The 230,686-nt window shown below is 41.8% G+C and carries 194 protein-coding genes, 1 tRNA gene and 2 pseudogenes (1 of these 197 only partly in view); 49 read left to right on the plus strand and 148 right to left on the minus strand.

Annotated features, from left to right (window positions below; all coding sequences use genetic code 11):
* Positions 1-5 precede the first annotated feature (5 nt).
* Both HXT25_RS00455 and HXT25_RS00460 read right to left on the minus strand, forming a co-directional pair.
* The gene (locus HXT25_RS00455; protein WP_285067803.1) at positions 6-1,607 is read right to left on the minus strand and encodes a DUF5719 family protein; all 1,602 of its coding nucleotides are present in this window, start codon (positions 1,605-1,607) and stop codon (positions 6-8) included.
* A 49-nt stretch (positions 1,608-1,656) separates the two neighbouring features.
* Positions 1,657-4,956 (minus strand): glycosyltransferase family 2 protein, encoded by a 3,300-nt coding sequence (locus tag HXT25_RS00460; RefSeq protein ID WP_422118556.1) that lies wholly within the window; start codon positions 4,954-4,956, stop codon positions 1,657-1,659.
* Positions 4,957-5,060: 104 nt separating this feature from the next.
* On the opposite strand from HXT25_RS00460, the gene HXT25_RS00465 reads away from it, so the two are divergent.
* From HXT25_RS00465 to HXT25_RS00480, 4 genes are all read left to right on the plus strand, one after another.
* Positions 5,061-6,515: an LCP family protein gene (locus HXT25_RS00465; protein WP_004113175.1), complete on the plus strand. Its 1,455-nt coding sequence runs from the start codon at positions 5,061-5,063 to the stop codon at positions 6,513-6,515.
* A 141-nt stretch (positions 6,516-6,656) separates the two neighbouring features.
* Positions 6,657-8,042 (plus strand): LCP family protein, encoded by a 1,386-nt coding sequence (locus tag HXT25_RS00470; RefSeq protein WP_004113177.1) that lies wholly within the window; start codon positions 6,657-6,659, stop codon positions 8,040-8,042.
* 95 nt (positions 8,043-8,137) lie between these two features.
* Positions 8,138-10,027: an FtsK/SpoIIIE domain-containing protein gene (locus tag HXT25_RS00475; RefSeq protein ID WP_165844581.1), complete on the plus strand. Its 1,890-nt coding sequence runs from the start codon at positions 8,138-8,140 to the stop codon at positions 10,025-10,027.
* 179 nt (positions 10,028-10,206) lie between these two features.
* Positions 10,207-10,479, plus strand: a complete 273-nt coding sequence (locus tag HXT25_RS00480) for a WhiB family transcriptional regulator (RefSeq protein ID WP_004113182.1) — start codon at positions 10,207-10,209, stop codon at positions 10,477-10,479.
* Positions 10,480-10,486: 7 nt separating this feature from the next.
* On the opposite strand, the gene HXT25_RS00485 is transcribed toward HXT25_RS00480, so the two are convergent.
* Positions 10,487-11,971 (minus strand): sensor histidine kinase, encoded by a 1,485-nt coding sequence (locus HXT25_RS00485; RefSeq protein ID WP_032837358.1) that lies wholly within the window; start codon positions 11,969-11,971, stop codon positions 10,487-10,489.
* Between the two features lie 321 nt (positions 11,972-12,292).
* On the opposite strand from HXT25_RS00485, the gene HXT25_RS00490 reads away from it, so the two are divergent.
* Both HXT25_RS00490 and HXT25_RS00495 read left to right on the plus strand, forming a co-directional pair.
* Positions 12,293-12,559: a type II toxin-antitoxin system HicA family toxin gene (locus HXT25_RS00490; protein WP_174142877.1), complete on the plus strand. Its 267-nt coding sequence runs from the start codon at positions 12,293-12,295 to the stop codon at positions 12,557-12,559.
* A complete protein-coding gene (locus HXT25_RS00495; protein ID WP_248912031.1) occupies positions 12,553-12,951 on the plus strand; it encodes a toxin-antitoxin system HicB family antitoxin in 399 nt (132 codons plus the stop codon). Before HXT25_RS00490 ends, HXT25_RS00495 begins: the two co-directional genes overlap by 7 nt.
* A 22-nt stretch (positions 12,952-12,973) precedes the next feature.
* Here HXT25_RS00495 and HXT25_RS00500 read toward each other — a convergent pair whose 3' ends face one another.
* Entirely contained in the window at positions 12,974-13,579 is a 606-nt protein-coding gene (locus HXT25_RS00500; RefSeq protein ID WP_013399667.1) for a pyroglutamyl-peptidase I, read from the minus strand.
* A 325-nt stretch (positions 13,580-13,904) separates the two neighbouring features.
* On the opposite strand from HXT25_RS00500, the gene nox reads away from it, so the two are divergent.
* Both nox and HXT25_RS00510 read left to right on the plus strand, forming a co-directional pair.
* Entirely contained in the window at positions 13,905-15,245 is a 1,341-nt protein-coding gene (gene nox, locus HXT25_RS00505) for a H2O-forming NADH oxidase (protein WP_020759471.1), read from the plus strand.
* A 181-nt stretch (positions 15,246-15,426) separates the two neighbouring features.
* The gene (locus HXT25_RS00510; protein ID WP_116437733.1) at positions 15,427-16,557 is read left to right on the plus strand and encodes a 4-hydroxybutyrate dehydrogenase; all 1,131 of its coding nucleotides are present in this window, start codon (positions 15,427-15,429) and stop codon (positions 16,555-16,557) included.
* A gap of 162 nt (positions 16,558-16,719) precedes the next feature.
* On the opposite strand, the gene HXT25_RS00515 is transcribed toward HXT25_RS00510, so the two are convergent.
* From HXT25_RS00515 to HXT25_RS00525, 3 genes are all read right to left on the minus strand, one after another.
* Positions 16,720-17,373, minus strand: a complete 654-nt coding sequence (locus tag HXT25_RS00515; RefSeq protein ID WP_004117575.1) for a TenA family protein — start codon at positions 17,371-17,373, stop codon at positions 16,720-16,722.
* Positions 17,374-17,673: 300 nt separating this feature from the next.
* On the minus strand, positions 17,674-19,752 hold the full coding sequence (locus HXT25_RS00520) for a YhgE/Pip domain-containing protein (RefSeq protein ID WP_162861890.1): 2,079 nt from the start codon (positions 19,750-19,752) through the stop codon (positions 17,674-17,676).
* Positions 19,742-20,509, minus strand: a complete 768-nt coding sequence (locus HXT25_RS00525) for an ATP-binding cassette domain-containing protein (protein WP_065189362.1) — start codon at positions 20,507-20,509, stop codon at positions 19,742-19,744. Before HXT25_RS00525 ends, HXT25_RS00520 begins: the two co-directional genes overlap by 11 nt.
* Positions 20,510-21,090: 581 nt before the next feature.
* Between HXT25_RS00525 and HXT25_RS00530 the strand changes: the two genes are divergently transcribed.
* Positions 21,091-22,422: a Na+/H+ antiporter family protein gene (locus tag HXT25_RS00530; protein ID WP_004113204.1), complete on the plus strand. Its 1,332-nt coding sequence runs from the start codon at positions 21,091-21,093 to the stop codon at positions 22,420-22,422.
* 233 nt (positions 22,423-22,655) lie between these two features.
* Entirely contained in the window at positions 22,656-25,211 is a 2,556-nt protein-coding gene (locus HXT25_RS00535) for a hypothetical protein (protein WP_422118557.1), read from the plus strand.
* Between the two features lie 188 nt (positions 25,212-25,399).
* Here HXT25_RS00535 and HXT25_RS00540 read toward each other — a convergent pair whose 3' ends face one another.
* Both HXT25_RS00540 and HXT25_RS00545 read right to left on the minus strand, forming a co-directional pair.
* Complete coding sequence (locus HXT25_RS00540) at positions 25,400-25,978, minus strand: LemA family protein (RefSeq protein ID WP_422114260.1); 579 nt, start codon at positions 25,976-25,978, stop codon at positions 25,400-25,402.
* Between the two features lie 97 nt (positions 25,979-26,075).
* Positions 26,076-27,062 carry a DUF3137 domain-containing protein gene (locus HXT25_RS00545; RefSeq protein WP_422114464.1) on the minus strand — a complete coding sequence of 329 codons (987 nt, stop codon included), beginning with the start codon at positions 27,060-27,062 and terminating at the stop codon, positions 26,076-26,078.
* A gap of 400 nt (positions 27,063-27,462) precedes the next feature.
* Here HXT25_RS00545 and HXT25_RS00550 point away from each other — a divergent pair, with 400 nt between their 5' ends.
* The 4 genes from HXT25_RS00550 (at position 27,463) to HXT25_RS00565 (ending at position 30,589) form a co-directional block, all read left to right on the plus strand.
* On the plus strand, positions 27,463-28,062 hold the full coding sequence (locus tag HXT25_RS00550; protein ID WP_004114802.1) for a sensor histidine kinase: 600 nt from the start codon (positions 27,463-27,465) through the stop codon (positions 28,060-28,062).
* Positions 28,063-28,140: 78 nt separating this feature from the next.
* Complete coding sequence (locus HXT25_RS00555; protein ID WP_004138180.1) at positions 28,141-28,941, plus strand: energy-coupling factor transporter transmembrane component T family protein; 801 nt, start codon at positions 28,141-28,143, stop codon at positions 28,939-28,941.
* Complete coding sequence (locus HXT25_RS00560) at positions 28,923-29,777, plus strand: energy-coupling factor ABC transporter ATP-binding protein (protein ID WP_422114261.1); 855 nt, start codon at positions 28,923-28,925, stop codon at positions 29,775-29,777. Before HXT25_RS00555 ends, HXT25_RS00560 begins: the two co-directional genes overlap by 19 nt.
* The gene (locus HXT25_RS00565; RefSeq protein ID WP_422114262.1) at positions 29,774-30,589 is read left to right on the plus strand and encodes an energy-coupling factor ABC transporter ATP-binding protein; all 816 of its coding nucleotides are present in this window, start codon (positions 29,774-29,776) and stop codon (positions 30,587-30,589) included. Before HXT25_RS00560 ends, HXT25_RS00565 begins: the two co-directional genes overlap by 4 nt.
* A gap of 186 nt (positions 30,590-30,775) precedes the next feature.
* On the opposite strand, the gene HXT25_RS00570 is transcribed toward HXT25_RS00565, so the two are convergent.
* Positions 30,776-32,560 carry an ABC transporter ATP-binding protein gene (locus HXT25_RS00570; RefSeq protein ID WP_410313057.1) on the minus strand — a complete coding sequence of 595 codons (1,785 nt, stop codon included), beginning with the start codon at positions 32,558-32,560 and terminating at the stop codon, positions 30,776-30,778.
* Positions 32,561-32,832: 272 nt separating this feature from the next.
* Positions 32,833-33,642, minus strand: coding sequence for a nucleoside phosphorylase (locus HXT25_RS00575; RefSeq protein WP_004114793.1), 810 nt, complete (start codon positions 33,640-33,642; stop codon positions 32,833-32,835).
* A gap of 615 nt (positions 33,643-34,257) precedes the next feature.
* On the opposite strand from HXT25_RS00575, the gene cysK reads away from it, so the two are divergent.
* Both cysK and epsC read left to right on the plus strand, forming a co-directional pair.
* Positions 34,258-35,190: a cysteine synthase A gene (gene cysK, locus HXT25_RS00580; RefSeq protein ID WP_422118558.1), complete on the plus strand. Its 933-nt coding sequence runs from the start codon at positions 34,258-34,260 to the stop codon at positions 35,188-35,190.
* A 140-nt stretch (positions 35,191-35,330) separates the two neighbouring features.
* Positions 35,331-36,188, plus strand: a complete 858-nt coding sequence (gene epsC, locus HXT25_RS00585) for a serine O-acetyltransferase EpsC (RefSeq protein WP_004117532.1) — start codon at positions 35,331-35,333, stop codon at positions 36,186-36,188.
* Positions 36,189-36,195: 7 nt separating this feature from the next.
* On the opposite strand, the gene HXT25_RS00590 is transcribed toward epsC, so the two are convergent.
* The 13 genes from HXT25_RS00590 to HXT25_RS00650 form a co-directional block, all read right to left on the minus strand.
* Complete coding sequence (locus HXT25_RS00590) at positions 36,196-36,618, minus strand: GNAT family N-acetyltransferase (protein WP_004113245.1); 423 nt, start codon at positions 36,616-36,618, stop codon at positions 36,196-36,198.
* A 109-nt stretch (positions 36,619-36,727) separates the two neighbouring features.
* Positions 36,728-37,984: a serine/threonine transporter SstT gene (sstT, locus tag HXT25_RS00595; protein WP_004117528.1), complete on the minus strand. Its 1,257-nt coding sequence runs from the start codon at positions 37,982-37,984 to the stop codon at positions 36,728-36,730.
* Positions 37,985-38,193: 209 nt separating this feature from the next.
* The gene (locus HXT25_RS00600; protein ID WP_004113248.1) at positions 38,194-39,501 is read right to left on the minus strand and encodes an MFS transporter; all 1,308 of its coding nucleotides are present in this window, start codon (positions 39,499-39,501) and stop codon (positions 38,194-38,196) included.
* A 420-nt stretch (positions 39,502-39,921) separates the two neighbouring features.
* A complete protein-coding gene (locus HXT25_RS00605) occupies positions 39,922-40,860 on the minus strand; it encodes an ABC transporter permease (protein WP_004114777.1) in 939 nt (312 codons plus the stop codon).
* Positions 40,857-41,636 carry a hypothetical protein gene (locus HXT25_RS00610; RefSeq protein ID WP_004114776.1) on the minus strand — a complete coding sequence of 260 codons (780 nt, stop codon included), beginning with the start codon at positions 41,634-41,636 and terminating at the stop codon, positions 40,857-40,859. The genes HXT25_RS00605 and HXT25_RS00610 overlap by 4 nt, the downstream gene beginning before the upstream one ends.
* A gap of 10 nt (positions 41,637-41,646) precedes the next feature.
* A complete protein-coding gene (locus tag HXT25_RS00615) occupies positions 41,647-42,753 on the minus strand; it encodes an ABC transporter ATP-binding protein (RefSeq protein ID WP_004114774.1) in 1,107 nt (368 codons plus the stop codon).
* A 666-nt stretch (positions 42,754-43,419) separates the two neighbouring features.
* Positions 43,420-44,352 carry a nucleoside hydrolase gene (locus HXT25_RS00620; protein ID WP_075038905.1) on the minus strand — a complete coding sequence of 311 codons (933 nt, stop codon included), beginning with the start codon at positions 44,350-44,352 and terminating at the stop codon, positions 43,420-43,422.
* The gene (locus HXT25_RS00625) at positions 44,352-45,146 is read right to left on the minus strand and encodes an energy-coupling factor ABC transporter ATP-binding protein (RefSeq protein WP_014554494.1); all 795 of its coding nucleotides are present in this window, start codon (positions 45,144-45,146) and stop codon (positions 44,352-44,354) included. The genes HXT25_RS00620 and HXT25_RS00625 overlap by 1 nt, the downstream gene beginning before the upstream one ends.
* Before the next feature lie 2 nt (positions 45,147-45,148).
* Positions 45,149-45,988: an energy-coupling factor ABC transporter ATP-binding protein gene (locus HXT25_RS00630; RefSeq protein ID WP_004117513.1), complete on the minus strand. Its 840-nt coding sequence runs from the start codon at positions 45,986-45,988 to the stop codon at positions 45,149-45,151.
* Positions 45,988-46,725 (minus strand): energy-coupling factor transporter transmembrane component T, encoded by a 738-nt coding sequence (locus HXT25_RS00635; protein ID WP_422118559.1) that lies wholly within the window; start codon positions 46,723-46,725, stop codon positions 45,988-45,990. The genes HXT25_RS00630 and HXT25_RS00635 overlap by 1 nt, the downstream gene beginning before the upstream one ends.
* Entirely contained in the window at positions 46,718-47,329 is a 612-nt protein-coding gene (locus HXT25_RS00640) for an ECF transporter S component (RefSeq protein ID WP_032842046.1), read from the minus strand. Before HXT25_RS00640 ends, HXT25_RS00635 begins: the two co-directional genes overlap by 8 nt.
* A 591-nt stretch (positions 47,330-47,920) precedes the next feature.
* Positions 47,921-48,619 (minus strand): Crp/Fnr family transcriptional regulator, encoded by a 699-nt coding sequence (locus HXT25_RS00645; protein WP_064623640.1) that lies wholly within the window; start codon positions 48,617-48,619, stop codon positions 47,921-47,923.
* A gap of 1,042 nt (positions 48,620-49,661) precedes the next feature.
* A complete protein-coding gene (locus HXT25_RS00650; RefSeq protein WP_075038907.1) occupies positions 49,662-50,216 on the minus strand; it encodes a hypothetical protein in 555 nt (184 codons plus the stop codon).
* A gap of 542 nt (positions 50,217-50,758) precedes the next feature.
* On the opposite strand from HXT25_RS00650, the gene HXT25_RS00655 reads away from it, so the two are divergent.
* The gene (locus HXT25_RS00655; protein ID WP_422118560.1) at positions 50,759-51,370 is read left to right on the plus strand and encodes a DUF4143 domain-containing protein; all 612 of its coding nucleotides are present in this window, start codon (positions 50,759-50,761) and stop codon (positions 51,368-51,370) included.
* Between the two features lie 91 nt (positions 51,371-51,461).
* On the opposite strand, the gene HXT25_RS00660 is transcribed toward HXT25_RS00655, so the two are convergent.
* Positions 51,462-51,689, minus strand: a complete 228-nt coding sequence (locus tag HXT25_RS00660) for a type II toxin-antitoxin system RelB/DinJ family antitoxin (protein WP_075038908.1) — start codon at positions 51,687-51,689, stop codon at positions 51,462-51,464.
* Between the two features lie 393 nt (positions 51,690-52,082).
* On the opposite strand from HXT25_RS00660, the gene HXT25_RS00665 reads away from it, so the two are divergent.
* The gene (locus tag HXT25_RS00665) at positions 52,083-60,662 is read left to right on the plus strand and encodes a hypothetical protein (protein ID WP_422118561.1); all 8,580 of its coding nucleotides are present in this window, start codon (positions 52,083-52,085) and stop codon (positions 60,660-60,662) included.
* Positions 60,663-61,119: 457 nt separating this feature from the next.
* On the opposite strand, the gene HXT25_RS00670 is transcribed toward HXT25_RS00665, so the two are convergent.
* From HXT25_RS00670 to HXT25_RS00690, 5 genes are all read right to left on the minus strand, one after another.
* Complete coding sequence (locus tag HXT25_RS00670; RefSeq protein WP_075038931.1) at positions 61,120-62,328, minus strand: ATP-binding protein; 1,209 nt, start codon at positions 62,326-62,328, stop codon at positions 61,120-61,122.
* A 261-nt stretch (positions 62,329-62,589) separates the two neighbouring features.
* The gene (locus HXT25_RS00675; protein ID WP_422118562.1) at positions 62,590-63,549 is read right to left on the minus strand and encodes a hypothetical protein; all 960 of its coding nucleotides are present in this window, start codon (positions 63,547-63,549) and stop codon (positions 62,590-62,592) included.
* Between the two features lie 115 nt (positions 63,550-63,664).
* Positions 63,665-64,171 (minus strand): GNAT family N-acetyltransferase, encoded by a 507-nt coding sequence (locus HXT25_RS00680; RefSeq protein ID WP_101888711.1) that lies wholly within the window; start codon positions 64,169-64,171, stop codon positions 63,665-63,667.
* A 333-nt stretch (positions 64,172-64,504) separates the two neighbouring features.
* The gene (locus tag HXT25_RS00685; protein ID WP_004137784.1) at positions 64,505-65,536 is read right to left on the minus strand and encodes a PDDEXK nuclease domain-containing protein; all 1,032 of its coding nucleotides are present in this window, start codon (positions 65,534-65,536) and stop codon (positions 64,505-64,507) included.
* A gap of 385 nt (positions 65,537-65,921) precedes the next feature.
* The gene (locus HXT25_RS00690) at positions 65,922-66,161 is read right to left on the minus strand and encodes a restriction endonuclease (protein WP_004137791.1); all 240 of its coding nucleotides are present in this window, start codon (positions 66,159-66,161) and stop codon (positions 65,922-65,924) included.
* Positions 66,162-66,412: 251 nt separating this feature from the next.
* Here HXT25_RS00690 and HXT25_RS00695 point away from each other — a divergent pair, with 251 nt between their 5' ends.
* Positions 66,413-66,841, plus strand: a complete 429-nt coding sequence (locus HXT25_RS00695) for a hypothetical protein (protein ID WP_032836340.1) — start codon at positions 66,413-66,415, stop codon at positions 66,839-66,841.
* A gap of 248 nt (positions 66,842-67,089) precedes the next feature.
* Here the strand turns inward: HXT25_RS00695 and HXT25_RS00700 are convergent, their stop codons facing one another.
* Positions 67,090-67,386, minus strand: coding sequence for a type II toxin-antitoxin system RelB/DinJ family antitoxin (locus tag HXT25_RS00700; RefSeq protein ID WP_004110949.1), 297 nt, complete (start codon positions 67,384-67,386; stop codon positions 67,090-67,092).
* Between the two features lie 209 nt (positions 67,387-67,595).
* On the opposite strand from HXT25_RS00700, the gene HXT25_RS00705 reads away from it, so the two are divergent.
* Positions 67,596-67,799 (plus strand): helix-turn-helix transcriptional regulator, encoded by a 204-nt coding sequence (locus tag HXT25_RS00705; RefSeq protein WP_004113289.1) that lies wholly within the window; start codon positions 67,596-67,598, stop codon positions 67,797-67,799.
* On the plus strand, positions 67,796-68,197 hold the full coding sequence (locus tag HXT25_RS00710) for a hypothetical protein (protein WP_004574913.1): 402 nt from the start codon (positions 67,796-67,798) through the stop codon (positions 68,195-68,197). The genes HXT25_RS00705 and HXT25_RS00710 overlap by 4 nt, the downstream gene beginning before the upstream one ends.
* Positions 68,198-68,220: 23 nt before the next feature.
* On the opposite strand, the gene HXT25_RS00715 is transcribed toward HXT25_RS00710, so the two are convergent.
* From HXT25_RS00715 to HXT25_RS00965, 51 genes and pseudogenes are all read right to left on the minus strand, one after another.
* Entirely contained in the window at positions 68,221-68,865 is a 645-nt protein-coding gene (locus HXT25_RS00715; RefSeq protein ID WP_004574848.1) for a helix-turn-helix domain-containing protein, read from the minus strand.
* A gap of 870 nt (positions 68,866-69,735) precedes the next feature.
* Positions 69,736-70,722 (minus strand): helix-turn-helix domain-containing protein, encoded by a 987-nt coding sequence (locus tag HXT25_RS00720; protein WP_004574896.1) that lies wholly within the window; start codon positions 70,720-70,722, stop codon positions 69,736-69,738.
* A 468-nt stretch (positions 70,723-71,190) separates the two neighbouring features.
* Positions 71,191-72,474, minus strand: a complete 1,284-nt coding sequence (locus tag HXT25_RS00725; RefSeq protein WP_004113312.1) for a hypothetical protein — start codon at positions 72,472-72,474, stop codon at positions 71,191-71,193.
* A gap of 13 nt (positions 72,475-72,487) precedes the next feature.
* On the minus strand, positions 72,488-72,784 hold the full coding sequence (locus HXT25_RS00730; protein ID WP_004113314.1) for a type II toxin-antitoxin system RelB/DinJ family antitoxin: 297 nt from the start codon (positions 72,782-72,784) through the stop codon (positions 72,488-72,490).
* 211 nt (positions 72,785-72,995) lie between these two features.
* Complete coding sequence (locus HXT25_RS00735) at positions 72,996-73,607, minus strand: CadD family cadmium resistance transporter (protein ID WP_422118563.1); 612 nt, start codon at positions 73,605-73,607, stop codon at positions 72,996-72,998.
* 173 nt (positions 73,608-73,780) lie between these two features.
* Positions 73,781-74,044, minus strand: coding sequence for a hypothetical protein (locus HXT25_RS00740; RefSeq protein WP_422118564.1), 264 nt, complete (start codon positions 74,042-74,044; stop codon positions 73,781-73,783).
* Positions 74,045-74,616: 572 nt separating this feature from the next.
* Positions 74,617-76,194 carry a recombinase family protein gene (locus tag HXT25_RS00745; protein ID WP_422118565.1) on the minus strand — a complete coding sequence of 526 codons (1,578 nt, stop codon included), beginning with the start codon at positions 76,192-76,194 and terminating at the stop codon, positions 74,617-74,619.
* Positions 76,191-76,601 (minus strand): recombinase family protein, encoded by a 411-nt coding sequence (locus HXT25_RS00750; RefSeq protein WP_422118566.1) that lies wholly within the window; start codon positions 76,599-76,601, stop codon positions 76,191-76,193. Before HXT25_RS00750 ends, HXT25_RS00745 begins: the two co-directional genes overlap by 4 nt.
* A complete protein-coding gene (locus HXT25_RS00755) occupies positions 76,571-78,163 on the minus strand; it encodes a recombinase family protein (protein ID WP_422118567.1) in 1,593 nt (530 codons plus the stop codon). The genes HXT25_RS00750 and HXT25_RS00755 overlap by 31 nt, the downstream gene beginning before the upstream one ends.
* A 61-nt stretch (positions 78,164-78,224) precedes the next feature.
* Complete coding sequence (locus HXT25_RS00760; protein ID WP_422118568.1) at positions 78,225-78,437, minus strand: SHOCT domain-containing protein; 213 nt, start codon at positions 78,435-78,437, stop codon at positions 78,225-78,227.
* On the minus strand, positions 78,424-78,834 hold the full coding sequence (locus tag HXT25_RS00765; protein ID WP_422118569.1) for a helix-turn-helix domain-containing protein: 411 nt from the start codon (positions 78,832-78,834) through the stop codon (positions 78,424-78,426). The genes HXT25_RS00760 and HXT25_RS00765 overlap by 14 nt, the downstream gene beginning before the upstream one ends.
* Positions 78,835-78,981: 147 nt before the next feature.
* Positions 78,982-79,902 (minus strand): GH25 family lysozyme, encoded by a 921-nt coding sequence (locus HXT25_RS00770; RefSeq protein ID WP_422118570.1) that lies wholly within the window; start codon positions 79,900-79,902, stop codon positions 78,982-78,984.
* Entirely contained in the window at positions 79,895-80,314 is a 420-nt protein-coding gene (locus HXT25_RS00775) for a phage holin family protein (protein ID WP_422118830.1), read from the minus strand. The genes HXT25_RS00770 and HXT25_RS00775 overlap by 8 nt, the downstream gene beginning before the upstream one ends.
* Positions 80,315-80,474: 160 nt before the next feature.
* Positions 80,475-80,837: a toxin gene (locus HXT25_RS00780; RefSeq protein ID WP_422118571.1), complete on the minus strand. Its 363-nt coding sequence runs from the start codon at positions 80,835-80,837 to the stop codon at positions 80,475-80,477.
* Positions 80,818-81,000, minus strand: a complete 183-nt coding sequence (locus HXT25_RS00785) for a hypothetical protein (RefSeq protein ID WP_422118572.1) — start codon at positions 80,998-81,000, stop codon at positions 80,818-80,820. Before HXT25_RS00785 ends, HXT25_RS00780 begins: the two co-directional genes overlap by 20 nt.
* Positions 81,001-81,079: 79 nt before the next feature.
* A complete protein-coding gene (locus tag HXT25_RS00790; RefSeq protein ID WP_422118831.1) occupies positions 81,080-83,887 on the minus strand; it encodes a phage tail spike protein in 2,808 nt (935 codons plus the stop codon).
* 12 nt (positions 83,888-83,899) lie between these two features.
* Complete coding sequence (locus tag HXT25_RS00795; RefSeq protein WP_422118573.1) at positions 83,900-84,553, minus strand: hypothetical protein; 654 nt, start codon at positions 84,551-84,553, stop codon at positions 83,900-83,902.
* 11 nt (positions 84,554-84,564) lie between these two features.
* Entirely contained in the window at positions 84,565-87,132 is a 2,568-nt protein-coding gene (locus HXT25_RS00800) for a hypothetical protein (RefSeq protein WP_422118574.1), read from the minus strand.
* Between the two features lie 491 nt (positions 87,133-87,623).
* Positions 87,624-88,280, minus strand: coding sequence for a hypothetical protein (locus HXT25_RS00805; RefSeq protein ID WP_032812428.1), 657 nt, complete (start codon positions 88,278-88,280; stop codon positions 87,624-87,626).
* Positions 88,281-88,568: 288 nt separating this feature from the next.
* Complete coding sequence (locus HXT25_RS00810) at positions 88,569-88,934, minus strand: hypothetical protein (protein ID WP_014554474.1); 366 nt, start codon at positions 88,932-88,934, stop codon at positions 88,569-88,571.
* Positions 88,935-88,951: 17 nt separating this feature from the next.
* Positions 88,952-89,524 (minus strand): major tail protein, encoded by a 573-nt coding sequence (locus HXT25_RS00815; protein ID WP_422118575.1) that lies wholly within the window; start codon positions 89,522-89,524, stop codon positions 88,952-88,954.
* Complete coding sequence (locus tag HXT25_RS00820) at positions 89,508-89,846, minus strand: hypothetical protein (RefSeq protein WP_422118576.1); 339 nt, start codon at positions 89,844-89,846, stop codon at positions 89,508-89,510. The genes HXT25_RS00815 and HXT25_RS00820 overlap by 17 nt, the downstream gene beginning before the upstream one ends.
* Entirely contained in the window at positions 89,839-90,219 is a 381-nt protein-coding gene (locus HXT25_RS00825) for an HK97 gp10 family phage protein (protein WP_285068273.1), read from the minus strand. Before HXT25_RS00825 ends, HXT25_RS00820 begins: the two co-directional genes overlap by 8 nt.
* Positions 90,216-90,548, minus strand: coding sequence for a phage head closure protein (locus HXT25_RS00830; RefSeq protein ID WP_116691917.1), 333 nt, complete (start codon positions 90,546-90,548; stop codon positions 90,216-90,218). The genes HXT25_RS00825 and HXT25_RS00830 overlap by 4 nt, the downstream gene beginning before the upstream one ends.
* The gene (locus tag HXT25_RS00835; protein WP_422118577.1) at positions 90,549-90,827 is read right to left on the minus strand and encodes a head-tail connector protein; all 279 of its coding nucleotides are present in this window, start codon (positions 90,825-90,827) and stop codon (positions 90,549-90,551) included.
* A gap of 30 nt (positions 90,828-90,857) precedes the next feature.
* Positions 90,858-92,042 carry a phage major capsid protein gene (locus tag HXT25_RS00840; protein WP_422118578.1) on the minus strand — a complete coding sequence of 395 codons (1,185 nt, stop codon included), beginning with the start codon at positions 92,040-92,042 and terminating at the stop codon, positions 90,858-90,860.
* Positions 92,043-92,044: 2 nt separating this feature from the next.
* Entirely contained in the window at positions 92,045-92,779 is a 735-nt protein-coding gene (locus tag HXT25_RS00845) for a head maturation protease, ClpP-related (protein ID WP_081264724.1), read from the minus strand.
* Positions 92,727-94,025, minus strand: coding sequence for a phage portal protein (locus HXT25_RS00850; protein WP_422118579.1), 1,299 nt, complete (start codon positions 94,023-94,025; stop codon positions 92,727-92,729). The genes HXT25_RS00845 and HXT25_RS00850 overlap by 53 nt, the downstream gene beginning before the upstream one ends.
* Before the next feature lie 11 nt (positions 94,026-94,036).
* Positions 94,037-95,629, minus strand: coding sequence for a terminase large subunit (locus tag HXT25_RS00855; protein ID WP_422118580.1), 1,593 nt, complete (start codon positions 95,627-95,629; stop codon positions 94,037-94,039).
* Positions 95,630-95,754: 125 nt separating this feature from the next.
* On the minus strand, positions 95,755-96,024 hold the full coding sequence (locus HXT25_RS00860) for a hypothetical protein (protein ID WP_410310737.1): 270 nt from the start codon (positions 96,022-96,024) through the stop codon (positions 95,755-95,757).
* Entirely contained in the window at positions 96,017-96,304 is a 288-nt protein-coding gene (locus HXT25_RS00865; RefSeq protein ID WP_116691913.1) for a DUF2089 family protein, read from the minus strand. The genes HXT25_RS00860 and HXT25_RS00865 overlap by 8 nt, the downstream gene beginning before the upstream one ends.
* A 220-nt stretch (positions 96,305-96,524) precedes the next feature.
* Positions 96,525-96,749: a DUF7678 domain-containing protein gene (locus tag HXT25_RS00870; protein WP_410310738.1), complete on the minus strand. Its 225-nt coding sequence runs from the start codon at positions 96,747-96,749 to the stop codon at positions 96,525-96,527.
* Between the two features lie 131 nt (positions 96,750-96,880).
* Complete coding sequence (locus tag HXT25_RS00875) at positions 96,881-97,165, minus strand: transcriptional regulator (protein ID WP_422118581.1); 285 nt, start codon at positions 97,163-97,165, stop codon at positions 96,881-96,883.
* A gap of 106 nt (positions 97,166-97,271) precedes the next feature.
* On the minus strand, positions 97,272-97,499 hold the full coding sequence (locus HXT25_RS00880; RefSeq protein ID WP_422118832.1) for a DUF4314 domain-containing protein: 228 nt from the start codon (positions 97,497-97,499) through the stop codon (positions 97,272-97,274).
* Complete coding sequence (locus tag HXT25_RS00885; protein WP_422118582.1) at positions 97,499-98,134, minus strand: virulence protein; 636 nt, start codon at positions 98,132-98,134, stop codon at positions 97,499-97,501. The genes HXT25_RS00880 and HXT25_RS00885 overlap by 1 nt, the downstream gene beginning before the upstream one ends.
* Positions 98,135-98,200: 66 nt before the next feature.
* The gene (gene dcm / locus HXT25_RS00890; protein WP_422118583.1) at positions 98,201-99,688 is read right to left on the minus strand and encodes a DNA (cytosine-5-)-methyltransferase; all 1,488 of its coding nucleotides are present in this window, start codon (positions 99,686-99,688) and stop codon (positions 98,201-98,203) included.
* Positions 99,681-100,949 (minus strand): site-specific DNA-methyltransferase, encoded by a 1,269-nt coding sequence (locus HXT25_RS00895; RefSeq protein ID WP_422118584.1) that lies wholly within the window; start codon positions 100,947-100,949, stop codon positions 99,681-99,683. Before HXT25_RS00895 ends, dcm begins: the two co-directional genes overlap by 8 nt.
* Positions 100,950-100,963: 14 nt before the next feature.
* Positions 100,964-101,749 (minus strand): S-adenosylmethionine synthetase N-terminal domain-containing protein, encoded by a 786-nt coding sequence (locus tag HXT25_RS00900; protein WP_422118585.1) that lies wholly within the window; start codon positions 101,747-101,749, stop codon positions 100,964-100,966.
* Entirely contained in the window at positions 101,742-102,245 is a 504-nt protein-coding gene (locus HXT25_RS00905; RefSeq protein ID WP_004125754.1) for an NUMOD4 domain-containing protein, read from the minus strand. The genes HXT25_RS00900 and HXT25_RS00905 overlap by 8 nt, the downstream gene beginning before the upstream one ends.
* Positions 102,246-102,256: 11 nt before the next feature.
* Positions 102,257-102,808: a P27 family phage terminase small subunit gene (locus HXT25_RS00910; protein ID WP_422118586.1), complete on the minus strand. Its 552-nt coding sequence runs from the start codon at positions 102,806-102,808 to the stop codon at positions 102,257-102,259.
* A gap of 160 nt (positions 102,809-102,968) precedes the next feature.
* Positions 102,969-103,328 carry an HNH endonuclease gene (locus HXT25_RS00915; RefSeq protein ID WP_422118587.1) on the minus strand — a complete coding sequence of 120 codons (360 nt, stop codon included), beginning with the start codon at positions 103,326-103,328 and terminating at the stop codon, positions 102,969-102,971.
* 151 nt (positions 103,329-103,479) lie between these two features.
* On the minus strand, positions 103,480-103,908 hold the full coding sequence (locus HXT25_RS00920; RefSeq protein ID WP_410310515.1) for an RNA polymerase subunit sigma-70: 429 nt from the start codon (positions 103,906-103,908) through the stop codon (positions 103,480-103,482).
* A pseudogene (locus tag HXT25_RS00925) lies at positions 103,868-105,313 on the minus strand (SNF2-related protein). The gene HXT25_RS00920 and the pseudogene HXT25_RS00925 overlap by 41 nt, the downstream one beginning before the upstream one ends.
* On the minus strand, positions 105,310-105,795 hold the full coding sequence (locus HXT25_RS00930; protein WP_420028010.1) for an HNH endonuclease: 486 nt from the start codon (positions 105,793-105,795) through the stop codon (positions 105,310-105,312). Before HXT25_RS00930 ends, HXT25_RS00925 begins: the two are co-directional and overlap by 4 nt.
* A complete protein-coding gene (locus HXT25_RS00935; RefSeq protein WP_422118588.1) occupies positions 105,773-106,009 on the minus strand; it encodes a VRR-NUC domain-containing protein in 237 nt (78 codons plus the stop codon). Before HXT25_RS00935 ends, HXT25_RS00930 begins: the two co-directional genes overlap by 23 nt.
* A gap of 303 nt (positions 106,010-106,312) precedes the next feature.
* A complete protein-coding gene (locus HXT25_RS00940) occupies positions 106,313-108,640 on the minus strand; it encodes a VapE domain-containing protein (RefSeq protein WP_422118589.1) in 2,328 nt (775 codons plus the stop codon).
* Positions 108,640-109,008: a hypothetical protein gene (locus HXT25_RS00945; RefSeq protein WP_422118590.1), complete on the minus strand. Its 369-nt coding sequence runs from the start codon at positions 109,006-109,008 to the stop codon at positions 108,640-108,642. Before HXT25_RS00945 ends, HXT25_RS00940 begins: the two co-directional genes overlap by 1 nt.
* Positions 109,001-109,675 carry a Rha family transcriptional regulator gene (locus tag HXT25_RS00950; protein WP_057002103.1) on the minus strand — a complete coding sequence of 225 codons (675 nt, stop codon included), beginning with the start codon at positions 109,673-109,675 and terminating at the stop codon, positions 109,001-109,003. The genes HXT25_RS00945 and HXT25_RS00950 overlap by 8 nt, the downstream gene beginning before the upstream one ends.
* On the minus strand, positions 109,650-109,796 hold the full coding sequence (locus HXT25_RS00955; protein WP_180946766.1) for a hypothetical protein: 147 nt from the start codon (positions 109,794-109,796) through the stop codon (positions 109,650-109,652). The genes HXT25_RS00950 and HXT25_RS00955 overlap by 26 nt, the downstream gene beginning before the upstream one ends.
* Entirely contained in the window at positions 109,797-110,426 is a 630-nt protein-coding gene (locus HXT25_RS00960) for a hypothetical protein (RefSeq protein ID WP_422118591.1), read from the minus strand.
* A 275-nt stretch (positions 110,427-110,701) separates the two neighbouring features.
* A complete protein-coding gene (locus HXT25_RS00965) occupies positions 110,702-110,839 on the minus strand; it encodes a hypothetical protein (protein ID WP_180947116.1) in 138 nt (45 codons plus the stop codon).
* Positions 110,840-111,052: 213 nt separating this feature from the next.
* Here HXT25_RS00965 and HXT25_RS00970 point away from each other — a divergent pair, with 213 nt between their 5' ends.
* Genes HXT25_RS00970 through HXT25_RS01005 form a run of 8 tightly spaced genes read left to right on the plus strand, consistent with a single transcriptional unit; the run spans position 111,053 to position 121,800 of the window.
* Positions 111,053-112,309, plus strand: a complete 1,257-nt coding sequence (locus tag HXT25_RS00970) for an ABC-three component system protein (protein WP_285085150.1) — start codon at positions 111,053-111,055, stop codon at positions 112,307-112,309.
* Positions 112,293-112,523 (plus strand): ABC-three component system middle component 7, encoded by a 231-nt coding sequence (locus HXT25_RS00975; RefSeq protein WP_285085148.1) that lies wholly within the window; start codon positions 112,293-112,295, stop codon positions 112,521-112,523. Before HXT25_RS00970 ends, HXT25_RS00975 begins: the two co-directional genes overlap by 17 nt.
* On the plus strand, positions 112,513-114,159 hold the full coding sequence (locus HXT25_RS00980) for a DUF2326 domain-containing protein (protein WP_285085147.1): 1,647 nt from the start codon (positions 112,513-112,515) through the stop codon (positions 114,157-114,159). Before HXT25_RS00975 ends, HXT25_RS00980 begins: the two co-directional genes overlap by 11 nt.
* Positions 114,152-114,400 carry a helix-turn-helix domain-containing protein gene (locus tag HXT25_RS00985; protein ID WP_285085146.1) on the plus strand — a complete coding sequence of 83 codons (249 nt, stop codon included), beginning with the start codon at positions 114,152-114,154 and terminating at the stop codon, positions 114,398-114,400. The genes HXT25_RS00980 and HXT25_RS00985 overlap by 8 nt, the downstream gene beginning before the upstream one ends.
* Positions 114,400-116,406 (plus strand): type I restriction-modification system subunit M, encoded by a 2,007-nt coding sequence (locus HXT25_RS00990; protein WP_422111922.1) that lies wholly within the window; start codon positions 114,400-114,402, stop codon positions 116,404-116,406. Before HXT25_RS00985 ends, HXT25_RS00990 begins: the two co-directional genes overlap by 1 nt.
* Positions 116,403-117,788 (plus strand): restriction endonuclease subunit S, encoded by a 1,386-nt coding sequence (locus HXT25_RS00995; protein WP_422118592.1) that lies wholly within the window; start codon positions 116,403-116,405, stop codon positions 117,786-117,788. The genes HXT25_RS00990 and HXT25_RS00995 overlap by 4 nt, the downstream gene beginning before the upstream one ends.
* Positions 117,789-117,790: 2 nt before the next feature.
* Positions 117,791-118,822: a virulence RhuM family protein gene (locus HXT25_RS01000; RefSeq protein WP_285085143.1), complete on the plus strand. Its 1,032-nt coding sequence runs from the start codon at positions 117,791-117,793 to the stop codon at positions 118,820-118,822.
* A gap of 5 nt (positions 118,823-118,827) precedes the next feature.
* Positions 118,828-121,800 (plus strand): type I restriction endonuclease subunit R, encoded by a 2,973-nt coding sequence (locus HXT25_RS01005; RefSeq protein ID WP_422118593.1) that lies wholly within the window; start codon positions 118,828-118,830, stop codon positions 121,798-121,800.
* Between the two features lie 511 nt (positions 121,801-122,311).
* Here HXT25_RS01005 and HXT25_RS01010 read toward each other — a convergent pair.
* The 13 genes from HXT25_RS01010 to aroC form a co-directional block, all read right to left on the minus strand.
* Complete coding sequence (locus tag HXT25_RS01010) at positions 122,312-122,905, minus strand: DUF4097 family beta strand repeat-containing protein (protein WP_004111245.1); 594 nt, start codon at positions 122,903-122,905, stop codon at positions 122,312-122,314.
* 270 nt (positions 122,906-123,175) lie between these two features.
* A complete protein-coding gene (locus HXT25_RS01015) occupies positions 123,176-124,603 on the minus strand; it encodes a class I SAM-dependent RNA methyltransferase (RefSeq protein WP_101887656.1) in 1,428 nt (475 codons plus the stop codon).
* A 55-nt stretch (positions 124,604-124,658) separates the two neighbouring features.
* Positions 124,659-125,432, minus strand: coding sequence for a DUF3159 domain-containing protein (locus HXT25_RS01020; RefSeq protein WP_101887657.1), 774 nt, complete (start codon positions 125,430-125,432; stop codon positions 124,659-124,661).
* 56 nt (positions 125,433-125,488) lie between these two features.
* Positions 125,489-126,295: a DUF3710 domain-containing protein gene (locus HXT25_RS01025; RefSeq protein ID WP_004114681.1), complete on the minus strand. Its 807-nt coding sequence runs from the start codon at positions 126,293-126,295 to the stop codon at positions 125,489-125,491.
* A gap of 123 nt (positions 126,296-126,418) precedes the next feature.
* A complete protein-coding gene (locus HXT25_RS01030; RefSeq protein ID WP_004113341.1) occupies positions 126,419-127,282 on the minus strand; it encodes an exodeoxyribonuclease III in 864 nt (287 codons plus the stop codon).
* Between the two features lie 149 nt (positions 127,283-127,431).
* On the minus strand, positions 127,432-129,459 hold the full coding sequence (locus HXT25_RS01035) for a dipeptide ABC transporter ATP-binding protein (protein ID WP_004113343.1): 2,028 nt from the start codon (positions 129,457-129,459) through the stop codon (positions 127,432-127,434).
* A 23-nt stretch (positions 129,460-129,482) separates the two neighbouring features.
* On the minus strand, positions 129,483-130,472 hold the full coding sequence (locus HXT25_RS01040) for an ABC transporter permease (protein WP_180372322.1): 990 nt from the start codon (positions 130,470-130,472) through the stop codon (positions 129,483-129,485).
* 12 nt (positions 130,473-130,484) lie between these two features.
* Positions 130,485-131,411: an ABC transporter permease gene (locus HXT25_RS01045; RefSeq protein ID WP_004113346.1), complete on the minus strand. Its 927-nt coding sequence runs from the start codon at positions 131,409-131,411 to the stop codon at positions 130,485-130,487.
* A gap of 232 nt (positions 131,412-131,643) precedes the next feature.
* Complete coding sequence (locus HXT25_RS01050) at positions 131,644-133,275, minus strand: peptide ABC transporter substrate-binding protein (RefSeq protein ID WP_422118594.1); 1,632 nt, start codon at positions 133,273-133,275, stop codon at positions 131,644-131,646.
* Between the two features lie 543 nt (positions 133,276-133,818).
* Positions 133,819-135,486: a CTP synthase gene (locus HXT25_RS01055; RefSeq protein WP_004113351.1), complete on the minus strand. Its 1,668-nt coding sequence runs from the start codon at positions 135,484-135,486 to the stop codon at positions 133,819-133,821.
* A 60-nt stretch (positions 135,487-135,546) separates the two neighbouring features.
* Entirely contained in the window at positions 135,547-136,014 is a 468-nt protein-coding gene (gene aroQ, locus HXT25_RS01060; RefSeq protein WP_004117433.1) for a type II 3-dehydroquinate dehydratase, read from the minus strand.
* A gap of 3 nt (positions 136,015-136,017) precedes the next feature.
* Positions 136,018-137,760, minus strand: coding sequence for a bifunctional shikimate kinase/3-dehydroquinate synthase (locus HXT25_RS01065; RefSeq protein ID WP_422118595.1), 1,743 nt, complete (start codon positions 137,758-137,760; stop codon positions 136,018-136,020).
* Positions 137,757-138,944 (minus strand): chorismate synthase, encoded by a 1,188-nt coding sequence (gene aroC, locus HXT25_RS01070; protein WP_422118596.1) that lies wholly within the window; start codon positions 138,942-138,944, stop codon positions 137,757-137,759. The genes HXT25_RS01065 and aroC overlap by 4 nt, the downstream gene beginning before the upstream one ends.
* Positions 138,945-139,155: 211 nt before the next feature.
* Here aroC and HXT25_RS01075 point away from each other — a divergent pair, with 211 nt between their 5' ends.
* Positions 139,156-139,671, plus strand: a complete 516-nt coding sequence (locus tag HXT25_RS01075) for a peptidase A24 (RefSeq protein ID WP_415690831.1) — start codon at positions 139,156-139,158, stop codon at positions 139,669-139,671.
* Between the two features lie 403 nt (positions 139,672-140,074).
* On the opposite strand, the gene mltG is transcribed toward HXT25_RS01075, so the two are convergent.
* From mltG to HXT25_RS01135, 12 genes and pseudogenes are all read right to left on the minus strand, one after another.
* Positions 140,075-141,232, minus strand: a complete 1,158-nt coding sequence (gene mltG / locus HXT25_RS01080) for an endolytic transglycosylase MltG (protein ID WP_422118597.1) — start codon at positions 141,230-141,232, stop codon at positions 140,075-140,077.
* 100 nt (positions 141,233-141,332) lie between these two features.
* Positions 141,333-141,797, minus strand: a pseudogene (gene ruvX / locus HXT25_RS01085) (Holliday junction resolvase RuvX); the annotation flags it as partial.
* Positions 141,798-141,857: 60 nt separating this feature from the next.
* Positions 141,858-144,542, minus strand: coding sequence for an alanine--tRNA ligase (gene alaS / locus HXT25_RS01090; protein ID WP_048730125.1), 2,685 nt, complete (start codon positions 144,540-144,542; stop codon positions 141,858-141,860).
* A gap of 187 nt (positions 144,543-144,729) precedes the next feature.
* Complete coding sequence (locus tag HXT25_RS01095; protein ID WP_004113365.1) at positions 144,730-144,969, minus strand: hypothetical protein; 240 nt, start codon at positions 144,967-144,969, stop codon at positions 144,730-144,732.
* Positions 144,969-145,403 (minus strand): DUF948 domain-containing protein, encoded by a 435-nt coding sequence (locus HXT25_RS01100; RefSeq protein WP_004113368.1) that lies wholly within the window; start codon positions 145,401-145,403, stop codon positions 144,969-144,971. Before HXT25_RS01100 ends, HXT25_RS01095 begins: the two co-directional genes overlap by 1 nt.
* 160 nt (positions 145,404-145,563) lie before the next feature.
* On the minus strand, positions 145,564-146,238 hold the full coding sequence (locus tag HXT25_RS01105; protein WP_285067856.1) for a histidine phosphatase family protein: 675 nt from the start codon (positions 146,236-146,238) through the stop codon (positions 145,564-145,566).
* Positions 146,239-146,355: 117 nt separating this feature from the next.
* Entirely contained in the window at positions 146,356-147,831 is a 1,476-nt protein-coding gene (galT, locus tag HXT25_RS01110; protein WP_407066230.1) for a galactose-1-phosphate uridylyltransferase, read from the minus strand.
* Between the two features lie 1,028 nt (positions 147,832-148,859).
* Positions 148,860-149,486 (minus strand): 30S ribosomal protein S4, encoded by a 627-nt coding sequence (gene rpsD / locus HXT25_RS01115; protein ID WP_004113375.1) that lies wholly within the window; start codon positions 149,484-149,486, stop codon positions 148,860-148,862.
* A gap of 750 nt (positions 149,487-150,236) precedes the next feature.
* Complete coding sequence (locus tag HXT25_RS01120; protein ID WP_422118598.1) at positions 150,237-151,001, minus strand: ABC transporter ATP-binding protein; 765 nt, start codon at positions 150,999-151,001, stop codon at positions 150,237-150,239.
* The gene (locus tag HXT25_RS01125) at positions 150,991-152,202 is read right to left on the minus strand and encodes an FtsX-like permease family protein (RefSeq protein ID WP_415703001.1); all 1,212 of its coding nucleotides are present in this window, start codon (positions 152,200-152,202) and stop codon (positions 150,991-150,993) included. Before HXT25_RS01125 ends, HXT25_RS01120 begins: the two co-directional genes overlap by 11 nt.
* Positions 152,203-152,223: 21 nt before the next feature.
* On the minus strand, positions 152,224-152,649 hold the full coding sequence (locus tag HXT25_RS01130) for a DUF4418 family protein (protein ID WP_020761348.1): 426 nt from the start codon (positions 152,647-152,649) through the stop codon (positions 152,224-152,226).
* Between the two features lie 374 nt (positions 152,650-153,023).
* Complete coding sequence (locus HXT25_RS01135; protein WP_422118599.1) at positions 153,024-155,870, minus strand: ATP-dependent helicase; 2,847 nt, start codon at positions 155,868-155,870, stop codon at positions 153,024-153,026.
* Positions 155,871-156,319: 449 nt separating this feature from the next.
* Here HXT25_RS01135 and HXT25_RS01140 point away from each other — a divergent pair, with 449 nt between their 5' ends.
* The 4 genes from HXT25_RS01140 to HXT25_RS01155 all read left to right on the plus strand — a co-directional run bounded on the left by HXT25_RS01140 (position 156,320) and on the right by HXT25_RS01155 (position 161,342).
* A complete protein-coding gene (locus tag HXT25_RS01140; protein ID WP_004113391.1) occupies positions 156,320-156,901 on the plus strand; it encodes a xanthine phosphoribosyltransferase in 582 nt (193 codons plus the stop codon).
* Positions 156,902-157,123: 222 nt separating this feature from the next.
* Positions 157,124-158,374: a thiolase family protein gene (locus HXT25_RS01145; protein ID WP_004114646.1), complete on the plus strand. Its 1,251-nt coding sequence runs from the start codon at positions 157,124-157,126 to the stop codon at positions 158,372-158,374.
* A 191-nt stretch (positions 158,375-158,565) separates the two neighbouring features.
* Positions 158,566-159,891 (plus strand): hydroxymethylglutaryl-CoA reductase, degradative, encoded by a 1,326-nt coding sequence (locus HXT25_RS01150; protein ID WP_422118600.1) that lies wholly within the window; start codon positions 158,566-158,568, stop codon positions 159,889-159,891.
* Between the two features lie 143 nt (positions 159,892-160,034).
* Positions 160,035-161,342, plus strand: coding sequence for a hydroxymethylglutaryl-CoA synthase (locus tag HXT25_RS01155; protein WP_101890361.1), 1,308 nt, complete (start codon positions 160,035-160,037; stop codon positions 161,340-161,342).
* A 209-nt stretch (positions 161,343-161,551) separates the two neighbouring features.
* On the opposite strand, the gene HXT25_RS01160 is transcribed toward HXT25_RS01155, so the two are convergent.
* The 6 genes from HXT25_RS01160 to HXT25_RS01185 all read right to left on the minus strand — a co-directional run bounded on the left by HXT25_RS01160 (position 161,552) and on the right by HXT25_RS01185 (position 172,187).
* Positions 161,552-161,636 (minus strand) — tRNA-Ser (locus HXT25_RS01160).
* Positions 161,637-161,720: 84 nt separating this feature from the next.
* The gene (locus HXT25_RS01165) at positions 161,721-162,482 is read right to left on the minus strand and encodes a Bax inhibitor-1/YccA family protein (RefSeq protein ID WP_004117411.1); all 762 of its coding nucleotides are present in this window, start codon (positions 162,480-162,482) and stop codon (positions 161,721-161,723) included.
* An 85-nt stretch (positions 162,483-162,567) separates the two neighbouring features.
* Entirely contained in the window at positions 162,568-163,374 is an 807-nt protein-coding gene (locus HXT25_RS01170; RefSeq protein ID WP_019261378.1) for a GTP pyrophosphokinase, read from the minus strand.
* Between the two features lie 237 nt (positions 163,375-163,611).
* Positions 163,612-164,742 (minus strand): class C sortase, encoded by a 1,131-nt coding sequence (locus HXT25_RS01175; protein WP_248911765.1) that lies wholly within the window; start codon positions 164,740-164,742, stop codon positions 163,612-163,614.
* A 302-nt stretch (positions 164,743-165,044) separates the two neighbouring features.
* Positions 165,045-166,766, minus strand: coding sequence for a SpaH/EbpB family LPXTG-anchored major pilin (locus HXT25_RS01180; RefSeq protein ID WP_285085125.1), 1,722 nt, complete (start codon positions 166,764-166,766; stop codon positions 165,045-165,047).
* A 294-nt stretch (positions 166,767-167,060) separates the two neighbouring features.
* Positions 167,061-172,187 (minus strand): Rib/alpha-like domain-containing protein, encoded by a 5,127-nt coding sequence (locus HXT25_RS01185; RefSeq protein WP_422118833.1) that lies wholly within the window; start codon positions 172,185-172,187, stop codon positions 167,061-167,063.
* Between the two features lie 794 nt (positions 172,188-172,981).
* Between HXT25_RS01185 and HXT25_RS01190 the strand changes: the two genes are divergently transcribed.
* Positions 172,982-173,263: a DUF6725 family protein gene (locus HXT25_RS01190; RefSeq protein ID WP_009994887.1), complete on the plus strand. Its 282-nt coding sequence runs from the start codon at positions 172,982-172,984 to the stop codon at positions 173,261-173,263.
* 239 nt (positions 173,264-173,502) lie between these two features.
* Here the strand turns inward: HXT25_RS01190 and HXT25_RS01195 are convergent, their stop codons facing one another.
* From HXT25_RS01195 to sufB, 9 genes are all read right to left on the minus strand, one after another.
* Positions 173,503-174,342 (minus strand): ParA family protein, encoded by an 840-nt coding sequence (locus HXT25_RS01195; protein WP_004113420.1) that lies wholly within the window; start codon positions 174,340-174,342, stop codon positions 173,503-173,505.
* 53 nt (positions 174,343-174,395) lie between these two features.
* Complete coding sequence (locus tag HXT25_RS01200) at positions 174,396-175,403, minus strand: site-specific tyrosine recombinase (RefSeq protein WP_102720776.1); 1,008 nt, start codon at positions 175,401-175,403, stop codon at positions 174,396-174,398.
* Between the two features lie 24 nt (positions 175,404-175,427).
* Positions 175,428-176,495 carry a prephenate dehydrogenase gene (locus HXT25_RS01205; RefSeq protein ID WP_422118601.1) on the minus strand — a complete coding sequence of 356 codons (1,068 nt, stop codon included), beginning with the start codon at positions 176,493-176,495 and terminating at the stop codon, positions 175,428-175,430.
* Entirely contained in the window at positions 176,489-177,517 is a 1,029-nt protein-coding gene (locus HXT25_RS01210; RefSeq protein WP_004113425.1) for a prephenate dehydratase, read from the minus strand. Before HXT25_RS01210 ends, HXT25_RS01205 begins: the two co-directional genes overlap by 7 nt.
* 128 nt (positions 177,518-177,645) lie before the next feature.
* A complete protein-coding gene (locus tag HXT25_RS01215) occupies positions 177,646-178,080 on the minus strand; it encodes a hypothetical protein (protein ID WP_004574855.1) in 435 nt (144 codons plus the stop codon).
* Between the two features lie 9 nt (positions 178,081-178,089).
* Positions 178,090-180,012, minus strand: coding sequence for a translational GTPase TypA (gene typA / locus HXT25_RS01220; protein WP_004114597.1), 1,923 nt, complete (start codon positions 180,010-180,012; stop codon positions 178,090-178,092).
* A 161-nt stretch (positions 180,013-180,173) separates the two neighbouring features.
* Positions 180,174-180,950 (minus strand): Fe-S cluster assembly ATPase SufC, encoded by a 777-nt coding sequence (gene sufC, locus HXT25_RS01225; RefSeq protein WP_004114595.1) that lies wholly within the window; start codon positions 180,948-180,950, stop codon positions 180,174-180,176.
* A 9-nt stretch (positions 180,951-180,959) separates the two neighbouring features.
* On the minus strand, positions 180,960-182,249 hold the full coding sequence (gene sufD / locus HXT25_RS01230) for a Fe-S cluster assembly protein SufD (RefSeq protein WP_422118602.1): 1,290 nt from the start codon (positions 182,247-182,249) through the stop codon (positions 180,960-180,962).
* Positions 182,249-183,808, minus strand: a complete 1,560-nt coding sequence (gene sufB / locus HXT25_RS01235; protein ID WP_004117361.1) for a Fe-S cluster assembly protein SufB — start codon at positions 183,806-183,808, stop codon at positions 182,249-182,251. The genes sufD and sufB overlap by 1 nt, the downstream gene beginning before the upstream one ends.
* Positions 183,809-184,040: 232 nt before the next feature.
* On the opposite strand from sufB, the gene HXT25_RS01240 reads away from it, so the two are divergent.
* Both HXT25_RS01240 and HXT25_RS01245 read left to right on the plus strand, forming a co-directional pair.
* A complete protein-coding gene (locus HXT25_RS01240; RefSeq protein WP_004113434.1) occupies positions 184,041-184,304 on the plus strand; it encodes a type II toxin-antitoxin system RelB/DinJ family antitoxin in 264 nt (87 codons plus the stop codon).
* Positions 184,297-184,557: a Txe/YoeB family addiction module toxin gene (locus HXT25_RS01245; protein WP_004113436.1), complete on the plus strand. Its 261-nt coding sequence runs from the start codon at positions 184,297-184,299 to the stop codon at positions 184,555-184,557. The genes HXT25_RS01240 and HXT25_RS01245 overlap by 8 nt, the downstream gene beginning before the upstream one ends.
* A gap of 9 nt (positions 184,558-184,566) precedes the next feature.
* Here HXT25_RS01245 and HXT25_RS01250 read toward each other — a convergent pair whose 3' ends face one another.
* From HXT25_RS01250 to coaD, 6 genes are all read right to left on the minus strand, one after another.
* On the minus strand, positions 184,567-185,640 hold the full coding sequence (locus HXT25_RS01250; RefSeq protein WP_422118603.1) for a tyrosine recombinase XerC: 1,074 nt from the start codon (positions 185,638-185,640) through the stop codon (positions 184,567-184,569).
* A gap of 42 nt (positions 185,641-185,682) precedes the next feature.
* Complete coding sequence (gene rnc / locus HXT25_RS01255) at positions 185,683-186,579, minus strand: ribonuclease III (RefSeq protein WP_004117354.1); 897 nt, start codon at positions 186,577-186,579, stop codon at positions 185,683-185,685.
* 110 nt (positions 186,580-186,689) lie between these two features.
* Complete coding sequence (gene rpmF / locus HXT25_RS01260; protein WP_004113441.1) at positions 186,690-186,884, minus strand: 50S ribosomal protein L32; 195 nt, start codon at positions 186,882-186,884, stop codon at positions 186,690-186,692.
* Between the two features lie 590 nt (positions 186,885-187,474).
* Positions 187,475-188,116, minus strand: coding sequence for a YceD family protein (locus HXT25_RS01265; protein ID WP_020760115.1), 642 nt, complete (start codon positions 188,114-188,116; stop codon positions 187,475-187,477).
* Positions 188,117-188,118: 2 nt separating this feature from the next.
* The gene (locus HXT25_RS01270) at positions 188,119-189,048 is read right to left on the minus strand and encodes a hypothetical protein (RefSeq protein ID WP_064622838.1); all 930 of its coding nucleotides are present in this window, start codon (positions 189,046-189,048) and stop codon (positions 188,119-188,121) included.
* 73 nt (positions 189,049-189,121) lie between these two features.
* A complete protein-coding gene (coaD, locus tag HXT25_RS01275; RefSeq protein WP_014554409.1) occupies positions 189,122-189,691 on the minus strand; it encodes a pantetheine-phosphate adenylyltransferase in 570 nt (189 codons plus the stop codon).
* 341 nt (positions 189,692-190,032) lie between these two features.
* Here coaD and HXT25_RS01280 point away from each other — a divergent pair, with 341 nt between their 5' ends.
* Positions 190,033-191,442 carry a nicotinate phosphoribosyltransferase gene (locus HXT25_RS01280; protein ID WP_004114578.1) on the plus strand — a complete coding sequence of 470 codons (1,410 nt, stop codon included), beginning with the start codon at positions 190,033-190,035 and terminating at the stop codon, positions 191,440-191,442.
* Here the strand turns inward: HXT25_RS01280 and HXT25_RS01285 are convergent.
* Positions 191,439-191,786 (minus strand): DUF3039 domain-containing protein, encoded by a 348-nt coding sequence (locus tag HXT25_RS01285; protein ID WP_014554407.1) that lies wholly within the window; start codon positions 191,784-191,786, stop codon positions 191,439-191,441. The genes HXT25_RS01280 and HXT25_RS01285 overlap by 4 nt on opposite strands.
* A gap of 139 nt (positions 191,787-191,925) precedes the next feature.
* On the opposite strand from HXT25_RS01285, the gene cysS reads away from it, so the two are divergent.
* The 7 genes from cysS (at position 191,926) to trmD (ending at position 199,116) form a co-directional block, all read left to right on the plus strand.
* The gene (cysS, locus tag HXT25_RS01290; protein WP_420028042.1) at positions 191,926-193,506 is read left to right on the plus strand and encodes a cysteine--tRNA ligase; all 1,581 of its coding nucleotides are present in this window, start codon (positions 191,926-191,928) and stop codon (positions 193,504-193,506) included.
* Positions 193,507-193,578: 72 nt separating this feature from the next.
* Positions 193,579-195,279, plus strand: coding sequence for a signal recognition particle protein (gene ffh / locus HXT25_RS01295; RefSeq protein ID WP_004117337.1), 1,701 nt, complete (start codon positions 193,579-193,581; stop codon positions 195,277-195,279).
* Positions 195,280-195,304: 25 nt separating this feature from the next.
* On the plus strand, positions 195,305-196,366 hold the full coding sequence (locus HXT25_RS01300; protein WP_422118604.1) for an endonuclease/exonuclease/phosphatase family protein: 1,062 nt from the start codon (positions 195,305-195,307) through the stop codon (positions 196,364-196,366).
* Positions 196,367-196,962: 596 nt separating this feature from the next.
* Positions 196,963-197,424, plus strand: coding sequence for a 30S ribosomal protein S16 (gene rpsP, locus HXT25_RS01305; RefSeq protein WP_004113466.1), 462 nt, complete (start codon positions 196,963-196,965; stop codon positions 197,422-197,424).
* A 2-nt stretch (positions 197,425-197,426) separates the two neighbouring features.
* Positions 197,427-197,660: an RNA-binding protein gene (locus HXT25_RS01310; RefSeq protein ID WP_004113470.1), complete on the plus strand. Its 234-nt coding sequence runs from the start codon at positions 197,427-197,429 to the stop codon at positions 197,658-197,660.
* An 8-nt stretch (positions 197,661-197,668) separates the two neighbouring features.
* Positions 197,669-198,253 (plus strand): ribosome maturation factor RimM, encoded by a 585-nt coding sequence (gene rimM / locus HXT25_RS01315; RefSeq protein WP_004114567.1) that lies wholly within the window; start codon positions 197,669-197,671, stop codon positions 198,251-198,253.
* A 32-nt stretch (positions 198,254-198,285) separates the two neighbouring features.
* Complete coding sequence (gene trmD, locus HXT25_RS01320) at positions 198,286-199,116, plus strand: tRNA (guanosine(37)-N1)-methyltransferase TrmD (protein ID WP_285060435.1); 831 nt, start codon at positions 198,286-198,288, stop codon at positions 199,114-199,116.
* A 382-nt stretch (positions 199,117-199,498) separates the two neighbouring features.
* Here trmD and HXT25_RS01325 read toward each other — a convergent pair whose 3' ends face one another.
* A complete protein-coding gene (locus HXT25_RS01325) occupies positions 199,499-200,080 on the minus strand; it encodes an RsmD family RNA methyltransferase (protein ID WP_285067889.1) in 582 nt (193 codons plus the stop codon).
* A 225-nt stretch (positions 200,081-200,305) separates the two neighbouring features.
* Between HXT25_RS01325 and HXT25_RS01330 the strand changes: the two genes are divergently transcribed.
* A complete protein-coding gene (locus HXT25_RS01330) occupies positions 200,306-201,244 on the plus strand; it encodes a nucleoside hydrolase (protein WP_004113476.1) in 939 nt (312 codons plus the stop codon).
* Between the two features lie 28 nt (positions 201,245-201,272).
* Positions 201,273-202,694: an MFS transporter gene (locus HXT25_RS01335; RefSeq protein WP_004113477.1), complete on the plus strand. Its 1,422-nt coding sequence runs from the start codon at positions 201,273-201,275 to the stop codon at positions 202,692-202,694.
* A gap of 125 nt (positions 202,695-202,819) precedes the next feature.
* Here HXT25_RS01335 and HXT25_RS01340 read toward each other — a convergent pair whose 3' ends face one another.
* From HXT25_RS01340 to infC, 18 genes are all read right to left on the minus strand, one after another.
* A complete protein-coding gene (locus tag HXT25_RS01340) occupies positions 202,820-203,968 on the minus strand; it encodes a PfkB family carbohydrate kinase (RefSeq protein ID WP_004113479.1) in 1,149 nt (382 codons plus the stop codon).
* A gap of 253 nt (positions 203,969-204,221) precedes the next feature.
* Positions 204,222-206,600 carry an ATP-dependent DNA helicase RecG gene (locus HXT25_RS01345; protein ID WP_246979664.1) on the minus strand — a complete coding sequence of 793 codons (2,379 nt, stop codon included), beginning with the start codon at positions 206,598-206,600 and terminating at the stop codon, positions 204,222-204,224.
* A gap of 95 nt (positions 206,601-206,695) precedes the next feature.
* Entirely contained in the window at positions 206,696-206,890 is a 195-nt protein-coding gene (rpmB, locus tag HXT25_RS01350) for a 50S ribosomal protein L28 (RefSeq protein ID WP_004105392.1), read from the minus strand.
* A gap of 144 nt (positions 206,891-207,034) precedes the next feature.
* Positions 207,035-209,524, minus strand: a complete 2,490-nt coding sequence (fni, locus tag HXT25_RS01355; RefSeq protein ID WP_285068711.1) for a type 2 isopentenyl-diphosphate Delta-isomerase — start codon at positions 209,522-209,524, stop codon at positions 207,035-207,037.
* The gene (mvaD, locus tag HXT25_RS01360) at positions 209,521-210,660 is read right to left on the minus strand and encodes a diphosphomevalonate decarboxylase (protein ID WP_004117317.1); all 1,140 of its coding nucleotides are present in this window, start codon (positions 210,658-210,660) and stop codon (positions 209,521-209,523) included. The genes fni and mvaD overlap by 4 nt, the downstream gene beginning before the upstream one ends.
* 66 nt (positions 210,661-210,726) lie before the next feature.
* On the minus strand, positions 210,727-211,884 hold the full coding sequence (gene mvk, locus HXT25_RS01365) for a mevalonate kinase (protein ID WP_174142905.1): 1,158 nt from the start codon (positions 211,882-211,884) through the stop codon (positions 210,727-210,729).
* A 668-nt stretch (positions 211,885-212,552) separates the two neighbouring features.
* Positions 212,553-220,226: a peptidase gene (locus HXT25_RS01370; RefSeq protein WP_422118605.1), complete on the minus strand. Its 7,674-nt coding sequence runs from the start codon at positions 220,224-220,226 to the stop codon at positions 212,553-212,555.
* Between the two features lie 797 nt (positions 220,227-221,023).
* The gene (gene rplI / locus HXT25_RS01375) at positions 221,024-221,470 is read right to left on the minus strand and encodes a 50S ribosomal protein L9 (RefSeq protein WP_004112972.1); all 447 of its coding nucleotides are present in this window, start codon (positions 221,468-221,470) and stop codon (positions 221,024-221,026) included.
* A 16-nt stretch (positions 221,471-221,486) separates the two neighbouring features.
* Positions 221,487-221,735: a 30S ribosomal protein S18 gene (gene rpsR, locus HXT25_RS01380; RefSeq protein ID WP_004105399.1), complete on the minus strand. Its 249-nt coding sequence runs from the start codon at positions 221,733-221,735 to the stop codon at positions 221,487-221,489.
* A 205-nt stretch (positions 221,736-221,940) separates the two neighbouring features.
* The gene (gene ssb, locus HXT25_RS01385; protein WP_004112976.1) at positions 221,941-222,582 is read right to left on the minus strand and encodes a single-stranded DNA-binding protein; all 642 of its coding nucleotides are present in this window, start codon (positions 222,580-222,582) and stop codon (positions 221,941-221,943) included.
* A gap of 94 nt (positions 222,583-222,676) precedes the next feature.
* Positions 222,677-222,973 carry a 30S ribosomal protein S6 gene (gene rpsF, locus HXT25_RS01390; RefSeq protein ID WP_004112977.1) on the minus strand — a complete coding sequence of 99 codons (297 nt, stop codon included), beginning with the start codon at positions 222,971-222,973 and terminating at the stop codon, positions 222,677-222,679.
* Between the two features lie 172 nt (positions 222,974-223,145).
* Entirely contained in the window at positions 223,146-224,162 is a 1,017-nt protein-coding gene (locus HXT25_RS01395) for a ribose-phosphate diphosphokinase (protein ID WP_004112979.1), read from the minus strand.
* Between the two features lie 67 nt (positions 224,163-224,229).
* Complete coding sequence (locus tag HXT25_RS01400; protein ID WP_004112981.1) at positions 224,230-225,252, minus strand: ribokinase; 1,023 nt, start codon at positions 225,250-225,252, stop codon at positions 224,230-224,232.
* An 81-nt stretch (positions 225,253-225,333) separates the two neighbouring features.
* Entirely contained in the window at positions 225,334-226,698 is a 1,365-nt protein-coding gene (locus tag HXT25_RS01405; protein WP_004574905.1) for a PFL family protein, read from the minus strand.
* Between the two features lie 19 nt (positions 226,699-226,717).
* Positions 226,718-227,011 (minus strand): ACT domain-containing protein, encoded by a 294-nt coding sequence (locus HXT25_RS01410; RefSeq protein ID WP_004112985.1) that lies wholly within the window; start codon positions 227,009-227,011, stop codon positions 226,718-226,720.
* Positions 227,012-227,375: 364 nt separating this feature from the next.
* Positions 227,376-227,759, minus strand: a complete 384-nt coding sequence (gene rplT, locus HXT25_RS01415) for a 50S ribosomal protein L20 (protein ID WP_004114536.1) — start codon at positions 227,757-227,759, stop codon at positions 227,376-227,378.
* A 56-nt stretch (positions 227,760-227,815) separates the two neighbouring features.
* Positions 227,816-228,010 carry a 50S ribosomal protein L35 gene (rpmI, locus tag HXT25_RS01420; protein ID WP_004112988.1) on the minus strand — a complete coding sequence of 65 codons (195 nt, stop codon included), beginning with the start codon at positions 228,008-228,010 and terminating at the stop codon, positions 227,816-227,818.
* Positions 227,991-228,725 (minus strand): translation initiation factor IF-3, encoded by a 735-nt coding sequence (gene infC / locus HXT25_RS01425; RefSeq protein WP_013399724.1) that lies wholly within the window; start codon positions 228,723-228,725, stop codon positions 227,991-227,993. The genes rpmI and infC overlap by 20 nt, the downstream gene beginning before the upstream one ends.
* Before the next feature lie 302 nt (positions 228,726-229,027).
* Between infC and HXT25_RS01430 the strand changes: the two genes are divergently transcribed.
* Both HXT25_RS01430 and gap read left to right on the plus strand, forming a co-directional pair.
* Positions 229,028-229,765, plus strand: coding sequence for a thiamine diphosphokinase (locus HXT25_RS01430; protein WP_004112993.1), 738 nt, complete (start codon positions 229,028-229,030; stop codon positions 229,763-229,765).
* A 175-nt stretch (positions 229,766-229,940) separates the two neighbouring features.
* Positions 229,941-230,686, plus strand: the 5' portion of a protein-coding gene (gene gap, locus HXT25_RS01435; protein ID WP_004112995.1) for a type I glyceraldehyde-3-phosphate dehydrogenase. Its footprint extends 310 nt past the window's final position; the window shows 746 of its 1,056 coding nt (coding positions 1-746); its start codon is at positions 229,941-229,943; its stop codon lies beyond the right edge, outside the window.

Genomic DNA, 230,686 nt, shown 5'->3' on the forward strand with positions numbered 1-230,686 from the left:
ATAAACTACTTCACAATAGCAGGATTTGCTCTAACCTTAACACTTATTCTGTTAGGATCAAGTGATTTAGAAGGAATCCAAGCAACTCCTGCAAGTCCCGCGCTATTTACCGTATTATTTTGAATCCTAGAAGCAAAAGATACGCCAGACTTTGATTTAAGCGTAAACATAATTGCTTTAGGATTAATATCTTTTGCATATATTGTTGAAACAGTATAAGGTTTAATATCAACCGCTTTAGAAGATACCTTTATTCCATAAGAATCATAAGCATTTATGGTTACGTGAGAATTATCCACTAAACCATTTGCAATATATAACGAAGTTTCATCTGCAGAAAGCGGAGATACAAAAGCACTATTAGTCATAGGATTAACAGCATTAACAAAAGCAATATCACTCTGACCATCTTTACCGTTTCTTTCAACAGAAGCCATAATAAAAGTCGAGACAGTGCTTTGAGCAAAAATAGCGCCAACTCCCTTAGGAGCATTTCCTAAATCAACAACCTGAACTTGCCTTGCATTAAGATCTACTTCCTTAATGCTTTTCTTTCCTAAATCATCCAGCCAATATAAATCGAGTTTCCCACTTTTATCAGACCAAATATAAGCTTTGACCTGATCTCCATCTGTAATGCCGGGTAAAACAGGTTCCTTAGACGCTGAGCTTGTTGGCTGAATAATATCCACTCCCTTAGAAACAAGTCCTTGAGAGCGAACGACTTTAACAAAAGATGAAACTGGTGCTTGGTCACTTGAAACTTGAATATACAGCCCATTAGTTTTCTCGGCTGCGGCAGAAATGTTAAAAGAAGAGTCACTATGCGCTGGAACAGTAAAAGTACTTCCAGTAGATAGATTCATTTGAGCACCTGATCTACTTGTTGACCACGCTTTAACACTCACAACAGTTGGTTTTGATGAAAGATTAATAGAATTTAATCTTATTGACACACCTTCCGATATTTGCGGAATAATAAAGTTTTGTCGCATTGATGGAGATACGCAAGAAGTAGCAGACAAACCTTTTAAATCCCCATTTGTTGCCCAAGATACACTAGAAGCAACTGATCCAGTACCAGACTGTGCATTAAGAAAATTGCTTTCTAAAATTTGAGCATCTTTGTCTACATTATTTTCAGCAAAATAAGCTTTACTATCATCATCTGAATTAGAAACATTAGTAAAAGATTTATTGACTAAATCTTTAGAATTCCCAGAATCTTTTAAACCATGTACAGAGGACTTATAAACATTGCCAAAGGACGCATATCGCGCAACCGACTTTAAATCACCTTCGGATTCTTGAAACTCACTATCGCCATAATTTGCTAAATCTGGCAAAGATACTCTAGTCGGACAAACCGTTTGAAAATTAGTAGAACTTACTTGTTTTTCCACACTTCCATTCGGATAAATAGGATCATCCATAATATGTTTAAACGGAGATGTGTAGGATATTACAACAGCAGTAGAAACTAGTATTGCAGCGCTTAAAAGCGACAATAACAATAATTTGAATCTTCTAAAACGAGTAGAAAGATTAACAGAAGCATACTCTTCTGCATGGCGATGACTATTTTTAGAATTCTTATTCGACTTCATTTAAATCTTCCCTGACATATTATTCGTTTAATAAATCATAATCATCTAACTAATCATCTAAACGCTCTATTAAATTGCTATTATTAAAACGCGGCAACGCTACTAAGCAATACAATAATAGGACTAAAGCAAAAACAATAAACCAAGGCATTCTCCATGAAAGTGGACGAGAATGGCTATAAATCGATGTTTTTGAAACAGATTTTTTACTGTTATCAACATCAAAACGGCAGTATGTTCCGTGATCAGATGAAACAACAAGTTGAGTACCATCGGAAGCATTAACGTTAGCAATCAGGTTTTCTGTAGCCTCCTTATTAGAAGTACTATCAGAAGACAAGATGGAATTGTTAGCAGATAAGTTAGTTTTAGTTATGGAATCGTTAACAATATAAATTCCACCTATTCCAAGCTGTTTCAGAGTTTCTATAGACTCATCGTCTGCATGAGAAAGAAGCTTAGAAGCTGCATAATATAGTGTGTTTCTGCTAGGAGAATACCCGTAAAGTACATCTCGAACTTGTAATGCTGGAGATAGATCAATAAGATCACCGCGAACAGTTCGCATAAGTGAAATATCTAGCTCACGACTATTTATTGCTTTAATAGCAAGGACTCGATTAGAGTCATTCTTCCTTAAATAGTCAGAAACAACCATTGGTAAACCGTTATCACTTGCATAAACAGAAGTTAAAGGACCACTTGTTATAGCAAATAATCCGAGCAGAATAGCAACAGCAAAAATACCAAAAGCTAAAATTCCTCTAGCAAGATGAATAATCTTACGGAGCATCGCTTTAGCAGAGCGCCTAATAGCAGCACGCTTAGAAACGCGCGTCGTATAATCGTCTGGATTATTATCAATATTTATATTAGATCTTCGCAAAGGCTCAAAACGATGAACAGCTTTACCAGCAACCATGCACATGCAAGCAAGCACACCAAGCGCGCTTAAACATACGCCTGGAAGAACGCTAGAAGATATAGGTCCATCAAAATCCGCTGCGATAACGACTCGAGATGCAACTAATGAAAGAGCCATACCACTTACTATCACAACCCACATCATTCTAGAAGTTCTTAAAGCAAATGGAAGAGCAAGAGAAGCTAAAGCCATTAACAAAGCGAGAACAGCAAACACAATCATTATGATTCCGCGAAGCTGCATAATAGGCAAAGATTGAGAAGAAAAATGATTCAAATCAATATTGAAAGCTCTAAGTAAAACATCTAAATAGTTGACAACTCTAGGAGCACCATTGATTTTTTGCGATGGAACAGCCATAGTCGCAAAAAGCTGACGCCACATTCCAGATTCAAAATAGCGAACTACACTACCTAGAGTTGGAAGAAGAACCAACACAGAAGGTATAGGCATAAGCGCTAGCATAAAACGATGTGAACGAACCATTATCAATGATGCTATGAAAATAACAATCATAGGTAGGATAAGCTGAGGGCAAGCTGCAAGAGGAATCATAAAGCATAACGATGCGCATGCAGCACATTGTATAGATGGAACAGGAAGCACTGGGTCTTCTGTAACATACATTCCTACAGCGTGGAAAGCAAACGCAAATGCTGCTGGCAAAAACACCATTGTTAGAAGCATTGGTAAGTCGCCTCTAGCGAATATGCCAAATGCCATTGCAATCATTGTCCAACAAATACCAGAACAAACTCTTACAATATCGGAACGAGTAAATACTCCTGCAAGCGCCCAAAAACTTAACAACATTGCTGGAGCTGCAAGGAAGAAAATAACACTTACTGCAGCGATTGTATTGCCACCAAACACAATAGAGGCGAGCATCCAAATAATAAGAAGAGGAGATGGAGGCATTGCAGAAGCAAAACCATCATCTGGAATATAAGATCCAATTGCAGAATTAAAAAGTTGATTAAAACTAGAGCCAGTTGGAAGTAATTGGCTTGAATAAAGCGAGGATCCAGAAAAAATCTTACTAATAGGAGCACCATAAAGAAGCATAACAGCCGCAAACACAAGCAAAGAAGCAAAAATAGCAGCACTCCAACGAAGTAAAATTCGCTTATGCAAATGTCGTCTTGCAAGCGGACTTAAAATAACTCCCTTTTTTTGAGTTTTAAAAGCAACAGTCTTGTCTTTCCAACGTGTAATTTGGCTACGACTTGCTATAAGGGACGAAAGCCTCTTCAAAGACACTTTCGCCACTCTAGATACTCTTCTTCTAGCAAAAATAGCTCTAGGAAATTGCGCTAATGCTATCCACGGGAGCATAAGGTGCATGAATGCCACATATGGTTGCTTAGCAAACAAAGACTGCAAGGCGCGAATTAATGACATAGGCAGGCTACACAACCAAACAATTGGCCACATAATCACACGAATATCCGTGTACAAATATCTTTGTTTTGCCATAATCGAATATGCAGAACCGTAGCAAATACTAGATTTTTCAACAGGTCTTTCTTCTCCACTTCGAGTGCGGATTCCATCAAAACGCGCTCTTCTATGCGCTATGCGAGCTTTTGGCACAACAACTACTCGCCCACCGCTTAAAATAACTCGCCTACAAAAATCGTTAGACTCTTCAAACGTTGTTAACCAAGGTTGAGTCCCTCGCATTGTTTGCCATGCGCTAAGAGAAACAAGAGCACCAGCCAAAGAAACAGAATAAACATCTCCGCGAAAATCATACTGCTCCTGATCTGGTTCACCTTCTACAGTAAGAGAATGCACTCTATGTTTCCATGCATACATGCCAACATTGTGCAAAATCTTACCCTGCCAATCCACTTGTTTTGCACCTAGAATACAAGCTGTTGGTGTATTTCTCCATGTTTCTCTTAAAGCCTCAAGACACTTGTTATCGCAAGGTTTTGAATCGTCGTGAAGAAGCCACAAGGATTTAACGCCTTGCAATGGTAAAAGTTTTCTCAAAGATTTTTCTACCGCATCGCCAAAAGATTTTGCAGATTTAATAGGTAGAACAATAATCTTTATCTTTGCGTAAGATTCCTGTATATAACCCTGATTGTTGTTAGAAAAATCACCACCATAATTACTAACAAAATCTGCGCTAGAAATTAGACCAGATAATGTTGTTGGTTCTATTTGAACATTAAAAGATGTTACAGATTCTTTTTCTACTCTATTAGCACAATCAGCTACAACAATAGTTCCTGGAAGAACAGTTTGATTTATTAAAGCTTGCAAAGTGTCTTCATAAAACCGCGTATCTCTCTCAACACTCATTATTGAAATAATCGACGAATCAACTTCGCGCGGTTGCTTGCGATTTAAAGCTGAAAAAACGTGTAAAACATTATTTTCAAACGTATCAGTCTCAGCGGTTAATGAATCCATACATAATAGTGTACGCAAGGGGTATGTATTATGCATGTTTAGATAATTCTCAATAGAATGCACTATAATAGTAGCTTATATGTGTGTTTACGAAAGAAGGAAGCATGGCAGCCTCTCGCTATGAACAAGACCGCCGGTACCAAACTAACTATTGGGACTCCTCAGCTCCACATCATAGCTTAAGCAATCATATTTTATATAATTCTCGTAAATTAATTTCTATTGTTATTGTTGCCATTCTAGCCTTCTTTTCTACAATCATAGCAGCTGTTTGGCTTGATTTTTCGTCTACAATACAATCTCGTGTTGTTAACATGATTACAAAAGATGGCAAAAAAGTTCAAGCAGTAGACCCTAACGCTGGTAAAACAATCAACATTCTTGTTCTTGGTCAAGATACTCGAGAAGGCAGAAACCGTGCTTTTCAGGGCGGTGGAGAAGATGAAAATCATCAATCAGATACGGCAATGATTGTTCAAATCAGCGCAGACAGATCCTATATAAATATTGTTTCTATTCCAAGAGACTCAATGGTTAAAGCAGCATCATGCAATACGACTAATGGAAAAATTCCTTCCAGACGCAAAGTGATGTTTAATTCTATTTTTGCTCTTGGGTACGCTAAAGGCGGCGACTTAGCATCGGCAGCATCGTGCACTCTTGCAACAGTAAATGAAATTACTGGATTAGATATAACTAATTTCATTGTTGCAGACTTTAGTGGTCTAAGCGACATGATTAACGCAATAGGCGGCGTAAATTTGTGTATTCCAGTAGATACTAAAGACTACTACACTGGAGTTAATTTAAAGCACGGATTACAGCATTTAGATGGTGTTCAAGCAACACAGTATGCAAGAATGAGGCATGATACTGCAAGCGATGGCTCAGATATTATGAGAACTACTCGTCAACAATATCTACTAAAACAGCTTATTCATCAAGCATTGTCTAAAAACTTGTTCACACAATCTGGTCAGCTATATCAGCTTGCAAAATCTGCTCTAAAATCGCTTAATATAAGCGAAGGATTAGCAAATCCTGCGACACTGGTTGGATTAGCAACAAGCCTTCACAAGTTAAATACTTCTAATATTTATGCACAAACAATACCGATTACAGCTGATCCAGCTGACGAGAATCGTGTTATTCTTGACGACAGTGCAGAAGACGTTTGGGAATTGATGAGAGAAAATAAACCACTTACTAAGCATCTTGCCTCTAAGCAAAGTAAGTCTGAAAAATCTACAAAGAAAAATTCTAAAGAAGATAAAAAATCAACTTCTAAAGATTCCAATGTCTCAAATGACGATTCGGATAATACGAACGGTACAGGTTCCTACGATTCTACAAATAGCGGACCAGCAGGAAAACTTAGCGCTATTAATCCAAAAACTGGATTAGCTAAAGACGAATTAGGCAGACTAATAGACCCAAATAGTGGAGGCATAGTGGATCCAAATGATGGAACAATAAGAGATCCAAATACTGGGCATTACATGGGTATTGCAGATAAATACTTAAATAACACTATTTGCGCAGTTCCAAAAGGGAAATAATAAGAAAGATAGAAAATATATTTTCGACACTACTTTATAACCACAATGCTTTATAATGCCATTGTTAGTTATTGCATTGAGTTAATACGATTAGAAATTATTAATTAGCAAACACATACGAGTTATGCTACAGGAGGATAAATGAGCCAGCAACGTCCAGAAGACGCTTCAGGGAATCAGAATAATCCTCCTAGTTTTGCACCATCTAATCGTAGAAAAAATAAGAATGGCTCTTACTCACACAATACAAGCGCAAATAATGGAAATGCAATACCGAGTTTTCCTCCTAAACAGAATCACAAATTTAAAGAAATAGAAAATCAAAACTCACAAATCAATCAAAAAGCACCATCTTTTGCACCAACATCGCGCAAAAACGGCAACACAAGTCATCCAAAAATATCGAATATAACACCATCAATTAATGTGCAACCGATTAGCACAGCATATTCAAATTCCGAATCGTATATGATTTCACCTGAGTCTTATATAGGAACGTCTAATAAAATCTTTGAAAAACCAGACGATGTAGAATCAATTGATAATCCTGCTAATAACCCTATAGGTTATAGAAAAAAACATCATTTCTTAAAATACTTAACTCTATTGTTAGTAACGCTCTTAATTATTGTAGGAGTGTGTGGAGCGTTATCTTGGAACTGGGTTGATTCACAAATAAAACGCGAACCATGGTTGACTAATACAGAAGACACTCAAGAAACAACATGGCTTATTCTAGGATCAGACCAGAGAGAAGGCGAAGAAGCTAAAGAGATAACAGGCTTTAGAACAGACACTATTCTTGTACTAACAAAACCTGTAAGCGGACACAGCTCTTTAATATCAATTCCAAGAGACTCGCTTGTTTCAATAAATGGTCAGCAAATGAAAATAAACACTGTTGCGCAAGATATTGGAAAACAAGCCTTAACAAAAACAGTCGAAAAAATAACTGGTCACAAAATAGACCATGTAGCAGAAATAAAATTCGAAGGACTTACAAAAGTTGTAAATTCTCTGGGCGGAATAGATTTATGCTATAACCGTACTGTAAATGATGCATACAGTGGTCTTAATTGGACAGCTGGATGCCATAGCGTAGACGGAACAGTTGCGCTAGCTTTTTCCAGAATGAGATACGCGGATCCACAATCCGACTTTGGTAGAGCAGCAAGACAACGCATGGTGATAAGCGCAATAATGAAAAAAGCATTATCTAGCAGCACACTTACAAATTTTGGGACCGTAAAAGGATTTGCAAAAGCATCTCTCGATTCAGCAATGTTAGACGAAAACACAAATCCTGGAACACTACTAAACATGGGGCTTGCGTTTAAAGAAGCTACAGGAAAAGACGGTGTAACGGGAACAGTTTATTGGACAAACCCTGATTATGAGGTTTACGGAGTCGGATCATCAGTATTGTTAGACGACGCCAAGAACATTGAATTATTCAACCAGTTATCTGCAGGAACACATGCTCCTGGAAGCGTAGGAACACTTGCAGAATTAATGAATCAACAATAATACGAATACGATTAACACGATTAACACAAAAGTTTTATCGTATTTAAACCTTTAACCACACTGCTGTATTTTCCTTGCACAAACTGTAAAAACTCATGCATGATTGCGCTATGGAATATAAGGAATGTAAAAACTACGGAAACTATGAAAACAACGCAATCTATAATAAAAACGCATCCTCAAAATCAATGTTTTGGATGCAGATTATCGCTAATATTGTGCCGATTTTTGCCAATATTGCTCTAGCAATAATGGCGTGCTTGCAAAAAAGTTGGATGATGTTAGCTATGGTCGTCCCAAGCATAATGATGTATATTGCTTGCTTAATACCACAAATTATTCAATACAATGTGAATAAGAAAAGTGATAACAAAAACGAAAATAATATTAAAAAACATGTTGAAACACAATTTTCTAAAAGGATAAGTCGCCAGCATGTTCAAGGTGTTCCGAATACGCTTGTTCCAATAAATTTAGAAGCAATACTGATAAATAATGCGAATCAAATAAGCAGCATAAGTAATTCTAAAAATATAGTAAATCATGCTACTCCTCCATGGAAAAATGTTGTTTACTCTTGGCTAAAATCTTCCAATGAGTCAAATAAAAAACTCGTAGCACCAATCGGTATAAGCGAAAACGGATATTTTTGTTTAGACCTTATTAGAAACGGACCACACGCTCTTGTAGCAGGTACAACAGGCTCAGGCAAATCTGTGTTACTAACATCATGGTGTTTGGCTTTAGCATTCAACTACTCCCCCAAATCTTTGCAATTTGTTTTTATGGATTTTAAGGGTGGAGCCACATTTGACGCTCTTTCCACACTCCCACACAGCATTGGGAATGTAGGAGATCTAAACCTTCAACATGCAGTAAGAGCACTTAAAGGATTAGAAAAAGAATTAGATAGAAGAGAAAGATTAGTAGCATGCCAAGGATGCCATGATATTAATCAAGTAAAACCATACCAGCCTTCACTGGCTATTGTTATAGACGAATTTCACGCATTAAAAAATCAATTGCCAGACTACATGAATCGTCTTATACGAATAGCATCAGTTGGAAGATCCTTAGGAATGCACCTTATAGCATGCACACAGAATCCAATGGCACAAGTAAATGCAGACATGAAAGCAAATATGTCTATAAACATATGTTTAAGAGTTAGAGATGCAATGCAATCTCATGAATTATTAGGATCATCTTGTGCAGCGAGCATAAATCCAAACAATCCTGGAGCAGCATACTGCAACACTGGAGATGGAATAATAGCATTACAATGCTCACAAAGCAGAAACAAAGATTCTCTTATACAAGCAATAAAATTAGCTGGAAAATTCTACTACTATAATCAACCTAAACAACTATTCAGTGCTCCATTACCAAGATATTTAGGTTATTCAACAATCAAAAATTATTGCAATAATACTTTTTGCAACAATAAATCTTCTAGGTTTAATTCTGACTTTAGCTATGACTTAAGTAAAGAAGATGGATTGTTAATAGGCTTAAAAGACGATGGCATTAATTTAAGCGAGGCAATTCTACCTACAAATCTGGGAAATATCGCAATTATTGGAGGAAATAAGAGAGGAAAAACTAATCTTATAAACGTAATTTCTAAAGCTATAAAATCAAGAAACACATACAACAATTCGCAAAATATTTATATTTTAGACAATGCAGACTCACTGCTAGAACCTTTTAGTAGCGACACAAAGTCTCAAGAATTTCAAAGTAAACTAGTCAATCCAAAAATAACTGTAATTTTCTGCGCACAAAACGCAAGGCATATTCGCATACCAGAACAAGCACCAGTAAGAATAATATTCCCAACAGGAGATGCTGGAACAGATACAATGCTAGGAATACCATCAGACTTGCTAAAAACTCTTAATGTAGATGATTATCAAACTCCAGGAAGATGCGTAATGGTAATTCCTGGAAGTGCTAATCTATTACAGATTTTAAGTTTTACATAAGGCTTTACATAAAAAATATTTTAAATTATTCAAAAAATTAAAAAAATAAAAAATTCTTAAAAAAGTCTTGAAAAAAAGTTATATTCATGGTTTCCTTGAGTGCGGATAGTTTTTAAAAACAAAGTTTAATAATAGTTTTAACCAGCGTAAGCTACGTTTTTTAAAGGGGATATTTATTTATGAGCAGCGCATTTGATTGGCGTTCAAAAGCAGCATGCAGAGACAAAGATCCTGAGCTTTTCTTCCCAGTAGGAAGTAACAGTGCATCTAATCAGCAGGTTGAGGAAGCCAAAGCAGTGTGCAGAACTTGTAACGTTGCAGACAATTGCCTAAGATGCGCGCTTGAAACAAGCCAAGATTACGGCGTATGGGGTGGTCTTAGTGAAGATGAACGACGATCACTAAAACGCAGGGCTATACGTGCAAGAAGAAACCAAAATGCAGAACTGTAATCTACATCTACTCCACTCCTGGAACTCGTAGCTTAATGTCGAGAAGAACACGAGTTCCACCTTCTCTACGTTGCTCCCATTTAACTGTTCCGCCAAAGTCGTTAGTAACAAAAGTATTGATTAACTGAGTGCCTAACCCAGATCCAGAAGACTTAGCCATACCGTGCAAAGACTCACTTTCAATACCCTCTCCATCATCTTCGACGACGATACTCAGATTATCCCCACCTCTACCAACAGAAATCTTAATATGTCCTTCACTAACTCCCTCAAAACCATGCTCTACTGCGTTAGTCACAAGTTCTGTTAAAACAAGAGAAAGAGGAGTTGCATCTTGTGCTGCCAACATGCCAAACTTGCCACAAAAATCTATCGTAATATTCTGATTTTGCGAAGCAAGCTCAATAGACATTTTAAGCAAACTAGAAATAACCTTATCAAAATCAACAACCTCATCAGCTGTTTGACTTAAACCTTCGTGAACAAGAGCAATCGTCTGAACGCGTCTTTGTGCTTCTTCTAATTCTTTACGTACTTCTGCAGACTTAGTTTTTCTAGCTTGAAGACGAAGCAAAGCAGAAACAGCTTGAAGATTATTCTTAACACGATGATGAATTTCAGAAATAGTAGCATTCTTAGTTTGAAGCTCTTTTTCCCTACGGAGAACCTCTGTAACATCACGACAAAGAACAACTGCACCCGTTCGATCATTTGGACCATACAATGGAAGCGAGCGCATAGAAACAACAGAATTATTAACTTCTAGTTCGCAATCAACATCCGCTTTACCGCTTAGTACAAGAGGCAAACTTTCAGGAACAACATCGTTTGTGTGCAACAATCTTGCTCCAAACTCGCATAGAAACTCGCCTTGCATAGTGTCTAATCCGCCTAATCTACGGAAACAGCTAATTGCGTTAGGAGAAGCATAGCGCACAACTCCGCTTTCTTCTAAAATAATAAAACCATCTGCAACTCTAGCATTGTGGCGCTGATTTAGCATTGAATCGTGGTATGGAAATTGCTCTCGCGAAATCATGTCGAACAGAGTTTTGCCAGCATTAATGCTTTCGGTCTCATACCTACCGTTTGATTCTCTTGTAGCAAGATTTGTTTCTCTAAGAACAAGACCTAACGTCTTGCCATTATGACGCACTGGGGCGTAAACATTACAAACTGTTGCTCTTCCAACAGTTCTTAATACAGAAGAGTGGAAACTTGTTTCCTTACTCATTGCTGCACTTAGTTCTTGATGCATTGATTCATCTAGCTTTACGCCCAACAAATCTTCAGTTCGAAGTGTAATTGCTGTAGACGGACGACATTGTTCTGCTACAACGTAATCACCATTGCCGTTTTGAATAATCAAAAGCAAGTCTGCAAAACTTAAGTCTGCTATTACCTGCCAGTCTGCTACAAGGTGATGCAGCCATTCGCGATCAGACTCATCAAAATCTGGACGCGTTGCAAGAATATGAGAAAAATCAGCCATAATCACAATAATATAGCCACATGGATAAATCTAAAACTATGGAGGATTTACTCCTACCAATTACGTGGCAACAAATTACAATAACTCTTTTAATAAAATAGTCTTATAAATTTCTGTTCATAGATTTCTGTTAATAAAATAAATTTACGACTTTCCATATTTGTACGAACAAAAGTTAGTTTAAATTTGCATCGTTTCTTATATTTCACTCCAAATCATGATTTGCATAATTTCTATGCAGCAAACCGAATACATTGACACCATATGTAACACCACTTATAATTTTATAAACACAAAAACACGCTATTAACTGGTGGTGAAATGTCGCAATGGGACAAATTACTTAAGCGAATACTTAGCTTATCTAAAGATATGAGATTTGAAGAATTGAAAAAAGTGCTAGAAGCCTACGGATATGAAATGTACAATCCAAGAAGCGGAAGCAGTCATTATACTTTTCGAAAAAATCACGCCAACCCAATTACAATTCCTAAGCATGAACCAATTAAAAAGATATACGTAGAAATGGTGAAATCTGTAGTAGAAGCAGAAGACGAAGAAACAAAAGAGGAAAATAAAATATGGTAAAAACACTCACAAATAAAACGCTCAGCTACTACATGTCGCTTCCATACAAGCTGGAGATTGTAAAAGATCCAGATGAAGGCGGATTTGTGTCCTACTACCCTGATTTACCAGGATGCATGAGTTCTGGGGAATCCGAGCAGGCAGCAGCAGCAAATGCGCAAGATGCTAAAAAGGCTTGGCTGGAAGCAGCACTTGAAAGTAAAGTAAACATAAAAGAGCCGTCTTACCATGAGCTAAATGATTATTCTGGGCAATTCAAATTGCGCCTTCCAAAGGAATTACATAGACAGTTGGCTGAACAATCTCAAGCTGAAGGAATAAGCATGAACCAGTATTGCGTTTATCTTCTTTCGCAAAACAACGCTATTGAGCGCGTGCTTGAGCGAGCATAGAAAATAAATACCTAGCTATTTGCTAGCAATCACTCGCAATCACTTGCAACGCAATTTCAATACCTCGAAGCATATCAGCTAAACTCATAGAACTCGTACTCGGCTTATTGAGAATCTGCTCAGGCAAATACGGAACGTGAATGAAACCGCTCTTGATCGGCAATTTCTTAGTCTGGCAATAATGACAAACACTGTAAAGCACGTCATTACACACGTATGCGCCCGCAGAAAAAGACACGGACGCCGGCAATTTTGCTTTATTTAAAGCATCAACTATGTTTACAACTGGCAAAGTCGCTTTATAAGCCACATCACCATCTTGCACAACAGGCTCATACCAAGGCTTATATCCACTATTATCCGGTATGCGCGCAGCTCTACAGTTAATACCAACATACTCGACATTAAAACAAGCAGAACCGCCAAATTGCCCTAACGAAAGCACAGCATTAGGATGAACTTCCTCTATTTTCTCAATAACTTTTTGCGCACCCTTGTTAAATTCCGTAGGAATCTGCAAACGAACAAGTTCCACACCCTCAGGCGCATGCACTGATTGCGCAATCTCCCACGACGGATTTATAGACTCATTATCAAACGGCGTAAAACCAGTAATCAAAATACGCATTAAAATACCCCCTCATACAACTCTCACTTATCAAACTTTATCAAAGTTTATCAAACTTTATCAAAAGACATTGCGAAACTATATATACACGAATGCACTTATATAAAACACTCACGATTCTATTACTTACTTCACGCTCATAGCAAAGATTAAATCGTAATTACAACTTATACAATAATCAGAAACAACACACCTAGAATCAAAATTAGCAAGACTCGTATCAATGTAATAAGATTTAGTACCAGCGTGTAACTAACAAACAATGTGGTTAACAGCACGCATATGAAAATTAAACAATAACATCAACGACGAAAAGAGATTACCGATGACCAAGATTATTCAGATTGGCGCAAATCATGCTGGCACTGCCTGCGCTAACACCATTTTGAGCTACCCAGGAAACGATCTTACAATTTACGATCAGAATAGCAACATTTCCTTCCTTGGCTGCGGTATGGCTTTGTGGATTGGAAAGCAGATTCAAAGCAGCGATGGACTGTTCTACCAGAAGCCAGAAGATTTCGTTAAAAAGGGCGCAAAAGTAAATCTTGAAAGCAAAGTTCTAGACATTGATTACGCAAAGAAAGAAGTTACTGTAGAGCTTAAAGACGGATCTGTTATTCACGATTCTTACGATAAACTCGTTCTAGCTACTGGCAGCCTTCCAAACAAGCCACGCATTAAGGGCATTGATTTGGAAAACGTGCAAATGGTAAAGCTTTTCCAAAATGCGCAAACTGTTATTGCTAAGCTTCAAGAGCGCGATTTTAATAACGTTGTGGTTCTTGGCGGCGGCTACATTGGCGTGGAACTTGCGGAAGCTTTTAAGCGCCTTGGCAAGAACGTGACTCTCATCGACATGGAAGACCATATTCTTAACGGCTACTTTGACCCAGAGTTTTCCGATAATTTGAAGAGAATTATGGAAGATAAGGGCATTAAGTTTGAGCTTGGTCAAGCTGTTGAAGAGATTGTTGGAGATACTGAAGTTAAGGCTGTTAAAACAAGCAAGGGCACTTACGACGCCGACATGGTGATTTGTGCTATTGGATTCCACCCAAATGTTGCTCTTGGAAAAGATCATTTGAAGCAATACGAAAACGGCGCTTTCCTAGTTGATAAAAAGCAGCAAACTTCCGACCCAGACGTGTACGCTATTGGCGATTGCGCTACAATCTACGACAACGCTCGAAGCCGCGTAAACTACATTGCGCTCGCTACTAATGCCGTTAGAAGCGGCTTGATTGCAGGCCACAACGTTTGCGGAACTCCTGTAGAAACCGAGGGCGTGCAAGGCTCTAGCGCAATGATGATTTACGACTACAAGCTTGTTTGCACTGGTTTGAGCTTAACGGCTGCTCAAAAAGAGGGCATGGACGTTGATTACGTTGATTTTGAGGATACTCAAAAGCCTGCGTTTATGGAAGTTGAGAATCCAAAAGTTAAGATTCGCATTGTTTACAAGAAGGATTCTAAGGTGATTGTTGGATGCCAATTGGCTTCTAACTACGATATGTCTGCAGCAATCCACCTGTTCTCTCTTGCTATTCAAAAGAAAGTCACGATTAAAGAGCTTGCATTGTGTGATATCTTCTTTATGCCTCACTTCAACCAGCCATACAATTACATTACGATGGCAGCTTACACGGCTTTGTTGAAGGGATGATTATCTTCTGATTAATCTCTGCTGATTAAGTTCTGCGATTAGCTTAAATCGCGTTTATTAAACCAAGCAATTTGTTCTATAATGGAGCGGTTGCTTGGTTTTTTAATCATCCGCGCACAAATCGCGAACTAAAACGCGCATATTAGCGTAAGACGTACAAATTAAAACAAAGGAGTCTAGGATGAAGCAGCTATCTATTAAGCCAACTATTCACAAATTTGAAAATACGCGCGATTTTGCGCAAGAATTTAAGCTCGGCAAAGACGATTTGGTTATTACAAACCAATACATTTGGGAGCCTTATTTTGGCGATTTAAATCTTGATTGTAATGTGATTTTCCAAGAAAACTACGGCAAGGGCGAGCCAAGCGACGAAATGGTTGACGCGATTGTTCGAGATATTCACACTACTCCAAGGCGCGTGATTGGCATTGGCGGCGGCACTGTTTTGGATATTTCTAAAGTTTGCGCGTTAAAGCAAACAAGCCCGCTTGAAGACTTGATTGATGGCAAGATTCCTGCGCAAAAAGGCGCAGATCTTATTCTTGTTCCAACTACTTGCGGCACTGGTTCCGAAGTTACAAACGTTGCCGTGTTCTCGCTCACAAAGCGCAACACTAAAAAGGGTTTGGCAAACGATGCTTGCTACGCTACAGACGCGGTTCTTATTCCAGAATTGTTAAAGAGCCTGCCTGATTACGTTTTTGCAACCAGCTCTATTGACGCTCTTACTCATTCTATTGAGTCTGCGCTCTCCCCTATTGCAACAGAGCTTACAAAAATGTTTAGTTACAAGGCTTGCGGACTTATTTTGCAAAGTTATATGCGAGTTGTTAAAGAAGGTAGCAGCGCTAAAACCCAAGTTGTAAGCGACTTGGTTTCGGCAAGTCTTTACGCTGGCATTGCGTTTGGTAATTCCGGATGCGGTTGCGTGCACGCTATGGCTTATCCGCTTGGCGGCACTTTCCACGTGGCTCACGGCGAGACGAACGCTGCTCTTCTTACAAGTGTTTTGCGCTACTACGCTAAGCACGAAGAGAATAGCGATAGCGCAGAAAACACTGAGATTTCTAAGCTTTTTGACTTTATGGCAAATATTCTTGAATGCCAAAAAGCAGACGTATTAAACAATCTTGACGAAGTTCTTAACACGATTCTCCCTAAGCACAAGCTTCACGAGTATGGAATGACCAAAGACATGATTCGCGATTGGGCTTCAAGCGTTGTTAAAGAGCAGCAGCGACTTCTAAAGAATTCATACATGCATATGAGCGAAGATGCTATTGCCGAAGTCTACGCATCTACTTTCTAATATATAGTTAACAGTGAGATTTTCAATTATTAACGAAAATTTCTCATCTTCTCAAAGGTAGACCCTACAAATCTTGTAGGGTCTATTTTTATTCTCACAGCTTGCTTACTTCGTTAGATTTCCATCCGTTAGATTTCCGTCCATTCGTTAGAATGCTGTTCGTTAGATTGCCACAGGAGTCTCATACGAATTATCGAAGAACATGCGCTCCAGCTTTACTGCACGCGCAAAATATTCTCGAGCAATATCAGCATCCTTAGGACCAATACGATCCAACTCATCACGCAAGAACCCTACAAACTTGTGGAATCCTTCATAATCATGCAGGTCGATCCACTGGTAATGAACCTTGCGTTCAGGACGCTTACCTTCAGCGTTTGATGCCCACGTAAGATATATCCATTCTGTAACGTTTAACACGGCTAGCACGGCAGCATAATGTCCACTGTGAGCCGCGTCTAAAAACATCTTTTTAAATTCGCGAGTTGCTTCAGTGTCTGGAATTTTATTGCGGAAAGATTCAGGAGTATTAAATTCGTTAAACGCATCCACAAAATACGTATTCTCATCTCCCGCTACCTCACCAATATATTTCGAAAACACGAGACGAGAATCAAGTGTGTCTGCTGTCGTAACTGCAGCACCAAGCAGAGCCAAGAAACTATCTAAAAATCGGTAGTCTTGAATTAAATATCCAGCTAATACAGCATCAGGAATAGTGCCCTCAACTAACTCGTTAACAAAACGATGATGAATAGCAGCATCCCATGTTTCGATATTCTCATTTTTTAATTCGTCGGTAAATCGTGCAGTCATTGACACGTCCTTTCTCTCTGTAACTCATATAAGCCCTTAGGTAGATTAATATAATTGCGCATAGTTGCGTTAGCCATACCAGTTACGTCATATACGGTTCACATATAGTCGTATAGTTATGCACAACCGAGCACTGCTCGTACACCTATCTGAACAACTACGCTAGTATGAACAATATCATAAGTAGTCATACTTAACTTGGGTACAAATTTGAGCAGCACTCGGTTGCAATTTTTATATTATGGCAACTTCAGTAACTCCAGCAATCACAGTAATTACTACCTACTCATTGTCGTATTCTCATGCCTCCAATGTAATTACAGGATGCAAATCAAACATTGTTACAGTACGCTTCATACGCGCAACAATGCTTGTTATTGCAATTGCAATCACACCGAAAAGCACAAGAATTCCAATGCTGGATGTTATTGCGCCACTGTTCTTTCCAGCCATTGCTTGACGAAGCCCAAGAATCGAGTACGTCATAGGCAAATATGGGTGAACCACCCTAAAGAACGATGGCGTCATTTGCACTGGGAAAGTTCCTGCAGAGCTAGTTATTTGCAGCATAAGTAGCACAATCGCAACTATTCTTCCCGGAATCTTAAACACTGCCATAATCATTTGCATTATGGCCATAAAGACTATTGACGCTATAATCCCCAGCGCGTAGAATGCAGCAACGTTGTCAATCTGCAACTTCAACGCTCCGTGAACAACGCCCATAAGAATAATCGCTTGCACAACGCCCATAAGCACAAACGGCGTAAAACTAATAAGCGCACTTTTAAGCGGATTCATACCATTAAGAATTGCTCGCCTATCCATAACTCTCAAAACAAAAGTTGCCATAAGCGCACCAACCCAAAGACCTATCGAAATAAAGTAAGGCGCAAAGCCAGTTCCGTAGTTTTCAACATGCGAATAATCATGCTCTTTAAGCGCAACTGGCGCACTCATCATCTTGCTTTTTTGCTTAATATTGTTGATTTTGCTAGAATTTTGAGCATTTTTAAGACCTTCATGCAACTTTTTAGCTCCATCAACAAGCTTTGGAGTGTTTTCAGAAAGCTTTTGAACTCCAGAATTCAATTGACTTGATCCATCAACTATTTTTGCAGACCCAAGCGCAGCAGAATTAATACCATTATTAAGCTTTTCACTGCCATTGCTTACTTTATTAAGACCTTCCGCCAGCTTATTTGCTCCAGCGGAAAGCTGCGACGAGCCATTGTGAACGCTTGATATTCCTTTAGAAACGGCGTCAACTCCAGCTTTTATCTTCAAACTACCAGAAGAAAGTGCTCCAGCACCTTGACTCAATGCCGAAAGATTCGTCTCTAAGAGCTTAGAATTTTCGCTTAATCCTCCTGCAAGACCTTGCAATTTTTCTAACACAAGCTCTTTTGTTACAAGCGGATTTTGCGCTTCAACAAGCAATTGAGCAAGCTGATTTTTTGTAGCCTCGTTTCCTGCTTTAACATGTTCTTCAAGCTGCGCACTAGAATCTGAAAGCTTTTGCGCACCATTATATAATTCGTCTGTTGCGTTATGTAGCGTTTGCGCTCCACTATTTAGCTGATTTGCGCCATTTGCCAAATCGTTAGTTTTTTGAGCTAAGAATTGCGCTCCATCTTTGCTCTGTGCATTTGCATTGCTAAGCGATTGCGCTCCCTTTTGAAGTTCACTTAATCCGTTTTGTAGTTTTTGCAAAGATTGAGTAAGCTTGATCGATCCATCAGCAAGCTTATCTACTCCGCCATTAAGCGATTGCATTCCAGCGCTTAAATCGCCAGAACCGCTCACTGCTGAATTAAGAGAATCAGAAGCAGAATTTACTTTTTCAAACATATGCTCCCAATATTCCTGAGCAATCGCCTCGCTAATCTCAGTACGCATAGTGCGGAAAGCAGTTTTACCAATTTGTGAAGCCAGCATATTGCTTGCTTGATCGTACTTTACGTGAAGTTTTGCTTTAGTTGGAGTATCGTATTGCGCGGAAGCAATGCACTTACTGAAGGAAGCTGGAATAGTTGCTACCATAAAGTAATCGCCATTTTTAAGTCCTTTGTTTGCTTTAGCGCTATTTACAAAGTTCCACTGGAATCCTTCACTTCCATCTTTTTGATTCTTTAAACGATTCTTGATTTCATCACCAACATTGCGCATTTTGCCGTTTATCATCGCACCGTTATCTTCCACAACAACTGCGACTGGAACAGTATCCAAAGTCTTATAAGGATTTGTAAACGCCCACAAGTAAAGCGATCCGTATAAAAGTGGAATCAAAGCTACGGTTCCAATAACAAGCTTTCGAGCTTTTCCTTTCATCGTATTGTTAAGCTCACGAAATGCAAGAGCAATAGTATTAACGTGCATTGTTTTCACCACCATTTGCTTCACTTGTAGCAAGTTGAGAATCAGTATGAGAATTTTCTGCTTTCTCATTATTTGGCATAAGTCTTAAGACTTGATCCGCTTGCTTTTCTAACTCACTTTGCAAAACTCCAACAAGGCAGGAGCAGTAGTTTTTGCTAACATATTCGCGAATATCGGAAAGTAAGCATTCGCTTTGCTCACTAGTAAGCTCAGTTTCTACGCCGTCTACAAAAAGAATCCACGGCTTTTTTAGCAAAGCAAGTGCGATTCCCAATCTCATGCGCTCGCATGGTGTTAGATCACCAATAGCAGTTTCTCTAGGAGATAACACTTTCCAATACGCTAGAACGTTATACGCGTATTGATGTAGAGCTTCGCGATTTTTAACATTATTCTTGTATTGTTCGCGAAATAGAGGCGATGCACTCGCGAGTTTTAGCTCGCTCATAAGCACTTCTTCTATTGTTTGAGTGTTGTAGAATTCATTGATTCCATTGAACAGTCCCAGACCAACGTATTGACGTGATTCTTTTGTATCTGCTGGAAGATTCAAGTTTGCGATTTTTAACGTTCCATTCGTAAACTTCATGTAGCCCGACAATGCTAGTAATAGAGCAGATTTTCCCGAACCGTGTTCTCCAGATATTGCTACAATTTCGTGCGGCTTAACTTTTAGTGACACATTCCAAAATGGAGATTTTCTAAATTTTTTTAATCCTAATTCTTTCGCTTCTATAAGCGTTTGTTCTTCTTGCATAATTTACATGCGACGAAATAAGCATTTGAAGCGAAACTGTACGGCACGCTTCTATTGCAATCGTCGAGCATTCCTCCTTTTACTCTTTAATCGTGGATTTTTAATTTTCAATTTTCAATTTTTTGGTTTTATTTTGATTTTTTTGATTTTTTTGATTCTTCTAACTTCAGACTCAATATTTAATTCTGATATCGCCTATAATGATTTTGGCGACTACCTCATATTGCTATGTTGCAACAAAAGGTTATAAATTAAGAGACCAATTATTGACGTTAATCTCCTGAAAGTACTTTCATCGTACTATTCAAGGCGAACAAATATTAACTTATTTTTAGACATTTTGTTCATTTGTTTATGTTTTAACCATAAAAACACGATATATAGTGACAAAATGTCACATTTATGATTCAAACATGTAAATTTCAAGCATACTTAATATCTTTATTTTGCCAATAAAAATTTTACGTATGTTTTTATGTTATATTGTCTTTAATTATTAAAATTTAAAAATTATCAAAATTGAAAAACATATTATTTGCAAACATCAAAATGAAGATAACTTTAAAAAGAGGTGAAACAGTATGCAGATTTTAAACATTCTATGCAATCCGGTAATCGTATCGGTTGTAGTGTTATGCGCGTTAAGTCTCGCTAAACTCAATGTTTTACTCGCAATGATTGTTGCATGCGTTGCAGGAGGCATAGCTGGACATCTCCCTCTTTTTGGAGATGGAAGCCATACTATTATGGCTTTGCTATGTGATGGTTTTTCCACAAATGCGCAAACTGCGCTCGCCTACATTCTTCTTGGTACTTTTGCAGAAGCAATTACAGCAACTGGCCTAGCTCAAATCATTTCTAAAAAAATCAGTAAACTTATCGGCACAAACAAATTTATTCTTCTTGCAGTTCTAACAATTATTGCATGCATGTCTCAAAATATTGTGCCTGTTCATATTGCTTACATTCCTATTCTTATTCCGCCAATTCTTTCCATTATGAACAAGCTTAAGCTAGATCGCCGCGCCGCCGCATGCTGCACTGCGTTCGGACTAGAAGTGCCATACATTGCTATTCCATTTGGCTTTGGCTTAATTTTCCAAACAGTTATTGCAACTAATCTTTCTAAAAATGGTATGAAAGTTAGCGTTTCAGACGTTAGCGCTGTGAACTGGTATTTAGGTGCTGCAATGCTTGCAGCCCTCCTATTCGCCGTGTTTGTGCTATACAGAAAGCCTCGCGAATATAAAACAACCGAAGCAGATACTCGCGCAGCGGACGCTGTTGTTGGCCCGCTTACTAAAGCACACTATGTAACCATGCTTGCGATTATTGTTGTTGTAGTAGTTCAAGTTATTAGTAAGGATCTTTCACTTTCTTCTCTTGCAGGTCTTGCAACCATGATTATTTTTAGAGCCGTTGCATGGAAAGATATCGATAAGCAGCTTATGGGCGGCGTTAAGCTTATGGGTCTTATTGCATTTATTATGCTCATTGCTGGCGGCTACGCTAACGTGATTCAAGCTACGGGCGGAGTTAATGAGCTTGTACACTTTGGCGTTGCTTCTATGGGTCAAAACAAGCTAATCGCTGCATTCGTTATTACGATTATTGGTTTGCTTGTAACTATGGGCATAGGCACTTCGTTTGGCACGGTTCCTATTCTTGCAGTTTTGTTCGTGCCTCTTTGCCAAAGCATTGGTTTTAGCACTCCTGCAACAATTATTCTTATGTCTTCTGCTGCAGCTCTTGGAGACGCAGGCTCCCCTGCTTCCGATACAACGCTTGGCCCTACTTCTGGCCTAAATGCAGATGGTCAGCATAGCCACATTTGGGATACTTGCATTCCAACATTCCTTATCTTCAACATTCCACTTATGGCTGCAGGTATTGTAATATCTCAGTTTATTTAGCAGATTATTTCTTAAGATTAGATACTAAATATCTTATATTATTTAGCTAAATATTTAGTTAAATATTCAATAGAGATTAAGTATTTCAAAACGCATATAAGTGTTTATTGATAAAATTATCAATAAACACTTATATTTTTTATCAAAATCGTTATAATGTAATATGCAATTATGTATTTGTTATATTTTATGAAATAAAGTAACAAAGGTTTAGTTAATTAATTGGGTATTTTATGAATAAGACAACGAAAATCATTCTGACCTCAACCATGATGGGTATTGCGACCGCAGCTTGCGCAGTATGCATGAGCCAAACCGCTTATGCTTCTAATGCTATTGCAAGTAGTGTCAATGGAAATAATGTTGAGAGTGCAAATAGTAGCACAAAAACAAATACCCCCCCCCCACCACATACCGATTCCACTAATCAGCATAATTTAAAAAATGATAAATCTACTAACCACAACAACACTACCAGTGAAGATCGCGACTACGATACAAATACGGTTCAAACAACTGTTGATTCCAAAGGCGTAACAACAGATAATGATGTTCAGCAAAACACATCACACGCTGATTCAACAAGCAATGAATTAGCATCGGGGACAGCGACCGATAAGAACGGCACACAAGTCAAATGGCAAGTAACGGATAATTCCAGTAATATCAAAGCCACTGACGCGGCAAAGATGAGCGAATATGGCAAACAGCTCAATTATGATTCTAATAATAATAAGCTAATCGCAACTATGAGCAATTTGCCATTCAAGAATGAAGCAGCAAATGTTGTTGCAAGAAAATATAACGAAATTACCTTAAAAGTTACAAACAACAATGAAACGACGCCTACAATCATTAGCAATATTAAAGAAACACCATGGTTCTACAAAAGTCAATATTTAAAGAATATTTTGGATGAAATTGATAAAACAACAATCGGTTCGTACAACTTTACGAGATACAATCAAGAACAAAAAGTTGGCGGCAAACACCTTAGCGGTTTGAAATACAACTTTAGTGCGCGCAAAGTTGAGGGCACGCCAATAATAACAGACTGGCAGGAAGGTGAAACAAGCCGCATAATTCCTGTATACATGGCAACAACCCATACGGGCAAAGATTCAGACTATATAACGTTGGGCATATTGCAAAACATTACTGTAAATAAGCCACAGACACCCGTTGTTCCACCAACACCACAGCCAAAGCCACCTGTTACACCACCAGTCCCAAAGCCACCTGAGTCTGCTACTAATGTATTGGCATCTGGAACTGCAACGGACAGTAACGACAAACAGGTTCAGTGGCAAGTAATAAATAACGATAAAAATACTAATACTGAACAAATAAGGGCGTACGCTCAGTATCTCAGTTACAATCCCAATACAAACGCGTTGACAATGACAGATGTTGCAGCGTTTACAGAAGACGGTAAAGCTATTTCCGCAAGAAAACTCAGCAACGTTACGCTAAAAATCACGAAGGACGGAAAAACAACAGAAGAAAACATCAAAGAAACGCCATGGTTCTTCAAAGATCAAAATTCACAGAAGATGTGGGACTCAATTAACCAGACAACAATAGGCACGTATAGCTTTGCAAAACACAATCTTGAACAAAAAGTCGGTGGCGTAGGGCTGGAAGGTTTGACCTACGACTTTCTGAATAAGAATTTTGATGGCGCTCCTACGATTGCCTGGAAGAATGGCGAAATAAGCCGCGAAATTCCTGTGTATATAGCAACGATCCATAAAGGTAAAGATGGCTCAGACTATATGACGGTAGGTGAATTTAAGAAATTCAAGGCGTATAAAAATAGGAATGATATTTTTGAAGGCGAACCTGGAACTAATCCTCTAACAAAGCAGCAGTATAAATTTAGTGATCTTGGCGACAATAATGTTAGTAGAACAGTAACTGCCATGTATGCTAATGGCCCTATTTATCTTAAGCCGGGAGAAACAAAAACGGTGCCACTCAAGTTTTATCTGGTAGATGAAAATCGTAAGCCAATTAAGGATATTACTGATGAATTTATGAAGGTATTGAATCCAGAACCAAAGGAAGTGGAAATAAAAAAGGTTCTGTTTACTCGAAATCGGCAGACGTCTTTGATGGATATGAATGTGTCGTATGTGCTGCATACGGATTATTCAATTACATTTACCGCGAATAAAGATGCTCAGGTTGGGGATTCTTACAACACAGATGGCTCTAAGTTGGATAATCTTCCAATGGTTCTTAATCCAGCAGAAACGCCAAAATATACCTATGAGCCGGGTATAACGTTACATGAGAAGAACAACCCAGGACATGTTGCTTTTATCAATGCATTCTTTGACGTGATAAAAGCAACACCTAATCCAACACCTAATCCAAATCCTAATCCAAATCCTAATCCAAATCCTAATCCAAATCCTAATCCAAATCCTAATCCAAATCCTAATCCAAAATCTCCTAAGCCGGAACCACCTAAACCGGAACCACCTAAACCGGAACCACCAAAGCCGGAACCAACTCCTGTTCCAACTACGAAATCGGAGCCTATTCCAGTTCCTATAATTCCTGCGCTAGAACAAATGCCAATGCCAGTGACAGAACTGGAACCAGAACCGGAACCAACGCAAGAAGAGACTGTGGAAGAAGCACCGACTCTACAAACGCACGAACCGCTTGCACGCGCAGGTTCTACAACCTCAACCATTGCAGGCACTGGATTAGCGTTCCTGCTGTCAGCTTTCGGCGCATTTTCGCTTAAACGCACGCGCATTGGCAAGCACAGCAAGTAACGAGCACAGATAACCAATAACGCAAATAACTAATAAACGCCAGTCAAGTTGAACTAAACTAACTGGCGTTTATTTTTAAAAACACCAATCAACCAATACAAATGTAGCCAATCGATGCAAATTCGCGGGCGATTGCCTACATTAGATATACCGTCTAGCTAAACATTTTCACTAACTAAACATATTCGCTAGCTCAGTATGCTATCAATATTCTTCTTATTGCTTAAATCATCTTCATCAAGAAAATCCATCTGCTTTATTCCGCTTAATCTTGCAATAAGCGAAACTGGGAAAGTAACAATATTTTGATTAAGAGCGCTGATATTACTATTTACAATTCTTTTTGCTGCAGCCAATTGCTCGTTTTCGTCGTTCACTTCTTCTTGCAAATTCAGAAATTGTTCAGAAGACTTTAATTCTGGGTAGGCTTCTGCCAAAGCATAAATCTTCCCTATCGCATGATTCTGATTTTTTATTACCGCACTAGAATCATCAGAGTTTAAGCCTTCTCTTAGACTCACTAAATCCACTAATGTTGTTTTTTCATATTTTGCAAATGACTGTGCAACTTTGAACATTTGGCAAATCGTGTCATATCTTTTAGCGAGCGCAATATCAACGTTTTTCTGCGACTCTTTTATAATCACTCTATATTTTCTTAATCTATTTAAAGTGCCAATAAACCAACCAATAATCATTACAAGCACTATTGCAATAACTATTAAAATGGTGTCCCTATCTATAATGCTATCCATAATGTCACTCATAATGTCTCCTTTAGTTCTAGTCTTTCTCTAGTCTTAGTTTTCTCTAGTCTTAGTTTTTCTGCTTTTGCAATTCGCCAGTATCGCAATTTTCTAGCTTCTAATTTTGCAATTTTTCTCTAATTACGCTGATTATTTCGTAATATTCAGCCAAAACATCTCTAAATCTTGCATATTCTCTTGTTAAAGATAGGTTTTCTATTCCAGATTTTCCAGGATTTCCTAATATATACCGACCAGAATCAAAAGCTGCAATAATATGCTCGCTATCTAGATATATGCAAACTCTCATTCTTTTTTGCAAATTATTCAATAATTCTATAAAACTTGGATCTAATACAAGCTTTGTATAAAAATCGTCTGTAGAAAAGATTGAATACGAGTTGTTAAACTCAATGGATTCTGTTTGAACTTCACTCTCCTCTTTTGTTTTTTTGCCATAGTATCCACTTAGTTTTTGCCCCATAAAGTTCTTTCCAGTAACGGGAACGATTCTAATGTGACCATTTATATTGGTTTTTGCGTTTATTAATAAGACCTGCCCAATAAAATCCGTTTTTTTAACAGTTTTTCCACTTTCACTTCTAGAAGTGTGCATTGCTTGCATGTTTGAAAATTCAGTTTTGAATTCATCGCCAAAAATTATGTGTTTATTTGAATAATAAATACTAGATATTGGCAGAAGATTATTAAAAATACTGTCGTCAATTCCTTCAGAATTTTCTAATACCGTTCCAGGCAGAATCGCATTTAGAATCGGCGTTAAGACATTATTCGCATATAGAGTATTTACATCAACCTTATTTGTTACAAAAAACTTGCCAGCAAAGCAAACAACAAAAGCAATTATTATGAGTAAAGGATATTTATAAGTAGAGTAATCAAGAGAAGGCAGATAATTGCCAACAGCACCAATAATCAGTACAACTGGTATTAATGGGATTAAACGCATTGGGTCAAAAGCGTTATTTTTTACGCCTTCTTTTAACTCATTTAATTTCCCTTGCATTTGAGGAGATTTTTCTAATTTATTAAGTCTTTCTAAAACTTCGGGATTTGTAAACACACCACTATGTTTTACATTCATCGTCATCTCCCTCTTATAATCACCAATATTTTTATAACAATATTTTCGTAACAACATTTTTATAAAAGGCATAAAAATCTCTTATATTTTTTTATCATAAATAATCATTATTTGGAATACTAGAATTTTTGAATAGTTAAATTTGTGATAGCAAAATTTGGAATAGTGAAATAGTCAAATAACAAAATAATAACAACTTTGATTTTGCTAGAGAAGTGGTATAGCTGTGATTATTTTCCGCAAAAATTTAATACAAAATAAATAATAAAGAATCAGTTAAAATAACAAAAAATAAACAAGATTACAATTTATAACACATTAATTTTCAACTACTTTAATAACATTTCTCAAAGCGTATAATGAACTTGAATTTATTCCTTAACTGATAGGAAGTTCAAAAATGGTAAAGAAACTAAAAAATATTTGGAGCGTTAAATTAACTACTGCTTCACTCGTACTAATACCAGCCGCAATCGGCATAAATTATGTTGCGAAACTATTTGCAAGCATGCTAAAACTACCACTTTGGCTTGGCACACTAGGCACTTGCATTTCAGCATGCTTGGCTGGGCCTGTTGTAGGCGGAATTGCTGGATTTTTAACCAATATTGTTTACGGCTTAACAATTGATCCAATTTCTACAGTCTATAGCATTACAGCTGCAGCAATTGGAGTAAGCGTTGGAATCGCTGCACGATTAAAATATATGGACAAAGGCCTACACATTTTTATAACAAGCCTTATTGTTGCAGCAATCGCAATAATCATTTCTACACCTCTAAACATGATTTATTGGGGCGGAACCACTGGAAACGTTTGGGGTGACGCTGTTTTTGCAGCAATGGGTTCCAAAGGCTTCTTTGCATCATTCGTAGATGAGCTTGTTGTAGATATACCAGACAAGATTGTTGTTTTGTTCCTTGCAGCTGGAATTTATAAAGTTCTTCCTAAGAGTTTAATAGCCATATATCAATCAGATGACGAAGATCTTGATAAATAAACGTTTATCACCAGAAAATAAATCGCATAAACGCTAAGTTCTACAAGTTTTAATATAAGCACAATAAGACGAGATAGCATGAAAAGCATCAGCCTATTTGAAGATAAGCATTCGTTTCTAAACGGACTATCTGCAAAAACCAAGCTTGCATACGTAATATGCGCTACAAGTACACCGAGTTTGCTTGGAGGCTATAGTTCTTTCGCTATCTTTATTATTTTGAGCCTAATCTTACTTGCAACATCAAAGGTTCTAGCAAAAATAAAAATCGTAATACAAGTTACTGGTTTTATTATTGTAACTATTTTTATAGTTCAGACTTTCTTTAGATCAGGAAATTACACGATTTTATTCAAACTAGGACCTTTGATTGCTCGCAAAGAAGGTTTTGAAGTAGCTATGAAGATTGTGCTAAATATATTAAATATTTCGTTTGCATTTTGTGTTTTAACGCTTACAACTAAACCTTCTAATATGATGCAAGAGATGATACAAGCTGGATTACCACCTAAGATGGGTTATGTTTTTGTATCTCTATTCCAAATCATTCCTCAAATAACACAGCAAACTTCGACTATTGTTGACGCTCAAAGAAGCAGAGGATTGAAAACAAAAGGTTCTCTTATAACGCGTTTCAAAGCTTTTTTGCCTTTAATATCCCCGATTATAATGTCTTCATTTATGAGTTCTAAAGAAAGAACTATAGCTTTAGAAGTTCGCGGATTTTCGTGCAATAATCAAAAAACATTCATAAAACCATTTAAGCCAAGCAAATACAATACGCTATTTTTATGCGCTTGTTTAATTGTAATAATAGCGTCTATTATTTATGCGTTGCTTCATAATTCAGGATATATAGCATGGCAGCTATTCATATAGAGCACTTAAAATATCGCTATCCTTATAGTAATACTCTTGCACTTAATGACATTTCTTGCGATATTCATAAAGGCGAATTTATTGGAATAATAGGTGCTAATGGAGCTGGAAAATCAACATTATCTCAAGCCATTTTAGGTCTTGTTCCTAATCTTTACCACGGAGCATACGGCGGCAAAGTTGAGGTAGACGGTCTTAATGCAAAAACTACGCCAATAGACAGTCTTTGCAAAAAAGTTGGTTTAGTTTTTCAAAATCCTTTTAATCAAATTACTGGATCTAAACTTACTGTTTACGAAGAAATTGCGTTTGGGCTTGAAAATCTTGGAATTGAGCAAAACGAAATGCAAAGTCGCGTAGAGAAAATCATGGACATGCTCAACATTGCCCATCTTAAAGATTGTTCTCCATACGATTTATCTGGCGGTCAAATGCAGCGAATGTCTATTGCCGCTATTTTAGTTATGCAACCAGAAGTAATAATTTTAGACGAGCCAACTTCGCAACTTGATCCTAAAGGTTCTGAAGAGGTTTTTAAGTCGGTAGAATCCTTAAAAAATCAGGGTCAAACTATTATTATGGTTGAGCACAAAATGGAAAAAATCGCGCAATATAGCGACCGCGTAATGCTTTTAAGCGAAGGAAAACTCATTGATTTTGATACTCCGCAAAAAATCTTTTCTCGCGAAGACTTGGAAGAATATGGCGTAAATCCTCCTGTTTATACTCAAATTTGTAAAAAACTTTCGTTAAAAAACAATAATGGCTTGTATCCAATAACTCTTGAACAAACGTCACACATTTTAAAATCAAATGAAGGGAATCGCTTATCATGACTCCTACTATTCAAATACGAAATGTGTCTTTTTCTCATACTCCAACATCACAAATATTCAATAATCTAAATTTGTCTTTTGCACCTGGAGCATGTGCTATTGTTGGTCAAAATGGCACTGGAAAAACAACTTTACTTAAAATCCTTAGAGGACTTCTTACGCCGAAATCTGGAAGCGTTTTATTAAATGGTAAAGATATTGCAGAATGTACTGTTCCCTCTCTTGCTAAAGATATTGGATTCGTATTCCAGAATCCAGATGACCAGATTTTTGAATCAACGGTTATACGCGAAGTAATGTTTGGACTTTTAAAAATTGGAATTGATAAGAGTCAAGCATTGATCCAAGCAAAAGAAAGTCTAAAACTCGTAGGACTTTTAGATAAAAGCTACTTAAATCCTTACGATTTAAGTCTTTGTGAAAGGAAAATGGTTTCTATTGCGTCAATTTTAGCAATGGATACGAAAGTTGTTATTTTAGATGAGCCTACGATTGCTCAGGACGATCGCGGAAAACGTTGTATTGAATCAATTATTAAGCACCTTGTTTCTCAGGGAAAAACTATTATAGCTGTTCTTCACGATATGGATTTTGTGGCTCGAGTATTTAATCGCGTTGTTGTGCTTTCAAATGGTCGAATTCTTTTTGACGGTGCTGCGCGCGACGCTTTTAGGCGAGACGACATACTTTCTATTGCACAGCTCGACAAGCCAGATGTTGTGAAGCTGTGTGAGAAACTGGGTTATGAAGATACGTTCCTATCTGTTGAAGAATTTGTGAACACTTATCGTGAACGAAATAATTGCAGATAGCAGAAACGGAATAATCAGAGTGCTAATCGCAAAGTATCCAATACCAAAGTAGCCAATCGATGCAAATTCGCGGGCGATTGGCTACTATCGCAGAAAGCATGCTGCGTTAATATTTTTACCGAGATTGAAATTGCACAGCGCATTACAACAAACCAGCGCAAGCCAGCCCAAGCCAGCGCCATATACTCACATAGACACAGTATAAAGCGAGTAGAAGTAAGCCTTCTGATTCATAAGCTCCTCAAAGCTTCCGCGCTCAATAAGCTCGCCGCTTTTCATCACAAGGATCTCATCATATTGCTTAAGCGAATTAGCATCCAAGCGGTGAGTTACAACAAGTCGAAGAATTCCTTGCAAATCCAAAATAGACTGCGTTACGTTCGCGCTCGTCTCGTTATCTAACGCGCTCGTTGCCTCATCAACCAGCAGAATCTCGGACTTTTTAAGCAAGCTTCGCGCAATAGCAATACGCTGCTTTTCACCGCCAGAAAGATGACTACCGTTCTCGCCACACTGATAGTCCTTGCCTTTAGCAGCAATCAAATTATCCAAACCAGCCAAGTGAATCACGCGATCCACCTCCGCGTCCTGAAATGGCTTAAAAAGCGTAATATTATCTAAAATCGAAGCATCAAACATAAACACAGACTGCTGCATAAGAGTCGTCTTATCATAAAGCGAACTCTTGCTCACATTGCTAAGTTCGTGATTATTCAGCTGCACACTACCCTTATAATCCTTGTAGTATCCCATAAGCAAATTAATCAAACTACTCTTACCAGCACCAGAAGGCCCTACTATCGCGTAAGATTTTCCAGCTTGCAAAGTTAGATTTACGTTTTTCAAGACTTTACGATCAGCATCGTAAGAATACGAAACATCTCGCAAAACAATGCTTTTAATAGAATCGTCAATAATATCGCCAGAATCTTCCTTAACGTTACTCATATAATCAGCCATCTTGCTAATAAGCTTCTTAGCACCCTTCATCTCGCCAAACATTTGCGGAAGACTTGCAATAGGCTGAAGCACTCCATTCATCAAATTAGTGAAAGCTAACACCATTCCAGCAGTAATAACACCAACATGAGCGTTAACCATCCAAGCGCCAACAAGCATCACGCCAAGCTGAGTTGCAAGGCTTGAAATCGTTCCAAGAGCAGAAACAGTAATCATCGTTTTTTCGCGAAGATTCTTAGTATGCTCAAGCTCCATCGACTGATTCTGATAACGGTTAATAACCTCCTGCTCCGCCTTAAAACTCTTAATAACCGAAACTCCGTTCAAAACATCCTTAGTCAGAGCCGTATAAGACTCATTCGACTTAGAAACCTGCTCCTCTCGAGTGGCAATTCCATTAGCTGTAAGAATCGAGCACGCCATTGGAAGCACAGAAATAATAAGAGCAATAACAGTGAGCAATGGACTATAGTAAATCATAAGAGCTAGCGAGCTTACAAGCATAAGAACGTCTTGAACAAAGTCAAAAATCTTCTTCAAATACTTTTCTTGAATACGCTCGCAATCATTAGTAAGTACAGAAAGATACGTGCCAGAATTCGCAAGCGAAAAATCACTATAACTCTTTTTTAAAAGCTTCTTAATAACAGACTCTTTATACTGATTCATTGCTTTTTCAAGAAAGCGGGGGTACGCACTGCGCTTCAACGCAAAAATCAGGGAGATTACCAGCATAAAGGAAGCGACAAGCAGAAAAATAGTAGTTAAAGAGAAGGCTCCTTTGCCAGACATATAGTCGAAAATAATTTGCAAAATCCAAGAAATAGCAGTGTAAATCATAGACAGGGCAATAAAAACTATCATCGAAAGAAAAGCTACAAGTTTGTTTTCCTTGAAAAATAGTTTTACGTAATTTTTCACGTCGGGATACAGTTTGGACGATTGCTGATTCGCCACAGTATTTTGATTCGCGGGCGATTGCTGATTTGCCGCGTTGTCAGTTTTACTCATTCTCGCTACCTCTCACTTCCTTTATATCTATACTATTTCTATTATCTCTTCTCTAATAGCATTTTCGCAGCTAGCATCTTCATAAGCTATTTGCTTATTCACTCGCTACAAAGCATTGAAAGCTACACTATCATACTTATCATGATTATTAACCCTTAACGTAATACTTAAACGCATTTATACGTAATTCTTGACAGAAATAATAAGCATAGAGTTAAAAAAAAAAATCAAATTAAAACACTGATTCCATATGTATTATCAGTGTAAACGTGTCAAATGCGCAACGTTGCTTCAATACAAAGCTCAAGAGCATACGCTTTAGAGTCTCCACCCCAATTGCGCTCATCGTAATTTTCAACATCGTGCAAAGTATCTGCAGTGTAAAGAATCTCACCCCAAACAATCCCACGCATTTGCGCACAAGCCGCTAAAGCAGAACACTCCATCTCAACAACCGCGCATCCCTCCTGCTTACGATTAGCAACTTTCGTCTTAGTTTCACGGAAAAACCCATCCGTAGTCCACGTTTTAACTTCATGATAAGGCAAATTGTGCGCCTGTAAAGTTTGTAAAATAGCACGTCTCGAGCGCTCTGAAACGTCAACATAACGACTTGGAGGCAAATAATGATAAGAAGTCCCCTCATCCCTTAAAGCTTTATACGGAACCAGGAAAACATTTTCCGCATAATCAACTAGCGATCCGCAAGAACCAGCACTAACAACTTCGCTAACACCGTAAGAAATCAGCCAGTCTAAGATCTGAACAGCGGCAGGAGCACCAACTGGAGCCTGCACTAAGCAGATTTTTTGCGTTTCTTCTTCTACTTCGCTGCCTGTATTTTCTCTTACTTTTTTCTCTACTTTTTCTTCCAAAACATATATTGGATATACTTTAGTTGCAGATTCAAAATTTGCTACAATCGTAGCTTTCCTACTTAAAGCATACTGATCAATTTCATCGCCTAAGAAAGCAAAAACCGCTTTAGATGGAAGCTGAACAGAAATATTATCGTGTTTTGGCATTAAAACTGCACTTTTATCGTAATCATACTCTAAAATCGGCAAATCATATTCTGTCATATAATCAACTCTTTCATACAATCGACTAATTCTACAAGCCATTCAATCCTATATACCAGCACGCACATTATCGCACGAAAATCACAAATCAGCCAAACACAACAAATTCTCGGGCGATTGGCTACTATCGCCAAACAGAGACACTCACGCATGAGAAGGAGTACATATCAAAGTTTGACAAACACAGATCCATTCGCTATAGTCTTCACTTATCACCATTTCTACTAGTAAAGGAGTGCGCATGTATCATACAAATATGATGACAAATTGTTGTTGTAACGTATGCTGTTGCGCATTTCTTAATCGAAATGATGTTTGCAAGCACTAAGTATGCATCATCTAGCCTGTGTTAAAAAGCATTTACGTTAAAACACAGCAAATTACGATTCAAGAAACAGCGCGCTGTTTCTTTTTTTATGCCAAAAATCGAATATAAGACGTTGAAAAGATAACAATTTAATACGGATTAGATATTAAACAGATAAATGGCATCTTTAGAAACAACTAATAAAGCAATAGTCGCTTTATTAATAAAATCATTTTTTAAAAATTAAAAACAAATCAAACAAAACAAAAACAAACAAGTAAAACAACAAACAAGTAAGGGGAAATATTATGTCTAATATTTACAAGTCCATGCAAGAACTCGTAGGCCACACTCCACTTATGGAGCTTACGCACATTGAAAAAGAGTATAATCTAGCAGCAAAAATCCTTGTAAAACTCGAATACTTCAACCCAGCAGGCTCTGTAAAAGACCGAATTGCAAAGCAGATGATTGAAGAAGCAGAAGCCGAAGGCACGCTTAAACCAGGCTCAGTAATTGTTGAGCCAACCTCTGGAAATACTGGCATTGGTCTTTCAATGATTGCTCAAACAAAAGGATACAAAAGCATTATTGTTATGCCAGAAAGCATGTCTATTGAACGCAGAAAACTTATGAAAGCATACGGCGCCGAACTCGTGCTCACCCCAGCTGCAGAAGGAATGAAAGGCGCAATTGCCAAAGCGAAGGAAATCGTTGAAAACACGCCAAACGCGTGGACTCCAGGACAGTTTACAAATCAAGCAAATGTGCACGCGCACTACAACACAACAGGTCCAGAAATTTGGCAAGACACTGACGGAAACGTGGATATGCTCATTGCTGGCGTTGGAACAGGCGGCACAATCACAGGTACTGGCACATATTTAAAGGAACAAAATCCACATCTGGAAGTAATCGCAGTAGAACCAGCCGAATCCCCTGTGCTCGCAGGCGGCAAGCCAGGAGCGCACAAGATTCAAGGAATCGGCGCAGGATTCGTGCCAGATGTGCTCAACAAAAACATCTACGATCGCATTATTCATGTGACAAATGAAGACGCAATTGAAAACGGCAAGCTTATAAGCAAAAAAGAAGGCGTTCTCGTGGGTATTTCTTCTGGAGCTGCAATCTGGGCAGCAATCCAAGAAGCAAAAAGAGAAAAAAACAGTGGTAAAACCATTGTTGCAATACTTCCCGATTCAGGAGATCGATACTTGTCTACAGCATTATTTGAAGACTAACTACATTTAGGAGCGCTACTGTAAATACGCAAGTTTTGATTAAATAATATATGGATAATATATGGATAATAAATAACATTATTAGATAATGATCAAAACTATAAAATAAAGAAAAATAATAAAAATAACGGGAGAAATGTATGAATGATCGCCTTGATCTTATAAATCAACTAAACTCAATTTACGATTCAGACATAAGACAAGCTACATTCATACCTAATTACCGAAATATTATTGCGCTCATACATGCGACTCAGGCTCTACTTTTGCCTGAGTTGCATGTGCGCAATGAAAGCAACGAGGCTACACAACTCAACGCTAGTTTGAATACTAACGCTAGTTTAAATACCGTTACTTCAAACGCATTAGACACTATAGAACGCATTATATTCCACGAACTTCAATGCTACACAAGCAACACAATTAAAATTCGAGAAACTTGCAATCAATTTATAAATACTCTTCCTACAATTAAAAAGTTACTTTTAACAGATATTCAAGCCATGTATGAAGGCGATCCTGCTTGCACAAGCAAAGTAGAAGTCACACTCGCATACCCTGGTTTTTATGCGATGCTTATTCACCGCACAGCTCACGCACTATACGAACTTAACGTACCGCTAATTCCTAGACTTATGAGCGAATATGCACACAGAAGAACTGGAATCGACATTCATCCAGGAGCAAAAATTGGCGCATATTTTTGCATTGATCACGGAACTGGCATTGTAATTGGCGAAACAACTGTAATCGGCGAGCATGTTAAGCTTTACCAAGGCGTAACGCTGGGTGCACAAAGTTTTGCGCTAGACGAGGATGGAAATCCTATAAAAGGCGGAAAGCGGCATCCAAATATTGGCGATAACGTAGTAATCTACGCAAACGCAACAATCTTAGGCGGAGAAACCACAATAGGAAGCGGAAGTATAATCGCAGCAAACGCGTGGATTAACCGCAGTATTCCTGCAAACACAACCTACCACTTTCCTAAAGCCTAATACGCAATCATGCTCTGTCTTTTATAAAACCGCAGCACTCGATTTCTGATAACTCAATAAAACCAGCAGATTTATAAAAAGCAATAGTTTTTTCAGTACAATCCGTGGTTAATTGAATTTGACGAACATTAGGGTAAAAATCCACAATCGCATTTAACAAAGCAGAGCCTATTCCCTGCCTTTGATACTCTGGCAAAACAAGAATATCCTGAATAAGAACAACCGTATATCCGTCACCAACAGCTCTAGCAATTCCAACTAGCTCATCATTTTTATACGCAGCTAAAACCTTGAGTGAATTGTTAAAGCCATTTTCTAAAGCAACTAAATCATCTGTATACGAAGACCAACCAACAGAATCATATAGTCTTAAAATATCTTTGCTATTATATTTTTCGTACTCTTTTAGTTGAACATCTGCTAGATTCATTTACAACAACACCTCGCAAAACATAACAAAAGTGCGCGATCTAAAACGTAAAAACGGAAGAACGCGCACTAATAATAATACTTAACAACAGCTAAAACAGCTAAAACAGCTACTTTTTAAGTTGTACTGGCTCGTGATCCTTGCCCATCTTAAACTTAAGACCTGCACGCTGCCACATGCGATATTCGCCAACTGCCGTAAAGAGAACATCTGTGGAAGAGTTAAGCGCAGTTTCGCACGAATCTTGAATCACGCCAATAATAAGACCAATAGCAACTACTTGCATAGCAATATCGTTTGAAATACCAAACGATGAGCACGCAAGAGGTATAAGCAAAAGCGAACCACCAGCAACACCAGACGCGCCTGCAGCGCTAACTGCAGAAAGCACAGACAAAATCACAGCTGTTGGAATATCAACGTAAATCCCAAGAGTGTGAGCAGCACACAAAGCCATAATCGAAATCGTTATAGCAGCACCACTCATATTAATGGTTGATCCAAGCGATATAGAAACTGAGTAATTGTCTTTGTTAAAACCGAGTTTTTCGCACAAATTCATGTTTACAGGGATATTTGCAGCAGAAGAACGCATAAAGAACGCTGTAACTCCCGAATCGCGCAACGTTCGCAATACAAGAGGATACGGATTCTTGCCAGTGAGAGCAAAAACCAAAATTGGATTAACAATCAAAGCAACAACAGCCATAGTGCATACTAATAAGGCAATAACGGAACCGTATTCACTAAAAATACGAAGACCATTGCTTGCCACTGTTGTATAAACAAGACCCATAATGCCGAAAGGCGCTGCGTTAATAATCCAGTGAACAATTTTTCCAATAGCAGACGAAACGTTATCAAAGAATGCTTTAGTGGAAGGCTCAGCCAAACGAAGCGCTACACCAAAGGCAATTGCCCAGAATAAAATACCAATAAAGTTTCCCTTAGCAAGAGCGTCTACAGGGTTTACAACAATATTTAACACAAGAGAATTAAGAACTTCACCGATTCCTTGAGGAGATGGTGAAGATGCTGCTTCAACATGCGCAAAAGTGAAGTCAACAGGGAAAATCATAGCTGCACATACAGCTATAAGGCTTGCAGTGAAAGTAGAAATCGCATACAACACGATTACAAGCTTCATGTTTCCAACACTTTTTGCTTTTGCAAGCGCTCCAATCACAAGGCAAAATACCAAGATAGGCGCAACGGATTTAAGTGCGCTCACAAACAGCTTTCCAATAAGATCTAACACGTAAACGTGAGCTGGCACAAAAAGACCAAGTGCAGCGCCAAGAAAAAGACCAATGACAATACGCAGAATAAGGTCAATGTTATTCCACTTTTGAATAATCTTGTGCATGAGAGTCTCCTGTAATTTAGTTTGTGCAGAATATTTTATACTCTTTTATTTGTATTCATACTCGCAAGATCTTCTATTTTTACATATTATACACACGCATGCATATATATGCAAATCGTTAAGTTCTAGCAATTTAACAATGCCTTTTGCTTAGAAGATAACACTTATTAATCACATATAAACTTCATATATTCTGCAGCGCAAATCATCTAATCTGCATAACTCGTATTGGGTAATTGAGGCAAAACAACAAGCAATCCTGCTGTGAAAATCAGCGCGAGTATAGGCAAAAGCTGCCATTGGAACGCCGATGAGAATGCAAATCCAATCCAAGAACCAGTAGTAGCACCAATCGCAAACGCGAGGCGCGCCCAACCAGAAAACTTAGCGAGAGCACTCCCCTTAAACAGAATCTGACGCGCAACAATAATCGGCTCTACTAGTAGCATTCCGCCAATCGCTTCAAGTAAGAATGCAAAGCACATCATTGGCAAAAGATTAATAAACATAAGACAATAAGCAAGCAAGCTCACAGCAATACCTAAAATCGCCACTTTTCTTAAACCGAGCTTTTGAGACGAATGCGCATACAAAACGGATGCGAGCACGCTTCCTACACCAGTGAAAATATACAGTATTGTTAAAGATTTAGAGCCATATTGCTTACCTAGACCAAGAAGAATATAGGAAACAGAGCATGCAGGAATAAAAGCAACCAAAAGAGATCCAGCAAGAAGCATGATTTTACTCTTTAGTAATGGATTCGCAGATTTATTAGATGCAGATTTGGAATCAACATCATTTTCTTGATTTTCTTTCGATTCTTTCGACGCTTCCTCTACATCTTGCGGTGTTTCTTCTACTTCATTAGACGCTTGCGCTTTTTCCTCTATTTCGCAAGACGCTTGCGCAATGTCTTGTTTCATAATAAATCGCGTAGCACAAGCCGCAAAAGAAGTGACGGACGAGAAAATCAAAACCGCAGGAATCGACCAGCTTGCAATCCAAGATCCAAGCGGAGAGCCGAGCAAGGTTCCTGTAATACTTGCCAAAATACTAACAATGCCGCTGTAGTTGACAATCATACCGTCATCGCCACCTGCAGCATCAACCTCGAAAACTTCGCTAGCAATGTCAATCACTTGACCTGTAATCAACAATGCGCAAGAAAGAGCTACAAGCGACCACTTCCACGCAGGAGATCCAAGCATAAGAAGCGGTAGTAAACTGAGCACGCCTTCTACGCCTTCAGTCATAGCAAGAGCGCGAAAACCGCCAAGCTTATCAACTATCCAACCAGAGCATGGCGAAAGAAAATCGGCAACCGTCATAAAAGTCTTACGAAAACCAATCACCCAAGCCGGCAAGCCCACAATAATAATAGAAGGCAAAACCGAGCCTTCATACGCTTGGTTACCGAGCATAGAAAAACAGAAGCCAACCAGCGCCCATCGCAATGCTGGGCTAATAGATCTCATACGAATAAAAATATTATTCTTGCTAAATATTGACTTCACAGCAACCAACTCTCCTCTAAAACTCTTTCAAAATCGCAAATCATAATGCAAGTTTACGCAAACTTACAGGCAAACTTACACAACTACTCACAAATCGCTATCAAACTTAAATAATTCACTACAAATTACACAAATCCAATAGCTTATTTAGTAAATTTGATATCACTATACTCTTGTTTAAAAAAAAGCAAAAATTGCGTTATTATCGCACATGAGTATTTCTACACTTTTTTGAGTGCACACTATGGATAGTGGGTGCACTTTTTAACGATAGAAAAAGGTAATCGTTAAAAAGTTTAAGATTAGCTTGGTAGCTTGCTGAACAATCTTACGCAATAATCAACATGCCACTAGCATTACACCCACTCCACACCAGCGAATCTAATCCTTATATAATTAACTAAATCCCATATTTATCAGCTAAAACCCTATATTGGTTAAAGTACCTTTACGCTGTTGAACCGCCACACCAACATTCCATATGATCACACCAACAATTGCCCATAACATGCCAACAACAAGAATCACAAGTAGCGATACGCCAACATTTACAGAACCATCAACTATACTACGCGATACTTGAGTAACATGAGTTACTGGAATCACATATAACACGTATTGCATCATCTTAGGAAATACGCTAATCGGAGCAATCACACCACAAACAATAGGAAGTATTGCACTAAGCGCGTTAGAAATAGTATAAACATCATTCATCATCATGCTTATAGCAGCTATAGCAATACCAAATCCCGTAGAAGCAACAGGAACAATAAGGAACAACAGCATCAACGCACTCATATTAATCATCAAGAAAGCACTTGGGCTTACTACAAGCATTGTTATAAACAAAGTCACAGCATCACTCACTAAAGAAATAGTCAAGAGCGCAATAATACGACCTAACCATAATGGTAATGCAACTTTTGCGCTTGTAAGCACGAATGGTGTTGTGCCTTCAAAACGATCCCATGCTAGTGCTTCTGACACAGTCATACTTGTGGAAATAGAACACGCTCCCATCACAGCAGCAAGAGTTGAAGCAATCAAACTATGATTAAAACCCGCGCTAATTGCAGCACTAGCTGTTCCATTGAATCCTCCACTTACAGCTCCAGCTAGAAAAACGTATAAGAACGTGGATAAAAGAGGCTCAATAATCATACGAATAACAGCAGTATTCCAACTATTTAAGCTAGGTATACTCTGTATACTCACTCTTGCACCAGTTCGTATACTAGATAACACGCTCACGTGACCATACTGAGAATATTGATTATATTGATGCAATCTAGCGCACTTACTATTTTGAATAATTTTATTTCGCATAGTTTCAACCTGATTATTATTTCGTATCATATTATGTTTAAACTCCCATTAAGCGTTGCAAGTCGAATAGCATGACGTAACATAAAACCTGCAATAACAAGCAAAACGCTGGATAATACAACACATAACACAATTGCTAACACAGTAGTAGCATTAAACGATTGCGCATGAGCCACCCACACTGCCGACGTAAGCGGATGAATAAATGCAATAATGCGAGCAGGCAATGGCATTGATTCTACAGGGATTACTATTCCACAAAGCATCCATACAGGAATTAAAATCAAACCTTCATAAACTGTAGCTTTACGGCATAATACAAAAATTCCAGATAATAATGCAGCAGAAGCTACGCAAGCGAGCATAGAAAGTAAGTATCCAACTAGCTGCGTGAATGTTATCATAAAGAACCCATGGCATAAAACAGCAACGGTAATAATCGCAAGCGGCATACCAATGCACCCAAGTAAAGCTGCGGATCCTACAATAGGAAGAAACACTGCAGAAGGTGATATAACACTTAAAGTTAAATATTGTAATGTTCCTAAATAACGCTGGTATCCAATAATTCCAACAGCAGTAGTTGTAGCAGACCATAATCCAGCGATAGAAGAATCAACCCAAATATTATTAAGACAATTAGCGCAATCATGAGAAAAACCATAGTATGCAACAATTTTCATCAACGCAAAACATACTGGAGCAAGTATCGCATTTTGCAAGAAAAACGTTGTTTTCGCTAAACTTTTAAGCTGAAACCACATGCCACGAATCACAGAAGCGTATGAATGAGTAGAAGTATTCATATTAAACCTCCTACTTACTTAATGGGAGCAAGGACGGCGAAGAAGACGGCGTAGCAGCAGAAGAAGTAGAAATATTTGGTGCAGAAATATTGTCATTTTGCACAATAGCAAGATACGTTTCTTCCAAACTTGCAGCGCGATCACCTAAACGCGTAATCCCATCAACAGGAATTTTAATATTTCGTTCTTGAGATAATGTTTTACTCCACGCGATAGTAATATTTAACACTCCGTGTGATTCAAAAACATCACACCACAACACTCCATCAAGTTTTTGCAATTCTTCCTTAACACTAGGAGTTCCGCTTGATAGTTCACCGTCATACGCGTACATTGTTACGTGATCGATATGCTGCAAAGAAGCCAACTGCTGAACACTTCCCTGAGCGATAATATTACCGTGATTTATTACAGCAACAGTATCAGCTAATTTTTCAGCCTCACTCATCTCATGCGTAGTTAGCAAAATCGCTATTCCTTGATCTCGTAAAGCATGAATAATTTCACGTACTTTCCTAGCATTTTCAGGATCCAAACCAGTGGTAGGCTCATCTAAAAGCATAAGATCCGTTCTAGCGACCAGCGATCGAGCAATATGTAACCGCTGCCACATTCCCCTTGAAAAAGTTTGAACAGCATCATGAGCTTTATCAAGTAAATCAACTTGCTCAAGAGCATCGTGAATACGCTTTCCTTGCTCCCTATATGGAACAGCAGAAAGATCAGCAAAATAACGAAGATTATCTAATGCACTTAACCTTTGATAAAATCCTCGCTCACCTCCAAGAAGTAACGACACGTGCTTACGCGCTTCTCGAGGATTACTCACAGCATCAATATTGGCAATACGAACACTACCACTATCAGGAGCTAACAACGTACCAACAATTTTTACGGTAGTTGTTTTACCTGCACCATTAGGGCCAAGCAAGCAAAATATTTCACCAGAATGAATATCAAAAGATACGTTATGTAAAACTTGGCGAGTTGTTTTCTTACGACCGAATCCACGAGAATAAGATCTTGTTATATTATCAATACGCAATATTAAGTTGCTAGTTGACTGCTTATTATTGTTATCGCGACTATTAGTTGCGTCTTCTATATTATTATTCATTATTATTGCTTCGTTCTTACGTGTTATTAAAGCTTAATTCTTACTATTATTGAATAAATTTCAACAATGAAAATTAATTAGATAAAAAAGATAACGCTTGCTTACAAGAACGATAAGAACACGCAACAACATGCAAAAAACGTGCAAAAAACCAACGCGCATGTGCAAACATAATGACAAACATCATATGCAATGCGTGTTTAATACTGCTAAAGAATATGTATCTTAAGCTGTTTTATGTGCTTTTATATGCCTTTCAAACCGTTCTTAAGATTAGCGATCATTTGGGCAGTCATAGCGCAACACCTCATAAACTTAAATGTGCTTTACGTGGAAAATTATACGAGCATTACGTCAAAAACTCAAATATAAGCACGCTTAAAACTCTAAAAGAGCTATTGCTGAGTAACAATTATCACATTAACACATAGAAAATAACATTTATGCTCTATTGAAGCATCTTACTTTGCAATTTTTAATATTCATCAAAATCAATCACCTTATCAAATACATCACAATTAGTTTGCGAGCGCAACGCAACATCCAATTCAAGTAGTTATGAAGCAGAATGCAAAGGTAAAGCCGATAGGAAACGCTAAGTCTATATCTTTATTTGGTCCATTGCTATATAACTTCTATATTTCAGCAATATGCATTACATCATCTTTACACTTCTTTATCTAACTTTTCCAATCCTTCAACTAGAGTCTCTACAAATTTTTTCCTGTCTACTTGTTTGAGCACAAACACATTATCTTTGTGCTTCGGAACTTTCCTCAGATCAGCCAATGTCTGTCCTCTTGAAATCCCATTATCAGTAACAATATCTACATAATAATTTTTCCCTGAAAAAATATCTGGTTTAATTAGATATTCCACAGCACAAAGATCATGAATAGGACTATCTATAAATCCAAACTGCTTACCACTTTCGTTATAAAAACTCAAAAGTTCATAAGCTAGATGACTGACTTTCCCTTTATCTTTTAACGTTTTAATCTCATTCAGAGTAATCGCAGCATTCTCTGTGACGTCAAGACCCGCCATGATAACCGATATTCCTGAATGAAATACTATATGAGCAGCTTCTGGATCCACGTATATATTAAATTCTGCCAACTCCGTGCAGTTTCCATGGCTAATGCCACCGCCCATCATGCTGATGCACTCTATTTTTTCTTTCACCTCAGGATATACTTTTAAAAGAAGCGCAAGATTTGTCAACGGCGCAAGCGCAACTAGCGTGGTTTTCTCTTTGGACTCCATAATTTTATGGTACATATATTCTACTGCATTTTCTGATACAACAGGATAATCAGTTCCATTAAAATACGATCCATCCATCCCACTGTCACCATGTGCCTCTGGCGCTGTATTTAATGGCTTCACCAGGGGCTTATCCTGTCCTTTCGCGAGAGGAATATCCGAATGCACAAATTCCAAAATATTTTTTGCATTTGTTGTAACTTTTTCTATTGTCTGATTTCCTCCAACTGTAGAAATTCCCAAAATCTTTAATTTTTCAGGATTTGCGATAGCCGTAAGAATTGCCATGGCATCATCGTGCCCAGGATCACAATCAATCCATATTTGTCTCATTATTTTGCCACCCCAATCATATCGTCTATTGTTAATACACCCTTGTATCCAAGAAGATTAGCGAACTGGCAGATATATGGCTGTTTTAGATTACTAGATTTTAACAATTCCTCATCCCAGAAAATCTCTTTTGGACTTACATCCCTTCTTTTCTGTTTGTTTGCCATTACAATAACTCTATTGAATTCTTTCACTACGAATTCCATATCATGCGTGATGGTTATAACAATTTTATTCTTTGAGATAAGCCAATTTATTATTTCGCCAAGTCTTTCTGTAGAACCCCTATCCTGCCCCGCTGTTGGCTCATCCAAAATCACCACATCAGTATCCATAGCTACAATTGCAGCAATCGTAATAAATTTTCGCTTTGAATACGATAGATTGTACGGATGTTCTTCCAATACATTCTCTACTCCACAAAGCTTTGCAGCCTCTTCTACTCTTTTATTAACATCTTCCTTTGCTATTCCTCTTTTTGATAATCCAAAAGCAATTTCTTTGTAGATACTATCCTGGAAAATCTGATCATCTGGATTTTGAAACACATAACCCACATTTTTAGCAATTTGCGCTGCTGTAAGATTCGCTGTGCTTGTACCATTTACCAGAACTTCGCCTTTTGTTGGACGCAATAGTCCATTCATTAATTTTACTGTTGTTGTCTTGCCAGCGCCATTCTGTCCAATAATTGCGACTTTTTCTCCCTTTTCAAATTTCATACTGACGTTTTCAACTGCAGTATACCCATTTGAATATTGGAATGATACATTTTTAAGTTCTAAATATGCCATTGTCACTGTACCTCCTTCATAATCTTTTCAACTGCTTTTTTGACCGTAAGCGGAATTTCATTCCCTTTTACACTTCCCTTTTTCAGAAAATAAAGCACAATCTGAGGGAGCTGACCGCCATACTCTAATACTTTTGGATCTGTCAAAACATCTTTCGACTCTCCATGCATCACAAGCTCTCCATTATGCATCAAAAGGATAGAATCACAGTACTCTGCTATAAGATCAATCTTATGCTCAATCAAAATGATAGTTTTGCCCTGTTTCTTTAAAATATTTACGATTTCAAATATATCTTCCGTACTCTTCGGATCGAGCTGTGAAGTTGGTTCATCCATGATAACAACTTCTGGATCTAATGCAATCATGGACGCCAGAGCAACTCTTTGCTTCTGTCCACCTGATAATTCATATGGATTTTTATCCACCAATTCTTCCAGATGGAAAATTTTTACCAGTTCATCTACTCTCTCTATCATCCGCTCCCTTGGGATTCCGATATTTTCCATACCATATGCAATTTCTTCATATACGTTGTCTTTTACACCTGAAATCTGCACAAATGGATTCTGAAAAGAATAACCTACTATAGAAGCGAGTTCACCCGAACCATAAGTATCAATTTTACGACCATTGATTAAAATTTCTCCTTCTAATTTTCCTCTATATAATTCAGGAATAAAACCGCGGATAATGTTACATAACGTTGTTTTTCCGGATTCATTTTCCCCTATAAGCCCGTACACTTTACCCTGCTCGAAACAGTACGTAAAATTACGAACCACTTGCTTTTCTTCCAAAGGATATCGGTAACTTACATTTTTTAAAACAATCTCTGCCATTACATCAACCTCCATACGACATATCCGATAAACAAAATCACGCTTAATACTTCCAGCACAATGTCTAATGCTGTTTTATTAAGAACGTAAACGGAAGTTTTCTTGCCTTTTGCTGAAAATGCTCGCGATTCTAGAGCAAGTACACGTTCTTCTGTCTGCTGAATTGACGAAAGTACCAGAGGACCAAGCATTGGGATAAATACTTTCATCCTTGTTATCAATCCACCTTCTGTTTCAATTCCTCTTGATTTCTGCGCATCTGTGATTGTTTTTGAAATAATTGACATCTGCGGAATCAATTGGATTGTTGAAGAGATAAGAAATGTTACTTTTCTTGGAGTACCTGCATGTTCCAGAGAATAAGTGATATCTTTTACTTTCGTTGTTTCAAAAAATATCATTATCGCAGAAGCTATTGCTGCAATTTTCGATGTCATAGACAAACTTGTTGCAAGTCCTATCTGAGAAAAGTGAATAAATCCCCAGATTGGTGTCTGATCATCATTAGCAACAACAAATACTTGCATAACAAATATGAACAAAATAATAATAAAAATAGATTTAAAAAATGCACTTAAGAACTGTTTCGTTGTTCCCGCCATAAGACTAATAATCAAAAATACAGGGAGCAATGCGTACTGTAATGCATATCCTGGTGTAAAAATACTAATAATCACGACCAAAAGTGTAATCATAAATTTTGTGGTTGGGTATAATTTACCAATTCTGCTATCCATTGATTTTTGCCCCTTTCTTTTTAATATATTGAAGTCCATAGTTTAATTTGACTAAAAAGCGGTCTGGAATTCTTCGCACAACAATCCATGCAACCGCAAAGTTTACAATTGTATTAATTGTTCCTGAGATTACATTTGTTGTTAATACAGAATTCCAAAGAGCCTGTCCTGATGCAACGAATGCAGCTGTAAGAAGATCTGTTCCAGCTCCAGTAACTCCACCAAACATGAACACCGTGACTACAGCAGCAGATACAGATGACACTACATTTAGAAGAACACAACCGAATACAATCCCAAGAATGTTACTGTATAATTTCCATCTGGAAAGGAATCCAGATACAAGTCCGATCAGCATTGATACTATTGCATAGCCAAAAGCTGTAGGATAGATCATTCCGTTTACTGCATTTCCAAGCAATCCTGTTACCATTCCAACCCATGGCCCCATGAGCATGGATACCAGAATGGTTCCAATTTGGTCAATAAAAATCGGAAGTTTCAATATTTGAGACATCTGATAGCCTACTACGTTAATGGATACACCCACGGGTATCAATACAAGTGCTATCAATGAAAAATCATATTTTAATCCTCTTTTCACTTCTTTTCCTTTCTGCCCGTTTATATAGTTCGTTATATTCCTAAATGGACTCTTATGTTTCCCGCCTGAATACATTTATGGAAAATTCCCATGATTAAAATTTTCAACGCTTACACAATCTATTCTTCATTCTTCATGATTTCCGAGAAAAATACCCTGTAAGCCTACATCCCACTGATGTGGTGAAAATGCTTAGCACATAAAACTACATTGTCAGTGCTTCTTTACAGCTTTTACACACATTGATGCAACTACACTAAAACCCAGCACAATTGCAAGATTCGCACCTTCTCTATCGCAATGATACAACAAGAATCCCAGTGAGTATATCTACAGGCCTTGCATAATGATCCATCTGATACACATAATCAATATTTATAGAACCAAAAACAAGTCCTTTTATCTTGCATTGCTCACATTTTAACCTCCTTGTTCATGTCGCTTATTTTTCATTTATTGTATATACTTTCTATTTCCTTCTAAAGGTCATATGTCCTTTCATAAAATTAACAACAATTTATACAAAAACAGCAGGAATTTCATTACAAAATCCCTGCTGTCATACCAATTATGAATAAATTGTTTTAGTGATTATGAATAAATATTTGTTTGTAGTTCTTTATATTGATGTTTGCTAATAATGATTTTTTTCTGTACATTTTTTAGTTCACCAGTCTCTTTCAATTTCTGCAAATTGCGCCCAACTGTCCTGATACTCATTCCGATTCCATTTGCAATATCCTTATATTCAGCTTCTATCAGTAACTCACCACTTGCATTCTTCATATTCTGATGACTTTCGTAATATGTAATCAAAAAGAATCTCACTCGATCCAATCCAGACATGTAGTACATAATCCCATCATTTCCCGAACGTTTATATAAATCGTCTGACAGAAGATTAATGCATTTCTTAAGTAATTCTTTGTCTTCCATGATTGTCTTATATACCAACGCTGCATCTATCCGTAACGCCTTCACTTTAGTTACTGTACTAAGCGTTGCAATATAACTATCTCTCCCCGCAAGAATCTCCAATAGACCAATACTCCCGTTAGTACTGTTTAACTGAAAATAACTGTATGTACTTCCATTCATATACTCGCGTATTCCAGCAACTATGCCATACTGTATGAAATATATGTAATATGGTCTCTCGCCCCTAGATACAAGAATACTGTTCTTTTCATATTCTACTAACACGCCTTTTTTTATTATAGACTCTGGCAATGCATGAAAATTAAAATCTCCGTCTGATCTATATTTATCCCATAACTTTTCCAGAATCATACTTATCACCTGCGGCTAATTCCTCTATTATTTTGTTATCTTACTCACCATAGTTTCCACCAACAATTAAGAACAGATTATCTTTATTGCAAATGTTTTAACAATCAAGATTCCAAGTATGAAATGATCTATGTGCACATCATTCTATCAAATCCGCATACTAAATCTTACTTTATTTATTATCCTTTTGCCTTTGTTAATTAACTTGCAGACATTACGCGATACATTGTTTTTGCAGGCGCTTATTGTTGAAGAAAACTTGACTAACGCTCAAAATTTTGCGTTCGTGATTGCACGATTATTCTGCCATATTTTACGTTATCTTTTATCGCGTATCACATTATTATATATGTTTTGATGCATTTAATCACATAATTATAAGCTATGTTAATCCTAGTATGCCAATCGTTACCATACATGCAACCAGAATCCCAACCGTATTAACACAATCCCAACCGTATTAATATCAGAAAGCCTCACTCCGCGAAAAATACCACGAAGTGAGGCAATCAGTCACAAGCAAAACCAGACTAAAAGTCCAGTCTTAACATGCTACTACTTGTTGCAATGACGCGAAACACCACGACGCTTACCAGCGAAAAGTGTTACACAAGCAGCAGCCAAAACAGCAGCAAACAATGGATTCTTCGTTACGTTGGCATAAGCATCGCAGGCAGAACAGTAACACTCAAGGTCATAGCTACAACACACAAAACAGCACTAGACACTGCCAACACACGATGCTTCATATTTTTCTTCATATCCCTCACCTCGTGATACGCAATAGTCGTTAATTCACGTAAAATGGCACATATCCCTTATTTTGCGCACTGACGAAGTTCTACCGTGAACCACACTATTTGCGTTCGCTATACATTTCATAGTGTACTCCTATAACACTAATCAGTAAATATACATAAACTATGCGCGAATTTGTTTGACATTACCAATTGATATGTGGGTTATAGATCCAAAAGTGCGTAAAGCTAGGATGATTAATATTTTTGGTTTATACTCCAAGACAATTAGAAACAGAGAGTTGTTAATTTTTTTGTTCAATAATCTTATCGGTAAATGCCTTTAAAAATTCTTTAGAATTGCTCCAGGAGAAATCAAACCCAGATATTTCATCTAAAACTTTACTACAAACCCATTCATACATTCCAGCCTCTTTGCTTTTATATATTATTAGGAACAATGGTTTCATTGCTTTTTTACCTAATAATATGACACTAATATATTGTTTAGAATACATTACATCGTTATACCATTGTCCTGTCAGCCAATAGAATTTATCTTTGCGCCCCTTTTCACCAATCTCATCGCATAGATTTTGTAATTGTTTAGCCACATACGTAAGAACCTTTTTATCTATGTTTTTTATAAGCAAAGTTTCATCAACACCATTTTTACTTATCTCTTTCCAGTCAACATCTTCATTATTTTCTGAATTTCCTTCATTTCTTGCAGACTTTTGATTTTCTGTTTTTACTTCTCTATTATTATTGCTAAAACTATTCTGATTCTTACAACCTGAAATAAGTGGTATAAGACAAACTACCATAGTCAAAAAAGCATAATGCTTGATATACTTCATTATTTATACCTCCTCTACAACTTAATCTCTACCTAATTGCAACTACGATTCTCATGTTCAATCTTCACTCTGTTATTCGCTATCATCTGCCCAATATTCATTCATCTCGTAGTACAAGTCATCTTTGAGTTTAATAAAACTGACGGGATGTAAATTATGGACAAAGAATACATATATTCAGTTTACAAAATAATTGTAGCTAAAAATCATCCGATAATCTACAGGATTTTATTTCCATACATAAACAAATGTGTGGCAAAATGAGTACACGCTTTAACGATAGAAGCGAGCAACGTTAAAAGGTTTAAGATTAGCCTAATAGCTTGATTTTAGGCACGATATCCATTCTCTTAATACCATACCCATGCAATATTAGATTGTTGGCTGGAAGCCGTAATGGGCGTAAATTTCAATTTCAACTTTAAAATTACGCCCGAAATGGTCAACTTGCCTTTTACACGTAAAAGACACACAGAAAAAGAATTGCTGCACTCACTAAATATCTTGCCCTTTATGACTTGACGACATGTATTTTACACACCGTGCTTTCCAATCATCCTCACGAACGCCGCCAAACATCGGAGCAAAAATTCGCCAATCGTCGGAACGAAACTACGCCAATTAGTGAGGAAACTGTTGCGTCCTATGTTGATGCGCTTCGCAAAATATTTGTTGTAGAAGATATGCCTGCTTGGAATCCAAATCTAAGATCAAAAACTGCCATTCGTTCATCCGATACGCGTTATTATATCGACCCATCTATCGCTGCAGCGGCTTTGGGAATTGGAACAAACGACTTGATAAACGACTTAAATACTTTCGGTTTTCTATTCAAAACACTTTGCATCAGAGATCTGCGAATCTTTGCAGATTCTCTAGGCGGCGAAGTTTACCACTACAGAGATAAAGACGGACAGGAATGCGATGCGGTTATTCATTTAAGAAACGGTAAATACGGTCTTATTGAAATTAAACTCGGAGGTGACAAGCTCATTGAAGAAGGAGTAAAAAGCCTTAAAGCGATGAAAGAAAAAATCGACACCAGTAAAATAAACGAGCCATCTTTCCTTATGGTTTTAACTGGAACAGGCGATTTTGCGTATTGCCGCAAAGACGGTGTTTGCGTAGTTCCTATCGTCTGCTTAAAAAACTAACACGAAGCCTTTCATGACTACAAACACTAAATCTTTTAACGATAACTCTAGCTAAACCCCTGCTACACAAGTGCAAATTTGCACCCACCTATTAAGCCCTAGCCATCAACGCGTTAAACGTTTTCTCATCCATATCATCTTGTGCTGGAAGAGACTTTGGAATAGTAAGCGAAAACGGAATACCCTTATTAAGAATGATTTGACGATAAAACATGTCAATAGCCGTAGCCCTAGGAACTCCAATCGTTTCCAAAATCTGCTCAGCCTGCTGCTTAATATTTTCTTGTATTCTCACATTCACATTCGGTGTATTCGACAAAGTACTAAACGATTTAGTATCAAAATTATAGTGAGGTAATGAACTACAACATTTGTTCAGCTATTACTCAATCACAAATTTGCGACACACCATAAGCCGTATAACAAGTTACGAAAATAATAAAAAATTTTCGAAAAATATATGTTGTTATAACATTTCGCAAAAAATTTTCATTTAGCTCACCCCCCCCCCCCGTAGGAAATTTTACAGTATAAACTAATTTCAAACTGAAAAATATTATGACAAATAACAAAAAATGATAGAATTTTAAATGTACTCGTTTAAATAGAGAGCTTTATTACTGGCATTGGAGAAATTTGTCATAGAATTCGTTCTATTTATTTTATTTGTTTGAAAATTCATTAAAGGTTAGGGAAAATTAAGGAGATTGTTATGACAACCACTAATCCTTCAAAACATACATCATCATCAAAATCTTCTAGAAAGCGTTCTGCACACAAAGTACACACGCTTCCGTTAGCAACAATGGCTGCTTTGTTGACAGCAGCAACCTGCTTAGGCAGCCAGCCTGCCATGGCTGTTACGGCGCGCACACCAATTTCTACACCAACGTACACTGCAACAGCTAAAAGGCTTACGAATGGCACTGGTGCTGTGTATCAAGATCGTGAATATGTTCCACTAGGCGACAAGAAACCTTGGTTGCAGTATCCAAATATTCTTGAATTTAGAAGATTACGCGGTAGAAACAGCGATGCAACAGAAATAAAATCAGACGAAGAAGGGTCTGATAATAATTGGAAATTCGTTAATGATAGAACAGCTATGTATGCACATGTGGAAACACGTGACAACTCTGATTATCTTATTTTCGATGTTTTCTTCAACAACAATGCTGAGTCAATGGTATCTAAATCTAACAAGCAATGGTATATATGGCAAGTACCATATGCAATTGCAGACTTGGATCAAAATGGACTATATAAATCTGATACAGTCACTAATCTTAGATACGATGCGTACAGACCAAAAACCCAAGGTCACATTCTTTCGCAAGATCCAGAAGCTTTTGAGAAAGATAATTCCCTATCATTCTCTGTGCCTAACATGAGACAAACTGATAAGCATTTTGGCAAAGATAATTATGCTCTTTATCAGGTAGGTATAGGACTTAATCCTGGTGATAAACTTTATGACGATTTAGATCAAATCTTCCATCGAAACGGAAATGAACCACTCATTAGTCGAATGGCTGCAGATCAAGCAATGTATGCTTTTAATAATGGTTCGCAGTATAACAAAAATTACGGTTTGGGTATAACAGTTGCTAAACCGTATGATGATGTTGCGTATCACATGCATGCAGAATTAAAGCTTCGTCCAGGAGCCATTAATAAAAAAGCAGACAATTATAACGACAAGTATGCAAACATTCAAAACGCGTGGACATGGGCAAATAGCGGTTCTTGGGGAGCAACTACAAGTTCTGCATACACAGTTATTTCTGGTAGAGATCCAAGCAATGATGAAGACAAAGACGGTAAGTTAAAACGCAATAAAACCGATAGTACAGCTCCAAAAATTTATCACAATGGCACTGAAATAACCGACGACAATCAGACCATTCAACTCAAGGAAGGCGATACATTAAGCTTCACTACCACCGATAACAAGGGTTATATTGAGAAGTTTAGCATTTCTGGTTTAACGGACACTCCTACAACCAAGCAAGGCGTTGGAAGTGAAAGTAAACCGCTTTCATCAGACGGAATCACTGTTACTAAAAAAATGAAGGACAAGGAAGTAACCATTACTTCCGAGGATGGCTCTGGCAACGTTACCACACGCAAAGTTAAAGTCACAGTTACTAAAAAGCAAAAACTTTCTAAAGAACATCCTCTTACCGGTAAAACCATTGATACTACCGTTGGTGGAACATTACCAAAATTGACAGAAATTGACAATTTTGTAACTGTCAAAGACGGCAACAAGCTTGATAAGCAGCCAACCTTAAGCTGGAAAGGCACTGCTCCAAACACTAATACAGTTGGCAAGTTTACTCATGAGATTACTGGAACATACTCCGATAATTCCACAAGTCCAGCAAATGTAAACATCAATGTTAAACCAAAGAAGCCAGTTATCGAAACTGATCTGACTAATCTTGCTGGAAGGACAGGGCAGAAAGTAACAGTATCTGTTGGAAGCGGCATTCCTGAAGGCACTACTACAACAGTTAAACTGTTTGATAAAGATAACAATGTAATCGGCTCTACTACAACGATTAACAATGGTAAATCAGAGATTACTGTTAATGGTGAAATTCCTGCAGGCGACGTGTATGCAACAACGACTGTAAGTAAGCCTGATAAGAAAGATGGTCCTAAAAAAACAATTCCAGGATTTAACCTAACTTCAGACAACAGTGATAAAAAACAAGCTACTGCGCCTAAGGATACTCAAAAACCAACAATTACTGCTACTGCTGATTCATTGTCTGTAGAAGTTGGGCAAGATCTGAAGATTCACATTGTTGCTAAAGATGATGTGAAGGTTGAAGAAGTACCTAATGCAAAAGCTTTGCAGCAAGGTTTAGGTCTTGAACTTAACGAACTCTCATCTCGAATAAAATCAAGTCAAACAACTAATACTGATAAAGAAAAGGATTTTGATCTTACAGTTAAGAATATTCAGCCGAAGGAAGTTGGCACACATACTATAACCTTCACGGTAAAAGACTCGGCAGGAAACACCGGCACCACAACTCTAACCATAACCGTGAAGCCAAAGGCTCCAACCGTCACTGTCCCAGCAAGCGGAGACGGTCAAGGCTCAGCCAAGATCACTCCAGCAACGGATACTGATAGTCTGGTAATCACTTATACGCCAGAAAATGAAACCACCCCGAAGACCATCACTGTCAAGAAAGGCACTGACGGCAAGTGGAAGATTGATGGAAACACTCCAGAAGGCGTAAAAGTTAACGAAACTACTGGTGAAGTCACTATTCCAGCAAACAAAATCCAAGACGGTAGTAAAGTAACCGCTGTAGATAAGAAGGGTAAGACCTCTTCCGACGAAGCCACTGGTAACGCCGGAAACAACCCAACCACTACAGAAACTAAGCCAAAGGCTCCAACCGTCACTGTCCCAGCAAGCGGAGACGGTCAAGGCTCAGCCAAGATCACTCCAGCAACGGATACTGATAGTCTGGTAATCACTTATACGCCAGAAAATGAAACCACCCCGAAGACCATCACTGTCAAGAAAGGCACTGACGGCAAGTGGAAGATTGATGGAAACACTCCAGAAGGCGTAAAAGTTAACGAAACTACTGGTGAAGTCACTATTCCAGCAAACAAAATCCAAGACGGTAGTAAAGTAACCGCTGTAGATAAGAAGGGTAAGACCTCTTCCGACGAAGCCACTGGTAACGCCGGAAACAACCCAACCACTACAGAAACTAAGCCAAAGGCTCCAACCGTCACTGTCCCAGCAAGCGGAGACGGTCAAGGCTCAGCCAAGATCACTCCAGCAACGGATACTGATAGTCTGGTAATCACTTATACGCCAGAAAATGAAACCACCCCGAAGACCATCACTGTCAAGAAAGGCACTGACGGCAAGTGGAAGATTGATGGAAACACTCCAGAAGGCGTAAAAGTTAACGAAACTACTGGTGAAGTCACTATTCCAGCAAACAAAATCCAAGACGGTAGTAAAGTAACCGCTGTAGATAAGAAGGGTAAGACCTCTTCCGACGAAGCCACTGGTAACGCCGGAAACAACCCAACCACTACAGAAACTAAGCCAAAGGCTCCAACCGTCACTGTCCCAGCAAGCGGAGACGGTCAAGGCTCAGCCAAGATCACTCCAGCAACGGATACTGATAGTCTGGTAATCACTTATACGCCAGAAAATGAAACCACCCCGAAGACCATCACTGTCAAGAAAGGCACTGACGGCAAGTGGAAGATTGATGGAAACACTCCAGAAGGCGTAAAAGTTAACGAAACTACTGGTGAAGTCACTATTCCAGCAAACAAAATCCAAGACGGTAGTAAAGTAACCGCTGTAGATAAGAAGGGTAAGACCTCTTCCGACGAAGCCACTGGTAACGCCGGAAACAACCCAACCACTACAGAAACTAAGCCAAAGGCTCCAACCGTCACTGTCCCAGCAAGCGGAGACGGTCAAGGCTCAGCCAAGATCACTCCAGCAACGGATACTGATAGTCTGGTAATCACTTATACGCCAGAAAATGAAACCACCCCGAAGACCATCACTGTCAAGAAAGGCACTGACGGCAAGTGGAAGATTGATGGAAACACTCCAGAAGGCGTAAAAGTTAACGAAACTACTGGTGAAGTCACTATTCCAGCAAACAAAATCCAAGACGGTAGTAAAGTAACCGCTGTAGATAAGAAGGGTAAGACCTCTTCCGACGAAGCCACTGGTAACGCCGGAAACAACCCAACCACTACAGAAACTAAGCCAAAGGCTCCAACCGTCACTGTCCCAGCAAGCGGAGACGGTCAAGGCTCAGCCAAGATCACTCCAGCAACGGATACTGATAGTCTGGTAATCACTTATACGCCAGAAAATGAAACCACCCCGAAGACCATCACTGTCAAGAAAGGCACTGACGGCAAGTGGAAGATTGATGGAAACACTCCAGAAGGCGTAAAAGTTAACGAAACTACTGGTGAAGTCACTATTCCAGCAAACAAAATCCAAGACGGTAGTAAAGTAACCGCTGTAGATAAGAAGGGTAAGACCTCTTCCGACGAAGCCACTGGTAACGCCGGAAACAACCCAACCACTACAGAAACTAAGCCAAAGGCTCCAACCGTCACTGTCCCAGCAAGCGGAGACGGTCAAGGCTCAGCCAAGATCACTCCAGCAACGGATACTGATAGTCTGGTAATCACTTATACGCCAGAAAATGAAACCACCCCGAAGACCATCACTGTCAAGAAAGGCACTGACGGCAAGTGGAAGATTGATGGAAACACTCCAGAAGGCGTAAAAGTTAACGAAACTACTGGTGAAGTCACTATTCCAGCAAACAAAATCCAAGACGGTAGTAAAGTAACCGCTGTAGATAAGAAGGGTAAGACCTCTTCCGACGAAGCCACTGGTAACGCCGGAAACAACCCAACCACTACAGAAACTAAGCCAAAGGCTCCAACCGTCACTGTCCCAGCAAGCGGAGACGGTCAAGGCTCAGCCAAGATCACTCCAGCAACGGATACTGATAGTCTGGTAATCACTTATACGCCAGAAAATGAAACCACCCCGAAGACCATCACTGTCAAGAAAGGCACTGACGGCAAGTGGAAGATTGATGGAAACACTCCAGAAGGCGTAAAAGTTAACGAAACTACTGGTGAAGTCACTATTCCAGCAAACAAAATCCAAGACGGTAGTAAAGTAACCGCTGTAGATAAGAAGGGTAAGACCTCTTCCGACGAAGCCACTGGTAACGCCGGAAACAACCCAACCACTACAGAAACTAAGCCAAAGGCTCCAACCGTCACTGTCCCAGCAAGCGGAGACGGTCAAGGCTCAGCCAAGATCACTCCAGCAACGGATACTGATAGTCTGGTAATCACTTATACGCCAGAAAATGAAACCACCCCGAAGACCATCACTGTCAAGAAAGGCACTGACGGCAAGTGGAAGATTGATGGAAACACTCCAGAAGGCGTAAAAGTTAACGAAACTACTGGTGAAGTCACTATTCCAGCAAACAAAATCCAAGACGGTAGTAAAGTAACCGCTGTAGATAAGAAGGGTAAGACCTCTTCCGACGAAGCCACTGGTAACGCCGGAAACAACCCAACCACTACAGAAACTAAGCCAAAGGCTCCAACCGTCACTGTCCCAGCAAGCGGAGACGGTCAAGGCTCAGCCAAGATCACTCCAGCAACGGATACTGATAGTCTGGTAATCACTTATACGCCAGAAAATGAAACCACCCCGAAGACCATCACTGTCAAGAAAGGCACTGACGGCAAGTGGAAGATTGATGGAAACACTCCAGAAGGCGTAAAAGTTAACGAAACTACTGGTGAAGTCACTATTCCAGCAAACAAAATCCAAGACGGTAGTAAAGTAACCGCTGTAGATAAGAAGGGTAAGACCTCTTCCGACGAAGCCACTGGTAACGCCGGAAACAACCCAACCACTACAGAAACTAAGCCAAAGGCTCCAACCGTCACTGTCCCAGCAAGCGGAGACGGTCAAGGCTCAGCCAAGATCACTCCAGCAACGGATACTGATAGTCTGGTAATCACTTATACGCCAGAAAATGAAACCACCCCGAAGACCATCACTGTCAAGAAAGGCACTGACGGCAAGTGGAAGATTGATGGAAACACTCCAGAAGGCGTAAAAGTTAACGAAACTACTGGTGAAGTCACTATTCCAGCAAACAAAATCCAAGACGGTAGTAAAGTAACCGCTGTAGATAAGAAGGGTAAGACCTCTTCCGACGAAGCCACTGGTAACGCCGGAAACAACCCAACCACTACAGAAACTAAGCCAAAGGCTCCAACCGTCACTGTCCCAGCAAGCGGAGACGGTCAAGGCTCAGCCAAGATCACTCCAGCAACGGATACTGATAGTCTGGTAATCACTTATACGCCAGAAAATGAAACCACCCCGAAGACCATCACTGTCAAGAAAGGCACTGACGGCAAGTGGAAGATTGATGGAAACACTCCAGAAGGCGTAAAAGTTAACGAAACTACTGGTGAAGTCACTATTCCAGCAAACAAAATCCAAGACGGTAGTAAAGTAACCGCTGTAGATAAGAAGGGTAAGACCTCTTCCGACGAAGCCACTGGTAACGCCGGAAACAACCCAACCACTACAGAAACTAAGCCAAAGGCTCCAACCGTCACTGTCCCAGCAAGCGGAGACGGTCAAGGCTCAGCCAAGATCACTCCAGCAACGGATACTGATAGTCTGGTAATCACTTATACGCCAGAAAATGAAACCACCCCGAAGACCATCACTGTCAAGAAAGGCACTGACGGCAAGTGGAAGATTGATGGAAACACTCCAGAAGGCGTAAAAGTTAACGAAACTACTGGTGAAGTCACTATTCCAGCAAACAAAATCCAAGACGGTAGTAAAGTAACCGCTGTAGATAAGAAGGGTAAGACCTCTTCCGACGAAGCCACTGGTAACGCCGGAAACAACCCAACCACTACAGAAACTAAGCCAAAGGCTCCAACCGTCACTGTCCCAGCAAGCGGAGACGGTCAAGGCTCAGCCAAGATCACTCCAGCAACGGATACTGATAGTCTGGTAATCACTTATACGCCAGAAAATGAAACCACCCCGAAGACCATCACTGTCAAGAAAGGCACTGACGGCAAGTGGAAGATTGATGGAAACACTCCAGAAGGCGTAAAAGTTAACGAAACTACTGGTGAAGTCACTATTCCAGCAAACAAAATCCAAGACGGTAGTAAAGTAACCGCTGTAGATAAGAAGGGTAAGACCTCTTCCGACGAAGCCACTGGTAACGCCGGAAACAACCCAACCACTACAGAAACTAAGCCAAAGGCTCCAACCGTCACTGTCCCAGCAAGCGGAGACGGTCAAGGCTCAGCCAAGATCACTCCAGCAACGGATACTGATAGTCTGGTAATCACTTATACGCCAGAAAATGAAACCACCCCGAAGACCATCACTGTCAAGAAAGGCACTGACGGCAAGTGGAAGATTGATGGAAACACTCCAGAAGGCGTAAAAGTTAACGAAACTACTGGTGAAGTCACTATTCCAGCAAACAAAATCCAAGACGGTAGTAAAGTAACCGCTGTAGATAAGAAGGGTAAGACCTCTTCCGACGAAGCCACTGGTAACGCCGGAAACAACCCAACCACTACAGAAACTAAGCCAAAGGCTCCAACCGTCACTGTCCCAGCAAGCGGAGACGGTCAAGGCTCAGCCAAGATCACTCCAGCAACGGATACTGATAGTCTGGTAATCACTTATACGCCAGAAAATGAAACCACCCCGAAGACCATCACTGTCAAGAAAGGCACTGACGGCAAGTGGAAGATTGATGGAAACACTCCAGAAGGCGTAAAAGTTAACGAAACTACTGGTGAAGTCACTATTCCAGCAAACAAAATCCAAGACGGTAGTAAAGTAACCGCTGTAGATAAGAAGGGTAAGACCTCTTCCGACGAAGCCACTGGTAACGCCGGAAACAACCCAACCACTACAGAAACTAAGCCAAAGGCTCCAACCGTCACTGTCCCAGCAAGCGGAGACGGTCAAGGCTCAGCCAAGATCACTCCAGCAACGGATACTGATAGTCTGGTAATCACTTATACGCCAGAAAATGAAACCACCCCGAAGACCATCACTGTCAAGAAAGGCACTGACGGCAAGTGGAAGATTGATGGAAACACTCCAGAAGGCGTAAAAGTTAACGAAACTACTGGTGAAGTCACTATTCCAGCAAACAAAATCCAAGACGGTAGTAAAGTAACCGCTGTAGATAAGAAGGGTAAGACCTCTTCCGACGAAGCCACTGGTAACGCCGGAAACAACGCCGGAAATTCCGGTTCTGGTTCTGAGACTGGTTCTGGTTCTGAGACTGGAAACAGCAATAGTTCTGAATCTGATTCGGGTAACGATTCCACGTCTAACAATGACGGTTCAGATAGCGGATCTACTACTGGTGGTAGCAGCTCTACAGATTCCGGCGCTCAAAATAGCACCAATGAATCAAGTAGCACTGATAATGCTAACAACGCTGGTAACACTGAAACTGGTAACGCTGGCAACGGCAAAGCTGGTAATGCATCCACTGGTGCTTCAGGTTCCAACGCATCTGCTAAGTCCGGCAACAAGGTTCCTGCAAAGCATTCGTCCCAATTAGTAAACACTGGTGCTGAAGTGGAACGAGTAGGATTGATCAGCGCAATGATTGCTGCACTGGGAGCTGCAGCAGCATTCTTCTCTCGCAAGAAGAATCGCGAGTAAAAAGTTCACCTACAAAATTAAACAAAAGTAAACTAATAATTGAAAATAATTAAGAAAAAGGAGCTGAGCCACAAACCCAGCTCCTTTTTCTATATCGCTGCTCACTTACACAACAAACTCTTGTATTGTGATTCAAAACATATCTTATTTAAGAAGAACCATCTTTGAATATATTCAAATAAACGATAATAAAATCAATAAAAACAATTTTTGACAAAACTGCAATATAAAATTGTTCTTAAACCACATTTCCGAACATAAACAGGTGGGTGCAAAGTGTGTGCACATTTTAACGTTAACATCCTGTGCACTCAACCCTAGAGCGTAGACATCTTCCCACAAACAGGCAAACTGCGCTCAAAAACCACGCCAAGCCAGTCTAAAAACTGCCGCACGCTAAACCTTTTAATAATAGCCATCGCGAAACATAATCTACATGAGAGCAAAATCAAGCAGATTACGCATTATCTTCCAGTAGGAAATCTGGTAAATATTTGTGTATAATACCTTCTTGCGAAAAATTCATTGTATCCATCGATAAAACATATTTAGGATAATTATCCTTAACCAATCTATAAACACCAAATTCCCTACTACGAGTCTCTTCGCTAGCCATCAAATAAGAGACTTGATAATACTCAGTTTCACCTTGTCTCGTAGCAATGAAATCGATTTCTTGATTATTAATACGACCAACTTGAACCTGAAAACCACGAGACAAAAGCTCAATATAGACAATATTTTCTAGAATACGTTCAATTGATGCAACATTTGAGAAACCTACTGCTTGCCTAAAACCATGATCTGTTACATAATATTTTTCCTCAACCGTCAGTAACTTTTTTCCAACGCTGTCATAGCGTGGAACTTTTTTTAGAAGATACGCCGCTTGGCAAAAATTCAAGTAATTCAAAATGGTATCAACTGAAACTTTACGATTTTCGCTAACAAAATATTTACGTAAACTATTAGCCGAAAAACTTTGTCCAACATTATCTAAACAAAAAAGTAAAATGCGATTAAATACGCCAACATCTCGAATCGAATTGTATTCAAGTATATCCTTAACAACAACGGTATTATAAATGTCGTTTAAATATCTAAAACTCGGCTCCTCTTCCCCATTAAAATAATGAAGAGGAGGCATACCACCAATCTTGATATATAGCTGAAATAATTCCTGTATGCTTAAATTCAAACTTTGATACAAATTCACGAATTCGCTAAAAGTAAAAGGAAGCACCTCAAAACTTACGTAACGCCCTGCGAGCAAGGTGACAAGCTCACCAGACAATAATTTTGAGTTAGAACCAGTCAAATAAATATCGCAATCATAATCAACTCTAAGCGCATTTATAACACGTTCCCAGTGAGAAACTAATTGAATTTCATCAAAGAAAAAATATATTTTACCTTCGATTTGTTGACTACGTTCTGTAATTAATTTCTGCAGATCAAAATCATTTTTCACAGATAAGTATTGAGCTGATTCTAAATTGATATAAATAATACGACTTTGAGGAACATCTACAAGCAATTCAGATTGAATCATTTTTAACAAAGTGGACTTTCCCACTCGTCTCATACCTGTAATCACCTTCACAATAGGCTTGTCAATAAAATGTTTGATTTTATTAAGGTATTTTTTACGTAATATATATGACATATCCTCACACCTTTCGATTACAGCCTTGCTTACAATTTCGATTATAGTCGATAAATTTATCGTTTCTTACATTTGTTTCTATTATAAACGAAACAAATTAAAATTCACCTTTGAGGTTTATGATTAAAAAAAAATAAAACATCTTTATTCAAACGTCTGCGATCCGTATGCTTTTAATACACAACCTTTGACATCAAGCAAACGTTCTCGACGTACGTAGAGTCTTTTGCTCAAAAGAGAAGAAAACAGTCTTATAAAATCTTATGCGGCTACTGCGGTTCTTCTCCGTGGATGCCACTTGATAACGAGAACAATATTGGTAAGCACAATGCCAACAACTACGCTCACCCATACCAAACTCGGTGTAAGAAGCCAAGCGAGAACACCAAAAATCAGCAGTCGAAGCAGTACAACAATAACTAAGAAAGGCCAACTTTTTGTTAGGCATTTCGGTTGATCATCCTTCAATGCGCCCATCAGAACCATAATCGCAGCCGCCGCGCAAGAAAATAGCATATTGCCCAAGAATATGACGAGTAGCGTTCGCCAGCCAGCGATACTACCCAGCATCCACCATTGCAGCATCAATGCAAGCAAAAATGTGACAACAGCATATACTGCTTCCATCAGCATATTCGCAACGATTAACGAGGAAAATGTTAAAGACACATCTCTAGGAGTGCCTGTTTTACCTGCGCTCGCATGCTGTAATGCAATCATATTTCTCGCCTCGGCGCGCTTTACGCGCTCTTCTTCAAGCATTTGAACGCCAAGCTCAACCGATTTCTTTGAAGCTTCCTGTAATTGCGCATCCGTCATACATGGCTGCCAAGGCTTTTCAAAAACAAACAGCAACACACTAGTAACCGCTGCACCAATAATAATGCTTAGCAACGTGATATCGGAAACAATCAATGAAGCAATACCAGAGGTCACCAGCAGCCTGAGCACAAAATCGATGATTCCAATAAGCAAATCACCAGACCCGTCATCTGGTCTACGATGCCTATCCCACTGCAAATACGCTGTACTTAGCAGCGAAAACACCACAACACTCAACGCGAGTATGACCACAGTTTCCCAACCTAGTACGCGGTGCCCTACGAACTGCTGTACAAGCAGCGAAATAATAAGCGTGCAAACGCTAGCAACAGTTTCTGTAATCACATGACCCCAAAAAGCATGCTCGAAAAGCACTGGCCTTACATTCGTCTCACTCATCATCTTCTCCTAGAAAAAGCAATCACGGAATATCGTGCTTTGATTATACAAAATGTCTAAAAATTGTCCTAAGCCACGATTGAGTGGTCAGTACAGATAAAATTTAATATTTTTCCTATATATTAATCCAATACCTTCTTGTTGTAACGTTTCCTCTTGATAAGCTATTTTTCACTTTGTTTTCTAAAATTCCACCATTATTTTCTATAACTCGTATGGATCCAATATTGTCATCATCACACGTAATCAGAATTTTATGTAGATTCAAAGTCTCTTTACAATATGTAAGTGCCATAGAAAGCATTTTTGTTCCATAGCCCTTCATACATTCAGACTGTCTAATCTCGTACCCTATGTGACCACCATAGTTAATTAAAAAAGAATTTAATTCATGCCTAATATTAATTTCACCAATAAATTTTTCATTATCTATCAGCCAAAACGTAGTAGCTTTAACATAATTTTCAGGCAAATTTATACCATGTTCAATATTATAAGAACTCTCTATAATTGTCTCATAATTTCTAAAACGTCTCTCTGCATTCGGCCTAAAAATTTCATCTTCTTCATTTGCTTCTATATAACCTTGGATATATTTACTATCTGGTCTAATTAATTTCATAAGTTCTCCTTATTCTTAATATGCAACTCTAATAAGAATGCAATTCTATTAAAATTAGAATCCATAATAGTCTGTTTAGTTTTAATAGTATTACTATTAAAAAAAAACCATACATACAAGCTTTATTAAAGAAAAATTTTTTTATTTTTCAAGTGCACACTATGTATAGTGGGTGCACTTTTTACGATAGAAAAAGGTAATCGTTAAAAGGCTTGCCATTATTAACAAATCCCAAATGCTTCAAATCCACTAGCAGAAAACAAACAGCTTCAAAATACAAAAAGGCGGTTAGATTTTACTCTAATCACCTTTTACGCATTATATTATTAAATTTTATTCGTTTGTTTCTTCCGCAATATCTATATATTCTTTTAATTTTCGTTGCAACAAATTCTTATCTATCAGTTTTAATGTATACTCAGATACCATTGTAGGCGAAAGACTTCTACTTAATGCAAACTCTACTACCTCATCATCTTTTGAAGCACAAAGGATTACTCCTACGCTTGGATTTTCAGTTTGTTTCTTTACTTCTCTATCCAGTGCTTCTAAATAGAGGCTCATTTTCCCGATATATTCCGGTTTAAACTCTCCAATTTTTAATTCAAATGCAACTAAACAAGATAATCCCCTATGATAGAAAAGCAAATCTATATAGTAATCATGATTGCCAACCTGTACCCTATACTCATTACCTATAAAGGAAAAATCTTTCCCAATCTCTAAAATAAAGTTCTTCAAATTCTCTAGGATTGACTTCTGAAATTCTCTTTCATTACCAAGCTCGGGAGCATCGATAAATTCTAAAACATAACTGTCCATAAACAAATTATGCGTCTCTTGTTTTACCCTTTGTATAGCAGGCAAATTATTACTATTTGAAAGCATATAACGCTCATAATAGCCACTGTCCATCTGCCTTACCAACTCTCGGTGAGTTAGATTCTCGTTAATAGCTAAGTTAATGTAGAATTCTCTTTCTTCTTTACTCTTAGATCCAGATATTATTTTCAAATGATTAGACCAGCTCAATTGTGTCAACAACGTTGACACTTTTTCATCATCCTTATATATCTCATAGAATTGCTTCATTCTATAAAGTCCCCTACGGGTAAATCCTTTTAAATCAGGATAATTTTCAGAGAAAAAATCAGCAACATTTTCCACAAAATTTGATCCGTAAGCTGCTTCTTTACTTTTCTCGCTTATATACTTTCCCACTTCCTGATACATCAAGATTAATTCTTCATTAACTTTTCTATAAGCGCGATCCTTTGCACTTTCGACAATCTTAACAATATCATCAAACTGATGATTATCTTTTCTAATATCTGTATTCTGCAATACCATCTTAGCCTTATTCATTTTTTCACCTCCCTCATATTTACTTTCTTTCACCCTACTTACACTATAAAAAGTATAACATTTTGGTGGAGGATTTCCCCACTCCGAAATTAGTGGGTATTACTTACAATATGTTAAAACCACTTATTTTATATCGTTTTCAATCTCATATAAAAATTTTTTCTAAGACGATTTTCACTTAACCAATACCCACAACCACAACCAGAACCAGAACCAGAACCAAGACTTTTCATCGCACTCATCGCTTATAAGTGAAATTTAATGGCAAAATCGATAATTTATAAGTTATAACTGATAAAACAGCAAAATCGCATCTAAAATCTCAAAAAACTCAGCAACAAACTAAAAACCAACAAAATCAAAGCACAAAACTTACACAAAAACACTATTCATCTTGATATTCAAGCAAAGCATCAGTATCAATCGTTTTAATCTCAAACGTTTTTCTTGTTGAAACACAAAAATTATGCTTAATCATAAGATTTGCAAGCTTCACACCATCAACCAAAATAATATGCTGATTGTCAGCGTAATCTTTAGCTTTCTGCGAAAACCTAAACGTTGTAACCAAAAGACCATGTCCTTGCTTACCAGCTAGCCGAAAACCACGCTTGATTAACACCATTCTTCTTTTTCGGTGCCTTATAATTCGGCACATATCCAACCCTCACCCCATTGGGATTGTTTTCACGATATGATAATCAATGCCGTATTTATCCAGTTCTTTAAGTCCTGTCTGCACATGACCGCTAGATTTTAATCGGATATGATTATTCCAACTTTCTAAGTAAGATAAATTAACGTAAAATAAGTGAAAAATAGTCTGTCTATGACAGTAGGCATCCACTTGACTATATAAATTTAAGGAGGTTAGTTATGAAGAAATCTGTATATCAAGCTATACGATTATTCCTTTTTTCATTATTACTCCCTCTTTTAGGACTTATTATCAATTCTCTTAAATCACTCGATTGGGAAATTGTTTATGACTCACCCTTTTTACTCATTGTTATAGCTCATGCACTTGGTTTAACAAAAATTCTTCTTTACTCGATTGTTGTCAATCAAAAAACACTCGAAAACTTAGGAGTTTGTAAAACCATCGCTATCGCGCTTATCGCCCCTGCTATTGATTTATTGATATTACAAGAGTCTCCTCGGCAATTGGGTAGTAGCTGGACTTGCACGTACATTACATTTTTTATTACTCTTGAATGTATCCCAACTATAATTCCAATCATTGTTAAAGAGTTTTTACGAAGAAGAAACCAAAAGCACAAAGCCTTCAATGCACCCACCTATTAAGCCCGTGACATCAATACTACGCCACGTGGATTGAGAAAACTCCTAGTATAGCTACACTTTTTTGAGTGCACACTATGGATACTGGGTGCACTTTTTAACGATAACCACTTTCTATCGTTAAAGGGTTTAATTGCCATTTATAACTTTCTCAATATCTCTTTTCCCATAAAGCACACGAGAAACCACAACCTCATGCCTTTCTTCAAAAACAAAATAAAAAATAAGAGAATTATCACACGACACGAACCCTATGCCTTATGCAAGGACTCAAAAACCTTATCCGCAGGCTTCACATCACCAGATAAAACAGACTTATAACCCTTTTCCAACTCATCATTCAACTCACCTTGAGTCATAGAACTCACATCACGCGGCTCTCTATAACCCAATTTCACATCAAAAGGAAGCCCCTGCTGTAAAACAACCTGCTTATAAAACATGGTAATAGCACTCGAAGGAGGAAGACCCAAAGAATTCAATATATACTCTGCCTGCTCTTTTAACTCTGGATCAATACGAGTATACAAGTTAGCTGTTTTCGCCATACAATCACCCCTTATTTCTTACGGCAATTATACAACATTGCATTGGCATTGCAATGGCACTGCATTAGCATCAGCACAAGCAAAGAAAAACTCACGACAAGTGCTCACCACATCTTTATTCAATACAATGGAAAGTCACCTTGACATTTACTCTCGAAATGATTATCTTATATGTAAAGCTAGCTTTCCATTAGAAAGGAGAATGTAATGTGAAAAATAGACTTGAACAAATTAGAAAAGAAAAAGGCATAACCCAGGAAGAACTTGCTGACGCACTCGAAGTATCAAGACAAACAGTCGGTTCTTTGGAAAATGGGAGATATAACCCGTCAATCATATTGGCATACAAAATTGCTAAGTACTTTAATTTAACAATCGAAGAAATATTTATCTACGAGGAGGATAAAAAATGAAAAAACAAAAAACCCAGAATTTTTGGTACATAGGTTATGTAATAGGTATTTGCGGATTAATTCTTGCACTGACTCTTAAACTGAACGAATCCGTCGAAATTGTATTGTCAGTTGTTTTTGTTGCGATTATCTCACTTTCACACGTAAAAATCATGCACTATAAGATGATGGAAAAAGACCACACATACAAAATAAATGTGAACGATGAAAGAAACGAGAAAATCAAAGATAAAGTAAATGCAACAATAGCATTCATACTAATGCACCTAATGGGAATAATTGCCATAATTGCATTTATCACAAAAGCATATTTACCAGCTGCTCTTTTAGCCATTTCAGTCGCCTTTTCTCCATTAATCATGTTTTTTATCAACAAATATTATGAGAAAAAATATTAAAACCAGACCCACCCTCCCATTTACTACTTATTACGAAGAAAACCAACTTTCATAAATTCTTTATCTCCAATACGGAACTTTTTACTATTAAACGCCACTCCCATAATTCTGCTAATAATATACTCATCAGTTATAAGCACGAAATACTGCTTATCTTTTTTATCCACCAAATAATACTGATCAGCCCCAAGAGTGGAAACAGCTTTACTGAAATCATATATGCCAAACAATGGCAATCCTCCAAAGAAAGTAGAAAACCATCCAACAAAATTATCCACCATTTTCTCAGATGAACTGTTATAAGTCTTAACAACAGTTAGCATATTGATTTCTGAGTCAGGATATTCATCTATGACAATCTGCTCTTTAACTTTCGACTTCTTAAAACTGCTCAACCTACCGTCGAAACCATATTTATTGAGATTAATAGGCTTCTTAGTAATAGAAAAATCAACACTATTGTTCTCATCCAAAAGATAATCAACACTCACGCTTAGAGCATACGCAATAAATTTCAGATTCTCGATATCCGGCAAACCCCGATTCGTTTCCCATTTTGCTACAGCAGCACGAGATACCATCAATAATTCCGAAAGCTCCTCCTGCGTCAACCCAGCTTCCAGACGAGCCTTTCTAATTTTTTCTCCCAAAGGTATAACACTACTCACAATGCAACTCCTTTCAAATCACTTATTACGCATCATGAAATTACTTGACGGAAACCAAAATAGTATTGAAACATTTGATTTAGATACCGACTAATTACAAACTAACAAATAATTTACAACGGAAAAAGAAACAAGGTGAAACACTATAGTTACCAACTGTAACAGCATAAGAAATCAAATAATGCAGGGAACTTTTTTACAATTTTTACACCGATTTGTTCCCTAAAACATAAGCAACTAGAGCACGCAAACACTCGACAGCAGAATAGCAAAATCACATCTAGAATCTCGAGAAGTAAGCTTAAATCCACCGCACGCTAAACCTTTTAACATTTAGTCCTACAACCACATTTCTAAACAAAGCCAATCGTCGGAATGAAAGTTCGCCAATCGTCGGAAAATGATGAAACATCGCGCTTGCTCTTGCTTATTAAACCCTTTAATAATAGCCATCGCAAAACATAATCTACATAAGAGCAAAATCAAGTACCTTACGCATTCTCTTCCAATAGAAAATCCGGTAAATATTTGTATATAATCCCTTCTTGCGAAAAATTCATTGTGTCCATCGATAAAACGAATTTGGGATAATTATCCTTAACCAATCAATAAACGCCAAATTCCCTACTACGAGCATCTTCACTAGCCATCAAATAAGCAACTTGATAACTTGGAGGAATAAGTCTTATCGAGAACAGAAGTAGGCTGGGTGTGGCTGTCTAAAAAAATGTCCGCACCACGACGGTAAAGCCTATATGTGCGACATTTTTAATCATACTTTCACCCTTGGGGGTAATATTAAGCGCAAGCATACCATATTTCGTCTGGATAGCACCTGTTATTCGCCACAAAATCGACGCTGAAAGTCACTTATTTCTTTCCGAGCCTCCACACTTTGAGCACTACTTCTATTACTCCGTAAGTCAATGCGGCCAACGGCCAAACAATCCAACTTTTTCCCCAATCGGACGTGATGAAACTGTAGGCTAAATAAATGAAGATAATTATAAGCCAGTAAGCTTGGAGCAATAACCTAATCTTTGCAGGATAGACAATCTTTTTCTTCGGTTGCAGCAAACGGTAATAGGACGAGCGGATAATATTCGCCTGTACAAATAAATAAACAGCTGCTGCCACCAGGGCAATAGCGATAACTACAAAAAAGTCGGATGAAAGTTGATAAAATTCCGGCACTATATCCGAAATTATAAGAAAAATAAAGGCAACCATACATAAAACGACACCGCTGACCGTCCGCAGCACATACGACGGCATGAACCGTTCCAAGCGTTCTTTGAGCACACTGTCAACGCCGTAAGCCGTTTCAAAGTCCTCTTTTTCCAAATATTGATAACGCTTTTCGTGGAAACTCTGAATAATAAAAATAACTACAGCTACGGTAATAATCGCAACGCTGAATGCTAAGCCAATAGTTTTACCGACTTGCGCATTTACTGTGGGAGAAAGCAAAAGATTACTGCCGATTAACGGGATTGCCGCCAGAATACAAAGAAGAACGCCTAGAGCAACATAGGCGGCAAATGATATTCTGTGAGCAATATAAGCGGAGGCTTCTTCCAGCTCAATTACCCGCATGCGAACGCCAGCTTCTTCCTGGCAGGCATTTTCATCTGCGTTGACGTTCTTCCCCATAACATCAATTTCATCTTTTACCAGAAGATCTGTACTAACACCAAACAAACGGCTCAATGCAATTATCCGTTCCATATCCGGGATACTTTGTGCGCCTTCCCATTTGGAAACAGCTTGGCGACTGACGCCCAATTTGTCCGCCAATTCTTCCTGCGACCAACCGTTTTGTTTACGCAGTTCCAATATTTTATCTGCTAAAATCATAAAAACATCTCCATTTCAAACTCGAATTCATCATGATCGTGGTGAAATTATAGCTGAAACAGCAGTTGCGTAGTAGCAAGTGCGATTGGCAATTTCCGTTGAAAGCGCAATTTCTGCCGACAAATGAGCGCAACCGACCGCCAATTTGTTTTCTCTCATGTTCGCACCGCATTTTCCAATCATCTTCACTAACGCAAGCAAGCGCATCCGTTACAGACTGCAAATCTTAATCCTCATAATATTCAACAAGCAACTTCTTAAACTCAGGAACCTTATTTTCTTGAATAACCAACAAGCCATTACCATGAGAAATCAAATAATGCAGGGAACTTTTTTACAATTTTTACACCGATTTGTTCCCTAAAACATAAGCAACTAGAGCACACAAATATGGATTCTACTATCTGACAATCACTATCTGGCAATCTTCAGATACTCTTCGATTCTGGCATCCAACGATTCTGCCTACTACCAATCTGCCCTACTGCTCTCTGCAATCAGTCCAGTGCTATATTCATAAGTATAAGTGTTCTGCATATGAGCATCACTCGACGACCAGCTTCCATTTGAAGATTTTGAAGCCTTAAACAGAATATAAAGACCACATTTTCCATCCTGAGAGTCCCTGTTATACTGCAGATAAGTAATGTCCGAACGGCTTTCACTCAGAACAAAGTACATATCCCCCTTGGCGGTATAGTTCTCCTTGAACGCAAAGCCTTTCGCCGCAAAATACTTATCAAATATCTTAAGCGCTGCATTTCTTTCCTTCTTTGATTCTAAATCACGCTCAGCGGCATCATGCAAATCGTAATTTTTATCTGGCTCTTCAACCTTTAATCTTGTATCTTTTAATCTTGTATCTTTCCTGTTATTGCGATCGATTCTGCGATACCACTCAGATTCACTTATTTTTGGATCAGTATCACTTGAATCTGTCATTGGTCGAAGATACTTAAGGAAAAACGGACCTTCAGACCGATAAAGATAATACTCAAAAGGAGCATACATATCATCCACGTGCTCTGTGTATGTACCATTATCATTTTGTTTCACAGAATATCTTCCAACAATAAATAAAACGTCAAAAAATCCAAGACCTAAGATAATCAATACGCAAAGTAGAACAGATAGATAACGAAGTACAATTCTTATACCTATTTTCCGTATACGCGAAATAAGATAGAGATTATAGAAAACACATTCAAGAGCAATCGTAATCATCCAAACAACTGGCATTGCCGCGCATATAACATATACCCAAGTCTGCAAAAGCCACCGATTTGGAAGATGCAACGCAGTTATTTCAAAAAATGCAGTTAGAATACCACTTAACACAAAAAAGCAACAAAGAACCAGTGAGAGTCTACCCTTCCCCTGTTGATTATCATAGCTAAGAAAAGATTTGTTACGCTCTACATTTGCACTCCTAAAACGACTATGTATATTGCGCTGCCCAATAACACAAATAACCCAAATAAGAGACACTACAACAAGAAGAAGAATTGCAAAACAATAGGTGATCCATCCAAAAAGCTGTAGCTTATTGGACGCCATAAAAACAGTTCCAATAATCATTAAGATGGAAAAGATTTCCGCACTCAGTTGTAAAACCTTATACTTGGACAATTCCTTATTTGCACTGTTAAGGTTCTCACATATTTGCTCATGTGATTCACAATATAGTGGATTTTTCTCATCTGTGGGAGTATGTTCCTGCTTTTCCTTCTCTTTCATCGATGAATCTGACATTTTTCTATCCCTATCATCGTTCAAGCTCTTCAAAAACATCATCTATCGGATAACTATCACCGCGAGCCGCCTGATCATAGCCTTTAGTCATCAAAGCATTAAACGTTTTCTCATCCATATCATCTTGTGCTGGAAGCGACTTCGGAATAGTAAGAGAAAACAGAATACCCTTATTAAGAATGATTTGACGATAAAACATGTCAATAGCAGTAGCCATAGGAACTCCAATCGTTTCCAAAATCTGCTCAGCCTGCTGCTTAATATTTTCCTGTATTCTCACATTCACATTCGCACTTTTAGTAACTGCCATATCAACCAATCTCCATACACACACCATAAATACTGTATCGCATATTGCAACACATTTGCACGAATGGGATTTTTTGACTGTCATACACGATTTTTATGTTCGCATTACTGCATCAGATAGTACGATCAAGCGCCGTGATGGTGGGAAGCCCCGCTTATTTTCTCGTTTGAGTTTGAACATAAAAATAGCAGATAAAGGGAAGGAAATGAATTTACACAACTTTTAGGACTTGACCTATGAAATAATTAATAGTTCCATTTTCAATCAATATATAAAGACCGAGTCCAATAAACACGACAGGTACAATTACTTTTTCGCACTTTTCCACAGTCTCTCCGATAGCAGAAATTGAGGCGAGATTTTGAGATAATTTGCATAGAATCAAAATCCCTAAGGCAAATATTACTAAACTTATACTAATCTCAATCAAACTCTTTCCTGTAAAATAGGGGATATAAATTCCTAAATTATCTCCACCCATTGCCACTGTTAAACTTGTAAATGCTAAGATTTTTGATCCATCTCCGGTAATTTTCCCCTCGATATCTTCTTCATCAATATCTTCATCCACAAAAATTGCTCTTATACCAAGACCTAGCGGAATTAGACCAAGGAGTCCGATAATCCAATCTTGTGGAATAAAATTTAAAAAGTAAGCGGCAATAAGACTAGCCAGTACAAGCAGTCCTGTACCTAAATACTGCCCTACATAAATTGATTTCAAACCTTTCTTTCCTTGACTAGCGAATAAAATAGTCAAAACAACTAAGTAGTCAATGGATGTAGAAACAAAAACTAATAAAGCGGATACTATTGTTTCCATTATTTCTCCTTTCAAAATGTTAAATTTTTTAGACAAGGGGGTGCGGACATTTTTTCGACAGACGCACCCTCTTCTCTCCATTGATACTCAACCCGTAACTCTTTTAACAGCAAAAAAGCACGTCAGAGACTTGCTGATATACTTTTATTTTACCTTACACTTTTCCTGTAAGCTTAACACTTTAGTTCCGTTTTGCTCCCATCAATGAAAGTAAGATCAACCTTTCCATCGTGATGCACAGTTAGATGGTCAACAATGCTAAGCCAGACGTTTTCATCGAACACTGTTAACAAGTCCTGTTTTTTCAAGTCCTCGATAAAATATTCAACTTCATCATGCCTCATTTGCTTTTCAACAATACGAGCTTTTACTCCCTTAAGCCTTGATTCTAAAGTATTGAACCTGTTCACTAGACTCGTATATTTTTTCTCCCACATATGCTACAGTACATTTCCTTCTGCATAAATTTTTTCCACTTGCAAGGTGGGTGCAAAGTGGCGAATCGACTTGCATAAGCGATTAAAACATAATTCGCGAATGCACTTCGATTCGCTGAGCTTGCTCAAAGTTGAAAGCACAGTGTGCTTTCAACGCAAGCGAAGTACGTTAACATCCTGTGCACTCGACCCCAGAGCGTTGATATCTTCCCCCATACAGCCAAATCACACTCAAAAACAACGCCAAGCCAGCTTACAGCCGCCGCACGCTAAACCTTTTAACGATAGCCCTCGCTAAGACTTTCTACACAAGGGCAAACTTGCACCCACCTAATCAGCCTTTGACATCAATACGACACTCTCGACGTGGATTGAGAGAACTCCAAGTATAGTTACACTTTTTGAGTGCACACTATGGATAGTGGGTGCACTTTTTAACGATAGGAAAAGCTATCGTTAAAAGGTTTAAGATTGGCTTAATAGCTTGATTCTTGAGCATAAAAAATAGCCTAGAGATGATTCCCCCTAGGCTGAGTTTTGTAACATTTCAAATGCTAAAAGTACTTTGGCTTTTATGATGCTCTTTCAATATTCACGCTAATCTCTGATTTAAAAGTTACGCTGAACTTGTCCTCGTAAACTTTTATTTTCTTGATGTACTTTCTTACCAGCTTCTCGTCATACTCACTAATATCGTGACGCTCATTTTTCAGAAAATCTTCCATTTCTCTGATTCGTCTTTTAGCATCTTCTTGACCTGCTTTTTCTATAAGAAGCTGCTGTTTCTTAACCTTAAGCTCATCAATCTCGTTGGCAGTTTTCGTGTAGTCTTTTTTAGCTTTAAGCAAGGTTAGTAGTATCGCTTGTTTGTCCGCGATTCTTTTATCAACCGTTTCAATCTCGTTTAAGTTATTGCCCGCGATAATTTCTCTAATATTATTCTTCAACATGTCTAATACTTCATCCGATATACTAAACACCTTGTTTATGGCTTTCACTGTAGCAGACTGCAGTTCTTCCTCTTTTACTGTCGGAGCATCGCAAGCACTAGGACCATTTTCCCATCTGGTACAACAACGCCAAACAATAGATCGTACTCCTCGGTTATTCCAAGCAATTCTTCTGTAAACATCCCCGCATTTAGAACAAACACATAGGCTGGATAAAGCGTACTTACTGGAATAAACTCTCCTTTTTTTGTTCTCCTCACCGCTAAACATGTTGGCTCGTCTTACCATTTCTTCTTGAACTTTAAAGAAAATATCTCTTGGAATAATAGACGCGTGGCTATCTTTTACATAATACTGTGGTTCTGTTCCATCGTTTTTTATACGAACATGGTTAATAAAATCTGTCGTGATGGTTTTTTGTAAAAGAGCATCACCAATATATTTTTCGTTTTGCAAAATGGTTTTAATATTAGACAAGTGCCATTTTAAATGCCCGGCGCCGTTTTTAATGCCGTCTTTTTCAAGGCCCTCCGCTATATCTCTAAGACTTGCTCCTTCTAAATATTCTCTATAAATCCTTCTTACGACTTTTGCTTCCTGTTCAAGAATTACAAGATTCCCCTCATCGTCTTTTGTGTATCCTAAAAACCAGTTATGGTTGATTTGCACTTTCCCTTCCTGGTAGCGAAACTTAAGTCCAAGCTTCACATTCTGAGAAAGCGACGCGGATTCCTGTTGAGCTAAAGAAGCCATGATAGTAAGCAATAGTTCTCCGCTTGCTTCCATGGTGTTGATGTTTTCTTTTTCAAAAATGATCGGAATGTTTTTGTCTTTTAACTGTCTAACAAACTTTAAACAGTCGATAGTGTTTCTCGCAAAACGGCTAATAGACTTAGTGATAACCATGTCTACTTTGCCACTCATGCAATCGTGGATCATGTCGTTGAAACCGACGCGTTTTTTCGTGCTGGTTCCTGAAATACCGTCATCAGCGTAAATGCCGGCAAATTCCCAGAGAGGATTTCTTGAAATATAATCCGTATAATGCTGAACTTGCGTGTCATAACTTGTTGCCTGTTCTTCACTGTCAGTACTGACACGACAATACGCTACTACTCTTAACTTCGGCTTATCTTTATGCTTATCTACCGTATTCCCCGCTATTTTTCTTGGTGGAATAATTGTAACGTTGGCATTCATTTTACACCTCCCTTGATTTGACTGTACGCGTATGCTGCTTGCCGATAAGGATCATCGTATTTCTTTTCTATAACGCCTATTTCATACGTGAAATTTGTTGTAATTAAAGGTTTTAGCTCTGTTGTACGAGGTCTTTTTCTAAAATTGTTGGCTCTTAACTGCTGAACTTTATAAAAAGTTTCTTCATCTAAAAGACTCGGGTAAATCGATGTTCCTAAGTACGTTTTATTTTTCAAAATATTGCTAATTACAGAATGTGTTTTATTAATGTTCACCGCTCGAGCCGTTTCAGAAATCGTTCCAAATTCTAAGAATTTACGGAAAAGTTCTCTCACTTTCAGAGCTTCTTTTTCGTCTATAACCGCTTTACCGTCTACTATTCGGTAACCATATGGGATGTGTGCCATGTTTCTTTCACCTCTTCTTCTAATTCCAATCCGCATTTCAAATGAAAAATAAATTCTGTTCTGCTTTTAACTACGACATCGTCTACGAAATCTAGAAAATTCTCGTCCTTAAACTCGCTAAATACTTCTGTGACGCTTACGAACCGTTGAAGTTTTTGTGCCTCGTTTAAGTGCGTTAAGTTACCGTTTAAGCTGTTGGAAAGCTGAAGTTTTTCCTTAAGACAAGTATCTATTTCCGTTTGAAGCTGATTGCTTTCCAGATAGTAGGAATCCATCTCAATGTAGCCACCGGCTAAAAGCTTACTGAGTACTTGCTCTTGTTCTTGCAGCTTAAGCTTTTTTTCTTCGAGTTCGATAACCTTGTTCAAACCGTCTTTACTATTCACGTTTCTTAAGCTTTTTATGAAAGGCGTTAATATCTGAGCGTATGTTGCTTTGAGCTTGTTAAGCATTTGAAGAAAAGCTAATTTAACATACTCCTCTTTTACAGCTTTCATAGGGCAGCATTTAATTGCACGTATATGCTTGGTACAACACCAAACAACATAGGCTCCATCTTTTTTATACCGGTCGTGTTTCTTTAACCTACTATGGCAATTACCACAGTAAAGTTTCCCTGAAAACACATATCTAGCAAGGTATTTATTACTACCGCCGGTAATATTTAGTTTTAATTTTCTCTTCTGTCTCAGCTCATGCACAAGATTAAAAGTTTCATGGCTGATGATAGCCTCGTGATGGTTTTCAATAACATACTGTTTTTTCTCGCCACAGTTTTTATGGCGGTTAAAATTATCATCCGTGTATGTTTTCTGAAAAATCACATCCCCTGTGTATGTTTTATTGTTCAAAATAGCGTTCACGGTAGTCGAAGACCATTTAGCTCCTCTTTTCGCAGGAATCTTTTTAGCAGTCAGCTCATTAGCTATCACATGCCCGCCTTTACCTAAAAGTGCCATACTGAAGATGTCTTTTATAACCTCAGCTTCCTTTGGAACGATAATCATTTTCCCGTTCTCGTTTTTATAGCCATACGATGGGGAAGAAATGATATAGCTTCCGTTTTCGAACCTTTTTTGAATTGCCCACGTGTTGTTATCTGAGATAGATCTTGATTCGCTTTGCGCAATGGAACTTAAGATAGAAAGCATAAGCTCCGAACTCATATGCTCGGTATCAATGTTTTCTTTCTCAAAATACAAATAAATACCAAGACCGGTAAGTTTTCTAACTATTTCAAGACAGTCAACCGTGTTTCTTGCAAGCCTACTAATAGACTTTGTAATAACCCTGTCTATCTGACCGCTCTCACAGTCTTTAAGCAGTTGTTTAAGACTTTCACGCTTATCGATTTTCGTGCCGCTAATACCCTCGTCAAAGTAAAGTCCCGCATACTCCCAGCAGGGATTAGACTTAATATAGTTTTCGTAATGCTCCTTTTGTACCTCTAGACTGAGAAGCTGCTCATCACTATCACTAGAAACTCTCGCATATGCTGCAACCCGTATTTTTCTAAGAGAATTATCCGGCTGTTTGGCTTCCAGTTTTGTTATCATTTTCATCATCTCACCTCACTTTCTTACAGTCATATACATCACTCTAAAAGCAGTGTTTATCAAGCTTTTAGCCCAATAATTCCTTGTAAAACGGGTGAAATTTTTCCCTGTTAAGACGGCTTATTTTTTCTTTTTCTTGCTCGCTGATAAGCCCTTTTTTAAAGAGTGAAATGGTAAGTTTTTCGGCTATTTCAAAACGAAAATCCGCCTGCATACTCTCTTTCGTCCAAGCCCTCGCTTTAACATCCGTTAGCCCGTGAACATCATTACTTATTAGCATGATGCTCACCTCCAAAACGATGTTCTATATAGCAGGCGTGGCAGCAGTATTTTCTGGTTTTATTACCGTAAGAGATAAAAGAATTTTTGCAGTTAAGACAAGCACACTCATAGTTTGCCTGTCTTTTTACCAACTGTGTATGCTTACTCCACCACGTGTTTCTACACGCGTCAGAGCAGAAACGTTTAACTTTTCTTCCTGTGTTTTGCTTGATTGGTTTTGAACAAGATTCACATAATGCCGTCTGTGTTTTCATAGACTGGATTACGCCTAGACTGTTACGTTTGCAGTAGCTTTTAATCGTGTTAACGGAAACATCCATACGGTTTGCAATCTGCGTATAGCTAAGACCTTCATCTCTTAGTAATTTGATTTGCTGTTTTTCTTCCATATTCATTTGCCTGTGCCTCCTTACATCACAGGCAAAGAAAAAACAGTGTTTTTTAACCTCTTGACTTGACAATTTAACCTTAAAAAATAAAAAAAGCCCGAGGATTGCTCCAATGTAGGAACAAGCCTCGGGCTTTACATGTTTCAAACTGTTTTATAAGAGTTCGTTTACTCGTTTTTGTACCGTAGCATAATCGTATCCGGCTTGAGTTAGACGCTGTTTACGCTCATTTCCGTTACCCCACGTGCCTCGGATTACTTCACGTGCAAGCTCATCAACTGACTTTCTACAGGCTTTAACACCGAGAAGCTCATTAACTTTATTTTGCACGCTCGTATAATCGTATCCGGCTTGAGTTAAACGCTGTTTACGCTCATTTCCGTTACCCCAAGCGCCGTTAATAACTTCTCGCGCCACCTCATCAATACTTGACGTGCGCGTAGCTTGATTGGAGCCGCCGTTTTTACACCCGTTTAATCCAGCGTTTTTTATCACGCTCGGATAATCCACGTAAGCATAATCCATGTCAACTCTGCCGGCTACTCCAGGCACACTGCCACTTGACGAGTATTGCCAAAGACCATACGAACCCTGATAATTGCAGTGCGTGTTCCACTGTGCGATCCACAAAGCGTAACGGTTTCTAACATGAGCGGACACAAGATTATTAGCAGTTGAAAGCGAGGTGTAAAAACCTGCATAATACCCGCAAGCTTCCAGCTTATTGCAAAAACTGGTAATCAGCGAATCGCAGAAAGCTCGCCCACGGTTAAGCTGGCTTTTTTCTTCTAAATCAAAGTAAACTGGGTACTCAAAACTCTTACCTGAAAGCATGTTCGCACAGCTTTGAGCTTCCTCAGCTGCCTCAGAACTGGAGTTTGCGTACGAATACCAGTAGGCTCCAACGTCAAGACCGCATGTTTTTGCTTTACGATAGTTCTGTTCAAACCACTTGTCTTTGCATCCGATACCGTATCCTGCTCGAATGATCACAAACTCAACGCCGGATGCTTTTACCGCGTTGAAATCAATGTCACCCTGCCATTCTGATACGTCTATTCCTTTTTTACTCATGAGTATTGTCCTTCCTGTTCTTGTCGTGTAATTGTTCTAAAACGTTTTTTAATTTCTCAGGCACGGGAAGCCCCAGGTGAGCCGCGTTTTCGGTTAAAGATAATCCTTCGTTAGATAGGTAGAAGAAAATTACTGCGGTTCTAATCACGCTTCCTTGTTTCAAAACATGAAAATCTATAATGTTTGCTATGCCAACAAGCATAAAAATGAGCACCTTTCTAAAAATGCCCTTAAAACCAATGCTGCTAGACAGTTTCTTATCCGTGACCGCACACATCACGCCTGTAATATAATCCGCAACTACAAATAAAACGAGTGCGAGGATAAGCCCGTCGCACCCGCCTAAAAAGTATCCCAGCCAGCCGCCTACTAGTGTGAAAGCCAGTTGGGTACTATTCCAAAATCCTCTCATAATTCTCCTTACAAGTTTTCCTAACATTTGCCAGTACTCTTATAAAAACAAAAAACAAAAAGTAGAAAGTAATAAAAAAGGGCAGGCATGGTTTAAACCACACCTGCCCTAACATTTCAACATTTCAGCATTTCAACTGATATTATTTTTCAACACATGACTACTCCTTACCACCTTTTACACTTTTCTCAACCATTTCATCTTTTACACTTTTCCCAGCCGCTTCATCTTTTTCATCTTTTTCATCTTTTTCAGTTTTTTCGGCTTTTATTTTCAAAATCTCGTCGTTAAGCTCGCGTTCTCTAGAATTAAAATAGTCTTCTAACTGTTTCACATACGCTTCATATTCCATCGAGTTTTCCGCGATCACCGCAGAACGCATATCAGATAATACGCTTGCAACAATGCCTTCTATCATGTAAGTAGGTATTGGTATTTGCTTATTCAACTCGACTATTTTTTCGTTTAACTCAGCCTTATATTTTTGCACAGCTACCGCGTAGCTAATCGTCGGTTTCACCACTACTCTCCTCCAATCTTTTTAGAATAATATCCAGCTTGTGGCTGATTTCGCATAAAATTTTCGTATTATCAACTACAGGTGTCGTAATACTTTCTGTCACGTCTTTTAAGCGCGTGCCTTTATTAGCCACTATTTTGTTTGTGGGAATAATTAGTTTCTCCATAACAAATTCTCCTCCATTTCCATCCAGCTTCCGCTCACGTTCACTTCCGCGCTTCCACCCGCGTTCACTTCCGCGCTTTTTAATAGTATTTAACTTTCATGAGTATCCCGTTTTTAAACACCATGTGAGCGTTAGAACCCCATTTTGAAGCTTTACCATCCTGGTTCATTTCAATAATCTGCACATAGTTAATATCCGCGTCTACTCCTGCACCGTCTTGCCAAACAGGATCTATAATCTTGTTACCATGCATGTAAAAGTTGCATCCAGCGTGAATACCATACTCTTTATAAATGCTTTGCGAACGTGAAAAACACAGCATAGTAGCGTATGTTTCTTCATCAGCTGATTTACGCTGCGCGAAAGCCATATACTTTCCGTCGCTAGTAAGATGAAAAACTAGACCCTTGTGAGAATTATCTTCTTCCCACTCGCCGGTTCCAACATAGCCAATATACACGCCGTTACGGTAGAAGTTGTTCCCATTTTTATCAAAAACAGCTCTTTTATGATCCTCATCAACTTCACCATCGTAAAGCTCTATCTGCCCGGGTGTTATTTGCACGTATTTACTCGAATGGTTAAACCCGAGAAGGAAACTGTTATAGTTTTGCTGCATGAAACTACCAAAATCACCTTTTTTAACCATTGAAGATATGGAATCTTCTACTATGGTTAGTTTAGAAATAGCCTTATCAGCCGTGGATTTAGCAGCCTCAATGTCTTTATCTTTAACTCTTGCCCAAGCGAACGTTCTAAAACTACTTATACTGTCAGCGGAAACGTAATGCCACAGTTTGCTTGTTCCACCTTTATACGGGTGTTCAGACTCAGGATAATTTTCACCTTTAACCTCAATAATGTTAATATCTTCAGGCAGTTTAGACACGTATCCTGAAATTTCTCCTGAATACTCTTTTGTAATGCTATCAATCTTAAAACCATAATTGTCAAACGGAGACCAGTTAGTTCTAAAATGTAGCCAAAACTCGTTTGATGGAACAAACACTGTTGCGCCAGAAATTTTTTCACCAGTTAAACCAGGTATAGCGTAAATTTTATCCTCATACTTGTAAAAAATGTCTACAAAATCGTCAAAAGCTGATTCCGTATGCGACTTCTCATTAAATTTTACGGCTAAACTTTCCTGCTTAACAATAAGCCTGTAAGCGTAGCCGGTTGACGTGTCGTAGAAAAAATCACCAACATGCTGCATTTTTTCACTATCAGTCAGCCACAAGCTCATAGGAGCGTTAAAATGGCTTGGAGTATACGAACCGTAATAGTTACCGTTTTTCTGTTTAAGACTATGGTTAACGCTTTCAACACCAGCCTCAATCTTACCGTCTGTAACATTGAGTTTCGTGTTGATTTCACTTATCGTGTAATAGTTTTCAAGCCTCCTACCAGTGTCTTTTATAGCCTCGTTTTTTGCTTTACTAATCTGCTTTTCTACCTGTGAAGTGTAAGAAACTGAAAGTTTTTCCGCGTCAATCGAATGCCCGATAATCCTGTCACCATACACCATGCCGTCAAGAGTCATCGCAGTATTGTAAGGCCCTGAAAAACCGTTATGGCTTCCAGCAATACCATTCATGTTAACCTGTAAAACTTTCGTAGCAGTGTTCTTATCAGGCGTATCCATGTAAAGGTCACGAACCCACATGCCTTTACTATCGTATTCGCTTATCTTATAGCCGCTTTGAGAATTACCCATTTGCGCTTTAATATTATCGATCGCAGCTTTAACACGCTCGTTATCAATTTTTCTAGCTTCAACCGCTTCTTCTTTTAACGTTTGAACAGCATGCGACACGTTTTGCACATACCCTTTAGAAATCCTGCTCGCAAGCACGATTCTAACTTCGCCTGGTTTTTGAATCGGTATAGTCTGTTTTACTACAGGAAACACGCGATCCATGCCAAATTGTGGAGCGAGACAACGAACCCTATCCCCACACTCAATCGTCGCATAATATAAACCTAACTCGGATAAGTCAACCGCGCTAAGGCTTATTTCTACATGCTCAAACTGGTTATCCTGTAACCATTTAGTAGCTTTACGCATAAGATTAGTTGGAACTGTCACATTATTAAAATTAACAACTTTACAAACCCAGCCGAATGTTTTTTGCGCTTCACGAGATACTATATAGTTTTTCCCATTGTTTATTGAAGTAATATCAACATGCTTTTTAAGAACCTCGTTTTCACCATTCTCGTTTTCCAACTCTTTGCCGAGAGGAATAACCGCTGTAGTAACATCCTCTGCTGAAAGGTTTTCCGCGTATTCAAGCAGGTTCAAGCCGAAACTAATATGCTGGCTTGTAGCTTTACCTATTTCTTCTAAACGTAGGTAGTCTAAGTAAAGTTTCCCGTCTTCTTTTCTAAGCCGCAAATATCCGCCAAGCTTTTCAACCATTTTTCCCATAATCGCTTCAAGCGTGGTTTCAAAATTAGTAAACCTGTAGAGCGAATCATTCGAGTCAGATACTGTTACGAAACCAATTCTTATTTTCTTATAATCATCTACCTGACTGTTATGAGCTTGTAAAAGTTTTTCTAAAAGCTGGTAGGAACTCTGATCATGATATTCTTTCTGAGGTTGAATACTATCCGCTAAATAAGTTAACAACCCTACGCAAGTTACTTTCTTACTACCATACAAGTTTTTTACTTGTTCTCTAACCTCGCCGAAGAAAATCTCCTCATCGTCACGCCACACGCTTACTATTGATTTCCGGTTTTTAATAAGCTCATAGCAAGGGTTTTGACTAGGGCAAGTAAACGTTAACGTTCCCGCAGTGTTAAGCTCCAAGTTTAACGTAATATCATCAAGTACTGCTTTATCATCATTCGGATAGTAAATCGTATTACCGTCAAGCATAATCCTGTACACTCACAACCACCCCCTTTTATAGGAAATATTTACCATCCCGTTTCCAACGAATGTTAAACTCATGTTTATTTTTGAACGAAGCTGTGGGAAACGGTTAACACCTGTTTTAATCTCATAGTTTTTACCATTAGAATCCAGTAGCATACTGTTAGATGACAGGTTGTTAAATTCTGGAATCAGCGTCATGTCAAAATCGTGAACGAGTGTTATTTCCCGCTTATCATCTACTTGCACACCCCATATTGTGTGAACACCATCCGAATCATCTACACTATACTTATATGGCTGCAGCTTATAGTTGAGTGTGAGAGTTGAATAGTTTTTATCCGATTTAAAACCACTAACCCACACTCGACCCTGATAGTAGAACAATGGTTCATCATCAAGAGACAGTTTCACACTCTTACCGTGGATTAACGTTTTAACACTATGGCATGTTTCACTCCACTTGTTTTTGTCTGCAACAATGAATTCAAAACAGCCTTCACGCATCTCGTATAACACTTCACCAGCAAGACTTTCACTAATATCAATACTTTCCTGCCTGCCTGGTATTTGCAAATACTCTAATTTAGGTTCTGGAAGTTGAACGAGCGGACGGCTTGTAGCAACAAGCCCTAGATCGTTAAAACTATGCAACCCGTTTATTAGCATCCCATACACTTCTACCACCCCCTTGCTTTTCTTGTTTGAAGCTTAAAAAGCTCACTGTCCATCCTGTGCGCGATACCACCCACTAGTTCACCAGTGTCGAGCACAATACTCTGGTTAGAAAACTGTGGGAAATACGCGTCCATAATCGCTAGAATCTGGTTCATAACACTAAGCATTTGCGTGTTCGCTCCAGTGGTCATGTTTTCTAAACTATTCAACCCCATAATCACTTCCGGACCTTTCTCTCCGCCGCCAAGCATACGCCCGTTTTTCTCACCGAAAATAGTCGCCCCGTTTAACAGCATTGGCTTGTTCATTGCTTTCTTATACCAGTCGATAGCAAGATACGGTACAGACGGTGGCGTAAGAGAGAATTGTCCTTTAATACTAAAATGCGGCAGTTTAATATGAGGAAGACTAAGTTTTATGCCAGAGAAAAACCCTGTTATAGCGTCGATTACTGCTTTAACCTTGTTTTTCGCCGCCTCAATCGGAGTGATGATAGCGTTTTTAATACCATTCCAAACTGACACAACCGTGTTTTTAATACCGTTAAACACAGACTTAACCATGTTTGCTACTGAATTAAACACTGTTGAAATGCTTGTTTTAATACCGTTTACCACGCTCATGATCGCAGTTTTAATACCATTCCAAACACTTGTTGCAGTGTTTTTAATACCGTTTAAAACGTTAGTGAAAAACGATACGATACTATTCCAAACATTCATGAAAAAGTTTTTCACACTCGACCACAGTTTGTTCCAACTAGTGCCAAAGAAAGACAAAAACACGTTAAAAACGTTTTTTAACGTGTTAAATACCGTTATGAACGTGTTTTTAACCGCGTTCCAAACAGCAGTAAAAATTTCTTTTACACCATTCCAAAGCTGAGACCAGTTACCAGTAAACAAGCCTATAAAAACGTCTAAAACGCCTGTGATTAAATCAAGAACGGTTTTGAAACTAGTAAAACTTAAATTTAAAGCGCCTTCAAACAGTGGAGCTAGAATAGCACACAAACCATTCCACACTGTTTTAAGCCCTTCAACAATACTCGTAAAATCAATACCAAGGCTTGACAGTTTTTCTTTAACACCATTAACAAAACCGGTGAAAGTTTCCTTAATTTTCTCCCAAACAGCAATAACACTGTTTCTAAACTCTTCGTTAGTGTTCCATAAGGTTACAAAAGCTGCTACCAGAACACCAATAACCGCAACAACAGCGAGTATTGGCGCGGATACTCCACCTAAAACAGCGCCTAACCCTTCAAGAATACTAGAGCCGGAAGTAAAACTTGCGAACATTTTACCTATAAACAAAGCTAGTTTAGAAAACCCTTGTATAGCAACACCTATTTTAGAAATACACGTTCCAAGAACCACTAAAAAAGGGCCAACTGCCGCAGCAATCAGCCCAAGTGTCACTATAAGTTTTTGACTTTCTGGAGAAAGCTGTTTAAATTTAGAAAGCCATGCTGAAATTTTCTGCATTAATGGTGTTATGACGGGAAGTAAAACATTACCAATAGTCGCAGCAATATTCTGCAACTCTGTTTTTAGAATCTTCATAGAACCCGAAGCGCCCGCAGCTTCACGCCCAGCCTGCCCTTGAGCGTCAGCAGTCTGCTCCATAATAAGAGCCAAAGTAGCAGCCTGTTTCGCTTGCAAGCTCATCGCGCCTCTACCATCATGCAAACCCATAGCAAGAGCTTTAGCTTTAATAGTCGCCTCGTTAACACCCATACCATAATTGTCAAGCATCGCATTATTACCTTTAAGCGCGCCCGTTAAAGCAAGAACAGCAGACTCGGTCGTGCCACCAAACATAGCAGACAAGTCGCCTGCAAGAGCAACCAGCTTCTGACTCATCTCAGCTGCTTCAGCATCACTTTTCCCACCAATATTTTTCAACATCGCGCCCATAGTATTCGCATACTCTAAAGCTTGACCTTGAGCAATACCATAATAGGATTTCAAACTTCCTGACCATTTAAGCATTCTGTTAGCAGACTTACCGTAAATCTGCTCTGTCGCACCCATAGCATCCTGTAAGTCTGCTGCAGCAGTAAAACCAGCAGTACCAATAGCAGCAATCGGCAGCGTAACTTTCGTGCTTAAACTTTGACCAAGAGATGACATACCATCTCCTAGTTTCTTTATCTTTTTACTCGTACTATCAAACTGGCTACTAAGCTTGGTTAAACTAACACTACCTACCTGTTTTAATTTTTCTTTTAAACTATCAAGATTATTTTCTGTCTCAACAATCTCACGCTGCAACGCATCATACTTGTCTCTACCAAGCTCCCCGTTTTCCAACTGTACTTTAGCCTGCTTATCCGCCTGTTTCAAAACGTTAAGCTTATTAGACGTTTCTTGGATTTCTTTCTGCAAAAAAGCCTGCTTTTGGCTTAAAAGCTGCGTGCTAGTCGGATCAAGTTTCAAAAGCCTATTAACATCACGAAGCGACTGCTCGGTTGAGCGAATAGTCGAATTCACCTGTTGTAAAGACTTATCTAAGCCTGTAGTATCCCCACCAATTTCAACAGTAATACCTTTAATCCTGTTTGCCATAACTTCACCTCCTTCCTAAAAATAGGCATGAAAAAAGCACCTACTATTTAGTAAGTGCTAGAAATAATCTTCCATGATTAATTTATCAGTAAATCAATCTATTCAAGTTCTTTAGTTCTATTTCATTTATATTTATGTTCGTATAGCCGTCTTTCAATAATTCTACTCGTACAGATCTAAATAAATCCTCACATACATCTGGACGATTTAATGTTTTTAATCGATCATCATAATGTACTGTAGTTGTCAGAAATAACTTATCACAATCTATTCTAGTTGGTCGCGTAAATGGATTCCTAGATATATCTGGCTGCTCATCATGATAATGAACCATTGGGTTTCTAATAAGCATATAAGGTTTTAGTGTTTGACATTTAATATACTCATACACTGTACCCGAATGTTTATTACAAATATACATATGTGAAGCCACAGCCATCCCATCCGATATAGACGGATAAGGCACTTTCATCCTCACAACATCTTTTTCGTTAATCAATCAGAAGCCTCCCTTCTTCGTCAATATCGACGAATACTGGATTATGGAGTTCTTCATTTTCCGCAAGAGTAAGCATCATATCGAAATGTTTCTCCGTAAGTAATTCCGAATCAGATTTTGAAAATACAAAGTATTTTTTATCTAAATTTATAATTTTTGAGTTTTCTACCATATTTGTTGAATACATTGCATCTAATGCATCGATCAGTTTTTTATCATTATAATTGAAGTCCGATTCATCTAAATCTACTTGATACTCACCAGACACAATGCGATTTTCTTTTGATTTCCAAAGATTCATCTGATGTGTAAGATCAGATAATTCCTTTTCCGTCATAGTACCAACTATAAAAGCGCATTTTTCAGCCCTTTTAACATTAATAGCTTCAACATTTTTATCATACGCATTCTGAGCCGCCACATTAAAGCTTGCTCTTTCCTTAGTATAATCTCCCCAAACATTACTAAATACCGGACCTTTTTTATACCCTCTTAAATGACTAAAATCAGGTGTTTCTCCAGATACTTTCGTAAAGGCTTCATAAAACAGCAAAAATTTTTGCAACTTTAAAGGGGTCTCATATGATGTATTGTCATTATTCTTTAGCCAACCACTTAAATATAGTTTTCTTTCATTTGAATAAATCATATTCATACTCCTTTCGTAAATCTTTTCAATTTACATCAATCTGATATTAATGTAAATATATTTTCCCATTTTTTGTGCTTATTACTATATTTATCATTATCATACCAAAAATACTCAAGTCTTTAAATTAGAACTTATCAAACTCTGTTTGGCTTGCGAGCTTATCGTATTTCACACTATCGTTTGCTTTCTCTGTCCACATGTCTAAAACCATGCCGATGGTTAAAAGATCCAGTTCGCAAATACTAATCCCGATTTCGGTGCATCTAAGAAGAAACAACGCGGTTGTCATTTGCCGTGTTGTTGCTTTAAATTTTTTTTAGATTTTACTTCAGTTTCCAAGTTTGCTCCCCAAAGTTCTAGAATTTCAGGAAGAATCTCGTAGATAGAAAACATTTCAAACTCGTCAAGCCACTCATCAATACTCGCTGGAATACTATTATCCGCGTGATAAGCCATGATATAAGCCACGTTTTCAAAAATTTCAAGATCTGCTATTTCAAAAACACCCTCGTTGATTTTGAAAGACTGCTCTAATTTTGACAGGTCTTTGAAAATATCACGCTTGAATTTAATACGATACAGTCTTGGAATAGTGGCGGAAGAACGAAACTTCACGTCTTTACCATTTACTTTTACTGTTTTTTCTAACACTTTTACCCCTTTAAAACTTATTTGTTTTCCGCGCTAACTTGCGGAACGTACACGCTCTTATACCATTTCTCATAGGTTTCTTTTGAAGTAGTGTCACCGCTACGGGATTTCACCAAACCATCTTCTCTAGGATCAGCTGTAAGCGACAAAGTTTCCGTACCCGGTTCTATAGTGTCTTCCTTAGTTTCTGACTCGATAGACGGTCGTGTTGCTGAACAGTTATATAAAACGTGTCTGATAGCGTTCACGTCACCATCAAACTCAAACAGGAGCGCGAATTTTTCTGTTTCACTAATCTTCGCGTTTTCAACCAGAACACCGTTTTTATCTAGTTCTTCTCGTAGTATTTCCGTCCTAAACCATTCAGGTATAAGAGCAATTTCCAAGTCGCCACTGTAACCGTTGTTAGCAGTCGACCTGAAGTAAACAATCCCGTCAGCGTAAAACGGTGAGGATTCACCCTCAGCCTCAAGGCTTATACTCACCGCCCCCGGAATCGGCTTAGGCTCATCGTAGGAGAAACCACTCGAATCTTTTTTAAGTTTTGCCGCGTACACGTTTTTCAGATTGTATTTAACCTTGTTTCCCATTTATTGTTACCTCCATTTCAAAAATGTAGAGTGTTTCATAAAGCTGTTCTGACTCTATGAACGCTTCTGTTTTGTTATAAAAAATGCCGTGCTTATCAAGCACGGCTTCAACTTGTTCTTCCAGTACGGGGTTCTTATAGTCTGCGTATAGTTCAATATGAACTTCGTTTGCTTTAAAATACGTTTTCCCGTCTGCAGAAAAATTACTGCTCGCAGGCGTAAGAAACACAAGAAACGGTGGGGAAGGTGATTCTCCTTCAGCAAAATGATGGTAAGCAAAAGGAAAACCTATCTCTTGCATAATGTTTAAAAGTTTAGTCATGTTCTATCGCCTCCCTTATTTTTTCTTCGAAACTTTTAACTGCTTTTTCTTCTGCAAGCTTAATGTGTGCTCTTGCCTCAACGCGTCCGCCGCCTCGTTTAGCATGACCGTACTCTAACAAGTGTGTAAGCTGATACTTGTTTCTAGAATGCACTACGAGAACTAGTCTGCTGCCTGTTTCGTTTAATGTTTTAACCGCCCAACTTTTCGCATACGCTCCAGTTCGTTTAGGAGCTGTCATGTTAATTTCTTCTTTTGCTGTTTTACCAGCGTTTTTTACTGCTTCTTTTACTTTTCCGGTTGTAACTTTCGCGTAAGTTTTAAGCTCTCTAATAACTTCTTTAGAGAGGCTGCCAATACTTACTTTGCTCACTTTTTACACCTCTTACAGTGAAGTTTCAGGCTTTTCTTCTTATAATTCATGTGGTCAACACCTAAAATCTCGTAAACCGTATCACGGAAAATAATCCTGTAACCAAGAGATGAGACTACGGCTGTTTCTTTCGAATAGCGGATAGTAAAATCTATTTTTGACTCATCCCACACGTTTCCTGCCGAAGTCTGCTCAGATGGGCTTTCAGCACTCACCGTAGCGTAACACTCGTAATATTTACTCCACTTAATCTTATGGTTACCAACCTCATCAACCTCTACACTGTTTTTAAGCAGCATAATACGCTCGTTTAATAAACTTATTCTCATTTAAAACCCCGTTTTTCTAACAGTAAAAAGCATCGAACGTAAAGTGAGAGTTAGCGTGTGATGGTCTGCTTCTTCCCGATGCTCATACAAGTATCCTGTAGCGTATAAGACTGCGAGCCGATACTCGTCAAAGTTTTCACTAATCAAACTAGTATCGTTTTTACGAGCTACTCCCTGGCAGAGTTTTTCAGCAGAACGAATAAGGGTGTTGATAAGCTCATCATCTTCTCTACTATCCACCCTAAGATAGTTTTTTGCTTCCTCGACTGTAACTATCATCAACACCCCTCCTTAACTTTTAGCCGTCTTTTAAGCTGCTACGCTTGTTTTAACAGGCAGAATCTGTACTGCTTCTTTAAGCACGAGTTTGCCGTCTACACGCTCTTTAGCAACGAAACCTATCATGCCGTTTCCAGCGAAAAGCTCGGTAAGCTCTTTAAACGAGCGTGAACCACGGTCACCAATGTTGTAGTACGAGTAGTCACCAAAAGCCACCATGTTTTCAGGCGCGTAAGCAGACGTGTATACCGGGTATCCGAGAATCCTGTTCGGCTCATCATCCTGGTATGAAGGCTGCCAAACGTACGCACCGTTATTGTCTTTAAGTTTTCGTATGCTCGCGACTGTTTTATCGTTCATAATAAAACTCGCGTTTTTACGGTATGGTCGCCTCAAAGCGTGAACAAGATCAATCAGATCATCAGTTTTAATACCGGCAGTTTCTTTAAGGAACGTGCCGCCGTCTTTCTTGTTGAAAATACCAGTCGGTTTTCCCACACCATCACCGTTAAGAAAAGCGTCTTCCTCAGCGTTAGCCAGCGCCATGCCGAAGGATGTGAGAAGATGATTCTCAAGATTAAATGCATTATCATGCAAGAGTTCTTCAGTAACTTTTACCGCAACGTGAAGCTTATGAGCGTCAAGCAGGATTTGTGCGAACTTGGAATCCCCAAAGTTAAGGCTTGCGCCTTCTTCAATCCAAGCTGCTGCAGGATCACTCATCGCAATATTAATCTTATGCTCTCCACTAGTAGTAATCGTGGTAGCAAGAGAGCGAATAATGTTTTCTTCTTTCAACGTTTCAATCAGACGATTATCGTATTCTTCCGGCACAAGATACCCGCCGTCAGCGTCAATTCCTTCTTGAAGAATATTGTCCAACTTTTTGAAGTTAGAGCGTAGAGCTGTAAGCATTGCCTGCTTATACTCGTCACGCGCACGACCTTGTTTTTCAAGGTTAGCACCTGTTTTCATAGGTTTTGCAACAATCGCCTCAGATGTTGGTTTTGAAAGCTCCTTATCCATTACTTCCATCTGCTCCAAGCGATCAATTTCCGTACTGTAAGCTTTCACTTTCGCTTCCATCTCATCATAGGTTTTCGCGTCTTCTTCTGAAATAAGCCCGTCCTTGTCACGTTTAGACTCAAGGAAAGCTTTCGCACCCTGCCAGGCCTTGTTACGTTTCTCAACCATGTTTGAAATAGTGTTCATCATGTTTACCTCCAATTTTTGATTAAAAAAAGACGATCCATAAGATCGTCTGCACTAATATTGTTTGTTTCCTTACCGCTTATCCGGCAGGCTTTAGATATTTTTTCCAATAACGTGTTTTGCACGCTTGCTTTCGAATACAATGTTGAAACCTGTGGTATGCCAATATCAGTGGTTTCACCTCTAGTTAAAACACCGTCAGCGAACCCGAGTTCTACCGCCTTGTTAGCATCCATCCACGTTTCCGAATCCATTAAATGCGAGAGTTTCACACGGTTAAGCCCTGTTTTAATCTCGTAAGCGTTAATAATGGACTCTTTGACCTCATCAAGCATTGATATTGCTTTTTCCATTTCGTTTCTGTTTCCAAAAGCAACAGTCATAGGATTATGAATCATAAGCATTGACACCGGGCTCATATAAACCTTTGTGCCAGCCATCGCAATAACCGATGCCGCCGACGCAGCAATCCCATCAATCTTGACCGTCACACAACCCTTGTAATCCATGAGCATGTTATAAATTTGTGCCGCAGCCACACAATCGCCGCCAGGCGAGTTAATCCACACGGTAATATTCCCACTACCAGCGTTTAACTCGTCTTTAAAAAGTTGTGGTGTAATATCATCATCAAACCATGATTCTTCAGCAATCGTACCGTTAAGAAACAGTGTCCTCTCCAATATTTCATTTGACTCCTGATTTTCCTTCTGGTTTTTCCACTGCCAAAACTTCCTCATTACCTTGTTCCTCCTTTCCGCTACTGTTTGCGAACGCTCCCGCACGGTTAAGTGGGAGCATGTTACCGTTAATCAAATACAAGTCACCACCCTCACAGGCAGGAATCTTATCCAAGTTTTCTAACTGTCTAATATCGTTCGCGCTCATCCAACCGTTTTGACGAGCGGTAGCATAACCATTCATACGACTCTGATAGTCTCCTCGAAGAAGACCATCCACGTTAAACTTCACATAATAAGTTTCTTTCTCCTTATCAGTAAAAAGCCGCCTCGTAATAGACTGTTCAAAACGCGCCACCCAAGGATCCAGCGTGTATTTCACAAACTCCAGCGACTGCTGTTCAATATTAGAAAAACTCGATTTTTCCAAATCACCAACCATGTGTGGTGGGACTCTAAAAATACGAGCGATCTCGTTAATCTGAAACTTACGAGTTTCAAGAAACTGTGCTTCGTTAGGCGAAATAGAAATAGGCGTATACTTCATGCCTTCCTCTAAAATCGCTATCTTATGCGAGTTAGAACCCGAGAACCCCTTATTCCAACTATCCCTCATACTTTGAGGATCTTTTACTGTACCGGGGTATTCCAAGATTCCGCTTGGTGTAGCACCGTTAGCAAAAAACGATGCACCATACTCTTCCGTAGCTATCGCCATGCCAATAGCGTTTTTTGCCATCGCAATAGGCGAATAGCCAACAAGCCCGTCAAAACCAAGACCGGGAATATGAAGCACGTCAAAGGGTTTAAGTTTCACACTCGTTTCTTTACCCGCTAAAACATCACTATCATTTAACGTATACTCGTAAAAAATTTGACCACTCTCATCCCGGTCAACTCTCATACGATCAGGCATTAAAGGGTATAAGCCTAAAACCTCGCCTTTACCGTTTCGAATAATCTGCGCGTAAGCATTACCCCATAACAGTAGATGCGTCATCAAGGTTTCTCTAAACACGAAGCTTGTCATTTCAAGATTCGGCTCATCATGAAGCACCTTATACAAAGGATGTTTAACCGCTTTAGCCGTACCCGTACTCGTGCGCTCATACACGTGAAGCGGCAGGCTCGCCACCGCCTCAGACAGGATACGCACACACGAGTAGACAGCCGTCATCTGCATCGCCGAACGCTCATTCACCCTCTTACCGGACGAAGAAGCACCCATTAAGAAACGATAACCGCCGCCTAACATCCTGTTTTCAGGCTTATCTCTACTCTTAAAAATCTTACTGAAAATATTCACGACCCACCTCCTTACATGAATAGGATTCCTCGACTGTCATACACGCTTTGAGTGTTCGCGTTACCGCATCTGATAGCACGGTCAAGTGCCATAATGGTTGCGATAGCACCGTCGATTTTCTCGGTTGATTTTTCCTTATCTGCCTTAATGTTTCCTGCCGGATCTGTCCTAATAAATATGTTGTCCATGTTCCAGCGAAGCACCGGATGCCCAGAGTGTGCGATTTTCTGCTCGAGCGTAAGCTTCATAAGCTCCTTGGTAGGCGGACTCATATCCTTAAATCCCTGTCCGAACGGAACCACAGTAAACCCCATGTTTTCAAGATTTTGCACCATTTGTACCGCGCCCCAACGGTCGAAAGCAATCTCACGAATGTTGAAACGTTCACCTAAAGCTTCGATGAATTTTTCAATAAACCCGTAGTGAACAACGTTTCCTTCCGTAGTCTTAATAAAACCTTGTTTTTCCCACACGTCATACGGCACGTGATCTCGTTTCACACGTAAACTCAAGGTTTCTTCAGGCACCCAAAAATATGGTAGGATACGAAACTTATCCGACTCATCTAAAGGCGGAAACACAAGCGAAAAAGCCGTAAGATCGGTAGTGCTTGAAAGGTCAAGACCCCCATAGCAGACCCTGCCCTCGAGTTCTCCTTCGTTCACCTGAAAAGCGCAAGCATCCCATTTTTCCATCGGCATCCAACGAATAGACTGTTTCACCCACTGGTTAAGACGAAGCTGACGGAAAGCATTCTCTTCACCAGGATTTTGCCGAGCTGACTCGAAAGCAGCCTTAACTTTCTCCATTTGAACCGTCACCCCAAGAGAAGGATTAGCTTTCTTCCACACCTTAGGATCCGTCCAATCATCCGAATCTTTTGCACCATAAATCACGGGGTAAAAAGTTGGATCAATTTTCCTACCCTCGAGAATATCCACTGCTTTCTGATGCGTCTCATAGCAGATCGAATGCGTATCCGTACCAGCCGTGGTAATCAGAAAATACAGTGGCTGCATGCGAGCATCCCCGGAGCCTTTAGTCATCACGTCAAAAAGTTTACGGTTTGGCTGCGTGTGAAGCTCATCAAACACAACACCGTGAATGTTAAACCCGTGTTTAGAGTAGGCTTCAGCCGACAAGACTTGGTAGAAACTGTTAGTTGGTAGGAAAATAATACGTTTTTGCGAAGCTAAAATTTTAACCCTACGATTAAGAGCCGGACACATTCTAACCATGTCCGCCGCCACATCAAACACGATCGTTGCCTGCTGACGGTCCGCCGCACAACCATAAACCTCGGCTCGCTCCTCATTATCCCCACAGCATAAAAGCAGTGCCACTGCAGCAGCAAGCTCACTTTTACCCATCTTCTTAGGTATCTCAATATACGCGGTATTAAACTGACGGTAACCATTCGGTTTCACCACGCCAAACAAGTCTCTAATAATCTGCTCCTGCCAGTCAAGGAGCTTAAAAGGCTTACCAGCCCACGTTCCTTTCGTGTGTGTTAAACATTCGATAAAACTTACAGCATAATCCGCTAAATCCTTACTATACGTTGAATCTTCTTTTTTAAACTTAGTAACCTCGTATTTTTCCAACTTAAGCTCCTCCTTTCTTTAGGCATAAAAAAAGACGCCTGCTTGCGCCCTTTCAAAGAAAAAGCAGCAAACCCTTCGATTTGCCGCTTTAACCTATCGAGATAAATTTTCGAATGATGCATTCATCATAAGTTTTTTATCTTGAATTTTTCGTCATCACTATTCCTTCTATGAAGCCAATCTTCCATATAAAAGCCTACCAAAACGACAGCCTGCAATAACGAAGAAAAAGCACCAAAATTCACTGAAAATGGGATTGCTACAGCAATAGTAATAATCCAAACTGCACCAGGTATAATCCATTTATTTGCTTTTCTGCTTTTAACAACGTAAATTTCAAGTCCGGCTAAAACAATGCCCATCACCAAGTAAAGAAGCAATAACTCTCTATTCATTTGCTTGTCTCCTTTCATTGTATTTATCAATCAGTTTCTTAGTAGTTTCATAATCATATTTATCTTGCAAAGCTAAAGACTTAATGAACTTCACGTACGGATCTTCATCCACCTCCATAAGCTTTACCTTTTCAATTAACTGATTAAGATTACTTCTGATTATGTGGTAGGAGCTATCATAATAGTCAGCCATGCTCTTCAATGATCCAGACGATAAAATGAACTGCTTAATAAACGCTATTTCATTATCATCGAGATTAAAGATCCAATCATTCTTCATAAGCACGCTCCTTTTTCTCTTATATTAACACAATTTCTAATAATATTCAATAAGAAGCTTTTATTTTCAATTTTATTCGACTGTCAATTTAATTTACTTTGAAAAGCGTACAATAATAACCCAAGCATAAAAAAGACGCCTGCTTGCGTCCATATCGTTTATATCTTCTACGAGAAACAGGGCCTTAAAAGCCCTGCTGCTTTTAATAAAATTTCAGTTTTTAGTTTCTAGCATCGAGGATCATTTCTAAAGCCTCATTTGCAAGCTTATCTGTTGGCATAATATCCCAGCCTCTATCGTAGTTTGCGATAACCTTGTTATTGTTTTTCAAAGTAAGCTTGGAAATTCTTCCCTGGTTAATCCCATATTCGCTTGGCTCTTCAAAAACCTTCATGCTGTAGCTTACAACCTGATCTTCTACTCTAAGCGTGCCTTGTTCCCACATGGTTTTGCTCCTTTTTCTGTGCTTTTTGTTAGTACTATATATCACTCTAAAAGCACAGAATAGCAAGTCATAAATGAGAAAAAATCGCAGGTAATTCCACGATTTTTCTTTGGTTTTTGCCAATTCTGTTTTTAGTTTCTTGCTTGTTTAATCGCTTGGTAGGCTTTTTGAATATCCTTGTCCAAGGTTTCAGCATCCGCGAACAGTTCAAATTCCGTATCGTTTAGTTTTCCTTCGCTTAACTTCCAAAGTTCCTCGTGGGCCTGCTCAGCACAGGTTTTTGCTGTTTGTGCAATGTCAAGCATGCTGATAGCCGAACTAATTTTTCCTTCTTCAGCTTTTTTGATTGCGTTTAGAGCGTAGCGTCTGCAGGCTTTAACTTCGCTTGTAAGTCTTTGTAAGGTTTCTTTTTTCATAGGTTTTTCTCCTTTGCTTTTGCTGATACTATATATCACTCTAAAAGCACATATTATCAAGCAATAAACGAGATAAAACCGCTGGTATTTCCACTAATTATTGTTCTTACAAGTCGCTAATTTTTCGGCACTTATCCACGCCATAAACAACGCTTAGCCCGCTTCCTGTTTCCCAAGAAACCATGATTGAACCCATATCATCAACACCTCGTACTCTGCCTTTAGTGCCGATAGGGGGTGCCTGAACATCATCCATTAAGATAAGCTCTACCAAACAACCTATCGGATAAGTTTTTCTAAGCTTTTCAACCTGTTCTCTACTTACCGTTCTCATCATTCACCTCTTTCGTTTCTAAAAGCGCAGGAGCCTTCTAAACGGGAAAGCAGAATCTTTCTATCCTTTTTAAACTCATCGCCTATAAACCCGAGTCTAAGAAGAAAACATCTGAAGGCATACTTATCGTTAACCGGCTTATGCTTAGTTTCATTCACATGTTTTACTTCCAAACTCATTTTGCAAAGAGCAGAAACAAGCTTCATGTAAGTATCCATATGATCTTGGTCTACGTTTTTAAACCAGGGAAAACTAACTGTTTCATCATTTTCCTCTATTTCAAGGCTTGCCACATCGAGTGCTTTTTTAATTAAATCACCCTTGTTTTTGATGATTTTTCTAAGCTTAGTCACATCCAGCTTATCTTTTGGAAACTCTACTGTAAGCATGCGTGTGCTTTCATCTTGTGTTTTAGGAAGGCTTATACCATAGTCACCCTCAAGTATTTGTTTTAGATCCTTTAGGTCTTCATCATCCGCAGATGTTACTGTCCCAGTTTTACCAACTGTGAAAGGACCTATCTTGTAAGCCATGCTGGGAGTTTTCAGATACACGGCTTTAAGACCCGTTAAATCTTCTATTGCTTGTATGAGTGGTTTTCTTTTAGAACCTTTTAAGCCATATTCTAAGCTCATTTTAATACCTCCTTTAGGTTTTTCCTTGTGTATATACATCACTCTAAAGAAGGTTTATAGCAAGTCTTATGTGCTTTCTTTTCCCTGAAAATAAGCGATATTTTTGAGAACGAAATACACGCAGGGAAGTGCCACGCCGTTGCCCCACATCTTGTATTCTGCCGAATCAGTGTGAGGATTTTTAAGCCATTTGATTATCTGATTTTTGCTTTTAGGCTTACAGGCGTTCGTGACTAGTTTTCGATGTGTTTCAAACACATCCTGCCAAAAGATAAGCTCTTCATCGCTCGGATTTTCCGTTTGAAGACTATCACACCAACAGTCAGGAAAACCCTGCAGTCTTGCACATTCTTTCGGTGTTAAACGTCTAACCACATAGTGTTTATCCTCATTCATATCGTTTACGACAGGAGGATCTTTATAGTCACTTGCCACAAGCGTGTCTGTCATTTCAGCCCGAGCATTCATGTGATGCGAGTTTTTACTCGTAGAATACACTATTGCAAGACCGCCTTGATTAGCTTCAGGCGAGTTTAGCCCTGTGTTAATTGTTCTTGCCAGTTTCGTTTCATACACTTTAGCACGCTTGTTTTTCGTGTTGAGCGATGTTAAACGAACATCAAAACAGGTTTTATCACAAACCACAAAAGGCTGATTATTCCCACCTGTTCCAAACGTGGAAAGCACGGTTTGAGACACGCTAAGAGGCCCTTTATACCGTGAGTCCTGCCCGTGATTTTCAAACACGAGCGGTGGATGGTTTCCCACACTTGCTGTAAGCGTGCCGCTTTTGTTTTCAAACACGTCCATTCTGCTTCCGCCCTGATCGTTTAAACAGTATCTTTCGATTGCATCACCAGTGCCTGTTTCAAAATGTCCGGCAGTTTCTTGCCACGGCTTTCCGCTCGCCGTAAAATCCCCAGGCATGCTTTCTTGCTCAAATAATATTTTTCCGGCACTTTGTCCATCAAAATCTGCGACAAGAAAGATACGTTTTCTTCTCTGGGGTACTCCGAAGTATGAAGCATCAAGTACCCTCCATGCGAGTGAGAAATCTTCTGCCATGACAAGTCCTGCACTGCTCCATTTTTCAGGTCTAGGAGCATTAAACGTATGTCCTTTGACAGCACAGATTTCTTTGATAACTTTCTCGAAGTCTTCTCCTTTATTTGAGGAAAACGCTCCCGGAACGTTCTCCCAAACGATATATCTTGGTTTTTGTCCACCTGTTTTCCTCCTCATCTCTTTAATAATCCGAACCGCTTCAAAAAACAGGTTCGAGCGAGAACCGCTAAGACCTGCCCGTTTACCTGCAATCGACATGTCCTGACATGGGCTTCCAAAGGTGATAATATCAACCGCTTCCACAGCATCGCCTTTAATCTTTGACACATCACCTAAGTGCTTAACATAAGGCAATCTTTTAGTGGTGACTCTTATAGGAAACGGCTCGATTTCACTTGCCCATAAAGGTTTAATCCCTGTAAGCGTAGCCGCTAAAGGGAAACCGCCCGAGCCATCAAAAAGGCTGGCGAGTGTAAGTGTTTTACTCATCGCCAGCCTCTTTCATCATTTCAATTGCCTGCTCGTAGCTATACTGTTTCCCATCTCGTATAAGAAGCACGTCCTTGGTTTTATCATCGTGAAACTTCATATACCGTTTAACCGCAACGTCAATGAATTTAGGTTCAAGCTCCACTCCAAAACAAACTCTGCCAATCTGCTCACAGGCTATAAGCGTGGATGCCGAACCTAAAAACCCGTCTAACACAAGACTGTTTGTTTGCGTGCTTTGTTTAATAAGATAAGCGATTAACGGCACGGGCTTACTGGAAGGATGCCCACAGCCTTCTTCCTTCGAGTTTTTAATCCCATCGAACTCAAACACGGCTGTCTGTTTCTGATCGCCATACCACTTATGTTTACCGTCTTTACGCCAACCGTAAATAATCGGCTCCATGTTAAACTTCCAGTCCGTTCGCATAAGTGGAGCTCTCGGCTTTTTCCAAATTAAACCGGCTGCAACCTTAAACCCCGCGTCCTCAAAAGCATCGTAGAAAACACGTGCTTTCATGGTCGCGTAAAACTCGTAAATAGACGCGTCAGCTGCCATAGAGTTTTTAAAGTTGGTAAAAACTTTCATTAAAAACTCGTAGCCTTCTTTATCGCTTAAATCATCATTTTTAATTTTCCCTGACGCGTTTTCAAGGTTCACGAAATAAGGTGCGTCCGTGCAAACAAGATTTACTTTCGTTTCACCCAGCAGTTTTTCAAACGTGGAAGAATCGGTTGAATCACCGCAAATAATACGATGCTTACCAAGCGTCCATATGTCACCTGTTTTAGAAAAACACGGTTCTTCCAGCTCTTTTTCAACATCAAAATCATCATCGCTTACGTCTTTATCAGCATCAAAAATACTGGAAAGCTCCGCCTCATCAAACCCGAGAAGATCAAGGTTAAAATCAGCCCCTTCAAGCTCCGATAACTCGACTGCTAAAAGCTCACTATCCCAGCCTGCGTTAAGTGAAAGCTTATTATCCGCAATAATATACGCACGCTTTTGTGTTTCAGTTAAATGGTTTTCTTTCACGCACGGAACTTTTTTAAGACCCAGTTTTAGTGCCGCGGCAAGCCTGCCGTGTCCTGCGAGAATCGTATTATCCTCAGCCACTAGAATTGGGGAGAGGAAACCAAACTCGCGAATACTTGCCGCTATCTGAGATACTTGCGCCTCAGAGTGCGTGCGAGCGTTTCTCACATACGGGATAAGCTCACTTACGTCAGCCAGATAATACTGCATTTCTTTTTCCATAAGCTTTCCTCCCGTTAGAAAAGACCCCAGCAAGCGAATTTTTCAAAGCCACCCACCGAGTCAATGTAATCTTTCGCAATTTTCACAATCTGCACATACGGTTTACCATCAACCATCTCGTCCCCGATAGCACAAGAAAACTCAACCACCCGACCGGTTTCCTGTGCTTTCAAAAACGCGTAAATATTAACCGACACATCAGCTTTCGTAAGATCCTTACCATGAAGACCGCCACCCGTAACGGAATCAGCCATGTCTGACCCGAGTTTTCGGTTAACCGCTCCCGTATCCACGCTTATACCACCCGTCCAGTCGCCTAAAGGATTAACAAACGCATTCGGATACTCTTTCAATAAGTCTTCTCGTTTAGCGTGAGACTGGCAGATGATAAGCTTTTCACCATCAAGAACATACTTGCCGTCATACGGATACTTTTCATAAACCTTTCGGACGATAGCAGAGAGTTTCTTCTGTTCGTCTGTTAGTGGTACGCCTTTAAAAATCCCGTTATCAGCGCAACGGACCATGTCGTTTTGGTTTTGGCTTAAATGCTTATCCTGCGGCACGACCGTAATATCAATCTTTACTTTCCCAGGGCTTAAACGGTGGATAATATTTTTAATATCCTTAAACTTAAACATCACCGTGCTTTCAATACACACGGCACACTTACCATGCCCGAGCATCACTTCAACAGCAATCTTCGGATTCTCATCCAGCTTGTAAGCCAGATCAACAATTGCCCCGGCAATACGATCCGCAATCTTGTCGACATGTGACGGGTTTACTTTTTCAATCATGGTTCTTTTCCTTCCTTCCGATTTTCCAACCAGCTGCAATAAAAAAAGGAATGTTCGAAATTTTGATAAATTTCTCTACATTCCCTTTGCTTATCCATTTTCTGTTTTTTGAGCTATTACTCAGCTTTATCAACTGATTCTTATGTGGCTTTCTTCCTCTATTGGCTATAGAAATCTTTTCTTTAACCTGACCATAATTCATGTTGTATCTTCTGCTACACCATTCCAAATTATCGATTCTGTTGTTACTTTTATCTTCGTCAATATGGTTTATGTCAGAATAATCATTAGGATTAGGTAGAAAAGTTAATGCCACAAGTCTATGAACAAGTAGGTTTCTCTTGTTTCCGTTCTTCCATAAATACACCCTTTTATAACCATTACGCTGATAATCACCTTTAAGAATTTGAGTGCTACGTTTTATGCTTCTAATTTTCCCTAAATTAGAAGCTTGGTAATGACCTTCATATTCAGGAATATCTTTCCATACTTCCACATTTTTTCTCCTTATAAGTTTTTACGTGTTAAAAGCAGGCGTTCCATTAAATCGTTTTGAGGTGAAACACCATCAAACTCAGTCGAACAGTTTTCTTTCACAATCTGGAAAATCTCATTCCAAAGCCTGACCGCCTGATTCATGTAGTTAATACCAATATTTATAAAAGGCGATGGTATCGGTTTACCCGTAGTCGGATGCTTGGAAAGAAACCCGAGTTTACTGGTTACTTCCTCACATTGAATCCAACGAGCACAGCTCATCGCATACCGTTCAATAAGAGGAGATGGCACTTTACTGCTCACACCAATGTCTTTTAGCCACTTCCATGTTTCTTCAAAAATTTCTCTAGCCTGAAGCTGCGTACCGTCTTTTTGCGTGGCGGATAAAAACTCGTGAGGCTGAGGCATTTCAGCACCTTCAAGCTCCGGAATATCAAGAACGCTTAAAGGCCTGCCACCGGGGTTTCCTTCATTCGCTTTTTCAACAACTGCTTTCTTTTTACGCCCGGCACCTACGCGTCTGCCGCCACGACCGCCGATATTATTTGATTTTGTAGGCAAACTTTCCGCCTCCTTTCCGCATGAGTTTTAACTATTAAAAAATTTTTGTGTCTGATTTTGCCTATTACCCTTTTGAATATGCTGTTTTTGCACGCGAGACCCTGCGCCCGTTCCCTGGGGAATAGGTTTTTAGAGATTTTGACCGCCCCTGGGGTGGTTTTTATTTGTTATGCCAGCGGTCTCCACGCTTAGCGTGAATTTTAGAGTGACAGCTTTTACATAGAGAAATAAGATTCTCTCTAGCGTGCGTTCCACCTTCAGCAATCGGTTTAATATGATGAACCTGCTCAACAGGAACAAGCACACGATTCTTAAAGCAAAGCTCACAGAAAGGATGCTCTCTCACATAAGAATCTCTGACTTTCTGCCATGCTCTGCCGTAACGCTTGTGAGCATCATAAGGACGCTCGTATTTTTCGTAGCGCCGGTTCTCTTGTTTTAAGTGTTCCTCGCAAAACCTGCCGTCAGTTAAGTTCGGACAGCCTTGATAAGAACACGGTCTTTTAGGTTTTCTTGGCAAGACTCATCCTCCCTCGGGCATGAAAAAAGCCCTGAAAGATTAGTCTTTCAAGGCTTGGTATTTATAATTTTTGCTAAGTTTATAATACCATATAGAAGGCAGTGCCATCTCATGCCAAACCATGCCAAAGCATGCCAACTTTTCTCAATTTTTAGATTCGAATAGGGTTTTCAGGAAAAACAAGATGCTCTAACGCATTACCATGCCATCTGATAACTGTTCTGACACCTGCATGGAGTTCCTTACCAATATCCTCCCACGTCATATTACTCATGTAACGGTAACGTAAAATCATCTGCTCATCCACGCTTTCAAGTTTAGAAATCACATCCAAAATCTGCTCTTTCAAACTGATAAGCATCGTGATCTCCATGTTAATCTTGGCTTCTAAATCCATAACCCTTATAAGAGCTTTCACAAACGGAGCTTCTATACTTCGAGTCGTCTGCACATACTCTCGGTCGTATCTTAATGAAGAAACACTTGTAGCAAGCTCACGCAGTCTTACTACTTCATCCATGTCAGCCTTAATCCGCTTATCAAGAAGATAGGCTTGCCGTAAGTATTCTTTTTTGTTCATTCTTACCTCCATTTTGAGGTAAGTTCTCTCTAGAACCCCTTTCCCTCACTTCGTTAATTGATAGTCTTGCTTTAACCGACTCGATTAAAGCATCCTGCACTTTAGCCTTCATGCTTAAAGCCCTCATCACGTCTTCATCAATCGTGTTCTTAGTGATGATGTGATGGATTACAACCGTGTCGGTTTGCCCTTGACGGTTAAGCCTGGCGTTCGTCTGCTGGTAAAGTTCCAAACTCCAAGTCAGAGAAAACCAGATAAGAGTAGAACCGCCAACCTGTAGGTTAAGACCATGACCCGCGGAAGCCGGGTGAATTAGAGCTACAGGAATTATGCCGGCATTCCAGTCAGCAATATCAGCACTCGTTTTAATCTCACGCACGTTAAAACGTTTCTTAATCCGCTCAAGATCATGCTTAAACCAGTAAGCTACAAGCACCGGTTTACCGTTAGCAGCCTCGATTAAATCCTCTAAAGCATCAAGCTTACGATCATGAATATGAACGCTTTCTTTTTTCTCGTTATAAACCGCGCCGCCTGCCATTTGAAGAAGCTTATTTGAAAGAGATGCTGCGTTAATCGCATCAATCTCTTTACCCTCCAACGACACCACCATATCCTGTTTCAGCTCATCATAGAGTTTTCGCTCCTTACCGGATAACTCTACTTTCACCTCGTTTATCACACACGCAGGCATTTTCAAATAGTCTTTCGACTTCATCGAAATCGTAATATCAGCTATCTGCTTATAGATTAAGCTCTCAGCACCATCTTTAGGCTTATAGGAAAAAATCATGTGCTGGTTACGCTTATCAGGATCAAAAAAGTTCTGCCGATAATACGTAATATAACGGCCTAGTCTTTCACCCATATCAAGCAGCCTAAACTCAGCCCACAAATCCATAAGCCCGTTAGAAGAAGGAGTTCCTGTAAGACCTACAATCCTTTTAACTTTCGGCCTAGCCTTCAGTAATGCTTTAAAACGTTTCGCCTGATACGATTTAAAACTTGAAAGCTCATCTATCACAACCATGTCAAAATTAAACGGTAGGCTGCTTTTCATTATCAGCCACTCCACGTTTTCACGGTTAATAATATAAACGTGAGCAGGCGTTTTTAGTGCTTGAATCCGCTCCTTCTCACTGCCCGTCACAACAGAATAAGTCAAGTGTTTTAAATGCTCCCACTTTTCTAACTCTAAAGGCCACGTAGTGTTCGCAACCCTAAGAGGAGCAATAACAAGAGTTCTAGAAACATCAAACGAGTCAAGCATCAGGTCGTTAATCGCAGATAATGTAATCACCGTTTTTCCTCAACCTAAGCCCATATCCAAGAATAATGCTGACACATCATGCTTTAAGATATGATCTTTAGCATAAGTTTGATATTCATATGGATTGAGCTTCATTTGAAATCACCTCCTTCCCAGAATTTCTTTTCCCTCATATGTAGCTTTGCATGTTCTGACTGAGAAGGAAGCACTAAGAGGTTATCTGGATTGTTATTCCTCTTGTTATGGTCGATATGATGAACTACTTCTCCCGGTTTTAATTTCCGACCAAGCATCTGTTCTGCCACAACACGATGGGTATGTCTCCCATAATATTTGCTGTAAGTTTTGCCCTGACCTTTACCAAAACGAAAATCTCGAAGTTTCGTTTTAATCTCTTGTGTCATGCGTGTTGGATTCAATTTCTGGTTAAGTTCTGTAAGATGCTCGCTCATCTTGGTATAGTCTTTTAGCTGATTATATCCATCTGGATTTTTAGTTTTACTACTAAAATCTGCTAAGCACTTTCTAGAACAAAAGTGAAACTTTTTATTCCTCAACTGACAAACATCTCGTTCGAACTCTATTCCACAAAAGTCACACTGAATCTTTAATCGCATCAATCACACCTCCAATCTGACTCTTCTCATCAACCACGAAAACCTTAAAACCTAAAGCCTGTAAGTCTTTCATCCGTTTCACCTGTAAAACTCTAGGCTTTTTACCTGGTGCTTTAAGCTCCACAAAACCAATCTTGCCGCCATGAAGTAAAACCAGCCTGTCAGGAAGCCCGTCAACGGAAGGACTCGTAAGCTTTAAACAAAGTCCTCCCATTGCTTTGACTTCACAAACGAGTTTTCGCTCAACCTCCCGTTCTCTTACTATTATTTTTTGTTTTCTTATCACTGCTTCTTATCCTTTCTATCGGGACAAGGACGGACAAATGGCTAAAAATCCCTTTACGCGCGAATACACGTGTTACGTGTACGCTATAAGTAATAAATAAAGATTTTATTTAATATAGATTTTCATGTGTTGTCCGTCCCTGTTCGTCCAAAGCCTGTTGTTATGGGTGGGACAAGTGACAAGGTCAGGACAAGCTACATTCAGTTGTCCTGTTTTTAGCCGCTTGTCCACTCAAATTCTGGTATAAATTCTTTGCCTTCCATAGATTGGTATGGTTCTACGATTGTCAGATCTTTGCCAGTCTTTCAAACGTTTCATAATCGCCGATATTGCGTAACTGTCGATAGGCTTAATATCTTCTTTGGCTTTCCCGAAGCATTCGCACCATATTTCAATGTTGGATACTTCCATGCGTTTAATCGTGCCTTTAGGCCGTGTTGGATCCTTCATGTCACGGAAGTAATCTCGCCGCCTGTAAATATCCATTTCATCCCAAGTATCGGGTAGAAGCATGTTAAGATACTCTCTGACAATGCCTTCACGGTCGTCTTGCTGCATGGCTTCACGCTGTTCTTCTTTAGCGAAAGCCTCCAAGCTCTTGTCAAGGAACAGTTCTTCACCCGCTTTGGAAATAACCATGGTTTCCGCCCATATTTGGTCAACCAGTTCTCGTGTCATTTCCCAAGGCTTATACTTGCCGTTTCCCGACACTTTCACATTCCAAAAACGCCGGTTACCAGTAACATCCCTTAAATAACCGTTTTCACTATTCGTTGTACCGAAGAACACGCACTGCCTCGGGTGTGGGGAGACACGTTTTCCAAAAGAAGCACGATACTTATCGTCACGTCTTGAAACAAAAGCTTTTACCTTATCAAGGTCAGCTTTTTTCATGCCCGCAAGCTCGCTGATTTCATGAATCCAATATCCTTGGAGTTTTTCAGCCGCAGTCTTATCGTTCATGTCTGAAAGTGTGAGACTATCTGAAAACCATTCCATGCCAAGGTTTGCTATAAACGTTGACTTGCCGATACCTTGCGCACCGTTAAAAACAGGAAGGTAGTCAAATTTAATACCGGGATGGTAGATACGCATGTATGCTGCACACAGTGTTTTCCTACACACTGCACGAATATACTCATTGTCTTCAGCACCAAGATAATCAATAAAAAGCGTGTCTACACGTTTCACACCATCCCATTGAGGAAGACTCTCAAAATAGCGTCTTATCGGATGATAACTTCTATCATCTGACACTTTCGTGACAGCAATATCATAGTTTCTCTGAGAAAACGAGCCATAATGGTCGTCCACATAGCAGATAAGCTGCGCATCGTCCGCGTCCCTCCAAAACTTCGCAGGATGCTGCCAAGGCACATCGCCTTTAATTTCAAGACCATCCGCCAGCTGGTTAAAAACGATTCCTTTAAGCAAAGGATCATGTTTAATAATGAGCTTCGCATTATAAAGCGAGTTTTCTAAAACCGCGCCTTTAGACGTGTAGCGTAGTTTTTTCTTCCAATCCTCACTGTCAACAAAATCATCTTCCGCTTCCGAGAGTCTCTCGTTTGCCGCTTGAAGTTTTACCTCATCAAGACTCATCGCAAACTCGCTCATTTTCTTAAACGACTCTTTCTCGTCCAAGCTAGCGAATTTGTGCGTGCGAACAATATCAAAAGCGTTACACAGTTTCAAATACGCCGGGTCTTTAGCATGATGAGAGTAAACGAACTTGTCTTCGATAATCTCAACTCCTGCCATACTGTGTGAGGCTATAAGATGCCAGCGGTTTTCGTTATCAGTCGGCTCATACACGTCGCTTAAAAACTTTTCCAAAGCAAGAGTTATCGGATAGAATACTCGGTTAAACAATCCAACCACACCATTTTTTGCGAGTGGATCTTGCACTTTCTGCTTCTGCACCTGATTCGCTTTACTCTCACGAGACGAGGTCGGAAGCCTGGTTGGATCCACCCACTCTAGGTGAGCGGATAAAATATCATCAGGATTAAGCCAGTCTTTTTCAACCTCTTTATACTCGTACACGCCGTTTCGTGGCGTGGACGGCCAGTACATGAGCTGGTTAGGCAAGTAAGAGCATTCATCAAACTGGTCAATACCCAGCATGTCAGCTAAATACCTTGATACTGCTACAAACTCGTCAGGTGTTACATTTCTCGTTAAAGGAAAAACAATTCTCACCCTCGGATTATCAGGCGTGTGGCTGTGTGTCGTGTACAGAAAAGATGTGTAAGGCGCAACACTCTCGTAGTGTGCAATAAAGTCTTTAGCAACATGATCCCCGTCTAAGGCGAGCATGGAGCGAAATTCAACGCTGTCGACTTTTCGTCTACCGTAAGCCAACGCTCCTGCAACGAAACCACCGTGGTCTTTTGCAAGATCACGGTCTGCTTTTTTCATTTTCGCATACTCTTCCGCTGACTCTGAGGTGCGAATTGTCACTTTAAGACGGTCTTTCAGCTCATCATAGGTGATGGTCTTATTTACCCATGTTTTTGCCTGCCTGTTGTTACCGTAAGCGATAGCTAAACTACGCATCAATATTCACCCCCTAAATCCTTATCTGTAAAATACTTAATCGGCTGTTTTCGTTTTTCTGCCAGATTGATTTCTACTTGCATGCCGCCTGTGATTTTTTCTCCGAACACCCATAGTTCGTTGCATTTGCCTAAGAGGATAATGTCCATAAACATTGCATCCCCTCTATGCTTTTGATTCTCATCATCCATGAATGGGAAAAGCAGGTGTGGAGTGATGGGGATTGCTCCGCGTGAATACGCGTAAGCTGCACACTGAATAGCGTGTTGCACGTTTCTTTCTTTATCTCCACGGTAGGGAGCACAAATGTAGACGATAGGCTTAAAGTTCGGTGTCGTTTCTAAATGCTTTTTATAAGACTTACTCATCTTTAGCCTCCTTATCTATCTTGGTTAAATACCATTCAAGCTGGCGTTTTCTAGCTTGGAAATCTGGTGTTGAGATAAGAAGACCTGCATCAATTTTCTGCAAACGATCAATGAGATACATTTGCCCTGATGTGAGGTAAGGACGTATGCTTTGCCCTTTCTCAAGGCCGTTTGTTTCTCTTACTTGTTTTGCAGGCATCCCTAAAACAAGACGGTTGATCATGTCGCACTCATTGCTGTAGTGATAAGCTTTCGGGTGGTCATAAACAAGACTTATATTTTCTGTAAGAACCGGAAACATCTCTCTTGCAGACACAAGGGTTGTTATGAAATCTTCCATCTTATTGAACTGCTTAATATAGAGTTCCTTGAACTTCATTGCTTTAGGGCCTGTATAGCCCATTGCTAAAATGGTGAATCCATCTCTGGTTAGCAAGTAACACGGAAGCTTTCTGCCTGTTGAATCCTTATAACTACTGAGCTCAAAGTTGAGTTCAGTAAATTCTTCACTGAGCCCAGATTTGGGCTCAGTTATTGCCTGGATATCACGAATCACATGAGAATGCCTTTTTTCAAAGAACTGTGCGATAAATCGGCTGTCTACTCTGGCGGTGTTGTTTTTGTCAGCCATAATGCCGTAATTATTCATTGGAATCATTGCTTGCATGGTGAACACCTCCCTTTAATCTCTGCGATAGCTCGCTAACTGAATATTGAAGTTCTTTGATTTGCTGATTTTGGATCTTGGCCATCAGCTCTAACTGTTCAATTCTTTTCTTGATTGTCATCTACATGACCTCCTTCGGATTATTGGAGGAGTTGGTTCCTCCTATGAAGTAGCCACGGCGGATGCCAAAATCTGACGCTTTTTTGAAATTCTTTACTAACTTTTTCTCAGCCCGCTTAAGTTTCTGTGTAATGTTGTTAGCCAAGCGATCCACGGCTTTTTTATAATCGGCATCCGTTTCAAAAGCATCACGGCTAATCATGGATGCAGCTTTTTCGTTAATCGCCATATTCCTAATACGGACAGCCATAAAAAGATCCGCCACATCCGGCTTTAAAATCGAGTAAACAAATGACTCAACTGCCCTATATTCTTCTGAAGCTTTAATCTGATTTACTGTTTTGAAAAAGATGCCAGAGTCTCTAACATCACTCATGCAAGACTCATAATCATCAGTTTCCTCACCGTCTTCACCGCTGTAAGGTCTAGTAAAGCCTTTATGTCTCTCATATTTATGCAGGGAGTTATACTCGGGACGGTTAAACTCAGCATCTACCTTTTCTTGTGCTCTTTTCTCAAACTCTTCTTCGCTTTCATCGGGAAGAAGGTCGATATTAAGCCAGCCTTTAACCTCATCAAGCTTGAGGTCGAATGTTGTAAAATGATTGTCACAACGTAATTGAATTCTCATAAAAAATCCTCCATCTGATTTCCGATGAAGGATTTCCTTGAATTCAGCTCAAATAAGGCATGACAAAACACCACAAGCTAGAATGAAGAATTCCTTCATCTTGACTTGCAGCTGCCTTATTCGGTAAGACTGCTGTACTTATTTAGTTGTTCTATGCGGACTCCGAATAATCCTTAGCTAAGGGATATTTCCGCATAGAGGTTGAGGCTGATGCCTCGGCTGGTGCATTCTGATTGAATAATCAGACCTGCAATTACTTAGATTTTTTAGAGTGGTTACTTTCCACTTTTCTTTGTCTGTGCGAGAGCACTGCCAGCTACAGACTTAGCTGTCTTGCTATAGCGTCCGTCACGCATCACTTTGCTAGCCTTGGAAGCTACTCGCTTCGAGGTCTGCTTAGTATTCTTTTGCATTTTCATCACCTCCTTTTCGCATCGTCTTTTTACGAAACGAAAGGTTCTCTTTTAAGAGCCATTCGTGTATAATAAAGACGTGCTTTATGCACGAATACAGCTCTCCGTTTCGTTAATTAAATTATCTAAAATCTGATTTCAATTGGCTTTAGCGGAGACTTGTTGGAGTCTTGTTGCAGACTTTCAAATTTTGCGTACGGAAGGAGGAAAGATATGACTCAGCTTTGTTTTGGAACATTTGCAGCTACGATGCAACGTGCTCTTAAAGAACAGCATTCTTGGTGGAATAACCATGTTGGCACTACATTAACACCTACAAATAAAACGATTCCTACGCAAAGTATGGCTGGACAGCATTACACAGTACTAAGATTGTTATCCTGGTTAATTGATAGAGATGATATTACTGATCGCAAAGGTAATGTTCTCTTCATCGATGATAGTGTTGCCAGTAAGCTTATAAATCAATCAGTCGAAATGAATGCAGCAATAGTGCAGCGAATCCAAGCTGGCGATTTAGACGATGATGCACTTGCTGAATTTAAAGATATAGAAAAAGAACTCATAAAATATAAAGTCAATGACCTCCTCCGAGAGATGTATGACCTTATTCAAGATGATCCCGAGGTTTCTGCTGCACAAAAGAATGAATTGCTTTTACTGTGCAAAAAAGAAACCTTAGCTCGATTCCTTTCAAACACGTTTCTTTATGCGTGCTGTTTGAAAAATAAGCTAAGGTCTATTGATTTAGACGCAAACGACGGATGGCTCATCCATATATCAGATAACACTTGTCCCATCTGCCATGTCAATAGTTTAACGATTAGTTACGGAACAAGTACTACTGTTCTCTATGATCCTGTTGAATTTTCTGATGCTCCCGATTCTGATGAAATGAAACGAATACTGATTTGTGTTACATGCTATCGCAAGGGAAACTACAAAAAAAGTAAAGATGGCTCTGAACCATCGAGTTGGGAAACGCTGAGAAAAATTTACAAAGACTATATGTTAAAACAAGAAATCGAACAGGTTTTTGAAAACAATAATCTTGACTCTCAAATAAAAGGTGTTCTTAATGAACTCGTAGAAAAACCTACGGATGAAGCATTAAAGAAAAATAGGCCTGAAAATTGGAATCCCAAAAAAGTTACACAAAAAATCAAAAAAGAGGAATGGATGCTGGCTAAGTCGATTAAGACATTGGCTGACACATATTATTTTTATGTGCAGTCTATTTTTGAAAGCCTTGATAATGGCTCGACTAAACGGTTTAGCAGAATTTGTGATCAAGTAGGTTCTTGTTACAAAGAAGTGGCTGAAAAAACAGATGACCAGCGCCAAATTTTCTACGATATTAGAAACTGGATTGCAAGGCATGCCGGAGTATCTGAGAATTCGCAGGAAGCATTAGTTATTGCAGCATTTTTCGTACAGAATTGTGAGGTGTTCGATGAAATATCCGAGTAAGGCAGTGCCTTTTGAAAAATCTACTTTTTCATATTTTATACCGATACTGCAGGCTTTAAACGGGCATCAATACACGCCTCTAAACCTTTATACAAAAATTCCTATAAATAAACGTCCAACAACTGATGAATACATAGACGCACTTATCTGCTTGTACGTCTTAGGTAAAATTGCTTTAAATGAAGAATTGGGGGTGTTATGCCGTGTTAACTGAATTGTATTGTGACGAATTTAAAGATAGTACCCCTTGTCCAATTACATTTAGCAACGGACTGAATATAGTGCTTGGCACAGAAGGTGCTACAAACTCTATCGGGAAAAGTACCTTTCTAATGATCTTAGATTTTGTCTTTGGTGGAGGAGATTATTTAACACTTTCAAAAGATGTAAAGACTCATATCGGTGACCACAATTTTCGTTACGCCTTTAACTTTAATGGACACAAACACTGTTACATTCGTGGAACTGAAAAGCCTAATGAGGTTCTTGTCTGCGATAATAACTATCACCCTATTAGCTCTATGCCCATAAAAGACTATCGTGAAATGCTTGCTCACGCATATGGAATGGACACTATTGGTATTACGTGGAGAGATGCTGTAAGTCCTACTTTTAGAATCTGGCAAAGAGATAACGACAAACCAACTCTTCCGCTCTCAAGACATAGGACAGATACACATCGTAGCGGTATTGTCAGGCTACTTGCTCTTTTCGATATGCTAAAACCTGTACAAAATGTTCTCACCGCTGAAGAAGAAGCAAAGAGTGCTATTGATGCGGCAAAAACAGCTCCAACAATTTACTGCCTAAATATGGCTTCAAATAAAAAGGAATTCGAAGAGAACATTAAGAGAATTCAAGAATTAGAAGATGAACTACAAGCCGTGCAGGAATCTTTCGGTGAGAAACTACCATCAGAATTAACCAAGGAACAAGCTAAAACGGTTGCTGAATTAAAGCATGCTCAAACGCCTTTACTCAGGCAACGAACAATGTTAAACAATCAATTAAATGCATTAGTTAATAATCATTCGCTCGCAAGTAAACGTCTTAGCAAAGCCGATTTTGAACAACTTAAAGAGTTTGTACCAGAACTTGATGCCGATTATCTTTCTAAAATTGAAGGATTTCACACCGGTATTAAGAAATTACTCACCAAACAAGTAAATGAGGAAATTAAGACTACCGAAGAAAAACTAGAAGTTGTAGATAGTAAGCTTAGGATACTTGATGAGCAAATCACTCATATTACTACTGCTCCGAACATTACTGCGGCAAGTGCTCAAACGTATCATGAGTTAAAAACTGAAATTTCAAATCTTCAGCGTGCCAACCAAAACTTCCAGACAAAGGAAAAGAATAGAGAGACACTTAAACAAGCTCAAGTAGTTATAGAAAAAAGCACAAAAGATATTCTGCATGAGATAGAAAAATCAATTAACGACTATTTGAAAAAAGTCGACGGTAGCTTTACTGACGAGAAAAGAAATCCACCAAAGCTTAACTTAAAGAAGATTGATTCATACAGTTATGCGATTGCTGATGATACAGGCACAGGTTCAGGTTATAGAAGTCTTTTAAGTTTTGATCTTGCATTATTAGAGCATTCAAAACTGCCTGTTATAATGGAGGACTCTTTCCTGTTTAAGCAAATAGAAACAGAAGCAGTAAATCGAATACTCGCACACTATAACACGATTAAGAATAAGCAAATCTTCATCGCACTTGACGAAGCTGATAAATACGACAATAAGGCTAAAGAGATCATAAAGAACAATACTCGCTTGCATCTTGACCATGACTCCGAAGCATTATTTGGAAAGGAATGGGGAAAAAAGAAAAATGCCTAACAACAATACACAATTGCATATCAAACTCGATTTCACAAATCTATGGAAATTGCTGATTGATAAGCAAAAGAAAAAAGAAGACTTAAAACGTGATGCTGGAATATCAGCCGCTTCAGTAGCAAGGCTTAATAAAGGCGAAAACGTTAACACAGAAACACTACTACGCATCTGCCAATATCTTGAATGTGGTATTGCCGATATTTGCGAAGTGAAACAAATAAATAACAATGAGGTAAAATAATGGATAATCAAACGCATAATGCTATTGTTAGTTTTATTTGGGGTATTGCTGATGACTGCTTAAGAGATGTCTACGTTCGTGGTAAATATCGTGATGTTATTCTGCCAATGACGGTTATTCGCCGCCTTGATGCCGTTCTTGAACCTACAAAAGAAGCTGTCCTTAAACTGAAAGAACAGCTTGATAGTGCTGGAATTGACAACCAATGGCCAGTGCTTTGCGCAACAGCAGGACAAGCTTTCTGTAATTCCTCACCTTTTTCTCTACGTGATTTAACTTCACGTGGAAAAATGCAAACTTTACAAACCGATTTTGAGACTTACTTAGACGGATTTTCACCAAACGTTCAAGAAATTTTAGCGAAGTTTAAATTCAGAGAACAAATCAAAACGATGGTTGATGCTGGTATCCTTGGTGCTGTAATTGAAAAATTCGTCTCACCAGACATTAATCTTTCGCCAAATCCGATTTACAAAGACGGAAAACAAACAATCCTTAAACACCCTGCACTTGATAATCACGGCATGGGAACTATCTTTGAAGAACTTTTGCGCCGTTTCAACGAAGAAAACAATGAAGAAGCTGGCGAACACTGGACACCCCGTGATGTCGTTGAGCTTATGAGCGACTTAATCTTTATTCCTGTTGCAGACAAAATCAAAGACGCCACTTACTCCTGCTACGATGGAGCGTGCGGAACGGGAGGAATGCTCACTGTTGCTCAGGAGCGCCTAGAAACTCTTGCTCAAAGACGTGGCAAGCAAGTATCAATTCATCTTTTTGGTCAAGAAATTAACCCAGAGACCTACGCAATAGCAAAGGCAGACATGCTCCTAAAGGGTGATGGCGAACAGGCTGAGCATATTGCCTATGGTTCTACGCTTTCTCTTGATGCCAATCCTTCACTACAATTTGATTTCATGCTTTCCAATCCACCATATGGCAAAAACTGGAAAACAGATGCTGACAAGATGGGCGGAAAGAAAGAAATTCTTGATACGCGCTTTAATGCATACTTGGAAGGCGGCGAAGAACTCAACATGATTCCTCGTGTGAGCGACGGTCAGCTTTTGTTCTTACTTAACAATGTATCGAAGATGAAAAACGATACCGAACTTGGTAGCAGAATTGCTGAAGTTCACAATGGCTCTTCTATTTTCACAGGTGATGCTGGAAGCGGCGAAAGCAATGCACGCCGCTATCTTATCGAAAACGACCTGGTAGAAGCTATTATTGCTGTGCCAGACAATATGTTTTATAACACAGGTATTGCCACCTATATTTGGATTCTTTCTAACCGCAAAGAAGAGCGTCGCAAAGGTAAGATTCAACTCATTGATGCCACTGCTATGAAGTCGGCTTTGCGCAAGAATATGGGTAAGAAAAACTGCGAATTTACGCCTGAACTCCGCAAAGAAATTGTACGTATATTCATGGGAATGGAAGAAAGCGAAGTCAGCAAAATCTTTAGGAACGAAGACTTTGGCTACTGGTCAATTACTGTAGAGCGACCGTTACGTTTGCGTATCTATCCTAAGCGGGAAATACCAGCAGATACCTTCAAAAAAGATGAGGATTTACAAACTGTACGAGCTGCGTTAGAGAATTTACCTGCTTATACTCCGCTTGATGACTGGACGACGTTTGCGAAAGCTACAAAGCTCAAAGCTGCCCAGCTTAAAAAAATCCGTCCATTCATCACTGAAAGAGACGAAACAGCCAAAGCCGTCAAAGATGAAGCAGACCCCGATTTACGCGACACGGAAATTGTGCCCTTTACGTACGAAGGCGGTATTGACGCTTTTATGCAAAAAGAAGTGTTGCCGTATGCTCCCAATGCGTATGAAGACAGCAGCAAACGCCAGATTGGATATGAGATTAGCTTTACGAAATACTTCTACAAGCCTGTTAAGCTTAGGAACATGGATGACATTTTAATCAACCTCACCTGCCTCGAAAGAGAAACAAAAACTTTGGTAGATAGCATCATGGAGGGGTTGAAATGAGAAAAGCATACGAGGAATATAAGGCAACCGGCATTCAGTGGTTGCCAAAAATACCGAAGCATTGGGAATATAAGAAGATTAACAGTTTGTTTTTAGAGCGAAAGACAAAAGTTTCAGATAAAGATTATCAGCCCCTTTCTGTGACAAAAAGCGGTATTCTACACCAGTTGACGGATGCAGCAAAATCAAGTGATAGCGATAATCGAAAACTTGTTCTAGCTGGTGACTTTGTAATTAATAGCCGCTCAGATAGAAAGGGGTCCTGCGGTGTTTCAGCTTTAGATGGCTCTGTATCATTGATTAATATTGTTTTAGAGCCAAAAAGGAAACTTGAGCAATTATTTGTTCATTATTTATTACGTTGTCAGCCATTTTCTGAAGAATATTATCGTTATGGTCGAGGTATAGTTGCCGATTTATGGACCACAAGATACAGCGAAATGAAATCTATATTTCTACCCATACCACCACGCGAGGAGCAAGAGCAAATTGTGCGTTTTCTCGATTGGAAAATATCGAGCATCAATAAGCTCATCAACCTCAAGCAACAAGAAATAACGGAACTGAAGGAACTTAAAAAAGCAACCATTAGCGACGCTGTTACGCATGGTCTGGATAAAACCGTTCCCATGAAAGACGGCGGCATCTCTTGGCTAGGAAAAATTCCCCAACATTGGGAAATACTTTCGTTGAAACATGTATCTCGCATCAATGCTTCTATTGCTAATGAAATAGCTAAGCTAAAAGATCTAGATTTAGTTACATTTTTACCTATGGAAAATATTAGTGAAACTGGGAATATTGATTGTTCTATTAAGCGTCCCCTAAAGGAAGTACGTTCAGGATTTTCTTCTTTTTCAAAAAGCGATGTAGTAATTGCTAAGATAACCCCTTGCTTTGAAAATGGTAAAGGTGCTTGTCTTGATGAGTTAGATACCACAATAGGATTTGGAACAACAGAGCTTATCACCCTAAGAGCTAATAGTAGAATACTGCCTAAGTTTCTCTACCTAATCACCGTGTTGCAAGAATTTAGAAAATTAGGTGAAAGAGCAATGACTGGATCAGCAGGGCAAAAACGTGTTCCATTAACTTATATAAAAAATTTTACTATTGGTATACCACCTATTGAAGAGCAAAAACATATATTACTGGAAGTTGATAAAAGGTCAAAGAGTATAGATAAATGCATTTTAAGTAAACATGAAGAACTAAAAACATTGCACGACCTAAAATCAAGCCTTATTGCCGACGTGGTTACCGGTAAGATAGATGTGCGAGATGTTGAGATACCAGACTATGAACAGGTTGAAGAAACTCTCTATAAATCAGATGATAACGACACATTACAGAGCGAAGATGAAATACCAGAGGAGGTGTAATTATGCCTGAAGACAAAAAAATATCTAGTGCCGATAATCAAGGCGACCTTGTCATTTATCAAAGCGATGATGGTGAAACAAAAATTGACGTGCGTTTCGTGGATGAAACAGTTTGGCTGACGCAACAACAAATGGCTGAGCTATTTCAATCATCTCGTACAAACATAACTGAACATATTAGACACATCTATGAAGAAGATGAACTTGATGAAGTTTCAACCTGTCGGAATTTCCGACAGGTTCGAACAGAGGGTACAAGGCAGGTTACACGAGATATTCCACACTACAATCTCGACATGATTATCTCCCTTGGTTACCGCATTAAATCCAAAATTGCGACTAATTTTCGTCGTTGGGCAACTGAACGTTTGAAAGAGTACATGATCAAGGGTTTTACCATGGACGACGAACGCTTAAAACAGCTCGGAGGTGGCAATTATTGGCATGAACTCTTAGATCGTATTCGTGATATTCGTTCTTCAGAAAAAGTCATGTATCGTCAAGTGTTGGATTTATATGCCACAAGCGTGGACTATAACCCAAAAAGCAGAGAATCCCTTGCATTCTTCAAGATGGTGCAAAATAAGCTTCACTATGCTGCTCATGGACACACCGCAGCTGAAGTGATTTTTGAGCGAGCGGATGCGAATAAACCTTTTATGGGCCTTACTACTTTTTCCGGCGATTTTCCAACAGCAAAAGACACGCATATTGCTAAAAATTATTTATCAGAAGATGAGCTGAAGATATTGAATAGTATTGTTTCAGGATATTTCGATTTTGCTGAAGTGCAAGCTATGCGTCACAATCCTATGCATATGAGTGATTATGTGGAACACTTAGATCACATTCTTTCTGCTACCGGAGAAAAGCTTTTAAATGGTGCAGGCAAAGTCAGCCATAAGCAGGCAATAGAAAAAGCAGATAAAGAATATCAGCGTTTTATTGTCAATAATCTTTCTCCCGTTGAAAAATCTTACCTTGACACAATAAAAAGCCTTGAGAAAACAGCAAAGAAAAAAGCGGAGGAATAAGTGCGATGACGACGTTTACCAACACAAAAGAAAACGGCCTAGAAACACTCATTGTCAATTGGCTTGTTGAACATAATGGTTATGAAGAAGGCACCAACGCTGATTACAACAAGGAATATGCCATTGACGAAACGCAACTTTTCCGCTTTCTTAAAACAACGCAGCCTGAACAATTTGATTTGTTAGGCATAGGACAATCTGAACAAAAAAGACACTCGTTCCTGAACCGCCTACAATCAGAGCTGGCTAAACGCGGTATTATCGATGTTTTGCGTAATGGAATCAAAGTTTACCCTGCAGACATTATTCTGTTTTATCTCACACCGAGTGAAAATAATATAAAAGCACAAGAACATTTTGAGCAAAATATTTTTAGCGTAACAAGGCAACTTCGTTATTCTTCTGATGCAACCAAACTAGCACTGGATCTTTGTGTGTTCATTAATGGGCTTCCTGTAATCACCTTTGAATTAAAAAACCAGCTCACCAAACAAAATACAGATGATGCTGTAGAACAATACAAGATGGATCGAGATCCACGAGAGCTTCTATTCTCTTTTAAGCGTTGTATGGTTCATTTTGCTGTTGATGATGAACAAATTAAGTTCTGTACAAAACTAGCTGGTAAAGATAGTTGGTTCTTGCCGTTCAATAAAGGTTACAACGATGGTGCTGGAAATCCGCCGAACCCGAATGGCATTATGACAGATTACCTGTGGAAAGATATCTTAACAAAGGAAAAGTTAGCTCTCATCATAGAAAACTATGCTCAGGTTGTTATCGATATTGACCCAGAGACCAAGAAGAAGACAGAAAAACAAATCTTTCCACGCTACCATCAGCTAGATGTTGTGACCAAACTTTTAGCCGATGTCAAAGCACATGGTGCTGGAAAGAGATATCTTATTCAACATAGTGCCGGCAGTGGTAAATCAAACTCCATTGCATGGCTCGCTCATCAGCTCATAGAGCTTGAACATGACGGGCACCCGATTCTTGACTCCGTAATCGTTGTCACCGATCGAAAAATTCTAGATAAGCAAATTCGTGATACGATCAAACAGTTTATGCAGGTAAACAGTACAGTCATATGGGCAGACCATTCAGGCGAGTTAAGAAAAGCAATTACTGATGGTAAGCGTATTATCATTACTACCGTTGAAAAGTTCCCCTATATAGTTTCAGAAATTGGGCCGGAGCATAAAAACAACCATTTCGCCATTATTATCGATGAAGCCCACTCAGGTCAAAGCGGCAGAAACGCCGCTCAGATGAACTTAGCTCTATCTGGTCGTGCTTCAGATGATGTTAACGACAACGAAGATAAAATTAACATCATGATGGAAGGCAGAAAGTTACTTAGTAATGCCAGCTATTTTGCTTTTACTGCTACACCAAAGAATAAAACCTTAGAGTCTTTTGGTGTACCTTACGAGGAAGCAGGAGAAATAAAGCACAAGCCATTCCACGTTTACACAATGAAACAGGCTATTCAAGAAGGCTTTATTCTAGACGTTTTGAAAAACTACACAGCTATTGATAGCTATTATAAGCTCATGAAAACCGTGGAAGATGACCCAATGTTTGATAAAAAGCGCGCACAGAAGAAGCTTCGTAGTTTTGTAGAGGGCAATAGCTTTACCATAGCTAAAAAAGCTGCCATGATGGTAGAGCATTTCCACGAACAGGTTATAGCAAAAGGAAAAATTGGTGGTCAAGCACGCGCAATGGTTGTAACAGCAAGTATCCCACGCTGTATTGAATACTACTTTGCGATTAATAAATGCTTAGCTGATCGCCATAGTCCATATAAAGCTATTATCGCTTTTTCCGGTGAACATGCGTATAACGGTCAAGAACCACCTTTAACTTCAGCAGGATTAAACGGTTTTCCAGATGCTAACATTCCGAAAGAATTTAAGAAAGACCCGTATCGTCTGCTTATTGTGGCTGATATGTTCCAGACAGGCTTTGACGAACCACTATTGCATACAATGTATGTCGATAAGCTCTTGTATGACATTAAGGCTGTACAAACGCTATCAAGATTGAATCGTTCTCACCCACAAAAACATGATACTTTTGTGCTTGATTTTGCAAATAAGCCTGAAGATATTGCTAAGTCTTTTTTGACATACTATAAGACAACAATTCTCTCCGGTGAAACCGATCCCAATAAGTTGTATGACCTTGTAACAACAATGGAAAATTATCAGATTTATACTAAAAATAATGTAGACCTGCTTGTTAATAACTATTTAAACGGTGCAGAACGTGAACAACTCGACCCTCATTTAGACGCATGCGCAGCACTCTACAAGCAATTGGATACAGATGATCAGATTACCTTCAAAAGTGCGGCTAAATCCTTTGTAAGGACCTATGGATTCTTAGGTGCCATTCTGCCATACGGTAATGCTGAATGGGAAAAACTATCTATATTCCTAAATCTTCTTATTCCAAAGCTTCCGTCTCCAAGAGAAGAAGACTTATCTCAAGGAATTCTTGACTCAATTGACTTGGAAAGCTATCGAAATGAAGCAAGAGATAGTCTATCCATAAAATTAGAAGATGTAGATAATGAAGTGGCTCCCGTTCCATCAGCAAGTGTGCCACACATCTTAAATCCTGAGATGGATTTGCTGTCTACCATCCTTTCTAATTTCAATGATATTTTCGGAAATATCGATTGGAAAGATGCCGATAACGTTAAAAGGCAAATTCTGGAAATTCCGGCAATGGTTTCAAGGGACAAAAAATATCAAAATGCCATGCGTAATTCTGATGAGCAAAGTGCACGGTTAGAAAGCGAACGAGCTTTACAACAAGTAATTATTGCCATCATGTCCGATAACATGGAATTATTCAAACAATTCCAAGATAACCCTTCATTCAAGAAGTGGTTATCTAATATGGTATTTAATCTCACCTACAACAAAGAAGGTAAGCCATACACGCCACCAAAAGAAGAAAAATAACACGTAAAAGTACAGGGGGTGACTTTTAAATTTTAGAAGTTACCTCTTTTTTGTTAGAAAAAGTGTAGGATATTCCTCATGTCTTAAACCTAAGAACACCCCCTTGTCTAAATAGCACACACCCTTAAAAGCAAAAAAGACACCCCCCAAAAAAAGAAAAAGTCTAGCGTCAATTCACGCTAGACTTTCATTCACGTTCTTCCGTTTCGCAAGCCTACAATAAACCCTTATTTACAGTGTTCTTTTAAGCAGCAACAACCAAGCTCTGTATCATTTCCTGTAAAGTTATCTCTCCTCCATACGGTACAGGAAAGTTTCTAAACTCCTATTTCCTAACTTCCAGCTGGGTGCAAAGTGGGTGCACCTTTTAACCTTTAGTTTTTCCTATATTACTACGGTTATCACTGCTTTGCTTTTTCAGTTATTTCAATTCTCGATTCGGTATGTCTATATACGCTCTAATTCCAACTTATATCAAGTTTTATTGCTTCTTTTTTGATCTATATGTCTGCTACTTCGCAATAGCTTTCCCATTAAGACAGTGCACCATGTAATGCGCAAATCCATCGTTTTTACAATTTACCTTCTTCTTATCTGAAACCTCGGTGACACCATTCTCACAATCTACTTCAAGGCTTGCATCCTTGGTGATTGTTCCTTCTAAAATACTCATGCCATTTAACGTATCAAGCGTACAAACATGAGTTACTTCTACGTTTGTTGCTGAAGCCAACCCATTATAACATTTAAGAAAGACATCATCCGCCTTCAAATTAACAACTTCTACCTTGCCATTGTTCACTTCTACATAAAGCTTACCAATCTCAATATCCGTGATGAGCACTTGATTAGAATCAGATTCAACCTCACAAACTTCCACATCATGTGGCAAACTCACAACAATTTCAGGCATACCCTGAGTAAGCCACCTCACCCAATTCGAAGCTGAGACTTTTTTAGTTTGAATAAGCCTTATAACATTTTGCGCTTCCTCAACCCTCAATATATCTTGTTCACAGTTAACAAAGCTCACACCAAAGGTATCAGCACGTTTCACCGTTAAACGAACATCTTTCGTCTCTGCGATAAACTTCTTATTATCCATTCCTTAAGCACCTCCTCGTGCACATACTAATAATCAGGTTTCATTTTACCTTTTGAGCTATATTTTCCCACTTCACAGGGTGGGTGCAAAGTGGGTGCACTTTTTAACGTTAACATCCTGTGCACTCAACCCTAGAGCGTCGACATCTTCCCTCAAACAGCCAAACTGCACTCAAAAATCACGAGAACCCAGCTTAAAGCCGCCGCACATTAAACCTTTTAACGATAGCCCTCGCTAACCCCTGCTACACAAGGGCAAATTTGCACCCACCTAATCAGCCCTTGACATCAATACGACACTCTCGACGTGATGAGTTTCCGGATATAAGTCGAATGCGCGCAAAGACTGAACGCTGTAGCCAAGCTCACTAAACGTGCCAACATCGCGAGCAAGACTAGTCGGATCGCAGGCAACGTACACAACAGCTCTTGCTCCAGACTTCGCAATCTGCTTACAAACTTGAGCTTTAGCACCAGCGCGCGGAGGATCCAACACAACAACATCTGGATGCGCAAATCGGCGCACAATTTTAGACGATTTACTCGCCTTAAACACCTGCGATTCAAGCGTTTGCGCAACATCCCCTTCAAGCGCTTCAACAATATCTCTGCTAAGCCCTGCGCGCCCAATGTTTCGCCTTGCGTTCTTTACAGCAATCGGCGCACCCTCAATACTAAGCACGCGCGCTGGCTCTGCAGAACCAAAAGTGCCAGTAGTACCAAGAGCACCCACAGCACTAGAAGAATCTCCTCCAACATTAGCCAAAGTCGCAAGCGGAATCGTAAACAAACCCGATCCAGAATACAAATCCCACAAAACCGTATTCTTAGTACGACCACCAAGCGCAGAACGAACTAATCCCAAAACGTAGTTCACCAAATGCTCTGGAGCTGCGCGATGAATCTGCCAAAAACCGCGGGCGTCAACATCGTAATCAAAAGTACGCATACGCGATGAATCTCCATCAACAGCAACGCGTACACTCTCACTCAACAATGCCGATCCTGCAACCAACTCATCATTTACTATAAGCGCATAATTTTCGCCAATCGCACTAAGAAGCGCAGCCTTATCATTAAAATCAAAACCATCAACTCGAGGCTCTGGAACAGCAAGACGAATTTGCGCATTTGGCGAGAAAGAACGATTCCACAAGTCCAAAGAATCCGCAACAGCCAAAACCGCGCGCGACGCAAGTGGCATAGTATCAATCGCAATGCGATCATGCGACTCGCGCTTACGCATAGACAATCGCCCTTCATCATCCGCAACCAACTCCATGCGCGTACGCCAATTAAACCCGTTAAGCTCCTCATCCCCCGGCATGCGCTCAACAGTAATATCGCTATCCGCAATATCCATATGCGCTAAACGCTGGAATTGATTGGCAATTACGGACGCCTTCCAACGAATCTGCCCAGGCAAAGAAACATGAATTAAATCCGCGCCACCAACTCCGCCACCCTGAGCCAAAGGACCAGCGAGCTTCCATTGCGGCTCTACACGATCAGCGCTAGGCTCCAAAACTTCCACAACTTCCCCAGTAAAAAAGTGCGCTTTTGCACGCATCGGCTCATCCATGCGCACAACAACCAGCTCACCAGGTAGCGCAAATCGCACGAATACAACGCGTCCGTCAAGATGACCTACGCATCTTCCTTGATCCGCATAACGCTCGATTCGCATCGTCACTTGCATAAACTACCCCTTAGTTTTGCGTTTTGTTAAGCCAATTCGCTAACACTGATTTTTGTTAAGCTGATTTTACTTCACTTGAATTTACATCGTTTTTATCTTCGTCAATCTGATTTTCTTCACGATAATTTTCTTCGCGATTTTTATGATGAAGACGCATAAACGGCGTTGCAATAATCAAGTAAGAAACCCAAATTGCGAGCGCCCAGAATGGCAATCCCATAAGCAATCGAACAGTGCCGAGCCAGACAACGTGATTCGTCAAATATAATGGCACTTGCAAAACAAGCCTCAGAGCAAAAACACCAATCCACAATCCAGTAACATACATGTATGCACGCTTAAGCGGCTTATAATCAAGCCATTCGTGCAGCCACTCGCCAAAATTTTCCGTAGGCATTTTGCGAATCGATTCAATCACAAGCCCAAGCGCTGGCACGCGCACAATCAGCGAAATCGCAAGAAGCGCACCATACACAGCGTTTGTAATAAAGCCCATCATGTAGTAGTCGCGAGCTTGATGACTCGTCCACACCCAAATAAGGCAAATCCCTACAGAAACCAACCCACTTAGAGCACCCATAATCGACTGGCGTTGAATCATGCGCGCCACAACTTGCAAAACTGCAAGAGCTGCAGACGCAATAACCGTTGTTTGTACGTTTCGCGTTACAACAAAGCAAATAACAAACAGCAAGCCTGGCAGCATGGATTCAATTACGCCTCGAACTCCTCCAAGGGAGTCAATAACAGAAAACGTGTTTCCTTCAGATCCAATAGAAGCCAAAGAGGCTAATCCTGAGCGTTTTTTGCCGCGCGAATCTTTTTCCAAGACAATATCCTTTGCTGCCTGACTTTTACTATCGACTCTTAACTATCGACTCTTAACTATCTGATTTCAGAAAACATTGGTCCACGAGTTAGCGTGGTTTTGACTTCTACTTGCTGATCTGCACCAAGTGGACCCTTTGGACGACCTAGATTTTCTTCAGAATCGTCAGAACCAGCAGAACCATCTTTACCTGCATTACTTGGAGCAACCAAATCGTGCATTGGAATCATATCTCTAGGAGCAAGTGGCTCTGTTCCGCGGTCTATAACAATATCACTAAACCACTTGTTAAGAAGCACAGTCTCTTCGCTTGTTTTTTGCGACTCTAAAGCAGCACTCCCAGAAAACACTCCGCGAAGCATCCAACGCGGACCATCCACACCAACAATTCTAGTTTCCACTGTCTTATCGTCAACCTTGACTGGAAGTATGAGTTCCTTGCCAAAAACTCCATTCGCTTCCCTAGCATTAGAGTTTCCCTTAAGCAAATCCGCACGAACTTCACTCCATATTCCTTCTGTTTTAGGAGCTGCAAATGCTTCAACCTCAATGCTAGAAGATTTATATGTAACAGTTATGCCAAGAACTTGACCAGTTTCACGCTGCTTTTTTACTCGCAACTCTATACCTTGTAAATATGGTATATATATGGAGCCGAAATCAACATAAGTACCTAAATTAGGTAGTTTCTCATCAGACATGTCCCATGGACCTCTAAGACTTCCGCGTCCTAAGTACGTGTCTGCATCATATCCGCCTGCAGTCAGATCGCTTAGAGCGGAATTTTGGGATTGAAATTCTGCAAGATTCTCAGCATCATCTTTGGCAGCTTTCGACTTGCGCTTGGATTTAAACCATCCCATGGCTCCTCTTTTCTAATGGATTCTTCTTAATAAGCTCTAATTGCCATTTTTCGATGAATACTTTACATATTTCTAATGGCTATTTTTACTCAACTTCACCAGCCTATCACAAGCAAAGCAAAATCACACATTATATTTTATGTTTAAAGCAGCATGGTCAGACCAGCGAGAATCGTAGCTTTGAGCACGATCAATCACGAATCCGCACGCAGTTTCTGCAATTTCAGGTGTTGCAAACTGATAGTCTAATCGCCATCCAACGTTATTATCAAAAGCTTTACCTCGTTGACTCCACCAAGTGTATGGTCCTTGAATATCGCCAGCAAGCATACGCATAACGTCCACAAATTCATACTCGTTAATCCAACGATCAATATAAGCGCGTTCCTCTGGCAAAAATCCAGCACTTTTCTCATTCGCTTTAGCGTTTTTAATGTCAAGAGGCGTGTGTGCAATATTAAAATCACCGCATAAAATCGCCTGATTTCCGCCACTTGCAGCAATATCTCTAAGCTCCCCTAATCGCTTTAACATAGTATCTAGAAAGCGGAATTTTTGCTGCATTTTCTGTGGATCATCAACGTTTCCAGCGTGAACATACACAGATGCAACAGTAATATCATACCCTTGCGGAGTATGTACGTCGGTTTCTACCCATCGCCCAGAATCAACGTCTTCACTTAAACCAGGCAAACCGTAACGCTGCTCTACAACTGGCAAAGTCGTTACAAGCGCCACACCAGCTCTACCTTTTATTTCACAAATCTGATTTGTAACAGAAAATCGCCTGTCATTTTGACCAGATTCACCACTTTTAGACGTATACAAATCCTTGATTTTACTCATAATCGGATCAATCGCATCTTGCGGAGCGCGAACCTCTTGCATACACCACACATCTGGCGTGTGATCTTGAACCCAATCGAGCATCCCCTTGCGCCAAGCCGCACGAATCCCATTCAAATTTGAAGTCGTAATTGTAATCATAAGTTCCACTCTAATATGCACACAACACAAAGTACGCAAAAATAAAGGTGCAGAAGTTTTGACTCCTACACCTTTATTTTAAATTTAAATTTATTTTAAATTTATAGTTTATAAGACACTAGTTTTAAGGCCCATAAACCAGCTTGCGACTAATCCAAGCCAAGTTCCAAATTTCCACCTGGAATTGCATCGAGAAGATCGCGAGTGTACTCCTTTTGAGGATGATCAAACACTTCGTCGGTTGTAGCATGCTCAACAAGTTTGCCATGTTGCATAACAACAACCTCGTCCGCAATCTGACGAACAACAGCCAAATCGTGAGTGATGAACAAGTAGCTTAATCCTCGCTCCGCTTGCAAATCGTTAAGCAAATGCAAAACCTGATCTTGCACAAGCACATCCAAAGCAGACACAGCTTCGTCGCAAACGATTACATCCGGATCCAATGCCATAGCACGCGCAATCGCAATGCGCTGACGCTGTCCGCCTGAAAGCTCGTTCGGGAAGCGAGTCATAACAGAAGCAGGCATACGAACCATGTCCAAAAGCTCGCGCACACGATTCTGTCTACTCTTTTTATCGCCAATCTTATGAATTCGCAAAGGCTCTTCAATAGAACGATAAATCGAATACATTGGGTCTAGCGAACCATAAGGATTTTGGAATACTGGCTGCACATGTCGACGGAAGTCAAGCAAATCAGCACCCTTGAAATCAGCAATATTCTTGCCTTCGTAAGTAACTGTTCCACTTGTTGGATTTAGAAGTCGCAAAACCATGTTTGCAACAGTAGACTTACCAGAACCAGACTCACCCACGATTGCCAACGTTGTTCCGCGCTTAATCGAGAACGAAACATCGTCAACAGCCTTGAAAAGCTCCTTCTTGCGCGGAAGCTTAAACTCTCGGGTTAAGTGATCGACTGTAATAATATGCTCGCTCTTTTCAAGAGCTTGCTCGCCTACTACGTGATGCTCAAGCAAATTATCCGCGTTACCACCATGCTCCTTAACGGAAATGATTCGTTGAGAAGCAAGACTTGGAGCGGCAGCAACAAGTCGCTTAGTATAAGGATGCTGAGGATGCTGCAAAACGTCCAAAGATGGACCAGATTCAACAACGCGACCCTTATACATAACAACAACGTGCTGTGCGCGAGCTGCAGCCAAACCTAAATCGTGAGTAATAAAGAGCACAGAAGTGCCGAGAGAATCAGTAAGCGTATGCAAATGGTCAAGAATGCGCTTTTGCACAGTAACGTCGAGTGCGGAAGTTGGCTCATCTGCAATAAGCAAATCTGGGCGGCACGCAAGGCCAATCGCGATTAACGCGCGCTGACGCATACCGCCGGAAAACTCGTGTGGGAATTGCCTTGCGCGAGTTGCTGCATCTGGCAAACCAGCTTCATCAAGCAAACCAGCAATGCGGTCTTCAACACTTGCTCCAATAACATACTTTTTTGCGATTTCCCAAGCTTTGTCGTCGTCTACGCCATACTTGATTAAATCGTCTGCAACGCGCCAACGAGTTTCGGAACCTGGAACCCACTCTTTTTTGTAGTATTCCATAGCTTCATTAAACTTTTCGGCATTTGTTTGCTCACTAAGACCAACCTGCGCCAAAGCTTGCTTTGCAGCGTCCAATAATGCGCTCAGTTCTTTAGAGCCAAGGAAGATTTCATCTTCATTGCTTTTGACTTCTACAGCGTCTCCTGCTAAAGCTTCTGCAAGTGCGGAGCGCTTCTCATGACTAACGTCAACGCCATTTGCAAGAAGAGCCTCTTTAACTTGAGTTCCAATTCGCCAAACAGGATTAAGGTTGCTCATAGGGTCTTGCGGAACCAATCCCATTGCTGTACCGCGCAAAGCCGCATAATCTTTAGGCTTTAGATTACTTATTTCTTGACCTTTAAGCTTAATAGAACCACCCGTAACGTGACCTGTTCCTGGAAGCAAGCCTAAAACCGCCATTGCAGAAGTTGACTTTCCAGAACCAGATTCACCCACGATTGCAACCCATTGACCTGGGTAAACGTTGAAGCTCGCATCGCGAACAGCGTGTACGGCTTTTTTAGAATCCGTTGTAAAGTCAACTTGAAGATTTTTAACTTCCAGCAAAGGACCCTGCTCACGTTGCATTGCAAGGGTATCTACATTTTTACGTGTTGCTGTGTTCATAATCACTATTCCTCCACGCTAACTTACGCCTTACGGCTCTTTGGATCCAACGCATCTTTTACGGCGTCGCCCATCATAATAAAGGCGAGAACAGTAATAGCGAGCGCAATAGACGGATAGAACAAAACTTCTGGATTTGTAGTAAGAACATTCCTAGCGGTAGAAATATCTACACCCCAGCTAACGGTCGTAGTTGGCAAACCAATACCAAGGAAGCTAAGTGTTGCTTCCAAAACAATGTAAGAACCAAGGGATGTTGTTCCTACAACAATGATTGGGGCCAGCGAGTTTGGAATAATATGACGGAAAAGATTACGCATTGGAGTTGAACCTAAAGCTGTAGAAGCCGTATTAAACTCAAGATTCTTGGATTCCATAACGGCACTTCTTGCGATTCGAGCAACGCCTACCCATCCAAAGAGAACCATAACAAACACGATTTTCCAAATCGACTTAGATGTGCGGAACATTTGCAAAACTACGATTGCACCCAACAGCATTGGTAGAGCCAGGAAGATATCGGTGATTCGGCTAAGAACCGCATCAATCCATCCGCCAAAGAATCCAGCCAAAGCTCCAATTAGCGAACCAACTAACACCACTAAAGCCGTTGCGAGCAAGCCAACGCTTAAAGATGTACGTGTTCCATATACAACTCGAGCGTAAATATCGCATCCTTGCATGTCGAATCCAAACGGATGTGCAGCAGAAGCTGGCTCAAGCGAATGCTCCAAAACACAGTAATTAGGATTGTGCTTTGTGAGAGCGCCTGGGAAGAGCGCAACAAAAATAATTGCAATAATCAAAATTGCAGAAACAATAAACAATGGATTTCTGCGCAAAGATCTCCAAGCATCAGCCCACATGCTTGTAGCTGGAGCAGATTCGTCTACAGAATCAACTTCTTGAAGAGGCGTATCGTCAAGAGGAGCAACATAGCGTTCCTGACCTGGCAATGTGTTGTAATTTGCATTATTTGTAATCAAATTATCTTCCATCAAATTATCTTCCATAATGTGCTCTCCTTACGCGTAGCGAATGCGCGGATCTAGAGCCGCGTACAACATGTCAACAAGAAGATTGCTGACTACAAATATCAACATAAGAAGCGTAACTATAGAAACAACAAGGTTTCCTTCTCCTTTTAGTATTCCCTGATACGTAAGGAATCCAACGCCATGAATGTTGAAGATTGTTTCCGAAATCATTGCGCCGCCCATAAGAGCGCCCAAATCTTGACCTAAGAATGTAACAACAGGAATAAGCGAGTTACGCAAAATGTGTCGAACAATAACGGAGCCTTCTTTTAAGCCCTTTGCGCGAGCCGTGCGCACGTAATCAAGCGATATGTTTGACGAAATTTCCGACCTTGTAAGTCGAATAATATACGCCATTGACACGGATCCAAGAACTATCGCAGGAAGAAGAAGATCATAGAATCCAGGATCATTGCTTGCTGTAACAGGCATAATATGCCACTTAACACCAAACACGTATTGTCCAATAAAGCCAGTAACAAATGTTGGCACAGAAATAAGAAGAAGTGATACAACCAGGATTACACTGTCGTACCACTTTCCTTTCTTTAAGCCAGAGATTATGCCGAAAGCTACGCCGAACAAGGCTTCAAAGGCAAACGCCATCAACGCAAGCTTAATGGTTACTGGGAATGCGCGACCAATTTCGTCAATTACTGGCTGACCAGCAAAAGTATGTCCAAAATCAAGAGTAAGCGCATTCTTTAAGAACAACAAATATTGAATAATAAATGGCTTATCCAAGTTATACTCGGCACGAATTTGCGCTTCTACAGCATGGTTAATTGGCTTATCTCCAAACATTGCTTTTACTGGATCTCCAGGCAAAGCAAACACCAAAGCGTATACCAACAATGTTGTGCCGAGAACCACAGGAATCATCTGCAAAACGCGACGCAGAACGTATTTACCCATTGGTTTCTCCTTATATATTTACTTAAAAATTCGCATAGCACACACCCAACTTGTGGCTTGCATATTGATTTAACCCAACCTAAGTAAAAACACAAAGTGCTGCCTCGAACAGCGGATAGAATTTTGTAATTTTATTCGCCATTCGAAGGCAGCAGCACGTTTTTACATGCTATTAAATTATGGTTTATTTTTTAATAGCTACTTGATATTAATAGCTACTTGATTTTGATCTTTACTTGTGGAGCTTGTAGTAAAGTGGCATATTCTGCCAATCCATTACAAAGCCCTTCAAGCTTGGAACCATAACAGCCTTAGCGTTCGAGTAGAACAGTGGTACGTATGGAAGATCCTCAAGAAGAATCTCGTTAGCTTGCTGATAAAGCTTAGTTGCCTCAGCTTGCTTAGAAGAAGAAGCCTTCTTAAGCAAAGCATCGAACTTAGGATTCTTGTAATCAGCTTCGTTAGAACCATTGCCATCTGCAGCAACGGAAGCAAATTCCTGAGTCAAGTAGTTTTCTGGGCTTGGGTAATCTGGCATCCAGCCTGCACGCCATGCACCTTTAATCTGACGCTGTTCGCATGCGTTACGGAACTCTTGGAATGTTGGAACTGGAGTGGTTTCAGCATTAATTCCAAGATGATTCTTGAGGGAGTTTACAACTGCGTCGAACACAGACTTAGCGTTGCCATCGGCGTTGTAAGTAAAGGTAAGAGGACCATCATACTTAGAGATCTTGTCTGCCTTTGCCCAAAGTTCCTTAGCCTTTGCGGCATTAAACTTAAGGTTTTCATGTCCCTTAAGATCTGCCTTGTATCCTGGAGTCAAAGGAGAAGTGAACTCGTTTGCAGGAGATGCAGTGTTGTTAAGAACCTTCTTGATGATGGTTTCGCGGTCGATTGCCATAGAAACAGCTTGACGACGCAAGCGGCCTTCTTCGGTAGTTACATCGAAATGTGGCAATTTTGCAGGAATACCGAACTGCTGGATTACAGAACCTGGACGGTTGTATGCCTTCACAGTGGTGTCCTTTTGGAAAGTCTTGGTTTCGGTATCTGGAATGTTATCGGTCATATCAAGATTGCCAGACTGAACATCGCGGTAAGCAGCGGTGCCGTCGGTGTAGATCTTAAAGGTAATGCCGTCATTCTTAGCCTTGCGTGGGCCATCGTAATCTGGGTTCTTTACAAGTTCGATCTGCTTGTTGTGATCCCAAGACTTAAACAAGTATGGTCCAGAAGAAACTGGTTTTTCGCCATAAGCCTTTGGATTCTTGTAGAAGGATTCTGGAAGAGGAGCGAATGCAAGGTAACCAACCTTAATAGCAAACACAGAATCTGGCTGGTTCAAATCAACAGTAAAGGTGTACTTATCTACAACCTTTAAGCCAGAAAGCTGCTCGTCGCCCTTAGTATCATTCTTCTGCAAGTCTTCGTAGCCCTTAATGGTCTGGAAGAAGGAAGAGCACTTCTGAGCATTCTTAGCGTTTGCTACAAAGCTCCAAGCCTTAGTAAAGCTTTCTGCGGTGATTGGAGTGCCATCGCTGAACTTCTTATCTTTTTTAAGCTTAACAGTGTATTGGGTTGCATCGGCGTTTGGAGTTACGCTCTCGGCATCTTCATTTACCGTGTTGCCCTTTTCATCAAAAGTGACCAACATGGAGTTGACCAATAGAGCAGGACGACCACCAGCATTTTCGTTAATGTTTCCAGGAACAAGCTCGTTCTGAGGCTCGGAGTTGTTTACAGTAATAACAACCTTGCCACCATTTGTTTGAGCGGTCTTCGAGGCAGAAGAACCGCATCCACCGAGCAGCATAGCAACCGAGCACGCAGCTGCGGCAAAAAGTAATGCCTTATTCTTCATATGTTTTCTCCTAACGTCGGGTATGGCAGGATTCAATTAAATATCACGAAAAAGTCTCATTACAAGCTTTGCAGGCTTTTACAGGCTTAATAAATAAAATCCACCTAGTATTTATTGCCAGATGGATTCTTTGCAAAGCCAATAAGGAGGCCTCTTCGTTGATTAAAATTCAATCATACGGATTTTATTAAACAACGCAAGCTAAAAGTCTAAATGTAAAATTTACTGTTATTTTGTCTATAAATCATAAAAACAACTATTATAATAGAAAAATATTAGATTAAATCGTATTTTAGATGATATTTTGCCAAGTCTTTTACATTTGTATAGATATTACAAAAATGTAAATTTGCACTAGAAATATGTAACAATTATGTTAAACGATGCAAAATATGCAACAAGATGATTAAGTATTAATCAAAATAAAAGTGGTGTAAATTCGCACCCAAATGTACGATTCTACACCACTTAATAAATAAAATCAAATGAATATTGAAATTATTTTTAAAATATTTTTATTATATTTTCACCTATTGGTAAATACTACTTAGACTCGCTAGCCTGATGTTCAAGAGCAGCCGCCACTAAACCAGCAAACAGTGGATGAGGCTTAGTTGGTCGAGACTTAAACTCTGGATGAGCCTGAGTTGCCACATAGAATGGGTGAACTTCCTTTGGAAGCTCCACAAACTCAGTCAAATTACCATCTGGGCTTTGACCGCTAATACGCAAGCCGGCTTCACGCAAACGATCCTTATACGCCACGTTCACCTCATAACGGTGACGGTGACGCTCAGTAACATGCGTAGTACCGTAAAGCTCAGCAACAATAGACCCTTCTTCAAGAAGAGCAGGATAAGAGCCGAGTCGCATTGTGTGACCCATATCTCCCTTACCGTCCACAATATCCTTCTGCTCTTCCATAGTTGCGATTACTGGATCGCCACAATCCTTCTCGAACTCAGTGGAATTAGCATCCTCAAGTCCAAGAACGTGACGAGCATACTCAATAACCATAGATTGCAAGCCAAGGCAAAGACCAAGCGTTGGCAAACCATGCTCGCGAGCGTAACGCAAAGCGCCAATCTTACCTTCAATACCGCGAATTCCGAAGCCGCCTGGAATAACCATGCCATCCATTTGGTCAAGAGCCGCCGCCGCACCTTCTTGAGTTTCGCACTTGTCGGCAGCAACCCAGCGCACGTTAACCTTAGCCCAGTTTGCAAAACCGCCAGCCTTAATAGCCTCAGTAACAGAAAGATATGCATCTGGCAAATCAATGTACTTGCCAACAATTGCAATGTTTAGCTCATGCTTTGGATGATGCACGCGCTCAAGCAAATCTTCCCACTCGTTCCAATCAACATCGTGGAATGGAAGCTCAAGCTCACGAACAACGTAAGCATCCAAGCCCTCGTTGAACAAAATCTTCGGCACATCGTAAATGCTTGGAGCGTCAACGCAGTTCACAACGCCTTCAGCGTCAACATCGCACATAAGCGAAATTTTGTCTTTAATGCCTTGATTAAGCGGACGATCCGAACGCAAAACAAGCGCGTCTGGAGAAATACCAAGAGAGCGGAGCATCATCACAGAATGCTGAGTTGGCTTAGTCTTTAATTCGTGAGCTGCGGCTATATAAGGCACCAAAGAAACGTGCACAAACATGCAGTTTTCAGGACCTAAATCGCGACGAACTTCGCGAGCAGCCTCCAAAAATGGCTGGGACTCAATATCGCCAACAGTACCGCCGATTTCCGTAATAATCACGTCTACATCGTCGCTAGCCTGCGCGCGCATACGCGACTTAATTTCGCCAGTAATATGCGGAATAACCTGCACGCACTGACCCAAATATTCGCCAGCACGCTCCTTACGAAGCACAGACTGATAAATCTGACCAGTTGTAACATTCGCTTTTTGACTTAAGAAAACATCGAGGAATCGCTCGTAATGACCAATATCAAGATCTGTTTCTGCGCCGTCTTCTGTAACGTAAACCTCACCATGTTGGAATGGGTTCATTGTACCCGGGTCAACATTGATATAAGGATCGAGTTTTTGTTGTAAAACGTGAAGACCACGACTACGCAAAAGTCTGCCTAATGAAGATGCAGTAAGACCTTTTCCGAGGGACGAAACAACGCCACCAGTGACAAAAATATGCTTTGTAATATGCTCCTGAGAGTTACCATGTTTTCTTCTAACCATGGAACTCCATAGTATCTTCGAGCCTCGACTCGGAAGAATAATTGAAAAGTCAAATCAAAGTCAAATCAAATGAGCAACAGCCTCGAGCGCAAGCTTATATCCATACAGTCCCATGCCTGTAATAGTTCCAGTTGCAACAGGACTAATCACGCTTATTTTCCGGAAAGAATCGCGGGCAGAAGGATTAGAAATATGCACTTCCATTAGTGGCACTCCAGCATCTAAAACCATGTGCGCAGCATCCGCGAGCGCATAACTGTAGTGCGTAAAAGCAGCAGGATTCATAACTACTGGCGTATGAGTATCAGCAGCTTCGTGCATCCAATGAACCATTTGCGCTTCGTCGTCGCTTTGGTGAACTTCCACTTGTAAATTAAGCTCTTGTGCCCACTTTTTGCAAAGCGCGCACAACGTTTCAAAATCTTGACTGCCATAAACGTCTGGCTGACGAACGCCTAATCGCCCCAAATTTGGGCCATTTACTACTAAAACTTTACGGATGTTTATAGTGTTTTCTGCATCTACCATTTTCTAACCTCTAATCTTATTAAACGCTTCGCGAATCGCCTCCAGCGGCGGATTATCTAAGTGAATCGGGTTTCCAATCCCGTCTAAAACAACAAATCGTAAGGTGTTGCCTCTAGCTTTTTTATCTTTATGCATCAAGTCAAGAACCTTAGCAAAAGCATCGTCATTATTGCCGCCGCCATTCCAAGATATTGGCAATCCAAGTGATTTTAAAAGCGAGCGATGATACTCAACGTCTTCTGGACTTAAATAGCCCAAAATTTGCGCAAGGCTCGCCGCAAAAACCATTCCAACAGCAACCGCGTTTCCATGACGCCAAGAAAAATGCTCGATTTGCTCAATCGCATGCCCTAAAGTATGCCCATAATTCAAAAACTCGCGCAAACCTTGTTCTTTTAAGTCGTTAGAAACGTGGTATGCCTTAACGCGCACGCTTTTTTCTATTAGATCGCAAACCATATTATTTAAATCTGCATCGTCTAAAATAGAAGGACCATCAACAGAGCGCAACTTGCTAGCATTTTGAGGATCTTCCAGAATTTTTAAGATGCTAGAATCGCCAATAAACCCTGATTTTGCAACTTCTCCAAGTCCTTCAACAAAAATATCGTTAGGAAGAGTAGAAAACGCGCAAGTATCTGCCAAAACGCCAGCAGGAGTGTAAAAACTACCAACCAAATTCTTGCCAGCTGCAGTATTTACACCAGTTTTCCCTCCAGTCGAAGCGTCTACCATTGCAAGAAGCGAAGTCGGGCAATTTACGTAGCGGATTCCACGCATCCAAGTAGAAGCAACAAATCCAGCTAAATCCGTAGCTGCTCCACCACCCAAACCAACAATCGCATCTGAACGCGTAAAACCAGCGTTTGCAAGGCGCGACCACACAAAATCCGCAACCTTAACAGTTTTACCAGCCTCTGCGTCTGGAATAAGAATATCGAAAACATCGTAGCCAGATGCGCGCAAAATAGATCTTGCTTTATCGCTATGTCTTTGAACAGGCTGAGTGTGAATTAAAGCTACTCGAACAGGCTGTTTTCCAAGCATTTGAGGTAAAAGACTCATAGCGCCTGCGCCAATATGAACATCGTAATCTTCAATACCTTTACCATCTACATGAACGATTCGTTGCATAATCATATCTTTTACCTTTCTTGCGGCAGGTTTTGGCGTTAATCCGTAAACGCGAGCGTGTAAATTCGCCACTTTGCAAAACACAGGATCACGCTTATCAAACAAATCCATCCATCGTTTTGCGCCATCTTCGCCGCTTAACATAGGACGATTAGAATTCCAGCTTACGCGCTCAATTGCATCACTTGCATTTACTTGCAAATACACAACACGACCGCCTAGCTTTGTATATTTTCTTAAGACATCTTGCGTCTCCTTACGCATTGGAGCACCGCCACCTAGGGCGACTATTGGGGCGGATTGCTCAAAATATGGGAAAATAGCATCTCTAACAATTTGAGTTTCAATATCTCTAAAAGACTCTTCGCCAAAATCCTTAAAATATTGAGCAATCGGCATATTGATTTTTTGCTCAATTAAATCGTCTGTATCTATAAAAGGAACATTCAAAATATGCGCTAATTCCTTGCCAACACGCGTTTTTCCAGCTGCAGGCATGCCGATTATAACGGCTAACGGCATTTGAGTTTGCGATACATCTTGCGAAATGTCTTTCAAAGAATCTCTAAGCGAATCTGGCAAGGAATCATGCAAAGAATCTTCTTCGCTCATCTCATATGCTCTTTCCAAGATTGAACGTAATTTATAGCATTTCTAGCGGTTTCTTCTAGCGAATCTCCACCAAACTTTTCTAACGCATACTTTGCAAGCGTTAATCGAACCATTGCCTCTGCAACTACAGAAGCAGCTGGGACAGCCGTAAAATCGGAGCGCTGATTAATTGCCTGCGCTGGCTGGCCAGTAAGCACATCTACCGTTCGCAAAGCGCGAGGAATGGACGGAATCGGCTTCATTGCAGCGCGCACGCGAATTATCTCTCCATTTGACATTCCGCCTTCAATTCCTCCAGCACGATTGCTAAGGCGCGTGATTTTGCCATCTTCGCCTGTTACGATCTCGTCGTGAGCAACCGAGCCAGGGCGATTTGCTTCTTCGAAACCGTCTCCAATCTCCACGCCTTTAATAGCTTGGATTCCCATAAGCGCCGCAGCCAGTGCCGCATCCAAACGGCGATCCGACTCTACATACGTTCCAACTCCAGCAGGCATGCCGTATGCCAAAACCTCTACTACGCCGCCAAGCGTATCTGCATTTGCTTTTGCTTCATCAATACGAGCAACCATGCGAGCTTCGGCATCTTTATCTAGAGTACGAACTGGCGAAGCATCCAACGCATCAACATCGTCTGGAGTTGGTAGGGGTAAACTTTTGCTTACATATTCGCCGCCGATTCCAATAACGTGCGCAACTGTGCGCACACCCAACGCTTGGTGCAAAAACGCATCAGCTACAGCGCCTAAAGCCACGCGGGAAGCCGTTTCCCTAGCGCTCGAACGCTCCAAAATCTCGCGAGCATCACTAAAACCATATTTACGCATGCCCGTTAAATCCGCATGCCCTGGGCGAGGCCTAGAAAGCGGCGCGTTACGACCTTCCACACTTAAATCATGGTCTAACGGGTCTGCGCTCATCACTTCCACCCACTTTGGCCACTCACTATTTGCGATTTCTATAGCAATTGGAGACCCAAGAGTAACACCGTGGCGAACGCCTGTAAGCAAACGCACTTTGTCTTGCTCAAACTTCATTCGCGCTCCGCGACCATATCCAAGTCGTCTACGCGCAAGAGCAGAAACAATGTCTGCGCTAGTAATCTTAACTCCTGCTGGCACGCCTTCAATCATTGCCACCAGTGCTTCACCATGCGACTCCCCTGCCGTTTGCCATCTAAGCATGCCTTCTCCAATCGCGTTGTGCGTTATATTTATTGTTATACTTCTTGCACTTAATACTGTATTTTATTTTAAATCAATACTAGATTCTAAATTCTTTATTTTACTAACAACTAAGTATTGCTAATAATCTATGAAATAAATCGCAAAAAGCCTTTAACCACATTGAGTAAAATTTGTTGCAATGCAATTTTCGCTTATTTAGCATAATCAAATGAGTCAGTTTATTATAGCGTGTTTATTTGCAACACCAACGCTTGTATGCACGATTGCACTGTGCGCAACGGATTTAGTAAACCGCGTTGTGCCTAGACTTTGGGTTCTACTAGCTGCTTTTGCACAATCTGCAGCAAACCTTATTTTTTCGCTTATTACTTTTCATAATGTTAATTTTCTTTTGCGCGGATGGCTTTGTGCAGTAACAGTTTTTGCAATCTACGTTTTGACGCAAAAACTTTGTGTGCGCGGAGCACTTGGATTTGGCGATGTTACGTGCGCTTCTATGATTGCTCAAGCTTTGGCGCTATTTGGATTTGATTGCATAATCTACTGGTTTGCATTAGTTGGAATATTTGGATTAATTTGGATTTTAGTGTGGAAAATCTGCTCTAAAGTCTGCTTGCGATTTTTCCGCGTGCATCTTGTGCAAAATGAGCAAAATAAAATCCCGTTCGTACCCGTATTAGCTGCATCTTCCATAATCGCCGTTATGTTTTGCGGTTTTTTGTAATTACACAAATACATCGAGAATATCGGTGATAAAAACCACGCAAAAGTTTAAACATGCAAGAGGGCTGGGTGATTCTTGGTCGAACAGTATAAGAGCGGCAGCCGATACCAAATAATCCAATGAGTCACCACTACAAACAAACCTAAACCAAAAAACAAAATCAAAACCAAATCGGAACAACCGCAACAACAACCAACACGTAAGAGGCAGAGCGTTGTGAGACAAGAAACACCCAGCCCTCATACAACAGTAAATAGTAAATATTAAATGTCGTTCGCACGCTCTAAGCGCGCGAACGTCTTCGCTTGCGTTGAAAGCACACTGTGCTTTCAACCTTAAGCAAGCTCAGCGCTCCGAATTACCTTCGCGCGCTACGCTTTAAGCGCGAAGGTAGGTCGTCGCGCTAGTTGGCGTTTTCGTTAGAACGCTTATACTCGTCGCGAATCTTCAAGAAATCATCGTAGTTATCCGCAAACTTAGTTTCGCCGGTCTTTAAGTTAGTGGTAACAAAATAAATCCATGATCCTTTTTCTGGATTAAGCGAAGCCAGAATAGCATTATCTCCAGGAATACTTATAGGAGTAGGCGGCAATCCTTTGCGAATCCTAGTGTTGTATGGATTACTTGCATCATCTAATTGTGCTTGCGTAAGGTTAATTGCCTTAATTCCAATACCGTAAGCAACCGTAGTGTCCATTCCCAAAGGCATGTCTTTAGCTAAACGGTTTAATATTACGCGCGAAACTTTACCATAGTATTCACGATTATTTACTTCCGCTTCCGCAATAGACGCAATTTTGAGAATATCTTGACGCAGTTTTCCTTTAGGAACTCCCAATGAATCAAGTTTCTGAATACGCTTATCTACCATTTTGGCAAGTATTTTAGTAGCAGATTTCATGGATTTTACGTTGTAAACTCCAGGCTCCAACCATCCTTCAAAACTTCCGCCCGCTTCTGGCGGCAAAATCCCCGCTCCGTCTGTTTTTTGAATCGCGTTAAATTGAGCAATGTCAATTCCAGAGATTTGTGCAGCCTTACGAATAACGTCTGTTGATCGTTCTCCTGCTTTAACGTCTAAGAATCCGCCTGCTTTACTTTGATCTGAAAGAATATTTACAACATCAATTGAGTTCATATGCTTTTTGAGCGCATAAATTCCTGGGTATAAAATCTTGTTGTTCGCAGCAACAATATTAGAAAAAGTTGATTGTGACTTTACAACTTGCGCTTTAACAAGATTGTTCCCAACTTCTACAGATCCTTGACCTGGCTCAATCGTAAACTCAACGAATCCGTTTCCAGGTCCTGGCCAATCGTCCATAATCGTAGACTGATTGTTGGTTTTTATGTAAACCGCAACCCTATATAAGCCATATCCAAGAACAAATAGTATTGCAAAAATTAGCGTAAGAATAAACGCTATTATACGTTTTCTCTTACTTTTACGTCGTTTTTGTGCTTTTAAATCTTTGCGCGATTTTGGAGGCACAGGTGGATTAGGAGTTTCGTGGCTCCATTTAGCGTTTTGATTGAAAAAATCGTCTATATTCTCACTCATTAAACGCTTCCTTCCTAATGCAGTCGATTTGCGAATTATTTTGCGAATTATTTTGCGAATTGCTTAAATCTTTTATTGCGATTTGCGAATTGCTTTCTATATTTTTGCAAACATTCTTATAATCGTCAATCGCAGATTGCAAAATCAACACTGCCGATTGCTGATCTACCATAGGACGATGCTTTTTAGTAGAAAAATCAGCATCTAACAGTTGTTTATGAGCTGTAACTGTTGTTAGTCTCTCGTCTTTAAAAACGACTTCTGGAATAAAATCGAGAGACCAATCTCCATAATCAAAAAGCGACTTCATTCTTTTGACTAAATTAGTACCCCAACGACGCGCTTTTTTAGCAGATTTTCCTTCAGTTCCGTCTAATTGCAAAGGAAGACCTATTACAACACGACTAACACTATTATCTTCGATAATGTTTAAAACATCTTCAATCGCATTAAACGAATCACCATAGGATTGAATATTACCGATTGGGTGAGCAAAAGTCAGCTCAGGGTCGGACTTAGAAAGCCCAACCCTGGCATCTCCTAAATCAATACCTAACCACACCATGAATTTTATGCTGCTCTTGGTAAAGATTATATCGTTTTGTTTTAAGCGTGTAGCTACGCACTAGTCGAGCTTAGCCACTTCGCTCTTAACAGCCTCAAGCGCTTCGTCAATCTTAGAAGCATCAGTTCCGCCGCCTTGAGCGAAGTCTGGCTTTCCTCCGCCGCCACCGCCAAGAATCTTGGAAGCAGTACGCACAAGATCGCCAGCCTTGGCACCTAGATCACGCGCGGCGTCGTTAGTCGCCACCGCCACCATTGGACGATCCTCTTCATTCACGCCACACAGCGCCACAATCACAGGAGCATCCTCACCTAAGCGAGAACGAACATCCAGTGTTGTTTTGCGCAATGCATCGAAGGAACCAAAGTTTCCAACATTCTTTACAGCAAGCTTAACCGTTGCGCCACTTTGTTTAGCCGCCTCAACCAATTCTGGAACAGCATCGTTAAGCTGAGCCTCATACACCGAAGAAAGCTTGCGGTCTGAATCCTTCATCTTGTTGAGCAAGGACTCCAAGCGCTCAGCTAACTCATCTGGGCGTGCATTAACCATGCCAGCAAGTTGCGCCACCAAAGCGTGCTCACGAGCACCATATTCATACGCCTCTTCGCCGCAAAGCGCGTCGATTCTGCGAACACCAGAGCCAATGGAAGACTCGGAAAGGATTGTAACCATACCAATCTTTCCAGTGCTCTTAGCGTGAGTACCACCGCAAAGCTCGCGGCTCCAACCGTCGCCAATCTCAACAACGCGCACAATATCACCGTACTTTTCGCCGAACAAGTGCATTGCTCCAAGCTTGAAAGCGTCATCGATTGGCATTTCCTTTGGAACAACCTGCAAATCGTCACGAATACGCTCGTTTACGCGAGCTTCTACACGCAGCAGCGCATCCTTATCAACAGCCTTTGGCCACTGGAAGTCAAAGCGCAAACGATCTGGATCAACTACAGAACCGCGCTGAGTTGCCTGCGGACCAAGCTCTTCGCGCAAAGCCTTGTGAAGAGTATGCGTAGCAGTATGGCTTCGAGCCAAAGCAGCACGGCGCACCTGATCAATATTCGTGTTCACTGGAGCACCAACACTCAAAGTGCCTTCAGTAAGTCGGCAGCTGTGAACAATCAAATCCTTGATTGGACGCTGAACATCGTCAACTTCCAAAATCGCGCCGTCGTCGGAAATAATCTCACCCTGATCAGCAATCTGACCACCGCGCTCAGCATAGAATGGCGTGCGATCAAGAATAACTTCAACGTTTGCAGGAGCGCTAACACTTTTAACAGCACCCTTACCGGCTTCAACAATTGCCAAAACGTTTGAACGGCTGGAGAAATCTGTGTAACCGAGGAAGTCGATTGGCTTTTCAAGCTCCTTCTTAATGTCGTCATAAACGCTAACATCCACATTGTGACGCTTCTTCAAAGCATCAGCGCGAGCGCGACCTTTCTGCTCGCTCATAAGCTCGCGGAACTTAGCTTCATCAACCTTAACACCCTGCTCAGCAGCCATCTCCAAAGTCAACTCGATTGGGAAGCCGTAAGTATCATGCAAAGTAAATGCGTCGGAACCACCAACAATAGGGTCATCCTTGTGTTCTTTCTTAGCTTTTTCAACAGCCAAGTCAAGAATAGTTGTGCCCTTTTCAAGAGTTCTGCGGAACGCGTCTTCTTCACCATATGCAGCTTCGCTAACCTCGTGGAAAGTGTTGTTAAGCTCTGGGTAGCTTGGTTCCATTGCAGCCTTAGAAACTGGGAACAAGGTTGTAAGAACTGGGTCCTGAACGCCGAGCATGCGCATTGCGCGAACGGTTCTGCGAAGAAGACGACGAAGCACGTATCCGCGTCCAACGTTACTTGGGCGCACACCATCGCTCATAATCATCAAAGCGGAACGCACGTGATCTGCTACAACGCGGAAACGCACATCAGCATCATTATTATCGCCGTACTTTACACCGCTAAGCTTTTCTGCAGCTTCAATAACTGGATAAACTTCGTCTGTTTCGTAAATATTTTCCTTACCTTGCATAAGGTAAGCCAAACGTTCCAAACCTGCGCCGGTATCGATATTCTTCTGGTCAAGCTCACCAACAATATGCAAATCAGTCTTAGACTTTACGTTATCTACCTGGAAGTTTTCGAAGACCAAATCCCAAATCTCAATGAAACGAGATTCGTCAGCAGCAGGACCGCCATCCTTACCGTATTTAGGACCGCGATCAACGTAGATTTCGGAGCATGGGCCGCCAGGACCAGGACCACCAGTGGTCCAGAAGTTATCTTCCATACCGAAAACTTGCATGTGCTCTGGGTCGAAGCCTTCGTTCTTCCAAATTGCGCGAGCTTCATCATCGTCGGTATAAGTAGTTACCCAGAGCTTTTCAGGGTCAAATCCGTATCCGCCCTTATCTTGCGGAGTTGTTAAAAGCTCCCAAGCGTAGTGAATCGCTTCTTCCTTAAAATAATCGCCAAACGAGAAGTTACCAACCATCTGGAAGAACGTGCCGTGACGAGTAGTTTTGCCGACTTCGTCAATATCAAGAGTACGCACGCACTTCTGGTTAGACGTCATTCTGCGAGAAGGAGGCGTTTGCTCTCCCAAAAGATAAGGTATGAATGGAACCATGCCTGCAATCGTGAAAAGCGTCGTTGGATTTGGTGAAATCAGCGATGCTGAAGGCACGACCATATGACCATGATTACCAAAGTAGTCAAGATAACGCTTTGCAATTTCTGCTGTGCGCATAGGTACGAACTCCTTGTGTTATATTAAAACGCCATGCAACAGGGCGGCACAAAAGAATATCATACCATCATGCTTTAAGGCGCGAGTCGCAGAATGATTAATCTGCAAGACCAATTTTTGATTATAAAACTTTACCTATAAAAACTTTAGTTATAAAAAACTTTCAAGACTTATTAGCAAGCTTATTTTATTTAGCATACTTATTAGCATACTTAGAATTAAGCTGCGACTCGTGAGTTTTTCTGCTGGAATTAAAATCCTTAAATAAAGACAAAATCGTGGTTAAAGTAAGATTCTTCGGATCTTTATCAAAGAAAAAATCTCCAACACTTTCTGGGAATTTTCCTTTAATATAAGCGCGAGCCTTAGTAACAGACATCACGCCTATTACTATTCCTACGCAAAGCCAGAATAAACGCTTAAACATCACTCCCCCTTAGACTCACTCGACTCACCAGAATTAGCTGCGTGGCGTGCAGAAGATTCTGAAAAATCCGTTGGAACTGTAGGCTTATTGAAGAATGCGTTAATAGTGTCCTTAAGAGCATATCCAGCTGCAGCAATCTTAATAATAGGTTTTCCAAGAAAAGCACCATACAAATCTGTAAGAGCACCAACATTAGTCGCAGTGGTGCGAGCAGCATCCGTAACAGCATTAACATCTTCTAAGGTTTTGTTTACTTGCTTTACTGTAGTAACAGACTCATCAATAGCAGGCAAAGCATGTTCACCTGATTCCTTAACGGTTTGAGCAATCTGATTAAACATCTTACCCAACCTAATCAGAGGATAAATCATAAAACCAGAAAGAACCGCAAACGAAATCGCGGCAATCAGAGCAGCTATGTCTCCAACGCTCATCGTAACCTCTTTCCTGCTGTTTTTACGCGCGACTAACCCACGCAATGTATTTAAAAGATTAACGAAGAGTCAAGACTCTTCGAGTAAACCACTAACACATATCTTTCTTAATATATCAACCCTAATATATCAATATATAAAAGTGGATTTACAGTACGCTCTACTCGTTGTAACCCTTAATAGTTATAGCCTGATCAAGTGGCTTAGAAGTGTCAAAATCTAAACGAGTCACACTACCATTTTGCGGACGCTCGCTCAAATCGTAGCCAGCAGGCGCAAAACGATGCATAAGACTTAAAAGCGTGTTTCCGTGTGAGATTTGCAAAACACTATCTCCATCTTTTAACACTGGATTGCTGGCGATTATTTTAAAACCGCCCTCAACACGCTTCCAATACTCAATATCCGACTCAGCATCGTGGAATGGATCCGCCTCTTTGAGCATATCTCGGGTAGCCGAAAGCCCAAACTTTTCAACGATTTCATTATATGTTTTTGCTCCGTGAGGAGCACCTGCTGCCCACCAAGCCATATTCATGTCTTGTCCTTCAAAATATCCGTAGCATTGCTCACGAAAATGCATATCGCTTATGAGTTGTGGTCGAGCATGAGTGTGTTTTTCGTTTTCGCTTAAAATACGCTCAGCAGTGATTTGAGCACGAGTTGTATCTGAACAATATGCTGCAGCAAAAATGACATTAGCTAATTTTTCTGCTGCACGATCTGCGTCTGCAAGTCCTTTATCGGTAAGAGGAGAATTTGACCAACCTTGAAGACGATTGTAGCAATTAAACATGGTTTGACCATGACGAACTAAATAAAGATGCAGCAACATAACTTAATCATCTCACTTTTAATAAATTGTTCTACACAATGTTTTATGCAATGCTTTAAACAATGCTTCACACAAATTGACTTTGTTATTTGTTTAATCAGACTAATACAGGTAAGACTAATCCAAATCAACATCGCCTAATTCTTGGAATCTACTTGCAATCAGCTCTGGCGTTGTATCAGAAATCCAAGATGCCATCCCAGCTTCCGACCCAGCCAAATACTTGATTTTGTTAGCATCTCGCATAAACGAGAAGAATTGTAAATTAAGACGATAATGCGCACGACGAGAATCATGCACAGGAGCCTGATGCCATGCTGCAACATAAGGCAAATCAACAAATTCGCTAGAATTTGCAGCACTCATACCAGAAGATAAGTCGAAAGCAGCCGAACCTGCAAACGATTTAGTACTAGAGTCGCCATTAAAACCAAAGAACTTATTAGCACGTCTAAGAAGTGTTATATAAATTTGTGCCAAATCCCAACGCTCTTGGTCGTCAAGCTGATCCAAAGTAAGAACATCACGAACAGGAGCAACATGCACTTCTAGAGGCCAACGCGCTGCTGCTGGCACATACGCAACCCAACTATGATTATGCATAATCACACGCTTTTTAGCCTCAATCTCCGAATTCATCAAATCCTTAAGAAGATTACTGCCAGTGCGCTCAAAATAAGCCTCTGTGTGGCGCAACTCCTGCTCCAACCTAGGAGCAATAAACGGATAAGCATAAATCTGACCGTGAGGATGATTCAAAGTCACACCAATTTGGCTGCCGTGATTTTCAAAAGGATAAATCTGCTTAATGCCATCAATTTGGCTAATTTCCGCGGTTCTAAACGCCCAAGCTTCAACAATCGTGCGCATTCGCAAAACAGAAAGATTAGCTGGAAGCATGTTTTCGTTGGAACTAAAGCAAATCACCTCACAACGACCAGCTGCAGGAGCCTGCTTCCACAGCGGATTGCCATCAACGTAGGTTGTTGTGTTTGGCACTCCTGCAACCTGAGCCATAGCTGGATAACGGTTTTCAAAAACAACAACGTCGTAGTCTTCGTCTGGAATTTCACCATCTTGATACTCAGATTCTGGCTTTCTACCAGCGAATGGGTCGATTCTTGATTGCTGATTACTATCACTATTTAAGCTATCGCTATTTGAACTCTCTCTAAGAATGGGGGCTGGTCGTTTTGCCCACAGCCTAGACATAGGAATCCAGTCTCCTGTAAGCGGATCCTGACGCATTTGCGGAACTTCTCTAGGAACCTCATTACCTTCGCTATCAAAATGAGATGTAAAGCGATACGCCAACTTTCTAGGGTCAATCAGCTCCCTTGTTTTGTGTCCGCTAACATATTCTGGGTTGTCGTCGATGTAGAAAAAGTCGCGACCGTCGGAAAGCTTTGTTACCGTAATACGAATATGCTCACGCGCGTAAGTTCCTGGGCGATACAACTTATACGGATACTCTCCACCGAAATCTCGAATAGGAGTTTGAACAGTCGGAATTTGTTGCGTTTGGTAGAAGGCATTATCGCCTAGCGAAGAGCGCATTGGCGACTGTAATCCTTGGTATGATTCCGAATGCATAGTAGATTGCGCAGACTGCACGTTTTCAGCCACCTCTTCTTCTGCTTGAGCTACAAGACTACTCAGCGAAGAATCTCCAACACCCGTGCTGGTTATTTTGTTAATAACCGAGTAGTTTGCTCCGCCAGCCTTGTTCCTAGCGCGAATTGCATTAATGTCTATTGCATCAAAAGCATCTGTGTCTTCCAAGCTTTTTTCAACTTGACGCTCATCTGCCTTCTTATGCGTAGTGCCGTCTTCATCAATTTCAAATCCTGCTGCAGCGCCACCTTCAAATCCACCACCAGGACCAGCGAAACCAGCTGTTGTTGGAATATTGTGAAGTCCTGCAACTTTTTTAGGCTTTTCCACAAAATCATCCCCTTCAAAAACGTTATTGCTTAACACGTCTTTTGCGTCTCTTACATCTTCTGCATCTTCTGCATACTGTGCGTTGTGCGCAGTCATATATTGCTGTGCTTCTTGCACCGCTTTCACATCTTCTTCATTGCTAATTTGAGACATCTTTGACTCCATCGTCTCTTTATTCTTCTTTATCTTCTTTTATTTTCGTATAACTTCTTATTCTTGTATCTTCTTACTTACAACGCTTACTAGACGCTTAGTTATCTATTATATATTTTCTGATTCAACACTCGCAGAATGTTATATTTTGTGATATAACGAATATTATTGTGAATAATTATATATGATTTTGTTTTTTTATTAAACTGTTTTGTTACAAAATGTACGGTTGCTGGCGACTAATCCCAAACAAAAGTTAATGTGCACCAACATGTAACCAACTTTTACGTAGTTCATACTGATTTTATACAAATGCACTACGATTCGTGCAGTATTTTCCGCACTTTGTAGCTCTAAACAGCGTGTTGAACAACAAAATGCGGAAAAACTTCCGCACTTTGTAGTCCAACACACCAATCAGAACTACAAAACACGGGAAGAATAGCAAATAAAACGCATTGACCCCCACTATGCAATGCACAGCAGGGGTCAAGCGGTATGTCCTTAAGAATGAAATCCAGAATTTAGCGAGCGTAGTACTCGACGACGTACTGGATGTTGACTTCAACTGGAATCTGATCGACTTCCGGCTTACGAGTCAAAGTAGCCTTCAAAGAGGCAAGATTCACATCGAGATAACCAGGAACTGCTGGCAAAACGTCACGATGAACGCCTTCAGCAGCCATCTGGAATGGCACCATTGTCTGGCTCTTAGCGCGAACCTGAATGGTCTGGCCTGGCTTAACACGGTAGGATGGGCGATCAACAAGATTGCCATCTACCAAAATGTGACGATGCACAACAAACTGGCGAGCCTGAGCGGTTGTGCGAGCAAAACCTGCGCGCAAAACCAAAGCGTCAAGACGGGTTTCCAAATCGGTGAGCATTGCGTCACCAGTCTGACCTGCAGTGTGCGTACCCTTTTCGTAAGCTGCACGAAGCTGCTTCTCGGAAAGACCGTACTGAGCGCGAAGACGCTGCTTCTCGCGAAGACGTACTGCGTAATCTGACTCGGTACGACGACGAGTGCGGCCGTGCTCACCTGGAGCATATGGACGCTTCTCGAAAATACGCTGAGCCTTTGGGGTCAAAGCGATGCCGAGGGCGCGAGAAAGACGCACCTGACGGCGAGAACGCTGAATATTAGTCATTACTAATCCTTTATTCTGTCGTTATCTGAACGGAACGTGAACCAAACATTTACGATTGTTCACGCTGAGCCGGCCTCTCCAGTGCTTCTTCGTGCTAACACACGAACGCGAAAGCATTAAAACGCTGAAATAACGCCATAATTCTTGCGCGCCGACCCACTGATGGGCTAAGGCTCCAGATAATGCCTACAAAAAATAGGCATCGTTTCTCATACTACTCCGCGCCGTAGATACTCGCGCTCGCATCAACGTCATCTTTTGCACGCATATTACACCAAGCTAGGTGAAGATTCGAGGTTTTTCGCCGTGAACGAGGTGAGCCTCAGCGCCGAAGGTGGTGACTCGCCGAGAGAGCAAGAAAAATCGAGAATCTCGGTGATAAAAACCACGCAATTGTTCAAGCACGTAAGAGGGCTGGGTGATTCTTGGTCGAACAGTATAAGAGCGGCAGCCGATACCAAATAATCCAAATGATCAACCACTACAAACAAACCTCAATCCAAAAACAAAATCAAAGACAAAACGGAACAACCGCAACAACAACCAACACGTAAGAGGCGGAGCGTTGTGCGAATCGACGACTTCGAGCTGCATAATGCGCGAGAAGTCACCTCGATTCGCTGAGCTTGCTCAAAGTTGAAAGCACAGTGTGCTTTCAACGCAAGCGAAGGCGCGAGCGCGCTTAGACCGCGCGAACGCAGAAACACCCAGCCCTCAGCAACTCTAAATAGGAAAACCGCGCAACAAAGCTCAGTCACAGAGTGCACGAAGTATGCCAGAGTCCATTGTGTAAACACAGTCAGCGCTTGCAGCAACAGATTCATCGTGAGTAACGACTAAAACAGCCGCGCCAGAAGCCGCACAATCGCGCAGCAAAGACACCACAGTTTGAGTATTTTGCGAATCCAAATCGCCCGTAGGCTCATCCAACAGCAGTAAACGCGGGTTGTTAATCAAAGAGCGCGCAATCATAACGCGTCTCATTTCTCCGCCAGAAAGCTCACGTGGATAACAATGCGCAAGATCGTCCACGTTAAGTCGCTTAAGCAAATCCATAGCGAAGGAAGTCACATTCGCACAATCTTCTGGCTCAAGTTTTTCCGTAAAATCGCCTATTCGCTTAGAAGAAGCATCAAAAATCTTAACAGGCAAAATAACGTTATTTATCACATTCAAATTAGCAAGCAGCGTCTGCGATTGCGTAACAAAACCAATGTTTTTTGCGCGAATCGCAGAAATTTGCTCGTCGCTTATAGAAGGCAGTGAAATATTGCATCCAAAAATCGTAACGTTTCCACGCGTCGGCTTTAAAAGACCTGCAATCATGTTTAAAAGAGTAGATTTTCCATTGCCAGACTTGCCCACAATCGCAACAAAGTCGCCAGCTTTAAGCGAAAAATTAACATTGTCTACAGCAATAAACTTCCTATTTTTGCGTTTAAATTCGCGAGTGACATTTTTAAGATTTACTACTAAATCGTTACTAACAACTTTATTCGCCATTTTATTCGCCATCTCTTAAAGTCAAATACGCTTCCCTGCTTGCGATTCGCCCCACAATAATCGCAGAAGTTACCAAAACACTAGCGAACGAAAACGCTACAGAAACTGCCGCAAGCGCGCACACAAACCAAACATTCGACTCCAAGTACGGCAATTGCAACTGTTGAGAAATAACAACATTATATGGGAACAAAATAAGCGAAGCAAAAGCAACGCCAATCACGCCTCCGCCAAAACCAATCGCAGACGATTCACGCGCGACCATCTTTAGAAGCATGCGCCTATTTGCACCAAGAATCCTCAATGAAGCAAATTCCCTCTTGCGCTCCGATGTAGAAGACGCAAAAACGCACACAAGAATCAACACGCCCACAAGCCAAAACGCAAGAATGCCAAGAAAAATCGCCTTATTTAGCACCTCTAAGCTCTTTTTAGTCTGCTCTGTAATTCCGCCTGGAAAGACCACTCCAAGACTTTTAATTCCGCTAGTTTTACGAATATTTTCCGCAACTTTTTGAGCGCTAAAACCCCTGCTCACTTTTACAAGAACAGCGCTAACTGCCTTGCGCGCGTATTTTGCAGGAATCGCAGTGTGCCCAACTTTAGAAGAATATTTAATAACCGCTGGAATCGTGTCTCTGTTTACAAACACTGAGTTATCTAAGCTAGTGCCCGTTTTAGCAAGTTGCGCAACAATCGGCCATTCGTGCCCATACAAGCGAACAGTATTTTTGTAAGACACAAGCACGTTTGCGCCTGCAATCATATGCCCTTTTTTAAGCTCGCTTTTGTGTTGCGAATAAATCCATGGCGCGATTACAAAGTCACTCGTAGGGTCAAAACCTATGATTTGCAACTTTTCTGCGCAGCATCCAGCAGATAGAGAAGATATGTAAGTTTGTACGCTTGCTTTTTCAACGCCTTTTGATTTTCGCACAAAATCCTCAATATTGTTCGTAAAGTAAAACGTGCTCGATCCGCCATTAGTTAGCAACGCTTCCGCACGATTGTATGTGTTTTGCGGAATCACCATAATATCCGCGCCAAGGCGAGCGCGCATACTACTTAAACCATTAGAAAGATTTAGGGAGATTAGTGAGCCGCCAAAAAACACTGCAGCTAAGCACGCGGAAACCACAATTAACGCGGCGGTTCTAAGCGGCTTTTGCTTTAGGTTTTCTAGCGGCAATCTCTTTAATGTAATAGTGTGCATAGTAAATTACTTAGATGCGCACTAGCAAGCAGACTTAGTATCGAGATACACGCTAACGGATGCAAACACCAACGCTAGTACAGATAGCACAATCAACGTTGGACGCATAACAGATGCGCAATGCATCATTGGACTTTTGCAAACACCAATAAGGAATGTTGTAGTAGCAATCATAAACAGAGAGTTAGCGATTACAGCAATATTTAAGCCAGCGCGAACGTGTTCTTTAACAAATAGCGCAATAATGCCTAGAATTGCAATAACTACGCCAATTCCAATAGCCACGCGGCCGGTGTAGTAGCATGCCATAGGTTGCATCATCATAGGCATTTTTTGCATTTTATGCATGCCTCCAGTTGAGCATGGTTTTGCAAATGTCAATGGCGCTATAGCAATAAGAATTCCAAAAATAATTGCATGAAGCGATGCGAATAATTTGTTTTTCATAATAAATACCTCATTAAATCTAGTTATTATTTTTTAGTGTTGCTCTTTAACGCAACACGCTTTACGGCACTCACGTTTGTAAGCGCCACGCCTTTTAAAATCTCATTATAAATACAATCGCAATGTTTAAGAGCTTAATCGACTTACTCTTGAGTCACGAATCTTACACATTTGCGGTTTCGTCTACTTCTATATTTTTCCTACTTTTATATTTTTTCGTATAGCTTAATAGAAAACAAGTCTTGAATATTTTGTTTTAGTGTATATAATCACGCACTAGTTATAACAATATTACAATTAACAATTTAAAGTAATCTTCAATAGGATTTCATTATTTTAAGTGCAACATTTATAAAACAAAAAAATTTACAATTTTACAATTTCTCAATTGGTGCAACTCTTAACATGAGTCTTTTTACACCATCCGAGCCAAAGTCAACTGTGATAATCGAGTTTCTTCCCTTGTCTTGCGTTTTAAGAACAGTTCCAAGACCGTAAGTGTCGTGCGAAATTTTATCGCCTTCATGAAAATCGTTGATATTTAAGTGATTGTCCTTTTCTTGCAAACCTTGTTTTTTGTAAGACAACGATGATGAAGATGACTGCAAATTTGATGTGGATGATTGATGCTGGTATGATTCACTAGATTTTCTGGCGATACGAGTGGTGACTTTGCCAGACTTTGAACCATACGACTTGCCATATGAATTGCCATATGAATTAGAGCCATAAGACTTTGAGCTATACGACTTGCCATAATGCGATTTTCGGTAACTCGATCCGCCGTAAGTGGTGTACGAATCGTCGTCCCAACCACCATCGCTTCCAAAATCGCGGTCAAAATCGCGGTCAAAATCACTGCCCGCTCCCCTAAGCCCAGCACGCATAACATCTGCTTCCTTGCGCTTCCAAGAAATCAAATCGGCAGGAATCTCGTCCAAAAACTGGCTTTGTATCATTTCCGCTGACTTGCCCCATTGCGATCTCTCAGCCGCCCAAGTGACGTACAAAATCTTCTTAGCGCGAGTTATGCCAACGTATGCAAGACGACGCTCCTCGCAAAGCTCCTTTTGATTGTCAACACAGCGCGAATGAGGAAAAGTGCCCTGCTCCATTCCAGTCAAAAACACAACAGGATATTCCAAACCTTTAGCCGTGTGAAGCGTCATAAGCGTAACTTTTCCAGTATCTTCGCCCTGGTCTGGAAGCTGATCAGAATCCGCAACCAAAGCCGTAGTCTCCAAAAAACCAGCGACATTAGCATCAGGCGTATTCTGCTCATACTCGGCTGCAACAGATTGTAATTGAGACAAGTTATCTACTCTAAATTCGTCTTGAGGGTCCTTAGACTCTCGCAAATCCTGCAACAATCCGCTCTCGTTAAGCACGTTCTCCACAACCTTAGAAGGCTTGGAATCGTTAGCTTTCATAAAGTCAATAAGCGAAGTCATAAGATCCCTAAAACTCTTAAGCGCATTAAAAGTTCTAGATGAAATACCAATTTGTTCTGCAATCTTATCTATTTGACTAAGAGCAGACCAAAAACTTATAGAATTTTCTTTTGCATAAGACGTAATCTGCGACTCAGCACGCGCACCAAGACCACGCTTCGGAACGTTTAAAATGCGGCGCATATTGACATCGTCATCAGGGTTTGCAATCGACTGCAAGTAAGCAAGCGCATCTTTGACTTCGCGACGCTCATAGAACTTAGTTCCGCCAACAAGTTGATAAGGCAAGCCCGACTTAATAAGCGCATCTTCTAAGCTACGCGATTGCGAATTTGCGCGATACATAATCGCAATATCTGAATAGTTTACGCCATCTTCGCCTGCCAAACGCGCGATTTCTTGAGCAACCCAAGAAGCCTCACCTTGCGCGTTATCTGCTACATAACCGACAATCGGCGAACCTTTGCCTAAAGATGTCCACAACTTTTTAGGTTTTCGATTAGCGTTGTTGGAGATCACAGCATTTGCAGCATCCAAAATGGTTTGCGTAGAGCGATAATTCTGCTCCAACATAATTGTTGTAGCGCTTGGAAAATCCTGCTCAAAGTCTTGAATATTGCGAATATCTGCACCGCGGAAAGCGTAAATTGACTGGTCGGAATCGCCAACAACCGTGATTGAAGATTGCGGAAGTTGAGTGGAATCTGGTGAAACAGTGGAATCAGTGGAATAATCATCCACACCTGCAAGCTCACGAATCAACACGTATTGCGCGTGATTGGTATCCTGATATTCGTCAACCAAAATGTAACGGAACTTTCGCTTGTAATACGCGCTAACTTGCGGATTTTGGCGCAAAAGCTTAACCGTTAACATAATCAAATCGTCAAAATCAACAGCATTCGAAACGCTAAGCCTATTTTGATACTCCGCGTAAACAGCAGCATAAAGCGCATCAGCATTGCCAGCAGCATTAAAGCTAGATGCACCAGATACAGACGCGCCTGGCTTATAATCTGGTGCGTAATTTTTAAGATTTTCCTGCCAAGTAACCAAATTATTTTTGAAATCAGATATCTTAGACAATAAAAGTTTAGGAGTAAACTTTTTAATATCGATATTCAATTCGGATGCGATTATTTTAACAAGACGCTCGCAATCGGAAGAATCGTAGATAGAAAAACCTGATTTTAAGCCGATTGAATCGCCATGAGCGCGAAGAATTTTAACGCAAGCGGAATGGAAAGTGGAAACCCACATGCTATTTGCACTATTGCCTATTAAGCTCGCCAAGCGCTCGCGCATCTCCGCAGCCGCTTTATTTGTAAACGTGATTGCAAGAATTTGGCTCGGCCACGCCTTGCGATTAGCCAAAATCCACGCGATTCGGCGCGTAAGAACACGCGTTTTGCCGCTGCCTGCGCCAGCTCCGATTAAAAGCGCTGGGCCAGTGTATTGAACAGCCTTGGATTGCTGTGGATTTAAGCCTTCTAAAAGCGATTGTGGGTTGATTTCAGGAATGTTGGAAGATTGTGCGGATGTTTGAGCGTATTGGGCAGCGGCAGAAGATTGAGCTGTTTGGGAAGATTGTACGGAATTTGAATATTTTGCGGAAAAATCGCCAGCAACCGTAGAAGCAGAAACTTCGCTCGTCATATCTTTATTAATAGGTGCATCGCTAATAGGAGCATTGCTAATAGAAGCATCGCTCTGCTCGTCGGCATCTTCTGGATTGCCAAACAAATCAAAATCGTAACCGTACTTGCTCAAAAGCCCCTCACTCCCGTGTTCCAAATCGCAAAAATTAAACTCTAACCAATTTTAACGAACGGCAGCCAAACACAAATCGTGCGTTTTGCACTATACGCATTACGCAACTTACGCACTTTGTAGCACATTTGACCCAAATCACGTACAAAAAGCGGAAAAACTGACGCACTTTGTAGCTCTAAACAACGTTTTGCATCGTTCGCGCGCTACGCTCTAAGCGAAAAGGTAGGTCTTGTCGCTCGCGCGTTACAGCGCGCTCACGTCCTCGCTTGCGTTGAAAGCACACTGTGCTTTCAACCTTGAGCAAGCTCAGCGCTCCGAATTACCTTTTCGCGCTACGCTTCTCAAGCGAAAAGGTAGGTCGTCGCGCAAGTGAGTCAAAGCTGGGGGTAAGCTATACAAATACACGCTACACACGCAAAATGCGGCGCAATTTGAAAGGAATAATCGTGCAAGAACTTGAAGAACGTATCCAAAAAGAAGGCATTGTTAAGCCAGGAAATGTTTTGAAAGTTGACGCATTCCTTAACCACCAGTGCGATTGCGCGCTTTTTGACGCAATGGGAGCTGCATGGGCGCAGCATTTTAAAAACACGCAAATCAACAAAATCCTAACAATCGAGTCTTCGGGAATCGGAATCGCGTGCGTTGCTGCGCGTCATTTTGGCAACGTTCCAGTGGTTTTTGCAAAGAAAGCGCAATCAATCAACTTGGATGGCGATCAATACGTGTCTACCGTATTCTCGTTCACAAAGCAACGCGAATTCCCTGTAATTGTGTCTAGAAAATATTTGAGCGCAGACGACCGCGTTTTAATTTTGGACGATTTTTTGGCTAATGGCAAAGCTTTGCAAGGGTTGATTGACATTTGCGATCACGCTGGAGCCACGGTTGCTGGCATTGGCATTGCGATTGAAAAAGGCTTCCAAGGCGGCGGAGATGCGTTGCGCGAAGCTGGATATGACTTGGATTCGCTGGCGATTGTGGAGTCGATGGATCCTAACGATGGGTCAATCACCTTCCGCCAATAGCCAAGTCAATATGATTGTGCGCAAATTGTGAAAAAATTAAACATAATTCTTCACAAATCGCAATTTTGCGTAAAAATACGATAAAGTAGTTCGGTTGGTGTTTGAAACCTATTACTCTAAATGTGCTAGCTTTCAACATGCAATTTTTAATAATTTTCAATAAGATAGCTTGATCAAGATAGCTTTAATCGGCTAGTTTTCAACTGATTGGCGGCTAAACGTATGAGTGATGTTGTGATTGTAAGCGCAGCGCGCACACCGATAGGAAAATTCGGAGGCGCGTTGAAATCGCTCACATCTGTTGAGTTAGGAACAATCGCAGCAAAAGCCGCAATCGAACGCGCAAAAATCAGTCCAAAATCTGTAGATCAAGCGATTTTTGGCAACGTACTTCAAGCAGGCAGCGGTCAAAACGTTGCGCGCCAAATCGCCCTTAGCTCGGGGCTTGACGAGTCAAGTTGCGCAATGACAATCAACGAAGTTTGCGGATCTGGTCTTAAAGCCATTCGCCTTGCGCAATCTGCGATTTGCATGGGAGATGCAAAAGTGGTAGTTGCTGGAGGCACGGAAAGCATGAGCAACGTGCCGTTTTACGCGCAAAACGTGCGATTTGGTGGCCTTCGCTACGGCAACAGCGCACTGGTTGATGGACTAAAAAAAGACGGACTTTGTGACGCTTTTACTGGCAAAGAAATGGGAGTTACTGCCGAAAACGTGGCCGCGAAGTTTGGCATAACGCGCAAGCAGCAAGACGCTTTTGCGTTAAAATCGCACCAGAAAGCCGTTTTCGCGCAAAATAACGGCGATTTTGACGCGGAGATTGCACCCGTGCAGCTTTTGGACGGAACTGTGATTAACAGAGACGAGCATCCGCGCGCCAACACTTCTATAGAGAAACTTTCTAAGCTTAAAACGTTGTTTGAGGCGGATTTTGACAGGTGCGAAACTGGTGGAATGCGCGAGGCAGATGAAACTCGCGAGGCGTATTCTGGAGCAAAACACTCTCCTACTGTAACAGCCGGAAACGCAAGCGGCATAAACGACGGCGCAGCAGCACTCGTCTTAATGAGCAAAGACTACGCAATCGCGCACGGAATCGACTATTTGGCAGAAATCGTAGGATTTGCAGAAGGTGGAATCAGTCCAGACCTTATGGGCTACGCGCCAAAACACGTTATGGAACGCATGCTAAAAAACACGGGCTACACCGTTGAAAACATTGACCTTTTTGAGATTAACGAAGCGTTTGCCGCACAAAGCATAGCCGTGTGCCAGCAGCTGAACATCAACGAAAGCAAACTGAACATAAGAGGCGGCGCGATTGCGCTCGGGCATCCTTTGGGCGCTAGCGGAGCCAGGATTTTAACAACACTTCTTTACGCACTTAGAGACAATCACATGCAAAACGGTGTTGCAGCTCTGTGCGTGGGAGGCGGAATTGGAGTGAGCATGCAAGTTAGGATGCGAAAGTAGACGTGTGATAGACGTGCACGTGTTGTGACACGCGCGAAGTAAGTCGCAGAACGCATACGGAGTGTTGTGATACGCGCGGTTGCTGGCGGTGAATGTGGCGGTTGCCGGCGACTTGAATAGCGTCAATAGCGTCAAAGCAACATTGCAAAAGTGAAAATCGCGAAAATGACGTCAAAAAAAAATGGAGAAACATGGCAGCTTTTCGAGAATTAAGCGTAGAACAGCGCATAAAAACGCTGGAATCAGAGGGCGCGCTTAGCGGCGATTACACGCAACTTCTGCTCGCACAACTCGCGCAAAGCAGCGAAACAAACATTCCTGCAAGCGTTGCAAACAGCATGATCGAAAACCAAATCGGGCGATTCAGCCTGCCAGTAGGCGTTGTGCGCGGCCTAAAAGTAAACGGAGTTATGCAAAACGTGCTGATGGCTACAGAAGAGCCATCCGTGATCGCTGCCGCATGCAACGGTGCAAAAATCGCAGCAAAAAGCCTAGAAAACGGCGTTGTAGCACACAGCGCACATTACGTTACGCGCGCACAAATAGTTTTTGAAGACGCGGACGGAAGCGTAGCCAAAAAACTAGATAGCATAATGCGTAATGAGTCAAAACGCACGGCGATTAGTGAGGTTGCGCGCTCCGCACACCCATCAATATACCAACGCGGCGGCGGATTAGAACGCGCGCAGGCGGCGGCGTTAACAGGCTTCGCCAAGCTAACACTAGACATAAACGCATGCGACGCAATGGGAGCAAACATAGCAAACACCATTGGCGAAGCTGTTAAAACCCAGCTGGAAAGCTGGGTTGGACGCAAGGCGCTGGTGGCAATTCTTGCCAACTCCAGCCGCGCGGCAACAGTCGCCGAAGTGCGCATACCCGTAGAAGCGCTTGTGACTAGCGCAAAAACAGCCGCGGCTGGAGATGCCGACGGCATGCGCCTTGCGCGCCGCATCGCCGCCTTAAGCTCCCTGGCCGCCGTAGACGCGGAGCGTGCTGCAACCCACAACAAAGGAATCCTAAATGGAATAGTTGCAGCAGCACTCGTATCTGGCAACGACACGCGCGCATTACAAGCCGCCGCACACGAATGGGCAGCAAAATCTGGTCGTTACATGCCTCTTTCAACCTGGACCTTGCAAAATTCAGGTCAAATCCTTTACGGTCGCATCGAAATCCCGTTGCAAATCGGCACAGTGGGCGGCGCAATCGCCTCGCTCCCAATGTCAAAAGTCGCGCTGCAAGTTTCTAAAGTCAATAACGCCAATGATTTCCGTAACGTTCTAGCAGCCGTAGGACTCGTGCAAAACCTGGCGGCTCTTCGCGCACTCGCAGGTCCTGGAATCCAAGCTGGTCACATGCGCCTTCAAGCCGCAAATATCGCTATAGCATCTGGAGCGCGCGGAGACGAAATTCAAAAAGTTGTGCACGCGCTTCTAAACGAAAATTCTTCCGATTTAAACACGAATTCTGCAAGGATGATTCTTGATAATTTGCGAAAAGACAAAAATACTTAGAGTTTAAAATGATAATTACACGTGTTACTCGGTTAACTGCGACTTCCTTCTGTTTGGGATAAGTCGCCAGCAACCACGCCGTAAAATTTACACCACTAAAATCGTCCTTAAAAAAAAATCGCCTTAAAAAAAAATAGGAAATCATGAGCAATACTTCAAAAAACACGCCAAAAGTCGGAATCGACCGCATAACTTTCGCAACCCCAAATTGCTATCTAAGCATGCGCGACCTTGCGATTGAGCGCGGAATAGACCCGAACAAATTCACAATCGGAATCGGTCAAAGCCAACAGGCAGTGCCACCAAACCACCAAGACATCGTAACACTTGGCGCTCAAGCTGCTCTGCCGCTTATGCAGTACATCGACAGCAACCGCCTCAAAATGGTGATCGTTGGCACAGAAAGCGGCGTCGACGCCAGCAAATCCAGCGCGCTTTATATTCACAAACTTCTAAACCTTAGCTCGTGGGTGCGCTGCGTGGAAGTAAAAGAAGCGTGTTATGGCGGAACTGCGGCGCTTATGATGGCTCGTGACTACGTTTTGACGCATCCTGGCGCGCAAGTTTTGGTGATTGCTGCAGACATTGCGCGCTACGGCGTTGGCACTCCTGGCGAGGTGACGCAAGGCGCTGGTGCTGTGGCGATGCTTGTAAGCGAGAATCCACACGTGTTGCAAATCAACGACGACAGCGTTGTAAAATCGGCGGAAATCCAGGATTTTTGGCGTCCCGTATATCAAAGCACGGCGTTGGCTCGCGGAAAGTTTTCAACCGAACAATACATTCGCATGTTCTGCGACGTGTGGCAGCGGTACAGTGCGGAAAACGCCTGCAATTTCAACGATTTTGAGGCGATTTGCTTCCATCTTCCATACACAAAAATGGGGCTTAAAGCGCTTCGAGCTGGGTTGGAGGAAAAGTCGAGCGCGCCTATTACAAGCGATACGCGCGAACGTCTTCTTGCGCGATACCAAGACAGCACACAATATAGTCGCCGAATCGGTAATATTTACACTGGTTCACTCTATTTAGGATTAATTTCTTTACTTGATTACGATTATTTTAAGAATTTTGACGATTCTGCGGTTGATGGCGATAGTGAGGTTTCTTGCGACTTATCTTCCGCAACACACACAAACGAATCGCCGACATGCCTGTCTCCTTTACTCTCAGGTCAAAAAATCGGCTTGTTCTCCTACGGTTCTGGCGCTGTAGCAGAATTCTTTAGCGCAACACTTGTTCCAGACTGGCGTAGCGCGCTGTTTTCTAATCAGCACTTAAAGTCGCTAAACAATCGCACGCAATTAAGCGTTTCGCAATACGAGGAGATGTTTAACAGCGCAGCGCCTTATTCTCCGCAGGATTTTATAAGCAGCCAGAAGAATCGAAGTGGCGCGCGATTCGTACTTGACTCCATCACATCTCAAGAGCATAACTATCGTTCTATCTAGCTGTAGTGCGATTGTACTGAATTACGGTGTTTTTTAATACAAACGCACTACACATACACACAAAACCGTAGTGCGATTGTACCAAAATACGGCAGGTCGTCGCGCAAACACACTACGCATACACACAAAAACAAGCCAAAAACGTTGATATATCAAGGGTTTTCGGCATGAAAAAAGGGTTTCTAGCAATTTGCTAGAAACCCCGTTCGCGGATGAGGCGAGATTCGAACTCGCGGTAGGTTTCCCTACAACGGTTTTCAAGACCGTCTCCTTAGACCGCTCGGACACCCATCCATGTGTGATTGCTACGCAGTATGCACATCAATCACACAAGCGAATAGCCTACCATAATCCCTAGGAAAACGCACATACTCGTATCTAGTCGCGCCTATTTCCCAGCAACTCCAGCAAGTACACAAACATGTTGATGAAGTCCAAATAAAGATTAAACGCGCAAATAATCGAAATACGTTTAATCATTTCTGGCTGATCAGCATACGCTTCAAAAATCGCACGAGTTTTCTGTGCATCGTAAGCCGTAAGACCTGCAAAAATCAGCACTGCAATCGCAGCAATAAATCGCATTGTTCCAGCACTTGGAGCAACAAACATAAGAATTACCTGACTCACGCACAACACCAGCAAAGCCACCATAAGAATAGGACCAGCCTTAAGCATATTCACTTTTGTAGTGAGCGCAAGCATTGTAAGGCACAGGAAGAATCCAGCAGTTAAAGCCAAAACCATTGCAATAGAGCCTAGACTAAACACAGTAAAAATCGTACTAAGCGTAAAGCCAGTAAGCGCAGCATACGCATAGAACATCGCACGCGCAGCAAAAACGCTCATTTTCATAACGCGCATTCCAAGCACAACAGCAAGCACCACTTGCGCAATAATAATGCCGAAGAATCCAAATCGACCCGTAGCATACAAGTAAGAGTAAAGCGCACCCGTACTTTGCGTAAACATTGCCACAAGCGTTGTGACAATTAGTCCAACAGTCATCTCTGCGTAAACTCGACGCACACTCACTCGCTCTGCCTGCTCGCGCACATAAGTAGCCTGCGCGTCGACAATTGTTGGGTTTTGTGCAAAGTTGCCAGCATAATTGCTGTTAAAATTTCCAAAATCTCCCATAATTCCTCCTAAATCCTTATTAAGTATTTAATTATAGTACATTTGTACGACTATGTGTGTCGCACAGATCAATATGCATTAGTTGTTACGACTCAGGCGCATCCTCCACGCGCGGCGCACCATTAATATCGCGATGAATACCCTGCATTTGCGCCTCAATTGCCTGCAAATTCTGCGCGCACTCAAGCAGCGTCTTAGAATGCTCCGCCAACTTTGCGTCCGGCAAATCAGCCTTATAGCGCAACGCGTGCTCCAAACTCGCCCAATAATCCATTGCGATTGTACGGAATTGCACCTCCACCGGCGTGTAATGCGCACCCGACGACAAAAACACTGGCACAGCGTAAATCACGTGCAAACTGCGATACCCGTTCGGCTTTGGGTTTTTAATGTAATCCTTAACCTGCAACACTTGAATATCCGTTTGCTTGGAAAGGTATTGCGCAACCGCATACACGTCATCGCGATAGTTGCAAATCACGCGGATTCCAGCCACATCAAACAGATTGTCACGAATCGAACGCGTTGATATGCTTAGGTTTCTGCGGCGCAGCTTCTCAAAAATCGAGTGCACGGATTTTAGTCGCCGCTCCATGTGATGCACGGGATTGTGCGAAAATCGCACCTGAAACTCACCGTCCAAAATCTCCAGCTTCGTGCTGATTTCGTACATCGCGCCTTCATACACCTGCATCATGTTTACGAATTCGTCCATCTGCTCAGGCGGAAGATGCGGAGTTTCGCTTTTTATAGGTGATTTTTGCGCGGACTTTTCGTCGGCGGTTGCTTGCGATTTTTCCGCAGCGGTCTCTGGCGACTCACCATCGCCAGCACCTTGCAAGCTTGCGTAAAGTTCGGCCAAATTTAAACGATTATGACGATCAAGTATCACGGTTCTTATTCTACTCGTAATTTTGTTATAAGTCTGATAATCGCCTGAAAATATGCGCGACGACCTGCCTTCGCGCTTAAAGCGTAGCGCGCGAAGGCAATTCGGAGCGCTGAGCCGCTCAAGGCAGAAGCACTGCTTCTGCGCGGCGAAGACGTGAGCGCGGCTAATCCGCGCGAACGATGTGACGCACTTTCTAGCTCTAAACAGCGTGTTGGACTACAAAATCGGGAAATAGCGCTAGCGCAGTTTAATCTCGCCGCGCCCAACCCACAGTATGTGCTTGCCGCGAATATCCCACTTACGCCGCCTCTTACCAGCAACCACAGTGATCATCATGGCAAGAATCGCCGCCGAGAATATCATCGCAATAACAAACAACGTCATCCATAGCGGCCATTGCACATGGTCTTCTGGCGGCGCAACAGGGTCCGGCAGCACACGATACCCCGTAACCAGCAACCTATGCGAGTTCACACCATACGGCGTACAAGTAAGCAGCGTAGCTAAATCGCGCCCCTTCTCGCGCTGCAGCAAACTTATATCGTGCGGATCCACCACGTTTATACGAAACACCTTGTAACGCAAGGTCTCCCCTTGCACATCAAGATAAAAGTAGTCACCCTTTTTAAGGTCTGTTAGCGAATCAAACATGGTTGCGTTCGGCAAACCAGTGTGCGCGGTGATTACAGTATGCCGCCCCTTGCCGCCCACTGGCAAATCCGTGCCGTACAAATGCCCCGCACCTCGTGCAAGCGTATCTTCTTTTGTACCGTGGTAAATCGGCAGCTTTACGCCAATCTTCGGAATCTTTATAATGCCGATAATGCCCATCGGCTCCTCAAGCGTTTTAAGATAACGCTTGTATCCAGGCGTGTTAGTTATATCTTCCTGACCGTCGCCTCCGTACGGGTCGCGCGTGAGCATGTCTTTGCGCGTTGCGTTGTAGCGCTTTGCGCCGCGAATGTGCGCGCGCCGCACGTCGCCAGCCTGATCGTGATTATACTTGTCGTACGCTGTCGATATCTCCTTCGAAACGTGATTGTTCCACAGCGTTGAGCACACAGGGTAGCTAAAGCACAAAATGCCTGCAAGAACCAGCGCAATCGGCTCTAAGATACGCATCAGTGTGCTTTTCTTTTTAGTTATTTTTTTAGTTTTAAGTGTATTTTGGTTTATATTTTTGCTTGAGTTGGATCGTGGAATTTGCTCTTCGGTTGCTTGCGACTTATCCGCTAGCAAACCACTCGCACCAGCCACACTGCTCGTGCCAGCCACATTGGAGGTACGCTTCGCCTTATTCTTAAACAATTTAGCAACAGCGCGCTCACTCAACGAGTGGCACAAATTGCTAATATCGGCTAGCTTCATAACTCCTCCAAGCTCAAGCTATTGAATTAAAGATAATATTTGGTTTGATTTTGCTACAAACGCAGTGGGATTTTGCGCTTTTTGTTGCTCAAAACGGCAAAATTAACAACAAAATCGGGAAAAACTTACCGAAAATGTTGCTTAAAACCACAAAATCAACAACAAAAAGCGGAAAAACGACGGGTTTTGTTGTTTTAACAGTCCACATAGGATTGAGTCTAGGGTTTTTGCCCTAGACTCAATCGTTTATAGATTTAATCTTATAGACTCAATCTTTATGATTTGCTAATCAACTGAGCAAATCACGCAGCCTGCTGCTCTTCTTCCTTCTTGCGATTCTTAAGGAATACGAACATACCAGAGCCCACAAGACCAAGACCCACGAGAGCGAAGATAATCACACCAGCAGCACCAGTCTTTGGAAGCTTGAACCAATCATTTCCTCCATCCTTCTTATTATCTGGAAGGTTTGCTATTGGAACTTCTACTACAGAATTACCAGATGAACTAGTATCCACCTCATGAGGTTGCTCAGAACGTATGAATCCATTTGGAGCCTTAATCTCAACAACATAGATTTTGCTATTTGCACTAGTAACTTTAGCATTGTAATCATTAGTTTTGCCCTGATTATTTGTCTCCATATATTTCTTACCATTATCAGCAAATCCAGGCAGTGCTGCACTACAATTAGCTTCTGTGTCTGGATCTTTAGCACATTTATCAGCTTCAGTCTTATTATCGAATGCTTTAAACTGCGCACCACTCAATACTTTTGTCTTTGTTTGACCTGTATCAGTTCCGTTGTACTTCAAAATATGGAACTTACGGAAGTTTGTCTTATTATCATCACCATGAATATCTGGAGTAGTACCGCCAGGAACGTGACCAGGATTGAAACCATACTTGTTGATAAGTTCAGAAGTATTAGAACTATTGCCAAAATCTTTCTTCACTTTAAGATTCAAGGTAACAATAACTCGAATATCTTTATTAGTATCACCAGCAAATTTCTTTGTAATTTTGCCTCTACCTGTTTCATTGAAAGCAAAAAGAATATGACTACGAGTAGCATCATTAGTCGTGTCTACAACAGTTAAAGTATAATCGGTATTCTTTTCAAGTTTTTGCGATGTAGCAGACTTTAGCTCACTTTTAATAGTGTCATACTCTCCAACGTTAACATCAGCTTGAATCTTATTTACTTCCAGATCATCATAAGCAGATTTCAACGCGTCATCAAAAATAGCAAAATCTATAATGTTTTTGGCATCAAAATCATTACCGTTGTTAACTTTAATAGGTGTTGCAGGTAACTTAACCTTAGCTGTTATCTTATATGGCAGTGTGTCACCAACACCAACAATTTTCCCAGTCAAAGCATCCTTTTGAACATCATTCTTAGCATTACGATTCTTTGGCTCAACACTAACAGAGTAAGTGTAAGTATTCTTATTAGTAGCATCTGCACGTGTAATCTGAGGAACTGTCACAAAGAATGGATTAAACTCAGGTGTAAATCCAGTTGGAACACCAGTTTCTTCAACATAGTACAATCCTATATCAAGATTCTTGAACTCAGCTACACCATCTTCGTTAGAAACATTCTTCGTTGTTTCTTCCATCTTTCCACCAGTACCGAACGAATTATCCATAGAAACTTTTTCGGTAATTTTCTTATCGATAATCGCCTGATTTAGATCATTAACCTTAGCTGCTAATTTAATCCAGCCATCCTCGGTCTTAAGATCGTACATATTCTCATTGCCAATCTTAGAAACTTTCTTGACTGTAAATGTTGCGCCGTTAAGACCAACAGAGTTACCAGAAGTATTATCCTTCTTATGGATGGTAATGGAACCCTTCTTGTTGGCTTCAAGAGTTGTATCCCATGGAGCCTTTTCAGCAGCAGTCTGAGCAGCCCAAGCGGAGCTGCCAGCAACCACGGCGCCAGCAACGCACAGCGTGCCAGCCATTGCAAGCGAAGCCACCGCGGCAACGCATTGTTTAGTGAACTTATTCACTTTCTTCTCCTTTATATCAGTGCCCTTTTGGGCAGGTTTTTGAGGAAAATACGGTTATTGTTTAATATTTATTGTTTATTTTGTGTTGCGATATATAGGCAAGCCACAATCTGTAAGCAAGCCACGGTTCGTGATCAATCCACAATTTGCGAACGAGCCACAATTATTCATCGCGCTAATGTTTACGCGAATCGTAGTACGCAACAAGTTTTAGCGAGAATCGCACCGCAAGCTTGCAAGCCAGCGCTACTCTTTCGACTAGCCGACTAGCAGGATTGCGTGCAAATTTTTTCATCAGCATCGCCACCTTTCGCTACGTCGCCTTAAAGCGCGAAGCTTTTTGGCAGTTTTGCAGATAAAATCTTTAATCAGTGTCTTACGCAACAACGCATCAAGCATCGCGCGCCCCCACTTGGTTTGCTCAAGGAAGAACCCAGCTGCCATCACGCCCGTGCCAATCACGCACAGCACGCTCATCAGCATGTTCCAGTTCACGCAATCTTCCCCGCCTGTCTTCGGCAGCTTAAATTGTTCGACCACGTGTACTGGGAAATACTTGACAGCCCAATCTTCATCCCTATTACCAGTTGGATTAATCGTTGCTGCAATGTCGTTATTTGTAACGTCAATTTTGTGATCGTCACCAACAGCCGCTTTGTATGTATCCAAAGCATCAGGCTTCAACGCAAACACAGCGCAATAGTATTCTCCAGTTTGAGTAGGCGCTTTGCTGCTCGTAATAGTTCCGCTTGCGCGCTCTGTTGTATTTCCAGTGCTGTCAAACAAAAGGTACTTACCTGCAGGATTGCAGCCATCACCAGCTTTACCACTCTTACGGCACTCCTGTTGTTCCTGGAAGCTTGCATGATCCCATGCCTTCTGCCAATCAAGTTTGAAGAACAGCTTATCGAGATTTTCACTCCACTGTTGCGAATTACTGCTGTTAGAAGTAGCACTACCTTCCCTACACAGTAATCTAAGAGTAATGCCGCCAATTTTATGAGATGACCAAGAGTCAATACCCATATTCTTCAGCAAGCCAATACCCTTCATAACAGTAATGCCATTAATATCGTCTACAGGTCCAGTAAACTTGCCATTTTCATACTGCTTGTATACGTTAAGATGCAAATCACCATTCAACTTCCATGGTCGCAAAATATTCACAGACGCATAAATAGGCTTACCATTGTTACCAGAATCTTCATCTTGAGAAGTGGAACCATCTGGATAGTGAACAACAACAGGCACTTTATCAGGATTATTCTCTGTCGTGGCAGGCATCCACTTATGAGGATAAAAAGCTACTTTGCCGAATTTACCAGCTTGGGTTTTATCCTTAGCATTCTTTTTATCATCGGTATTATCTTGGCCATTTTCAAACAAAGCGTAGGTTAACAATGGAATATTTGCATTTTCAGATTTATACTTCTTAATCTCAAACCAAGTTCCAGCAGGCAAATCGCCTGTTTTAATATCATCCTGATTGTAGGTAGCTTCATTTGCATTCTTGGTACTTTGCGGCGCGCCAGAAGTTCCGTGAGTACCAGCATCAAGGGTAATGGTCTCATACTTTGGGTTATAGTAGTGAGAATCTGGATGCACGGAAATATTTAACGTACTTACTGACCAGTCAATACTATTTACAGTATCCAGCTCAGGATTATTTGCATTTGTTTTATTATTTAAAACAGTTTTAATCTGATCGAAAACATTACCTGAAGAAAGGTGCTTTCTTACAATTCCATCGAACTTATCTTGCAGTTTTCCATGCTTACCTTTAATGACAAGATCTTTAATAGCGTATACTTTGCAAACAAAGTCACCGTAATTCTTAGGAGTACCTTTAATATACCCATTAGTACGCTCAGTAGTTTCATTATTACCATTGGCATTCACGTCATAGTCATAAAGGTAATCTGAAATATTACATCCACTACCATTAGATTTATTACACTTCTTACGCAAAGCATTATCCGTAGCATGCAACCACTGTTTTGGAGAAGAAGTGTTCCCTGGACCAACAAGAGTTAAACCATTAATTCCTCCAAGTTTGTAAGAATTAGGTTTAGCTTTACCAGTCTTAGTATCCTTCTCATAGCAAATCATGCGTTGATAAATAAGACCTGGCTTATATGTTGACCAAGAGTCAACAAGCTTATCTTGAATTTTTTTATTCTTCTTATACTCGTTACTTCCAAGAATATGGAGCTTTAAATCACCATTACGTGGAGTTTCTCGAACAACATGTACCTTCGCGTACACGGGGTTTCCAAGATTACCTGAATCTGGGTCTTCAGAAGTAGAACCATCTGGATAGTGCACAACTACAGGCTGATTGTAATCACCATCTTCCATCCACTTATGAGGTCGGAACGTAACCTTACCAAATCTACTTCCAGATCCCTCAGATGAATCATTGCCTTTATTTCCGCTCTTTGGCTTATTACTTTGATTTTCAGGTTCCCAATCAGCCCAGTTTAACTTATTATCACCAGTTTTATATTTTTTAAACTCAAACCATGTTCCGTCAGGAAGTGGGCCTTGCTTAACATCACCCTGATTCTTATTGGCATTGTTAGCATTTTTCTGGCTTGTAGGAGATGAAGTTGTATTCTTGTACACTTTACCATCAATAACTTTTGTACTGTTAGTAAAGTTACCAGCTCTAGCAGTTATAGGCACATAACTAGGGTTGTATCTGTGAGACAGTGAGTAAACAGTAAAGCGGAAAAGAGATGAAGCCATATCTCCGGAGTTATAATCCTTCATAAGAGACGGAGAATCTTTAGCTAATTTATCAAAGTTTTCTAATAATTGGCTACCTTGATGGAACGCAAACACTCTGCAACCAAAGGTACCTTTAGAGATAGGAGTACCACTGATTGTTGCGCGAGAACGCTCCATAGTATCTTTTTCATAATCTTTTTTATAAAGATACTTATTAGTTTCACACTTAAGATTATCTCTTGTACATAGTGCTTCTTGCTTTTCGCTTGCACGTTCCCATTGCACTGGATCTCCAAGATGCAATCCATTAAAACTATCAGAACTACTTTTTATAAAAGTGTGATTTGCTGTGATATCATTCTTCTCTTCGTAACAAATAGAACGAAATACAATCTTGCCCTGATTAACATTAGACCATGAGTCAAGAATCAAATTTGGTTTCATTTTTTCATTGATAGTAAGATTCAGCGGCCTATTCGAATCCACTCCAATACCACTTAGACTATAATTATCGTTACCTTTATTTATTGCTAAATGTAAGTCACCTTGACCTGCAATAATTTTTTTTACGGTGACTTTGGCATAAACAGGAGCACCCTCATTCGCTGAGTAAGGATCTGCAGAAGTAGAACCATCTGGATAGGTAACAAGCACAGGCGTCTGTTCACTTTTGCCTTGATCAACTTTACCTGGAGTAAAATGTACCCTACCTGTATTCAAATCATTATTCTCAATTTTTGACCAACTTAATACCTTAGAACTAATGTCAATAGTGCTATCGCCTAATTTCTTAGTATATTTTTTTAAGACGAATGAAGTACCTCGAGGAAGAGGACCCTCTTGAATAATAACGTTATTTTTTCTCTTTGAATCTTTAGCACTAGTAGGTGGATTTGCATAAGCATTCTTCGCAGTAGGCTCAACATTTTCTAACGTCTCATACACAGGGTTGTATATCCACGATTGAGGTATGACCTTAACCTTCGTATTGTGAGTGTATTCAAGAGTCTTAGAATTGTTGCAATTGTACAATTCGGGATTAGGATATGTAATTTTTGTGCCAAAAGTAAAAGTCTTATCTTTATCAGATTTACGAGGATTATATGTTATGTATCCTGAATTAGGATTAATATAAACAGACCCTTCAGGCATATTATTAGGAGAATTTACTGTTTGAATACTACTATCAGACTTGTTTACAATTGAGTATCGTATACCAATATCATCAGGTAAATCAGTGGAAGTTTTTCCATCATACACAAATTTACCTTTAGAACTGTCACCCTCCCATTTACCCGTTTTGATAAAAGGCTTTACTGTTACTGGACGACCATAAGTAGTAAGCGGAACATTATCCTTACCGTAATCTTTCAGCATAGAATCGTTATACTGTGGGTAATCAATGTCATTCACACCTTTAGGGTTCATGTTATGCAAGTGTTCCACATAATCAGGTATGCCATCACCATCAGTATCAAATGGACCAAAAACCGCGTACTTATTTCTACGATAATCACTTCTAAAACCAGCAGCAACAGGCATTTTTGTATACACATCTTTTTCAGTGTATCCATTTGCTAGGTAGGCAGTAACAATCCACGTATAACGTCTATCATTAGACCACTCCCAGCTCGCGAACATTGTCTCAAAAAGATTTCTATCATTCCACTTTTTTATTTCGCACATAGAATACTGACAATCCTCAGTATTCCCTTGTAATCGCGAGTATTTGTAAGGATTTGGAAGGCCACCGCCAACGCCATTGTCTCCACTCGAAGGTCCAAGATTATCATTCCAGTTATTGTTGAAACCATTAAGCTGACCATTATCATTAGGATTTTTAGTATATGTCCAAGCTGTCCATTTTCCTCCATATGTTTTAAGAGTACCAATACGCATATCATCTTGATCTTCACGAACAAGCTGTGCAGAAGTCTCACCGATGTTTATCTTACCGCTTGAACCTTCCCAATAACGTTTAACAAGTATTGAACTTTTATCTAAACCCTTAGGCAGGAACAATGAAAGCGTAGGTCTACCCAGATAAGCAGTACCGTCTTTAGGTTTATTTCCTTTAGGCTGCATCTCACCTGAATCAAGCTGCCTAGCAAACTCAGCATTCCTGTTGAAAATTATTTTATAAGTTACTTTCGTTCTTCCATTTTCTTTTTCAATAACAGGATCTTCAATCCTCATATCTCTAAATGCATCAGCAGCATCATAAGTATGCTCTTCATCTTTTCTACCTTTATTATCTTCAGTTGTAGCAGCAACATAACCGTTACCAGCGTAATCCCACCAAACACTTGCCGCATTAGCACTATTCACTGGCGGCACGATGAGCATGGTTACTATGGTGGCAAAGGTGACAATTATTGCAAGAATCATGTTTCGGAAGATATGCGATTTTCTTGCTGTTTTACCTATGTATGAACTTAATGAATCATTATCCGATAATGAAGAAGAAGATGATGAAGATAAAGAAGATGATGAAGAATTTACTTGCATATTTGAGTACGAATAAATTGGCGCACTGTGGTAATCGGAATCTGGGCGCGTTGAATAGGTAGAGTCAGAACCAGCAGGCGCATCTGCCACGCTATTCGCATTGTCAGTATCGCTCACAGAAAAAACCTTCTGCGCAATGCAGTACACGCGAGATGCGAAACGAGCAAACTTTGCAGGTAACATAATCGACTCACCTTCGATTGTCATTTTTGGCTAGTTTGTACATCCTAGCCATTTTGGCAATTTCGGCTATTGCATAAGCAACACCCTGCTTTTACACGAATCCCAAAATTGGGCAGAATACTACACGTATCAAGTACAGAAGTACTAAGAGCATTCAAATACATGAACTAGCATTTAGCAATTGCAGCATTTACAAACAACGCTTAATGCGATTCCACATGTGAGCACAACAATAAAGCAGCAGAACGCGCAGCTTTACTAAAGTACTCAAGCAAAAGCATTTAGCAAATATACCCCCCCCCCTAACGAATTGCAAGAAAAAATAGACTTTAACAGAACTTTAAGGAAAAGTTTTTACAATCGTTCTCTTTTACAAAAAAATCTATTGATTGATTGCTAATAACAGAATAGTTTTATGTAGTAGGTGAAGTGTTTTGCGTGACCTGCGTGTCGTAAAACCACAACATCTTGTGGTTCGGATGCGCACTGACCACAAATCGCCAGCTATGTAGTGCGATTGTACTGAATTTCAGCGTTTTTGATACAAACGCACTACATAAAAGCGCTCAGGCAGGTCGTCGCGCAAACTCGGGAAAGCAGATCATTCGTTCGAGCACTGCAGAGTATTGCAAAACGTTACGAGTTTGATAGCACTGCGATACAATTAACAAAGTCAAAGCAAAACACACGGCAAATAACGCGAATACACAAATAACACGGAAGGCAGCACTACGATTAGCTTAATTAGGCGGCAGATTCTGCCAGAGTTTATACCAGTTGGCGCACGAATTGTTGTGCGAACATACAAAGTCGCGCAATTAGGCGGCGACGAAAGATTGCAAACAGCCACTGGCAGATCGCAAGCAACCGACGCCAGCGAAGAAACAACCGACGCCAAATCGCAAAAAATCGAATACCACGACGCGATTGGTCACGTAATCAGCTGGGACGGAGCAACATTGCATCTTATGCGAGACGCGGCAGCAAACGGAAGCCGACCCGAGCAAGAAATGTTCATCGACGCGCGCACAATCGTGCGATTAAAGCCCGTGCCCGAGCGCAAACATCGCAGCTAATCTACGCAAGCTATGTAGTGCGATTTTACTGAATTTCAGCGTGTCGTACCGCGTGCTACGCTTTAAGCAAAAAGGCAGGTCGTCGCGCGAGAGAATGTTGCTCTAATTGGCGTGTCGAGCAACAAAAAGCGGAAAGTTTTCCCGACTTTGTAGCTCAAAACCACAAAATCAACAACAAAAAGCGGAAATATCGTTCGCGCACTACAGCGCAATGCGAAGGCAGATCGTCACGCAAAGCGCTATTCAACAACGCCGTTAGAAATCAGCTCGCGCGCAACCTCGCGATACTCCTTAGCAGTCTTATGCTCAGGAGCAAAAATCGTAATCGGAACCGCCGCAACAGTGGAATCTGGCAGCTTAATCGAACGCGAAATAACAGAATGCAGCACGCGCCCCTGGAAAGCCTCGTAAATCCTTTGCAAAACCTCTTCGCTATGCAAAGTGCGCGTAAACATAGTAACGAGCACGCCAAACACTTGCAAATCTGGGTTAATTCTGTGCTGCACTTTTTCAATCGACTGCATAAGCAGCGCCACGCCTCTAAGCGCAAAGAACTCCGCAGCAACAGGAATAATCACACCATCCGCCGCCGTAAGCGCGTTTACAGTGAGCAAGCCAAGCGAAGGCTGGCAGTCAATAATAATAACGTCGTATTCGTTACGAACTTTGCGCAACACGCCAGCCAAAATCTGCTCGCGACCAACCTCGGTAACAAGCTGCACCTCTGCAGCAGAAAGATCAATGTTTGCAGGCATAACGTCAATGTTTTCGGTGGCAGTGTGACGAATCACATCGTGCACGTCTACAGAAGAATCAAAAAGCGCCGTATAAACCGTGTTATCAAGCGCGTTCGCATTAATCCCAAGCCCCACCGTTGCAGCGCCTTGCGGATCGAAGTCAACAATTAAAACTCGCCTACCGTATTGACTCAACGCACCAGCGATATTGATGGAGCTGGTGGTTTTACCAACGCCACCCTTCTGGTTACACATAGCAATAATGCGCGCAGGACCGTGCGTTGTAAGCGCATCGGGCGCGCGGAAAGTCTCATATTCGCGTCCAAGTAAATCAGTAGGCATAAACTTCAGTCTATCAAAAGGTATGTTCAGTGAATCGATGCGTCGTTGTGTATCTATCTCGCGCGCGGATGACTCATAACATACGCCTCCATAAGCGCATCTGGGCTTATATGCGTATAAATTTGCGTTGTTGTAACGGACGCATGACCAAGCAGCTCCTGCACAGTGCGAACATCGGCGCCCCCCGAAATCAAATGCGTTGCAAATGAATGTCGAAGCGTGTGCGGATGCAATTCTTTGCCAATTTTAGCCATTTTGCCAGCACGCGAAATCGCCTCCCACGCGGATTGACGAGATAGCGATTTGCCACGTTTGTTGAGGAAAATCACGTGAGTATTAGCAGATTTTGACGATGAGCTTAAGGGTGACTTGAGTCGCGACTTTGCGGTTGCTGGCGACTTTTGCGCGCGACTTGCAAGAATAGGTCTTGCGTTAGCTAAATAATCGCGCAACGCGCGTACCGCGCACTTTCCAATCGGCACAAGCCTCTGCTTTTGACCCTTGCCACTAAGCCGCACAACTGATTCCGTCAAATCAATATCCTCGAATTTTAGTCCAACCGCCTCGCTCACGCGCGCGCCAGTCGCGTACAAAAATTCCACAAGCGCACGGTCTCGAAGCGAGACGGCATCCGTGCTACCAAATCCGCCAGCAGCATCGATTACGCGCTCCACTTCGCTAATGCTGAGCACGTCTGGAAGATGCTCCGCTTGCTTTGGCGCTTTGACTTCTGCAGAAGGGTCGCTTGCGATTTGCGCGTTGGAAAGCATGAATTTGTTCCACTCGTGGATGCTTGCGATTCGCCGCGCAATCGTGCGAGGTCCTAAGTTTTGCGATGACATTGCTTGTGATGACATTGCGCGCACGTATTCTTCAATATCTAGTTGCGTGATTTCATTAACATCGTTTATTTTTCGGGCTTCGCGCAGCCAGTTCGTGTATTTTGTAAGATCCGACTCGTAAGCTTCAACGGTTTTTGGCGAAAGCCCGCGCTCCACGCTTATGTGGTTTAGAAACTGCTGGATTTTTGGGGAAAATGGCGATTGCTGCGATTCGGTCATATGTCAATTATATGCCGCTCGAATCTACCACTTCGAGTTGCGTAATGCGCAAGCAACCGCAGAATCGCTAAACGCCACGCCAACAATCTGCTCGCCGCTTTGCGCGCTTTGAATCAGCTGACTTTGCCAATCACCTGCACAATCAAGCGCAAATCGAAGCTCGCGCAAATCGCCAGCCGACTTATCGCAAGCAACCGCGCGCTCCTTATACTTGTATTCGCGCCAAGAATCAGCCTTAGCAAAAAACGCGCGCTCATCGCTAGCAACCGCCGAATCGCCATCGCTCCTCTCAAGCATCTTCTTCGCAAAACTCAACTCCTCAATCACACTCCCAAGCAAATCCGCAACATTTCGCCGATTTTCCGCAACCATTGCACGCGTGCGATCTGGATCCGTAAGCGCCACTCGCGTCATATCTCGCCAAGAACCAGCCGACATTTGCAACGCAACATTGCGATTTTCGCTTCCGCACAAAACGTTCGCCAGCGCTGTAGAAACAACGTGCGGCATGTGCGAAATCAGCGCCGCCGAAGCGTCGTGTATAGAATCGTTCAACACAAGCGCGCGATTGCCACACAACGACACAATAACGCGCAAAACCGCGCAAAACCGCCAAAAATCACTGCTCTCATCAACGCTAACTGCCCAAAGCGCGCCGTCCAGCAGCTGCGCGCTAGACGCCTGCCAACCCGTAAACTCGCTTCCAGCCATAGGGTGCGCACCAATGTAGCAATCGCCAAGCCCCGCGGTCTTAACCTGCTCGCGCACAAGCCCCTTAACGCTACCAACATCCGTCAAAGTTGTGCGCTGCTTGTTGATTCCGCGCGAAATCTCGCCAAGAACTTCTGGCATAGAGGCAAGCGAATTGCATAAAATCAAAACATTTGGCTGCATGCGCGCAAGCTCCGCAACGCTTTCAACGCAAGTGATTCCAAGCACCCTCGCCTCTTTATACATTGTTTGATGGCGATTATACGCGTACACTTTGCAGGAGCCAGTCGCAGCCAAACGCTTTGCGATTGATCCGCCAATAAGTCCAAGTCCAACAATACCAACAGAAAATTTTTTAGAAAATCCAACATCTTCTACCATAATAATTCTCTTTCTGCACGCATTGTGTTCAAAGCGCTCAAAGCATCAACTAGAGCATCGCCTGGAGCATCAATACACACTCCGCCATTAGGCAGCATCCAATCATTCATAACCGGATTATCTCTATTATCAGAAGGATACACTGCTAAAACTCGCACCCAATCACCATGTTCAACAACTTCTTGAATCATAGCTTTGCACGTAGAATCCCAAGGAGCAGCATCAACAGTGGCAATAAAACTATATAAACCATCTTGACCTTTAATCGGCCTAGACATAAAAGAAGTCATATTAAGACCATGATCGCGCACAACGTCAAGCAAATTTGCTAGCACTCCAGCACCTGTACAACGCGGAATAAAAGCAATAATCGAAGAAAAAGATGAATAGCATTCGCGATGCATACTAACAAAATTGAAAGCCTCATCTCTAGGAGCTAACACTAAAAACTCAGTGCGCGCGCCAGAAAAATCTTCAACAGCTTCACTCACAATCCGCCTATTGTATAAATCAGCACAAATTTTAGGGCACAAAGCAACTTCGCCAGGAACTAAATCCCTACAAGCAGCAGCGTTTGAAGACGCAGTTTTTTCTTTCAATCCATGCTTTTGAGCAAACTTACGGCATTGTGCCAACGCGTGAGGGTGAGCAACAATAGTCGAACAGTTATCGATTGAATCCGACTGGCAAACAACAGCATCAAAACTTATATCAACGCCCAAGCGAGCAATGCCAACCATATTTTTTGCATCAATTAATAGATCTAAATTAGGTATTACTACGCCTTCAATATTGTTTTCCCACGCAATAATACCCAAATCGTGACAATCTTCAATTTTGCTAGCGATATTACGAATATTCTCACACGCAGTTGGAATAAGACGCAAAGCACCTAACGATTTACATTGTTCTTTAACTTTTAAAGCAGCTTGATGAGTAAAAGAACCTTCCGGCCCTAAATAGCATAATTTACGAGCATTATTACTGTTCTTATTACTATTCATGACTATATTGCTATTCATGACTATTCCTCAAAACTACTCTAAGACTGTAAGTAAGACTACTGCATAATGCTATTTTTGCACAAACATGCAGCAAATTCACCTATAAAAATTCACCTATAAACTAACTTACACTTATTTAGCACCGCTTATTTAGCATCAGAGATAACAAAGAATTTATTAGGGATAAAAAGCAAAACTACGTGAACAATAATAATGCCATAAAGCCAAAAATATCCAGCATTTTGCGCAATCCACGGAAGATTATCCGCGCCAAAACCAACTGCAACAAGCACGCCTCGAAACGCGCCAAAAATCCTAAACCATCCAAGCGCAATCATCCACACAACCGAACAGCACACAATTGCGTGCAAAATAAAGCCAAACATGCCACAAAGCATGCGAGCAAAACACGCGCTCAAAGTAACAAGCAAAAGCGCGATTACAAGACCGTACGGAAAGTTGTACATAGCGCCCATTCGATGCGCAAAAGTGCCCAAAACCGCGCAAAATGCCGCCAAAACGCATAAAGCCGCACACTTGCTAGCAAATAGCACGGAATGCGACTTTATGTTAAACATCATTTTAAGGAATCACGCAGCATTATTTTGACGACGCTGCTTAGCACGCCACTTATACCATTCATCACGGCTCAAAATGATCTTGCGCACGCGAATCGACTCAGGCGTAACTTCCACACACTCATCTTCGTTAGCAAAGTCAAGCGACTCTTCCAAGCTCATCTTAATTGGTGGAGTCAAAGTCTCAAGCACATCTGCTGTAGAAGAACGCATGTTAGTCATATGCTTAGCAAGCGTAATGTTAACGTCCAACTCGTCTGGCTTATTGTTAATACCAACGATTTGACCTTCGTACACAGGGCTTTGCGGATCCACAAAGAACACGCCACGCGCCTGCAAACGCTGCATAGCATAAGGCGTTGCAACACCCTTACGATCGCAAACCATGGAGCCGTTTTGACGAGTTACAATCTGACCAGCCCATGGAGCATAGCCTGCAGAAATAGAGCTTGCGATTCCCGTTCCGCGAGTCGCAGAAAGAAGAGCTGTGCGGAAGCCAATAAGACCGCGAGAAGGAACAGTAAATTGCAAGCGAATCCAGCCAGATCCGTGATTGCTCATAGAATCCATGCGACCCTTGCGATCCGCCATAAGCTGCGTAACAGTACCCATGTATTCTTCTGGAACATCAATCGTAGTGTTTTCCATAGGCTCGTTAATTTGACCGTCAATCGTCTTAGTAACAACTTGAGGACGACCAACTGTAAGCTCGTAGCCTTCGCGACGCATTTGCTCCGCCAAAACTGCCAACGCCAACTCGCCACGACCCTGAACTTCCCAAGCATCTGGGCGGTCTGTTGGAAGAACCTTAATAGACACGTTACCAATAAGCTCTCGATCAAGCCTATCTTTAATCATGCGCGCTGTAAGCTTGTGATCCTTGCCTTCTGTGCCAGCAAGCGGCGAATCGTTAATGCCGAAAGTCATGGAGATAGCTGGATCGTCAACGTGAATCAATGGAAGAGGCTTTGGATCGTTCTGATCTACAATCGTCTCGCCAATCATAATGTCATTAACGCCTGCAACTGCAACAATATCTCCAGGACCTGCAGATGCAACAGGAGTGCGCTCCAAGCCTTGCGTGCGCAAAAGCTCAGAAACACGGAAGTTTTCAATAGAGCCGTCTACACGAGAAAGCCCGTAAGTCTTACCCTTTTCCAAAGTGCCATTGTAGATTCGCACTAAGCCGAGGCGACCGAGGAAGTCGGAAGAATCGATGTTTGCAACGTGCGCCTGAAGAGGTGCGCCTTCCTCGTACTCTGGTGCTGGAATGTTGGAGATAATGGAGTCAAAAAGAGGCTCCAAATTATCGTTATCTGGCAAGCCGCCGTTTTCTGGCTGATTCAAGGATGCATAGCCAGCTTTTGCCGCGCAATAAATAACAGGCAAATCAAGAAGCGAATCAATATCTAGGTCGATTCCTTCTTCAACAACGTCTTGTGCAAGACCGAGAAGCAAATCTGTAGCTTCGCTCACAACCTCGTCAATACGCGCATCTGGACGATCCGTTTTGTTAACGCACAAAATCACTGGCAACTTTGCCTCAAGAGCCTTGCGTAGAACGAATCGAGTTTGCGGAAGTGGGCCTTCGGAAGCGTCAACAAGCAGCACAACGCCATCAACCATGGAGATGCCGCGCTCTACTTCGCCACCAAAGTCGGCGTGACCTGGGGTATCGATTACGTTGATTGTAATTCCCTCTGGGTGACCGTACTTTTCTGCGAGCGGGCCAGTGTATTGCACAGCAGTGTTCTTGGCAAGAATGGTGATGCCTTTTTCGCGCTCAAGGTCGTTGGAGTCCATTACGCGGTCTGGCACTTCTTCTCGCTCAGAGAATACGTGCGACTGCTGAAGCATGGCATTTACGAGCGTTGTTTTACCATGATCAACGTGCGCTACGATTGCCACATTTCTAATATCACCGCGAACAGTCATTACAAACCTCTTCCGTTTTATTTAGCCAAACCTAGACGAGTTTACTCGCGGCTTTAGACACGCTATTACACGAGAGATATTGACGCATTTTGTAGCTCGAAACGGCAAAATCAACAACAAAAAGCGGAAAACAACCGACGCGCTATATAACAGAAACCGATTCAAGCAATTGCAGATTCGCTGGCACCTTCTGGCAAATACTTGTCGTATCCTTCTTCTTCCAACTCGTCTGCAAGCTCTGGTCCTGCCGTCTTTACAAAGTGACCTTGCGCAAAAACGTGAACAATATCTGGCTTAATGTACTTTAGGATTCGCGTGTAATGCGTAACCATCATAATGCCCAAACCAGTGTTTTCTTTGGCGCGATTTACGCCTTCCGAAACAATTCGCAAAGCATCCACGTCTAGCCCAGAATCCGTCTCGTCTAAAATCGCAAACTTTGGCTTTAAAATCTCTAGTTGCAAAACTTCCGCGCGCTTTTTCTCGCCGCCCGAAAATCCCTCGTTTACAGAGCGAGACGCAAATTTTGGGTCCATTCTTAAGCGCTTCATTGCTTCGTTAAGCTCTTTAACCCACGCGCGCAAAGTCGGAGCCTCTCCGCTCACTTCTGTTTTTGCTGTGCGCAAAAAGTTCGTCATCGAAACGCCAGGTACCTCTACCGGGTATTGCATTGCAAGAAACAGCCCAGCTTTTGCGCGCTCGTCTGGAGTCATCTTCAAAATATCTTCGCCGTCTAGAAGCACCTGACCCGAATCCACTTCGTACTTTGGGTGACCTGCCAAAGTGTATGCGAGAGTAGACTTTCCAGAGCCATTCGGACCCATAATAGCGTGCGTTTCGCCAGAATTAACTGTAAGATTTACGCCCTTTAAGATTTGCTTGCGCCCCTCCTTTGTTTCTACAGACGCGTACAAATCCTTGATTTCTAAAGTTGACATGTTTATCTCCTATTCTTCGGTTGCTGGCGATTTTTCCGCATTTACAGATTCTGCGGCTGCTTGCGATTCTTCCGTCTTAGCTAAACGCCTCTCAATCGCAGCCATCAAATGATCTACGATTTGCGGCACGCCAATCTCCTCAATAAGCTCGTTAAAGAATCCGCGCACAACAAGCTTTCTCGCATCCGCTTCGCTCACGCCGCGAGATTGCAAGTAAAACAGCTCCTCGTCGTCGAATCTGCCGACAGAACTTGCATGACCTGCGCCAATAATATTTCCATTTTCAATTTCTAGATTTGGCTCCGAATCGGCAATCGCGCCAGGAGTTAGCACCAAGTTTCTGTTCAACTCGTACGAATCCGTGCCTGGAGCTTCTGGCTTAATAAGCGCGTTTCCAACCCATGTAGAATGCGCTCCCTTGCCGTAAAGCGCGCCCTTATACACTACTCGCGACTTGCATTCTGGGTGATTGTGCACAACCATAGTACGATGCTCAACGTGCTCGCCTGGATCCACAAAATACATGCCAAGCATGTTTAAATCGCCCTTTTCGCCACCAAAATCCTGATCCATGCGGATTCGCACAACGTCTCCGCCAAGCGTGACCATTGTGTGACGAAGCGAAGCACCCTGCCCAACGTGAATCCTATGATTTCCAACGTGTTTGCTGCCTGAATCCCACTCTTGAATGAACGTTGTAGAAACGTGCGCGTTATCTCCAAGAATGATTTCTACGCCTTCAGCAAGCTTTGCAACTCCCGTGTGCTCTACAATAATATCCGCGTTTGTGCAGGAATCGGCTTCAATCACTAAGTGCAAAGCGTCAAGAGATTTCGCAGCGTCTAGCGATTGCAAGTTATTCCCATGAATTTGCAATATTATTGGCTTTGTAACTTCGCCACAAACATGCAAAACGTACGCCGACTTTGCAGAATTCCACGCAACAGCAGCCACGCGATCCGAAGGCTTCATATCTGTATGCGGAGCCTCGTTTTTAGGCAAAATTTGCATCGTTACATGCGAATCGCCATCAACGCCTTTTAGCTCCACAGCAACGTTGTTAGATGGCTTAAAACTATCAAAAAACTCGGAAATTCGCTCAACTGGAGTGTATCGCCAATCTTCCTGCTTCCTAGTTGGAATCGTAAAGTCTTGCACATTAAAAGAGCGCACGGATTTATCTGCACTAGAAGGCATTGCAGCAGGAACCGCGTAAGGATCATTAGGGTCTGCTACAGGAATATTAATTTCTTTTTCCGTCATTTTATTGCCTAAATTCTTTTTCAGATCTTCGCTCATCACCCCACAGATCCTTCCATTTGCAATTCCACAAGACGATTAAGCTCCAGAGCATACTCCATAGGCAACTGGCGACTAATCGGCTCCACAAAGCCGCGCACAATCATGCCCATAGCCTCTTTTTCTTCCAGCCCTCGACTCATCAAATAGAAAAGCTGATCCTCAGAAACCTTAGAAACAGTGGCCTCATGAGCCATTGAAACGTTATCTTCGCGCACGTCAACATGCGGATAAGTGTCGGACCTTGAAAAATCGTCAACAAGCAAAGCGTCGCACACAACTGAAGAGCTAGAGCCGCTAGCGCCCTTAACAATCTTCACAAGACCGCGGTAAGCAGAGCGTCCACCGCCGCGCGAAATCGACTTAGCAACAATCGTAGAACTCGTGTGCGGAGCCAAATGAATCATCTTCGCACCCGTATCTTGGTACTGACCGCGGCCCGCAAAGCTCAAAGACATGGTTTCTGCTTTTGCGTACGGCTCAGCAAGAATGCATGCAGGATACTTCATAGTAGCCTTGGAGCCAATGTTTCCATCAACCCACTCCATTGTGCCGCCTTCGCGCACGTAAGCTCGCTGAGTTACCAAGTTGTACACGTTATTTGACCAATTTTGCACGGTTGTGTAGCGCACGCGCGCATGCTTTTCTACAACAATCTCAACGTTTGCAGCGTGGAGCGAGTCCGTGGAATAGATCGGAGCTGTGCAACCTTCAACGTAATGCACGTACGATCCTTCGTCTGCAATAATCAACGTGCGCTCAAACTGACCCATGTTTGGCGTGTTAATGCGGAAGTAAGCCTGAAGCGGAATATCTACATGCACGCCTTTTGGCACGTACACAAACGATCCGCCACTCCAAGCCGCTGTGTTAAGAGCCGCAAACTTGTTGTCGTCAACTGGAATCACAGTTGCAAAATACTTTTTTACAAGCTCTGGATACTTTTGAACTGCTGTATCCGTATCAACAAAAATCACGCCTTGAGATGCTAAATCCTCGCGAATCGAATTGTAAATAACTTCCGACTCGTACTGTGCTGCAACGCCTGAAACTAAACGCTTTTTCTCCGCCTCTGGAATGCCAAGCCTATCGTAAGTTTTGCGAATATCTTCTGGCAAATCATCCCAAGTTTTCGCTTGATCATGAACAGGGCGCACGTAGTATTTAAAATCGTCTGCGTCAAAACCGCTTAAATCCACTCCCCAATCAGGCATCGGCTTTTGCAAAAACGCGCGGTAGCCTTGCAAACGAAGGTTTAGCATCCACTCTGGCTCGTGTTTGTCTGCGGAAATTGCGCGAACAACCGACTCGTCAATGCCCTTCTTTGCAGCTTCGCCTGCCGCATCCGAATCATGCCAGCCGTAATTGTACTCGCCAAATTCAGCAACAATCTGCTCGTCTTGGCGAATTTTATCTTCGTTTACGCGAGCGCGATCTGCCACGTACTGGCTCATTTCAACGTCTGCCGCGCTGGATTCTGGCGTGCTGGAGTCGTTTTGATTTGCTGCATTCTCATTCAATGATGCGCTTGATTCAGGCTTATTTGAATCATCAACCACTGTTTTACCCTCCTATCAAGCTTATAAATCGATTATACATTTAGCCACGCAACGCACGCTCCGAGATTTTTGACTTTGCGCGATTTTGCCACCATTTTGCCACCAAACGTGACTCAAATCACATCTTTACATTCTCTGCATAAACCTTGTCTGTATAAATGAAAATAAAGAAAAATACTTTATTTTTTATTGCATTTTTATTAAAATCTTATTTAGAAAGGTGGTAATTTAGATGACAACAAATACAGTGAACATTAATTTCAAGCTAAATGCAGACGATAAACGACTTATGGAAAATGTTTGCCGAGAACTAGGGCTTTCAATGAGTGCAGCATTCACAATATTTGCTAAGAAAGTTGGAAGAGAACACAGAATACCATTCGAAGTTTCAGCAGATCCGTTTTACAATCCGGAGAATATAAGTCGTCTTAAAAAATCCATAGCACACATGGAAGAAACAGGCGGCACTATACACGAGGTTCCGCTCGATGATTAAAGCCTGGACAGATGAAGCGTGGGAAGACTTTGAGTACTGGTCTAAGCAAGATAAGAAAACTCTTAAGAGGATCCTTCAGCTTCTTAAAGATATTGATCGCAACGGATATAACGGCATAGGTAAACCAGAACCTCTGAAAGGTGATTTTTCTGGATACTGGAGTAGACGGATTGATGACTGTAACAGAATAGTTTACCGAATCGATGGAAACATAATGAGAATAGTTCAGTGCGGTTCACATTATGATAGATGATCGCAAAATCTACGCACGCGGGAAGGCTTGCGAGTAACGCTGTTTAAGAGCCTGAATAGAAACGTGCGTGTAGCGCTGCGTTGTGTTAAGCGACGAATGCCCCAAAAGCTCCTGAACCTCGCGAAGGTCCGCTCCCCCGTTGAGCATATGTGTTGCAGCACTGTGGCGAAGCGCGTGCGGCGCAACATCTGGCACGTTTGCAGCAGCTGCAGCCTCGTGAACAATGCTCCTAACAATGCGCTGGTCAATGCGCTTTGCTCGCGCGCCCAAAAACAGCGCTTGCGAGTTTACGGCAGATTTTTCTTGCAGCGCACTTCTCCCACAGTCAAGCCACTTTTTACACGCTTTTGCAGCAGGAACACCGAATGGTACTACACGCTGCTTGTTTCCCTTACCTGTAACTTTTACAGTGTGATTTTCAAAATCCATATCTTGCACATTAAGACCCGTAAGCTCCCCCACACGCATGCCCGTGGCATATAAAAGCTCTAAAATCGCAGCATTTCTGAGTGCGATTACATACTCTTGTTTCGTTTTTGTTTGAGATTTTATTTTAGATTTTATTCGCATTTTTATTTGCGACTTTAGTGGTGTATTTTCTTGATGCTCGGTTGCTGGCGACTTATCCACAGCATAATCTTCAGAACGATCCTCAGCACAATCCAATAACTTTTCCGCTTGCGCCTCGTCTAAAACCGTAGGAAGCTCATTAACAATTTTAGGTGTATTAAGAATTTGCGCAGGATTTGCGCTAATCAAACCAACGTGTGTAGTCCATGCAAAAAAGCCGCGCACAGCCACTACTTTGCGAGCCAAACTAGAGCGCGCGTGATTCTTATTAAGCCAATACATCCATTGACGCAGAACGCTTGTAGACACAGAATTTAAATCAGAAAGATCGTTTACACCACACCATTCAAGGCATTGCAAAACATCTACCCTATATGCGCGAAGAGTGCGACTTCCAAGGCCTTTATTTGAACGCAAATAATCAATATACCGATCGGATAAGTCGGAAGCTTCCGTTGACGATACCAAACCATCGTCAAATAATAAATCATTATTATTACGACTGCTAGCCATAGAACCGCCTCAAATCGCCTATATCACAGCAATCAGAAAGCTCTAATTACCGCTTTCTCCGCTAGACTTACGCCTTCTATCCAACACGTGCCAAGCTTTATCTGCAGCAGCAAGCTGAGCCTTGCGCTTGCTAGAACCATCCGCCTCACCCAACAGCTCGTCGCCGCTTTCGTGTGCCAAAACCGCGCGCGCATGGAACACGGGCGCATAATCTGGGCCAGAAACCGACATCCTATATTGCGGCTCGTCAAGCCCCATCTCGTGCGCCAAAACCGTAAGCGAAGTCTTCCAATCCAGAGCAGGACCTTCTGTAAGAACCTCCGCCAAAGTGTCGTCAATCAAACGATGCACTACAGCGCGCGCCTCGTCAATGCCATGCTCAACAAAAGTCGCGCCAATAAGCGCCTCAACAATATCGCACAAAATCGAGTCTTTTTGAGCGCCTCCATGCTCCATCTCGCCATGACCCAAAAGAATATACGGTCCAACGTGCAACTTATCTCGCGCAACCGCGCTCAAAGCCCACTCCGAAACAGCCTTAGCGCGAAGCTTAGCCAACTGACCTTCCGTCATATCTGGGTGAGCAGAAAACAGCGTTTCTGTAGAAACAAGCTCCAAAACAGCGTCTCCCAAAAACTCTAGACGCTCGTAGTTTTTAGTGCCTGGATGCTCGTGCGAAAACGAGCGATGAGTGAGCGCCTCAACAAGTAAATCTGGCGAAATCGTAGTACCGAGCGCGCGTAAAAGCTCCTGAGTAGGGTCACCATCATGAGTATGTCCGTCTTTAGAACGCGTAACACCTATGCTGCTAGTTCTAGCATTTTCTGGATGATTTGGGTTCTGATAATTGCGATTTTGAACGTCATTTTTTACATCATCTTGAATGTCATGCTGATCTTTTGTATTGTTCCCACTCATATTTTCAACATTATAGCGCATGCGTTGAAGTCGTTGATTTACAACCTCATGCAATTTCAAGCTCAATAAAAGCGTGCAAAAACACAAGAACCCTGCCACCCGTCGATGGCAGGGTTCTTTTAAAATACAACCTACTTGGTGTGCGCAGAGCGAATTGCTTCGCGATACACGCGACCGCGGAAGTTACCGCAGGTTGGGCAAGCCATGTGAGACAACGCTGGCGAACCGCAGTTCGGGCAGGTAATAGTCTGCACGGCAGAAGCCTTCCAATTGGCGCGACGCGAATGAGTATTAGCGCGCGAGGTCTTGTACTTTGGCAGTGCCATAATCTTTCCTCTATTTCGTTCAACCGATTGAGCTTAAGCGTTCTGTATATTACAGCAAGCGCCATACATTATTCAGAAACACACTACATGGCAGGTCGTCGTTCGCGCGTTACAGCGCTCTATTCCTCGCGGCTATTAGTAGCCGCTCGGCTGATTTGGCATGTAAAGTCCACTGGACTTTACATTTGAGCCAAATCACGCTTTGAAGGAGCTTGAAATGCGTTATGCAATTTCAAGCTCAGTCAAAGCGCAAGTAAGGTAGAGATTCGAGGTTTTTCGCAGCTAGCGAGGCGAGCCTCAGCATGAAATGGTGACTCGCCGAGAGAGCAAGAAAAATCGAGAATCTCGGTGATGAAAGCTACGCAATTGTTCAAGCACGTAAGAGGGCTGGGTGATTCTTGGTCGAACAGTATAAGAGCGGCAGCCGATACCAAATAATCCAAATGATCAACCACTACAAACAAACCTCAATCCAAAAACAGAATCAAAGCCAAAACGGAACAACCGCAACAACAGACAACACGTAATAGGCAGAGCGTTGTGAGACAAGAAACACCCAGCCCTCACACAACAACAAACAAGGATTTTATTCAGGCAGATTGTTGTGATTCAAGCTTTTGCTTAAGTCCTTCAAGCGCCGCAAACCGAATATCCGTAATATCGTGATGATGATCTGGATGTTCGTTCAAGTTTTCTCCGCATTGCGAGCAAAGGCCCTTGCAATCTGGCTCACACAAAGGTTTAAGCGGCAGCTCGCTAACCATTGTGTCCCTAATCAATGCCTCGATATCAGCAAAGTCGCCTCCGCCAACCAGTGGATACACGTTTCCAGAATCGTCGCCCTCGTCCCAAATATCAGCATCTTCTAAATCATCATTATCGCCATTAGATCTATTAAATTTGGAATTATTGGAACGCGCACCACCCTTGCTTTCCACCTGTGCAAAGAACGCGCACACATCGACGCTCCAATCCCTATGCAACGGCATCAGGCATCTAGAGCACTCTGCGTGTACGCGCGCTGTAATCGTACCCTGGAACATAAGCCCATCCACTACGGAATCAAAGTTGCCGTCTACTGTAACATCGCTCCCTGGCTTCACGCCAATAACGCTGTCTCCTATACCTTCTGGCGCCGGGAAAACGCGATGCAATTGCATGCTACTTCCTGCTCGTGCCGCCATTTGCGCAACTGGTACCGCCCATAAAGACTGGGAGGGATGCGATGCCATTTTTAGTTCCTTTCTTCGCTTTCGTTTACAACTTCTCCATTAACTTGTCTGTTAATCTCGTCTTGCACATGCGCCGCCGCACGCCTGCGTTCTTCTAGAACTCGCTGACCTGCTTGAACATCCTGCTCTAGCTTGTCTAACTGCTGTTTTAAACCTTCCATAACCGTAGCACTGTACTGATCCGCACCACGCGTGAGTTTATCAGCCTTTGCCTGCGCCTCGTTTACGATTCCTCGCGCCTGATTTCTTGCAATGGCGACCACGTTTTCTTGCCCAGCCAAGAATTTAGCTCTCTCTTGTGCTTCTTCAATCATCTGAGCAGCCTGGCTTTGCGCAGAGCTTACGATTGAATTTGCTTGAGCCTGAGCCGTGCGCAAGCGCCTCTCTGCCTCTCGCATTAATGCACTCGCGCGCTCAAGTTGCACTGGTAGCATGTCTTTTAACCTAGATAAGTAGTCGCCGAATTCTTCGCGATCAATCTTTGCCATTCCAGCAGAAAACAGCACGCCTTTTGCTTCATTTAACGTAGTTTCCATTGTGTCGATTATGTCGTAAACCGTTGTGAATTCTTCACGCGACTTTGTTCGCACTTCTTCGCTTACTGTTTGCGGATTAGCGGCTTTAAACACGTTTTCTTTTTCATCTTCAAATTCTATTGCACCACCGTCTTCGCGTTCACGCAAATCTGGCATTGGGAACAAGTTTTGCGCATTATCGCCAGCAGCCGTAGAATCAGCAGAAGAATCGCCAGCAACCGTAGAATCGCCAGCACTATCATCCTTAGTCTTATTCGCCGCAGGCACTGCGTCGTAAGCTTCAAAAGCAGCACTGGGCGAATCATCGTTGTTTGCAATCACTGGATTTAATGGCAACTTTTGGCTGCGATTTGCCGATACTTGGCTTTCCATTGTGTCGTCTTCGTTTTCGCTCATTTTTTCTCCTTCGCTAAGTAGCTGCTCTCTGTTTCTCCTAATAATTTTATTTTATTATTTTAATTTTATGACTTTATTGTACGTATTTTTGTGATATTGCAATTGTTTTAGAAAAAACGTTCTGTAAAAGTGGAACCACATTATCTGGCACCATTCCCGAAACGTCTCCGCCGTGACGAGCAACATCTTTTACAACGGAGCTAGAAACATGTTCCAAAATAGGGTCTGCAGGCAGGAACATGGTTTCTATCCCAGCAAGCTTGCGATTAACCAGAGCCATTCCAAGCTCCGCCTCATAGTCACCATTTTGGCGCAATCCCTTAACTATTACGGTTGCGCCGACTTTTTTGCAATAATCTGTGATAAGACCATCTGTTGAGGCAACAACTATTTTGCACGCTGGCGACTGTGCTGCTCCGCATAAAGGTGGAGCAAATTCCCCGACTGGAAAATCATTTTTTAGGTTTTTAACAGCATTGCGAATAATATCCACACGCTCCGATTCGGAAAACATTGGCGTTTTTGCCGCGTTAACAGCTACCAAAACATGCACTTCTTTAAAGAGATGCGTACAACGTTGTATCACGTCTAAGTGTCCGGCTGTAACGGGATCGTAGGAGCCTGGGCAAACAGCTATAGTCATGCTTTTAGGTTACCACGAATCTGCCACGAGTCTGACACGAATCAGGCATGAGCTATACATAAGCTAGACATAAGCTAGACATAAGCTAGACATAAGCCTATTTTTCCTGCTTGTGTTTCTTTTTCCCCGCGTTTGTTCCCATATTTGACGTTTTGATAAACAAACACGGGCAAAATACGCAGCTCGAAGTCGTCGATTCGCGCGGCGAAAAATCGAGAATCCCCACGCACTAATAGTAGATAGGCATAGGACTATGATTGGCTGCAGGTAAAAGTCGCGTATAAAAGTCGTAAAGAACGCGCTTTAAGTTTGATTACTAAAATTGCAAGAAAGGATTGAAAATGCTTGATTCTTTTGATTTCTCAAAGTCTGAAGCAAAGTCCGAAGTAAAGTCTTACACAAACTCTTCCGTACTCATGACAGACATGTACGAGTACACAATGCTCGACGCAGCACTAAAAGACGGCACAGCAAATCGCAAATGCGTTTTTGAGATTTTTACTAGGCACCTTCCTCAAGGCCGCCGCTACGGAGTGGTAGCAGGCACAGGCAGAATCCTAGAGGAGCTAGCGCGATTCCACTTTAGTGACGATGACTTGCGATTTTTGCAAGACCGCAAAATCGTTAGTAAAGACACCATTAAATGGCTAGAAAACTACCATTTTAGCGGCAAAATCCGCGGTTACAGAGAAGGCGAAATGTTCTTCCCAGATTCGCCGATTTTGCAAGTTGAAGGCACTTTTGGCGAGTGCACGTTGCTAGAAACGTTGCTACTTTCCGTGCTCAACTACGATTGCGCAGTGGCGAGCGCCGCCGCACGCATGGTTTCCGCGTCTGCTGGAAGGCCGTGCATGGATATGGGTGGCAGGCGCACAAACGAGTGGTCGGCTGTGGCTGCTTCTCGCGCGGCGGTAATCGGCGGTTTTAAAGGCACGGCAAACCTGCTTGCGGCAAAGCTTTACGGGCTTAAGGCGATTGGAACGGCCGCGCATTGCTTTACGCTTGTGCACGATTCGGAGCGCGATGCCTTTGAGTCACAAATTGCAGCACTCGGAAAAGGAACAACGTTGCTTGTAGACACATACAACGTAGAAGAGGCTGTTAAAACCGCCGTGCAAGTTGCTGGTGCGGATCTTGGCGGTGTGCGCATTGATTCGGGCGATTTGTGCGTTATGGCTCGTCGCGTTCGCGCTCAGCTCGATGCGTTGGGTGCTAAAAATACTAAAATCACGGTTACGAACGATTTGGACGAGTATGCGCTCGCATCTTTGCAAAATGCGCCAGTTGATTCCTACGGCATTGGAACAATGCTTGTTACAGGTTCGGGCGCGCCTACTTGCGCAATGGTTTATAAGCTTACGGAGCGCGAGGGCACAGATGGAGTTATGCAACCTGTTGCTAAGAAGTCTAAGAATAAGGCGACTGTTCCAGGGCGTAAGCTTGCGTACCGTTCCTACGATTTTAGCGGCGGTGCGAATGGCGGCGTGGCTAGCAATGGCGTAGCCGATTGTGAGCATGTAATTTCTGGCTCGGAGAGTGCCCTCGCGACTTTTAAGCCGCAAGATTCTTGGGAAGATTTGCTAGTTGACTACGTGCAAAATGGCGAATCTAATACAGAGTTTATGGGTCATGACGCAATTATGCGAGCACAGGACTATTGTGCTAAAGCACTTAGCAGACTTCCGATTTCTGCTCAAAGTCTTATGCGTGGCGACCCTGCTATTCCTACAGAAATCAACGTTTTAGGCTAAAAGCCCAGATTGTTCATCTCTTCGTAGATTTTTTTGCACTCTGGGCAAACAGGATAGTCGTTAGCTTCGCGCTTTGGAATCCATACTTTTCCACACAGTGCTACAACTGGGCGGCCAGTCAAGCGCGATTCGATTACGCGATCCTTGGAAACGTAGTGTGCAAAGCGGTCTGCGTCACCGCCATCGTCCATTCGCGCTGATTCATCTACCTCTGGCTTTTCAAGTATGCTCGTGCTTGTGCTAGACCCAGAATCTGGGAGGCTTTGTGAATCGTCTTCCATAACAGCGTTCAAATTAGCAGCGTTTGGATCTTCGCTATACTTTGAATCATTTGAAAACGTCATTGCATCCCTTTCGTACAAATCGCGCTTTGTTGATTGCGACTCATGTTTATACAAGCATAAGTCATAATCGCAACAAATACTCGAATCGACAACTTCGAGCTTAACGCGTGAGTTATTAGCTAAACATATAATTGAGATTATGCTTGAAAATACGAACAGAACTCTTACAGCAGCAGCGGCACGATTGCGCCTATATAACACAGCAACGCACAACACTAGCGGGTTTACAACAGTTACTCCTGGCCACGTTGGGATGTACGTGTGCGGCGCAACTGTGCAAAGCTCGCCTCATATAGGTCATATTCGCGCAGCAATCGCCTTCGATGTTGTTCGCCGATGGCTTTTGCGCCTTGGCTACACTGTTACTTTTGTTAGAAATGTTACAGATATTGACGATAAAATCATCAAAAAAGCTAGCGAAAATGGCCAAACATGGTGGCAGCGCGCCTACATTTACGAGCGCGAGTTTACTGAAGCTTACAACACTCTTGGCGTTATGCCGCCTACTGTGGAGCCGCGCGCGACTGGTCACATAAACGATATGGTGGAGCTTATACAGCGCTTGATTAATCGCGGACACGCATACGCAATAACAGACGCGAATGGCAATCCTACTGGAAACGTGTATTTTAGTGTGCCAAGTTGGCAAGATTACGGCGCACTAACGCATCAAAATGGTAATTCAGATGACAACAATAGTGCTGACAAAGCCGACAAATACAATCCAGTTGACCCTGCTGACGCAAGCCCAGATAAGCATGATGCTCGCGATTTTGCACTTTGGAAAGCACCTTGCGATTTTGACCAAAAAGACGCGCGCTGGAACACGCCGTTTGGAGCAGGACGCCCAGGTTGGCACATTGAATGCTCAGCAATGAGCCACCGCTATCTTGGCGATTCCTTCGACATTCACGGCGGCGGACTAGACTTGCGCTTCCCACACCACGAAAACGAGATGGCACAAACACTCGCTGCTGGATGGAAGAGTGCAAACGTGTGGATGCACTCCGCGTGGGTTACATCTAAGGGCGAAAAAATGAGCAAATCCCTTGGAAACGGTCTTTCTGTTCCATCTGTTTTAGCTCAAAAATCCGCGTGGGTCGTGCGATACGCGCTAGGCGGCGTGCAGTACCGCGCAATGCTTGAGTGGTCGGATCAATCTTTGACCGAGGCACAATCTGCTTATGATCGCATATCTAACTTCCTCGAGCGCGCAAATCGCGTAATCGAAAATCAGCCAGATTATGCGGAAGTTCAAAGCGTTGATGCAGATAATCTTCCAAAAGATTTTACTAAAGCTATGAACGACGATATTAACGTTTCGGGCGCGTTGGCTGCGATTTTTACTGCGATTCGCTCTGGTAACGCGCTTTTGGATGACTATGCGCAAAATCAAAACGAAAATCAAAGCAACGGCATTAAAAGCCTTATTAAGACTTGTGTTTTGCAAGTTCGTGCAATGCTAGACACTCTTGGACTAGACCCTTATTCTCCACAATGGCGCAATCTTTCGCAAAAATCGCAAGATTTAGGTGCGAATAATGGCGCAAGCGCGGAGCATAAGGTTCTTGAATCTTTGATTGCAAATCAGCTTGAACAAAGGGCTATTGCACGCGCAGCTAAGGATTTTGCACGCGCAGACGCGATTCGCGACTCTTTAACCGCCGCTGGCGTTGTAATCGAAGATTGCGCACAAGGGTCATCGTGGCATTTGTCTTAAGTAAAAGCAATGTAAACATGATAAAAAGCAATACAACAAAACATTCCAAACAACCTGTAGAATAGAGCAATTATGGCAGCATTTAGTTCGTTAACAGAAAGACTTTCTGGCGCATTCAAACACTTGCGCAGAAAAGGGAAATTATCCGACGCAGACATCGACGGCACGATTCGTGAAATTCGTCGTGCGCTTTTAGACGCAGACGTAGCTCTAGATGTTGTGCGATCGTTTACTGCTAAAATTCGCGAGCGCGCACTAGGCGAGGAAGTTTCTAGCGCACTGAATCCTGCTCAGCAAGTTGTGCGAATTGTAAACGACGAGCTTACAAACGTTTTGGGTTCAGGCGTTGATAGACCGCTGAATTTTGCAAAATATCCACCAACTGTAATCATGCTTGCTGGTTTGCAAGGCGCTGGTAAAACAACGCTCGCTGGAAAGTTGGGCTACTGGCTTAAGGATTCGGGTCATACGCCTTTGCTTGTTGCGGCGGATTTGCAACGTCCTAACGCTGTTACGCAGCTTGAGGTTGTTGCAGAGCGTGCAGGTGTGGCGATTTTTGCGCCAGAGCGAGGCGTGCAAAGTGACGGTGGTAGCGAAGTTGTTTCGGCTGGTTTAGCCACTGGAGACCCTGTTAAAGTTGCGCGAGATTCTATTGACTACGCGCGCGCAAAAATGTACGACACGGTTATTATCGATACCGCTGGTCGCCTTGGCGTGGACGATGCTCTTATGCAGCAGGCGCGCGAGATTCGCGATGCTGTTAATCCGCAAGAAATTCTGTTTGTTATAGACGCCATGATTGGTCAGGACGCTGTTCGTACGGCTCAAGCGTTTAACGAGGGCGTTGACTTTACGGGTGTTGTGCTTTCTAAGTTAGATGGCGATGCACGAGGCGGCGCTGCGCTATCTGTTGCAAGCGTTACAGGAAAGCCGATTTTGTTCGCTTCTACTGGCGAAGGTTTGAAGGATTTTGAGATTTTCCATCCAGATAGAATGGCTTCAAGAATCCTCGACATGGGCGATATTCTAACGCTTATTGAGAATGCGCAAAAACAGTTTGACGAGGAAGAGTCTAGAAAAGCTGCCGCTAAAATATCTGAAGGAACTTTTGGACTAGACGACTTTTTGGATCAGCTTCAGCAGGTTAAAAAGCTTGGTTCTATGAAGAAGATTCTTGGTATGATGCCTGGAATGGCAGCGCACAGACAGGAACTTGAGCAGTTTGATGACCGCGAGATAGACCGCACGGAAGCTATTATTCGTTCGATGACGCCTAAAGAGCGCAAAGACACCAAGATTATTGATGGTTCTAGGCGCGCGCGCATTGCAGCTGGCGCAGGCGTTCCAGTTTCTGCAGTGAATGCGCTTTTGCAACGCTTTGAGCAAGCAGCTAAAATGATGAAGCGCATGAGCAATGGCGGCGGCGCAGGAATGCCTGGAATGGGCGGAATGCCTGGGTTTGGCGGTCCTGGCGGAAAGTCTAAGCGTAAAGACAAGAAGAGCAAGAAGAAGGGCGGAAAGTCCGGTAATCCTATGCGTCGCGAGGCCGAGGAGCGCGCGCTTAGAGAACGCTTGTCTGGAAATTCTTCTGCAAATAGTGCAAATGATGACGCGAATGGCGAGTCTGCTTTTATGAAGAAGAAGCAGGACTTGCCTAATAATTTGCCAGAAAATCTTCAAAATCTTATGAGTGGCGAAGGTGACTTTGCTGACGAAATGCCTGATTTACCGCCTAATTTGGGCGGCGGACTCGCAGGTCTTTTCGGCAGATAATGCGAATAATACGAATAATCAGTAGATGATTTACGCTATTTTACTTGCGATTTTACTTGTTGCACTTGTTTTGCTTCTAGCTTGGCAGCTACTTAGGTGGCTGCCAGCTGGAGCGGATAGACTAAAGCCACTGCCATATGTTATTGCATTGCTTCCAATTGCGCCGTTTTGCGCTGCACTTGGGCAAGTCGCCAGCGCTGTGGCTGCAGTTGCAACACGATCGCAAAATGAATTTTATAAATCTTATTTATTTTTGTGCGTAGCATATGCGCTGTTATTCGTAATCTCTTTAAAATCGTATACGCCGTATTGGGCAGTAAGATTGCGGCGAATAAAACAGGAAAAATCGCCAGAATTATCACTAGAAAAATCGAGAGAAATCCGCGTTATGACGCTTAATTGCAGATATGGTCGCGCAAACGCAAGTCAAATAATAAAGTTAGCAAAAACGCATAAAATCGATACGATTCTTTTACAAGAAGTAAGCAAAAAACTTGTAAAAAACCTTGAAAAACTTGGGATTAAGCGCGATTTTCCACATGTGCAATTGGGAAGCGCGAACGGACATGAAAATGGCGGCTTTAACGCGATTTATACGCGACTAAGCAATGTTAAATCTTTTGGTAAGTCGATTAAGATTGATGCAGCAAACGTGCCAATTGTTACGTCGGTCACTTGCGACTCATCCGCGGAAAATCTTTTAATAACATTCGCTTCGGCGCATCCAAAGTCGCCTATGCGCGGATGTGCGGCTTGGAGCAGCGGAATAATGGCGCTTGCAAAAATCGGCGAAAATCACAATGAAAACAACGTCAAAAAAGTCAAAATAATCGGCGGAGACTTAAACTCTACTCCAGACCACCCAAGCTTTAGAGCGCTACTAAAATCAGGCTTTTTAGACGCATCAATGCAAATCGGCAAGCGACTAAAGACTTGGCCAACGTGGCAAAAATGGCCGAATCTTGCACTTGACCATGTGCTAGTAAAATCAACAGGATGCAACGCTATAGCCACAGAGCAACGCGCGATTCGCGTGGATGGAAGCGACCACTTTGCGTTAATCGTTTGCGTTTCAATCCACATCTAGTCACCGCCTTCTTCGCGCGAATAACTATGCTCTTTGCATACAATACCCCACTAAGTCAGGTAGAGATTCGAGATTTTTCGCAGCGAATGAAGCAAACCTCAGCATCTTTGATGGTGATTCGCTGAAGTAGCAAGAAAAATCGAGAATCTCGGTGTTTAAGCAATACGCAATTGCTCAAGCACGTAAGAGGGCTGGGTGATTCTTGGTCGAACAATATAAGAGCGGCAGCCGATACCAAATAATCCAAATGATCAACCACTACAAACAAACTTCAACCCAAAAAACGAAATCAAAGCCAAATCGGAACAACCGCAACTCTAGACTACACGTAATAGGCGGAGCGTTGTGAGACAAGAATTAGCCAGCCCTCATACAACAGTAAACAGAGAATGTCGCGCGCTACGCTCTAAGCGAAAAGGTAGGTCCTGTCGTTCGCACGGCCTAAGCGCGCGAACGTCCACGCAATCAGTCATAATAGAAAAGTTATTCGCGTGAATCGAAGCCCTCTTATCGACCACGCGAGGAACAGTGGAACTCGCAAGGAGTGCCCCACACCCGAGCGAAATTCTACGACTCTAGTTATAAGGAGAGCCATTTTGGCAACCAAGATTCGTCTTAAGAGATTGGGCAAGAAGTTCTACGCCTTCTATCGCGTTGTAATTTCTGATTCGCGCAACAAGCGTAACGGCAAGTCCATCGAAGAGATCGGCATCTACGATCCAAACAAGCAGCCATCTTTGATTCAGATTAAGTCTGACCGCGCACAGTACTGGCTTGGCGTTGGCGCACAGCCAACCGAACCAGTGTTGAAGCTGCTAAAGATTACTGGCGATTGGCAGAAGTTCAAGGGTCTTGAAGGTGCAGAAGGCACTTTGAAGACTTCCGAAGCTGGTCCAGACGCACAGGCTCGCGTTGAGGCTGTAGAAGCCGAAGCTCAGAAGCTTAAGGCTGCTAAGTCCGAAGCCGCTGCAAAGGCTCAGGCTGCTGCAGAAGCCGCTAAGAACGAAGCTGAAGAAGCTCCAGCAGCAGATGCTGAAGCCGAGGAAAAGGCTGAGTAATTATGCTGGCTCAAGCTGTGGAACATCTCATTAAAAACATCGTTGATTTTCCAGATGACGTGTCCGTGCGTTCTCACGAAAACGCTCGCGGCGAACTCTTGCGCGTGCGCGTAAATCCAGAAGACATCGGTAGAGTTATTGGAAGAAACGGTCGTACCGCTAATGCCATTCGCGTTGTTGTACAGGCTCTAAGCCGCCACAACGTTCGCGTAGACATTATGGACGTACGTAAGTGAGATTGAACGTGGCTAAAAACCAACTTTTTGACGACCCTCAGCAAGGTTCAAACAACCTACTGAGGGTTTGTCGTATTGGAAAAGCGCAAGGACTAAAAGGCGAAGTCACTGTCCAAATTTTTACCGACGAACCTTATGAGCGCTTTAAAGCAGGCAATGTGCTTTACACGCAAGACGGCGAGCGCGAGTTTACAATCGAGTCTGCGCGAACGTTTAAAAGCCGTTGGATTTTGCTTTTTGAACAAAGTCTAAATCGCAACGATGCAGAGGCCTTAAACGGCTTAGAGCTTTACACTAAGGCTCAAAGCGCGCAAGAGTTAGAGCAAGAAAATGCTTGGTATATTAAGGATTTGGTGGGTCTTAGCGCGCGCATTTGTGAGAATAATTCACTTGGAGTTGCGCCGCGTGAAATCGGCAAAGTCGTAGACGTTATTGATGGTGCTCAATCATTGCTTAAAATCCGACTTTCAACTCCTGTTGGCGATGATAAAACTGCGCTAGTGCCTTTCGTTCAAGCACTGGTTCCAGAAGTTAATCTTAAAGAAAAATATTTGACTTTAGATCCTCCAGGTGGATTAATCCCAGGAATCTAAAACACATGATTTAAGCTTAAAGGCTTTATAAAATGCAAATCGACATAATCTCCGTGTTCCCTGAATATTTTCGCATGCTAGATTTGAGCTTGCTTGGTAAAGCGCAAGATAATGGCTTGCTTAAAATCAACGCGTATAATCTTAGAAAATGGACGCATGACGTTCATCAATCTGTTGATGATACGCCAGTTGGTGGCGGCGCTGGAATGGTGATGAAGCCAGAAGTGTGGGCGGAATGCCTTGATGAGCTGCTTTATAATGGAGATGACGCCGATAATGACGATAACAAAGCCGATATTGGCGATAACGGCACAGTTCTAATCTTCCCAAACCCTTCTGCCCCACTGTTTTCGCAAAAAGACGCTACACAATTAGCAAGCGCAAAGCGACTTGTATTTGGGTGCGGACGCTACGAAGGCTATGACGCGCGAATCCCAGAATACTATAAATCGCGCGGAGTAGATGTGCGCGAATATTCGATTGGCGACTACGTTCTTAACGGCGGCGAAGTGGCTGTTAGCGTTATGGTAGAGGCCATTACGCGCTTGATTCCAGGCTTTATGGGTAACCCAGAGTCGATTGTTGAAGAGTCGTACACTGGCGCGGATGCGATTCTTGAGCATCACCAATACACTCGTCCCACAACTTGGCGCGATCTTAGCGTGCCTGCGATTCTTACTTCGGGCGACCACGCTAAAGTGGATCGCTTCCGCAGAGATGATGCACTAGCGCGCACGAGCCAGATTAGACCAGATTTGATTGAGAAACTTGATTGCAAGTCGCTTAGTAAGCAGGATAGAAAAACTCTGATTAGCCTTGGGTGGGAGGTTTCTGGCGATTCGCCAAAGCGCGCCAACCTGTAAAATTTAGCTGCGCTAGCGCGATTTCTTACTTGATGTTGCGTGAGGGCTGGCTAATTCTTGTCTCACAACGCTCCGCCTCTTGCGTGTAGTCTAGAGTTGCGGTTGTTCCGTTTTGGCTTTGATTTTGTTTTTGGGTTGAGGTTTGTTTGTAGTGGTGGCTCATTGGATTATTTGGTATCGGCGCCGCTCTTATATTGTTCGACCAAGAATCACCCAGCCCTCTTACATGCTTGAACAATTGCGTATCACTTAATCACCGAGATTCTCGATTTTTCTTGCTCTCTCGGCGAGTCACCACCTTCGGTGCTGAGGCTCGCCTCGATAGCGGCGAAAAATCTCGAATCTCTACCGCACTTGGTCACGCTCTAAACGCGAATAAAGGTCAATTAGTAGATTGAATGAACATAACAGCAGTTTCGCCATAGTTGCGCGTGTCGAAAATCTCCCACCCAGCACAAATCTTAGGCGCAACACTGCGCGCGCTACGCTCTAAAACAATAAGCGTGTCAGCTGCGGCACTTACAACGCCCTTACTGACCATATTCTCAATCAAAAGCTCAACTTGCTCTGTCTCTAATGCGTACGGTGGATCCACAAACACCAAATCGAACGCTTCACCGCTGTAGTCTTGTACGAACTGCTCTGCGCGTCTTTTATTTACGCGAGTGCTTAAATCTTCACTCCACGCGCCTTGACTTTGTAGTACTTTAACAGTTTTTGTTATTAACGCCGCCGCAGCTGCGTTCGCTTCTACGCACACGAGTTCTTTTGCGCCCCTAGAAATCGCTTCTACGCCTAACGCCGCTGTGCCAGCGAATAAGTCGAGTACTCGAGCACCATCGCATACTCCCCATGAGTCGAGCCTAGAAAAAATCGCCTCTTTTGTGCGATCTGTTGTTGGTCTTGTACATGACTTTGCAGCGCATAATGGCGTGCCTTTAAATCTTCCTGCAATTACGTGCATGTTTTAAGCATATCATTTTAAATTATTTAGACTTGTGTCGAATTTTGTTATTGATATACTTGGAACGGTCATTTGTTTATTTATATAAACAAATGTTGCTTAGCACTGGTTTCTGACGATTTATCCCAAACTACGCTAAACAATGAAGTTTGCTAAAAAGCCTAAGCATAAAATATATAAATCCCAACTACAACTGACATATAATTAAACAACTAAGGAGCTAAAATGACCACAATCATTCTAGATTGCGATCCAGGCCATGACGACGCTATGGCTATTCTTCTAGCGCTTGGCAATCCAAACATTGATTTGCTTGGTGTAACAACAGTCGGCGGAAATCAAAGCCTAGAAAAAGTGACTTACAATGCGCGAGCAACTCTAGAAATGGCACATGCTACAAATATCCCTGTGCACGCAGGCTGCGACCGCCCAATGATCCGCCCTCTAGAAGTTGCTGCTGCTGTTCACGGAGAAACTGGCCTGGATGGAGTGACTTTGCCAGAGCCGACTCGTCCTTTAGATGAGGGACACGCAGTAAACTGGATTATTGACACAATAATGAGTCATGAGCCAGGCACGATCACACTTGTACCAACTGGACCTCTTACAAACATAGCTATGGCAGTTCGCTTAGAGCCACGAATCGTTAGCCGAGTTAAGGAAGTCGTTCTCATGGGCGGCGGCTATCACGTTGGCAATTGGAGCGCAGTTGCAGAGTTTAACATTAAGGTAGATCCTGAAGCCGCTCACGTTGTGTTTAATGAAGATTGGCCTATTACAATGGTTGGTCTTGATTTAACTCATCAGGCACTTTGCACTCCAGAAGTACAAGCTAGGATTGACGCTATCGGTACGCCTCTTTCTGCTTTTGCAAGCGGATTGATGGACTTCTTCCGTAAGGCATACAAGAACAACCAAGACTTTATCGACCCACCAGTTCATGATCCTTGCACGGTTGCATATTTGATAGATCACAGCGTTGTACAAACTCGTAGATGCCCTGTAGACGTTGAGATTAAGGGAGATTTGACGCTTGGCATGACGGTGGCAGATTTGCGTGGACCAGAGCCATCGGCTGACAAGTGCCATACTCAAGTGGCAACTAAACTCGACTTTAACAAGTTCTGGGATTTGATTATTGACGCTTTAAAAGAATTGAAATAATTGAGGTAATTGAAAATAGAGGTTAATTATGACTGAGGTTTCATCTAAAAAACCATCTATGTTGGATAAGGGTGGACGATCAATCGTAGCGCTTATGGTAGCGCTGCTTGTGGCGATTTTCGCATTCCAGCTTAACGCATCTATGCTTTCTCCAGCTCTAGCAACAATGACTCGAGAGCTTAAAACAACGGATTCTCAAATCGCCTTAACGCAAACAGTATTCTTTACTGCAGCAGCATTATTCTCGCTGTTCTTGCCGCGTTTAGCTGATCTTGTTGGACGAAAAAAGGTTCTTACTGGGATTTTAATCTCCACTATTTTGGGTTGTGCAGTGAGTGCTATTGCGCCAAACGTAACAGTTCTTATGATTGGAAGAATCCTTCAAGGAGCAAGCGGACCTGTTGTACCAATGTGCTTGATTATGCTTCGCGTGCGCGTTAGCGAAGAAAAACGCTACGCAAAGCTAATGGCAATTCTAACTTCTGTGAACGGCGGTATTGCAGGCGTTGATGCGCTTCTTGGCGGCTGGCTTGCAGGAAACTTTGGCTTTAGATCCGTATTCTGGACTATGGCAGCCATTGGTATAATCGCTGTTCTTTTGGTTGCTTTCTATGCTGAAGAATCCCATGCTCAAGATACTCCAAAGATGGATTGGGTTGGAGTTGTAACCCTTGGCATAGCATTCCTAGCAGCATATCTTGCTATCAACGAGATTGGTAAACTTGCTGGCGCGAATTTGAGTCTTGTAGCAGGTCTTGTGGTTCTTGCAGCAGTATTCTTTGTAGTGTTCTGGAACGTAGAGGGCAAAAACTCTGCTCCTCTTGTTTCTACAAAATATATGAGTCAACGCCGCACTTGGGGCTTGCTTTCTTGCACACTTCTTACTATGACTGGCGTATTTGCAATTATGAACGGCGTTGTTCCACAGCTAGCTCAAGATGCTAAGGCTGGCGCTGGAATGGGTGCGGACATCGTAAGCTTCGCAACTCTTACCCCTTACGCAATCATCGGCTTCGTGTTTGGACCTGTTGCGGGTATGCTTGCTGCAAAGTTCGGGTATCGTCTGGTGCTGCGTGCTGGAATTCTTGTGAGCGTTCTTGGCGTGGTATTTGGAATCTATGTTGCAGCCTCGCCTTCTGTTTGGGCGCTTGTAGTGCTTTCTTTGTGGCTTGGTATCAGCTATGCTGGCGTTGCAAACATTATGCTTAACGGTCTTGGAATTGTGCTTTCGCCAAAGGATAATCCTGGATATTTGCCTGGAATGAATGCTGGCGCGTTTAATCTTGGTGCAGGCTTGAGCTTTGCGATTCTTTACGCTGTTATGACTAATTTTGTACAATCTGCTGGAGCATCAGCTGGATATATTGCTTCGATGGTTGCTGGAATCGTGCTACTTGCTTTGGCGTTTGCATGCTCGTTCTTGATTCCTAAGCCAGAAGATTGCGAGTGATTCACTAATCTAATTCATTCGTTTTCATTCTTTTAATAATTGCCTGAGAATGTTGCAGAAATCATATTTTGCGCACCATTCTCAGGCTAATTTTTTGCTCAACACCAAAGGTAGAGATTCGGCACTCACACGCGCTCGTGAATGTTTTCCATTCTCTCCATTACAAGCTCTGGAGTCATCGACTCGTGCACAGCTTCTACTGACTCCGTGTTAAGAGCTGCGGCGGCTACAGCGAATCGCCCTGTCTTCGTGTTATCAAAATGATTATACCTAGCATAGATCAACGCCGCTGTAGCAGCATCGCTTGAACCATTGTCGTTGCCAACCGCGCGCACGCCTTCTCCACCGTTTCCGTGCGCAACAATCATTCTTTGTACACGTTTTAGCGGTACGGGATAGAACGCTACTCCCTCGTCCGCTACGCCATACGCTACTCCCTCGCGCCCCGAGTTAACAAACACATGCCCAACTCCGCGTTTTAGCAATACTTTAGCGCATCTTACTGCAGATTTTTCGTCTACCGCACAAATGCCTGTTAACGCCTGCGATTCGGCTGTGTCTAATATGAGTGTGTCTATGCAGTGTAGTCTGGAAAGTATTCGTGGAGCTTTTGCATCGGTTATTGCGCGCACCATTATTGGTCTGTGATAGTTGTCGCACACCCATTCGAAGGATTTTTGTGAAATGTTGGTATCTAGTGCAACTATGTCTGCGTTTTCTATTATCGATATTCTTTCGCGCAAGAAGTCTGGTGTCATGTAATCGTAGATGCTCATGTCGTCTAGTGCTAAAAGCCTTTGCCCCGATGCGTCTCCTACATACATGTATGATGCTGTCATTGCATCTGGTAGCTGCTTTGAGTATCCTATTTCTAATCCGTTTACAGACGCGTCGACTTTGAATAATTCTCCGTTGTGGTCGCCGCCGTACACGGATACTAGGCTTACTCGTGTGTTCATTCTTTCTAGTGCCACGGCTATGTTTCGTCCGACTCCGCCTAGCGCGTATCGTACTTTTGCAGCGTTTGAAGTGTAGTCCATTAGGTCTCCGCACGCGATTCCCAGCACGTCCATGCTTATTCCGCCTATTACTGTTACGTAGCTAGGTGGTGTGACTATGTATCCTTTTCCTCTAAGGTATCCTTTGCGAATAAGATTGGAAATGTGTGCAGCTACGCCTGATCTTGTTATTCCTGCTAGGTCTGCAAGTTCTTGCTGACTAATCATAGGGTTCTGTTGAATCCACGATAGAATTTGTTGTTCGCGCTCAGTCATCTTTGCCTCATCTCTCGCGATTTTACCTTTCTATATATCTAGGATATTCAAAAATTGTTTTTTTCGCACGTTTATTGTGAAAATATATATTATTTTTTTATTATATTTTTTTATTTGGCGTTTATTTTTTTATTTGGCGCCTGGGTGCTTAATCGTTATCAGCCGCTTTTAATAGTGCTTTTAGCCTATTAAAAGCGATTTTTGTACAAAACTACTTGGGCAATTTGTGTTTCATGAATCTGATTTCATTAATCTAATTGCTTAGTATTGCTGTGCTGCTACCTTGTGTAAAGTCTAAAACTGCTCCAGCGGTTTGTGGATGTTCTAGTAGGGTCGGGTCGTGTTCTAGTAGCGTGTTTGCGTCCTCTCTTGCTTCTGCAATGATTTTTGCGTCTTTTACTACTCTTAATAGTTTTAGACTGGATTTTCCACCTGACTGACTGTCTCCTAGAACGTCTCCAACGTTTCTTAATTCTAGGTCTTTTTGGGCTATTATGGCGCCGTCTAACGAGTTTTCTACTACTTGTAAACGTTCAGCTGCTAACTGGTTGTTTGGTGCGTTTGACACTAGGAAAGCCCAGGATTGTGTGCCTGAACGTCCCACTCGTCCTCTGAGCTGGTGTAGTTGTGCTAGTCCAAAGCGGTCTGCGTCGAAAATCACTATACAACTTGCTTTTGCTACGTCTACTCCGACTTCTATAACCGTTGTGGAAACTAGGATTTGTATTTGTCCACTGTCGAATTTGTGCATTATTTCGCGTTTTTCTTCGTCGCTTGTACGACCTGTTAGTTGTGCGAATTCTACGCCTTTGAATTGTGGTAGGTTTTGTAAGCGTTTTGATATTTGTAAAACTGTGTGGACTTCTCGCTGAGCGATTTGTGTATTTTGTGTATTTTGTGAATTTAGAGTGTATGAGTCTTGGTTTTCTTGGTAAATCGCATCAGCATTATTGTAAGTATTATCGTTGTTTTCTTCACTGTCTTCACTGTCTATTCGAGCACATACAACATATGCTCGCTCTCCTGCATCGATTCTAGAGCGAATGTGGTAGAACATGGATGCCATCTTGTGCGAGTCTTCTTCGTTTATTACAAAAGTGCGGATTGGTTTGCGTCCGCCTGGAAGCTCTGTTAAATAGGATGCGTCTAGGTCTCCAAACCATGTCATTGCTGCGGATCGCGGTATTGGTGTGGCTGTCATGACTAACAAGTGTGGAACCGCGTTTCCGCTTATCTTGCGTAATAGCGTGTCTCGTTGTTCTACGCCAAATCTGTGCTGTTCGTCGATTATCACCAGCGCTAGGTTTGTTGGTTTAAAGCTTGCGGAGAAAGCTGCGTGTGTTGCCACAATAATCGCTGGCTCTCCACTTGCTACTTTTGCTAGTGCACTTCGTCTGCTGGCTAGCTTCATTCCGCCTGTTATGAGCGTTATTTCAACGTTTATCCCTGCACGCTCAATCATCTGTTGTAGGTTTGTGGCGTGCTGTGATGCTAATACTTGTGTTGGGGCTATTAGTACCGCTTGGTGTCCTGATCCTACGGCTTGTAGCATTGCGCTCATTGCTACTATTGTTTTTCCAGAGCCGACTTCTCCTTGCAAAAGACGACGCATTGGTTTTAATAACGATTCGCTGGTTGCTTGCGATTCGCCTTGCATATCTGCTGTTATTTCGCTAATAACGTTTTTTTGTCCTTCTGTTAGCTCGAATGGTAGGCTTTCTTCAAAGTGTTTTCTTAGCTCGCTGTTTTCGCACGTGTATGCCTTATTTTCCCCTGATTTTTTGCGTGATTGCAAAACTGCTATTTGTGATATGAATGCTTCTTCGTAGCGCATTGTGTGTATTGCGTTTTCAAAGTCGTTTTTGTTTTGTGGATTGTGGATTGATTCGAATGCTGCCGCGCGGTGCATTAGGTTTTTACTGTTTTTGACGAATTGTGGCAGAACGTCTGGCAAAACATCTGAAAGAACATTTGTATCGGGAATATTAGGATTGCCAGAATCGCAAGTCTTAAAAAGTCGCAATAATCCTAAAATCGTCTCGTGAATATGTTCACTAGATATTCTCGAATTTGCGTGGTAAATCGGTTGTGGGGCGCAAAGTTTTTCAATCCCATCTTCTACACTTTGCACAGAAAAATCATCGCTGCTTTGCACGCGCGCATCATCATTATGCGCAGAATCATCGCTTTCAGCACTCTTTGCTCGAACAGTTAGAATCTGCGGATGTGTAAACTGTAGTCTCCCATTGAACTCGCCGCTTGTGCCTCCTACAACAACGGTTTGTCCTACTGCAATTCTGCCACTAACCCATTGCACGTATTGTCTGTTCTTTGAAAAATACACAATCTGTGCTTGTGCCGCATCTTGCGCTACGTTTACTTCTAGCCGATATCCTCGTCGCGCTGCCATTTGCACTATGTTTATAGATTGTATTGTCGCTGAGAACGCCACTTCTTGACCTGGCAAAATTTGGCTTAAATGCGCGCGTTTTAGCGGATTTGTGACTCTAAACGGGTAGTATGTTAGCGCGTCTTTTACTGTGATTACGCCTAGCGATTTTAGAGCAGACGCGCGTCTCTTGTTGCTTACGATTGACGATATTGCTGTGTTTAGTGTTATGCGTGCTGCCATACTTCGATTATAATCGTTGCGCTACGATTTAAGCGAAAAATAGGGAAACAAAAAAGCCCCGAGCACTGCTCAGGGCCTTACATCTAACACGCGATTCACGCCTCAACGCGCTGAACCTTGCCTGCCTTAATGCATTTTACGCACACACGAAGGCGAACATTTTCGCCATCAATGGTGGTGCGAACCGGCTGAAGGTTCGGGCGGAAGGTGCGCTTATTGCGGATGTGCGAATGTGAAACGCTGAAACCGGTTTGCGGTCCCTTGCCACATACTGCGCAACGAGCTGCCATAATTGGACTCCTATTTTCTTTGACTTGCAAGTCTTGCGTCGCTCACCCACGCAAACCGCCCACGCGACTAACCGACGCTAAATCGCATAAACAAATAAGCATGCTTGAACGCACAACTACACAAGTATATCACTACGCCCGACATTAAATCACACAGGGCTTATCATCAATCAAAATCCGCGAATTTTCGCGCAAATCCTCAATATTCTTGCATCCAAGCAACGCCATAATCACACGAATCTGCGCCTTCCAAGACTCAATTTGCTCAACAAGCGCATCTTCTCCTTCGTTAATAAGCGTGTGCAAAAACTCGCCAGCAACTCCAACAGCGCTTGCACCAAGCCGCAATGAGCGCACAACATCAAGAGGTGTACGCACTCCTCCGCTTGCAAACACTTGCATTCGCGCACTATTGCAAGAATCCGATGAATCGCGCGGCTCGCACAAAATCTCATCGCATTGCGCTATGTCTAGCAACGATTCGACAGTTGTAAGCCCCCAGGAGTCGAGGAACTCGTAGTCGCTTTTACGCCCACGCCTTGCGTTTTCAATCGCAACAAAATTCGTGCCTCCGCGTCCGCCAACGTCCACCGCACGCACGCCCACATTTTTCAACCGCAGCACATCATGAGCGCTCATTCCACATCCAGTCTCTTTAACAACAACTGGCACTTTCATTGAATCAAGCTCGCGCGCAATGGCCTCAATATTGTTAAGCCACGCACTAAAATCGCGGTCTCCTTCGCTCATCACAAGCTCTTGTGCCGCGTTTAGGTGGATTTGCAACGCGTTTGCTTGCAAAATTTCTACAGCTTTAATCGCCTGCTCAGCGCTCACTCCTGCGCTTACATTCGCCATTACAAATCCATGCGGATTAAAGCGTCGAATCACGCTAAAAGTCCCTGCAAGCCGCGGATTTTTAAGCGCTGCGCTTAGCGAGCCAGAAGCCATTGCTAAGCCAGTTTTTGCAGCTACCCTCGCTAGCGACTCGTTTATATTTTCGCCTTTTTTGCTTCCGCCCGTCATTGCGTTAATATACAGCGGAGTATCCCATTTTGTGGTTTCGTCAAACACGCTCACACTTGTATCTACATCGCTTAATGCCAATTGCGGCAGCGCGTTTTGAATAAACCGCACGTGTTCAAAACCAGATTCCGCGTGCGCATTGTATTGTTCGCACGCGAGTTTTATGTGATCGTCTTTGCGCTGTTCAATAAGCGAGAGGTCGCCGCTTTCATCAAATTCTGCGACTTTCAGATTAAGCGCCTCAATACCGCTGTTTTGCCATTCTTCTTCAATGCGAGCAAACACAGCATCAAAATCTTCCGCGCGCGCAATTGCGATTCCGCAATCTCCTCCGCCTGCTCCACTTGTTTTGGACGGCAATCCTGCACCATTGGCAACTTCTATTAGCCGCGTGAGTTTTGGCGTTTCGATTAATGTTCCCGTGATTTCGCCAAGATCTTTTAGCAGCGCACGATTTCGCGCAAATCCGCTTAATAACGCGTCTATGCGCCCATTTTCTAGCGCATTTGCGATTTTTTGCACGCATTTTTCGCTTTGTACGCAAAAATCTTCGTATGTTTTAGCGTAAGTCTTAGCGCTTGTTTTAGAAGGATTGTGCGCGGTTAAATCGCCAGCCTTCACTCCAGCTTTTACACTTCCAACAAGTTCTGCACTGCTGGCAGGATTCCCCGTCCACCCAACTAAGAGTCGCAAGCCTGCGCCTACTTTTAATCGTTTTACTTCAAATCGCGGCCATTTTTTTCTAAGCAGCTTGTGTAGGCTTGAGTCTCCACTTTCAATCATTTCTATTTCTGCTTCAAGCCATTCGCGATTGTACGCGCGGTACATTACCCATCCGCCGTATGCGCTTGCTGCCACGTCTCCGCCGCTTCCTGACTTTTTTACTAGCGACGATGCAATTATGGCTAGCTTGCACAATTCTGGCGTTGTAAGCGTTAATCCGTACCATTTGCACAGCGCTCGCACAGCCGCCACCGTTACGGCTGCAGATGATCCAAGCCCGTATTTTTTGCCTGTTTTTTTATCGTCTAAATCACTTTCTATTTGTAGATTGTATAGGTTTATGGCTGGATTTCCTTCATCTAGTAAAACGTTTTTTACTTCTTTTGTTTCGCGCGCAAAATCGTCTACTATTTGCATTGCGGAAAATACGTATGAATAGATTTTTTTTAATTTTTTTATTTGAGAATCTTGGTTTTGTTCATCGCTGGTTGCTGGCGACTTTTCCGCTGGCAAGTCGCAAGCATCCGTTGAGTCTTTTGCGCTCATATTTATATCTTCTACATCTTTTTCGTCTAAAATAAATTCCCTGCCGAAGATTCCACGCTTCCAATAAAGAGGCTTATAGTTTTTAGACTCACTCGTGATTTTTCCGTAAAATGTTGGTAAATCTAGTTTTTTAAGATTATTTTTTTCGGATTCGTTTTTATTAAAGTCGCAGCTGTGATACGTTTTTCCATGACTATCACGTATTAGTAGGTTGTCATCGTCAACTGTAACTTTTACATAACGATTCACAGCTGCTACGATTGCAGCGCATCCATCTACAACAGCGTATTCGCCTGCTATGTAAAGTTTTCCAGGCGCTAAAGCTTGCTCATTAGTCATGATTCTCTCCGTATGCTAACGCCACTTCCTGGGCGCGCAATAACAAACTGCGGATTGGATTGCGCAAAGCTGCTAAATGACGGCGATTCCTGCGACTCGCGCAAACGCTTAATCTCACTCAACACGCGCAAACTCAACTCGTTTTTAACTCGCAAAACTTGCTCCGCGCTAGTTAAAACTTTAACATTCGGACCAGCATCCATTGTAGCCCAAACTGGAAATCCGCTTTCATCGCGCATTTTTCGCACAACGTTAAGCACAACATGCGTTTCATCTGTTAAATAGTTTACGCTTTCAGCAGCCGCGCGCATTGCGTCATGCATTCCTAAAGCGTTTCTCTCCGACACTTCTCCCAATGCTTGAATATCACAATTTTTGATAGCTGATAACGCCGTATTTAGGTCTTTTTTGCAGTTTTTGATCCAGTCTGCGTAGATTGGTGATGTTTCTACTGTGCGTCGCATTGCTTCACGGCTTGAAATCTTCTTTTTACTAGAGTTTAAAATAACAGTTACCATTGCGAGTTGAAGCTCTTCTGGTGTTTCGATTGGCTCTGCGTAAGACGTTTCGTCGCTTGTGCCAGCGTTCCATAATACTAATCCGCCGTAAATCGACCTGCATGCTGATCCAGATCCTTTGCGAGCTAGAATCGATAAGTTGCGTGGGCTTAGGTTTAATCCTGCGGCGTATGATGCTGCAGACGCAAGTGCCGCAAAACCAGATGCGCTAGAAGCTAATCCTGCGGCTGTTGGAACTGTGTTTACGCTTACGACTTGCGCTTTGCTCTTAATTCCAGCCATTTTTCGCACAATATCTAGCATTTTTACTATTCGTGCACGCTCTGAACTTTGGAGTAAATCGCCTGTAAAATTTACTCCGTTTAAGCAAATCGAGTCTGCCTCTAGGCAATCATCAAATCGTACTTTTGTTGTTGTGGAAAATCCGTCTAAAGTCAGAGATAATGAGGAAGTATATGGCAAAATCAGAGTTTCATCTCGTTTCCCCCAATATTTGATTAGCGCAATATTTGCGTTTGCTGTAGCTGTAAAAGCGGCTCCGTGATTACTGTTATTAAACGAATCAATATCATCAAGCACATTAAACGCTATTTTTGGCTCAATTTCAACGTTTTCCACGCGTATCCTTTCTTAAGTCTCTAGTCTTTAAAGCGTTTTTAAAGCATACTAACGAATTAGTTATGATTATTGTCCGATTTCTACAATCCACGTTCTAGCTGCTCCAGCGTTTTTAAGCGCTATGCTTACTTTAGACGCATCCTCCTGACTTTGCGCAATAGCTATAATGCATCCACCTCCGCCTCCGCCTGTAAGCTTTGCTCCTAGAGCACCATTTTCGCAAGCATTTTTAACTAGAGCGTCTAAAAATGGCGTACTTATACCTAATTCCGCAAGAATTTTGTGAGCACGAGTCATGCTCAATCCAATATTTTGTATATTACCAAACTCTAAATCATTCTCTGCGTTAAGAGCGATTTGACCAAGCTCTTGCAAAAGTGCATTTACGATTTTCGGCTGGCTATCGCGTTTTTTGCGTAATGCTTCTACTGTTACTTTTGTTGTTCCTTTGAATCCCGAATCAGCTAGCACAATCCAAGCGCGTATTGTTGGGCTTATGCTCATTCGGCTAAATTTGCCATCCAAGAAGCGAACTGGCTGCTGCAGCATCGCACTGGTTGCTGTGGCGTCTAATCCAGATGCTTTCCCGTGCGCAACGCGTTCTGCGTCTTGCGTAATCTCGAATAGTTTTTCATCGCTGGCATTAATACTGTAGTAGTCGAGTATTGCGCGGATCACTGCTCCTGCCGCTGCCGCCGAAGACCCCAATCCTCGCTCTGGCGGAAAATCGCAAGCGGTTTCTATTTGCAATGCTTCGCCCTGCCAATTGGCGAAACGTAATGCCTCTTGTATTGCGGTTTTAATCGACGCGAATCGCGCAGGTGCGCTTCGTAAAAGACCATCAAATCCTAATGCTTTAAATGTTATGAGGTTTTGCATCTGGCAGCTAAGGTCTTCTGCTGAATCGCATAATTCTGCTCTTTTACCTTCGTCTGCGCTTGTGTTTGTGTCGTTGAATGCTCGTGCACTTGTTACTGTTGCGTGCATCTTAAGATTTTGCAATGGAAGCGCTACTGCGCTGTAGCCATAAACAACCGAGTGTTCGCCAAAAAGAATCACTTTTGCGCAAGTTGTGCCTCTGCCAACGCGATTTTTTGCGCGCGCAACCACGAGCATACTATTGAACTCGTTATTGCGCTCTTTATCACGCTCATTCTTGTGTGCATTCTTGCTCTCGCACGGATTGGATGCGTGGCGATTCGCTAAAGTGTTGCACTCAGTCACTAATCCTCCTTTGCGACACATATGGCTTACTTGTTGGCACTGCTTAATTGATGCGCGTTTAAGCTTATTTGCCCAACTTTTATAATCTAGTCGCTAAAGCGATTAAACACCACGATTTGCGCTATACGCACACAACACATTCACATTTCCCGAATTTGCGCGACGACCTGCCTGAGTGCTTAAAGCGTAGCGCGCGAAGGCAATTCGGAGCGCAAGTGCGGTAGAGATTCGAGATTTTTCGCCGCGAGCGAGACGTTTCGTTCGCTCGGTCTAAGCGCGCGAACGTCTTCGCCGCGCAGAAGCAGTGCTTCTGCTTTGAGCGGCTCGGCGAATCGAAGTGCATTCGCGCGCTACGCTTTAAGCGCTCATGCAAGTCGATTCGCAGTCCTCCGATGGTGACTCGCCGAGAGAGCAAGAAAAATCGAGAATCTCAGTGATAAAAACCACGCAAAAGTCTTAGATCAGAAGGTTTGATGTATTTCTATACGAGCAATAAAAGAGGAGCGTAGCGACGGGACTTGCGAGGAGAGAAATACTCAAACCTCGCACAATACCAAGTAAGGAATAATACGCAACACCAAACAATTAATGGCTTGAAGAGATTATCTCCAAGCCATTAATTCACATTACTCCAATCGTAGCAGCATCACACACTACTACAGATTAAACTAACGAGCCGAATGCTTCCTACGCTTAGACGCAGCACCAACCACTCCGAGCCCAGCAAACACCGCAGCCAAAGCAGCAAACACCGAGGAACTAGCGCCAGTATTAACACCACTCACGTCACCACGCTTAAGACTCACTCCAGCAGAGTTACGCGCCGCAAACATTCCCGCACGCAAAGCTGCACGCGCAGCACGCAAACGAGCCAAAGCAGAATCAACCTGCCCCTGAGTAGCATTCGCGTCCGCCAACACTGAACGAGCATGATTCAAAGCTGCATTAAACTCACTCACCAAGTTAGAATCAGCCACTACGCCACTAGCATTAGCCGAAACATCACCAAGAGCTTGATCAACCTCAGCCTGCAAAGCACTCTTATCAACAACATTATTAACACTAGTATTATTCGAATCATTAACACCAACACCAGTATTGTCACCAACACCACTGCCACTATTAATAAGTCTGTTATAAGCATCAATCAACTTTTGCTTAGCATCACGAAGCCTACGAAGAGCCTGATTAACCTGATCCTGTGTAGCATTAGGATCCTTAAGCACACTATCCGCATCATTCAACGCCTGCTGATACTCTGCCAAATCAGCAGCCTTACCAATAATGAACGGAATCGACTTACGGAAATCAGGATCATTGCCAGCCTCAGTATTCAAATCAGACTTATCGGTCTTATGAGAATCAGCAAGCTTCTGCTTAGCATCCTGGAGCTTCTTCAAAGCCTCATCAACCTGCTTCTGCGTAGCATTCTTATCACCGAGAACCTTGTTAGCTTCATCGAGCGCCTGCTTGTAAGCATCAGCCTCTGGGCTTCCTGCAGCATTCTGATACTCAGGAGACTGAGTGAAATCAGAATCCTTACCAGCCTCAGTGTCCAAATCAGACTTATTAGTCTTGTAACCATCCGAAAGCTTAGACTTAGCGTCTTGGAGCTTCTTCAAAGCATCATCAACCTGCTTCTGCGTAGCATTCTTATCGCCAAGAACCTTGTTAGCTTCATCGAGCGCTTTCTTGTAGTCTTCAAGAGCTTGCTTAGACGCGTCATCACCCTTAGCTTGAGCATTCTGATACTCAGGTGTCTTAGTAAAGTCAGAATCCTTACCAGCCTCAGACTTCAGCTCCTCTTTCTTAGTTGCATAGTCTTTTTCTATCTTCGACTTAGCTTCTTGAAGTTTTTGGAGTGCATCGTCAAGTTCTTTTTGAGTTGGAGCCTTAGTCATACCCTGAGGCAACTGGTCTTTTACTTTGCCTGTTGTACGGTCGAAAGCATCAAGAAGTTTCTTGGCTGTCTCAAGAGCTGTCTTGTAGGCCGCCATGTCGGCATTATCTGACTTGCCGTCTTCACCCTTCTTAGCATCGGCGTTCTTAAACTCTGGAGTATTCTCGAACAAGCCATCGCGCGTATCGTCGTCACCGTTCTTAGACTTATCTACCTCATCTTGAAGGTCTTTAGGGCTTGTTACGTAGTTCTTAAGAATCTTATCCTTAATATCCTTAAGATTCTTAAGAGCATCGTCAACTTCTTTTTGAGTTGGTATTTGCTTATCAGCTGGAATATCGGCCTTTGGATTACCGTCTTCACCGAACAAGTCAAGAAGATCATTGGCTTTCTTTAAGGCATCTTTATACGCTGATACATCAGCATTATCAGATGTACCATCAGTGCCCTTCTTAGCATCAGCGTTCTTGTACTCAGTAGAGTTTTCGAACTTATCTTTGTCTTCCTTTGCTCCGCCGTCTTCCTTAAGCTCTTTTGTTTCTTTCTTAAGAGCGTCGACTTTGGTCTTGAAGGCATCTTTGATAGCGTTCTTGGCTTCTTGCAAAGCCTTAAGATCCTCATCTACCTGTGATTGCGTTGGCTTCTTATCTGGATCAGCATTCGAATCTGGGTTATTCACCTGCGCGATAAGATCCTGCGCAGCCTTGAGCTTCTTGTTGTAATCTTCTAGCTTCTTGGTGGCAGAGTCTGCACTATCTTTATCAGTTTCCGTTTTCGCTTTTTCAAGAGCATTCTTGTACGGAATCGACTCTTCAAACTTAGGTGTTACAAGCTTGCCATCTTGATCTTTATCATCAACTTCGTTAGAGAGCGGAGTTACGTTAGTCTTGTATCTTTCAGCAATCGTCTTCTGAGCCTTCTTAAGCTGCTTTACTAACGCATCAACCTCGCGCTGCGTAAGCTTGCTTGTATACTCAAGTTGCTTTGCGATCTTAGCAATCTGACCTTCAAAACCAGTTTGATTAGTAACATCGCCCAGATCCTTACCAGCCTGCTCATGCTTTGCGTTATTGTTGTCATTCTTTATTGCAATAGCGTTCTTGTATTCAGGAGTCTTCTTGAATACATCTTCTGCATATTCTTTGGCTTGCTTAAGCTTATCTACGTCTGTCTTATAGCCGTTGGTAATAGCTTTCTTAGCTTGCTTCAAAGCATCGAGTGCATCGTTAATCTGCTTTTGCGTTGGACGTTCGCTGTTCTTTGTATTTGGATCTGTCGAAGTGGCAGACTTTACAAGATCACGAGCCTTCTTGAGGGCTTCCTTGTATGCCTTAACATCCGCATTGTCGTTGGTGCCGTCCTTCTTATCGTAAGCGTTCTTGAACTCTGGAGAGTCCTCAAACTGACCAGCGGTTGGAGTAGTTGCAGTATCTGCCTGAGACTTCTCAGCTTCAGCGCTCAAAGCATCTGTATTAGTCTTATACTTCTCGATCTCAGTACGAGCATCGTCGAGAGCCTTAAGGGCGTCATCGATTTCTTTTTGAGTTGGCTGAGCATCCAAAGGCGTTTTACTCTCAGGATCTGCTTTCTTCATCAAATCCTGAGCTTTTGCCAAAGCCTTGTCATAATACTTCTTAGCTTTCTTAGCTTCATCATTCTTCTTGGTATCAGGCTTACCATCAGTAGTTAAGAAGTGAGGATCATCGGCGTTGCGATACGCGTCGGAGGTAACAGTGCCTTCCTTTGCAGAAGGAAGTTCTTCTGTAGAGCCGTGCTTGTCAACACTATCTTTGAGCGCTTTAACATCAGTCTTGTACTCGCCGAGAGCCTTGCGGGCATCATCAAGCTTCTTCTTTGCTGCGTTTACCTGCGCTTGCGTAGCTGTTGAATCATTCAGCAAATCCTTAGCTTCGTTAAGAGCTTGACCATAATAATTGGCAGCGTTACGCGCAGCAGCATTCTTAGCAGCATCAGCATTACCGTCATCGCCTAAATACCGGTGCACAGACGCGTTCTTAAACGCTGGGCTTGGATGAGTGGTTGCATCCTCATTAATCGACTTAATCAAGTCGTCGGTCTTAGTCGCAAACTTATCCAATTCCTTCTTAGCAGAATTTAATTCATCAAGAATAGCAGTAACGTCTCTGTTGAGCGGATGACCCTTTGCGTGCGACTGAATGCCATCAAGATAATTATTAGACGTTACATCTCCAGTTGCAGACGGTACTTTATCAGTCGAGATCTCAATGCCTTGCGCATCCTTATCCTTAGGCATCTTTGCATCAAAGGCTTTTTGCAACTTCTTAAGCGCATCGTCATACGCCTTCTTTGCCTTCTTAGCAGCCTCACTTGCATCATCAGCAGAAGTATTTTGATACGCAGGACTTGCCTTTACAGCCAAGCTCTGAAGCAATGCAGCCGAAATCTTACTCGTATCGGTGGCGTAGCTATCAATTACCGTGCGAGCCTTTTCAAGCGCAGCCTTTGCCTCGTTAATCTCATTTTGCGTTGGCTTCTTGGCCACATCAGTTTCCTTAAGCTTTGCACTTAACACCTTAGCCTTCTGATACGCATCGTTATACGCCTTAAAGTCCTTAGCAGCCTGAGAATTTGCGCCATCCTTTTGAGCCTGATCAAACGCATTGAAGTATGCAGTCATAAGATAACCGCTTACATTATCTGCGATTGCCTTTGTAAGGTCGTTGCCGTCAGACTTGTAACCCTCGTGCAGCGTATTTTCAGCATCTTCAAGCTTTTGTTTAGCTTCGTTAACTTGTGCTTGCGTAGCCTTATCGTTCATAAGAATAGTGCGAGCATTAGTTAACGCATCATCATAATTATTGATAGCGGTTGTAGCATTTCGCTTTTCTTGATCATCACCATTGCTCTTCTTATTAAGCGCATTCTTATAGAATGTACTCTGCTTGCTAGGATCAGACGAGTCAGGATTGTCAAAACTACGCTTTTCCGCTGCGGCAAGCTTAGACTTATCCGTAGCATTAGCATCTAGCTTTTCCTTAGCTTCCTTAAGCTTCTTGATAGCCTCGTTGACTTCCTTCTGGGAAGCGTTTGGATCCTTCGCCAAGTGGACTGCGGTCTCTAACGCATTATCATATGCCTCACGCTCATCTTGACTTGAGTTTTTATATGTTGGATCAGCTTTCTCCAATTTCTGATCAACAGTAAGGGTATTTAGAGTATCATTCGTATACTCGTACACATGACCATTATTGGCAATCGCGGCATTCAACTCATTTTTATTGGTAGTGAAGTCGTTAAGCTTGTCGCGCGCAGCATCAAGTTTTGCCTTGGCGTCATCAACAGCCTTTTGAGTGGCGTTGGCGTCATCCTTTAGCTTCTTAGCTTCAGCAAGTGCGTCATCGTAAGCTGTTTTAGCTGCTTTAGCGGCTTTGTTTCTTTCAGTGTCTGTAGTGCCATCTGCCGTCTTAAAGTCAGGGTCGCTTACGTTCTTGAACTGGCTTGTTGCCTGAGTTCCAGACGCAGGAGTCTGATTCTCAGCAGCCTTGCCGTTAGCTTCAATTGAGGTTTCCAAACCATCCTTGTTGGTAGCGTCACCATCAAGAGCTTCACGCGCCTTATCCAGCTGAATCGTTGCGTTATCAATGCGCGCTTTAAGCGCTTCAGTCAGCTTGGCATCTTCTGTTGTACCAGCAGCCTTCAATGCCTCATTAGCTTCCTTCAACGCATTATCATATGCATTCTTCTTAGAATCAGAAGCATTGTAGTACTTAGAATCAGTAGGCGTTTTCTTGCCATCATTCGTCACCGCATGCTCGCCAATCGACTTCTGCAAATCACTCTTCTTGTGATTCGTCTGCGGCACGAAGATAAAGTTAATAGCCTTAGGAGTGTTATTCGCGTTCTTTCCATCTGGGAACGCATACAAGTACTGGTAGTACCCCATATCATATGGAGCAACAAACAGACGCGCTCTATAAATCTTGCCGTCTTTAGAAGCAACTTCTACAGGCTGCGCATCATCATCCCACTTATATTTGTCGGTCTTTGCTAGCACATTACCCATATCCACATCGGTGCCTGCAATCTGAGGGTCGCCATTCCAATATGGGCCACTCATAATACCAAGCGTAAGCTCGCCAGTTGGCTGGTCATCTTTAAGCACGTAATGCATGTAGGATTTTTGAGGCTTGCCGCTACCTTCGCTGTCAAGTGATTCGCCGCCAGTAAGCGTGCGCAAACCAACGTTTGGATCCTTCGGAGTAGCTTTGAGTAACTTTATAACGTCGCCAGACTTAAACACGGCAGCCTTGGTTGGATCGTAGCGGTAAATGATTGTCTTATGGTCTTCACTCCACGAGAGACCTTCGTCAGACTCACGATTAGCAATCTTCTTATTAGATTCTTCCCACGAAACGGTGTAATCCTTGCGAATATTAACAAGTTTTGTAAGCTTGCCTGTTTTTACATCAGACTTAAACTCAGCAACTGCTTTATCGGTCTTGATTTTAACGGTAATAGCGTTTTCCGCCATACCGTTCGAAATTCCATCATTGGCGCGACCAGATGCAGTAATATTGCCCGTAATATACTCAAGAGAAATCTGCTTTTCATAATCGGCTTCAGTCAAGCCTAGTTCTGTATTGCTCTTGTTAGCATCATAAATCGACTTCTTAATGCGCGCAATTTCAGCATCAGAGTAGCCAATCGGGTTGTAAACAAATGTTGCTTGGTCGCCAGTCGGAATATTAACATCAGCCTCTGCAATCTTCTTCAACACAAGGTCGCGCAGAGCAATCTTTGGCGCGTCTTTAGACTCCACGCCGTCGAAGTTAATTACAGCATTACCAGCATTGTCAAATGTAATTTTATCTGGAGATACTCCATTAATCCTGGCAAGCTTCTTTGCAATTTCATTCTTTACATCTTCGGATACATTGGATGTGTCGTCCACAATCGGCTTTTCGATACGCGTATCGTAGCGCGCAACCGTAAGCGCTAGCGCCTCAGACTTGTAGCCCAAATCAGAGATGAGGTATGTATTGAGTGTTTGAGCGCCAGTTTTATAGGTGGTTACTGCAGCGCCTTTTTCAGAGGTTACCGTGTTAATTGTAGTTAATTTACTATCGTCATACGCCTGTTTATCGGTAATAACCACCTTTTTATAAGGGTCATCAGGCGTCTGAACAAATTTATCATTCGCTCCAGTGCGGCTACCAACACCCTTAGATGTACTTTCAGTTTTAATTTGCTCACGAATTGATTTCTTACCAGTGGCCTCGGTAGGAGCATCCAGAGCCTGTTTAAGCCTTGCACGAATTTGTTCGTCAGTAAGCTGCTCATCATACTTTAGAACAATCGAACCAGCATTTTTAGGCGGAACAAGTGTTGTTGCACGCACAATATTCGTTTTGTACAGCAGAACTTCTTTACCGTCATTACCTTTTCCGTACACGTAAATACAACGGTTGGCAGCATACTTTTCTGCACTATTAAGATTGCCATCTCTATACAACTTAGTCATGGTAAGCGTGGCTGTGCCATCTGCATTTACCTTAAAATTGTATGTACCGGAATATGATTGATGCGGGTCACCAGCATCTGGAGCCGAATAATACTCAAGAAATCCCATTGACGTGTTAGTAATAGAATTAATATCAGACGGGAAAATAGCTATATTGGTAATAGTTCTACCGTCTTCTGGCTTTGCAAACTTAAAGGTTACTTCTTGATTCTGGCCATTTTCAACATAAACATTGTCAGACTTGCCCCATGCGTACATGTTAGGCAGTGTGTCTTTTTTATCTTGTGAAAGTTCGATTGTGCTGTTAGATTGTGATTGAGGCGCTCGTGCAGGGGTCGTTGCGCGATCTGTGACAACAGTACTATCATCAGGTTGCTTATTTGCATCTAGCGAACGCCTTGCACGCTTCTTTGCACCAGATTCTGAAGGAGTGCTATTTTCTGCAGTATTCTGTTTCACATCTTTGTTATCTACAGACCTATTATAAGTCTTAGCATCCCCTCCCTCAGTGCCCACAACCTTCTGCTCAGCATTATTATCAAGCTCAGTAACATCAGAATTAGCGCCTTCAGCATTTACTACAGTCTGCTCAGTAGGTTTAATCTGCTCAGTCGGTTCTTTCTTAGGTTCTTTCTTCTTATTTTGCTCCTTCACTTCACTATTAGGAGTCTCATACTTAGAAGACTCATTCTTCTTACCAATTACACTCTGCTCTTTTGCAGGATCATTCGTATTAACAGGCGCAGAAGTATTCGCCTCCACAGCCATTGCAGGAGTTGATCCAAAAGCAATAGCAGCACCAGCAATCACGCCAGCAGCTCCAGCGGAAAGAGCGGCCACTTTGCGGATATCAACAGCCTTTGCAACACCTTTGTTGACTGCAGAATCCAATGCATTCTTTGCAATCTTATTGGCGTGCTTACCGGATTTTGTAGTCATTTTCATCTTCTTTCCATTAGAAAAATAGTCAAAAATTTTGAATGCTCTAAACCTATGAGCGACAAAAAGTCATAAGCTCTAAAAAGTAGTTATCTAATTTTCAATAGTGTGCAACTATAAAGGAGTAGCAGTCGTTGATTAGTCATTGTAACATCTAAAGAATATTTTTAATACTTAATAAACAAATGTTTACGGCAATTAGGGGCGCATACCCCCCCCCCCCCAAGCCTTTTATTTTAAGGGTTTTTGCGAGATAATTTTTTCAAAGATTCTTGCGATTCTGGCGAGTCGACCGCCATTTTTAGCTCACTCATCTAAACATTTGTATATGATACAAATCACATTTTTAGACCCTATACAGCGCGCTTTTTTCTTTTATCCAGCGTTTGTTCCCATATTTGGCGTTTCGATAAACAAATTCAGGAATACCCCTCGCACAATACCAAGTAAGGCGAATCGCGCGCGTTATATTTGCATCATGAGCGAGACAAATCTAACGAAATTAAGCCAAAAAACGTTACAAATGTCTCATCAATGATGCAAATATAACGAAAATCAATCAAAAATCGTTACATATGTCTCACGCGAAAGACATTTGTAACGAATCTTGCGCAAAGCGCCCATGCACGTCGATTCGCAATAAAAAAGCTCTGTGTGAGTCACAGCAAGTAAAACTCGCCACAACTCACACAGAGCCAATGCTTAAGATCAATCCAAATGGATTGCCTCCCAACGCAAATACAACGCAAATCCTACAAAACTCGCAACACTCGCGTGGGAAGCTGGAACACGTTTAACTACTCAGCTACAACCTTAACAGTAAAGGAAGCGCTGATTTCTGGGTGAAGAGCCACAGTTGCTGGGAATTCGCCAGTGGTCTTGATTGCAGCCACGCTAATAGCGCGTGCTTCAACGGCGGCCTTTGGTGCCAAAGCAGCAGCAATCTTATCGGCGGAAATACCACCGAAGAGCTTGCCAGACTCGCTCACCTTAGCGGCGATTTCTACAACAGTACCTTCGATTGCTGCCTTAGCTGCAACAGCCTCTTCGCGAGTGGCAACAGCCTTAGCCAAGCGAGCGCGGCGCATTGCTTCAATCTGGGAAGCAGCACCCTTATTCCATGCAAAAGCTAAGCCTTGTGGAATCAAGTAGTTACGTGCGTAACCAGCCTTAACAGTAATAACGTCACCAGAGTGACCCAAGTTTGCAACGGTCTTGGTGAGAATAACCTTGGTTTCTGCCATGTTCTTATCCTCTCAATCAGCGACCAGTGGTGGCGTATGGGAGCAAAGCCATTTCGCGAGCGTTCTTAACTGCCTTCGCGATCTTGCGCTGTTCCTGTACGGTTACACCAGTAATACGACGGGAACGAATCTTGCCGCGGTCCGAAACGAACTTACGCAACAAAGCAACGTCCTTGTAATCAATTTCAGTAATCTTGGCAGCCTTCAAAGGATTTGGCTTCTTTTTGAAAGGCTTGACCGGTGGTTGCGGCCTCTTACGTGACATAGGATGTCCTCTCTCAAATGCGTTATAAACATTTATTTTTGTTTACACGCTAAACTGATGTTTTTAAGTTTATAAAAGTCAATTTTTAGTTAGATTTTAAATCAAATTCTAAATTATGTTTTAGATTAGACTAACAAGCGCCCAACTAGATAGTCGCAAGCAACCGCGGATTAACCGCCATTATCTCGCCTAGTAAGCTAGTAAACTAGAACTCTGGCTCTTCGTCTGATCCACCAAAATCGGAGCTGGCTCCAAACGTTGCAAATCCGCCATTTGATGGAGCAGAAGCACTCCACGGGTCTTCAACGTTTACGCCCTGATTAGCGCCATTTTGCGCATTCATTCCAGCACCAGCAGCCGCACTATTCGCATAATTCGCGCCGCCAGCATAACCGCCAGTGTATCCACCAGCATTCATACCAGCTCCAGCACCAGCGCCCTGATTGAATCCATTATTGTTCCCAGCAAAACCGCCTTTAGAGCTCAAACGATTAACTTGAGCAGTAGCAAATCGCAGGGATGGTCCAATTTCATCAATCATCAAATCGATGCTGTATCGCTTTTCGTTGCTGTTTTTATCAACGTAGTTGTTTGCACGCAATCTGCCCTGAACAATAACACGCATTCCCTTTGTAAGCGTTTGCGCGCAATGCTCAGCTAAGTCTCCCCATGCAACACATCTAAGCGATAATGGTGTGCCATTAATGTAGCTATTTGTTCTTCTGTCAAAAGTCGAAGAATTAGACACAATTGTGAAAGAAGTTCTAACACTGCCGTTAGAACTGGTGGCAGTTTCTGGCTCTTTAGCCAAATTTCCAATCACCGTTATAACAGTTTCTCCAGCCATTGCAGCCTCATTCCCTACTTTAAGACTTTTCTTACTTTGAGATTTTAGAACAAAAATCCAACTTTATTTTGACTTTACTTTGCGACTTTTGACTTTACTTTGCGTCCTTGCGAAGAATCTTCGTGCGGACTACAGATTCGTTAAGATTCAAAACACGGTCAAGCTCGTCGCTAAGAGCTGGCTCAGCAGTGTAATTCACTACAACGTAGTTGCCTTCAGTCTTGCCGTCAATCTCATAGGCAAGCTTACGACGACCCCAGTAGTCGGTACCGTCAACGGAACCGCCCTCTTTGGTGACAAGCTCAAGATACTGCTCGGTCAACTTCTTAAGACCGCGCTCATCGAGCTCTGGATCGGCAATGAACATCAGTTCATACTTATGTGCAGACATCACCCACCTCCTTCGGACTATTCGGCTGTGGAATTTCCACAGCAGGAGTGTGTTTGCAAATCGTTCGCAAATTAAGTTATTACGCAATATTTTTTGCAAATTTAATTTTACGAACAACCTGTTAAGTCTACATCATGCTGGCGACTCGCCACCGCGCAGCTAATCAACAACACTAATGAGCGTAAATATTTCTGTGTTTCATGTCTTCTGGAAGTGCGTTTCTAAGCGAAACAAGCGATCCAGACCTGAACACAGACCTAATTCCAGCAGCAAGAAGAGGTGCAATCGAAAGAACCGTCATATTCTCTAAGCGCTTTTCTTCTGGAACAGGAACAGTGTCTGTCAAAATGATTTCGCGAGCTCCGCAACCTTTAAGTCGCTCTACGGCAGGTCCTGAAAGAAGCGCATGAGTTGCCACCAAAGTAACAGACTTCGCACCTGCTCCTCTAAGCGTGCGCACAGCTTCGCAAATCGTGCCGGCCGTGTCAATCATATCGTCTACAACAATGCAATCTCTGTCTTGAATATCGCCAATAATTCCGTGCGCTTCCGCGTGATTTGGCCTTGTTGTATCTCGAGTTTTGTGAATAAACGCTAACGGCAATCCACCAAGCTTTGCGGCCCACTGCTCCGAAACCTTGATTCGTCCAGCGTCTGGGGAAACAATCGTAGTGTTTTCTAGGCTCATAGTGTTACGAACGTAATCAATCAACACTGGCATTGCTGTTAAGTGGTCTACAGGTCCGTCGAAGAATCCCTGCTCTTGAGCCGCGTGCATGTCAACGGTAAGAATCCTTTTAGCTCCAGCGGAACGGAATAAGTCAAACATAAGTCGCGCTGTAATTGGCTCACGACCTTGATGCTTTTTATCTTGACGCGAATACCCAAAGAAAGGTGCTACAACGTTTATGCTTCTAGCGGATGCTCGCCTTAAAGAGTCAACCATAAGCAGCTGTTCCATAATCCAATTGTTGATTGGATCGGTGTGCGCTTGCAAAACAAAAACGTCTGCGCCTCGAACTGGCTGCGTAAAGCGCACATACATTTCTCCGTTTGCAAAATCGTAGGCAGTTGTTTCTAGAACGTCTATTCCAAGGTATTTGGCAGTTTCTTCCGCAAGTTGCGGATACGCTCTACCCGTTACCAGCATCATTTGCTTTTTTGGAGTGCCTTCAAGAATTGTTGACATATCTGCCTTCCCATTTGCAAAATCTGTAAAAACGCATACTAACCTAGTCTATCAGCATACAGCGCCACTACTCAAACGCACGAACCACCTGTTGCGCGCTGCCGTAAGACGATTGCGCTCCAAATCCTGTTGCTGCGTACGCAGCAACATATGTTGCCACTTGCGCACTTTGAGCTAGACTAAATCCAGCTGCAAGTCCTGCCAAAACGGTTCCCATAAATGCGTCACCGCATCCCGTGGTGTCTACTGCAGAAACTTTTTGCGGGCATATGCGAACAGCCTTTTTACCATCTTCCGCATTGTAATCTAAAACAACAGAGCCTTCTGCACCAAGAGTCACAACTGCCTCGTCGAAACCATACTCGTGCATAATGCGCGCCGCATCAAACCAGTCAAAATCATCCCAATTGCCATCTTCTGGCTCGTGAATTTTAAGTAATTGCGCCATTTCATGCTCGTTTACAAGCAGTATGCTTGCGTTTTCAATCAACTCGCGTGGCAGCTCGCTTACAAAAGGCGAATTATTAAGTAAAACTTTTACGCCAGCTGTACGCGCAATTTTTGCAGCCTCCGTTACAGTTTCCATTGGGCTTTCAAGGCACAATCCTAAAACGCTTGCACTGCTAATAGCCTTCTTAACATCTTCTTGACTAATATATTCCACACTTACTTTTGCATTAGAACCTGGAGCATAGACGATTGTGTTTTCGCCAGCTTTTGCATCTACTGTTATTACTGTTGCGCCACTTTTTATGCCTTCTACACGTAAAATTTTAGACGTGTCTACACCTGCAGATTCTAGCGTGTTAAGAAGGAATTCTGCGTTTTCGTCGCTGCCTACAGCACCAAACATTTGCACATTCGCGCCGATTTTTGCTGCAGAAACGGCTTGATTCCCAGATTTTCCTCCTGGTAGGACTCGCAAATCACTTCCGTTTACAGTTTCTCCAGGATTTGGAAGACGGTCGGCAACTATTGTGTAATCTGCGTTCATGGAACCTACTACAGCAACACGATTTTGACTTTCTCCTATTTTTTTAAGCGCGTTAGCAAGATTTTCGTTGCTTAACGGAGTAGTTTTTTCTATCATAGAAACCCTTTCATAAATATTCATAAATATTCACAGATATTCACACAATTTTAGACGCCGTCACTTTTAGACGACATCGCCCTAATTTTTAAAGCTATGCACAGGCGCTGGAATTCGCCCACCGCGCGAAACGAATTCCTCGCAGCTTTCGGTATTTACTGGCATAATCGGAGCATACCCCATTAAACCGCCAAAATTGGCCATTTGCCCAACGCTTTTCCCTTCCACAGGGATTATGCGCACAGCAGTTGTTTTTTGATTTATCATACCTATTGCTGCCTCATCCGCTATCATTCCAGATATTGTTGCAGCTGTTGTGCTTCCAGGAATTGCAATCATGTCTAAGCCTACAGAGCATACACACGTCATTGCTTCTAGCTTTTCTATTCTAAGGCAGCCTGACTTTGCCGCAGCAATCATGTTTGCGTCTTCCGAAACAGGTATAAACGCGCCAGAAAGCCCACCAACGTAGCTGCTAGCCATTATTCCGCCTTTTTTAACTTGATCATTAAGCATTGCAAGAGCGGCTGTTGTGCCAGGAGCGCCAACAGTAGAAAGTCCGATTTTTTCTAAGACTTCGCCTACGGAGTCTCCCACGGCTGGTGTTGGCGCAAGCGACAAGTCGATTATGCCAAACGGCACCCCTAGCCTTCTAGATGCCTCTTGCGCAACCAACTGGCCTACTCGCGTAATCTTAAAAGCCGTGCGCTTAATCGTTTCGCACAAGAACGCAAAATCCTTCCCGCGCGCCTCGTCTAGCGCGCGCGAAACCACGCCTGGTCCAGATACGCCAACGTTTATCACAGCGTCTCCTTCTGTTACTCCGTGGAATCCACCTGCCATAAACGGATTATCGTCTGGAGCGTTGCAGAATGCTACGAACTTCACGCATCCGTAGGAGTCTCGGTCTGCAGTTGCCTGTGCGATTTGTTTGATTACTCGCCCAAGTAACTCCACGCAATACATGTCAATTCCAGTGCGTGTGGAACCTACGTTTGCGCTTGAGCACACAATATCTGTCTCACTCAAGGCTTTTGGCAATGATTCTATAAGCATGCGGTCGGCTGTTGTCATAGATTTTGCAGGCAGCGCTGAGTATCCGCCGATTAGATCCACTCCAACTTTTTTTGCTGCTTTGTCTAGCGCGTGCGCAATTTGCACAAAATCGTCTGGGCTTTTGCACGCAGAAGCTCCAACTAGGCTTATTGGTGTTACGGTTATGCGCTTGTTCACAATAGGAATTCCGTAGTCGCGTTCAATCGCGCAGCCCGTGCTGACTAAGTCTTTTGCAAGGCGCGTAATCTTGTTGTACACGTTTTCGCACACTTTTTGCACGCTTGCGTCTGCACAGTCTAGCAGGTTTATTCCCATTGTTATGGTTCTAACGTCGAGTTTTTCTTGCTCGATCATTGAGTTTGTTTCGCTCACTTCCATAATGTTTAGCATGGGTTTCTCCTACTAATACCTAGATTCTGTGCATGTTTGTAAAAATTTCCGCGCGCTGGCAGTGTATGCGAACGCCGATTTCTTCGCCTAGTTTTGCTAGTTCTTCCGCTAATTCGCCAAATTCTACGCTTATTTCATTTACGTCTACAATCATCATCATGTTAAAAAAGCCATTGACGATTGTTTGAGATATGTCTAGGATATTCGCTTTGCGGCTTGCTAAATGTGATGTTACTTTGGCTATGATTCCTACGGCATCTTTGCCTACTACGGTGATTACGGCTTTGTTTTCATCATGATTAGTGGTGTTCATAATCACTCCTATTGGCGATTTTTCTCTTTTATTGGTCTTATTATTTTTTTATTTTTTATTTTTATTAGGCGCAAAACCCTTACCGACCGACGGTTGCTGGCGACTCATCAGCACGTCACCTGATCTGTTTCGATCTAGTAAAGCGCTGGTTTTTGCTCAATGCTTATACTATTGCCCGTTATGTATAAAACGCAACATACATAATATGCAAAATACTTATACAAAAACCCGCCACAATGGGCGGGTTTAATATAAAAACCTAGCTAAACTATCTATTTAGCTTAATCTATTCAGTCTAATCTATTTAGCCTGACTAATCAGCTTAGCTAGAATAGTCAGACCGAACAGGCTAAATCAAACTAAATCAGGCTTCTACTGGAGCATTCACATCAGCTGGCAAAGCAGCCTTAGCAGCTTCAACGATTGCCTTGAAGGTTTCAACGTCGCTAACAGCGAGCTCAGCCAAAGCGCGGCGATCCAATTCGATGCCAGCCAAACGCAAGCCCTGAATGAAGCGGTTGTAGGTGATTCCTTCTGCGCGAACTGCAGCGTTAATACGCTGAATCCACAACTTGCGGAAGTCGCCCTTGCGAGCCTTGCGGTCGCGGAAGTTGTAAGTAAATGAGTGAAGCAGCTGTTCCTTTGCCTTACGATAAAGACGGGAACGCTGACCGCGATAACCCGAAGCCCTATCAAGAACAACGCGACGCTTCTTGTGAGCATTAACTGCGCGCTTTACTCGTGCCATAAGTATTCCTCAGCTTTCTTAAAAAATCTTTAATTGCGTCTTCGCTTTACTGCAACTTACTTAGCCAGCAAGCCCTTCAAATTCTTGCTCTGTGCTGTAGCCAAAACTTTATCTGCAGACAAAGCACGACGCTTGCGAGCAGACTTATGCTCCAAGTTGTGGCGCATTGCGCTACCATCGTGCATTACCTTACCAGTGCCGGTAAGGCGAACGCGCTTGGACGCTGCGGAATTAGTTTTCATCTTCGGCATTGCTGCCCTCCTTATGATTCTGATCAGATTCTACAGAAGCTTGTGCTGCGACTGCTGCCGCATCCTGAGTTCCTTGCTTTGCTGCAAGACGCGCTGCCTGGCGAGCCTGACGTTCTGCGCGCGATTCAGCGCCTCTACGACGCTGCTCAGACTGAGTATGAATCTTCTTGCCCTTAGGAGCGAGAGTCATTATTATGTTACGACCCTCCTGCTTAGGGGCAAACTCAATAGTTCCACTTTCGGAAACCTCATCTGCAAGCCTACGCAATAACTCAACTCCGCCGATAGGACGCGATTGCTCGCGACCACGCAGCATAATGGTGACTTTAACCTTATCGCCGCCATTTAGGAATCGAAGAACATGACCCTTCTTAACGTCAAAATCATGATCATCAATCTTGAGTCGGAAACGAATTTCCTTAATCTCAGCTGTGCTTTGATTACGACGCGCTTCACGAGCCTTAATCTTCTCGTTGTACTTGTACTTACCGTAGTCAATAAGCTTGGCTACAGGAGGCTTAGCAGTAGGTGCCACCTCGACGAGATCGAGGTTCGCTTCCTTTGCCAGGTTCAACGCTACCGAGGTCGCGATGACCCCCACTTGCTCGCCTTTCGGACCGATAAGGCGTACCTGGGAGACGCGAATCTCTTCGTTAATGCGTGGTTCGTCGCTAATGATGACTCCAATCCTTGTTAAAACAGTGGAACAGCACACCAAAAGGCAAAGATAAATTCAAGTTCACACATCAATCAAAATAAGCACGCAACCTAAATTCATAGCCGTGCGGCTTTGTAGCAATAAATAAATGCCACGTGACCGAAGTCATGAACCCGAAACCACTTTGGGCTTCCAGGTGGGATATACCACTTTCTTGATTACTCAAGCCAAATGTCTATTCTACTTGGAGCCTTGACATTAATCAATGCCAATAATCAACCGTGCTCAAAAATACTAAACAAATCGCAGTAAAACACGCAAAATAAACGCAATTCCGCGCGCGCGATATTATTAAGTCTATGGAGCCTTTAAAGCGCTGCGTTGTTTTAGCAGCTGGAGATTATTACGACCATACGCGCGAACATGTTCCTGATCGCGCTTTAACTATTGCGGCAGATGGTGGCTGGGACCATGCGTGCAGACTCGGCTTGCATGTTGATGCTCTAATTGGTGACTTTGATTCTGTGCGCTTAAAGCTTCCAACAGATGCTGCCATTACACGACTTCCCGCCGAAAAAGATGATCCAGATTTGCTTTCTGCTCTTAAAGTTGGCTGGGCTAAAGGTTCTAGAGAATTCCATATTTTTGGCGGCTTAGGCGGTCGCGTCGATCACACGATTTCCAATATTCAGCTTATGGTTCGACTTGCCGTTAGAGGCGGAATTGGATTCTTGTATGGAGACGGCACGATTGTTACAGCAATTCACAACGGTTCTCTTGACTTTCCTGCATCTAATGGTCACGAAGGCCGCATGGTTTCTGTGTTCTCACACACGCCCGTTTCTAGCGATGTAAACGAGATTGGTCTTAAATATCAACTTCAGCACGCAACTATGTATGGTGATGCCGTTCAAGGCTTAAGCAACGAGTTACTAAACGACACTCCTGCACATATTGACGTTCATGAAGGCACTCTTGTAATCACATTCCCTATAGATGCTCCACTGCCGCAAGTCAGCTGGTTTAAGCGGCCAGTTGGCGATTTGGGAGATATAAACACTAGCATTTCAAGCGCTCTCGCTGTGCCATCAAAATAGCGTAAATAATCGCAAATTTGCGGTGTAGAGAGCAAAAATGCCTTGTAATGCGTCGTACATACCGCACATTAAAATGAACATGTTAGTTTAAATAACGAAGACCAAAACGTATTGTTAAAAATCGCGAAAAATCGCTAGAACTATGCGTTAAGGTTTCACTCAAGGGAGATCCCATATGACAGTCAAGATTGGTATTAACGGCTTTGGACGTATCGGCCGTTTGGCATTCCGTCGTATTTTTGAGCTTCAGGCTCGTGGCGGTCAAGCTGGCGATATCGAAGTCGCAGCCATCAACGATCTGACCACTCCTTCGATGCTTGCTTACTTGCTTAAGTACGACAGCACTCATGGCACTTTCCGCCACGACGACGGCACCCCAGTTGAGGTTACCTCCACCGAAGACGCAATCGTTGTAGATGGTAAGACTTACAAGGTTTACGCTGAAAAAGACGCAAACAATATTCCATGGGTTAAGAACGATGGCGTTGAGTTCGTGCTCGAGTGCACTGGTTTCTACACTTCTGCAGAAAAGTCCCAGGCTCACTTGAACGCTGGAGCTAAGAAGGTTCTTATCTCCGCTCCTGCTAAAGACGAAACCACCCCAACCGTTGTGTTTGGTGTGAACCAAGACATTTTGAAGCCAACCGACAACATTGTGTCCGCTGGCTCTTGCACAACTAACTCCATGGCTGCAATGGTTAAGCTTTTGCAGGATAACTGGGGTATTAAGTCTGGCTTCATGACCACCATCCACGCTTACACTGGCACCCAGATGATTCTCGACGGTCCACGCGGCTCCAAGCCACGCAACAACCGTTCTGCAGCTTGCAACACCATCGAGCACTCCACTGGTGCTGCTAAGGCAATCGGCAAGGTTGTTCCAGAAGTTAATGGCAAGCTTCAGGGTCATGCTCAGCGTAT

Source organism: Gardnerella sp. DNF00476, assembly GCF_049262735.1.
In the GTDB taxonomy this organism is placed as follows: domain Bacteria; phylum Actinomycetota; class Actinomycetes; order Actinomycetales; family Bifidobacteriaceae; genus Bifidobacterium; species Bifidobacterium vaginale.

Bases quoted from the DNA above. Each gene is read 5' to 3' on its own strand.
- HXT25_RS00720 (WP_004574896.1), bottom strand. From the start codon at position 70,722: ATGATTTTAGCAGATAAAATATTGGAACTGCGTAAACAAAACGGTTGG.
- trmD (WP_285060435.1), top strand. From the start codon at position 198,286: ATGCAAATCGACATAATCTCCGTGTTCCCTGAATATTTTCGCATGCTA.
- HXT25_RS01155 (WP_101890361.1), top strand. From the start codon at position 160,035: ATGAGCAATACTTCAAAAAACACGCCAAAAGTCGGAATCGACCGCATA.
- HXT25_RS00990 (WP_422111922.1), top strand. From the start codon at position 114,400: ATGGATAATCAAACGCATAATGCTATTGTTAGTTTTATTTGGGGTATT.
- HXT25_RS00940 (WP_422118589.1), bottom strand. From the start codon at position 108,640: ATGCGTAGTTTAGCTATCGCTTACGGTAACAACAGGCAGGCAAAAACA.
- HXT25_RS01030 (WP_004113341.1), bottom strand. From the start codon at position 127,282: ATGATTACAATTACGACTTCAAATTTGAATGGGATTCGTGCGGCTTGG.
- HXT25_RS00815 (WP_422118575.1), bottom strand. From the start codon at position 89,524: ATGGGAAACAAGGTTAAATACAATCTGAAAAACGTGTACGCGGCAAAA.
- HXT25_RS01395 (WP_004112979.1), bottom strand. From the start codon at position 224,162: ATGTCAACAATTCTTGAAGGCACTCCAAAAAAGCAAATGATGCTGGTA.
- HXT25_RS01250 (WP_422118603.1), bottom strand. From the start codon at position 185,640: ATGGCTAGCAGTCGTAATAATAATGATTTATTATTTGACGATGGTTTG.
- HXT25_RS00960 (WP_422118591.1), bottom strand. From the start codon at position 110,426: ATGAGAATTCAATTACGTTGTGACAATCATTTTACAACATTCGACCTC.
- HXT25_RS00615 (WP_004114774.1), bottom strand. From the start codon at position 42,753: ATGAATAATAATATAGAAGACGCAACTAATAGTCGCGATAACAATAAT.
- HXT25_RS00495 (WP_248912031.1), top strand. From the start codon at position 12,553: ATGGTAAAAACACTCACAAATAAAACGCTCAGCTACTACATGTCGCTT.
- HXT25_RS00545 (WP_422114464.1), bottom strand. From the start codon at position 27,062: ATGAATGTAAAACATAGTGGTGTGTTTACAAATCCCGAAGTTTTAGAA.
- epsC (WP_004117532.1), top strand. From the start codon at position 35,331: ATGAATGATCGCCTTGATCTTATAAATCAACTAAACTCAATTTACGAT.
- HXT25_RS00760 (WP_422118568.1), bottom strand. From the start codon at position 78,437: ATGCTAATAAGTAATGATGTTCACGGGCTAACGGATGTTAAAGCGAGG.
- HXT25_RS00480 (WP_004113182.1), top strand. From the start codon at position 10,207: ATGAGCAGCGCATTTGATTGGCGTTCAAAAGCAGCATGCAGAGACAAA.
- HXT25_RS00670 (WP_075038931.1), bottom strand. From the start codon at position 62,328: ATGTCATATATATTACGTAAAAAATACCTTAATAAAATCAAACATTTT.
- HXT25_RS00745 (WP_422118565.1), bottom strand. From the start codon at position 76,194: ATGAATGCCAACGTTACAATTATTCCACCAAGAAAAATAGCGGGGAAT.
- HXT25_RS00920 (WP_410310515.1), bottom strand. From the start codon at position 103,908: ATGAACAAAAAAGAATACTTACGGCAAGCCTATCTTCTTGATAAGCGG.
- HXT25_RS01430 (WP_004112993.1), top strand. From the start codon at position 229,028: ATGGAGCCTTTAAAGCGCTGCGTTGTTTTAGCAGCTGGAGATTATTAC.
- HXT25_RS01200 (WP_102720776.1), bottom strand. From the start codon at position 175,403: ATGACCGAATCGCAGCAATCGCCATTTTCCCCAAAAATCCAGCAGTTT.
- HXT25_RS00510 (WP_116437733.1), top strand. From the start codon at position 15,427: ATGAAGCAGCTATCTATTAAGCCAACTATTCACAAATTTGAAAATACG.
- HXT25_RS01240 (WP_004113434.1), top strand. From the start codon at position 184,041: ATGACAACAAATACAGTGAACATTAATTTCAAGCTAAATGCAGACGAT.
- ssb (WP_004112976.1), bottom strand. From the start codon at position 222,582: ATGGCTGGAGAAACTGTTATAACGGTGATTGGAAATTTGGCTAAAGAG.
- HXT25_RS00945 (WP_422118590.1), bottom strand. From the start codon at position 109,008: ATGAGTAAGTCTTATAAAAAGCATTTAGAAACGACACCGAACTTTAAG.
- HXT25_RS00695 (WP_032836340.1), top strand. From the start codon at position 66,413: ATGAAGAAATCTGTATATCAAGCTATACGATTATTCCTTTTTTCATTA.
- HXT25_RS00845 (WP_081264724.1), bottom strand. From the start codon at position 92,779: ATGAGGAAGTTTTGGCAGTGGAAAAACCAGAAGGAAAATCAGGAGTCA.
- coaD (WP_014554409.1), bottom strand. From the start codon at position 189,691: ATGACTATAGCTGTTTGCCCAGGCTCCTACGATCCCGTTACAGCCGGA.
- HXT25_RS01265 (WP_020760115.1), bottom strand. From the start codon at position 188,116: ATGGCATCGCATCCCTCCCAGTCTTTATGGGCGGTACCAGTTGCGCAA.
- HXT25_RS01145 (WP_004114646.1), top strand. From the start codon at position 157,124: ATGAGTGATGTTGTGATTGTAAGCGCAGCGCGCACACCGATAGGAAAA.
- HXT25_RS00765 (WP_422118569.1), bottom strand. From the start codon at position 78,834: ATGAATATGGAAGAAAAACAGCAAATCAAATTACTAAGAGATGAAGGT.
- HXT25_RS01335 (WP_004113477.1), top strand. From the start codon at position 201,273: ATGACTGAGGTTTCATCTAAAAAACCATCTATGTTGGATAAGGGTGGA.
- HXT25_RS00490 (WP_174142877.1), top strand. From the start codon at position 12,293: ATGTCGCAATGGGACAAATTACTTAAGCGAATACTTAGCTTATCTAAA.
- HXT25_RS00875 (WP_422118581.1), bottom strand. From the start codon at position 97,165: ATGAAAAAAGAAACCTTACAAAGACTTACAAGCGAAGTTAAAGCCTGC.
- HXT25_RS00885 (WP_422118582.1), bottom strand. From the start codon at position 98,134: ATGAGCTTAGAATATGGCTTAAAAGGTTCTAAAAGAAAACCACTCATA.
- HXT25_RS00770 (WP_422118570.1), bottom strand. From the start codon at position 79,902: ATGAGTAAAAAAGGAATAGACGTATCAGAATGGCAGGGTGACATTGAT.
- dcm (WP_422118583.1), bottom strand. From the start codon at position 99,688: ATGAGTAAAACACTTACACTCGCCAGCCTTTTTGATGGCTCGGGCGGT.
- HXT25_RS00535 (WP_422118557.1), top strand. From the start codon at position 22,656: ATGAATAAGACAACGAAAATCATTCTGACCTCAACCATGATGGGTATT.
- HXT25_RS00865 (WP_116691913.1), bottom strand. From the start codon at position 96,304: ATGAAGAATGATTGGATCTTTAATCTCGATGATAATGAAATAGCGTTT.
- HXT25_RS00690 (WP_004137791.1), bottom strand. From the start codon at position 66,161: ATGGTGTTAATCAAGCGTGGTTTTCGGCTAGCTGGTAAGCAAGGACAT.
- HXT25_RS01045 (WP_004113346.1), bottom strand. From the start codon at position 131,411: ATGGGTAAATACGTTCTGCGTCGCGTTTTGCAGATGATTCCTGTGGTT.
- alaS (WP_048730125.1), bottom strand. From the start codon at position 144,542: ATGCGCACAGCAGAAATTGCAAAGCGTTATCTTGACTACTTTGGTAAT.
- HXT25_RS01095 (WP_004113365.1), bottom strand. From the start codon at position 144,969: ATGTTTAAGCGTTTATTCTGGCTTTGCGTAGGAATAGTAATAGGCGTG.
- HXT25_RS00800 (WP_422118574.1), bottom strand. From the start codon at position 87,132: ATGGCAAACAGGATTAAAGGTATTACTGTTGAAATTGGTGGGGATACT.
- HXT25_RS00935 (WP_422118588.1), bottom strand. From the start codon at position 106,009: ATGGGAGGACTTTGTTTAAAGCTTACGAGTCCTTCCGTTGACGGGCTT.
- HXT25_RS00550 (WP_004114802.1), top strand. From the start codon at position 27,463: ATGGTAAAGAAACTAAAAAATATTTGGAGCGTTAAATTAACTACTGCT.
- HXT25_RS00680 (WP_101888711.1), bottom strand. From the start codon at position 64,171: ATGAAATTAATTAGACCAGATAGTAAATATATCCAAGGTTATATAGAA.
- HXT25_RS00790 (WP_422118831.1), bottom strand. From the start codon at position 83,887: ATGCTTGACGGTAATACGATTTACTATCCGAATGATGATAAAGCAGTA.
- HXT25_RS01165 (WP_004117411.1), bottom strand. From the start codon at position 162,482: ATGGGAGATTTTGGAAATTTTAACAGCAATTATGCTGGCAACTTTGCA.
- HXT25_RS01125 (WP_415703001.1), bottom strand. From the start codon at position 152,202: ATGCACACTATTACATTAAAGAGATTGCCGCTAGAAAACCTAAAGCAA.
- HXT25_RS01270 (WP_064622838.1), bottom strand. From the start codon at position 189,048: ATGAGCGAAAACGAAGACGACACAATGGAAAGCCAAGTATCGGCAAAT.
- HXT25_RS00485 (WP_032837358.1), bottom strand. From the start codon at position 11,971: ATGGCTGATTTTTCTCATATTCTTGCAACGCGTCCAGATTTTGATGAG.
- rplT (WP_004114536.1), bottom strand. From the start codon at position 227,759: ATGGCACGAGTAAAGCGCGCAGTTAATGCTCACAAGAAGCGTCGCGTT.
- HXT25_RS00870 (WP_410310738.1), bottom strand. From the start codon at position 96,749: ATGTGGGAACAAGGCACGCTTAGAGTAGAAGATCAGGTTGTAAGCTAC.
- rpsF (WP_004112977.1), bottom strand. From the start codon at position 222,973: ATGTCTGCACATAAGTATGAACTGATGTTCATTGCCGATCCAGAGCTC.
- HXT25_RS01410 (WP_004112985.1), bottom strand. From the start codon at position 227,011: ATGAACACCACTAATCATGATGAAAACAAAGCCGTAATCACCGTAGTA.
- rplI (WP_004112972.1), bottom strand. From the start codon at position 221,470: ATGGCAGAAACCAAGGTTATTCTCACCAAGACCGTTGCAAACTTGGGT.
- HXT25_RS01310 (WP_004113470.1), top strand. From the start codon at position 197,427: ATGCTGGCTCAAGCTGTGGAACATCTCATTAAAAACATCGTTGATTTT.
- HXT25_RS01105 (WP_285067856.1), bottom strand. From the start codon at position 146,238: ATGTTGCTGCATCTTTATTTAGTTCGTCATGGTCAAACCATGTTTAAT.
- HXT25_RS01300 (WP_422118604.1), top strand. From the start codon at position 195,305: ATGATTTACGCTATTTTACTTGCGATTTTACTTGTTGCACTTGTTTTG.
- cysK (WP_422118558.1), top strand. From the start codon at position 34,258: ATGTCTAATATTTACAAGTCCATGCAAGAACTCGTAGGCCACACTCCA.
- HXT25_RS00570 (WP_410313057.1), bottom strand. From the start codon at position 32,560: ATGAGTAAAACTGACAACGCGGCAAATCAGCAATCGCCCGCGAATCAA.
- sufD (WP_422118602.1), bottom strand. From the start codon at position 182,249: ATGAGCGAAGATCTGAAAAAGAATTTAGGCAATAAAATGACGGAAAAA.
- HXT25_RS01245 (WP_004113436.1), top strand. From the start codon at position 184,297: ATGATTAAAGCCTGGACAGATGAAGCGTGGGAAGACTTTGAGTACTGG.
- HXT25_RS01025 (WP_004114681.1), bottom strand. From the start codon at position 126,295: ATGGGATGGTTTAAATCCAAGCGCAAGTCGAAAGCTGCCAAAGATGAT.
- HXT25_RS00575 (WP_004114793.1), bottom strand. From the start codon at position 33,642: ATGACAGAATATGATTTGCCGATTTTAGAGTATGATTACGATAAAAGT.
- cysS (WP_420028042.1), top strand. From the start codon at position 191,926: ATGCTTGAAAATACGAACAGAACTCTTACAGCAGCAGCGGCACGATTG.
- HXT25_RS00630 (WP_004117513.1), bottom strand. From the start codon at position 45,988: ATGGCAGAGATTGTTTTAAAAAATGTAAGTTACCGATATCCTTTGGAA.
- HXT25_RS00750 (WP_422118566.1), bottom strand. From the start codon at position 76,601: ATGGCACACATCCCATATGGTTACCGAATAGTAGACGGTAAAGCGGTT.
- HXT25_RS00620 (WP_075038905.1), bottom strand. From the start codon at position 44,352: ATGAGACAAATATGGATTGATTGTGATCCTGGGCACGATGATGCCATG.
- HXT25_RS01005 (WP_422118593.1), top strand. From the start codon at position 118,828: ATGACGACGTTTACCAACACAAAAGAAAACGGCCTAGAAACACTCATT.
- HXT25_RS00950 (WP_057002103.1), bottom strand. From the start codon at position 109,675: ATGCAAGCAATGATTCCAATGAATAATTACGGCATTATGGCTGACAAA.
- HXT25_RS00700 (WP_004110949.1), bottom strand. From the start codon at position 67,386: ATGGCGAAAACAGCTAACTTGTATACTCGTATTGATCCAGAGTTAAAA.
- HXT25_RS00500 (WP_013399667.1), bottom strand. From the start codon at position 13,579: ATGCGTATTTTGATTACTGGTTTTACGCCGTTTGATAATGAGTCTATA.
- HXT25_RS00645 (WP_064623640.1), bottom strand. From the start codon at position 48,619: ATGATTCTGGAAAAGTTATGGGATAAATATAGATCAGACGGAGATTTT.
- HXT25_RS01055 (WP_004113351.1), bottom strand. From the start codon at position 135,486: ATGGTTAGAAGAAAACATGGTAACTCTCAGGAGCATATTACAAAGCAT.
- sufC (WP_004114595.1), bottom strand. From the start codon at position 180,950: ATGTCAACTTTAGAAATCAAGGATTTGTACGCGTCTGTAGAAACAAAG.
- HXT25_RS00965 (WP_180947116.1), bottom strand. From the start codon at position 110,839: ATGCAAAAGAATACTAAGCAGACCTCGAAGCGAGTAGCTTCCAAGGCT.
- HXT25_RS00955 (WP_180946766.1), bottom strand. From the start codon at position 109,796: ATGACAATCAAGAAAAGAATTGAACAGTTAGAGCTGATGGCCAAGATC.
- HXT25_RS00985 (WP_285085146.1), top strand. From the start codon at position 114,152: ATGCCTAACAACAATACACAATTGCATATCAAACTCGATTTCACAAAT.
- HXT25_RS00475 (WP_165844581.1), top strand. From the start codon at position 8,138: ATGCATGATTGCGCTATGGAATATAAGGAATGTAAAAACTACGGAAAC.
- HXT25_RS00530 (WP_004113204.1), top strand. From the start codon at position 21,091: ATGCAGATTTTAAACATTCTATGCAATCCGGTAATCGTATCGGTTGTA.
- HXT25_RS01285 (WP_014554407.1), bottom strand. From the start codon at position 191,786: ATGACGTTTTCAAATGATTCAAAGTATAGCGAAGATCCAAACGCTGCT.
- HXT25_RS00540 (WP_422114260.1), bottom strand. From the start codon at position 25,978: ATGAGTGACATTATGGATAGCATTATAGATAGGGACACCATTTTAATA.
- HXT25_RS01195 (WP_004113420.1), bottom strand. From the start codon at position 174,342: ATGCCTACTGATTTACTTGGACGCGAATATGAGACTTTCCGCGCGCCC.
- galT (WP_407066230.1), bottom strand. From the start codon at position 147,831: ATGCATTCGGAATCATACCAAGGATTACAGTCGCCAATGCGCTCTTCG.
- HXT25_RS01010 (WP_004111245.1), bottom strand. From the start codon at position 122,905: ATGGATAATAAGAAGTTTATCGCAGAGACGAAAGATGTTCGTTTAACG.
- HXT25_RS01065 (WP_422118595.1), bottom strand. From the start codon at position 137,760: ATGAGCGAAGAAGATTCTTTGCATGATTCCTTGCCAGATTCGCTTAGA.
- HXT25_RS00665 (WP_422118561.1), top strand. From the start codon at position 52,083: ATGACAACCACTAATCCTTCAAAACATACATCATCATCAAAATCTTCT.
- HXT25_RS00860 (WP_410310737.1), bottom strand. From the start codon at position 96,024: ATGAATAGAGAGTTATTGCTTCTTTACTTGGTGATGGGCATTGTTTTA.
- HXT25_RS00685 (WP_004137784.1), bottom strand. From the start codon at position 65,536: ATGAATAAGGCTAAGATGGTATTGCAGAATACAGATATTAGAAAAGAT.
- sstT (WP_004117528.1), bottom strand. From the start codon at position 37,984: ATGCACAAGATTATTCAAAAGTGGAATAACATTGACCTTATTCTGCGT.
- HXT25_RS00605 (WP_004114777.1), bottom strand. From the start codon at position 40,860: ATGATACGAAATAATAATCAGGTTGAAACTATGCGAAATAAAATTATT.
- HXT25_RS01100 (WP_004113368.1), bottom strand. From the start codon at position 145,403: ATGAGCGTTGGAGACATAGCTGCTCTGATTGCCGCGATTTCGTTTGCG.
- HXT25_RS01035 (WP_004113343.1), bottom strand. From the start codon at position 129,459: ATGAACACAGCAACACGTAAAAATGTAGATACCCTTGCAATGCAACGT.
- HXT25_RS00555 (WP_004138180.1), top strand. From the start codon at position 28,141: ATGAAAAGCATCAGCCTATTTGAAGATAAGCATTCGTTTCTAAACGGA.
- HXT25_RS00820 (WP_422118576.1), bottom strand. From the start codon at position 89,846: ATGACTAAACTTTTAAACATTATGCAAGAGATAGGTTTTCCTTTTGCT.
- rpsD (WP_004113375.1), bottom strand. From the start codon at position 149,486: ATGACTAATATTCAGCGTTCTCGCCGTCAGGTGCGTCTTTCTCGCGCC.
- HXT25_RS01215 (WP_004574855.1), bottom strand. From the start codon at position 178,080: ATGATGTTTAACATAAAGTCGCATTCCGTGCTATTTGCTAGCAAGTGT.
- HXT25_RS00735 (WP_422118563.1), bottom strand. From the start codon at position 73,607: ATGGAAACAATAGTATCCGCTTTATTAGTTTTTGTTTCTACATCCATT.
- rpsR (WP_004105399.1), bottom strand. From the start codon at position 221,735: ATGTCACGTAAGAGGCCGCAACCACCGGTCAAGCCTTTCAAAAAGAAG.
- HXT25_RS00725 (WP_004113312.1), bottom strand. From the start codon at position 72,474: ATGTCAGATTCATCGATGAAAGAGAAGGAAAAGCAGGAACATACTCCC.
- HXT25_RS01040 (WP_180372322.1), bottom strand. From the start codon at position 130,472: ATGGAAGATAATTTGATGGAAGATAATTTGATTACAAATAATGCAAAT.
- HXT25_RS00710 (WP_004574913.1), top strand. From the start codon at position 67,796: ATGAAAAAACAAAAAACCCAGAATTTTTGGTACATAGGTTATGTAATA.
- rnc (WP_004117354.1), bottom strand. From the start codon at position 186,579: ATGCGCTATAATGTTGAAAATATGAGTGGGAACAATACAAAAGATCAG.
- HXT25_RS00610 (WP_004114776.1), bottom strand. From the start codon at position 41,636: ATGAATACTTCTACTCATTCATACGCTTCTGTGATTCGTGGCATGTGG.
- HXT25_RS00635 (WP_422118559.1), bottom strand. From the start codon at position 46,725: ATGGATAGCAGAATTGGTAAATTATACCCAACCACAAAATTTATGATT.
- HXT25_RS01210 (WP_004113425.1), bottom strand. From the start codon at position 177,517: ATGAATAGCAATATAGTCATGAATAGTAATAAGAACAGTAATAATGCT.
- HXT25_RS00515 (WP_004117575.1), bottom strand. From the start codon at position 17,373: ATGACTGCACGATTTACCGACGAATTAAAAAATGAGAATATCGAAACA.
- aroQ (WP_004117433.1), bottom strand. From the start codon at position 136,014: ATGGTAGATGCAGAAAACACTATAAACATCCGTAAAGTTTTAGTAGTA.
- HXT25_RS00525 (WP_065189362.1), bottom strand. From the start codon at position 20,509: ATGCAAGAAGAACAAACGCTTATAGAAGCGAAAGAATTAGGATTAAAA.
- HXT25_RS00995 (WP_422118592.1), top strand. From the start codon at position 116,403: ATGAGAAAAGCATACGAGGAATATAAGGCAACCGGCATTCAGTGGTTG.
- HXT25_RS01120 (WP_422118598.1), bottom strand. From the start codon at position 151,001: ATGGCGAATAAAATGGCGAATAAAGTTGTTAGTAACGATTTAGTAGTA.
- HXT25_RS00740 (WP_422118564.1), bottom strand. From the start codon at position 74,044: ATGTGGGAGAAAAAATATACGAGTCTAGTGAACAGGTTCAATACTTTA.
- HXT25_RS00590 (WP_004113245.1), bottom strand. From the start codon at position 36,618: ATGAATCTAGCAGATGTTCAACTAAAAGAGTACGAAAAATATAATAGC.
- HXT25_RS00565 (WP_422114262.1), top strand. From the start codon at position 29,774: ATGACTCCTACTATTCAAATACGAAATGTGTCTTTTTCTCATACTCCA.
- HXT25_RS00795 (WP_422118573.1), bottom strand. From the start codon at position 84,553: ATGCTAATAAACGGGTTGCATAGTTTTAACGATCTAGGGCTTGTTGCT.
- HXT25_RS01370 (WP_422118605.1), bottom strand. From the start codon at position 220,226: ATGACTACAAAATCCGGTAAGCACGCCAATAAGATTGCAAAGAATGCA.
- rpmB (WP_004105392.1), bottom strand. From the start codon at position 206,890: ATGGCAGCTCGTTGCGCAGTATGTGGCAAGGGACCGCAAACCGGTTTC.
- HXT25_RS00880 (WP_422118832.1), bottom strand. From the start codon at position 97,499: ATGAGAACGGTAAGTAGAGAACAGGTTGAAAAGCTTAGAAAAACTTAT.
- HXT25_RS00970 (WP_285085150.1), top strand. From the start codon at position 111,053: ATGACTCAGCTTTGTTTTGGAACATTTGCAGCTACGATGCAACGTGCT.
- HXT25_RS00835 (WP_422118577.1), bottom strand. From the start codon at position 90,827: ATGATAGTTACAGTCGAGGAAGCAAAAAACTATCTTAGGGTGGATAGT.
- nox (WP_020759471.1), top strand. From the start codon at position 13,905: ATGACCAAGATTATTCAGATTGGCGCAAATCATGCTGGCACTGCCTGC.
- HXT25_RS01175 (WP_248911765.1), bottom strand. From the start codon at position 164,742: ATGAAGCTAGCCGATATTAGCAATTTGTGCCACTCGTTGAGTGAGCGC.
- HXT25_RS00785 (WP_422118572.1), bottom strand. From the start codon at position 81,000: ATGGAGAAACTAATTATTCCCACAAACAAAATAGTGGCTAATAAAGGC.
- HXT25_RS01050 (WP_422118594.1), bottom strand. From the start codon at position 133,275: ATGAAGAATAAGGCATTACTTTTTGCCGCAGCTGCGTGCTCGGTTGCT.
- HXT25_RS00560 (WP_422114261.1), top strand. From the start codon at position 28,923: ATGGCAGCTATTCATATAGAGCACTTAAAATATCGCTATCCTTATAGT.
- HXT25_RS00755 (WP_422118567.1), bottom strand. From the start codon at position 78,163: ATGAAAATGATAACAAAACTGGAAGCCAAACAGCCGGATAATTCTCTT.
- HXT25_RS00930 (WP_420028010.1), bottom strand. From the start codon at position 105,795: ATGCGATTAAAGATTCAGTGTGACTTTTGTGGAATAGAGTTCGAACGA.
- HXT25_RS00465 (WP_004113175.1), top strand. From the start codon at position 5,061: ATGGCAGCCTCTCGCTATGAACAAGACCGCCGGTACCAAACTAACTAT.
- HXT25_RS00830 (WP_116691917.1), bottom strand. From the start codon at position 90,548: ATGAGAATAAGTTTATTAAACGAGCGTATTATGCTGCTTAAAAACAGT.
- HXT25_RS01150 (WP_422118600.1), top strand. From the start codon at position 158,566: ATGGCAGCTTTTCGAGAATTAAGCGTAGAACAGCGCATAAAAACGCTG.
- HXT25_RS00840 (WP_422118578.1), bottom strand. From the start codon at position 92,042: ATGATGAACACTATTTCAAACATGGTTGAGAAACGTAACAAGGCCTGG.
- HXT25_RS01185 (WP_422118833.1), bottom strand. From the start codon at position 172,187: ATGTTACCTGCAAAGTTTGCTCGTTTCGCATCTCGCGTGTACTGCATT.
- HXT25_RS01405 (WP_004574905.1), bottom strand. From the start codon at position 226,698: ATGCTAAACATTATGGAAGTGAGCGAAACAAACTCAATGATCGAGCAA.
- HXT25_RS01345 (WP_246979664.1), bottom strand. From the start codon at position 206,600: ATGGCAGCACGCATAACACTAAACACAGCAATATCGTCAATCGTAAGC.
- HXT25_RS00975 (WP_285085148.1), top strand. From the start codon at position 112,293: ATGAAATATCCGAGTAAGGCAGTGCCTTTTGAAAAATCTACTTTTTCA.
- HXT25_RS00675 (WP_422118562.1), bottom strand. From the start codon at position 63,549: ATGAGTGAGACGAATGTAAGGCCAGTGCTTTTCGAGCATGCTTTTTGG.
- HXT25_RS00460 (WP_422118556.1), bottom strand. From the start codon at position 4,956: ATGGATTCATTAACCGCTGAGACTGATACGTTTGAAAATAATGTTTTA.
- ffh (WP_004117337.1), top strand. From the start codon at position 193,579: ATGGCAGCATTTAGTTCGTTAACAGAAAGACTTTCTGGCGCATTCAAA.
- HXT25_RS00470 (WP_004113177.1), top strand. From the start codon at position 6,657: ATGAGCCAGCAACGTCCAGAAGACGCTTCAGGGAATCAGAATAATCCT.
- HXT25_RS01205 (WP_422118601.1), bottom strand. From the start codon at position 176,495: ATGGTAGAAGATGTTGGATTTTCTAAAAAATTTTCTGTTGGTATTGTT.
- HXT25_RS01400 (WP_004112981.1), bottom strand. From the start codon at position 225,252: ATGATAGAAAAAACTACTCCGTTAAGCAACGAAAATCTTGCTAACGCG.
- HXT25_RS01280 (WP_004114578.1), top strand. From the start codon at position 190,033: ATGCTTGATTCTTTTGATTTCTCAAAGTCTGAAGCAAAGTCCGAAGTA.
- HXT25_RS00650 (WP_075038907.1), bottom strand. From the start codon at position 50,216: ATGAAGTATATCAAGCATTATGCTTTTTTGACTATGGTAGTTTGTCTT.
- HXT25_RS01330 (WP_004113476.1), top strand. From the start codon at position 200,306: ATGACCACAATCATTCTAGATTGCGATCCAGGCCATGACGACGCTATG.
- fni (WP_285068711.1), bottom strand. From the start codon at position 209,524: ATGACTAATGAGCAAGCTTTAGCGCCTGGAAAACTTTACATAGCAGGC.
- HXT25_RS01325 (WP_285067889.1), bottom strand. From the start codon at position 200,080: ATGCACGTAATTGCAGGAAGATTTAAAGGCACGCCATTATGCGCTGCA.
- HXT25_RS01000 (WP_285085143.1), top strand. From the start codon at position 117,791: ATGCCTGAAGACAAAAAAATATCTAGTGCCGATAATCAAGGCGACCTT.
- HXT25_RS00805 (WP_032812428.1), bottom strand. From the start codon at position 88,280: ATGATTTATTCAAATGAAAGAAAACTATATTTAAGTGGTTGGCTAAAG.
- HXT25_RS01130 (WP_020761348.1), bottom strand. From the start codon at position 152,649: ATGAAAAACAAATTATTCGCATCGCTTCATGCAATTATTTTTGGAATT.
- HXT25_RS00775 (WP_422118830.1), bottom strand. From the start codon at position 80,314: ATGAGAGGATTTTGGAATAGTACCCAACTGGCTTTCACACTAGTAGGC.
- aroC (WP_422118596.1), bottom strand. From the start codon at position 138,944: ATGCTTAGATGGCAAACGGCAGGGGAGTCGCATGGTGAAGCACTGGTG.
- HXT25_RS00520 (WP_162861890.1), bottom strand. From the start codon at position 19,752: ATGCACGTTAATACTATTGCTCTTGCATTTCGTGAGCTTAACAATACG.
- HXT25_RS01075 (WP_415690831.1), top strand. From the start codon at position 139,156: ATGAGTCAGTTTATTATAGCGTGTTTATTTGCAACACCAACGCTTGTA.
- HXT25_RS00900 (WP_422118585.1), bottom strand. From the start codon at position 101,749: ATGATTGAAAAAGTAAACCCGTCACATGTCGACAAGATTGCGGATCGT.
- HXT25_RS00625 (WP_014554494.1), bottom strand. From the start codon at position 45,146: ATGGCATATTTAGAACTTAAAAATGTATCATTCCAATATTCAAATGGG.
- mltG (WP_422118597.1), bottom strand. From the start codon at position 141,232: ATGAGTGAGAATATAGACGATTTTTTCAATCAAAACGCTAAATGGAGC.
- HXT25_RS01015 (WP_101887656.1), bottom strand. From the start codon at position 124,603: ATGCAAGTGACGATGCGAATCGAGCGTTATGCGGATCAAGGAAGATGC.
- HXT25_RS00455 (WP_285067803.1), bottom strand. From the start codon at position 1,607: ATGAAGTCGAATAAGAATTCTAAAAATAGTCATCGCCATGCAGAAGAG.
- HXT25_RS00730 (WP_004113314.1), bottom strand. From the start codon at position 72,784: ATGGCAGTTACTAAAAGTGCGAATGTGAATGTGAGAATACAGGAAAAT.
- rpmF (WP_004113441.1), bottom strand. From the start codon at position 186,884: ATGGCACTGCCAAAGTACAAGACCTCGCGCGCTAATACTCATTCGCGT.
- typA (WP_004114597.1), bottom strand. From the start codon at position 180,012: ATGACTGTTCGCGGTGATATTAGAAATGTGGCAATCGTAGCGCACGTT.
- HXT25_RS01340 (WP_004113479.1), bottom strand. From the start codon at position 203,968: ATGACTGAGCGCGAACAACAAATTCTATCGTGGATTCAACAGAACCCT.
- rpmI (WP_004112988.1), bottom strand. From the start codon at position 228,010: ATGCCGAAGATGAAAACTAATTCCGCAGCGTCCAAGCGCGTTCGCCTT.
- HXT25_RS00895 (WP_422118584.1), bottom strand. From the start codon at position 100,949: ATGGAAAAAGAAATGCAGTATTATCTGGCTGACGTAAGTGAGCTTATC.